At 70.7% G+C, this 230686-nt stretch carries 189 protein-coding genes, 6 tRNA genes, 1 pseudogene and 2 riboswitches (2 of these 198 cut by a window edge); of the genes and pseudogenes, 119 read left to right on the top strand and 77 right to left on the bottom strand.

Annotation, left to right across the window (positions count from 1 at the left end; translation table 11 throughout):
* Positions 1-978, top strand: partial view of a deoxyguanosinetriphosphate triphosphohydrolase family protein gene (locus ACQ0O7_RS20345; RefSeq protein WP_430783712.1) — the 3' portion only. Its footprint begins 489 nt before the window's first position; the window shows 978 of its 1467 coding nt (coding positions 490-1467); the start codon falls outside the window, past its left edge; it ends in the stop codon at positions 976-978.
* Here the strand turns inward: ACQ0O7_RS20345 and ACQ0O7_RS20340 are convergent.
* The 8 genes from ACQ0O7_RS20340 to ACQ0O7_RS20305 all read right to left on the bottom strand — a co-directional run bounded on the left by ACQ0O7_RS20340 (position 973) and on the right by ACQ0O7_RS20305 (position 10418).
* The gene (locus ACQ0O7_RS20340) at positions 973-2820 is read right to left on the bottom strand and encodes a CHAT domain-containing protein (RefSeq protein WP_430783711.1); all 1848 of its coding nucleotides are present in this window, start codon (positions 2818-2820) and stop codon (positions 973-975) included. The genes ACQ0O7_RS20345 and ACQ0O7_RS20340 overlap by 6 nt on opposite strands.
* 5 nt (positions 2821-2825) lie before the next feature.
* Positions 2826-3701 carry an adhesin gene (locus tag ACQ0O7_RS20335; protein WP_430783710.1) on the bottom strand — a complete coding sequence of 292 codons (876 nt, stop codon included), beginning with the start codon at positions 3699-3701 and terminating at the stop codon, positions 2826-2828.
* An 11-nt stretch (positions 3702-3712) separates the two neighbouring features.
* Positions 3713-4891 (bottom strand): hypothetical protein, encoded by a 1179-nt coding sequence (locus ACQ0O7_RS20330; protein WP_430783709.1) that lies wholly within the window; start codon positions 4889-4891, stop codon positions 3713-3715.
* Positions 4892-5082: 191 nt separating this feature from the next.
* Entirely contained in the window at positions 5083-5802 is a 720-nt protein-coding gene (locus ACQ0O7_RS20325; RefSeq protein ID WP_430783708.1) for an SDR family oxidoreductase, read from the bottom strand.
* 157 nt (positions 5803-5959) lie between these two features.
* Positions 5960-7558, bottom strand: coding sequence for a phospholipid carrier-dependent glycosyltransferase (locus ACQ0O7_RS20320; RefSeq protein ID WP_430783707.1), 1599 nt, complete (start codon positions 7556-7558; stop codon positions 5960-5962).
* 42 nt (positions 7559-7600) lie between these two features.
* Entirely contained in the window at positions 7601-8194 is a 594-nt protein-coding gene (locus ACQ0O7_RS20315) for a hypothetical protein (RefSeq protein WP_430783706.1), read from the bottom strand.
* A 104-nt stretch (positions 8195-8298) separates the two neighbouring features.
* On the bottom strand, positions 8299-9207 hold the full coding sequence (locus ACQ0O7_RS20310; protein WP_430783705.1) for a CDP-alcohol phosphatidyltransferase family protein: 909 nt from the start codon (positions 9205-9207) through the stop codon (positions 8299-8301).
* A 185-nt stretch (positions 9208-9392) separates the two neighbouring features.
* Positions 9393-10418: a fatty acid desaturase family protein gene (locus ACQ0O7_RS20305; protein WP_430783704.1), complete on the bottom strand. Its 1026-nt coding sequence runs from the start codon at positions 10416-10418 to the stop codon at positions 9393-9395.
* A gap of 108 nt (positions 10419-10526) precedes the next feature.
* On the opposite strand from ACQ0O7_RS20305, the gene ACQ0O7_RS20300 reads away from it, so the two are divergent.
* Complete coding sequence (locus tag ACQ0O7_RS20300; RefSeq protein WP_430783703.1) at positions 10527-11810, top strand: sensor histidine kinase; 1284 nt, start codon at positions 10527-10529, stop codon at positions 11808-11810.
* The gene (locus ACQ0O7_RS20295) at positions 11762-12400 is read left to right on the top strand and encodes a LuxR C-terminal-related transcriptional regulator (RefSeq protein WP_430783702.1); all 639 of its coding nucleotides are present in this window, start codon (positions 11762-11764) and stop codon (positions 12398-12400) included. Before ACQ0O7_RS20300 ends, ACQ0O7_RS20295 begins: the two co-directional genes overlap by 49 nt.
* 656 nt (positions 12401-13056) lie before the next feature.
* Here the strand turns inward: ACQ0O7_RS20295 and ACQ0O7_RS20290 are convergent.
* The 3 genes from ACQ0O7_RS20290 to ACQ0O7_RS20280 all read right to left on the bottom strand — a co-directional run bounded on the left by ACQ0O7_RS20290 (position 13057) and on the right by ACQ0O7_RS20280 (position 16335).
* A complete protein-coding gene (locus ACQ0O7_RS20290; RefSeq protein ID WP_430783701.1) occupies positions 13057-14271 on the bottom strand; it encodes a WD40/YVTN/BNR-like repeat-containing protein in 1215 nt (404 codons plus the stop codon).
* A 41-nt stretch (positions 14272-14312) separates the two neighbouring features.
* Entirely contained in the window at positions 14313-14507 is a 195-nt protein-coding gene (locus tag ACQ0O7_RS20285) for a hypothetical protein (protein ID WP_430783700.1), read from the bottom strand.
* A gap of 112 nt (positions 14508-14619) precedes the next feature.
* The gene (locus ACQ0O7_RS20280; protein ID WP_430783699.1) at positions 14620-16335 is read right to left on the bottom strand and encodes an alpha/beta hydrolase; all 1716 of its coding nucleotides are present in this window, start codon (positions 16333-16335) and stop codon (positions 14620-14622) included.
* A gap of 193 nt (positions 16336-16528) precedes the next feature.
* Here ACQ0O7_RS20280 and ACQ0O7_RS20275 point away from each other — a divergent pair, with 193 nt between their 5' ends.
* The 7 genes from ACQ0O7_RS20275 to ACQ0O7_RS20245 are packed head-to-tail and all read left to right on the top strand — an operon-like array spanning position 16529 to position 24293.
* On the top strand, positions 16529-18313 hold the full coding sequence (locus tag ACQ0O7_RS20275; protein ID WP_430783698.1) for a diguanylate cyclase domain-containing protein: 1785 nt from the start codon (positions 16529-16531) through the stop codon (positions 18311-18313).
* 37 nt (positions 18314-18350) lie between these two features.
* Positions 18351-20066 (top strand): acyl-CoA dehydrogenase, encoded by a 1716-nt coding sequence (locus ACQ0O7_RS20270; RefSeq protein ID WP_430783697.1) that lies wholly within the window; start codon positions 18351-18353, stop codon positions 20064-20066.
* 9 nt (positions 20067-20075) lie between these two features.
* Positions 20076-21035 (top strand): non-homologous end-joining DNA ligase, encoded by a 960-nt coding sequence (ligD, locus tag ACQ0O7_RS20265; protein ID WP_430783696.1) that lies wholly within the window; start codon positions 20076-20078, stop codon positions 21033-21035.
* 37 nt (positions 21036-21072) lie between these two features.
* Positions 21073-21591, top strand: coding sequence for an RNA polymerase sigma factor (locus ACQ0O7_RS20260; protein WP_430783695.1), 519 nt, complete (start codon positions 21073-21075; stop codon positions 21589-21591).
* 4 nt (positions 21592-21595) lie between these two features.
* Positions 21596-22708 carry a hypothetical protein gene (locus ACQ0O7_RS20255; protein WP_430783694.1) on the top strand — a complete coding sequence of 371 codons (1113 nt, stop codon included), beginning with the start codon at positions 21596-21598 and terminating at the stop codon, positions 22706-22708.
* 42 nt (positions 22709-22750) lie between these two features.
* The gene (locus ACQ0O7_RS20250) at positions 22751-24145 is read left to right on the top strand and encodes an OFA family MFS transporter (RefSeq protein WP_430783693.1); all 1395 of its coding nucleotides are present in this window, start codon (positions 22751-22753) and stop codon (positions 24143-24145) included.
* 55 nt (positions 24146-24200) lie between these two features.
* Positions 24201-24293, top strand: coding sequence for an MFS transporter small subunit (locus ACQ0O7_RS20245; RefSeq protein WP_430783692.1), 93 nt, complete (start codon positions 24201-24203; stop codon positions 24291-24293).
* Here the strand turns inward: ACQ0O7_RS20245 and ACQ0O7_RS20240 are convergent.
* Positions 24268-25299, bottom strand: coding sequence for a LacI family DNA-binding transcriptional regulator (locus ACQ0O7_RS20240; RefSeq protein WP_430783691.1), 1032 nt, complete (start codon positions 25297-25299; stop codon positions 24268-24270). The two genes, ACQ0O7_RS20245 and ACQ0O7_RS20240, sit on opposite strands and share 26 nt — an antisense overlap.
* 296 nt (positions 25300-25595) lie before the next feature.
* Here ACQ0O7_RS20240 and ACQ0O7_RS20235 point away from each other — a divergent pair, with 296 nt between their 5' ends.
* The 12 genes from ACQ0O7_RS20235 (at position 25596) to ACQ0O7_RS20180 (ending at position 41345) form a co-directional block, all read left to right on the top strand.
* A complete protein-coding gene (locus tag ACQ0O7_RS20235) occupies positions 25596-26891 on the top strand; it encodes an ABC transporter substrate-binding protein (protein ID WP_430783690.1) in 1296 nt (431 codons plus the stop codon).
* A gap of 53 nt (positions 26892-26944) precedes the next feature.
* Positions 26945-27808 carry a carbohydrate ABC transporter permease gene (locus ACQ0O7_RS20230; RefSeq protein ID WP_430783689.1) on the top strand — a complete coding sequence of 288 codons (864 nt, stop codon included), beginning with the start codon at positions 26945-26947 and terminating at the stop codon, positions 27806-27808.
* Positions 27805-28650: a carbohydrate ABC transporter permease gene (locus ACQ0O7_RS20225; RefSeq protein WP_430783688.1), complete on the top strand. Its 846-nt coding sequence runs from the start codon at positions 27805-27807 to the stop codon at positions 28648-28650. Before ACQ0O7_RS20230 ends, ACQ0O7_RS20225 begins: the two co-directional genes overlap by 4 nt.
* 41 nt (positions 28651-28691) lie before the next feature.
* Positions 28692-30200 carry an alpha-N-arabinofuranosidase gene (locus tag ACQ0O7_RS20220; protein ID WP_430783687.1) on the top strand — a complete coding sequence of 503 codons (1509 nt, stop codon included), beginning with the start codon at positions 28692-28694 and terminating at the stop codon, positions 30198-30200.
* A gap of 136 nt (positions 30201-30336) precedes the next feature.
* On the top strand, positions 30337-31941 hold the full coding sequence (locus tag ACQ0O7_RS20215; protein ID WP_430783686.1) for a beta-1,3-glucanase family protein: 1605 nt from the start codon (positions 30337-30339) through the stop codon (positions 31939-31941).
* Between the two features lie 215 nt (positions 31942-32156).
* The gene (locus tag ACQ0O7_RS20210; RefSeq protein WP_430783685.1) at positions 32157-33623 is read left to right on the top strand and encodes a pyridoxal phosphate-dependent decarboxylase family protein; all 1467 of its coding nucleotides are present in this window, start codon (positions 32157-32159) and stop codon (positions 33621-33623) included.
* Entirely contained in the window at positions 33620-34903 is a 1284-nt protein-coding gene (locus ACQ0O7_RS20205) for a lysine N(6)-hydroxylase/L-ornithine N(5)-oxygenase family protein (protein ID WP_430783684.1), read from the top strand. Before ACQ0O7_RS20210 ends, ACQ0O7_RS20205 begins: the two co-directional genes overlap by 4 nt.
* A complete protein-coding gene (locus ACQ0O7_RS20200; RefSeq protein WP_430783683.1) occupies positions 34900-37098 on the top strand; it encodes a GNAT family N-acetyltransferase in 2199 nt (732 codons plus the stop codon). Before ACQ0O7_RS20205 ends, ACQ0O7_RS20200 begins: the two co-directional genes overlap by 4 nt.
* Positions 37095-39449, top strand: coding sequence for a GNAT family N-acetyltransferase (locus ACQ0O7_RS20195; RefSeq protein ID WP_430783682.1), 2355 nt, complete (start codon positions 37095-37097; stop codon positions 39447-39449). The genes ACQ0O7_RS20200 and ACQ0O7_RS20195 overlap by 4 nt, the downstream gene beginning before the upstream one ends.
* Before the next feature lie 137 nt (positions 39450-39586).
* Positions 39587-40252 (top strand): DUF433 domain-containing protein, encoded by a 666-nt coding sequence (locus tag ACQ0O7_RS20190; RefSeq protein WP_430783681.1) that lies wholly within the window; start codon positions 39587-39589, stop codon positions 40250-40252.
* A complete protein-coding gene (locus ACQ0O7_RS20185; protein ID WP_430783679.1) occupies positions 40209-40667 on the top strand; it encodes a hypothetical protein in 459 nt (152 codons plus the stop codon). Before ACQ0O7_RS20190 ends, ACQ0O7_RS20185 begins: the two co-directional genes overlap by 44 nt.
* Before the next feature lie 228 nt (positions 40668-40895).
* On the top strand, positions 40896-41345 hold the full coding sequence (locus ACQ0O7_RS20180) for a YdeI/OmpD-associated family protein (RefSeq protein ID WP_430783678.1): 450 nt from the start codon (positions 40896-40898) through the stop codon (positions 41343-41345).
* A 4-nt stretch (positions 41346-41349) separates the two neighbouring features.
* Here ACQ0O7_RS20180 and ACQ0O7_RS20175 read toward each other — a convergent pair whose 3' ends face one another.
* On the bottom strand, positions 41350-42516 hold the full coding sequence (locus tag ACQ0O7_RS20175) for a hypothetical protein (protein WP_430783677.1): 1167 nt from the start codon (positions 42514-42516) through the stop codon (positions 41350-41352).
* 79 nt (positions 42517-42595) lie between these two features.
* Here ACQ0O7_RS20175 and ACQ0O7_RS20170 point away from each other — a divergent pair, with 79 nt between their 5' ends.
* Positions 42596-44347, top strand: a complete 1752-nt coding sequence (locus ACQ0O7_RS20170) for an alpha/beta hydrolase (protein ID WP_430783676.1) — start codon at positions 42596-42598, stop codon at positions 44345-44347.
* Between the two features lie 24 nt (positions 44348-44371).
* Here the strand turns inward: ACQ0O7_RS20170 and ACQ0O7_RS20165 are convergent, their stop codons facing one another.
* Entirely contained in the window at positions 44372-44494 is a 123-nt protein-coding gene (locus ACQ0O7_RS20165; protein WP_430783675.1) for a hypothetical protein, read from the bottom strand.
* 93 nt (positions 44495-44587) lie between these two features.
* Here ACQ0O7_RS20165 and ACQ0O7_RS20160 point away from each other — a divergent pair, with 93 nt between their 5' ends.
* On the top strand, positions 44588-45538 hold the full coding sequence (locus ACQ0O7_RS20160; protein ID WP_430783674.1) for a GlxA family transcriptional regulator: 951 nt from the start codon (positions 44588-44590) through the stop codon (positions 45536-45538).
* A 181-nt stretch (positions 45539-45719) separates the two neighbouring features.
* Here the strand turns inward: ACQ0O7_RS20160 and ACQ0O7_RS20155 are convergent, their stop codons facing one another.
* Genes ACQ0O7_RS20155 through cbiE form a run of 5 tightly spaced genes read right to left on the bottom strand, consistent with a single transcriptional unit; the run spans position 45720 to position 49695 of the window.
* Positions 45720-46304 carry a hypothetical protein gene (locus ACQ0O7_RS20155; RefSeq protein WP_430783673.1) on the bottom strand — a complete coding sequence of 195 codons (585 nt, stop codon included), beginning with the start codon at positions 46302-46304 and terminating at the stop codon, positions 45720-45722.
* Positions 46301-46981: a hypothetical protein gene (locus ACQ0O7_RS20150; protein ID WP_430783672.1), complete on the bottom strand. Its 681-nt coding sequence runs from the start codon at positions 46979-46981 to the stop codon at positions 46301-46303. The genes ACQ0O7_RS20155 and ACQ0O7_RS20150 overlap by 4 nt, the downstream gene beginning before the upstream one ends.
* Positions 46982-47024: 43 nt before the next feature.
* Positions 47025-47750 (bottom strand): cobalt-precorrin-6A reductase, encoded by a 726-nt coding sequence (locus tag ACQ0O7_RS20145; RefSeq protein ID WP_430783671.1) that lies wholly within the window; start codon positions 47748-47750, stop codon positions 47025-47027.
* A complete protein-coding gene (gene cobM, locus ACQ0O7_RS20140; protein WP_430783670.1) occupies positions 47747-48490 on the bottom strand; it encodes a precorrin-4 C(11)-methyltransferase in 744 nt (247 codons plus the stop codon). Before cobM ends, ACQ0O7_RS20145 begins: the two co-directional genes overlap by 4 nt.
* Positions 48487-49695, bottom strand: coding sequence for a precorrin-6y C5,15-methyltransferase (decarboxylating) subunit CbiE (gene cbiE / locus ACQ0O7_RS20135; RefSeq protein ID WP_430783669.1), 1209 nt, complete (start codon positions 49693-49695; stop codon positions 48487-48489). The genes cobM and cbiE overlap by 4 nt, the downstream gene beginning before the upstream one ends.
* Before the next feature lie 155 nt (positions 49696-49850).
* On the opposite strand from cbiE, the gene ACQ0O7_RS20130 reads away from it, so the two are divergent.
* From ACQ0O7_RS20130 to ACQ0O7_RS20120, 3 genes are read left to right on the top strand one after another with little or no spacing between them, the layout of a single operon-like run.
* Entirely contained in the window at positions 49851-51503 is a 1653-nt protein-coding gene (locus ACQ0O7_RS20130) for a ferric reductase-like transmembrane domain-containing protein (RefSeq protein ID WP_430783668.1), read from the top strand.
* Between the two features lie 51 nt (positions 51504-51554).
* A complete protein-coding gene (locus ACQ0O7_RS20125; protein WP_430783667.1) occupies positions 51555-52070 on the top strand; it encodes an FMN-binding protein in 516 nt (171 codons plus the stop codon).
* A 32-nt stretch (positions 52071-52102) separates the two neighbouring features.
* Complete coding sequence (locus ACQ0O7_RS20120; RefSeq protein WP_430784007.1) at positions 52103-52828, top strand: FAD:protein FMN transferase; 726 nt, start codon at positions 52103-52105, stop codon at positions 52826-52828.
* Positions 52829-53070: 242 nt separating this feature from the next.
* Here ACQ0O7_RS20120 and ACQ0O7_RS20115 read toward each other — a convergent pair whose 3' ends face one another.
* Positions 53071-53664 (bottom strand): GNAT family N-acetyltransferase, encoded by a 594-nt coding sequence (locus tag ACQ0O7_RS20115; protein WP_430783666.1) that lies wholly within the window; start codon positions 53662-53664, stop codon positions 53071-53073.
* A gap of 103 nt (positions 53665-53767) precedes the next feature.
* On the opposite strand from ACQ0O7_RS20115, the gene ACQ0O7_RS20110 reads away from it, so the two are divergent.
* The 3 genes from ACQ0O7_RS20110 (at position 53768) to ACQ0O7_RS20100 (ending at position 54026) form a co-directional block, all read left to right on the top strand.
* Positions 53768-53839: transfer RNA gene (locus tag ACQ0O7_RS20110), tRNA-Gly, on the top strand.
* Positions 53840-53868: 29 nt separating this feature from the next.
* Positions 53869-53939: transfer RNA gene (locus ACQ0O7_RS20105), tRNA-Cys, on the top strand.
* Positions 53940-53954: 15 nt separating this feature from the next.
* Positions 53955-54026 (top strand) — tRNA-Val (locus ACQ0O7_RS20100).
* A gap of 316 nt (positions 54027-54342) precedes the next feature.
* On the opposite strand, the gene ACQ0O7_RS20095 is transcribed toward ACQ0O7_RS20100, so the two are convergent.
* Positions 54343-54891 (bottom strand): Uma2 family endonuclease, encoded by a 549-nt coding sequence (locus tag ACQ0O7_RS20095; protein ID WP_430783665.1) that lies wholly within the window; start codon positions 54889-54891, stop codon positions 54343-54345.
* 263 nt (positions 54892-55154) lie between these two features.
* Between ACQ0O7_RS20095 and ACQ0O7_RS20090 the strand changes: the two genes are divergently transcribed.
* On the top strand, positions 55155-55628 hold the full coding sequence (locus ACQ0O7_RS20090) for a DUF2267 domain-containing protein (RefSeq protein WP_430783664.1): 474 nt from the start codon (positions 55155-55157) through the stop codon (positions 55626-55628).
* Between the two features lie 577 nt (positions 55629-56205).
* Here ACQ0O7_RS20090 and ACQ0O7_RS20085 read toward each other — a convergent pair.
* Complete coding sequence (locus tag ACQ0O7_RS20085; RefSeq protein WP_430783663.1) at positions 56206-57375, bottom strand: aminotransferase class V-fold PLP-dependent enzyme; 1170 nt, start codon at positions 57373-57375, stop codon at positions 56206-56208.
* Between the two features lie 127 nt (positions 57376-57502).
* Between ACQ0O7_RS20085 and ACQ0O7_RS20080 the strand changes: the two genes are divergently transcribed.
* The 15 genes from ACQ0O7_RS20080 to ACQ0O7_RS20010 all read left to right on the top strand — a co-directional run bounded on the left by ACQ0O7_RS20080 (position 57503) and on the right by ACQ0O7_RS20010 (position 75320).
* A complete protein-coding gene (locus ACQ0O7_RS20080) occupies positions 57503-58669 on the top strand; it encodes an NAD(P)/FAD-dependent oxidoreductase (protein WP_430783662.1) in 1167 nt (388 codons plus the stop codon).
* A complete protein-coding gene (locus tag ACQ0O7_RS20075) occupies positions 58666-58920 on the top strand; it encodes a (2Fe-2S)-binding protein (protein WP_430783661.1) in 255 nt (84 codons plus the stop codon). Before ACQ0O7_RS20080 ends, ACQ0O7_RS20075 begins: the two co-directional genes overlap by 4 nt.
* Complete coding sequence (locus ACQ0O7_RS20070; protein WP_430783660.1) at positions 58913-60427, top strand: FAD-dependent oxidoreductase; 1515 nt, start codon at positions 58913-58915, stop codon at positions 60425-60427. The genes ACQ0O7_RS20075 and ACQ0O7_RS20070 overlap by 8 nt, the downstream gene beginning before the upstream one ends.
* On the top strand, positions 60424-61353 hold the full coding sequence (locus ACQ0O7_RS20065; protein WP_430783659.1) for a dihydrodipicolinate synthase family protein: 930 nt from the start codon (positions 60424-60426) through the stop codon (positions 61351-61353). The genes ACQ0O7_RS20070 and ACQ0O7_RS20065 overlap by 4 nt, the downstream gene beginning before the upstream one ends.
* A 1-nt stretch (position 61354) precedes the next feature.
* A complete protein-coding gene (locus ACQ0O7_RS20060) occupies positions 61355-62356 on the top strand; it encodes a proline racemase family protein (RefSeq protein ID WP_430783658.1) in 1002 nt (333 codons plus the stop codon).
* A gap of 11 nt (positions 62357-62367) precedes the next feature.
* The gene (locus tag ACQ0O7_RS20055) at positions 62368-63738 is read left to right on the top strand and encodes an aldehyde dehydrogenase (NADP(+)) (protein ID WP_430783657.1); all 1371 of its coding nucleotides are present in this window, start codon (positions 62368-62370) and stop codon (positions 63736-63738) included.
* 66 nt (positions 63739-63804) lie between these two features.
* Positions 63805-64473, top strand: coding sequence for a GntR family transcriptional regulator (locus tag ACQ0O7_RS20050; RefSeq protein ID WP_430783656.1), 669 nt, complete (start codon positions 63805-63807; stop codon positions 64471-64473).
* 287 nt (positions 64474-64760) lie between these two features.
* Positions 64761-66458, top strand: a complete 1698-nt coding sequence (locus tag ACQ0O7_RS20045; RefSeq protein WP_430783655.1) for an ABC transporter substrate-binding protein — start codon at positions 64761-64763, stop codon at positions 66456-66458.
* A 7-nt stretch (positions 66459-66465) separates the two neighbouring features.
* Positions 66466-67419, top strand: coding sequence for an ABC transporter permease (locus ACQ0O7_RS20040; RefSeq protein WP_430783654.1), 954 nt, complete (start codon positions 66466-66468; stop codon positions 67417-67419).
* On the top strand, positions 67379-68407 hold the full coding sequence (locus ACQ0O7_RS20035; protein ID WP_430783653.1) for an ABC transporter permease: 1029 nt from the start codon (positions 67379-67381) through the stop codon (positions 68405-68407). The genes ACQ0O7_RS20040 and ACQ0O7_RS20035 overlap by 41 nt, the downstream gene beginning before the upstream one ends.
* Complete coding sequence (locus tag ACQ0O7_RS20030) at positions 68404-69216, top strand: ABC transporter ATP-binding protein (protein WP_430783652.1); 813 nt, start codon at positions 68404-68406, stop codon at positions 69214-69216. The genes ACQ0O7_RS20035 and ACQ0O7_RS20030 overlap by 4 nt, the downstream gene beginning before the upstream one ends.
* Positions 69213-70052: an ATP-binding cassette domain-containing protein gene (locus ACQ0O7_RS20025; RefSeq protein WP_430783651.1), complete on the top strand. Its 840-nt coding sequence runs from the start codon at positions 69213-69215 to the stop codon at positions 70050-70052. The genes ACQ0O7_RS20030 and ACQ0O7_RS20025 overlap by 4 nt, the downstream gene beginning before the upstream one ends.
* Entirely contained in the window at positions 70049-71332 is a 1284-nt protein-coding gene (locus tag ACQ0O7_RS20020) for an alpha/beta fold hydrolase (protein WP_430783650.1), read from the top strand. The genes ACQ0O7_RS20025 and ACQ0O7_RS20020 overlap by 4 nt, the downstream gene beginning before the upstream one ends.
* On the top strand, positions 71329-72681 hold the full coding sequence (locus tag ACQ0O7_RS20015; protein ID WP_430783649.1) for an aminopeptidase P family protein: 1353 nt from the start codon (positions 71329-71331) through the stop codon (positions 72679-72681). Before ACQ0O7_RS20020 ends, ACQ0O7_RS20015 begins: the two co-directional genes overlap by 4 nt.
* Positions 72678-75320, top strand: a complete 2643-nt coding sequence (locus ACQ0O7_RS20010; RefSeq protein WP_430783648.1) for a beta-L-arabinofuranosidase domain-containing protein — start codon at positions 72678-72680, stop codon at positions 75318-75320. The genes ACQ0O7_RS20015 and ACQ0O7_RS20010 overlap by 4 nt, the downstream gene beginning before the upstream one ends.
* A gap of 7 nt (positions 75321-75327) precedes the next feature.
* Here ACQ0O7_RS20010 and ACQ0O7_RS20005 read toward each other — a convergent pair whose 3' ends face one another.
* The 3 genes from ACQ0O7_RS20005 to ACQ0O7_RS19995 all read right to left on the bottom strand — a co-directional run bounded on the left by ACQ0O7_RS20005 (position 75328) and on the right by ACQ0O7_RS19995 (position 77641).
* Positions 75328-76164: an undecaprenyl-diphosphate phosphatase gene (locus ACQ0O7_RS20005; protein WP_430783647.1), complete on the bottom strand. Its 837-nt coding sequence runs from the start codon at positions 76162-76164 to the stop codon at positions 75328-75330.
* A 137-nt stretch (positions 76165-76301) separates the two neighbouring features.
* Positions 76302-77156, bottom strand: coding sequence for a M23 family metallopeptidase (locus tag ACQ0O7_RS20000; RefSeq protein ID WP_430783646.1), 855 nt, complete (start codon positions 77154-77156; stop codon positions 76302-76304).
* On the bottom strand, positions 77153-77641 hold the full coding sequence (locus tag ACQ0O7_RS19995) for an ArsR/SmtB family transcription factor (protein WP_430783644.1): 489 nt from the start codon (positions 77639-77641) through the stop codon (positions 77153-77155). Before ACQ0O7_RS19995 ends, ACQ0O7_RS20000 begins: the two co-directional genes overlap by 4 nt.
* A gap of 158 nt (positions 77642-77799) precedes the next feature.
* Here ACQ0O7_RS19995 and ACQ0O7_RS19990 point away from each other — a divergent pair, with 158 nt between their 5' ends.
* Together ACQ0O7_RS19990 and ACQ0O7_RS19985 are read left to right on the top strand one after the other, a co-directional pair.
* Complete coding sequence (locus ACQ0O7_RS19990) at positions 77800-78264, top strand: hypothetical protein (RefSeq protein WP_430783643.1); 465 nt, start codon at positions 77800-77802, stop codon at positions 78262-78264.
* A 171-nt stretch (positions 78265-78435) separates the two neighbouring features.
* Positions 78436-78576, top strand: a complete 141-nt coding sequence (locus ACQ0O7_RS19985; protein WP_430783642.1) for a hypothetical protein — start codon at positions 78436-78438, stop codon at positions 78574-78576.
* Between the two features lie 127 nt (positions 78577-78703).
* On the opposite strand, the gene ACQ0O7_RS19980 is transcribed toward ACQ0O7_RS19985, so the two are convergent.
* The 3 genes from ACQ0O7_RS19980 to ACQ0O7_RS19970 form a co-directional block, all read right to left on the bottom strand.
* Positions 78704-81781, bottom strand: a complete 3078-nt coding sequence (locus ACQ0O7_RS19980) for a BTAD domain-containing putative transcriptional regulator (protein ID WP_430783641.1) — start codon at positions 81779-81781, stop codon at positions 78704-78706.
* 59 nt (positions 81782-81840) lie between these two features.
* Positions 81841-84126 (bottom strand): putative bifunctional diguanylate cyclase/phosphodiesterase, encoded by a 2286-nt coding sequence (locus ACQ0O7_RS19975; RefSeq protein ID WP_430783640.1) that lies wholly within the window; start codon positions 84124-84126, stop codon positions 81841-81843.
* Positions 84127-84252: 126 nt separating this feature from the next.
* A complete protein-coding gene (locus ACQ0O7_RS19970) occupies positions 84253-84747 on the bottom strand; it encodes a hypothetical protein (protein WP_430783639.1) in 495 nt (164 codons plus the stop codon).
* A gap of 214 nt (positions 84748-84961) precedes the next feature.
* On the opposite strand from ACQ0O7_RS19970, the gene ACQ0O7_RS19965 reads away from it, so the two are divergent.
* The 9 genes from ACQ0O7_RS19965 to ACQ0O7_RS19925 all read left to right on the top strand — a co-directional run bounded on the left by ACQ0O7_RS19965 (position 84962) and on the right by ACQ0O7_RS19925 (position 89702).
* A complete protein-coding gene (locus tag ACQ0O7_RS19965; protein ID WP_430783638.1) occupies positions 84962-85147 on the top strand; it encodes a hypothetical protein in 186 nt (61 codons plus the stop codon).
* A 104-nt stretch (positions 85148-85251) separates the two neighbouring features.
* Positions 85252-85323, top strand: a tRNA-Gly gene (locus ACQ0O7_RS19960).
* Between the two features lie 38 nt (positions 85324-85361).
* A tRNA-Cys gene (locus tag ACQ0O7_RS19955) sits at positions 85362-85432 on the top strand.
* Between the two features lie 14 nt (positions 85433-85446).
* Positions 85447-85521, top strand: a tRNA-Val gene (locus tag ACQ0O7_RS19950).
* A 99-nt stretch (positions 85522-85620) separates the two neighbouring features.
* Complete coding sequence (locus tag ACQ0O7_RS19945) at positions 85621-85746, top strand: hypothetical protein (protein ID WP_430784025.1); 126 nt, start codon at positions 85621-85623, stop codon at positions 85744-85746.
* A gap of 530 nt (positions 85747-86276) precedes the next feature.
* The gene (locus ACQ0O7_RS19940; RefSeq protein WP_430783637.1) at positions 86277-87425 is read left to right on the top strand and encodes an SMP-30/gluconolactonase/LRE family protein; all 1149 of its coding nucleotides are present in this window, start codon (positions 86277-86279) and stop codon (positions 87423-87425) included.
* A complete protein-coding gene (locus ACQ0O7_RS19935; protein WP_430783636.1) occupies positions 87418-87858 on the top strand; it encodes a hypothetical protein in 441 nt (146 codons plus the stop codon). Before ACQ0O7_RS19940 ends, ACQ0O7_RS19935 begins: the two co-directional genes overlap by 8 nt.
* Before the next feature lie 35 nt (positions 87859-87893).
* Positions 87894-88937 carry a hypothetical protein gene (locus tag ACQ0O7_RS19930; protein WP_430783635.1) on the top strand — a complete coding sequence of 348 codons (1044 nt, stop codon included), beginning with the start codon at positions 87894-87896 and terminating at the stop codon, positions 88935-88937.
* Positions 88938-89198: 261 nt separating this feature from the next.
* Entirely contained in the window at positions 89199-89702 is a 504-nt protein-coding gene (locus ACQ0O7_RS19925; protein ID WP_430783634.1) for an SRPBCC family protein, read from the top strand.
* Here the strand turns inward: ACQ0O7_RS19925 and ACQ0O7_RS19920 are convergent.
* Entirely contained in the window at positions 89695-90702 is a 1008-nt protein-coding gene (locus ACQ0O7_RS19920) for a hypothetical protein (RefSeq protein WP_430783633.1), read from the bottom strand. The two genes, ACQ0O7_RS19925 and ACQ0O7_RS19920, sit on opposite strands and share 8 nt — an antisense overlap.
* Positions 90703-90893: 191 nt before the next feature.
* Between ACQ0O7_RS19920 and ACQ0O7_RS19915 the strand changes: the two genes are divergently transcribed.
* Positions 90894-91982, top strand: a complete 1089-nt coding sequence (locus tag ACQ0O7_RS19915) for a glycoside hydrolase family 19 protein (protein WP_430783632.1) — start codon at positions 90894-90896, stop codon at positions 91980-91982.
* 412 nt (positions 91983-92394) lie between these two features.
* On the opposite strand, the gene ACQ0O7_RS19910 is transcribed toward ACQ0O7_RS19915, so the two are convergent.
* The gene (locus ACQ0O7_RS19910) at positions 92395-92916 is read right to left on the bottom strand and encodes a phospholipase (protein ID WP_430783631.1); all 522 of its coding nucleotides are present in this window, start codon (positions 92914-92916) and stop codon (positions 92395-92397) included.
* 379 nt (positions 92917-93295) lie between these two features.
* On the opposite strand from ACQ0O7_RS19910, the gene ACQ0O7_RS19905 reads away from it, so the two are divergent.
* On the top strand, positions 93296-94651 hold the full coding sequence (locus ACQ0O7_RS19905; protein ID WP_430783630.1) for an FAD-dependent oxidoreductase: 1356 nt from the start codon (positions 93296-93298) through the stop codon (positions 94649-94651).
* A gap of 56 nt (positions 94652-94707) precedes the next feature.
* Here ACQ0O7_RS19905 and ACQ0O7_RS19900 read toward each other — a convergent pair whose 3' ends face one another.
* On the bottom strand, positions 94708-97752 hold the full coding sequence (locus tag ACQ0O7_RS19900) for an EAL domain-containing protein (protein ID WP_430783629.1): 3045 nt from the start codon (positions 97750-97752) through the stop codon (positions 94708-94710).
* 181 nt (positions 97753-97933) lie between these two features.
* On the opposite strand from ACQ0O7_RS19900, the gene ACQ0O7_RS19895 reads away from it, so the two are divergent.
* The 6 genes from ACQ0O7_RS19895 (at position 97934) to ACQ0O7_RS19870 (ending at position 104532) form a co-directional block, all read left to right on the top strand.
* Positions 97934-99529 carry a chitinase gene (locus ACQ0O7_RS19895; RefSeq protein WP_430783628.1) on the top strand — a complete coding sequence of 532 codons (1596 nt, stop codon included), beginning with the start codon at positions 97934-97936 and terminating at the stop codon, positions 99527-99529.
* A gap of 188 nt (positions 99530-99717) precedes the next feature.
* Entirely contained in the window at positions 99718-100566 is an 849-nt protein-coding gene (locus ACQ0O7_RS19890; RefSeq protein ID WP_430783627.1) for a S1C family serine protease, read from the top strand.
* Positions 100567-100598: 32 nt separating this feature from the next.
* Entirely contained in the window at positions 100599-101591 is a 993-nt protein-coding gene (locus ACQ0O7_RS19885; protein WP_430783626.1) for an AAA family ATPase, read from the top strand.
* Positions 101592-102479 (top strand): DUF58 domain-containing protein, encoded by an 888-nt coding sequence (locus tag ACQ0O7_RS19880; RefSeq protein ID WP_430783625.1) that lies wholly within the window; start codon positions 101592-101594, stop codon positions 102477-102479.
* Entirely contained in the window at positions 102476-103447 is a 972-nt protein-coding gene (locus ACQ0O7_RS19875; protein ID WP_430783624.1) for a VWA domain-containing protein, read from the top strand. Before ACQ0O7_RS19880 ends, ACQ0O7_RS19875 begins: the two co-directional genes overlap by 4 nt.
* Positions 103447-104532, top strand: a complete 1086-nt coding sequence (locus tag ACQ0O7_RS19870; protein WP_430783623.1) for a VWA domain-containing protein — start codon at positions 103447-103449, stop codon at positions 104530-104532. Before ACQ0O7_RS19875 ends, ACQ0O7_RS19870 begins: the two co-directional genes overlap by 1 nt.
* Here the strand turns inward: ACQ0O7_RS19870 and ACQ0O7_RS19865 are convergent.
* A complete protein-coding gene (locus tag ACQ0O7_RS19865; RefSeq protein ID WP_430783622.1) occupies positions 104477-106387 on the bottom strand; it encodes a bifunctional sugar phosphate isomerase/epimerase/4-hydroxyphenylpyruvate dioxygenase family protein in 1911 nt (636 codons plus the stop codon). The two genes, ACQ0O7_RS19870 and ACQ0O7_RS19865, sit on opposite strands and share 56 nt — an antisense overlap.
* A gap of 6 nt (positions 106388-106393) precedes the next feature.
* Complete coding sequence (locus tag ACQ0O7_RS19860; protein WP_430783621.1) at positions 106394-107020, bottom strand: TetR family transcriptional regulator; 627 nt, start codon at positions 107018-107020, stop codon at positions 106394-106396.
* Between the two features lie 89 nt (positions 107021-107109).
* On the opposite strand from ACQ0O7_RS19860, the gene ACQ0O7_RS19855 reads away from it, so the two are divergent.
* On the top strand, positions 107110-107949 hold the full coding sequence (locus ACQ0O7_RS19855; RefSeq protein ID WP_430783620.1) for a shikimate dehydrogenase: 840 nt from the start codon (positions 107110-107112) through the stop codon (positions 107947-107949).
* Positions 107924-109309, top strand: a complete 1386-nt coding sequence (locus ACQ0O7_RS19850) for an Nramp family divalent metal transporter (RefSeq protein WP_430783619.1) — start codon at positions 107924-107926, stop codon at positions 109307-109309. Before ACQ0O7_RS19855 ends, ACQ0O7_RS19850 begins: the two co-directional genes overlap by 26 nt.
* A gap of 37 nt (positions 109310-109346) precedes the next feature.
* Here ACQ0O7_RS19850 and ACQ0O7_RS19845 read toward each other — a convergent pair whose 3' ends face one another.
* The 3 genes from ACQ0O7_RS19845 to ACQ0O7_RS19835 form a co-directional block, all read right to left on the bottom strand.
* Positions 109347-110126 carry a peptidase gene (locus tag ACQ0O7_RS19845; protein ID WP_430783618.1) on the bottom strand — a complete coding sequence of 260 codons (780 nt, stop codon included), beginning with the start codon at positions 110124-110126 and terminating at the stop codon, positions 109347-109349.
* Positions 110127-110128: 2 nt separating this feature from the next.
* On the bottom strand, positions 110129-111379 hold the full coding sequence (locus ACQ0O7_RS19840) for a VWA domain-containing protein (protein ID WP_430783617.1): 1251 nt from the start codon (positions 111377-111379) through the stop codon (positions 110129-110131).
* 492 nt (positions 111380-111871) lie between these two features.
* The gene (locus ACQ0O7_RS19835; RefSeq protein WP_430783616.1) at positions 111872-113038 is read right to left on the bottom strand and encodes an acyl-CoA dehydrogenase family protein; all 1167 of its coding nucleotides are present in this window, start codon (positions 113036-113038) and stop codon (positions 111872-111874) included.
* Positions 113039-113103: 65 nt separating this feature from the next.
* On the opposite strand from ACQ0O7_RS19835, the gene ACQ0O7_RS19830 reads away from it, so the two are divergent.
* The 4 genes from ACQ0O7_RS19830 (at position 113104) to ACQ0O7_RS19815 (ending at position 118047) form a co-directional block, all read left to right on the top strand.
* Positions 113104-114102 carry a polyprenyl synthetase family protein gene (locus ACQ0O7_RS19830; protein WP_430783615.1) on the top strand — a complete coding sequence of 333 codons (999 nt, stop codon included), beginning with the start codon at positions 113104-113106 and terminating at the stop codon, positions 114100-114102.
* 74 nt (positions 114103-114176) lie between these two features.
* Positions 114177-115859 carry a putative Ig domain-containing protein gene (locus ACQ0O7_RS19825; RefSeq protein ID WP_430783614.1) on the top strand — a complete coding sequence of 561 codons (1683 nt, stop codon included), beginning with the start codon at positions 114177-114179 and terminating at the stop codon, positions 115857-115859.
* Positions 115856-116512: a PulJ/GspJ family protein gene (locus ACQ0O7_RS19820; RefSeq protein ID WP_430783613.1), complete on the top strand. Its 657-nt coding sequence runs from the start codon at positions 115856-115858 to the stop codon at positions 116510-116512. Before ACQ0O7_RS19825 ends, ACQ0O7_RS19820 begins: the two co-directional genes overlap by 4 nt.
* Complete coding sequence (locus ACQ0O7_RS19815; RefSeq protein ID WP_430783612.1) at positions 116509-118047, top strand: ricin-type beta-trefoil lectin domain protein; 1539 nt, start codon at positions 116509-116511, stop codon at positions 118045-118047. The genes ACQ0O7_RS19820 and ACQ0O7_RS19815 overlap by 4 nt, the downstream gene beginning before the upstream one ends.
* On the opposite strand, the gene ACQ0O7_RS19810 is transcribed toward ACQ0O7_RS19815, so the two are convergent.
* Complete coding sequence (locus ACQ0O7_RS19810; protein ID WP_430783611.1) at positions 118034-118672, bottom strand: 4'-phosphopantetheinyl transferase family protein; 639 nt, start codon at positions 118670-118672, stop codon at positions 118034-118036. The genes ACQ0O7_RS19815 and ACQ0O7_RS19810 overlap by 14 nt on opposite strands.
* 114 nt (positions 118673-118786) lie before the next feature.
* Between ACQ0O7_RS19810 and ACQ0O7_RS19805 the strand changes: the two genes are divergently transcribed.
* Both ACQ0O7_RS19805 and ACQ0O7_RS19800 read left to right on the top strand, forming a co-directional pair.
* Positions 118787-121225, top strand: coding sequence for a glycogen/starch/alpha-glucan phosphorylase (locus ACQ0O7_RS19805; RefSeq protein WP_430783610.1), 2439 nt, complete (start codon positions 118787-118789; stop codon positions 121223-121225).
* Positions 121226-121375: 150 nt separating this feature from the next.
* Positions 121376-122089 carry an AAA family ATPase gene (locus ACQ0O7_RS19800; RefSeq protein WP_430783609.1) on the top strand — a complete coding sequence of 238 codons (714 nt, stop codon included), beginning with the start codon at positions 121376-121378 and terminating at the stop codon, positions 122087-122089.
* A gap of 25 nt (positions 122090-122114) precedes the next feature.
* Here ACQ0O7_RS19800 and ACQ0O7_RS19795 read toward each other — a convergent pair whose 3' ends face one another.
* Complete coding sequence (locus ACQ0O7_RS19795; protein ID WP_430783608.1) at positions 122115-122888, bottom strand: TSUP family transporter; 774 nt, start codon at positions 122886-122888, stop codon at positions 122115-122117.
* A gap of 145 nt (positions 122889-123033) precedes the next feature.
* Here ACQ0O7_RS19795 and ACQ0O7_RS19790 point away from each other — a divergent pair, with 145 nt between their 5' ends.
* Positions 123034-123531, top strand: a complete 498-nt coding sequence (locus tag ACQ0O7_RS19790; protein WP_430783607.1) for a SigE family RNA polymerase sigma factor — start codon at positions 123034-123036, stop codon at positions 123529-123531.
* Entirely contained in the window at positions 123528-124274 is a 747-nt protein-coding gene (locus ACQ0O7_RS19785) for a hypothetical protein (RefSeq protein ID WP_430783606.1), read from the top strand. Before ACQ0O7_RS19790 ends, ACQ0O7_RS19785 begins: the two co-directional genes overlap by 4 nt.
* On the opposite strand, the gene ACQ0O7_RS19780 is transcribed toward ACQ0O7_RS19785, so the two are convergent.
* The 3 genes from ACQ0O7_RS19780 to ACQ0O7_RS19770 are packed head-to-tail and all read right to left on the bottom strand — an operon-like array spanning position 124271 to position 125701.
* The gene (locus ACQ0O7_RS19780; protein ID WP_430783605.1) at positions 124271-124759 is read right to left on the bottom strand and encodes a hypothetical protein; all 489 of its coding nucleotides are present in this window, start codon (positions 124757-124759) and stop codon (positions 124271-124273) included. The two genes, ACQ0O7_RS19785 and ACQ0O7_RS19780, sit on opposite strands and share 4 nt — an antisense overlap.
* Positions 124672-125490 (bottom strand): ArnT family glycosyltransferase, encoded by an 819-nt coding sequence (locus tag ACQ0O7_RS19775; RefSeq protein WP_430783604.1) that lies wholly within the window; start codon positions 125488-125490, stop codon positions 124672-124674. The genes ACQ0O7_RS19780 and ACQ0O7_RS19775 overlap by 88 nt, the downstream gene beginning before the upstream one ends.
* A 40-nt stretch (positions 125491-125530) precedes the next feature.
* A complete protein-coding gene (locus ACQ0O7_RS19770) occupies positions 125531-125701 on the bottom strand; it encodes a hypothetical protein (RefSeq protein WP_430783603.1) in 171 nt (56 codons plus the stop codon).
* A gap of 129 nt (positions 125702-125830) precedes the next feature.
* Here ACQ0O7_RS19770 and ACQ0O7_RS19765 point away from each other — a divergent pair, with 129 nt between their 5' ends.
* The gene (locus tag ACQ0O7_RS19765) at positions 125831-130069 is read left to right on the top strand and encodes an AAA family ATPase (RefSeq protein WP_430783602.1); all 4239 of its coding nucleotides are present in this window, start codon (positions 125831-125833) and stop codon (positions 130067-130069) included.
* A 126-nt stretch (positions 130070-130195) separates the two neighbouring features.
* Here the strand turns inward: ACQ0O7_RS19765 and ACQ0O7_RS19760 are convergent, their stop codons facing one another.
* The 4 genes from ACQ0O7_RS19760 to ACQ0O7_RS19745 all read right to left on the bottom strand — a co-directional run bounded on the left by ACQ0O7_RS19760 (position 130196) and on the right by ACQ0O7_RS19745 (position 134881).
* The gene (locus ACQ0O7_RS19760; protein ID WP_430783601.1) at positions 130196-131377 is read right to left on the bottom strand and encodes a CynX/NimT family MFS transporter; all 1182 of its coding nucleotides are present in this window, start codon (positions 131375-131377) and stop codon (positions 130196-130198) included.
* A gap of 46 nt (positions 131378-131423) precedes the next feature.
* Positions 131424-132263: a siderophore-interacting protein gene (locus ACQ0O7_RS19755; protein ID WP_430783600.1), complete on the bottom strand. Its 840-nt coding sequence runs from the start codon at positions 132261-132263 to the stop codon at positions 131424-131426.
* A gap of 192 nt (positions 132264-132455) precedes the next feature.
* A complete protein-coding gene (locus tag ACQ0O7_RS19750; RefSeq protein ID WP_430783599.1) occupies positions 132456-133832 on the bottom strand; it encodes a hypothetical protein in 1377 nt (458 codons plus the stop codon).
* A gap of 278 nt (positions 133833-134110) precedes the next feature.
* Positions 134111-134881, bottom strand: coding sequence for a glycerophosphodiester phosphodiesterase (locus tag ACQ0O7_RS19745; RefSeq protein WP_430783598.1), 771 nt, complete (start codon positions 134879-134881; stop codon positions 134111-134113).
* Between the two features lie 119 nt (positions 134882-135000).
* Between ACQ0O7_RS19745 and ACQ0O7_RS19740 the strand changes: the two genes are divergently transcribed.
* From ACQ0O7_RS19740 to ACQ0O7_RS19695, 10 genes are all read left to right on the top strand, one after another.
* Positions 135001-135201: a hypothetical protein gene (locus ACQ0O7_RS19740; protein WP_430783597.1), complete on the top strand. Its 201-nt coding sequence runs from the start codon at positions 135001-135003 to the stop codon at positions 135199-135201.
* A gap of 14 nt (positions 135202-135215) precedes the next feature.
* Entirely contained in the window at positions 135216-137387 is a 2172-nt protein-coding gene (locus ACQ0O7_RS19735) for an FAD-dependent oxidoreductase (protein ID WP_430783596.1), read from the top strand.
* Between the two features lie 170 nt (positions 137388-137557).
* The gene (locus ACQ0O7_RS19730; RefSeq protein ID WP_430783595.1) at positions 137558-138310 is read left to right on the top strand and encodes an L-type lectin-domain containing protein; all 753 of its coding nucleotides are present in this window, start codon (positions 137558-137560) and stop codon (positions 138308-138310) included.
* 92 nt (positions 138311-138402) lie between these two features.
* Positions 138403-139260: a glycosyltransferase family 2 protein gene (locus ACQ0O7_RS19725; protein ID WP_430783594.1), complete on the top strand. Its 858-nt coding sequence runs from the start codon at positions 138403-138405 to the stop codon at positions 139258-139260.
* Positions 139257-140354, top strand: coding sequence for a glycosyltransferase family 4 protein (locus ACQ0O7_RS19720; RefSeq protein ID WP_430783593.1), 1098 nt, complete (start codon positions 139257-139259; stop codon positions 140352-140354). The genes ACQ0O7_RS19725 and ACQ0O7_RS19720 overlap by 4 nt, the downstream gene beginning before the upstream one ends.
* Positions 140351-142261 (top strand): hypothetical protein, encoded by a 1911-nt coding sequence (locus ACQ0O7_RS19715; protein ID WP_430783592.1) that lies wholly within the window; start codon positions 140351-140353, stop codon positions 142259-142261. The genes ACQ0O7_RS19720 and ACQ0O7_RS19715 overlap by 4 nt, the downstream gene beginning before the upstream one ends.
* Positions 142258-144519: a hypothetical protein gene (locus ACQ0O7_RS19710; RefSeq protein WP_430783591.1), complete on the top strand. Its 2262-nt coding sequence runs from the start codon at positions 142258-142260 to the stop codon at positions 144517-144519. Before ACQ0O7_RS19715 ends, ACQ0O7_RS19710 begins: the two co-directional genes overlap by 4 nt.
* Positions 144513-146003 carry a lipopolysaccharide biosynthesis protein gene (locus ACQ0O7_RS19705; protein WP_430783590.1) on the top strand — a complete coding sequence of 497 codons (1491 nt, stop codon included), beginning with the start codon at positions 144513-144515 and terminating at the stop codon, positions 146001-146003. Before ACQ0O7_RS19710 ends, ACQ0O7_RS19705 begins: the two co-directional genes overlap by 7 nt.
* Entirely contained in the window at positions 146000-147241 is a 1242-nt protein-coding gene (locus ACQ0O7_RS19700) for a glycosyltransferase family 4 protein (protein ID WP_430783589.1), read from the top strand. The genes ACQ0O7_RS19705 and ACQ0O7_RS19700 overlap by 4 nt, the downstream gene beginning before the upstream one ends.
* Positions 147216-148493 (top strand): glycosyltransferase, encoded by a 1278-nt coding sequence (locus ACQ0O7_RS19695; RefSeq protein ID WP_430783588.1) that lies wholly within the window; start codon positions 147216-147218, stop codon positions 148491-148493. Before ACQ0O7_RS19700 ends, ACQ0O7_RS19695 begins: the two co-directional genes overlap by 26 nt.
* Here ACQ0O7_RS19695 and ACQ0O7_RS19690 read toward each other — a convergent pair.
* The 4 genes from ACQ0O7_RS19690 to ACQ0O7_RS19675 form a co-directional block, all read right to left on the bottom strand.
* Complete coding sequence (locus ACQ0O7_RS19690) at positions 148424-149935, bottom strand: cellulase family glycosylhydrolase (RefSeq protein ID WP_430783587.1); 1512 nt, start codon at positions 149933-149935, stop codon at positions 148424-148426. The two genes, ACQ0O7_RS19695 and ACQ0O7_RS19690, sit on opposite strands and share 70 nt — an antisense overlap.
* A gap of 322 nt (positions 149936-150257) precedes the next feature.
* Positions 150258-152054, bottom strand: a complete 1797-nt coding sequence (locus tag ACQ0O7_RS19685) for a precorrin-2 C(20)-methyltransferase (RefSeq protein ID WP_430783586.1) — start codon at positions 152052-152054, stop codon at positions 150258-150260.
* Positions 152055-152267: 213 nt separating this feature from the next.
* Entirely contained in the window at positions 152268-152885 is a 618-nt protein-coding gene (locus ACQ0O7_RS19680) for a precorrin-8X methylmutase (RefSeq protein ID WP_430783585.1), read from the bottom strand.
* A gap of 3 nt (positions 152886-152888) precedes the next feature.
* On the bottom strand, positions 152889-154478 hold the full coding sequence (locus ACQ0O7_RS19675) for a precorrin-3B synthase (protein ID WP_430783584.1): 1590 nt from the start codon (positions 154476-154478) through the stop codon (positions 152889-152891).
* Between the two features lie 111 nt (positions 154479-154589).
* A riboswitch (cobalamin riboswitch) is annotated at positions 154590-154710 on the top strand.
* A gap of 35 nt (positions 154711-154745) precedes the next feature.
* On the opposite strand from ACQ0O7_RS19675, the gene cobN reads away from it, so the two are divergent.
* Entirely contained in the window at positions 154746-158285 is a 3540-nt protein-coding gene (gene cobN, locus ACQ0O7_RS19670; protein ID WP_430783583.1) for a cobaltochelatase subunit CobN, read from the top strand.
* A 270-nt stretch (positions 158286-158555) separates the two neighbouring features.
* A complete protein-coding gene (locus tag ACQ0O7_RS19665; protein WP_430783582.1) occupies positions 158556-159092 on the top strand; it encodes a GNAT family N-acetyltransferase in 537 nt (178 codons plus the stop codon).
* 338 nt (positions 159093-159430) lie between these two features.
* On the opposite strand, the gene cobF is transcribed toward ACQ0O7_RS19665, so the two are convergent.
* From cobF to ACQ0O7_RS19650, 3 genes are read right to left on the bottom strand one after another with little or no spacing between them, the layout of a single operon-like run.
* Positions 159431-160183 (bottom strand): precorrin-6A synthase (deacetylating), encoded by a 753-nt coding sequence (cobF, locus tag ACQ0O7_RS19660; protein WP_430783581.1) that lies wholly within the window; start codon positions 160181-160183, stop codon positions 159431-159433.
* Between the two features lie 15 nt (positions 160184-160198).
* Complete coding sequence (locus tag ACQ0O7_RS19655) at positions 160199-160870, bottom strand: response regulator (protein WP_430783580.1); 672 nt, start codon at positions 160868-160870, stop codon at positions 160199-160201.
* The gene (locus ACQ0O7_RS19650; protein WP_430783579.1) at positions 160867-162018 is read right to left on the bottom strand and encodes a sensor histidine kinase; all 1152 of its coding nucleotides are present in this window, start codon (positions 162016-162018) and stop codon (positions 160867-160869) included. Before ACQ0O7_RS19650 ends, ACQ0O7_RS19655 begins: the two co-directional genes overlap by 4 nt.
* Before the next feature lie 107 nt (positions 162019-162125).
* Between ACQ0O7_RS19650 and ACQ0O7_RS19645 the strand changes: the two genes are divergently transcribed.
* On the top strand, positions 162126-162650 hold the full coding sequence (locus ACQ0O7_RS19645; RefSeq protein WP_430783578.1) for a hypothetical protein: 525 nt from the start codon (positions 162126-162128) through the stop codon (positions 162648-162650).
* Here the strand turns inward: ACQ0O7_RS19645 and dinB are convergent.
* Positions 162579-163757, bottom strand: coding sequence for a DNA polymerase IV (dinB, locus tag ACQ0O7_RS19640; RefSeq protein WP_430783577.1), 1179 nt, complete (start codon positions 163755-163757; stop codon positions 162579-162581). The genes ACQ0O7_RS19645 and dinB overlap by 72 nt on opposite strands.
* Before the next feature lie 106 nt (positions 163758-163863).
* Between dinB and ACQ0O7_RS19635 the strand changes: the two genes are divergently transcribed.
* Entirely contained in the window at positions 163864-164238 is a 375-nt protein-coding gene (locus tag ACQ0O7_RS19635) for an Hsp20/alpha crystallin family protein (protein ID WP_430783576.1), read from the top strand.
* On the opposite strand, the gene ACQ0O7_RS19630 is transcribed toward ACQ0O7_RS19635, so the two are convergent.
* The 4 genes from ACQ0O7_RS19630 to ACQ0O7_RS19615 are packed head-to-tail and all read right to left on the bottom strand — an operon-like array spanning position 164213 to position 168554.
* Entirely contained in the window at positions 164213-164830 is a 618-nt protein-coding gene (locus ACQ0O7_RS19630) for a carbohydrate-binding protein (RefSeq protein ID WP_430783575.1), read from the bottom strand. The genes ACQ0O7_RS19635 and ACQ0O7_RS19630 overlap by 26 nt on opposite strands.
* Before the next feature lie 20 nt (positions 164831-164850).
* Positions 164851-165834, bottom strand: coding sequence for an ABC transporter permease (locus ACQ0O7_RS19625; protein WP_430783574.1), 984 nt, complete (start codon positions 165832-165834; stop codon positions 164851-164853).
* Between the two features lie 4 nt (positions 165835-165838).
* Complete coding sequence (locus ACQ0O7_RS19620) at positions 165839-167581, bottom strand: ABC transporter substrate-binding protein (protein WP_430783573.1); 1743 nt, start codon at positions 167579-167581, stop codon at positions 165839-165841.
* A 10-nt stretch (positions 167582-167591) separates the two neighbouring features.
* The gene (locus tag ACQ0O7_RS19615) at positions 167592-168554 is read right to left on the bottom strand and encodes an ABC transporter permease (RefSeq protein WP_430783572.1); all 963 of its coding nucleotides are present in this window, start codon (positions 168552-168554) and stop codon (positions 167592-167594) included.
* Between the two features lie 986 nt (positions 168555-169540).
* Here ACQ0O7_RS19615 and ACQ0O7_RS19610 point away from each other — a divergent pair.
* The 5 genes and pseudogenes from ACQ0O7_RS19610 to ACQ0O7_RS19590 form a co-directional block, all read left to right on the top strand.
* Positions 169541-170563, top strand: a complete 1023-nt coding sequence (locus tag ACQ0O7_RS19610) for an ABC transporter permease (protein WP_430783571.1) — start codon at positions 169541-169543, stop codon at positions 170561-170563.
* Between the two features lie 93 nt (positions 170564-170656).
* Complete coding sequence (locus ACQ0O7_RS19605; RefSeq protein ID WP_430783570.1) at positions 170657-172396, top strand: ABC transporter substrate-binding protein; 1740 nt, start codon at positions 170657-170659, stop codon at positions 172394-172396.
* 85 nt (positions 172397-172481) lie between these two features.
* Positions 172482-173471, top strand: coding sequence for an ABC transporter permease (locus ACQ0O7_RS19600; RefSeq protein WP_430783569.1), 990 nt, complete (start codon positions 172482-172484; stop codon positions 173469-173471).
* Between the two features lie 31 nt (positions 173472-173502).
* Entirely contained in the window at positions 173503-174576 is a 1074-nt protein-coding gene (locus ACQ0O7_RS19595; RefSeq protein WP_430783568.1) for an ABC transporter ATP-binding protein, read from the top strand.
* Positions 174573-175454 (top strand): annotated as a pseudogene (locus ACQ0O7_RS19590) (ABC transporter ATP-binding protein); the annotation flags it as partial. The gene ACQ0O7_RS19595 and the pseudogene ACQ0O7_RS19590, both read left to right, overlap by 4 nt.
* Before the next feature lie 92 nt (positions 175455-175546).
* Here ACQ0O7_RS19590 and ACQ0O7_RS19585 read toward each other — a convergent pair.
* Positions 175547-178261, bottom strand: a complete 2715-nt coding sequence (locus ACQ0O7_RS19585; protein ID WP_430783567.1) for a putative bifunctional diguanylate cyclase/phosphodiesterase — start codon at positions 178259-178261, stop codon at positions 175547-175549.
* 154 nt (positions 178262-178415) lie between these two features.
* Here ACQ0O7_RS19585 and ACQ0O7_RS19580 point away from each other — a divergent pair, with 154 nt between their 5' ends.
* Positions 178416-178937 (top strand): hypothetical protein, encoded by a 522-nt coding sequence (locus ACQ0O7_RS19580; RefSeq protein WP_430783566.1) that lies wholly within the window; start codon positions 178416-178418, stop codon positions 178935-178937.
* Between the two features lie 108 nt (positions 178938-179045).
* Here ACQ0O7_RS19580 and ACQ0O7_RS19575 read toward each other — a convergent pair whose 3' ends face one another.
* The gene (locus tag ACQ0O7_RS19575; RefSeq protein WP_430783565.1) at positions 179046-179993 is read right to left on the bottom strand and encodes a DNA polymerase domain-containing protein; all 948 of its coding nucleotides are present in this window, start codon (positions 179991-179993) and stop codon (positions 179046-179048) included.
* A 17-nt stretch (positions 179994-180010) separates the two neighbouring features.
* Positions 180011-181276: an ABC transporter substrate-binding protein gene (locus tag ACQ0O7_RS19570; protein ID WP_430783564.1), complete on the bottom strand. Its 1266-nt coding sequence runs from the start codon at positions 181274-181276 to the stop codon at positions 180011-180013.
* A gap of 124 nt (positions 181277-181400) precedes the next feature.
* Here ACQ0O7_RS19570 and ACQ0O7_RS19565 point away from each other — a divergent pair, with 124 nt between their 5' ends.
* Positions 181401-181745 (top strand): hypothetical protein, encoded by a 345-nt coding sequence (locus ACQ0O7_RS19565; RefSeq protein WP_430783563.1) that lies wholly within the window; start codon positions 181401-181403, stop codon positions 181743-181745.
* On the opposite strand, the gene rnhA is transcribed toward ACQ0O7_RS19565, so the two are convergent.
* The gene (gene rnhA, locus ACQ0O7_RS19560) at positions 181742-182194 is read right to left on the bottom strand and encodes a ribonuclease HI (RefSeq protein WP_430783562.1); all 453 of its coding nucleotides are present in this window, start codon (positions 182192-182194) and stop codon (positions 181742-181744) included. The two genes, ACQ0O7_RS19565 and rnhA, sit on opposite strands and share 4 nt — an antisense overlap.
* Before the next feature lie 154 nt (positions 182195-182348).
* On the opposite strand from rnhA, the gene ACQ0O7_RS19555 reads away from it, so the two are divergent.
* The 10 genes from ACQ0O7_RS19555 to ACQ0O7_RS19510 all read left to right on the top strand — a co-directional run bounded on the left by ACQ0O7_RS19555 (position 182349) and on the right by ACQ0O7_RS19510 (position 190499).
* Positions 182349-183278, top strand: a complete 930-nt coding sequence (locus tag ACQ0O7_RS19555) for an ABC transporter ATP-binding protein (RefSeq protein WP_430783561.1) — start codon at positions 182349-182351, stop codon at positions 183276-183278.
* Complete coding sequence (locus ACQ0O7_RS19550) at positions 183275-184030, top strand: ABC transporter permease (RefSeq protein WP_430783560.1); 756 nt, start codon at positions 183275-183277, stop codon at positions 184028-184030. The genes ACQ0O7_RS19555 and ACQ0O7_RS19550 overlap by 4 nt, the downstream gene beginning before the upstream one ends.
* 79 nt (positions 184031-184109) lie before the next feature.
* Entirely contained in the window at positions 184110-184946 is an 837-nt protein-coding gene (locus tag ACQ0O7_RS19545) for an ABC transporter ATP-binding protein (RefSeq protein WP_430783559.1), read from the top strand.
* Positions 184943-185734: an ABC transporter permease gene (locus ACQ0O7_RS19540; RefSeq protein WP_430783558.1), complete on the top strand. Its 792-nt coding sequence runs from the start codon at positions 184943-184945 to the stop codon at positions 185732-185734. The genes ACQ0O7_RS19545 and ACQ0O7_RS19540 overlap by 4 nt, the downstream gene beginning before the upstream one ends.
* Complete coding sequence (locus ACQ0O7_RS19535; protein WP_430783557.1) at positions 185731-186849, top strand: histidine kinase; 1119 nt, start codon at positions 185731-185733, stop codon at positions 186847-186849. Before ACQ0O7_RS19540 ends, ACQ0O7_RS19535 begins: the two co-directional genes overlap by 4 nt.
* Positions 186846-187463: a response regulator gene (locus tag ACQ0O7_RS19530; protein ID WP_430783556.1), complete on the top strand. Its 618-nt coding sequence runs from the start codon at positions 186846-186848 to the stop codon at positions 187461-187463. Before ACQ0O7_RS19535 ends, ACQ0O7_RS19530 begins: the two co-directional genes overlap by 4 nt.
* Positions 187464-187485: 22 nt before the next feature.
* Positions 187486-187773, top strand: coding sequence for a helix-turn-helix domain-containing protein (locus tag ACQ0O7_RS19525; protein ID WP_430783555.1), 288 nt, complete (start codon positions 187486-187488; stop codon positions 187771-187773).
* A 316-nt stretch (positions 187774-188089) separates the two neighbouring features.
* The gene (locus ACQ0O7_RS19520; RefSeq protein WP_430783554.1) at positions 188090-188308 is read left to right on the top strand and encodes a winged helix-turn-helix domain-containing protein; all 219 of its coding nucleotides are present in this window, start codon (positions 188090-188092) and stop codon (positions 188306-188308) included.
* A 254-nt stretch (positions 188309-188562) separates the two neighbouring features.
* Positions 188563-189888: an AAA family ATPase gene (locus ACQ0O7_RS19515; protein ID WP_430783553.1), complete on the top strand. Its 1326-nt coding sequence runs from the start codon at positions 188563-188565 to the stop codon at positions 189886-189888.
* A 65-nt stretch (positions 189889-189953) separates the two neighbouring features.
* On the top strand, positions 189954-190499 hold the full coding sequence (locus ACQ0O7_RS19510; RefSeq protein WP_430783552.1) for an RloB family protein: 546 nt from the start codon (positions 189954-189956) through the stop codon (positions 190497-190499).
* Between the two features lie 98 nt (positions 190500-190597).
* Here ACQ0O7_RS19510 and ACQ0O7_RS19505 read toward each other — a convergent pair whose 3' ends face one another.
* Positions 190598-190981: a hypothetical protein gene (locus ACQ0O7_RS19505; protein WP_430783551.1), complete on the bottom strand. Its 384-nt coding sequence runs from the start codon at positions 190979-190981 to the stop codon at positions 190598-190600.
* 396 nt (positions 190982-191377) lie between these two features.
* A riboswitch (cyclic di-GMP riboswitch) is annotated at positions 191378-191456 on the top strand.
* A gap of 141 nt (positions 191457-191597) precedes the next feature.
* Between ACQ0O7_RS19505 and ACQ0O7_RS19500 the strand changes: the two genes are divergently transcribed.
* The gene (locus ACQ0O7_RS19500; protein WP_430783550.1) at positions 191598-194861 is read left to right on the top strand and encodes a Calx-beta domain-containing protein; all 3264 of its coding nucleotides are present in this window, start codon (positions 191598-191600) and stop codon (positions 194859-194861) included.
* A 52-nt stretch (positions 194862-194913) separates the two neighbouring features.
* Here ACQ0O7_RS19500 and ACQ0O7_RS19495 read toward each other — a convergent pair whose 3' ends face one another.
* Genes ACQ0O7_RS19495 through ACQ0O7_RS19485 form a run of 3 tightly spaced genes read right to left on the bottom strand, consistent with a single transcriptional unit; the run spans position 194914 to position 199207 of the window.
* Positions 194914-196812: an ABC transporter ATP-binding protein gene (locus tag ACQ0O7_RS19495; protein WP_430784006.1), complete on the bottom strand. Its 1899-nt coding sequence runs from the start codon at positions 196810-196812 to the stop codon at positions 194914-194916.
* A gap of 53 nt (positions 196813-196865) precedes the next feature.
* Complete coding sequence (locus ACQ0O7_RS19490; RefSeq protein ID WP_430783549.1) at positions 196866-198605, bottom strand: ABC transporter ATP-binding protein; 1740 nt, start codon at positions 198603-198605, stop codon at positions 196866-196868.
* Positions 198599-199207 carry a TetR/AcrR family transcriptional regulator gene (locus tag ACQ0O7_RS19485; protein WP_430783548.1) on the bottom strand — a complete coding sequence of 203 codons (609 nt, stop codon included), beginning with the start codon at positions 199205-199207 and terminating at the stop codon, positions 198599-198601. Before ACQ0O7_RS19485 ends, ACQ0O7_RS19490 begins: the two co-directional genes overlap by 7 nt.
* Before the next feature lie 89 nt (positions 199208-199296).
* On the opposite strand from ACQ0O7_RS19485, the gene ACQ0O7_RS19480 reads away from it, so the two are divergent.
* Positions 199297-200952 carry a sulfatase gene (locus tag ACQ0O7_RS19480; RefSeq protein WP_430783547.1) on the top strand — a complete coding sequence of 552 codons (1656 nt, stop codon included), beginning with the start codon at positions 199297-199299 and terminating at the stop codon, positions 200950-200952.
* 51 nt (positions 200953-201003) lie between these two features.
* On the opposite strand, the gene ACQ0O7_RS19475 is transcribed toward ACQ0O7_RS19480, so the two are convergent.
* Positions 201004-201969, bottom strand: coding sequence for an Acg family FMN-binding oxidoreductase (locus ACQ0O7_RS19475; protein ID WP_430783546.1), 966 nt, complete (start codon positions 201967-201969; stop codon positions 201004-201006).
* A 71-nt stretch (positions 201970-202040) separates the two neighbouring features.
* Here ACQ0O7_RS19475 and ACQ0O7_RS19470 point away from each other — a divergent pair, with 71 nt between their 5' ends.
* Positions 202041-202580 carry a GNAT family N-acetyltransferase gene (locus ACQ0O7_RS19470; protein WP_430783545.1) on the top strand — a complete coding sequence of 180 codons (540 nt, stop codon included), beginning with the start codon at positions 202041-202043 and terminating at the stop codon, positions 202578-202580.
* Positions 202580-203203: an adenosylcobinamide amidohydrolase gene (locus ACQ0O7_RS19465; RefSeq protein ID WP_430784005.1), complete on the top strand. Its 624-nt coding sequence runs from the start codon at positions 202580-202582 to the stop codon at positions 203201-203203. The genes ACQ0O7_RS19470 and ACQ0O7_RS19465 overlap by 1 nt, the downstream gene beginning before the upstream one ends.
* Positions 203204-203237: 34 nt before the next feature.
* Here the strand turns inward: ACQ0O7_RS19465 and ACQ0O7_RS19460 are convergent, their stop codons facing one another.
* Complete coding sequence (locus tag ACQ0O7_RS19460; protein ID WP_430783544.1) at positions 203238-203720, bottom strand: hypothetical protein; 483 nt, start codon at positions 203718-203720, stop codon at positions 203238-203240.
* A gap of 108 nt (positions 203721-203828) precedes the next feature.
* On the opposite strand from ACQ0O7_RS19460, the gene ACQ0O7_RS19455 reads away from it, so the two are divergent.
* The 4 genes from ACQ0O7_RS19455 (at position 203829) to ACQ0O7_RS19440 (ending at position 209490) form a co-directional block, all read left to right on the top strand.
* On the top strand, positions 203829-204893 hold the full coding sequence (locus ACQ0O7_RS19455) for a class I SAM-dependent methyltransferase (protein WP_430783543.1): 1065 nt from the start codon (positions 203829-203831) through the stop codon (positions 204891-204893).
* A 329-nt stretch (positions 204894-205222) separates the two neighbouring features.
* A complete protein-coding gene (locus ACQ0O7_RS19450) occupies positions 205223-206356 on the top strand; it encodes an NAD(+)/NADH kinase (RefSeq protein WP_430784004.1) in 1134 nt (377 codons plus the stop codon).
* Between the two features lie 15 nt (positions 206357-206371).
* Positions 206372-208030: an FAD-dependent oxidoreductase gene (locus ACQ0O7_RS19445; RefSeq protein WP_430783542.1), complete on the top strand. Its 1659-nt coding sequence runs from the start codon at positions 206372-206374 to the stop codon at positions 208028-208030.
* A complete protein-coding gene (locus ACQ0O7_RS19440; RefSeq protein ID WP_430783541.1) occupies positions 208027-209490 on the top strand; it encodes an ATP-binding protein in 1464 nt (487 codons plus the stop codon). The genes ACQ0O7_RS19445 and ACQ0O7_RS19440 overlap by 4 nt, the downstream gene beginning before the upstream one ends.
* A gap of 4 nt (positions 209491-209494) precedes the next feature.
* Here the strand turns inward: ACQ0O7_RS19440 and ACQ0O7_RS19435 are convergent, their stop codons facing one another.
* The 3 genes from ACQ0O7_RS19435 to ACQ0O7_RS19425 form a co-directional block, all read right to left on the bottom strand.
* Entirely contained in the window at positions 209495-209995 is a 501-nt protein-coding gene (locus ACQ0O7_RS19435; protein WP_430784003.1) for a mycothiol transferase, read from the bottom strand.
* A 2-nt stretch (positions 209996-209997) separates the two neighbouring features.
* Positions 209998-210843 carry a hypothetical protein gene (locus tag ACQ0O7_RS19430; RefSeq protein WP_430783540.1) on the bottom strand — a complete coding sequence of 282 codons (846 nt, stop codon included), beginning with the start codon at positions 210841-210843 and terminating at the stop codon, positions 209998-210000.
* Positions 210844-210942: 99 nt separating this feature from the next.
* Positions 210943-212223, bottom strand: a complete 1281-nt coding sequence (locus ACQ0O7_RS19425) for an MFS transporter (RefSeq protein WP_430783539.1) — start codon at positions 212221-212223, stop codon at positions 210943-210945.
* A 257-nt stretch (positions 212224-212480) separates the two neighbouring features.
* Here ACQ0O7_RS19425 and ACQ0O7_RS19420 point away from each other — a divergent pair, with 257 nt between their 5' ends.
* Positions 212481-213494 (top strand): hypothetical protein, encoded by a 1014-nt coding sequence (locus tag ACQ0O7_RS19420; RefSeq protein ID WP_430783538.1) that lies wholly within the window; start codon positions 212481-212483, stop codon positions 213492-213494.
* A 470-nt stretch (positions 213495-213964) separates the two neighbouring features.
* Here the strand turns inward: ACQ0O7_RS19420 and ACQ0O7_RS19415 are convergent, their stop codons facing one another.
* The 3 genes from ACQ0O7_RS19415 to ACQ0O7_RS19405 all read right to left on the bottom strand — a co-directional run bounded on the left by ACQ0O7_RS19415 (position 213965) and on the right by ACQ0O7_RS19405 (position 217905).
* On the bottom strand, positions 213965-214447 hold the full coding sequence (locus ACQ0O7_RS19415; RefSeq protein ID WP_430783537.1) for a hypothetical protein: 483 nt from the start codon (positions 214445-214447) through the stop codon (positions 213965-213967).
* Between the two features lie 99 nt (positions 214448-214546).
* Positions 214547-216673, bottom strand: coding sequence for a bifunctional SulP family inorganic anion transporter/carbonic anhydrase (locus tag ACQ0O7_RS19410; protein WP_430783536.1), 2127 nt, complete (start codon positions 216671-216673; stop codon positions 214547-214549).
* Positions 216674-216834: 161 nt separating this feature from the next.
* The gene (locus ACQ0O7_RS19405; RefSeq protein WP_430783535.1) at positions 216835-217905 is read right to left on the bottom strand and encodes an NAD-dependent epimerase/dehydratase family protein; all 1071 of its coding nucleotides are present in this window, start codon (positions 217903-217905) and stop codon (positions 216835-216837) included.
* A gap of 192 nt (positions 217906-218097) precedes the next feature.
* Here ACQ0O7_RS19405 and ACQ0O7_RS19400 point away from each other — a divergent pair, with 192 nt between their 5' ends.
* The 3 genes from ACQ0O7_RS19400 to ACQ0O7_RS19390 are packed head-to-tail and all read left to right on the top strand — an operon-like array spanning position 218098 to position 224229.
* Positions 218098-220677, top strand: coding sequence for a glutamate--cysteine ligase (locus ACQ0O7_RS19400; RefSeq protein WP_430783534.1), 2580 nt, complete (start codon positions 218098-218100; stop codon positions 220675-220677).
* An 11-nt stretch (positions 220678-220688) separates the two neighbouring features.
* Positions 220689-222455 carry an N-acetylglutaminylglutamine amidotransferase gene (locus ACQ0O7_RS19395; protein WP_430783533.1) on the top strand — a complete coding sequence of 589 codons (1767 nt, stop codon included), beginning with the start codon at positions 220689-220691 and terminating at the stop codon, positions 222453-222455.
* Between the two features lie 13 nt (positions 222456-222468).
* On the top strand, positions 222469-224229 hold the full coding sequence (locus tag ACQ0O7_RS19390; protein ID WP_430783532.1) for a S9 family peptidase: 1761 nt from the start codon (positions 222469-222471) through the stop codon (positions 224227-224229).
* 359 nt (positions 224230-224588) lie between these two features.
* Here ACQ0O7_RS19390 and ACQ0O7_RS19385 read toward each other — a convergent pair whose 3' ends face one another.
* From ACQ0O7_RS19385 to ACQ0O7_RS19370, 4 genes are all read right to left on the bottom strand, one after another.
* Complete coding sequence (locus tag ACQ0O7_RS19385; protein ID WP_430783531.1) at positions 224589-225416, bottom strand: ComEA family DNA-binding protein; 828 nt, start codon at positions 225414-225416, stop codon at positions 224589-224591.
* Between the two features lie 29 nt (positions 225417-225445).
* On the bottom strand, positions 225446-225850 hold the full coding sequence (locus ACQ0O7_RS19380) for a YcxB family protein (RefSeq protein WP_430783530.1): 405 nt from the start codon (positions 225848-225850) through the stop codon (positions 225446-225448).
* Between the two features lie 55 nt (positions 225851-225905).
* On the bottom strand, positions 225906-229193 hold the full coding sequence (locus tag ACQ0O7_RS19375; protein ID WP_430783529.1) for a discoidin domain-containing protein: 3288 nt from the start codon (positions 229191-229193) through the stop codon (positions 225906-225908).
* A 70-nt stretch (positions 229194-229263) separates the two neighbouring features.
* Positions 229264-230686, bottom strand: partial view of a discoidin domain-containing protein gene (locus ACQ0O7_RS19370; RefSeq protein WP_430783528.1) — the 3' portion only. Its footprint extends 815 nt past the window's final position; the window shows 1423 of its 2238 coding nt (coding positions 816-2238); its start codon lies beyond the right edge, outside the window; the stop codon is at positions 229264-229266.

Here is a 230686-nt window from a genome sequence, read left to right as displayed (position 1 = left end):
GCGGCGATCCTGAAGTACCCGTGGACCCGTCTCACCCACCCCGATCCGCACCCGCGGTTCATGGATCCGCCGCCGCGCGGTGCGGCCACGGTTCCCGACGATCCGGACGGCGGTTCGCTCAAGTTCGGCGCCTACTCGACCGAGATCGCCGACGTGCGGGCCGCCCGGGCGCCGTTCGCCGGCCGGGTCGCCGACTGGCAGCAGACCGTCGAGGCCTCGGTGATGGACACCGCCGACGACATCGCCTACGCCATCCACGACCTGGAGGACGTGCACCGGGTCGGTGTCCTGCAGCAGGGCGCGGTGGCCACCGAGCTGATGGCCTGGCAGCGCTGGGGCCCGGAGTCGGACGCCAACCGGGCCGGCGGCGCGATCGAGTCGCTGCGCCGCCAGCTGCACCGCAAGGACGGCTGGATCGCCGACGACTCGGCGTTCGCCGACGCGGTCGAGCTGGTCCGCGCCGAGCTGGTGGACGGCCTGCTGGCCCGCCCGTTCGACGGCTCGCTGGAGTCCGAGGCCCGGGTGGCCGCCTTCTCCGCGAACTGGACCCGCCGCCTGGTCGAGTCGGTCGAGATGATCGGCCAGCCGGCTGTGCGCAGCGGTCACGTCCAGCTGTCCCGGGCCCAGTGGCACGAGGTGCAGATCCTCAAGTTCGTCCAGAACCGGTTCGTCCTGGAGCGCCCCGACCTGGCCCTGCACCAGCGCGGTCAGGGCCGGCTGCTGGCCTCGCTGGTGGAGGCCCTGCTGTCCTGGCTGACCGACCCGGACGAGGCCCAGCGTCTCCCGCGCCGGCTCCGGGACCTGGTCGAGCTGGCCGAGAGCGAGCTGCCGCCGGGCACCCCGGAGCGGGTGCAGCGGGCCCGCGGCCGGGCGGTGATCGACTTCGTGGCGGGACTGACCGACAGCCAGGCGGTGGGCCTGATGGAGGCGCTGTCCGGCCGGTCCCGCCAGCTCTGGACCGACGCGCTGGTGTTATGACCCGACGTGTTTCTCACCCCGGCGCAGCAGGACCGCGTTGAAGGTCAGGCCCTTCAGCGCGACGGTGCCCAGGCCCTCCTCGAACGCCTCCGGCACCTCCCACCCGGCACCGAGCGCGTCGTAGAAGCCTCTGGTGAACTCGATCGCGGCCGGGTCGGCGAGCGGGCCGTCGGCGGCGATGGTGAACTCGGTGCCGATCGAGCTGATCGTGCCCACCGACAGCGAGTAGCAGGCGTTCAGCACCGCGACCCGGATCCCGCGCCGGGCGAAGAGACCGGCCAGCGCGGTGCTGGACGGCTGGAAGATCTGCCCGGCGTCGTCCTCGAAGACCAGCCCCCGCCGGGTGCCGTGCCCGGAGAAGTGCACGATGTCGAACGGCCGGCGCAGCAGGGCCCGGCGCAGGTCGTCGATGGTGGCCGCGTTCAGCGTCTCGATGTCGATCCGGTCCCGGTCGGCGGAGAGCGCCACCGACTGCCGCAGCGTCCGGTCCTCCTCACCGAGGCGTAACGGCTCGCTGCCGCGCGGGTTGGCGCAGGCGAGCAGGATGCCCAGCCGGGGCGCCGGCTCCCCGGTTTCGTGGCTTCGGTGGAACGAGCCGATCACCGTGCTGCGGTTGACGACGGTGGCCCCGTCGCCGATGTTGCTGAAGACGTCGCCGGTCACGGTCGGGGTGTCCATTCGTTCGACGTTGACCACCCCGGCGTGCACCGAGACGAACACCGGCCGTCCGGAGGTGCCGGGGCGGGGCGGCAGTCGCCAGGCGGACGCCGCCTCGGCCGCGTCCATGGTCTCGGCCAGCAGCCGCAGAGCGGGCGGGACCACCGGCAGCCCGTACAGGTACCGCAGATCCCAGCGGGTGTTGTCCAGCGTGGTGACGTTGCGCCAGGCGACGTCCAGCTCGGCTGGTTCGGGGGCGACCACCACGTGCGAGACCTCACGGTCGTCGCGGGGCGCGCAGATCGTCGCCGCCACCCGGCTGACCAGGGTGGGCGGCAGCGGCCCGGGCGCGGCCAGGGTGATCCGGGTGCGGAAGACGGCGGACTGGTAGTGCTGCCACGACTCGGCGAAGAGCCGGGCCGCGTACGCCGCGAACGGGTCGGCGGCCAGCTCGTGGCTGTGCATCCGCAGCGGGCTCCGCGCGCTCCGGCCGGGCACCGCCAGCCGGCCGTACCGGGTGGCCAGATCGGCGAGCATGCCGACGAACGGGGCGGGCGGCGCGAACGGCTCCAGCCCGACCGTCAGCATGAACGGCTCGGGCAGGTCGGCGACACTCTGCCAGAGCGGATCCCAGCTGGCCGCGCCCGCCGCCAGCCGGGGCACGGCCAGGTAGTAGGCCACCCCGGCGTCCGGGCGGGCCGGCTGCCCGGCCCGGATCTGCTTGCGCACCTCGACCAGGCCGGCCGGATGCACCCGGAACGGCTCCAGCAGCCCGCGGATCTCGTCCACCGCGTCGACCGGGGTGGCCCGCACGTGCGCCGGCAGGGCACCGAGCCGGTCCCGCAGCCGCAGTGCCGCCTCGACCGCGGCGTCCACGGCCGGCGCGAACACCCGGCCGAGCAGCACACAGCGCAGCCCCTCGCCGGGCCGGTGCAGGTAGCGCAGCTCCAGCCGGGCCCCGGCGGCCGGATCCCACAGGCCGGCCAGCCAGCCCGCGTCGGCCAGGGCCGCCTCGGCCCGGCGGTCCTCCCCGGTGCCGTCACCGGACTCCCGGCCCGGCACCGGCTCCACCAGCAGGGCCACCCACGCGTGGCAGCCGTGCGGGCCGGCCGAGGTCAGCACACCCCCGGCCGGCCCGTCGTCGTCCGGGGCCGCCAGCAGATCCCGGTCCGGTTTCGCGGTCATCCGCCTCAGCCCTGGTCAGGGGCGCCCGGTCGGCCACCCATCCGGGGCGGGCCGCCGGCCGGACCGGTCGCGACCGGCGGGGCACCGGCCGACACCGACTCGATCGGGACGTCGTAGCCGAACGTGGCCGCCAGCGGCACCTCGATGTTCTCGACGGCCGCGTCCACACCCTCACGCACCGCCGAGTGCACCGCCTCGCGCATCGCCCGGACCCGCTCGGTGCGCAGCATCTGGTTGACGATGCCGGTCCGGCCGAGCATCGAGCCGATCAGGTCCTTGAAGAACTGGACGATGAGCGCGATGCCGCGGCGTTCCCGCCACATCGTCCAGCCGACGTAGAGCGACGTGCCGAAGGCGAACACCGAGACGTACGCGATGTACGTGCGCTCCGTGACGATCAGCCGGTTGTTGACCGACTCGGCCAGCACGTCACTGCGGATCCGCCGGGCGGTCACCGCGACCGGGATCCGGCGCCGGGCCAGCGACTGGTAGATCGCGGCGTACGACGACTCGGCGGCCGCTGCCTTGCCCTCGATCAGGGTCTTCCACTCGGCGACCGGCTCCTGGATGTTCAGCAGGAGCAGCAGCACCAGGAACACGATGATCCCCAGCACCGTGCCGACCAGGCCCAGGCCGGTGGAGAGGGCCAGCCCGTCGAGGGTCTCGCTGCCGAGCAGAGTCAGCAGGGAGAGCAGGGTGAACACCAGCCAGACCAGCCCGCCGCCGAACGCCGCGTACAGCCACAGCCGGAACAGCACCATGAACGGCACCGACTCGTCGAGCGACAGTTCGGTCGCGGTGAACTTGAGCGTCTGCGTGCGGTAGGCGATGTCCTCCTCGGGCGGGCCCGATCGATCGCCCATCGGATATGAGTGGGTCACTGCGTCTCCTCCTAGTACCCGAGCGCGATGCGCATCGCGCCGTCGTCCCCGATTGCGGCGCTGCCGCTGATGTCGATCGGGACGGTGCCGGACTCGGACTTCTCGGCGCCGCCGAACTCGGTGTATGTGGTGGTGTAGGCGGCCGCCCCGGCCGTGGCGGTGCTGAACCGCACCGCGGATCGCCCGGACTCCGCCGGGGTCAGCTGAAGCTGTGGAGCGGTCGTGACGGTCCAGGTGGTGGTCTGGCTCCAGGCCAGCGACGGGGCCTGGAGCGGGCACCGGTACGAGGCGGTGAAGCCCTGCGGGTTGACACAGTTCGTGTCCAGGTAGCGCTCGACGGTCTCCTGGACGGCCGCCGCCGCGCCCGGGGCGATCTCCAGCGGGGCCAGGTCGATCTCGGCCGTGGTGCCCCGCTGGCCGGTCTCGTAGACGGCCGTCCGGCTGGCCCCCGCGAACAGGCTGTTGCCGGTGGTCGCGGCGGTGTAGCGGCCGGGCAGCACCGGGGTGCCGCGGGACGCGCCGACCGAGATCCCGTTCACCGTCAGGTCCATCCCCTCGGGCAGCCGCACCGCCAGGTACAGGAACGGGTCCTCCAGCCGGTACGGAGTCTCCTCGTCCCCGGTCTCGCTGACCGCGAAGTCCTGTTCGAGGGTCTGCTCGCCGATCCGGTACGAGGCGGTCACCACCGAGTACCGCCCGTCGCCGGTCAGATCCTGGGTGGACTTGACGGCCAGATCGGCCGGCCGGTCCGCCTCGGCCGCCAGGGCCGCCGGGATCAGCAGCGGCGCCCTCTCCGTGGCGAACGACATGTCGGCCAGCGCCAGCGCGGCGGCGGTGTCACCGGCTGCCAGATGCTCGAAGTACTGCTCGACGGTGCCGGCCGGGCTCGGTGGAGCCGGCCGCAGCACCAGGAAGGCGATCAGCGCCAACACCAGCACCGCGCCGCCCGCGCCGATCCGCTGCCAGGTGCGGCGGCTCAGGTTCAGGTTCAGCTCCGGGCCGGAGGTCACCCGGGCCGGCTCGAAGTGGTGGACCGACCCGTTGAGGATCGGCGCCCGCTGGACGGCCGGGGATCTCGCCGGCGCGCCGGTCAACGGCGAGCCGCAGTGCGGGCAGGGCCCGGCGGACCCGGGACTGATCTGCCCGCATCGCCGGCAGAGCGTCGGAGTGCCACTCGTCGGTACGTTCATCCGCCCACCGATCCTCCCGTCGGCGCCCTTCGTGGCCGACGTCCTCATCGATGTCTGACGGACGGGAATTCCCGGACCACCGGATCCGGCCCGGCAGCCGCCGGACGGTCCGCCGGAAACGCCCACCTCGCGGGGACGAGACGGGACGATCCGCTGCGGTCGTGGAGGTGCCGGGCGTACCGGAAAATGTTCTAGATCAGTAACCCGCCGGTGACCCGCAGGTTCTGGCCGGTGAGCCAGGCGCTGTCCGGGCCGGCCAGGAAGGCGACCACCGCGGCCACGTCCGGCGGCCTGCCGAGACGGCGCAGGGCGGTGAACGCGGCGGTCTGCTCCAGTGCCTCCGGGGTGTTCGTGTCGCGGAGCATGTCGGTGTCGGTCGCGCCGGGGGAGACCGTGTTGACGGTGATGCCGCGCGGGCCGAGCTCCCGGGCGGCGACCGCGGTGACCTGCTCCAGGGCGGCTTTCCCGGCGCAGTAGAGGGCCAGGCCGGGCGCCGGGAGGGCGGTGTTCAGGGTGGAGACGTTGATGATCCGGCCGCCGTCCGGGATCAGCGGGACGGCCGCCTGGAGCGCGAAGAGCGGGAACTTCGTGTTGATCGTCAGCACCCGGTCGAAATCGGCCGGGGTGAGGTCGGCGATCGGGCGGGTCAGGCTGATCGCGGCGTTGTTGACCAGGATGTCCAGGCCGCTGTCGCGGACCGGCTCGAAGATGGCCGGGAGGGTGGACAGATCGGCCTGGTCACAGCGGACCGCGGTGCCGCCGATCGCGGCGGCCAGCTCCTGCGCCCGGTCCCTCGACCGCCGGTAGGTGAGCACGACCCGGGCGCCGTCCGCGGCCAGGCGCTCGGCGACCGCCCGGCCGATGCCCCGGGAACCGCCGGTGATCAGGGCGGTCTTTCCAGTGAGTGTCATGCCGGGCGACGCTAGGTGGCCGGCACCGGATCCGTCTTGAAGGAATGTGCACGCAGCGCCGCTGGGGTCGACCCGGCCAGAGCACGCACCTCACGGGTCAGGTGCGGCCGGCCGGCGGTCCAGCAGGGCGAACCGGCCGGCCCCGAGTGGATCATGATCAGCGCCGGTAGATGCTGATGGAATGGCCGACCCGGTCGATCAGGGTGCCGCCCGCCATCATCTGCTTCAGGCGCGGGCTGGCCAGCGCCACCCGGCTGTCCGAGATCACCAGCAGGCCGCGGATCTCGGCGGGCGGCACCGAATACGGGTCCCGGAAGTCGATCCCGTAGTACTGGGGCACCCCGGAGCCCTTGTACACCAGCCACACCTGCTCGCCCGGATAGCGGGTCTTCAGGTGCTGTCCGAGCCGGGCCAGGTCCTGGCCCCAGTCCACGTTCGCGTCGTGCAGGTTCCGGCTGGTGTTCGCGGTGCCGCCGAACGCCTCGTTGGAGTAGGGCAGGTAGTACGGGAAGGTGCGCAGCGAACTGACCGCCACGAACAGTGTCAGCGCCGCCGTGACCATCCACGCCCGTCTGATTCTGATCAGTGCCACGGTGCCCGCCGCCACCGCCAGGAACATCGGCAGGATGATCACGTACCGGGTGCCGAAATTCCGCGCCCCGGTCATCGTGACCAGTAGCAACAGTGCCGACACCGGCAGCAGGTAGAGCGCGGCCACCCGCAGCTTCGGCACCACGAACAGGGTGACCACCCCGGCCAGCCAGAGCGCCAGCATCCCCAGCGGCGTCTTGATCAGGATCGCGGCCGGCATGTAGTACCACGGCGAACCCCGGTAGGCCTCACCCAGCAGGAACCCGTTGTACAGCCGATTCTCGAACTTGAACTGCACCAGCATGCCGTCCCGGTACGCCTGCGGGAACGGCAGCAGATCCACCGCCAGCGCCTTCAGCCCCGCCAACTCGGGCAGATCGGGCGGGGTCGTCCAGCGCAGTCGCGGATCCACCACCAGATAGGTGAACCAGACCACGGCGATCGCGATCAGCCCCGCCCCGAACGCCGCCCCGGCCGCCTCCAGCAGCCGCCGTCTCCGGTCCCCAGGTCGCGCCGTCCACGTCGACAGGGCCAGAAGCAGAATCAGCAGCGGTACGGCCGGGAGCACGCTCATCCGGGTCGCCAGCGCCGCGCCCAGCGCCACCCCGGCCAGCGGGACGTACAGTTTCGGTCTCTCCCGCGCCCGCCACGCCAGCCAGAACGCGGTCAGCAGCATCCCGGCGGCCGGCACGTCCAGCGTGGCCAGCGAACCATGCGCGATCACGTCCGGGGAGAAGCTGTACAGCGCCAGCGCGATCAGGCCCGCCCACGGCCCGGCCAGATCCCGGGCGAAGAACAACACCACCAGACCGAAGGCCAGCGTCAGTACGATCACCGGCAGCCGGGCCAGCAGCATCAACTCGAACGGGTTGTTACCGGTCTCGTAGAGCAGATGCCGTCCCAGCCGGGTCTGATTACCCGGGTACGCCGGATCCAGCTCGGCCCCGGCGAAAGCCGTCCCCACCGCGATGATCAGCTTGCCGAGCGGCGGATGCTCCGGGTTGTACCGCAGACTCTGCTGCTGCCGGTAGACCTCGGCGGTCGCCACATAGACCGGCTCGTCGATCGTCGGGGACTGCTGCATGGCCGTGGTCACCATGGCGAACGCCATCTGCCCCAGCATCGCCACGACAGCCAGGATGTAGAGCAATCGGCGTCGTGGCATCGGGCCAATCTAACCGCACCCCGGCCGGCCGCCCACCGGTGGTCAGCTCAGACACACCGTCCGGGTGGCGACGAGTCCCCGGCTCGCGTCGCCGGTCACCGACGGTATCTCCAGCGCCCACCCTCCGGTGAAGCACTCGTCCCCGGCGATGCTCATCCCGTCCAGCCGGGCCCGGCGGAACGCCCGCGCGCACGCGTCACCCGGAAGGACGAGCTGGGCCGCGTGCAGCAGACAGTCGTCATCGTCGCCGGCGTGCACCGCGAAGTGCACGTGCGGCCACCGTCCGGCGTCCATCCCCGGAAACGCGCTGCCGAACGTCACCCACCCGTCCGCCCCGGCGACCTGCCGGCTCCGGTTCCGGTGCCCGCCGCAGTGCCAGAGGCTGACCGCGCAGTCCGCCCGCGCCCGCCCGGAGTTGCCACTGACCACCCGGAGCTTGACGGTGAGCGGCACGCCCGACCCGCCCCGCCCCGCACCCCGCGTCTCACCCAGCACCTCGCCACGCGCCGGGCTGTGCGTGCCGCCGCGCGGCGACCCTGGTGGCTCGTTCCGCGTCGCGTCTCGCATGCCGTCCCGCGCCGCGTGCCGCGTTCCATCCCACGCCGCGTCGTCCCGGTACTCCGTGATGGCCGTCATGGTCGTCTGTTCGGCGCGGCCGCCGATCCGTGAACCCGTTTCCGGTGGCAGAACGGGAGCACCCCCGACGCCGTCCGGCGCCGGGGGTGCTCGACGAATCCGTCTCAGGCCGTGACCGTGGCCGTGGCCGGGGCGTTCTGCTGCGGCACGGCCGCGTTCTGCTCCGCCTCGTGCTCCTCGTAGGCGACCCGCGCGGCCTCCAGCTGGCCCGGGAACTTCTGGCAGGCCCGGAGCAGCTTGAAGATCAGGAACGACTCGAAGGCGAGCAGTGCCACACCGGCGGCGATGGTGACCGAGAACATCAGACCGGTGATCGGGCCGACGATGAAGACGAACATCTCGTACTCGATACCGCTGAACAGGTGCGTCCGGATCCGGTTGCGGCGCAGGGTCTCGCCGATCCGGTTCTTCATCGAGCCCTTGCGGGCGGGCGTCGACTCCGGCTCCGGCATCTCGCTGGACGGCTCGCCCATCTCGGCGGCGGCCTCGGCCTGCGCGGCCCGCAGCGGCTCCCGGTAGGCGTTGATCTGGTCCTTCATGCTGCGCCGGACCTTGGCCATCTGGGCGCTGTTCAGGTAGCGGAACAAGTCCAGGAAGACCGCGACGGCCATCAGCCAGAGCCAGGCGACGTCGTCGGTCCGCACGAACTGGCCGCCGAACAGCGCCAGCGCGATGAAGAAGACCCGAACCCGGTCGAGCACGAAGTCGAGCCACTGGCCGAACATCGTGCCCGTGCCGTTCAGCCGGGCGATCTTGCCGTCCATGCAGTCGACCACGAAGCTGATGTGGAAGAGGAGCCCACCAGCGACGAGGTACCAGGTCTCACCGACGGCGAAACAGGCGGCCGCACCGAACCCGAAGATCGACGCGATGAGGGTCAGAATATTGGGCGTGATCCATCGGTAGGGCGCTACCAGACGCACCAGGCGCGACGCCAGCGGGTCGACCAGAAGTACGGTCCACCACGCGTCGACCGGCTTGTAGGTCCGCTCCCGGATTTCCTGCAAGGTCACCTTCACGCGCGGCACTTTAAACCTTAATCCTCTGAAAACGCTACGTGGCCCGCCGGTGAAGGACAGGCACTACCAGGGGTAATGTCGATCACGGCGGCCAGTAGTCGAAATGGGGCGGGGATGTCACGACTCGGCATCGCTTACCTGTGTTTCCACTTTGCGCGCCCCGAGCCGGTCCGGCAACCTTACGCCCCACTCCCGGGTGTCGCCCGAGCCTCCCGGAGTTCGGCACCGACGTCGTGCAGGTAGTCCAGCGCCTGCCGGTACGACTCGACCAGACCGGTCATCTCGTACGGCACTCCGATCTCGGCACAGTAGTCCCGGACGATCGGCTGGGCCAGCCGCAGGTTCGGGGTCGGCATCGCCGGGAACAGGTGGTGCTCGATCTGGTAGTTGAGCCCGCCGAGCGCCGCGTCGATGAACCGCCCGCCCCGCACGTTACGGGATGTCAGAACCTGTTTGCGCAGGTAGTCCTCGGTGCCGTCGGGGTGCGGCATGCCCTTGTGGTTGGGCGCGAACGTCATCCCCAGATAGATCCCGAACAGCCCCTGATGGACCACGAAGAAGGCCAGCGCCTGCCACGGCGTCAGGACCAGCAGGAGTGCCGCCACATACCCGATGATGTGGATCGCCAACAGCGTGGACTCCAGGCCCCGCCGTTTGATCCCGCCCTTGAGCAGGGCCCGGATGCTGTCCCGGCGCAGCGACAGCCCGAGCAGGCTGAGCAGTGGGAAGAAGAACCACGCCTGATGCCGGACCAGGAACCCCCGGCCCACCGCCTGCTCCCGGGACCAGACCAGCCCGTCCGGGGAGACGTCCGGGTCCAGGTCGTCGTGATTGGGGTTGGCGTGGTGCTTGGTGTGCTTGTCCATCCAGTAGCCGTAGGACATGCCGATCGCCAGGTTGCCGAAGATCCGGCCGGCCCGGGCGCTCGGCTTGTTGGTGCGGAACACCTGCCGGTGCGCCAGGTCGTGCGCCACCAGGCCGATCTGGGCGAACACCACGGCCAGGAACACCGCCACGGCCAGGGTCCACCAGGAGGCGCCGACCAGGGCGAAGGCCGCCCACCCGCCGACCAGGGCGAGGCTGGTCAGGCCGATGCGGAAGGTGTAATACGCGGGTCGTCGCCGGAGTAACCCGGCCGCGTTGATCCGGCGGTTGAGTTCGGCGAAGTCACTTCCCGCGGTACGGCTCGCGGCTGTCGTCGTCATACGTACAGCCAACCTTGTGGCCGCCACTCGCGTCAGGTGTGCCAGCACCCTCGTGAAGGTGGGGCTGGCACTACCGACAATCCGGCGGCCGGCGGCCAGGATGAGGACATGGAATCGCGTGACTGGATCCGGGAGGGCATCCGCGCCGTGGGGAGCGGGGCGGTGGCCGTCCCCCTGGCCGTCCTCAACATCCCGCTCTTCTTGCTGTTCCTCGTCTCGTTGCTGCTCACCCCGGTGCTGGGCCTCGGCCTGGTGCTGATGCCCCTGGTGACGAAACTGGTCCGGGCCCGCGCCGACCTGGCCCGGCGGCTCGCCTCCGGCTGGGGTGCCCCGATCGCCCGGCCCTACCTGCCACGGCCGGAGCGGGCCGTGCTCGGCGGGCTCCGGCACTTCCGCTGGATCCTCCGCGACCCGGCCACCTGGCGTGACCTGGCGTGGCTGCTGCCCGGCGCGATCGGCGGCCTGGCCCTCGGCGTGCTGTCGCTGGCCCTCCCGCTCTACGGCGCCGAGGGCATCCTGCTCATCCCGCTCTGGGTCTCCCTCGGCGTGGAGTACGGCTACGGTGCGATCTGGCCGATCGATACCATCGGCGAGGGGTTCCTCTCCCTGCCGCAGGGCGTGGTGATCCTGGCCGTCGGGGTCGCCGCCGCGCCCTACCTGCGCCGGGCCGACGCCTGGTTCAGCCGGCTCTTCCTCGCCCCGACCAAGGCCGCCGAGCTGCGGCTGCGGGTCAGCCAGCTGACCACCACCCGGGCCGACACGGTCGACGCCCAGGCCGCCGAGCTGCGCCGCATCGAGCGCGACCTGCACGACGGCGCACAGGCCCGGCTGGTCTCCCTCGGCATGACCATCGGTCTGGCCGAGGCGATCGTCGACATCGACCCGGCCGGCGCCCGTGAGCTGATGGCCGAGGCGCGGGAGAGCAGTTCGGCGGCCCTGGTCGAGCTGCGTCACCTGGTCCGCGGCATCCACCCGCCGGTGCTCGCCGAGCGTGGCCTGGAGGGTGCGGTCCGCGCACTGGCCATGGCGCTGCCGATCCCGGTCACGGTGACCGCCGTGCTGCCCGGCCGGCTGGACACCCCGGTCGAGTCGGCGGCCTACTTCGCGGTCGCCGAAGTGCTGGCCAACGCGACCCGGCACAGCGGGGCGACGGCCATCACCGTCGACCTGTGGCACGACGGCGGCGCGCTGGTCATGGGGGTCGGCGACGACGGCCGGGGCGGGGCCGACCCGTCCGGCGGCACCGGGCTGCGAGGCATCGAGCGCCGTCTCGCCGCCTTTGATGGCACGATGAGCCTGTCCAGCCCACCGGGTGGACCGACCGTCGTGACCATGGAGCTGCCGTGCGCGTTGTCATCGCCGAGGACCTCGCCCTCCTCCGGGACGGTCTGATCCGGATCCTCGAGGCGTACGACTTCGGGGTGGCGGCGGCCGTCGACAACGGGCCCGCGCTGCTGCCGTCCCTGCTGGAGCACCGTCCGGACGTCGCGGTGGTCGACGTGCGGCTGCCGCCCACCTTCACCGACGAGGGCCTGCAGGCGGCGATCGCGGCCCGGCGGGCGATCCCCGGGATGCCGGTCCTGGTGCTGTCCCAGCATGTCGAGCCGCTCTACGCCCGCGAGCTGCTGACCGACCGGGCGGGCGGCGTCGGCTACCTGCTGAAGGACCGGGTGGCGAATGTGGCCCAGTTCGTCGACGCGGTCCGCCGGGTCGCCGGCGGCGGCACGGTGATGGACCCCGAGGTGGTCACCCAGCTCCTGGCCCGCCGCGAGCCCCCGCTGGCCGCACTGACCACCCGCGAGCGCGAGGTGCTGGGTCTGATGGCCGAGGGCCGCTCGAACGGCGCGATCGCCACCAAACTGTTCGTCGGCGAGAAGGCGGTGAGCAAACACATCAGCAGCATCTTCACCAAGCTGGGCCTGCCCCCGTCCGACGACGACCACCGCCGGGTCCTGGCAGTCCTGGCCTTCCTGAACGTCTGACCCCGCCCTGCCTCAGCCGCTCCCCAACGGATATCGGTGAATCACCACCGTTTTGATCCCGCGATCCGCGCTTCGATTCTTCTTCCGGGTGCCCGGGAGCTTTCCATAAATCCCCCGCGAGCGCCCTCCCGCGGCAAATGTTGATCGTTCTCCAGAAAGGGATTCCACCGCGGTTCTGTGCCGCACTTCGGCGAATTCCTCACTCGGGGCGGATCTTCGGCAGATATTTCGGGATATTGCCGCCGAAAGCCTCTTCTTCTCGGCTGCCGGCTCGCTCGCGGTCAATTCCCCGCGCGAGTGTCCACCTTCCAGCATCGCCCTGGCCGATCTTGGCGGATTTACCACCGGAAACGGTGGTAAATCCGCCAAGATCTCGGCTGGACGGGTCGCCCGCGCGAGGGATTGACCGCAAGTGATCAGGCAGCCGAGAACAAGACTCAAATCGGTGGTGAATCGGCCAAGATCGCAGATCATGGGATTGCCTGGGCGAGGGAGTGGCCGGAGGGCGGCGTAGAGCCTGGAAGAAGGATCGAGGCGGTGGCGAATGCTTCAAAATCCGCCACGGAAGGACACCTGCGCGGGAATCGTCGGTGAGCGGGCGGGCTGCCGAGAATAGGATTCGAAACGGTGGTAGCTCCTCACTAGACCTGCTCGGGTCATCGGTGGGAGGTGTGCAAGCGGGCGATCCGGCCGTTCGCGCCGGAAGCCCAGCAGGCTCCGGTGGGGGCGCAGGCGACCGCGTCGAAGCTGCCGGTGTCGAAGCGGTGCCAGGTGACGCCGTTGTTGTAGGAGACGTCGCTTCCGGTGGGGCCGACCGTCAAGGCGGTGCGTCCTCGCCAGGCCGCGCCGGAGCGGTATTCGCCGGGGACCGTTCGGGAGACCGTCCAGTTCCGGCCGCCGTCTCGGGTCACCGCTGAACCGTCCGGTGCCGTGGTCTCGGCGGCGTAGTCACCTCCGACCGCGATGCCGTGGCGCGGATCGCGGAAGGCCAGTGAGTAGATTCCGGCGCTCGGGCCGCTCGGGACGGGGGTGTCCGTGACCGTCCAGTTCCGGCCGCCGTCCCGGGAGGTGAACACCCGGGCGGTGGTGGCGCCGCCGGTGGCGAACCACGCGTGTCCGGCGGCTGACACCAGACATGTTCCGCTGGCGGCGAAGGCGAACTCGCCGGGCAGTGCGGGCGGCATGCCGTCGGTGGGGCGGAGTTTCCAGGTGTGGCCGCCGTCGCGGGTGGCGAGGATGCGGAAGCGCCCGTCGACCGGGTCGGAGAGGGCCAGGCCGTTCCGGCGGTCGAGGAAGGTGACACAGTCGTAGAAGGCGGCCGGGTCGTCGTTGCGGAACGTCTCGGTCCAGGTCGTGCCGCCGTCGGTGGTGGTGTAGATCCGGGAGTCGGTGCCGTTGCCGATGGTGAGAGCGACGGCGTGCCGCGGTCCGAACGCCTCGATGTCGCGGAACTGGAGGGCGGCGGCCTCGGGTGGGCCGACCGAAGCCCAGGTCCGCCCGCCGTCGGTGGTGCGCAGGATGGTTCCGGCGGATCCGGCGGCCCACGCCACGGTGGCGCTGACCGGTGCGAGGCCCCGGAAGCGAGCGGTGCTCCCGGTCTCGGTGAGCCGCCAGGAGAGCTCAGAACCGGAAGAAGCGGAATGTCCGGAATCTGCGAGGCTGGAGGACGCGAGGCCGGAAGGAGCGGAGCCGGTCGGCGCAAGATCGGCAGGCGTGGACCGGGGCGGCGCGGGGTCGGAAGGTAGGGAGCCGGGAGACGCGGAGCCGAAAGATGTGACGGCGACCGGTGTGGCGCCGTCGAGCTGCCGGGATGTGCCGGGGTCGGAGGTGAAGCCGGCTCCGGCGAGCATGACCATGGCGATGACTGTCATGGATAGTCTTCGATGAGAATTCATGCGGGCAAACTACCGGTTCAAGCGGCCGATCTCGATGGGCTGGGTGACGGATGGGCCGGTGGGGCCGGTTTGCCGTCGTCGCTCAGCAGGCGTCCGGCCAGGATTCCGCCGCCCAGGATCAGCACCGCGGCGATCATCCCGGCCACGCCTTGAGCGATCGGCCGCGGCCGGCGGCCGGGCACCCGCTGGAACCCGCTCAGCGGCTCATCCATCAACGCCTCCATCCGGCCGCGGACACTCTCCCCCTGATTCTCAACGGACGGACGGCGCGGACGGATGTCACCCGGACCGGGTGGGGCGAGGATTCGGGCTCGCGGGCGGCCGTCAGCCGTCGAGCCGGGCCCGCAACCGCAGACTGTCGTCGGTGGTCCATCCCGGTGGTGGCGCGATGGCCGCCCACCCGTCGACCGTCTCGGACTTGTAGACGTGCCCGTGACCGGTCGGCACCTTGTTGGAGAAGACCAGGTCGCAGGTGATCTGCCAGAAGGTGACGCCCGGGTACCAGTGCATGTCGGGGGTGACGTCGGCGGCCCGTTTCCCGGTCAGCCATGTCGGTTTCTTCCAGAGCAGGTCCCAGCTCCACCACACCACCGGATCGGTGGCGTTCTGCAGGTAGACCACTGTGGGCCGGGGGCCGGTCAGGTCGCGGAGTTCGGCGGCGTCGTCGGCGAACTCGATCGGCAGGCCGGGGTAGGAGGGGTCCCAGATGGGGCTGCCGGGTGCGCGCCCCTCGGTGAGTGCCCGGTGTGCCGGGTTGGCGAAGGTGGGCCCGAGCAGCAGGGCGCCGTCGGCTCCGTCGACCAGGGCCTCCGGCGTACCGAAGGTCATCTCCATGCCGTAGGTCCCGAGGCTCTCGCCGAACAGCAGCAGTCGTGGCCGGGTGTCGGCGGGCATGGCCGCCCAGCGGGCCCGGACCGCGCCGATCAGGGCGTCGGCCGCGTCGACCACTTCGGAGCGGTCGCCCATGAAGGCGAAGAAGCTGGGAAGGTACGAGTACTGCATGGAGACGAGGGCGGTGTCGCCGGCGTACATGTATTCCAGTGACTGGGTGACCTTGTTGTCCACCCACCCGGTGCCGGTGGGGGTGAAGACGGCGACCACGGAGCGGCTGAACGCCCCGGTCCGGTCCATCTCGCGGACCACGAGCCGGGCCCGGTCCTCGACGGTGAGTGCCGAGGTGAGCCCGGCGTACAACCGGATGGGTTCGGTGGCGGGCCGGCCGGCGAACTCGCTGAGCTCGGTGGTGGTGGGTGCGCTGACCACGAAGGACCGGCCCTGGCGGCCGAGGGAGTCCCAGTCGACGAGGGAGCCGGGCCCGCCGGAGCGCAGCGCCGAGGAGGGGACGGTCACCCCGTTGCCGGTGCCGTTGTTGACGACGGCCGCGGACCGGTCGGCCATCGCGAACAGATTGGCCATCAGCAGGCCGTCGAAGGCGGTGTAGCTGAGCACGGCCACCACCAGGGTGCCGGCGCAGTAGGCGGCGGGCACCGGGACGACCCGGCGGAACAGGCACGCGCACCCGTGGGTGGCCAGGCGCAGCAGCCGGGCGAGGGCCACCAGCAGCACGAAGGTGAGCAGGCTGGCTCCGACGGTGCGGGCGATGTCGTACTCCGGGACGGGTTCCATGCCGAGACGGATCCGCAGGTCGCGCTGCCACCGGGTGCCGAGCCAGAGGAAGACGGCGACCAGCACCGGGATGGCGGCGAGCAGCAGGATCCAGGCGATCCGGGCGGTGCCGGCCCGCATCGGGCCGAGGAACCGGCGGGCCAGGGCACCGAGGGCGGCGCCGAGCCCGTAGCCCATGGCGGCGGTGACGCCGGCCACCATGCCCTGCAGGAACCAGACGCGGGGCAGCAGGGAGGGGGTGAAGGCGAGGCAGTAGAAGAGGGCGGCGAATCCGGCCCCGGTGAGGCTGGGGAGGGCGAGAAGGCGGCGGCGGACGGGCGGGTCGGCGGGGACTGGAATGTCTTCGAGTGGGCGACGCGGCGAGGGGATCCGTGTCAGCCACCCGGGCGGCGGCGCCAACTCCTGCATGCGCATCCGGTGCTCCGTTCGTCGGGCCGGGACCGTACGCGGGGTGACCGAGTCGCCCCGCTACGTTGCCTCTCCATCATCGGGGTTCGATGCTGTTCGACGCCGCCCCATTTACCTCCGGGTTCTCCCTGGTTTTGTTGCCCGGGTCGGGTTCAGTCGGCTCCTCCGCTGCCGATGACATCCGGCGAGGAGGAACGCGATGCGGTTTCGCAGCTGGATCGCGGTGCTGGTCAGCGTGCTGTTGCTGGCGGGCGCCGGGGTGGTCGGCATTCTGGTGAACCAGTCGACGGTCAGGGCGGTCGAGGCGGTGCACGAGAACGACACCACCGCTCTCGGCACCAACAACGGCACCCTCACCGGCCAGCTGCAGCGGAACTCCACGCTGGAGCTGTCGCGGCTGCTGGGCCAGAGCGCGTTGCGGCTGGGTGCGGGTGACGCCAAGGACACGATCACCCTGACCGTGGCGGCGGCGAAGAGCACCACCTTCCAGTACGGGATGATCACCGCCGATCTGGAGCGCCGGTTCCTGACCTCGAACCGGGTCACCGGGCTGCCGGCCGCCGACGATCCGGGCTGGGCCTCGATGTGGGATTCGCTGCGGGCGAACGCCTTCGGGTTCTCCGGGGTGATGGCGGCGGGGGACACCTTCGTGGCCGCGGTGGCGATCCCGGTGACCGTGAGCGGCGGGGTGGTCGGTTACCTGATCGGGCTGAACCAGGTGGCCAACACGCCCCTCCACGGGTACATCCGGGAGCTGCGCAGCAGCGCCCACCTGACGATGATCGTGGACACCGCGGGCCGGGTCGGCGCGACGAGTGTCGACGCCCGGGTCGGTACCTATGTCAATCCGGCGATCCGGGCGGAGCTGGGTCATTCCGGGAGCCGCTTCGTCAAGTACGAGGAGAGCGGTGTGGAGATGATCGCGGTCATCGTCGCTGTCTCCCCGAGCGGCTGGTCCTACGTGCGGACACAGACGCAGGCCTCGTTCGACGGCGCCGTGTACAGCCGAAGCCGTACCCTCACGGTCACTCTGCTAGCCATGCTGGTGATCGGTGTGGTCGGAATCACAGCCCTGGGATACCGGACGCAGATCCAGCGCCGCCGTGCCGACGAGCGCACCCAGGCCCTCTTCCAGCACGCGCCGGATCTGGTGTCGATCCTGGACGGCGCGGGCCGGATCGTCTTCAGCAGCCCGAGCACCACCGGCATCCTCGGCTTCAAGGCCGGCTCGCTGGCCGGGCACAGCGTCTTCGAGGTGGTGCACCCGGAGGACCAGCCGCAGATGCGGGAGCGGCTGACCGCCCTGCTCGCCGAGACCGACGGGGTGGTGCGCCTGCAGTGCCGGGTGCGGACGGCCGACGACACGTACCGCTGGTTCGATTTCACCGCCTCCAACCAGATGCACAATCCGGCGCTGAACGGTGTGGTGATCAACGCCCGGGACGTCTCGGAGAACCGCGCCTTCCAGGAGCGGCTGGAGCACGAGGCCCAGCACGACCCGCTGACCGGCCTGCCCAACCGGCGCCGGATGCAGGACCGGCTCAACTCGTCGTTGCGGGCCGGTGCGGTGGCGGTGCTCTTCGTGGATCTGGACGGTTTCAAGCCGGTCAACGACAAGCACGGGCACGAGGTCGGCGACGAGTTGTTGCGCCAGGTCGCGGACCGGCTGAGCGCCTGCGTACGCGCCGAGGACGTGCTGTCCCGGGTCGGTGGTGACGAGTTCGTGGTGTTGATGCCGGGGGTGTTCGGCCCGGATGACGCGGCGGCCATGCGGGACCGGATCCGGTACGTGCTGGATCTGCCGTTCCGGATCGACGACCATGAGATCGTGATCGGTGCCAGCGTGGGTGTGCACCTGGCGCCGGCGGCCACCGATCCGGACGAGGCCCTGCGTTTCGCCGACCATGCCATGTACGAGATCAAGCACGCCGGCCGGCGGCCCGCCGGTGCGGTTCGGATAGGCAGGCACCGCGCGGCGGACTAAAGTTGGTGCACACCAGGTGCATAAACTAGGAACGGCGGTGGCTGCGGTGTCCAAGGTCTTCTCCCGGCGTGACCTCGACTTCCTGCTCTACGAGTGGCTCGACGTCGAGGCGCTGACCGCCCGGGAGCGCTTCGCCGAGCACTCCCGGGAGACGTTCGACGCCTTCCTCGACGTCTCCCAGCAGATCGCCGAGCGCGACTTCGCCCCGCACAACCGGGCCGGTGACCTGACCGAGCCGGTCTTCGACGGCGAGCGGGTCACGATCATCCCGGAGGTGAGCCGGGCGTTGCGGGTGTTCGCCGAGTCCGGCCTGATCGCGGCCGGGATGGACGCCGGGCACGGCGGCCTGCAGCTGCCGCACGTGCTCCAGCGGGCCTGTTTCCTCTGGTTCCAGGCCGCCAACACGGCCACCTCGGCGTACGCCATGCTCACCTCGGCCAACGCCCACCTGCTGCTGACGCACGGCACCGAGGAGCAGATCCGCACCTACGTGGAGCCGATGCTGGCGGGCCGGTTCACCGGCACCATGTGCCTGTCCGAGCCGCAGGCCGGGTCGTCCCTGAGCGATGTGACCACCCGCGCGGTGAAAGGCGCGGCGGACGGAACCTACCGCCTGACCGGCGGCAAGATGTGGATCTCCGGCGGCGACCACGAGCTGAGCGAGAACATCGTCCACCTGGTGCTCGCCCGGGTCGCCGGGGCGCCGCCCGGGGTGAAGGGCCTCTCGCTGTTCATCGTCCCGAAGAAGGACGTGGCCACCGGCGAGCGCAACGGCGTGGTGCTGGCCGGTCTCAACCACAAGATGGGCTACCGGGGTACGACCAACGCGGTGCTCGCCTTCGAGGACGCCCGCGGCGAACTGGTCGGTGAGGAGGGCCGCGGCCTCCAATACATGTTCCACATGATGAACGAGGCCCGGATCGGGGTCGGCGCCGGCGCGGTGGCCCTCGGCTACACCGGCTACCTGCACGCGCTGGACTACGCCCGGGAGCGCCTGCAGGGCCGCCCGGTGGACGCCCGGGACCCGTCGGCGCCCCCGGTGCCGATCGTCCGGCATCCCGACGTGCGCCGCATGCTGCTGGCCTCCAAGTCGTACGTGGAAGGCGGTCTGGCTCTGGTCCTCTGGGCAGCGAAGCTGCTGGACGAGCCGAGCGAGGAGAACGCGCTGCTGCTGGACGTCCTCACCCCGATCGTGAAGGCCTGGCCGTCGCAGTGGTGCCGGCTGGCCGACGATCACGCGATCCAGATCCATGGCGGGTACGGCTACACCCGCGAGTACCCGGTCGAGCAGTTCTACCGGGACAACCGCCTGAATTCGATCCACGAGGGCACCGACGGCATCCAGGCCCTGGATCTGCTCGGCCGCAAGGTCACCCAGCACGGCGGCGCCGGCCTGACCCTCCTGCTGGACCGAATCCGATCAGCCGCGGCCGAGTCGCCGGAGCTGGGTGGCGAGGTGCTGAAGGCCGCCGACCGGCTGGCCGCGACCACCGCCGGGCTGTGGCAGGACCCGGCGGGCGCCCTGGTCAACGCCACCGCTTACCTGGACGCCACCGGCCATCTGGTGATCGCCTGGATGTGGCTGGAACAGGAGCGGGCGGCGCGCGGTAAGGAGGGCGCCTTCTACGAGGGAAAGCGCCTGGCCGCGCGGTATTTCGTCACGCACGAGCTGCCCCGGATCGGCCCGCTGCTGGATCTGCTCGACTCGGGTGACACGCTGCTTCGGGACATGGACGACGCCTGGCTGGGATAGCGTCGGGGGATGGCCGGTAACGCCACGATCATCGAGGTCGGTGACTACGACGTCCGGGTCTCCAACCCGGATCGGATCTATTTCCCGGAGCTCGGCGCCACCAAGCTCGACCTGGTCGAGTATTACCTGGCGGTGAGCGACGGGATCGTCCGCGCGCTGCGGGAGCGCCCGTGCATGCTGCACCGCTTCCCGTCGGGGCTGTCGGGGGAGAAGGTGCACCAGAAGCGGGTGCCGAACGGTGCTCCGCCCTGGCTGGAGACGGTCCGGGTGAAGTTCCCGCGCTATCACCGGCACGCCGACGAGCTGTGCGTGACCAAACCGGCCGACGTGATCTGGGCGGTGCAGATGTCCACCGTGGAGTTCCATCCGTGGAACTCGCGGCGGGCCGACACCGAGCGCCCGGACGAGTGGCGCATCGACCTGGATCCGATGCCGGACTGCCCGTTCGGCACGGTCCGGCGGGTCGCCCCGGTGGTCCGCGAGGTGCTGGCCGAGCTGGGGATGACCGGATACCCCAAGACCAGCGGGGGTACGGGTCTGCACGTCTACGTCCGGATCGAGCCGCGCTGGGGCTTCGCCGACGTACGCCGGGCCGCGCTCGCCTTCGCCCGTGAGGTGGAACGCCGCGCCTCCGGTGACGTGACGACCACCTGGTGGCGCCGCGACCGGGATCCGCGGGCGCTGTTCGTCGACTACAACCAGAACGCCCGGGACCACACCATCGCCAGCGCCTACTCGGTCCGGGGCGTCCCGTCGGCGACCGTCTCCACCCCGGTCACCTGGGACGAGATCCCGGATCTGGACCCCAGGGACTTCACCATCCGTACGGTCCCGGCCCGCTTCGCCGCCCTCGGCGACCTGCACGGCTCCATCGACGATCATCAGCACTCACTGGACACCCTGCTGGAGTGGGCGGACCGGGACGAGAAGGCCGGCCTGGAGACACCCGCCGAGAATTCGGGGGAGTGACCGGGAACCGATCGACGCCGTCCCGCGTGTATCGGTCATGGCGGTTCCGACATTGATCATCGAGCGGGGTACGTCGTCCCCCGCCCCGGATTCGGACGGGTTCGAGGTCTTCTACCGGGCGAACGTGGACCGGCTCCATCGTGCCCTCGCGGTCACCCTGCGCCGGGAGGATCTGGCCGGCGAGGCGGTGGCCGAGGCGATGGCCCGCGCCTACGCGCGCTGGCCCACGGTGAGCCGGCTGGACAACCCGGCCGGCTGGGTCTTCCGGGTCGCCCTCAACTGGGCCACCTCGTGGTGGCGCAAGGTGCGCCGGGAACGACCTCCGGTGACCGAGGCCGATCAGCCGCAGCACCGGCCCCCGGACCGCGCGCTCGCCGCCCGGGACGCCTTGGACCGATTGCCGGACCCGCAGCGGGCGGTGATCACCTGCCGGGTGCTGCTCGACCTCTCCACCGCGGAGACGGCCGAGATCCTGCGGCTCAGCGAAGGCACCGTGAAGAGCCGTCTCGCCCGTGGGCTGGCCGCCCTCCGGCACGAGCTGAACAGCGAGGACTGAACTCATGGACACGATCCCCCAGCAGGTGACCGAGGCGGTCCGGGCGGTGGCGGACGCGACCCGGCCCTATCCGGGTGACCTGGCCGACGTGCGCCGCCGGGCCCGTCGCCGGAAGCGGCGGCAGACCGGATTCGCGGCGGCCGCGGCGATGGCGGTGCTGGCGGTGGCCGGTGTGGTGGTGACCGGAGGGCCCGGGTCCGGCCCGGACGTCCTGCCGGCGGCGAGCGCGGACGCCGCGGCCGAGGTCCGGCTGCAGCGGCTGTTCCTGGACGGCGCTGCCCGGCCGGCCCGGCTGACCGGGGAGTCCGGGATGGCCGAGATCATCGGCTCCGGGACGCTGACCATCCACGACGTGACCGGCACCGAACGCTGGGACCGGGTGGTCGGGCTGCCGGACGGCACGATGGTCGCGGCCGGTGGGTTCGGCGACCGGGCGGTGCTCGGCCGGGCCGCCCCGCTACCGGCCGACCAGGTGGAGTACCGGCTGGTGGTGACCGAGCCGGACGGCCGGCCCCGGCTGGAGCGGGACGTGCGCCGGGCCGGTGAGACGGTGAGCCTGCTGACCGCGACCGCGTCCACGGCGTACCTCTGGCGCCCGTCCGGTCTGGTCGCCCACGATCTGGCCACCGGGTCGGAGCGGCCGGTGGTGTCGGCGAAGGCGCTGGGCCTGGCGAAGGTACCGGCCGGGGCCGCCGACCTGACCGGGGACCGGCTCGCGCTGGCCCGGGGCGGGGACGGCTGCGTGGTCCGGATCCTGGACGGCCCGGCCGCGACGCCGGCCGCCGAGCTGCCGGTGACCGGGGACTGTGAGCGGATCACCCGGATCCGGCTCTCCCCGGACGGCCGGATGGTCGCCGTGGTCCATCAGGGCGCGACGGCGATTCCCGGGGTGACGGTGTTCCGGATCGGCGACGGCGCGGTGCTGGCCCGGTCCGCCGCGGTCGTCCTGGACCCGGCGACCGGGGCGCTTGCCGGGCGCCCGGCGGCCGAGGAACAGCTGGTCGCGATCGCCTGGTGGGGCGAGCGGTGGGTGCGCGGCGTCTCCTACCGGACCGACGCCGCGACCGGGGAGGAGGCGGCGTCGAAGCCGTTCGCCGATTTCGATCTACGATGGTGAAGTAAGTGAGCGATTGACCGATTCCGATGATATCGTCCGGCGATGGCACTGCTCTCCGCTCTCGATCGAGAGCACACCATCGCTCCGGACGGGTACAGCCGCTGGCTGATCCCACCGGCCGCCCTCGCCGTCCACCTGTGCATCGGGCAGGCGTACGCGACGAGTGTCTACAAGAACTCCCTGGTCCAGCACTTCGAGACCACCCAGACGGCGATCGGGATCGTGTTCAGCATCGCGATCGTCATGCTCGGCCTGTCGGCGGCGGTCGGCGGCACCTGGGTGGAGCGCAACGGGCCCCGCAAGGCGATGTTCGTCTCCGCCTCGTTCTGGACGTCCGGCTTCCTGGTCGGCGCCCTCGGCATCAGCACCGGCCAGCTCTGGCTCCTCTATCTCGGGTACGGCTTCCTCGGTGGGATCGGCCTGGGCATCGGCTACATCTCGCCGGTGTCCACACTGATCAAGTGGTTCCCGGACCGGCCCGGACTGGCCACCGGTCTGGCGATCATGGGCTTCGGTGGTGGCGCCCTGATCGCCGGCCCGGCGTCCCGGCAGCTGCTGTCGCTGTACGACGCCGGCTACGACCCGAGTGTGGCCACCTCGGTCGCCGACGGGGGCGCGCTGACCGCACTGTTCCTCACCCTCGGGGTGGCGTACTTCCTGATCATGATGTTCGGGGTGTTCAACATCCGGGTGCCGCGGGACGGCTGGCGGCCGGACGGCTGGGACCCGGCGTCGGTGAAGGTGAAGCCGATGGTCACCACCGCGCACGTGTCCGCCGCCGACGCGGTCCGGACCCGATCGTTCTGGCTGCTGTGGATCGTGCTGTTCTGCAACGTGACCGCCGGGATCGGCATCCTGGAGCAGGCCAGCCCGATGATCCAGGACTTCTTCCGGGGCGCCGGCGGCTCGTCGACGGTCGCGGTGACCGCGGCGGCCGGGTTCGTCGGCCTGCTGTCGCTGTTCAACATGGCCGGCCGGTTCGTCTGGTCGTCGACCTCGGACCTGATCGGGCGCAAGCCGATCTACATGGTCTACCTGGGTGTCGGCATGGTGTTCTACGCCCTGCTGGCGATCTTCGGGCACACCGCGACGGCTCTGTTCGTGCTGCTGGCCGGGGTGATCCTGTCGTTCTACGGCGGTGGGTTCGCGACCGTTCCGGCGTACCTGCGGGATCTGTTCGGGACGTTCCAGGTGGGCGCGATCCACGGCCGGCTGCTGACCGCGTGGTCGGCGGCGGGGGTGGCCGGTCCACTGATCATCAACGGGTTCCTGGACGCGCAGGGCAAGCCCGGCACGCTGACCGCTGAGGCGTACCGGCCGGCCCTGTTCACCATGGTCGGCGTGCTGGCCGTCGGTTTCGTCGCCAACCTGCTGATCCGCCCGGTGCCGGAGCGGTTCCACCAGCCGGCGGCTGAGAGGAAGGAGGTCGCGGCGTGACCGAGCGAAGTGAGCGTCCCGATCGCGGTTCTTCCGGCGAGGAAAGGAGTGGAGCGTGAGACTCGCGATCAGCTGGACCCTGGTGATCGTGCTGCTCGGTTACGGCGTCGTGCAGACCCTGATCACGGCGGCGAAACTCTTCCAGTAGTGCTCTCCCGCGCCACCAGCCGGAACGGCGCCCGCAGCTCCAGGCCGGGCGGCGGGCTGTCGGCGGCGATCCGCAGCAGCAGGCGCTCCACCGCGGTCATCGCGATCATCTCCTTGTCGGGGGAGATCGTGGTGACCGTCGGGTTGGAGAACCGGCCGTCCTCGATGTCGTCGTAACCGATCACCGCGACGTCCTCGGGCACCCGCAGCCCGCGGGACACCAGGGTCCGGATGGCACCGAGCGCGACCAGGTCGGAGTAGCAGAACACCGCGTCCGGCGGCTCGGGCAGGTCGAGCAGGTGGGCCATCGCCCGGGCGCCGTCCGGCCGGTTGAACCGCGGGGTGCTGATGATCAGCTCCTCGCGGGGGGTGAGGCCGCGGGCCGCGTGCGCCTCGCGGAAGCCCCGGGTGCGCCGCTGAGCCGCCTCACCGGTGGCGTAGGGCTGATCGCCGATCGCGGCGACCCGCTGCCGGCCCAGGTCGAGCAGGTGCTCGGTGGCCAGCCGGGCGGCCGCCACGTCGTCGATCCCGACATGGTCGAAGCTGCCGTCGCTGGACCGTTCGCCCAGGACGACCAGGGGCAGTGAGCGGTCCCGGTCGGCGAGGGCCTGCTGGTCGAGGCCGAGCGGGCTGAAGATGACCCCGTCGAAGAGCAGCCGCCGGGAGCCGTGGGCGATGAACGCGCGCTCGTGCTCGGGGTCGCCGTCGGTCTGGTCGATCAAAACGTTATAGCCGCTGACCCGCGCTGCCCGGATCACACTCTGCAACAACTCGGAGAAGTACGGGGTGTCCAGGTACGGCACCACCACGGCGATCTGACCGGACCGTCCCTGCGCCAGGTTCCGCGCCAGGACGTTGGGTCGATATCCGAGTTCGTCGACCGCGCGCTGCACCCGTTCACGGGTACGCTCCGTGACGTTGGCGTAGCCGTTGACCACGTTCGAGACGGTTCGGCTCGATACGCCGGCCAGCTCCGCGACGTCACGCAGAGTGACTTCTCGACGCATTCTGCCTCCCTCTGCCCGCCCCAAGTTTCCGGCAGGTTACCCCTTGCCGACGGTAAGACGTCCGTGCATGCTGTGTTTTGCAGCGCTGCAAAAGCGTAGCAACATCGCTCGCCGGACCGAGGGAAACGTCTGGTGAGGTCTTATGGCCGACCCCCGGTGTGCCAGCACCGGAGGACGGCTCTTCCGGGCCCTGAACCGGCCCGGAACTGATCAACTGGATACGCAACTACGTGAACTGTGAGGACCCAGTGAACCTCAGCAAACTTAGCGCACGACGGGTCAGTCGGCGATCAGTTGTGGCGGCCGTCGCGGCGACGGCGCTGGCGCTGACCGGCTGTAGCAGCGGTGGCGACGAGCCGGCCGAGAAGCCCACCGGCCCGGTCACCATCAAGGTCTGGGCGTGGTACCCGGAGTTCCAGGGTGTCGTCGACCTGTTCAACAAGACCCACTCGGACATCAAGATCGAGTGGACGAACGCCGGCACCGGCCAGGACCAGTACACCAAGCTCCAGACCGCGCTGAAGGCCGGCAAGGGCGCCCCGGACGTGGCGATGCTCGAACTCCAGGAGATCCCCACCTTCCAGCTCACCAAGCACCTGGTCGACCTGGGTAAATACGGGGCCAACGACGTCAAGGGCGACTACGTCGAGTGGGCGTGGAAGCAGGTCAGCTCCGGCGAGCAGGTCTACGCGATCCCGGTCGACGCCGGCCCGATGGCGATGATGTACCGCGACGACATCTTCAAGAAGTACGACCTCACCGTTCCGAAGACGTGGGACGAGTACAAGCAGCAGGCCGAGAAGCTGAAGACGGCCTCCGGCGGCAAGTCCTTCATCACCGACTTCGGCGCCAACGACGGCGGCTTCATGAGCGGCCTGTTCTGGCAGGCCGGCGCCCAGCCGTACGCGTACGACCTGGCCAACCCGGAGAACATCGGTGTCAACGTGAACAGCGCCGAGGCCAAGAAGGTCGTCGAGTACTGGGAGGGCATGGTCAACGCCGGCCTGGCCGACACCACCGCCTTCCACACCACCGACTTCTACAACGGGCTCGGCTCGGAGAAGTACGCCACCTACATCGCGGCCGGCTGGGGCCCCGGCTACATCCAGGCCAACGCCGCCAAGTCGTCCGGCAAGTGGAAGGTGGCGCCGCTGCCGCAGTGGGTGGCCGGCGAGAACAAGCAGGGTGACTGGGGCGGCTCCTCGTTCGCCGTCACCGACCAGGCGAAGTACCCGGACATCGCGGCCAAGGTCGCCATGGAGCTGTTCGGCGCGAAGAACACCGACGCCTGGAAGATCGGCATCGACAAGGCGTTCCTGTTCCCGACCGCCACCCCGATCCTGGAGTCGGCCGACTTCAAGAACAAGGAGTACGAGTTCTTCGGCGGCCAGAAGGTCAACGAGGTGTTCGTCCCGGCGTACAACGCGATCGGCCCGTTCTCCTGGAGCCCGTTCAACAGCTTCAACTTCAACCAGCTGACCACCGGCCTGAACCAGGCGATCGAGAAGAAGACCTCCTGGACGGCGGCGCTGGACGCGGCACAGGAGAACGTCAAGACCTACGCCACCCAGCAGGGCTTCAAGGTCCAGTAATGACCGAGGTGACGACTTCCCCCGCGGCCGTTCCGGCGGCCGCGGGGCCCTCGGTGAAGCGATCCCGATGGCGGGAGGCGGCCACCGGATGGCTGTTCGTCCTGCCGTTCGCGGTGCTCCTGGTGGCGTTCCTGCTGCTGCCGATGGCGTACGCCTTCAAGATCAGTCTCTACCGCTCGACCCTGATCGGCGGGGAGGTGTTCGCCCTCTTCGACAACTATCAGCAGGCGATCAACGACCCGCTGGTCCGCGAGGGCGTGGTCCGGGTGCTGATCTTCGGCCTGGTGCAGACCCCGGTGATGATCGGGATCGCGCTGCTCGCCGCGCTGCTGATCGACGCGGCCACCTCCCGGTTCTCCCGGATCTTCCGGCTGGCGGCCTTCGTGCCGTACGCCGTCCCGGTGGTCATCGGCACCCTGATGTGGGGCTTCCTCTACAGCGACAGCATCGGCCCGTTCTCCGGCCTGGGCATCGACTTCGTCAACAGCGACACCGTGCTGGCGTCGCTGGGCAACATCGTGACCTGGCAGTGGGCCGGCTACAACATGATCGTCCTGTACGCGGCGCTGCAGGGCCTGCCCCGGGAGATCTACGAGTCGGCACGGATCGACGGCGCCGGCGAGGTGCAGATCGCGCTCCGGATCAAGACCCCGATGATCGCCTCGGCGCTGGTGCTGGCCACCCTCTTCACCATCATGGGCACCCTGCAGTTCTTCACCGAGCCGCTGATCCTCCAGCCGCTCAACCCCGGGGCGATCACCCAGCACTACACCCCCAACGTGTACGCCTATAACCAGGCGTTCTCGTTCCAGCAGTACAACTACTCGGCGGCGATCTCGTTCCTGCTCGGTGCGGTGGTCTTCATCGGGTCGTACATCTTCCTGTTCGCCACCCGGAAGAGGAGCGCGCTGAAGTGAGCCTCAAAAAAGGCAGCGTCGCCGCCCACCTGGTGATGGGCCTGCTGGCGATCTACTTCCTGCTGCCGTTCTGGTGGCTGCTGGTGGCCGCGACCAAGGACAACGACGGGCTCTTCCAGTCCGCGTCGCTCTGGTTCAGCGACTTCAACCTGTTCGAGAACCTGCGGCTGCTGTTCAGCCAGGAGAACGGCATCTACCTGACCTGGCTGCGCAACTCGGCGTTCTACGCGGTGGTCAGCGGGGTCGGCGCGACGGCGATCTCGGCCCTGGCCGGGTACGCCTTCGCCAAGCTCCGCTTCCCCGGCCGCAACGCCCTGTTCGCGCTGCTGCTCGGCCTGATCATGGTGCCGGCCACCGCGCTGGTGCTGCCCACCTATCTGCTGATGTCGCAGGCGAACCTGGTCGACACGATCTGGGCGGTGATCCTGCCGTCGCTGCTCAACCCGTTCGGGGTCTACCTGCTCCGGGTCTACGTGCACGACTCGATCCCGGAGGAGATGCTGGAGGCCGCCCGGATCGACGGTGCCGGCGAGTTCCGGGTGTTCACCAGCGTGGCCCTGCCGGCGATGAAGCCGGCCCTGGTCACCGTCCTGCTGTTCAGCATGGTCGCGTCCTGGAACAACTTCTTCCTGCCCCTGGTCATGCTCAGCGACGACGGCCTCTACCCGCTCACCGTCGGGCTCCGGACCTGGTACATGTCCGCGATCATGGGCAACGGCGGGGCGGCGACCTTCAACGTGATCATCACGGGCGCCCTGGTGGCGATCATCCCCCTGATCGCGGCCTTCCTGATGTTGCAGCGGTACTGGCGTGGTGGCCTGACCATCGGCTCCGTCAAGTAATCCGCGCACCTCTCTCTATCTTCTCGGTAAGGAACACAGAAATGATCCGTGCGCGTGTCAGTTTGAATCCGGGCGCCGTGGTGGCGCCGGTCAGCCGCCGGACCTTCGGCTCGTTCGTCGAGCACATGGGCCGCTGCGTCTACACCGGCATCTACGAGCCGGGTCACCCGCTCGCCGACGAGGACGGCTTCCGCACCGACGTGCTGGCGCTCGCCCGTGAACTGGGTGTCACCATGGTCCGCTACCCGGGTGGCAACTTCGTCTCCGGTTACCGCTGGGAGGACGGCGTCGGCCCGCGCGAGCAGCGCCCCCGCCGCCGTGACCTGGCCTGGCGCAGCATCGAGACCAACGAGGTCGGCATCGACGAGTTCGCCAAGTGGGCGGAGAAGGCCGACGTCGAGATCATGTACGCGGTCAACCTCGGCACCCGTGGCGTGCAGGAGGCCCTGGACGTCCACGAGTACGTCAACCACCCGGAGGGCACCGCGATCTCCGAGCAGCGGCGGGCCAACGGGGCGGAGAAGCCGTACGGCATCAAGCTCTGGTGTCTCGGCAACGAGCTGGACGGGCCGTGGCAGACCGGGCACAAGACCCCTGAGGAGTACGGTCTGCTCGCCGCGAGCACCGCCCGGGCGCTGCGGTCGGCGGAACCCGATCTGGAACTGGTGGCCTGCGGCAGCTCGTCGTCCTCGATGCCGACCTTCGGCACCTGGGAGTCGACGGTGCTGGAGCACGCGTACGACCTGGTCGACTACGTGTCCTGTCACGCGTACTACGAGGAGCACGACGGCGACCTGGGCTCGTTCCTGGCCTCCGCCGTCGACATGGACTTCTTCGTGAACAGCATCGTGGCCACCGCGGACGCGGTCGGGGCGCGGCTGAAGAGCACCAAGAAGATCAACCTGTCCTTCGACGAGTGGAACGTCTGGTACCTCTCCCGGTTCCAGAACGCCCCGCTGCCCGAGGAGTGGAAGGTCGCCCCGCCGGTGATCGAGGACCGCTACCACGTGGCGGACGCGGTGGTGGTCGGCAATCTGCTGATCTCGCTGCTGCGGCACAGCGACCGGGTCACCGCGGCCTGCCAGGCGCAGCTGGTGAACGTGATCGCCCCGATCATGACCGAGCCGGGCGGCCCGGCCTGGAAGCAGACCATCTTCCACCCGTTCGCCAAGACCGCCGCGCTGGCCAAGGGCGACGTGCTGCGCCTGCACATCGACGCGCCGACCTACGAGACGGCGAAGTACGGCGCCGCCCCGCTCGTCGACGCGGTGGCCACCCACGACCCGGCCACCGGGGACGTGACGATCTTCGCGGTCAACCGGGACGTGGCGAACCCGGTCGAGTTCACCGTGGACCTGAGTGCCTTCGAGTCCGGGTTCACCGTCGCCGAGTCGTGGATCCTGGCCGACGACGACGTCTACGCCTACAACTCCAAGGAGGCGCCGGAGCGGGTCGAACTGCGCCCGTTCGACGGGGTCGTGATCGACGGTGGCGCCGTCACCGTGACGCTGCCGAAGGTCTCCTGGAGCGCGATTCGATTGACCCGGTGAAAGTGTTATCGGCCGGGGCCGGAAAACGTCCCGGGAAAATGACCTTAAAGCAGCTTTAAAGGCTCTGGGAGTGCGGCTTTCCGCAGGCCATGATGGCGGGCGTTCACCGCTGTCTGCCCTCGGAGGTCGCACCCCCATGCGCCGTAAACGAAGCGTGATCCTGGCCTCGGTGGCCACGGTCGCCGCGCTCGCCACCGCCTGGATCGCCCTGCCCGCCTCGGCGGCCGAGCCCGCCGCCAGTGTCCGCACCGTCCAGGACTGGGGCACCGGCTGGCAGAACGAGGTGACGATCACCAACGAGGGATCGTCCACGATGGCGTCCTGGAAGGTCGAGTTCGATCTGCCCGCGGGCAGCGCGATCGGCAGCTTCTGGGATGCCGACATGACCGCCTCCGGCAGCCGCCGCACCTTCACCGGCCGCTCCTGGAACGGCTCGCTGGCCGCCGGGGCGCGCACCACGTTCGGTTTCGTCGGCTCCGGCGCGCAGCCGGTGAACTGCACGCTGAACGGCAAGCCGTGCGCCGGTGGCGAGGTGGTGGTGACGGCCCCGCCGACGACCGTGCCGGCGACCACCCCGCCGACCACCCGGCCGACGACCGCCGCGCCGACCACAGTCCCGCCGACGAAGGAGCAGGACGTGCCGCCGTCCGGTGACCTGCTGCCGGTCACCCTCACCAACAGCAGTGGCCGCAACCAGCAGGTCTTCGTCTACGTGCTGGGTGTGAACCTGGAGACCGGCAAGCTCGGCTACGTCAACGCGGCCGGCGCCTTCACCCCGTGGACCGGCGGCGGCCCGGTGCCGGTGCCCGCGCCGGACGTGTCCATCCCCGGCCCGGCGAACGGCTCCAGCACCACGATCAAGGTGCTGAGGAACATCTCCGGCCGGATCTACTTCTCGTTCGGGAAGAAGCTGGACTTCCGGCTCACCGGGGACGGCCTGGTGCAGCCCGCGCCGTGGGCCGGCGGCGACCCGAACCGGGACATCCTGTTCGACTGGAGCGAGTTCACCCTGAACAGCTCGGGCCTGTGGCTGAACAGCTCACAGGTGGACATGTTCGCGGTGCCGCACAGTGTCGCGGTCACCGGTGGCAGCGGCAAGGTCAGCAAGACCGGTGAGGTGAAGCCGAACGGCCGCCAGCGGGTGATCGACGCGGTGCGGGCCGACCCCGACTTCGCGAAGAGCATCGTCACCGGCTCGGACGGCACGGTGCTGCGGGTGCTCGCGCCGGGCAAGGCCGCGGACGCCGGCCTGATGAGCCCGACCTACCTGGACTCGTACATCAGCAGCGCGTGGAACGCGTACACCGGCAGGAATTTGACCGTCGTGCCGTTCGGGGACCGTCCGGAGGTCCGGTACACCGGCCGGACCGCCGGGAACGTCATGAACTTCACCGACGGCACCGGCAAGACCGTGGCGTCGTTCACCAAGCCGTCCACCGCCAACGTGTGGGGCTGTGACGGTGCTCTGGGTGCTCCGAACGACCAGATCGTCGGCCCGATCGCCCGGACGCTGTGCGCGGCGCTGTGGCGGACCACGCTCGGCACGATCGACACCCAGCCGGGTGGCACGGCCGCCGACTTCTACAAGAACGGACCGGCCAACACCTACGCCAAGGCGGTGCACGACAACATGGTCGACGGTAAGGCCTACGCCTTCGCCTTCGACGACGTGCAGGCCCAGGAGTCCCTCGTGCACGACGGAGACCCCCGTGCGGCAAAGATCGTCTTGACTGCGTTCTGATCTTCTACATCGACGAAGCCCACTCTGAAAAGAGTGGGCTTCGTGCGTCATGTGGTACTCATCACTTGATGGTCGTCTACCTAGTTCTGCGCAGGCCGGGGCGCGTTCGACCGTGTCCGGAGCCCCCCGTGGCGCCGAACCCAAGTTTCCTTCAGGTGTCCGGCCGGTTAGCCTCCCCTAAGGTTAGGTAAGGTTTACCTTATTGGAGGCCCCCGTTGGAGCGGTCCGATTCCCCGCATCTGTTTTCCGGGTCGACGCTGGACGTCTATACGTCCGGCGTCTGGCACGCGTCGGCACTGCTTGCTGACCGGGTGAAGGCAGTGCGGCAGCCGTACTCCGGCGCCACCGTCCCCGAGCTGCAGGAACAGGTCGACGCCGTCGACCTCGACCGGCCGCTGGGTGACACCGGAGCGGCACTGCACGAAGTCGCCCGGCTCTACCTGGACAACGCCGTCTGGTTCCACGAGCCCACCTACGTCGCCCACCTGAACTGCCCGGTCGCGATCCCCGCGCTCAGCGCCGAAGTGCTGATCTCCGCGGTGAACTCGTCGGTGGACACCTGGGACCAGAGCACCGCGGGCACCCTCATCGAGCGCCGCCTGATCGACTGGACGGCCGGCCGGATCGGTTTCGGGCCCGGCGCCGACGGCATCTTCACCAGCGGCGGCACCCAGTCCAACCTCCAGAGCCTGCTGCTGGCCCGGGAGGAGGCCCTGGACGGCCGGGACCGGGCCACCAGTCTGCCGAGACTACGGATCTTCGCCACCACCGAGAGCCACTTCAGCGTCAGCAAGTCGGCGGGCATCCTGGGCCTGGCCCCGGACGCGGTGGTCGGCGTCCCCACCGACGACAGCGGCCGGATGAACATCGCCGCCCTGATCGTCGCGATCGACGACGAGTTGCGCGAGGGCGGCATCCCGATGGCGGTGGTCGCCACCGCCGGCACCACCGACCTGGGCCGGATCGACCCGGTCGCCGAGATCGCCACGGTCTGCGAGAAGCGGGGCGTCTGGTTCCACGTCGACGCCGCGTACGGCTGCGGCCTGCTCGTCTCGCCCCGCCGCCGGCACCTGCTGGACGGCATCGAACGCGCCGACTCGGTGACCGTGGACTTCCACAAGAGCTACTTCCAGCCGGTCAGTTCCAGCGCCGTCGTGGTGCGCCGGGGCGAGACGATGCGCCGGATCGCGGTGCACGCCGACTATCTGAACCCGCGGGCCGCGGCCCTGCCCAACCAGGTCGACAAGAGCCTGCAGACCACCCGCCGGTTCGACGCGCTGAAACTGTGGATGACCCTGCGGACGATGGGCTCCGACCAGATCGGCGAGATGTTCGACGCGGTGATCGACCGGGCGCACGACGTGCACGGCCTGATCCAGGCCGATCCGGACTTCGAGGCGCTGGCCGAGCCGACCCTGAGCACCGTGCTGTTCCGGTACCGGCCGGAGCGGCTGACCGTCGCCGAGTGCGACGAGCTGATGCCCCTGCTGCGGCAGCGGCTCTTCTACGGCGGGCGGGCGATCGTGGCCGGCACCCGGATGGGCGGCCACTACTGGCTGAAGTTCACCCTGCTCAACCCGAACACCACGATGGACAACCTGCGCGACGTGCTGGACCTGATCCGGGGGATCGGGCGCGAGATGACCGGGGAACGCGACGAGGCCACGGCGGTGATGGCATGACCCACACGTACGACTTCGTGGCGATCGGGGCCGGCCCGTTCAACCTGGGCCTGGCCGCGCTCACCGAGGACCTGCCCGACGTGGACGGTGTCTTCCTGGAGCAGCGGGCCGAGTTCGACTGGCACCCGGGGCTGATGCTGGACGGTGTCACCATCCAGGTCCCGTTCCTCGCCGACCTGGTCACCATGGCCGACCCGACCAGCCGGTTCTCCTTCCTGAACTACCTCAAGCAGGTCGGCCGGCTGTACCCGTTCTACATCCGGGAGAGCTTCTTCCCGCTGCGGGCCGAGTACAACGAATACTGCAAGTGGGTGGCCCGGCAGCTGCCGTCGATCCACTGGAACACCCGCGTCGAAACGGTCACCCACGACGGTGAGGCGTACCTGGTGCACACCGGTGGCGAGACCTACCGGGCCCGGCGGCTGGTGCTGGGCATCGGCACCGCGCCGCGCGTCCCGGCGGTGGTGGACCAGGGGCCGTACGTGCACAGCGCCGACTACCTGCCGAACAAGGCGAGGCTCCAGAGCCTGGAGTCGATCACCATCGTCGGCAGTGGGCAGAGCGCCGCCGAGATCTATCTCGACCTGCTCAACGACATCGAGACGTACGGCTACCACCTGAGCTGGATCACCCGGTCGCCACGGTACTTCCCGATGGAGTACACCAAGCTGACCCTGGAGATGACCTCTCCGGACTACATCCGCTACCACCAGGCCCTGCCCATGGAGGTGCGGGACCGGCTCGGCCGTGAGCAGCGCAATCTCTACAAGGGCATCAGCGGTGATCTGGTCGACGCCATCTACGAGACGCTCTACGCCAAGAGCCTGGCCGGCCCGGTGCCGACCACCCTGCTCAGCAGCACCGCGCTGGAGGGCGTGATCTGGGACGGCGAGCGCTGGACCCTGGCCCTGGAGCACCAGGAGCAGGGCGACTCGTTCACCGCCGGCACCCAGGGCCTGATCCTGGCCACCGGGTACGCCCCACGGGTGCCGTCCTTCCTGGACCCGGTGCGGGACCGGATCAACTGGGATCCGCGCGGCCGGTTCGACGTGACCGTGGACTACGCGGTGGACAAGGCCGGTGACGAGATCTTCGTGCAGAACGCGGCCGAGCACACCCACAGCGTGACCGATCCCGATCTGGGCATGGGACCGTACCGCAACAGCGTGATCCTCAAGGCGATCACCGGCCGGGAGATCTACCCGATCGAGGAGTCGATCGCGTTCCAGCAGTTCGGCGCGCCCAAGGCCGACATCCCCCGTCAGTTGGTGAGGCGATGAGACTCGTACCGCTGGATCTCGCTCGTGATCTCGCCCTGCTCCACGAATGGGTGATCCATCCCCGGGCGCACTACTGGGGACTCCAGGGCGCCACCGTCGAGCGGGTGCGCGAGGAGTACCAGGGCTTCCTGGACAACCCGCACTACGACGTGTGGCTCGGCCTGGACGACGACGGCACCCCGCTGTTCCTCGCCGAGACCTACGACCCGGCACACAGCGAACTCGCGCCGCACTACGACGTCCGCCCCGGTGACATCGGCATGCACGTGCTTGTCGCCCCGCCGACCCGGAAACGCTCCGGGGTCACCTCCGCGGTGATGCGCGCGGTGATGGACCACTGCTTCGCCGACTCCCGGATCGAACGGGTGGTGGTCGAGCCGGACATCCGCAACGAGGCGATCCACCGCAAGAACGCCGAGGTCGGCTTCGTCGTCGACCGGGACGTGCCGCTGCACGGCAAGACCGGGCGGCTCAGCTTCTGCACCCGGACCGCCTATGAGATGAGCGTCCCGCACCTGCGGCCGGAGGCCATCGAGTTCGCGCACCGTCGCCTGATCGCCAAGGCCATCGCCGAGTTCAGCCACGAGCGCCTGATCACCCCCGTACCGGAAGGAGACGGTTATCGCTTCGGCGCGAACACCTTCACCGCCAAGCGTTACCCGCTCGAACACTGGGTGATCGACCCGGACTCGCTGGACGGGCCGCTCGACGCGCTCGACTTCATCGCCGGCCTGCGCGACACCCTCGGCATCCCGGAGAAGCTGCTCGGCACGTACCTGGAGGAGATCTCGGCGACCCTGGCCGGCACCGCCTGGAAATACGCGCACCGCCGGGAGACCGCCGAGGACCTGGTGCACGCGAGCTTCCAGACCATCGAGGCGGCGATGACCGAGGGGCACCCGGGGTTCGTGGCCAACAACGGGCGAATCGGATACGGACTCCGCGACCACGAGGCCTACGTGCCGGAGGCCGGGCGGCCGGTCCGCTTGCGGTGGGTGGCGATCCGCAAGGCCGAGAGCATCTTCGTGTACGACGGGGACGAGCGCGCGCATTACGAGTCGGAGCTCGGCCCGGAACAGCTCGCCCACTTCGAGCAGCAGCTGCGCGGACACGGGCTGGACCCGGCGGAGTACCGCTACCTGCCGGTGCACCCGTGGCAGTGGGAGCACAAGGTCACCGTCACGTTCGCCCCCGACGTGGCCCGCCGGGCGATCGTCCCACTCGACGCCGGGACCGATCGTTATCAGGCACAGCAGTCGATCCGGACGTTCTTCAACCTGGACCGGCCGGAACGGCACTACGTGAAGACCGCGATCGCCGTGCAGAACATGGGCTTCATGCGCGGGCTGTCGCCGAAGTACATGCGGGTCACCCCGCCGATCAACGCCTGGGTGGCGTCGGTCGTCGAGGGCGACGAGGAACTGCGCGCCCGCGGGTTCGGGGTGCTGCGCGAGCTGGCGTCGGCCGGGTACACCGGCGACGCCTACCACCGGACCGGCACGCCCTCGGCGTACACCAAGATGCTCGCCGCCCTGTGGCGGGAGAGCCCGGTGCCGCGCCTGGCCGACGGGGAGCGGGTCGCCACCATGGCCAGCCTGCTGCACCGGGACCGGGACGGGAACTCACTGGTCAGCGCACTGATCGGCGCGTCCGGAGTGGAGCCGGCCACCTGGGTGGCGAGCTACCTGCGCGCCTACCTGCGCCCGATCGTGCACTGCCTGCTGGCGCACGATCTGGCGTTCATGCCGCACGGCGAGAACCTGATCCTGGTGCTGTCGAACCACGTACCCACGCGGGTGTTCATGAAGGACATCGGCGAGGAGGTGGCGGTGATGAACGACCAGCCGCTGCCGCCCGAGGTCGAGCGGATCCGGGTCGACGTCTCCGACGAGATCAAGGAACTGGCGATCCACACCGACGTCTTCGACGGCTTCCTGCGGCACCTCGCCGGGATCCTCGACGCCGACGGGACGCTGGGTGCGGCCGAGTTCTGGGCGCTCACCGGCGACTGCGTGCGCGAGCACGCCAAGGACCACCCGCACCTGACCGGGCGGCTCGACCTGCTGCGGCCCACCTTCAAGCACTCCTGCCTGAACCGGCTCCAGCTGCGCAACACCCTCCAGATGGTGGACATCACCGATCAGGCCAGTTCGCTGATCTTCGCGGGCGAGCTGGAGAACCCGATCGCTTCATGAGAAAGATCCATCGCGACGCGTACGGGATCCCGCACCTGCGGGCCGGCTCGGTCCTCGACCTGGCCTGGCTGCAGGGGCGGGTGACCGCTATTGATCGGGGTCGTCAGATCTCGGTGGAGAAGCGCCGCTCCGAGGGTCGGCTGGCCGAGGTGGCCGGGGCCGCCGAGCTGGACTGGGACCGGTTCGCTCGTAAGGTCAGGTTGGACGACACCGCACGGCGATGTTACGAGAAGTCGGACATATTGACGCGGGGTTGGGTCGACGCCTACGCGGCCGGCGTCCGCTCCGGCGGCATCGAGTGGCATCCGTGGTCGTCCTACGGCGTCTTCCTCGTGCAGCACATCCTGTTCGGGACGTTCGGCAACAAACTGTGGCGCGCACACGTCGAACGCACCCTCGGCCCGCACGCCCTGTCCTGGTTCGCGATCGAGGGACCCGGCGGCTCCGGCAGCAACGCGTGGACCATCGGCGGCCAGATCGCCGGCGACCCGCACCGGCTGCTCGAACTCCCCGGCGTCTACCAGCAGATCCGCCTCGCCGGCCCGTCCTTCGACGTGGCCGGGCTGACCTTCCCCGGCGTCCCCGGGGTGCAGCACTTCGGCCACGCCGGGCCGGTGGCCTGGGCCATCACCAACGCGATGGCCGACTACCAGGACCTCTACATCGAGGAACTGCGGGCCGGTCCGGCCGGGCTCCAGGCGCGCGGCCCGGCCGGCTGGGAGCCGGTGGTCACCCATCAGGAGACGATTGCGGTACGCGACGCCGCAACGGTCACCGTCGACGTCATCGAGACCGCCCGCGGCCCGATCATCGACGGGACCCTCAGTCTCCGTACACCGGCGCGGTCCGATTTTGATCTCGGGTTTGACGCCCTGCTGCCGCTGCTGCACGCGCGGACCGTGGACGACGTGGCCGACGCCCTCAGCCGCTGGGTGGAACCGGTCAACAGCGTCCTCACCACCGACTCCACCGGCCGCACCCGGCAGCTCACCGCCGGCCGGGTGCCGCAACGCGACGACCGCAACCGGCTCGTCCCGGTGCCCGCGTGGGAGCCCCGCCACCAGTGGAAACCCGGCTGGGCGCCGATGTTCCACGCCGAGGTCGAGTCGGCGGTCAACGCCAACGACCGCCGGCCCGACACCGCGCCGTACGGCGTCGACTTCGCCCCGCCCGGCCGGGCCCGCCGGATCCGCACCCTGCTGGCGGCCGGGACCCCGCACGAGTCGATCCACATGGACACCGACCTGCCCGCCGGCTCCGAACCGGCCGGCCAGCGGATGGCCTGGCGGGCCGCGGTGGCCCGGGCGCTCTGCGACCTGCCGGCCCTGCGGCCGCTGTTCACGCCGAGCGGGCACGACCCGCTGTTCGCGCCGTGGACCGACCCGCGGGCCCGGATCGGCATCGCCCTCGACGGGGTGCTCGACGGCCTCGGCCTCGACCCGTCGGCACTGGCCGACCCGGACACGGTCGACGCCGGCCCGTGGGGTGCCCGGCACCTGCTCCACCCGATCCAGCTGCCCGGCCTGGACGCGCTCGTCCCCAATGTGGAACTCGGCGGCTCCGGCGACTGCGTGCTCAACACCGCCAGCGTGCCCGGGGTCAGCGACCTGTGCTGGCGGGGGCCGGTGGCCCGCTACGTCTGGGACGTGGCCGACCGCACCCGCAGCCGGTGGGTGGTGCCGTTCGGCGCCACCGACGACCCGGCGTCCCCGCACTTCCTGGACCAGCTGCCACTCTGGACGTCGGGCTCCCTCGTCCCACTGGTCACCGACTGGGACTCGCTACCGGAGGAATCTGTGATCGTCTTCTCGGAGAAACTGCCCGGCCTCGGCGAACTCATCATGATTCCGCTGGATCCGTCCGCCCACGCCGCACTGGTCCACTCCTGGGTGGTGAAGGACCGCAACCGCTTCTGGGGCATGACCGGGCACAGCGTCGAGAAGGTGTCCGAGATCTACGCCTTCGTCGACAGCCTGGACAGCCACCACGCCTACCTGCTGCTGCTCGACGACCACCCGATCGGCATCTTCCAGACCTACCAGCCGGCCGAGGACCCGGTGGGCGAGTGCTACGACGTCCAGCCCGGCGACTTCGGCCTGCACCTGCTCCTGGACGCCGGCGACAAGCCGCTGCCGCACGTGACGAGCGCGGTCTTCCCGGCCCTACTGCGCCACCTGTTCCAGGACCCGTCCCGAACCCGCCTCATCGCCGAACCGGACATCCGCAACGATCGCATGATCACCCGCCTGCAACGCGAGGGCTTCACCCTGGGCCCGATCATCGACCTGGGCCACAAACAGGCGAGATTGACCTTCCTGAACCGCTCCCGTTTCGAAAATCCCAGAGAGTGAAAGATGCTCTGAAGAGGGCGGCCAACTTGATACGGGACCAGATGCTCGGTAACACTGGTCCCATGACAAACGGACAGGGTCCGATAGTGCATAGTGATAGCCGATAGCCGGCGATCCGGCCCGGCGGGGAGGCACCCATGAACGGCGACGCTCGATTCACCGAAGGGCTGCTGAACCTCGCCGACGCGGGCCGCTACCTGCGGATTCCGCAGCAGACCTTCCACCGCTGGGCGCGCGGGTACGACCACGGGAAACCCCTCCTGCACCTCGCCGACCCCAGCCACTCGCGCCTGCCGGTGAGTCTCATCGCACTCGCGGAGGGCCACGTCCTGGACGTGCTGCGGGACGCCGGTGTGCGGCCCCGGAAGATCCGGCCCGCGCTCCAGCGGCTGCAGCAGGAGTTCGGAACCGAGTACGTTTTGACCGCCAAGGAACTCGCCACCGACGGCATCGACGTCCTCTGGGACTTCGCGCGCAGCCCCGCCGGTGAGGGCCTGATCGCGGGGCACAACGGGCAGCACGTCCTGCGCGGCATCGTTCAGGACCAGATGAGCTACATCGGCTGGGACTCGTCCGGCGTACCGAACCAGGTGACGCTCCGGAACTGGGGCCCCTCGAAGGTGGTGGTCGATCTCCGGCGATCATTCGGGCAGCCGATCTTTGCCGGAACCGGTACGCGGGTCGCCGACGTCGCCGGAATGCTGAGAGCAGGTGAAGATACTGACACCGTCGCGGAGGAGTTCGGGCTCTCCGTCAGCGATGTCGGCACCGCCGCCCGCATCCTCCTGGGCCGCGCCGCCTGACTTCTACATCGACGAGAACATGGCCGGGCGCTCGCTGAGGCGCTTCCTCGAAGAACTCGGCTACGTGGTCCACACCCCATCGTCCGTCTTCGGCCGTGAGCGGTTGAGCCGGACCCTGGAGGACTCGGACTGGTTGCCCGTCATCGGCAGCAGCGGATGGGTGGTCTTCGGTCGCGACCAGCACATCCTCGACCGGCCGGTCGAACTGGAGGCGTACCTGGCCGCCAAGGTGCACATGTTCATGCTGCCGGGCACGGCGACCAGAGACCAGATCATCAGCCTCGTGTCGACGAACCTCGGGGAGATCTGCACGCTGGCGGTCGCCCGTACCCCCGGCGTCTACTGGCTCACCTCCGGCAAGGTCGTCGGTTACGAGCGACGGCGAGCCGAAGTGCGGAAGCGCCGCAAGCCGTAGGTCACGGTGGAACCAGGTAGCTCGCATGTGCGGCCGGTTCGCGGCGTCCTCCGAGCGCCGTGGCCGGCCGAGAGCGGGCAACGGCATGTGGACCGGGCCGTGCGGTCTGGCCCACGACCTGCCGGTGGTCACCGTGAAATCAAGGATTTCGACGACTTCCGGGCCCACCACGGACTCGACCTCGTGACCGCCTGATTTGTGTCCCCCCGGTTGGTTATCGTTCCGGGCATGGAGTTCCGGGGTGAGTTGCAGCGGACCGGGGGGACCACCACCGGGTTTCAGATCCCTGATGAGCTGGTGGCCGGGCTCGGTGGGGGTGGGCGGCCCAAAGTCGTCGTCACCGTGGGGGAGTTCGAGTTCCGGTCGTCGATCGCGAAGATGGGTGGGGCGTACTGGCTCGGGGTCAGTGCCGAGCGGCGGGCGGCCGGCAACCTCGAGGGTGGGCGCGTCTACGACCTGACGATCACGCTGGACGAGGTGCCCCGTACCGTCGAAGTGCCGGAAGATCTTGCTGAGGCGCTGGCGGGTGAGCCGGACGTGAAGGCGTTCTGGGAGACCGTCTCGTTCAGCAACCAGCGCTGGCACACCGAGCAGCTGACGTCGGCGAAGACCGCCGAGACCCGGGCCCGGCGGCTGGCTAGGTCCCTGGAGTCGCTGCGGGCCGGGAAGGCCCGCTGAGGCCTCACAGCGGGCGGTACGCCACCGACGGGTCGAGCAGTGTCACCCAGGAGGGGCGGTACGGCGGCAGCCGGCCGTCCATCTCCTCCTGCAGGTTGGTGCGCCACGGCCCGGACACCCCGTCGTCGTGCCACCAGGTGGGCCAGGAGTCGTAGCGGCGTTCCACGTTGACCCCGGTGGCGCTGGTCTCCACCCGCAGGAAGAGCCACCGGCCGTACCGCGGATCGGATTCGGCCCGCCGCAACGCCCGGACCAGCTCGGTGAGCCGGCGGAACGCCGCGTACCGCTCCTCCTCGGGCCGGTCGGCGGGCGGATGGTCGCCGGGCTGCGAGCTGAAGCTGGTGGCGTCCGCGTAGGCGAGCAGCGAGCACCGCCCGTCGCCGCGGGGGGCGCGATCCTGCAGCCAGCCGACCAGGGTGTCGAGTTCGGCGGTGGTGGGTGGCGCGGGCCGGGACAGCTCCGGCGAGTCCTGCATCGCCGACCAGACCAGCCGATCGTGTTCGCCCTGGCTGAGGCGGCGGACCCGGCGCATCGGCGGGCGGCGGCCGGCCGGGATCCGGGGTGCGGTGCTGCCGGGCAGCAGGCCGCCGCGGCGGGCGGTGTCCAGGGCCGCCGTCACGTCCGGCGGGGTGTCGGTGAGGATCTCGGTGAGCAGGTCGGTGAGGTGCGCGGCGGTCACCTCGGCCCGGACCGCGGCGGCGAGCAGTTGCTCGGCGGCCTGCCGGGGGCCGAACCGGCTGAGCGCGGTGACGGTGCTCTCCGCGGTGAGCATCGGCCCGGCCATCTCGGTCATCCCGTCGGCCAGCCCGTCCGGGTAGCGGACCCGGGACCAGCGGCCGCTCTCGTGCCAGATCACGAAGCCCAGCCGGTCGCGTTCGGCCAGCGGGGACAGGGTGTCCCAGGGCAGCCAGTCGGGGGCGCCGGTGAGCAGGTCGAGCGCCGGATCGAACCGGGTGGTGGCGCTCTCCTCCCGGCTGTGCCCCCAGAGGACCGCCCGGCGGCCGTCGAGCAGCGCGAACCGGGCCCAGCTGCCGTCGTCGTCCTGGCGGCCGGCGCCGAGTTCGTCGATCGACCAGGTGCCGGATCTGCCGAGCGCGGCGTGTGTGGCGCTCAGCGTCGCCCAGCGGGTCCAGAGGAGTCCGGGAGCGGGCAGGTCGACGTTGCTCAGCATTCGTCCACTGTGCCAAATACTCTCGGACGTGGCATCGCCCCCCTACGATGCGAGCGTCTTCGATCAAAGGGGGAAGTGAATGCCTTTTCGACGATCGCGCTTTTTCGCCGCCGGGATGCTGAGTGCCGCGGTGGCCGTGACGGGTGCCGTGGCGGTGCCGGCCACCGCCCAGGCGGCCGGTAAGACGGCGACCACCAGCGCGGCCGAGCGCCGCCGCCTGGACAAGCTGCCCACTCCGAAACTGGGCTGGTACAAGTGCTACCAGACCGCCGAGTGCGCGACGGTGAAGGTCCCGCTCGACTACGACGACCCGAAGGGCCCGAAGACCGAGATCGCGCTGCTGCGGGTCAAGGCGACGAACCAGAAGGCCAAGATCGGCAGCCTGTTCGTGAACCCGGGTGGCCCGGGCGGTTCGGCCACCATGATGGCGCTGGACGCCCCGCTGTTCCTCAGCGACTCGGTGCTGGAGAGGTTCGACGTCGTCGGCGTCGACCCGCGCGGCATCGGCAGCAGCGCGAACATCAAGTGCTTCAAGTCGGTCAAGGAACAGACCGCGGTCCTCGACAAGATGAACGTGGCGTTCCCGCTCGGCGCGAAGCAGGAGAAGAGCTACATCAGCGGCGCCAAGTCGTTCGGCAAGAGCTGTTCGACCACCGGCAAGAAGCTGGCCGGGGCGATGTCCACCGCCGAGGTGGCCCGCGACATGGAGCTGATGCGGCGTGCCGTCGGCGACAAGAAGCTGACCTACCTGGGCTTCAGCTACGGCACCGCGCTCGGGCAGTACTACGCGAACCTGTTCCCGGACCGGTTCCGCGCGATCGCCGTCGACGGCAACATCGACCCGCGGCAGTGGGCCGGCACCGGATCCAGCGGCTCGAAGATCCTGGACGCGCGGATGAAGTCGGCCGACGGCGCCACCAAGGCGCTGTGGGAGATCCTGAAGCGCTGCGACGCGGCCGGTGCGGAGTACTGCTCGTTCGACGGGAACTCGATCGCGAACTTCAAGTCGGTGGCCGCGAAACTGCGGGCCGAGCCGCTGGTCATCGAGGACGAGGAGGGCACCTTCACCCTCACCTACGCGGACTTCGTCGGTGCGGTGCTGAGTTACATGTACACCACGTACGCCGGTGAGCTGGTCACCGCGCTCACCGCCGAGGTGGCCGCGATGCAGGCCGGTGGCGCGCAGGCGTCGGCGGCGAAGGTGGCGCTGCGCCAGCGGTACGACGCCGGACAGCGCAACGGCTACGACTTCCCGTACGACAACGGCTTCGAGGCGCAGAGCGCGGTCATCTGCACCGACGGCAGGCACCCGAAGAACGCCGCCAGCTGGCCCGGTCACACCGCGTTCCGTGACCTGCAGGCGCCGTACTTCGGCCGGCTCTGGGGCTGGCTGAGCGTGCAGTGCGCGAGCAGCACGTGGACGGTGCGGGACGAGGACGCGTACCGAGGACCGTTCAACAAGCGGACCGCCGCGCCGGTCCTGATCGTCGGCAACTACTGGGACCCGGCGACCAACTACGCCGCGGCCGTGTCGTCCAGCGAGCTGCTGCCGAACTCGCGTCTGGTGACCAGCGACAACTGGGGTCACACGGCGTACGGCACGGGTGCCTGCGCGACCGGTGCCATCGACCGGTACCTGCTGACCGGCAAGGTTCCGGCGAAGGGCACCACCTGCAAGGCGGACCACCAGCCGTTCACCGAGCCGTTGTCGGCCGGTGAGGAGCCGGAGCCGGGCGACGACCTGTCGATCATGTCGGCGGCCACGCCCGGTAAGAAGCTGCCGCCCGTGGTGGCGCCGCAGCCGGTGTCGGTCCTCACCGGCACTCGCTGATCGGTGGTGGGGGGTGCCGGGCCGTCACGCGGCCCGGCGCCCGTCCCGGCTGGGCTTCCAGTCGGCACTGTCGTGACTGTCCGCGGTGAACCCGGCGAACGAAGCGGCCAATAGCAGGGCGAAGAAGACAACAAGTGTGATTCCCATGCCCTCCAGCGTGGTCCCGTTCCACGCCCCGGAACAGTGGCAGGAATGCCATACATCTTCAATAAACTGCCAACCTGCCGATAGGGTGGCGGCATGTTGCGAAGCGTCGCCGTGATCGCCATGCCGGAGGTCGCCGTCTTCGAGCTCGGCGTGCTCTGCGAGCTGTTCGGCTACGACCGCACCCCCGAGGGCCTGCCCGGCTACGAGTTCGCGGTGTGCAGCGTCGGCGGGCGGCCGGTGCGCAGCCACGCCGGGTTCGACATCACCCCCGGCCACGACCTGTCGTTCGCCGAGACCGCCGACCTGATCGCGATCGCCCCCAACGACATCCGCGAATCCCCGCCCGAGGTGCTCGAGGTGCTGCGCCGCGCCCACGCCCGCGGCGCCTGGCTGATGAGCGTCTGCGTCGGCGCGTTCACCCTCGGCCAGGCCGGGCTCCTCGACGACCGCCGGTGCACCACCCACTGGCGGCACACCGACCGCCTGGCCACCGAGTACCCGCGTGCCAAGGTCGACCCCGGCGTCCTCTACGTGGTCGACGACAACATCGTGACCAGTGCCGGGACCGCCGCCGCCATCGACTGCGGCCTGCACCTGATCCGCGCCGAGCAGGGGTCCGCGGTCGCCGCCCAGATCGCCCGCCGGATGGTCGTGCCACCGCACCGGGACGGCGGCCAGGCCCAGTTCATCGAGACCCCGATCCACACGTCGGTGTCCTGCGAGACGATCCAGCCGCTGCTCACCCACGTGCTGGAGACCCTGGACCACCCGCACACCGTCGACACCATGGCCGATCTGGTGCACATGGCCCCGCGCACGTTCGCCCGCCGGTTCCGTTCGGAGACCGGCGCCACCCCGCACGACTGGCTGACCAGCCAGCGCGTCCTGCTGGCCCGCCGGCTCCTGGAGGAGACCGATCTGGGGATCGACGCCATCGCCGCCCGCGCCGGTTTCGGCAGCGCCCAGACGTTGCGGCACCACTTCACCCAGCGGCTGAGCACCACACCGCAGAGCTACCGGAGCACCTTCAAAGCCAAGATCTGATCCGCCGGTACGCTCCACACCTCCCCGCCGAATCCCACCGCTCGCGTGAGTCCGCGCGAGGCCGCCGCGCCACCGGACCGCCCGGCGGCCGCCGGGCGGATGCGGCTCCGTTCGTGTGCCGATTCACGGCTCGCATCGAGCCGTGAATCGGCACACGGTCCGGCCTCGGCCGGCTCGCCGGTCAGCGGCGGGGGAGTTCGCTCTGGGCGGCGGACAGCCAGTCGAGGGCGTACTCCAGGTCGATCGCGGCGTCCCGGCGCCGGTAGGAGTGGTGTCCCCGCGCGACCGCCGCGCACGCCTCGATGCGGCGGCGGAAGGCCGCGTACCGGTACGGGTCGTCGATCGGCGCCGGCCGGTCCGGAATCCGCCGGTCCCAGCGCCGCCGCAACCGCCGCAGCAGCAGCCTGGTGAGCAGCCCGGCCCACAACCCCAGCACCGCCACCACGGCCAGCGGCACCGGCCGGACCGCGGCCGCCCCGGCCACCAGCAGCAGCGTCCCGGCGACCGTGATCCCGGCGGTGACACCCGCGGCGGCGGCCACCGGATCGGCGATCGGCGGGAGCCCACCGCGCCGCCCGGCCGCCATCCGGACCTGGTGCCGGGCCTGCCCCAGCCGGGCGAACACCACCCGGTCCGCCCGGTCGGCCGACCAGTCCCGGCTCTGCGCGTCGGTGACCAGGTCGTCGAGGTCCCGCGCGATCCGGCCCAGCCGAGGCCGGGCCTCCCCGGAGAACGGATCCTCCCGAACCCGCAGCCGCCCCCTCATGACACGTCCTCGCCGAGATGCCGTTCGACGCAGTCGATCGCCTGGCAGAGCAGCTGGTCGGCGTGGGCCAGCCGCCGGATCACCGGATCGGTGCGGATGGCGCGGCGCAGCGCCGGCACCGTCCAGTCGTCGACCCCGGCCCGGCGCAACGCCACCGACACCAGCCGGCCACGGGCGTGCAGCAGCCGGTCCGGGAGTTCCCGGTCGCCGCCGGAACGGGTGCCGGTCTCGTCCTTGCGGCCGGTGACGGTGAACCGGAGTGGCGCCGGTGGTGGTGTGCGGGCGACCGCCGGCCGGGCGCCCGGGGCCCGGGCCAGGCGGCGCCGGCCGATCGTCGCGGCGGCCCGGCGCCCGGCCCACGGAGCCGCCCCGAGAACGGCCAGCACGGCCAGCCCGGCGGTGCCGAGGACCCCGGCGGCGGACAGCCCGGCGGCCGAGGCGAGCGCCGCGGACAGCACCACGACCAGGAACGTCACCACGGTCGCGGCGAGCACCTGGACCGGGGCGGCGAGCACCCCGGCGACCTCGGTCAGGACGCTGTCCAGGGCGGACAGCCTGGCCCACGCGGACCGGATCCAGACCTGCCCGGAGTCACCGGCGGCGCCCAGATCGGCGAGGCTGTCGGCCACCAGCGCACGGACGGCGTTCAGCTCGGCATACGAGACGCGGCCAGACATGTGTCGAGCGTCCCATCAGGACGCCACCCGGGTCTGTCGTGTTTCAGCCATCCGGGGTACGAAGCCAGGCCGCGGCCTCCTCCGGGGTGGACACCACACGGGTGCCGGGCACCACCGGACGGTTCACCATCAGCACCGGAACGCCCAGCTCACGGGCGGCGGTGAGCTTCGCGGCGGAGCCTCCGCTGTCCTTGGTGACGAGGACGTCGATCCGGTGGCCGGCGATCAGTTCGCGTTCTCCCTCGACGGTGAACGGCCCCCGGCCCAGCAGCACCGTCAGGTTCCGTGGCACGGCACCGGACGGCGGCTCGACCGACCGGGACAGAAACCAGCAGCCGTCGACGCCGGCGAACACCGCCAGCCCCTGCCGGCCGGTGGTCAGGAAGACCCGGCGGCCGAGCCGGGGCAGCAGCGCGGCGGCCTCGGGCAGGGACGCCACACGGTGCCACTCGTCGCCCGGCCCGGCGGTCCAGCCGGGCCGTCGCAGGACCAGCAGCGGTACGCCCGTCGCAGCGCACGCCTCGGCCGCGTTCCGGCTGATCACCGCCGCGAACGGATGGGTGGCGTCGACCACCGCCCGGACCCCGGTGTCACGCAGGTAGCCGGCCAGCCCGGCCACCCCGCCGAACCCGCCGATCCGCACCCGCCCGGCCGGCAGCAGGGGCGTGCTGGTCCGCCCGGCGAGTGAGCTGACCACCGGGAACTCCCCGGCGATCAACCCGGCGAGCCGGCGCGCCTCACCCGTGCCGCCGAGGATCAGCACCCTCATGGGCGGCAGCGCGCCGTCGAGTAGAGGTGGCTGTCCGGGAACTGCCCGGCGGTCAGGGCGGCGCCCACCACGATCACCGCGGTACGCCGTACGCCCGCCTCCTCGACCTTGGCCGTGATGTCCGCGAGCGTTCCGCGAATGATCAGCTCGTCCGGCCGGGAGGCCCGCGCCACCACCGCCACCGGGCAGTCCGCGCCGTAGTTGCCGACCAGATCGGCGACCACCGCACCGATCCGCTGCACGGCCAGGTGCAGCACCATGGTGGCCCGGCTGGCGCCGAGGGTGGCCAGGTCCTCGCCGGGTGGCATGGCGGTGGCGCGTTCCGCGGTCCGGGTGAGGATGACGGTCTGCGCCAACTCCGGGACGGTGAACTCGCGCCCCAGCGACGCGGCGGCCGCGGCGAAGGCGGGCACACCGGGGGTCACGTCGTACGGCACACCGGCCGCGTCCAGCCGCCGCATCTGCTCGGCGACCGCGCTGAACACCGACGGGTCGCCGGAGTGCAGCCGGGCCACGTCCTGCCCGGCGGCGTGCGCGGCGGTCATCTCGGCGACGATCTGATCGAGGTTCAGGCTGGCGGTGTCGATCCGGCGGGCCCCGGGTGGGCAGGCCTCCAGCAGTTCGGCCGGGACCAGGCTGCCGGCGTAGAGACAGACCGGCGACGAGGCGATCAGCCGGTGCCCGCGCAGGGTGATCAGATCGGCCGCGCCGGGCCCGGCCCCGATGAAGTGGACGGTCATCGCGGCACCACCGACCAGATCGTCACCGGCATGAACGGCCGCCAGCCGGTGAACCCGCCGACCGGGGAGCCGCGCTGCACGGTGATCCGGGTCAGCTCGCCGCCGTGTCTCGCGTGGCCGGCGGCCAGCACCGCCTCCGACTCGACGGTCACCGCGTTGGCCACCAGCCGCCCGTCGGGGCGCAGCGCGGCCAGGCAGGCGTCCAGCACACCGTCGCGGGTCAGACCGCCGCCGATGAAGACCGTGTCCGGCCGGGGCAGCCCGTCCAGGGCCGCCGGGGCGCGGCCGTGCACCACCCGCAGGCCGGGGACACCGAGCCGGGCCGCGTTGGCGGTCACCGTGGCGGCCCGCTCGGCCGACGACTCGACGGCGATCGCCCGGCAGGACGGGTGGGCGCGCATCCACTCGATGCCGATGCTGCCCGAGCCGGCGCCCACGTCCCACAGCAGCCGGCCGGGCGCGGCGGCCAGCGCGGCCAGAGTCACCGCCCGGACCTCCCGCTTGGTGAGCTGACCGTCGCCCTCGTAGACGCCGTCGTCGAGTCCGGGCACCACCGGCAGCTCCGGCCCGTCGCCGCACTCGATCGCGACGACGTTCAGCGGGTCGCCGGGCGGCAGCGCCCAGCCGCCCGCGGCGCCGGTGGACAGCCGCTCGGCGGGGCCGCCCAACTGCTCCAGCACGGTCAGTGTGGCCGCCCCGTACCCCCGGGCGGTCAGCAGCGCGGCGACCGCCTCCGGGGTGTGCGCGCCGGCCGACAGCGCCAGGATCCGGCGGCCGGGATTGATCACCCGGTGCAGGGTCTCCACCGGTGCGGTGACCAAGCTCACCACGTCGGCAGCGGCGAGATCCCAGCCCAGCCGGGCCGCGGCCAGCGACACCGACGACGGATGCGGCAGCACCCGCAGCCGGTCCGCGCCGATCACCCGGGTCAATGTGGCGCCGATGCCGTGGAACATCGGGTCACCGCTGGCGAGCACACACAACCGCCGTCCCCGCTCCGCCTCGATCAGGCCGGGCAGAGCCGGGACCAGCGGCGACGGCCACGCCACCCGGCGGGCGGTCACCTCGGCGGGCAGCAGATCCAGCTGACGCGGGCCGCCGAGCACCACGTCCGCCCCGAGCAGGGCACCGTGCGCGGCGCCGGTCAGGTCCGGCCAGCCACCGGCCCCGACGCCGATCACGGTGACCGGATGTTCCGTAGACATGCGCTGAACCTAACCCGTGGGAATTTTCCGAACTCGTTGAGCCAACTCGGCGTGACGCGCGTACTCGAACATGACAGTCCCGGAGCGCACGGGGCGGTCACGTCGGCCGCATGGGGTGGCAGGCGCCGTGAGACGACTGCTGAGCAGGTGAGGACTTGACTATTCCGGCCTTCCGGGATCAGCGCGAGCTTCCCGACGACGACGGATACTTCGCGGGGCTGCGGGCCGAGGGGCGTCCGGGCGAGGGACGACCGAGCTGGGACAACCCGTCCATGCCGTCATGGCCGGAATCGCAGCGGCAGGGCTACGGCCAGCCGCAGTACGCGCAGCCCCAGTACGGCCAGCAGCAGTACGCGCAGCCCCAGTACGGGCAGCCGTACGCCGCACCGGACAACTACCGCCGCGGTGACTTCGCCGAGGTGTCGATGACCGACGCCAGCGGCTGGAAGGCCGGCACCGGCGTCCCGATCCAGGACGAGCGCCCGCCCGGCGAGTCGACCAGCGGCAACCGGCTCTTCACCATCCTGCTGTTCTTCTCCGGCCTGGCCACCAGCGTCGCGCTCTGGCTGTTCAACACCCAGCCCGGCGCGGTCAGCAACACCGCCACCGCGATGATCGCGGCCGGCCGGGTCACCGGGCTGATCGGCGGCTACCTGCTCTTCGTCCAGCTGCTGATGATGAGCCGGGTCTCCTGGCTGGAGGAGTGGGTCGGCTCCCGCGACCTGCTGCGCTGGCACCGCTGGCTGGGCACCTCACTGCTGACCTTCGTACTGGCGCACGTGGTGTTCATCGTCTACGGCTACGCGCTCACCGCCGGCACCGGCGTGGTCGAGCAGGGCTGGACCGTGATCACCACGTTCCCCGAGATGATCAGTGCGACGATCGCCACCGGCCTGCTGGTGTTCATCTCGCTGATCTCGATCCGGGCCGTCCGCAGCGTGCTCAACTACGAGCTGTGGCACCTGATCCACCTGACCGCGTACGGCGTCCTGCTGCTCGGCTACGGCCACCAGATCGCCGCCGGCGCCGACATGAACGGCCGGTTCGCCTCGGTGTTCTGGCCGGCGCTCGGCTGCATCACCATCGCCGCCCTGTTCTGGGGCCGGGTCGTCGAACCGCTCTGGCTCAACTCCCGGCACCGGTTCACCGTGGCCGAGGTGGTCGGTGAGGGCGCCAACACGTTCTCGATCTACATCGAGGGCAAGCGCCTGGACAAGCTTCCGGTGCAGGCCGGCCAGTTCATGCGCTGGCGGTTCCTGACCGCCAACGGCTGGTGGCAGTCGCACCCGTTCTCGCTGTCGGCGGCCCCCAACTCGCAGTGGCTGCGGCTCACCGTCACCATCGCCGGCGGCCACACCCGCAAACTGGCCACCATGCGCCCCGGCACCCCGATCTGGGCCGAGGGCCCGTTCGGGACCTTCACCGCCGAGCGGCGCACCCGCCGCCGGGCCCTGCTGATCGCCGGCGGCAGCGGCATCGCCCCGATCCGGGCCCTGCTGGAGGACATGCCGCCGGACACCATCGTGATCTACCGGGCGAGCCGCCCCGACGAGCTGGTCTTCCGCACCGAGCTGGAGGAACTGGCCGAGGAACGGGACGCCTGGGTGCGCTACATCGTCGGTGGCCGCAACGATCCCGGCCCGCGCCGGCTGTTCACCCCCGAGGGCCTGCGCGGCCTGGTGCCCGACGTGAACCGGCGGGACGTCTACCTGTGCGGCCCGCCCGGACTGGTCAACGCGGCCGTCGACACCCTCAAGGAACTCGACGTCCCGGACAGCCAGCTCCACCTCGACCCCTTCGAGTTCTGACCCTTCCCCCACGGTTTTGCCCGTTTCCCCTACGGTTTTGGGAGTTTCGCGATGCGACGCAGTACCGCAGCAGCCGTCGGCACCCTCACCGGCGCCGCCCTGATCCTGGGCGTCCGCCTCAGCGTGCAGCCGCCGGCCGTCCCGGTGAACGCCGCAGCGGCCGGCAGTGTGGCCGAGGAGCCGGAGATCGACGAGGCCTCCGGCTCCACCGCCGAGCCCGAGGCGACCGGTGGCGCCAAGAAGCCGGCCGGCAACAAGAAGAACGAGAACGCCGAAGCCGAGGAGACCGGGCTCAAAGCCGGCACCTACAAGGGCAAGGCCGTGCAGAACCCGTACGGCACCATGCAGGTCACCATCAAGGTCAGCGGTGGCAAGGTCAGCGCGGCCGACTCGACGTTCCCCACCGACGGGTTCAGCGGCACGATCAACCCGAACGCGGTGAAGGCCCTGAACGCCGCCACCCTCAAGTCGCAGAGCGCCGACGTCGACGCCGTCTCCGGGGCCACGTTCACCAGCCAGTCGTACGTGACCTCCCTGCAGAGCGCCCTGGACAAGGCCGGCGCGTAGAGTCCCGCTTCGTGCGCCACGTCGAAGAGGTCATGGGTACGGTCGTCAGCATCGAACTGGCCGACGACCTGCCCGAGTCCCGGCTCGCCGAACTCGTCGCGTCGACCTGCGCGTGGCTGCACGAGGTGGACGCGCGGTTCAGCACGTACCGGGACGACAGCGAGGTCTGCCGGTTCCGGCGCGGCGAGATCCCCCTGGAGGACTGCTCCGCCGATCTGCGGCACGTCCTCGACCGCTGCGCCGACCTGTGGCGCGACACCGACGGCTACTTCGACGCCTACGCCGGTGGACCCCTCGACCCGTCCGGCTACGTCAAGGGCTGGTCCGTCGAGGTCGCCTCGGCACGCCTCGCCGAAGCCGGATCCACCAGGCACTACATCGGCGCCGGCGGGGACATCCGGATGCGCGGGGCCGGACCCGGTGGACGCCCCTGGCGGGTCGGCGTGCGGCACCCCTGGGAAGCCGACAGGCTCGCCTGGGTGCTCTCCCTGACCGACGGGGCGGTGGCCACCTCCGGCACGTACGAGCGGGGCGCCCACGTCTGGAACCCGGTCGCCGGCGGTCCCGCCAAGGGCCTGCGCTCGGTCACCATCACCGGGCCCGACCTGGCCGTCGCGGACGCCTACGCGACGGCGGCGCTGGCCATGGGCGTCACCGGGCTGTCGTGGCTGGCCAAGCTGGCCGCCGACGGCTACGAGTCGGCCGCGGTCACCGACGACGGCCGAGCCTTCACCTCCGCCGGCCTGCCGATCGCCTGACCCGCGCCCGTCCGCGGTCCCGTCGCGGGGTCCGTTCCCACGGCCTTCCGCGTGCCCCGTCTGCGATTACGTCGCGAGGTCCGTTCGCGCGGCTACTTCGTGTGGTCATTTCCGGTGCGGATCGCACCGGAAATGACCACACGCCGGTGACGGATCGCTCACGCCCGGCGGTCGCGGCACGGTCCGGGCGGGCCGCCCACCTCGCGCGGACCGCCACGGTGGCGTTGTGCTGACGTACCGGATCATCGGGGTTTGTCAGCGCCCGGCCAGGGACCCGGAGTCGCGGTGGTCTCGGTGAGCCTCGTCTCCGTGCGTGCGATCCGCAGACCGCGAGCCCGGTAGTTGGCCAGCGCGGCCGGCCCGTCCAGGCTGCACGTGTTGACGATCACCCGCTTCGCCGGGGACAGGCCCGGATGGCGCCCGGCGAGACTCCAGGCGTGCCGCAGCGCGGTGGTCAGCAGGTGCCCGCCGATGCCCCGCCCGGCGAACGGCGCCATCAACCCGAAGTACGCGATCTCCACCACCCCGTCGACGCTGCCGTCCAACTCCACGTAGCCGGCCGGAGTGCCCCGCAGATAGGCCACCCACGTCTCCACGCCCGGCCGGTCCAGCCAGTCCTGCCACTGCTGCCACGTCCACGCCAGCCGGTCCGTCCAGTGCCAGTCGCCGCCGACCGCCGTGTAGAGGAACCGGTTCAGCTCCGGGCTCGGCAACTCCGCCCGCACGATCCGCACCCCGCCGTCGCCGTCGCCCCTGCCGTCGTCCACGGCAGGCTCGCGAGCTGCGCGGATCTGGTCGGGTGAGTCCTGTTCCAGGTGCCAGACGGTGATCTCCACGGGGCCATCATCGCCGGTTTTCGAGACACGCGGGGACCCCGGTTTGGAGGGGAGCGGGGGGACCGGATAAAGTTCTGTCATCGCCGGGGGAAACGCCGGGGGTGCGGAAGTGGCGCAGTGGTAGCGCATCACCTTGCCAAGGTGAGGGTCGCGGGTTCGAATCCCGTCTTCCGCTCGGAGAGGCCTTCTACACGGGGTCACCTCGGTGGAGTGGCCGAGAGGCGAGGCAACGGCCTGCAAAGCCGTGTACACGGGTTCAAATCCCGTCTCCACCTCGCTGGTGGTTACAAGGGCGATTGGCGCAGCGGGAGCGCGCTTCCTTGACACGGAAGAGGTCACTGGTTCGATCCCAGTATCGCCCACGAGTTGCAGGGGCAGTGTGTCCGCGGAAAGCGCGGACCGCTGCCCCTCGTCTTGTCTGCTCCGGGGGCCGAGCCCCCGGAAGCCCCGCATCACGGTTGGTTGCGGGCGTCCCGCGTCATGGCTGTTTGCGGGCGTCTCGTGTGGTGGCTGTTTGCGGGCGTCTCGTGTGGTGGCTGTTTGCGGGCGTCTCGTGTGGTGGCTGTTTGCGGGCGTCCTGCGCATGTTGGTGTGCCAGCCGCGTCACGGCCGGCCTGATGTTCGGTGTGTGGTCGACGATTCGATCCGGTGGTGGAGCGGCCCTGAATTCGGTGGCGTTCAGCCGAGGTCAGGGGTTGAGGCCAGGAGCCAGGTGAGTGGTTGAGGTCCGGACGGGTCCGGCTCGTACTGCCCATCCTCGTTCAGTACGTTGCGGTGCACGGTTGCTCCGCCGTCACGCTCGACGATCCAGTATCGCGGGATGCCGGCTTTCGCGTATTCGGCCTTCTTCGTGATCCGGTCAACGATCTCAGAGCCGCTGGAGACCACTTCGACAGCGAGGAGAAGCCCGGACGTGCCGGCGTAGCTCGACCGGGCACGACGTGGCGGCATGCCCTCCGCCCACACCGTGAGGTCCGGTACCCGGCCACCGCCGACATCGATGCCGCAGTCGGCGGTGATCTGCTCGGCTTCGTAGCCATGCTTGGCGAGCCAGAGAATCATGCGCATCACCAACAGTGCGTGTTCAGGGTCTGCGGGGGGCGTGACCGACAGCACTCCCTCGGGGCTCAGCTCGTACCGGTGGTTCTCGTCAGCGGCTGCCATGTTCGCGACGTCGTTCAGGGGCAGGTGCGTCGGCATCCTCGCGCCGAAGGCTTGAGCGCTCACCGGTGCCCCCTCTTCGGTCCGAAAGCTGTGTACGGCCCATCTGCCGCCTCCAAGATAGCCGCCCGCGAGCAGATATCGGTGGGGTGAGGTGCCGGCTGTGGGAGGCGTGCCGAAGCGGTGGGAGCCTGCCTGCCAGGGGCCGGTGGCCTCGTTTTCATCCCTTCGAGTCGCACGTTTCGTGGTGATGCCCGCCTCAATGCGGTTTCGGGTCTCGGTGGTGGGGCACCTGCGAGCGGCCTGTCAGGTTTAGGGAGGACGCCGCGGTGGATATTGATGTTCTTTTGGCCGATGTCGAACGCCGGGCCCGGCTGCATGGTCGCCGCGAGAGTCTTCGGGTGGTCAACGGGGTGGTGGGTGTGCTCTCCGACGTCCTTCCGGTGCGGGCCTTGGAGCTTCTCACGCCACACCTGCCGGCTGAGGTCCGTGCCGGGCTGGCCGGGCGTTCGCGGGTCGAGACCGCGGCCACCTGCCGTGCCTTCCTCGAGCGGGTCTCCACGATTCTGCACGCGGAGTCGCCGGACAACGCGTTCCTGGCACGTGTCGTCCTGGAACAGCTGAACGGGTCGCTGCGTGTGATCAGCCCGGCCGCGTTCGCGCACCTGGTCGCCGCCGATCTGCGTCCCCTGATGCTGGCCGGCCGGCCAGCCAGCGGACGTGATCTTCCCGTTGGCGGCCCGCTCACCAGCCGTATCCGGGTGCCGGCCGTCGTTCCGGCCCAGCGCAGGCAGCTAGCCTGACGCCGCCAGCCGCCAGCCGCCAGCCGCCAGCCGCCAGCCGCCAGCCGCCAGCCGCCAGCCGCCAGCCGTGGGTTCCGTCTCCCTCCCGGGCTGGTGCCAGGCCGAGTGAGGTCCTGACTGGGGACCCCGCCGGGTTCGCATGATCGTGGCTCGTGTGCTGGTGCCTGTCGTTCCGGACCGCCGAGGTCGCATGCGTTCCGGAACGTGCGCACCAGCCGGTGTCGAGGAGTCGCTGGGAGTGCTCGATTCGGCATCGTGCGCCGGGCCGGGTCAGGCCGGGTCAGGCCGGGCCGGGTCAGGTCGGGTTGGGCCGGGTCAGGATCGAGGGTGGCCGTACACCCGGCCATGTCTGCCGGGACCACCGCATTCGCCCGGTGGCCGCCGGACGGTCTGGCAGTGACGCCTGCCTTGCGGGGACCGGACGGGGCGACCCGATCTTCGTGGGCCCGATGGGCGTACCCCCAATGGGGTTGAAGTCTGCCGACCCGGAGCCGGCCGCCGGCCGAAAGTGACGCGGACCGGGATCGTGTGGTGAGTTCCGGGGCGGAGCGCACCGGAAGGTGCCACACGAGGTGTTCTAGTGGAGCGCTCTGGACCAGGCGGTCAGGGTGGGGACGCAGTTCGTGGCGAAGTCGTCGTAGTCGGCCGGGGTGTTGTAGGCGTGGGCGGACAGGCGTAGGTAGCCCCGGCCGCCGAAGGTGGAGAAGGCGCATTCGGCGTTCAGTTCGGCCAGGACCCGGGCCCGGAGCGCGTCGGGGGCTCCGGGGGCCGCGCCCAGCGTGCCGGGCAGCCGGACCAGGCGCATCGGGCCGGCGGGCATGCCCACCTCCACGGTGTGGTCCTCGCCGGTGAGTTCGGTGAACGCGGAGGCCACCCGGGCGGTCGCGTATGCGGCGAGTTCCTCGGCGTGCTCTCTGACCCGCTGCCAGCCCCACAACTTCTCGATCTCGGTCAGGGCGTGCGGGGCCGTCAGCTGGGCGGTGGCGTCCAGGGTGCCCTGGACGTCGAAGCGGGACGGGAACGGTTCGGCCGAGCCCCAGGAGTCGATCACGGGGTGGAGGCGGGCGCCGTCGCGGGCGATCAGGACCGCCGCGCCGGGTGGGGCGCACGCGAACTTGTGCAGGTTGCCCACCCAGTAGTCGCAGTCCAGGCCGTCCAGGGGAGTATCGATCAGGCCTGGCACGTGGGCGCCGTCCACCAGCACCGGGATGCCCCGGGTGCGGGCGGCTGCGGTGATTGCGGCCACCGGGAGGAGGCGGGCGGTGGGGGAGGTGACGTGGTCGAGCACCACCAGTGCGGTGCGGTCGGTGAACGCCTCGATGACCGCCGCGGCCGCCTCGCCGGGGCCGGCCGCCAACGGGACGTGTGCCCGGTGGACGGGGGCGCGGCGTTCGGCGCCCATCACCACCGCGCCGTACGCGTGGTCGGTGACCAGGATTTCGCCGCCGGTGGGGATGTCGACGGCGGACAGGGCCGCGCTCATGCCGGCGCTGGCGTTCGGCACCAGGGCCAGCCGGTGGTGCGGGACGCTGAGGAAGTCGGCGACGGCCACCCGGGCGGTGGCGATCCGGGCGGGCAGGCCGGCGAACCAGCGGACCGGGGCGGCGTTCATCTCGGCGCGCAGCGCGTCCTGGGTGGCGAGTGTCGAGGCCGGTGCGGCGCCGAACGAGCCGTGGTTGAGATGGAGGAGGTCGTCACTGAGCGGCCAGGCGGCGCGAGCGGGCCGCCCATCGGGGAGCTGAAGCACGGTGAAATGTTACAGGCAGGTGGCCTGAGTGGGATGTATGCGACTTCTGTCCTGGTAAAAGGCGGGCGATGCGATGGCTCGGCCGCAAACCATTCCGCCAGAGCAGGGCATGTGACATAGTACAGCGGTGTTCTCCACCCCTCAGGTTCTCGTGATCGGCGCCGGCATCGTCGGCGCCGCGATCGCCCGGGTCCTGGCTCGTGCCGACTGCGACGTCGTCGTGGTCGACCGGGCCGCCACCGCGGGTGGCACCTCCGCGAGCGGTGAGGGCAACATCCTGGTCTCCGACAAGGGGCCGGGCGCTGAGCTGCGGCTCACCCAGCGCACCCTGCGGGTGTGGGACCGCCTCCGGGCGGAGCTGCACCACGAGCTGCCCGACGGCTTCCCCGGGCTGGAGCTCGACCACAAGGGCGGCCTGGTGGTGGCCACCACCGACGCCGGTGCGAAGGCGCTGCTGGAGTTCGCCGAGACCCAGCGCGGCGCCGGGGTGATCGCCGAGGTGGTCGACGACGCCCGGGCCCACGAGCTGGAGCCCGACCTGACCCGCGACATCACCGCGGCGGTCTTCTACCCGGAGGACGCCCAGGTCCAGCCGGTGATCGCCACCGAGGCGCTGCTCGCCGCGGCCCGCCGGCACGGCGCCCGGGTCCGTCAGCAGGTCGAGGTCACCGGCGGCATCGTCGAGAAGGGCCGGCTGGTCGGGGTCGAGACCACCGCCGGGCCGCTGCGCGCCGACCTGGTGATCGTCGCCGCCGGGCCCTGGTCGGGTGCGGTCGCCGAGCGGATCGGGGTCACCCTGCCGGTCCGGCCGCGCCGCGGCACCGTCCTGGTCACCTCGCGGATGCCACACCGGATCCACCGCAAGGTGTACGACGCCGACTACGTGGGCGCGGTCGGCTCCGGCTCGGCCGATCTGCAGGTGTCCAGCGTGGTCGAGTCGACGGCGGCCGGCACCGTGCTGATCGGCTCCTCCCGGGAGCGCCGCGGGTTCGACGACCGGATCGAGGCGCGGGTGCTCGCCGCCCTGGCGTCCAAGGCGCTGCTGCTCTTCCCGTTCCTGGCCGACGCCCAGGTGATGCGGGCGTACGGCGGATTCCGCCCGTTCGTGCCGGACCATCTGCCGATCATCGGGCCGGATCCGCGGCTGCCCGGTCTGTGGCACGCCACCGGGCACGAGGGCGCCGGCATCGGGCTGAGCCTGGCGACCGCCGAGGTGCTGGCCGAGCTGATCTTCGAATCCACTGAGGACAACGAGTTCCGGCTCGACCGGCCCGGTCTGGAGGGGGAGCTGTGAGCATCCATGTGAACGTGGCCGGGCAGCGGGTCGAGGCCGAGGAGGGCCAGACCGTCGCCGGGGTGCTGATGTCGGGCGGGCGGCTCTCCTGGCGGACCAGCCGGAGCGGAAAGCCGCGCGGGGTCTTCTGCGGCATCGGAGTCTGCTTCGACTGCCTGGTGGTGGTCAACGACCTGCGGGACGTCCGCGCCTGCCAGCGGCGAGTGGTGGACGGCGACCGGATCGAGTTCCAGGAGGATGACCATGCCTGAGGTGGTCGTGATCGGCGGCGGCCCGGCCGGGATGGCCGCCGCGCTCGCCGCCCGGCGCCGTGGCGCCCGGGTCGTCCTGATCGAGGCGGGCGACGACGTCGGCGGACAGTACTGGCGGCACCTGCCGGAGTCGCGGGCCACCGCGGACGAGCACACGCTGCACCATGGCTGGGAGAAGTTCCAGACCATGCGGTACGCCCTCCGGGGCGATCCCGGTGTGGAACTGATCCTGAACGGTCACGTCTGGTCGGTGGACCGGCGGGACGGGCAGCCGCCGCTGGTGCACGTGATGATCGGCGCGCCGGACGGGCAGCGCCGGGTGGCACGAACGTTCCTTCCCTCGGCACTGGTCATCGCGACCGGGGCGCACGAGCGGACCCTGCCGTTCCCGGGCTGGGATCTGCCGGGAGTCTTCACGGCCGGTGCGGCCCAGGCCCTGGCCAAGGGCGAGCGGGTGGCCGTCGGACGGAACGTCCTGGTCGCCGGGGCCGGCCCGTTCCTGCTGCCGGTGGTGTCCAGCCTGGTCCGGGTCGGCGCCGGCGTGGCCGGAGTGGTCGAGGCGGCCGGCTGGGCGCGGATCAGCCGGGGCTGGGGCGCGAAGCCGTGGCGGCTGGCCCGAGCGAGCGCCAAGGCCACCGAACTGACCGGATATCTCGCCGATCTCGCGAGATATCGGATCCCCTACACCGCGGGCAGCGCGGTCGTCGCCGCCCACGGCACCGGCCGGGTCGAAGCGGTCACCGTCGCCCGGCTGGACGACGACTGGTCCCCGGTCCCGGGCACCGAGAAGACGATCGCCGTGGACGCGGTGTGCGTCAGCCACGGTTTCGTCCCGCGCACCGAGCTGGCGATCTCCGCCGGATGCGCGGTGATCGGAGCCGGATGCGCGGTGATCGGAGCCGGAAGCGTGGATGGCGCCGGACACGCGGATGGCGCCGGACACGCGGATGGTGCCGGATACGCGGATGGTGCCGGATCCGCGATGGCGGGAACCGTCCGGGTGGACGATCACCAGCGGACCACGGTGCCCGGCGTGTTCACCGCTGGTGAACTCACCGGCATCGGGGGCGTCGATCTGGCCCTGGCCGAGGGTGAGATCGCCGGCGCCGTGGCCGCCGGAGGATCACCCCCGCCGTCGGCCGTGCGGCTGCGGAAGGTCTTCCGCGATTTCGCCGGCCGGATGCACGCCGCGCACGGCATCCGCCCCGGCTGGCAGGGCTGGGTGGACGACACCACCGTGGTCTGCCGCTGCGAGGACGTCACCGCCGGAGAGCTCCGCGACACCGCCCGGATGACCGGGTCCCGCGGACTGCGCTCCCTCAAACTCACCACCCGCGCGGGCCTGGGCATCTGCCAGGGCCGCACCTGCGGTCGGTCGGCCGAGGACATCCTCGCGGCCGCCGTGGGACCGGACGGCCTCCTGGATGCCGGCCGGACAGCAAACCGCCCCCTCGCGGTTCCCCTCAGACTGGGGGAACTCGCCACCACCGGAGAGGACGCCGGATGAGCCCCGAGCCCACCGATCTTCGCGGAGTCATCGTCGCCACCGCGCTGCCCTACAAGGAGAACCCGTCCGCGCCGGCCGGTCTCGAGGTCGACTACGACCGGTTCGCCGAGCACTGCGACTGGCTGATCAGCAACGGCTGCCGTGGTGTCGGTCCGAACGGCTCGCTCGGCGAGTACTCGTCGCTGACCGACGCGGAGCGCCGCAAGGTCATCCAGGTGGCCGTGGAGACGGTCGGTGACCGCGGTGTCGTGGTCGCCGGTGTGCACGGTCCGGGCTGGCACCAGGCCAAGCACTGGGCCGAGCTGGCCGCCGAGGACGGCGCGCACGGCCTGCTGGCCCTGCCGCCGACGATGTACCGGGCGAGTGACTCGCAGGTCGTCGAGCACTACGCCAAGATCAGCGAGGTCGGCCTGCCGATCATGATCTACAACAACCCGATCGACACCAAGGTCGACCTGCGCCCCGACCTGGTCGCCGAGATCGCCAAGCTGCCGAACATCTCCGCGATCAAGGAGTTCAGCGGCGACGTCCGCCGGCTCTTCGAGATCAAGGAGCTGTGCGACATCGACGTCGTGGCGGGCGCCGACGACGTGCTGTTCGAGCTGATGGCCGACGGCGCGGTGGGCTGGTTCGCCGGCTTCCCGAACGTCTTCCCGCGCGAGTCGGTGGAGATCTACGAGCACATGCTGGCCGGCCGGTTCCTGGCGGCCCGCGAGCTGTACAAGCAGCTGGTCGCGGTGTTCCGCTGGGACTCCAAGGTGGAGTTCGTGCAGGCCATCAAGCTGAGCATGGACATCGTCGGCCGGTACGGCGGCCCCTGCCGTCCGCCGCGTGGCCCGCTGACGCCGGAGCACGTCGCCCAGGTCACCGCGGACACCGAGCGGGCGATCGCGGGCCTGGAGGCGTACCGAGCGGTGGCGGTCTGACATGCGGGCGGCGCGGTTGTTCTCCGCGGTCGACTCGCACACCGAGGGCATGCCGACCCGGGTCGTGACCGGTGGTTTCGGTGTGATCCCGGGCGCGACCATGAACGAGAAGCGGCTGCACTTCATCGAGCACCTGGACCATCTGCGCCGCCTGCTCGTCACCGAACCACGCGGGCACGCGGCGATGAGCGGGGCCATCCTGCAACCGCCGACGCGCCCGGACGCCGACTTCGGCGTGCTCTACATCGAGGTGTCCGGGCTGCTGCCGATGTGCGGGCACGGCACCATCGGGGTGGCCACCGTGCTGGTGGAGACCGGCATGGTCGAGGTGGTCGAGCCGGTCACCACGATCCGCCTGGACACCCCGGCCGGTCTGGTGGTCGCCAACGTCGCCGTGGTCGACGGGCACGCCGAGAGCGTCACGCTGGAGAACGTGCCGTCGTACTGCGAGCGCCTCGACGTGACGGTCGAGGTGCCCGGGTACGGCACGGTCCCGTACAGCCTGGCGTTCGGCGGGAACTTCTACGCGATGGTCGAGCTGGACGCGCTCGGCCTGCCGTTCGACCGCGCGCACAAGGACGAGATCCTCAAGGCCGGTCTGGCGATCATGGACGCGATCAACACGACGGCGCCGCCGAAGCACCCGACCATCGACGGGGTGGACCAGTGCCACCACGTCGAGTTCCTCGCGCCCGGGTCGGACGCCACCCTGTCCCGGCACGCGATGGCCATCCACCCGGGCTGGTTCGACAGGTCGCCGTGCGGCACCGGCACCTCGGCGCGGATGGCCGAGCTGCACGCCCGCGGTGAGCTGCCGATCGGCGCGGACTTCGTCAACGAGTCCTTCATCGGCAGCCGTTTCGTCGGCCGGCTGGTGGGGGAGACCACGGTGGGTGCCATCCCGGCGGTGCTGCCCACCATCACCGGCCGGGCGTGGGTGACCGGGATCGGGCAGTACATGCTGGACCCGACCGACCCGTACCCGGCGGGCTTCGAGTTCTGAGGGAGCTTTTCATGACTATCGCGGCCGCGCACGCCGCCCGTGTCCCGATGCGCCGGTCCACCCCGGACCAGCGCGCGGACTGGCTGGAGGCGGTGGCCTCGGCGCTGGACGCCGCGGCCGAGGAGCTGATCGGCATCGCGGCGGGGGAGACCCACCTGCCGCTGCCGCGGCTGACCGGCGAGCTGAAGCGCACCACGTTCCAGGCCCGGCTGTTCGCCGAGGGTCTGCGGTCCGGGGAGCTTCTTCCGGTACGCGTGGACCCGGCCGACCCGGAGTGGGGCATGGGCCCGCGCCCCGAGCTGCGCCGCACCGTGGTGCCGATCGGCCCGGTGCTGATCTTCGCCGCGAGCAACTTCCCGTTCGCGTTCAGCGTGTTCGGCGGTGACACCGTGTCGGCGCTGGCCGCGGGCTGCCCGGTGGTGGTGAAGGCGCATCCCGGACATCCTTCGCTCTCCCGGCGTACGGCGGAGGTCGTTCGCGACTCGTTGACCGGGGCGGGTGCTCCGGAGGGGGCGTTCGCGCTGATCGAGGGGGTGGAGGCGTCCCTGGAGGCGCTGCGCGACCCGCGGATCAAGGCGGTCGGCTTCACCGGCTCGACCAAGGGCGGCCGGGCGCTGTTCGACATCGCCGCGGCCCGCCCCGAGCCGATCCCGTTCTACGGCGAGCTGGGCAGTGTCAACCCGGTGGTGGTCACCCCGGCCGCGTGGGCCGAGCGGGGCGCCGCGGTGGCCGAGGGCTGGGTCGGTTCGCTGACCCTGGGCGCCGGGCAGTTCTGCACCAACCCGGGTGTGGTGCTGGTGCCGGACCCGGACGGTTTCGTCAAGGCGGTGGACCTGCCGGTCCCCGGCCGGATGCTCACGCCGGGCATCGAGAAGGGTTTCACCGCGGCGGTCGGCCGGGTCGGTTCCCATCAGGGGGTACGGGTGGCGGCCGAGGGCCCGGCGAACGAGCAGGGGGTCCGGTCGACGGTGCTGAGTGTGGCCGCCTCCGACGTGATCGCCGATCCGGAGGTGCTGGACGTCGAGATGTTCGGCCCGGCCGGTCTGGTGGTCGGCTACACGTCCGAGGACGAGCTGCTGGAGGTGCTGCGGCGGGTTCCCGGCCAGCTCACCGGCACGATCCAGGGCCACAGCTCGGGTGCCGACCCGGTGGCCGTGGAGGTCGCCGACGTGCTCGCCGACACGGCCGGCCGGATCGTCTGGAACGACTGGCCGACCGGTGTGACGGTGTCCGGCGCGCAGCAGCACGGTGGGCCGTACCCGGCGAGCACCGCCCCGGCGTCGACCTCGGTCGGTCTGGCGGCGATCACCAGGTGGCAGCGGCCGGTCGCGTTCCAGGGGGCGCCGGATTCGGTACTGCCACCGGAGTTGCGCGAGCGCTGAGTGCCGTACTCTGTGTTCGCTGAGCGCTTCTGCGCGGTGTGACATTTTATAGAGGAGGGATCGCCGGTGAGTTCGTCGGTCATCGGACCGGTCGATGTGGGCGTGAGCCTGCGGGGCACCGTCGAGGACGCGGTCTCGGCCGCGATCGTCTCCGGAGAGCTGGCGCCGGGCACCCTGGTGACCGCTCCGACGCTCGCCGCCCGGTTCGGCGTGTCCGCCACGCCGGTCCGGGAGGCGATGCTCAACCTGCAGAAACGCGGGTTCGTCGACGTCGTGCGCAACAAGGGCTTCCGGGTCACCGAGGTCAGTGAGCAGGACCTGTGGGAGATCGTGCGGATCCGGCAGCAGCTGGAGAGCCCGCCGATGCGCGAGATCGCCCGGACCCTGCAACCCGAGCAGGCCGCCGAGCTGCGGGTGAAGGCGCAGGACATCGTGGATGCCGCGGCCGCCGCCGACCTGTCCGGCTATCTCGCCGCGGACCAGGTGTTTCATCTGCGGTTGCTGGGGCTTCAGGGCAATCGCCGGCTGGTCGAGCTGGTCAAGGACCTGCGGCAGCAGACCCGGATGGTGGGCCTGGCCGACATGATCGGGACGGCCGAGCTGGCCCGGTCGGCGGCCGAGCACCACAGCCTGATCGACCTCCTCGAAGCGCGGGACGGCCGGGGTGCGGAAACACTGATGAATGCGCATATCGGGCACGTGCTGGGCTGGTGGAGCGGCCGCGCCGAGGACTGAATCGGCTGCTCAGAGGGCCGGTCACCGGGATGGTGGCCGGCCTTTTGGCTGTTCGTACACCGTACGTCCGAAGAAATTTGATCTCCGGTTTGTAAAAAGTCGCTCGGGACCTTTCACTTGCGATGTGTGACATACTACTGTTCCCTCAAGTGACCGGGGTCGCATTGATCCGGCACTGCCGCTGGTCAGCGAGACGGCCCCCGCGGACGGTCCGACCCCGCATGGTGCGCACGCGATTCGCCGTCGCGACGAAGACGTGATGCGCCCTCTGAGGAAGGCAGAACCTCTTGAGACGAACCAAACCCCCGGTAGCCCTGGTCGGGCTGACGGTTTCCGTTCTGGCCCTGCAGGCGTGCTCCGGCGGCGCCTCGAACTCCACCGGCGGGAACAGCGCGTCCGGTGGTACGGCGGTGAAGGGCGGCACCGTCACCGTCCTGCAGACCACCGACTTCTCGTACCTGGACCCGACCCGCGGTTTCGACGGCGGGGTCAACGCCTTCTACCGGCTGGTCTACCGCACGCTGATCACCAAGGCGGCCAACGACGCGGCCGACCCGAACAAGATGGTGCCCGACCTGGCGGAAGGCCTCGGTGAGGTCTCCTCGGACGGCCTGACCTGGACGTACAAGCTGAAGGACGGGGTCAAGTTCGACACCGGCGCGGCGATCACGGCCAAGGACGTCAAGTTCGGCATCAGCCGCGCCTGGGACCCGGAGATCGGCATCGGCGCACCCTACCTGCGCCAGCTGCTCGACACCCCGGAGAACTACCAGGGGCCGTACAAGTCCGGGGAGAACCCGGCCATCGAGACCCCGGACGACAAGACCATCGTCTTCAAGCTCAAGGCGCCGTTCCCGGAGTTCGACGCGGTGCTGTCGATGCCCAGCGCGGTCCCGTTCCCGGTCGGCACCGGCGCCGGCAACGAGTTCATCAACGACATCGTCGCGTCCGGCCCGTACGACCTGGACTCCTTCACCCCGGGCAGCACCATCAAGCTCAAGCGCAACCCGAACTGGGACGGCGCCACCGACACCGAGCGCAAGGCCTACCCGGACGCCTGGAACTTCCAGATCGGCATCGACGGCGCGACCATCGACGAGCGGCTGATCGCCGGCCAGGGCGCCGACGTCAACGCGATGGCCGGCTCGGTGCAGACCGCCACCATCGCCCGGCTGCAGACCCCGCAGCTGCAGGAGCGGGTGGTCAAGGCCCCGTCGACCTGCCTGACCTACGTCGGGCTGAACACCACCAAGAAGAACCTCAGCGACGTACGCGTCCGTCAGGCGATCAACCTGGCCACCGACAAGACCTCGCTGCTCAACGCGACCGGCGGCACCCAGTTCGCCACCATCGCCTCGACGATCATCCCGTCGAACGTCTCCGGGCACGCCGCCTACGACCTCTACCCGAGCGCCGACAACACCGGTGACATCGAGAAGGCCAAGCAGCTGCTCACCGAGGCCGGCCTGCCGAACGGCTTCTCGATGACCCTGGACATCCGGACCCGTCCGGTGGCCCAGGCCCAGGGCGAGGCGCTGCAGCAGAGCCTCAAGCGGGTCGGCATCGACGTCAAGCTCAACGTGATCGACGCCGCCACCTACTACGAGACGATCGGCACCCCGTCGCAGCAGAACGACGCCGCGATCACCGGCTGGTGCCCGGACTGGGCGTCCAGCGCCTCCACCTTCCTGCCGCCGCTGTTCGACGGCCGGCAGATCACCGACAAGGGCAACCAGAACCTCGCCCAGCTCAACGACGCGACGATCAACTCGGAGATCGACCGGATCAAGGCGATCAGCGACCTGACCGAGGCGAACAAGGCCTGGGGCGAGCTGGACAAGAAGATCATGGAGCTGGCGCCGATCATCCCGGTGAACGTGGAGAACCGGATTTACCTGCCCGGATCGAACGTGGCCGGCCTGGTGGCACCGCAGGGTGACCAGGACTACGGCATCATCGGTCTCAAGGACGCGTCGAAGGGCTGACCTGACCGTGTCGATATCGTCCACCGAACTGGAAGCCGCGGGATCACCGGAGACCGGCGATCTCGTGGCGGCCACGGACCCCCGGCGCAGCGTCTGGCACGTCCTGCTGCGCGATCCGGCGGCCATCGCCTGCCTCGTCTACATCGGCATCGTCATCCTGATGGCGGTCTTCGCGCCGCTCATCGTCCGCGTCAGCGGCTGGGGACCGTACGACTTCGATCAGACCGCGATCGACCCGAACCTGGGTGGCATCCCGCTCGGGTCGTGGGGTGGCATGTCCGCCGAGCACTGGCTCGGCGTGGAACCGCAGAGCGGGCGGGACATCTTCGCCCGGATCGTCTACGGCGCCCGCGCCTCGATGCTCATCGCGGTCAGCGCGACGGCGCTGACGACAGTGCTCGGGGTCGTGTTCGGCCTGCTCGCCGGATACTTCGGTGGACGGACCGACATGCTGATCTCGCGGCTCATGGAGTTCCTGATGGCGTTCCCCGCCCTCATCTTCATGATCGCGGTGCTCTCCGCGCTGCCCGCCGACAACCGGCAGTACCTCCTGGTGCTGGTCATCTCGGTGTTCGGCTGGCCGTACCTGGCCCGGATCGTGCGGGCGCAGACCATGTCACTGAAACAACGCGAGTTCGTCGAGGCCGCCCTGGCCTCCGGCGCCTCCCGGACCCGGCTGGTCTTCACCGAGATCCTGCCGAACCTGCGCTCCACCATCCTGGTGATGGTCACCCTGGCGGTGCCCGGCTACATCGGCACCGAGGCGGGGCTCTCCTTCCTCGGTGTCGGCGTGGTGCCGCCCACCCCGTCCTGGGGGCAGATGATCTCCAGCTCGGTCGGCTGGTACTCCGTCGTCCCCACCTATTTCCTGGTGCCGGGCACGTTCCTGGCGCTGCTGGTGCTCTCCTTCATGGTCCTCGGTGACCGTGTCAGGTCGGCCGTCGATCCCGGAGGCCGGTGACATGACCCGATATCTCGTACACCGTGTGCTCGGGATGCTCCTCGTCCTGTTCATGGTGTGCCTCTTCACCTACATGGTCTTCTTCCTGCTGTCGCCGGATCCGGCCGTGCAGATCTGTGGCAAGACCTGCACCCCGGAGCGCATCGACCAGATCCGGGCGAACCTCGGCCTGGACAATCCGTTCCCGGTGCAGTTCCTCCAGTTCCTCGAAGGGCTGTTCCTCAGCCGCGACTACGGTTCGGTGCACTGCTCGGCGCCCTGCCTGGGCTACTCGTTCCAGAGTTCGCAGTTGGTCACCGACATGATCGTGCAGCGCCTGCCGGTGACCGCCGTGGTCGCCATCGGCGCGGCGGTGCTCTGGCTGCTGGCCGGCGTGATCGGCGGCCTGGTCAGCGCGGTCCGCGAGGGCCGGTTCGCGGACCGGTTCATCACCTCGCTGACCCTCGGCGGCATGTCGGTGCCGAACTACGTGCTCGCCCTCGCTCTGCAGTACGTCTTCGTCGTCCAGTTGCAGTGGCTGCCGTTCCCGCAGGCGGTGCCGTTCGCCGACGACCCGGGGCAGTGGTTCCTCAACTTCATCCTGCCGTGGACGGTGCTGGCCATCGGGTACGCCTCCTCGTACACCCGGCTCACCCGGGCCAACGTGATCGACACGCTGAGCGAGAACTTCGTGCGGACCGCCCGGGCCAAGGGCCTGCGCCCGGACCTGGTGTGGCGGCGGCACGCGCTGCGCCCGGCGCTCACCCCGATCGTCACCATCGCCGGGATGGACTTCGCCGGCCTGCTCGGTGGCGCGCTGATCACCGAGACGGTGTTCGGCATCAACGGCGTCGGCAAACTGGCCGCCGACTCGATCACCAAGAACGACCAGCCGGTGATCATGGCGGTCACGCTGCTGGCCGCGTTCTTCGTGGTGGTCGGCAACATGGTGGTCGACCTCCTCTACTCGGCGATCGACCCGCGGGTCCGGGCGGGAGCGACGACATGAGCCTGCTGCGTGTGAACGACCTGACCGTCAAGTTCGGCGACGTCACCGTGGTCGACGGGCTCGGCTTCGAACTGCCGAAGGGCGGCTCGCTCGGCATCGTCGGCGAATCCGGCTCGGGCAAGTCGATGACCAGCCTGGCCGTGATGGACCTGCTGCCCAAGGGCGCGCTGCGCACCGGCAGCATCGTCTTCGACGGCACCGACCTGTGCACCCTGTCCGAACGCCGGATGCGGGCGATCCGCGGCGACCGGATCGCGATGATCTTCCAGGACCCGCTGTCGTCGCTGAACCCGTACTACACCGTCGGCACCCAGATCGCCGAGGCGTACCGGTCGCACCGCTCCGGGGTGAGCCGCCGGGCCGCCCGCAAGGTGGCGATCGAGGCGATGGAACGGGTGCACATCAAGGAGGCCGGGCGGCGCGTCGACGACTACCCGCACCAGTTCTCCGGCGGCATGCGGCAGCGGGTGATGATCGCGATGGCGCTCAGCACCGAACCCGAGCTGATCATCGCGGACGAGCCGACCACCGCCCTGGACGTCACCGTGCAGGCTCAGATCCTCGAACTTCTGGCCGAGGTACAACGGGACACCGGCGCCGCCCTCATCATGATCACCCACGACCTGGCGGTGGTCAGCGAGGTCGCCGACACGGTGGTGGTGATGCGCTACGGCGACGTGGTGGAGACCGGCTCGACCGAGCAGATCTTCTCGGACCCGCGGCACCCGTACACCCAGGCGCTGCTCGACGCGGTGCCGCGGATCGACGACGAGATCGGCGACCTGCGCACCCTCGGAGGTGAGGCATGACCGGCGAACTCCTGCTCAGCGCCCGCGACCTGGTCAAACAGTTCCCGGTGGCGGGCACCGCCGGGCTGTTCCGGCCGGCGAAGCTGTTCACCGCCGTCGACGGCGTCTCCTTCGACCTGCACGCCGGCGAGACCCTGGCCCTGGTCGGCGAGTCCGGCTCCGGCAAGTCGACCACCGCGCGCCTGGCCGCCCGCCTCATCGACGTCACCTCCGGCACCATCCAGCTGGACGGCCAGGACGTCACCGGACTCAAAGGCAAAGACCTCGCCGGGGTACGCCGGACCGTGCAGGTGGTGTTCCAGGATCCGTTCTCGTCGCTGAACCCACGGCACACCGTGGAACGCATCGTCACCGCGCCACTGCTCTACCAGAAGCGGGAGATTCCCGGCGGCTCCCGGACGTTCGCCCAGTCGCTGCTGGAACGGGTCGGCCTCAAACCCGAGTGGGTCAGCCGCTACCCGGCCCAGTTCTCCGGCGGGCAGGCCCAGCGGATCGGCATCGCCCGCGCCCTGGCCGTCGGCCCCCGGGTGCTGGTCTGCGACGAGGCGGTCTCCGCCCTGGACGTGTCGGTGCAGGCGCAGATCATCAACCTGCTGCGCGACCTCCAGGCCGAGGAGGGCTTCGGCTGCCTGTTCATCGCCCACGACCTGGCCGTGGTCCGGCAGATCGCCACCTCGGTCGCGGTGATGACGGCCGGCCGGGTGGTCGAGTCCGGCGAACGGGACGTGGTGTTCGGCGATCCGCAGCACGAGTACACCCGCAAGCTGCTCGCCGCGGTCCCGCGGATCCGCCCCGAGTGGGAGGCCGCACGACGGGCGAAGGCGGCGGCCCGATGATCGAATACCCGATCCCGGGCGCGTGGGTCCGGGAGTTCACCGTGCCGGTCCCGCTGGACTGGGCCGACGAGACGGCCGGGACCATCGAGGTCTTCGTCCGCGAACTGTCCGACCCGGAACGCCGGCATGACGACCTGCCGCTGCTCACCTATCTGCAGGGCGGGCCGGGCGGCGCCAACCCGCGGCCGCTCGGCGTGGACGGGTGGATCGCCGAGGCGCTGCCGGACTACCGGGTGGTGATGGTGGACCAGCGGGGCACCGGGCGCAGCACACCCGTCGACGGCTCGGTGATCGCCGAGTTCCCGACCGGCGCGGAAGCGGCCGCCTACCTGCTCAAGTTCCGGGCCGACTCGATCGTGCGGGACCTGGAGCATGTCCGGCGTACCCACTACGGGGCCAAGAAATGGGCGACGCTGGCCCAGAGTTTCGGGGGATGGCTGACCCTCACCTACCTCTCGGTCGCGCCGGAGGCGCTGACCGCCTGCTACGTCTGCGGCGGCATCCCCGGCCTGCCACCCGACCCGGACCAGGTCTATCGGCGCACCTTCACCCGGGCCGCCGCCAAGACCGCCGACTTCTACGACCGATACCCGCAGGACGTGGCGGCGGTGTCGGCGATCGCCGACCGGCTCGCCGCCGGTGACGTGCTGCTGCCGGACGGATCGCCGCTGTCGGTGCGCCGGTTCCAGACCCTCGGCAACGACCTCGGGTTCGGGCCCGGCCACCTGCGCCTGCACTGGCTGGTCTCCGAGGCGTTCACCCCGCGCGGGCAGCTGACCGGCGCGTTCCTGGAGACCGTGCTGACGAAGACGTCGAACGCGGGCAACCCGCTGTTCTGGACCTTGCAGGAGACCATCTACGGCGACGGCGCCAACGGGCCGTTCCGCTGGGCCGCGCAGCGCGAACGCGACCGCCGGCCGGAGTTCGGCACCGACCGGCGGCCGCTGCTGTTCACCACCGAGATGGCCTTCCCGTGGATGTTCCAGGAGATCACCGCGCTGCGGCCGTTCGCCGCCGCGATGGCGGAACTGGCCGAACTGCGGACCTGGACTCCGCTCTACGACACCCGGCGGCTGGCGGACAACGACGTCCCGCTGGCCGCCGCGGTCTACTTCGATGACGTGTTCGTCGACGAGGGACTGCAACGCGACACCCTCGCCCGTCTCGGCAACAGCCGGGCCTGGGTGACCAGCGAGTTCGAGCACGACGGCATCGGCAGTGGACGGGTCTTCACCCACCTGCGCGAGATGGTCCGCGATCGAGGAGGAGAACGACGATGACGCAGCCCCGCCCGGCCTGGGCCGGAACCAAGCCGCCCCGGCTGGCCGACGACAGCCCCGGATTCCTGGCCGCCATCGGACAGGGCTGGGCCACCCGCGCGGTGCCCGCCCCGGTGGACGCCGAGGCCGCCAAGGCCGCCGCCGACCACCGGGCCCGGCTCAGCGCCGCGCTGCCGGGCGAGACGATCGTGCTGTCCGCCGGGGTCGCGAAGAACCGCAACGGCGACGCCGACTACGCGTTCCGGGCCGACAGCGACTTCGTCTGGGCCACCTCCTGCCAGGTCGAGGGCTCGATCCTGGTGATGACCCCGCGGGCCGGTGGCCACGACGCGGTGCTCTACATGCCCCCGCCGGCCCGGCCCGGCGAGCGGAACTTCTTCGCCAGCGCCGCGTACGGCGAACTGTGGGTGGGCCCGTCGGCCGGACTGGACGACTGGTCGTCGGCACTGGACCTGCCGGTCCGGGCCCGGGAGTCGTACACCGAACCGGCCTCGTTCGTCACCGGCGCCAAGGTGGTCTCCGACCTGCGCATGATCAAGGACGACTGGGAGATCACCCAGATGCGGTCGGCGATCGACGCCACCGTGGCCGGCTTCGCCGCGGTCGCCGACGAGGTTCCCCGCGCGGTCGGCGACGGCCTCGGCGAGCGGTGGCTGCAGGGCACCTTCGACAGGTACGCCCGCACCTTCGGCAACGGGCCCGGCTACAGCACCATCGTCGGCTCCGGTCCGCACGCCCCGATCCTGCACTGGGTGCGCTGCGACGGGCCGATCCTGCCCGGCGAGACGCTGCTGCTGGACATGGGTGTGGAGGCGCGATCGCTCTACACCGCCGACGTCACCCGGACCATCCCGGTCGGCGGCGGATTCACCCCCGACCAGCGCCGGGTGCACGACCTGGTCGAGGCCTCGCACCGGGCCGGCATGGCCCAGGTGCGGCCCGGCGCCCAGTACTCGGACTTCCACTTCGCCTCGATGGAGGTGCTGGCCCAGGGCCTGGCCGACTGGGGGCTGCTCGGCGTCTCGGTGGACGAGGCGCTCGCCCCGGCCGGGCAGCAGCACCGCCGGTACATCGTCTGCGGCGTCGGCCACCACCTGGGACTCGACGTGCACGACTGCGGCTCCTCGGTGTACGAGGACTACCACGGCGCCGAACTGCGTGAGGGCATGGTGCTCACGGTCGAGCCGGGCCTGTACTTCCACGCCCACGACGAGACCGTCCCGCCGGAGCTGCGCGGGATCGGCGTCCGGATCGAGGACGACCTGCTGGTCACCGGAACCGGCCACGAGGTGCTGTCCGGGGCGCTGCCGATCGACGCGGCCGGCCTGGAGCAGTGGGCGGCGCGATGACCTTCTTTCCGTTGAGCGACGTCCGGTTGCACGACGGCGTGCACTCCCGGGCTCAGGAGCAGATGCTGCACCTGGCCCGGGTGTACCCGGTGGACCGGGTGCTGGCGGTGTTCCGGGCCAACGCGGGGCTGGACACCCGGGGTGCGCTGCCGCCGGGCAACTGGGAGGACTTCGGGCACCCCGAGGAACAGCCGTGGTCCGGATCGGACTATCCGGGTGCTGGTGTCGCGCAGACGTCGTCGCTGCTCCGGGGGCACTACGCGGGGCACTTCCTGTCGATGCTGGCGATGGCGTACGCCTCCACCGGCTCCTCGGTTTTTCGTGACAAATCGGATGAGATGGTCGCCGGGCTGGCCGAGGTGCAGCAGGCGCTCGCCGCCACCGGGCGGTTCAGTCATCCGGGCTTCCTGGCCGCGTACGGCGAATGGCAGTTCACCCGCCTGGAGGATCTCGCCCCCTACGGCGAGATCTGGGCACCCTGGTACACCTGCCACAAGATCATGGCCGGGCTGCTGGACGCCTACCAGCACACCGGCAACAAGCAGGCCCTCGACGTGGTGACCGCGATGGGCCACTGGGCGGCGCGCAGCATCCTGGCCGTCGACCGGGTCCAGCGGCAGCGGATGTGGTCGCTCTACATCGCCGGCGAATACGGCGGCATGAACGAGAGCCTGACCACCCTGCACCGGATCACCGGCGAGCGGACGTTCCTGGACGCCGCCGCGGCCTTCGAGATGGACACCTGGCTGGCCGGCGCGGTAGACGGGCACGACGTGCTGGACGGCATGCACGCCAACCAGCACCTGCCGATGCTGGTCGGGCACATCGCCCAGTACGAGGTCACCGGCGAGCGGCGGTACCTGGACGCGGTGCTGAACCTGTGGGAGCAGATCGTCCCCGGGCGCACCTTCGCCCACGGCGGCACCGGCGAGGGCGAGCTGTGGGGCCCGGCCGGGGCGGTGGCCCGCTTCATCGGCCGCCGCAACGCCGAGTCCTGTGCCACCTACAACCTGCTGAAGATCGCCCGGGGCCTGTTCTCGCACACCCGGGACGTGAGGTACGCCGACTACGCCGAGCGCGCGTCGCTCAACCACATGGTCGGCTCCCGCGCCGACGTCGGCTCGGACGTCAGCCCCGAAGTCGTCTACATGTACCCGGTCGACCCGGGCGCGGTCCGCGAATACGACAACGTCGGCACCTGCTGCGGCGGCACCGGCCTGGAGAGCCACGTCAAACACCAGGAATCCGCCTGGTACGCGACCCCCGGCGAACTCTACGTCCTCCAGTACGTGCCGTCCCGCCTGACCTGGGCGGACGTCGACGGTGAGGTGCTGCTGGACACCCGCTACCCACGGGACGGCGAGATCACCCTGACGATCGGGTTCACCGCCCGGGTCGCCCTGCACCTGCGGATCCCGCCGTGGGCCCGGGACCGGGCGGTGGTGCAGCTCAACGGCTCGCCCCGGCGGGTCACGGCCGGCGAGCGGGGCTTCGTGACGATCGAGCGGGACTGGCGGGCCGGGGACACCGTCACGCTGAGCCTGCCGATGCCGCTGCGGCTCGTGCCGACCCCGGACGACCCGGCGCTGGCCAGCCTGGAACACGGCCCGACGGTGCTGCTGGCCCGCGACGACGCCACCACCACACTCGCGGTGGCCCCGGCCGGCGCCCGGCTGCTGGACGGTGGCATCGACGGGTTCACCGTGAACGGCGACCTGGTCACCGTGCTCGGGCACACCTTCGAACCGGCCTGGTCCGGCGGTGCCCACCGGTACCACGCCTACCTGCGGCTGGACGACGCGGACATCGTGTTCCACGGCAGCGACCCGGGCGTGCCGAACCGCCGCGACCAGGACGGCTGGTCGTTCCTCGGCGCGCTCTGGGCCGACGGCGGATATCCGGGCGTCGAGGAGTTCTACCAGGCCGTCCACCGGCACGCCGGGCAGGCGGCCAGGAACGGTCTGCTCAGCCGGGCGGAAGCCGAGGCGGTACTGCTCGCCGCGTCGGCGAGCACCCTGGCCGGCGACGGCGTCACCCGGACCGGCCGGGTCCGCAGCGACGGGGACGGGGTGACGATCCAGGGCGACCAGGTCGTCTGGGCGCTTCCGGCGGACGCCGGCGCCGAGTCCGCCGCCCCGGTGATCCGGATCGACGTGACCGGGGAACGGGCGTCGTCCGGCTGGTACACCTCGCTGCCGTCGGCCACCGTCACCGTGGTCTCACCGGGACCCGGCGTCGCGACGGTGGAGATCTCCCTCGCCGGCGACGCGTGGACACCCCTCGACGGCGCGGTCACACTTCCCGCGGACGGCCGGCACCGGCTGCGCGCGCGGGCCACCGACGTGACCGGGCGCACCGTGCACGTCTCCCGCGAGGTCGACGTGGACACCGCCCCGCCCACGGCGTCGGCCCGGGTCCGGTCGCTGGGCCGCAGCGTCGAGGTGACCCTGGTCGCGGCCGATGAGGTGTCCGGTGTGGACCGCATCCAGTGGCGTACCGCCGAGACGTTCTGGGGTGTCTTCCAGGAGGCGTTCACCCGGACGCTGCGCGACGAGCCACAGACCCTGGAGTTCACCGCCACCGACCGGGCCGGCAACACCACCGCCGTTCAGACCGTGATCCTGCCCGCCCTGACCTAGTGGGTTCCTAGTGGGTGACACCGGCGTCCGGTTCCAGGACGCCGGTGGCCACCAGGATCAGCAGCAGCACCCCCAGCGCGATCCGGTAGACGATGAACGGTGTGAACCGGTTGGTCGTCAGGTAGCGCATCAGCCAGGCGATCACCACGTAGCCGACACCGAACGACACGATCGTGGCCACCGCTGTCGCGCCCAGGCCGACCGGGCCCGACTCGCTGATCTTGGTCAGTTCCAGGCCGCCGGAGGCCAGCACGGCCGGGATGGCCAGCAGGAACGAGTAGCGGGCGGCCTCCTCGCGGCGGAAGTCCATCAGCAGGCCGGCGGCGATCGTGCTGCCCGACCGGGACACCCCGGGGATCAGCGCGAACGCCTGGGCCAGACCGAAGACCAGGGCACCCCGGGCGCCCAGATCGGGCAGTGAACGGCGGTTGGTGGCCGCCCGGTCGGCGAACGCCAGGATCAGCGCGAAACCGATCAGCATCAGCGCGGTCAGCCGCAGATCCCGGAACGCGCCGGCAATGGTGTCCTGGAGCAGCAGACCGAGAACGGCGATCGGAATGGTGCCGAGAATGACGTACCACCCGAGTCTGGCGTCCGGGTCCTTACGCGACTCCGGCTGGAACAGGGAACGGGTCCAGGCCCGGACGATCCGGACGATGTCTTTCCGGAAATAGATGAGCACCGCGGCCTCGGTGCCGAGCTGGGTGATCGCGGTGAAGGTGGCGCCCGGATCGGGCCAGCCGGCGAAAGCCGAGACCACCCGGATGTGCGCGCTCGACGAGATCGGAAGAAACTCGGTCAAGCCCTGGACCAGCCCCAGAATCGCTGCTTCGAACCAGCCCACGCCGCACCCGTCCTCGTATTCCTGAAATGGCGAAGGCGCACTGTAGCCCACCGAAATGAACATATTCCGGCATGGGATTCCCCTGGCATTCTCCTAGCGCTGCCCTCGCCATTCCCGGGCAATTCAGCCGCGGTCCGTCACCCGGTGGTCACCTCGGTGGCCTCGAAGACCCGGCCGTTCTCCGGGAAACCGGCCACCGCTGTCGGTTTCGGCTCGCCGGTGCTCCAGCGGGGATCCTTCTCCGCCTCCGGCTCGATGGCCGGCCACAGCATCGGGATGCCCGCCGCCGCGGTCAGGTGCGGGCTGTCCATCAGCTGGACGTGCAGGTGCGGCTCGGAGGTGTTGCCGGTGTTGCCGACCTCGGCCAGCTGCTGCCCCTCGGCCACCTGATCACCCACGGACACCTTCAGCGACGAGTGACGCAGATGGGCGTACGCCGCGAAGGTGCCGTCCTCGTGCTCGACGATCACGTGGTTGCCGAGGATCCGGTCGACCCCGGCCAGCTCCCGGATCAGCGCCTCGACCACCGTCATCCAGATCAGCGACGGCCAGGTGTCCCGGGACCCGTGGTCGCGCTGGGAGTCGGTGGCCCGGACCACCCGCCCGGCCGCCATGGCCAGCACCGGGACACCGAAGCTGACGAACGACTCGGGCGGCCGGGTGCGCGGCGACCAGCCGATCTTCGCCGGGGCCTCGGCGGAGGGCATGATCAGATCAACGGCATAGGTCTGGCCGTACGCCCGGATGCCATGACTGGGGACGACGGTGCCCGGGCTGTTGACCGCGACCCAGCGGCCCCGCACCGGCGGGGCCAGCTCGACCGGCCCGGACTTGGAGCGGGGCGCCCGGACGAACGCCAGGGCCAGCGGCACGACCGAGATCAGCAGGTCCAGCAGCAGCGGGATGGAGTACGGCATGACCACCGTGACGATCACAGTGATGATGAAGAGCCGCAGCCAGAGGGTCTGGTGGCGGGCGATGGCGCGTTTCATCGGCGGGCTCCCAGGAGTGTGGTCAGCAGGGGGACGATGCGGGTGGCGGGCACCTCGTAGCGGCCGCCACCGGTGGTGTGCAGCCAGCCGGCCGCGACGAGTTGGCGCAGGTGGTGGTAGACCTGCCCGCTGGTGCCCATGCCGTCGATCCGGGTGAGGTCGGCGGCGGTGCGGGCGCCGCGCAGCGTCTCCTGGAGCAGGCGGATGCGGGCCGGGTGGGCCAGGGCGGCCAGGGTGGCGACGTGCTCGGACCAGTCGGCGTCCAGCAGGTCGCCGGTGCCGGCGCTCTCCTGCCAGTGGGCGACCCGCTCGTCGGGCAGTGTCACGTGCCCGGTGATCATCACGGCGCCCGGGTCCTCGACCCGCTCCAGCAGGCCCTCCAGTGCCCAGAACGCGGTCGGGTCGGGGCTGGTGGACCCGGAGGCGCGGCCCTCCAGGGCGGCCACCCGGGCCTCCAGTGCGGTCAGTCGATCGTCGTCGCTCACTCGTCAACTATAACGTAATTACGTAGAACCGTAGAGCGCATAGCCCGCGCATAGCCGGTTCCGAGGGAGCTTTGAGGTTCAGGCGCGCTGGTGACGCTTAGAGTTGCATCGAAATTCATCGATACGAAACGATCAGGGTCTCCGGCGGGACCGTCGCGGTGAACGGCGGCACCGACGGGCTGGACTCCAACGGCGCGCTCACCCTCAGCGGCGGTTCGGTGATAGTCACCGGTTCGGCCAGCCGCGGCGGCGGCGAGGGCGGCCTGGACTCCAACGGCGCCCTGACCATCACCGGCGGCACCGTGCTGTCCGCCGGGATCAGCGCCGGCACCAGCACCCTGCCCACCTCCGGGCAGGGCTGGGTGTCGGTCACCTTCGGCGCCAACCAGGCGGCCGGCACGATCGTGCACCTGGCCACCACGTCGGGCACACAGATCGCCACCTACCAGTCGGCCAAGGCGTTCCGGCAGGTGGTCTTCAGCTCCAGCCAGATCACCCGGGGCACCACCTACGCGGTACGCACCGGCGGATCGGTCTCCGGCACGGCGGTCGGCGGCGGCCTCTACACCGGCGGAACACTCTCCGGCACACAGGTCTCCACAGTGGTCGCCGGGGTCCGCTAGACCCGCGTGGTCATTTCCGGTGCGATCCGCACCGGAAATGACCACGCGGTGACCACCGCATTCGCCCGGCGGTCGCCGGACGGTCCGGGGTGCCGCCGGCCTCGCGCGGACGACATCGAACGACCCGATCCTCGTGGGGCCGCCGGCCGTACCCCCGGAAGGGTTTCAGGGGTGTTTCGGTGCCCGGCCCAGGAGACGGCGATGTGGTGGCGGGCGGTCACCGCACCCGGCTTCCGGCTCCACCCGCGGCTGCTCGACCGCTCCGAACGCCGGGCCCGCACCCGGCTCCGCCGGCTCGGCGAACCGGGCTGACAGAAACGTGCCAGAAAGTTGGTAGGCGCCGGTGCCAGGCTGGCCGGGAGCGGTGTGCTGGGAGGTGCGGGATCGAAACGCAAGGGGGGATCCCGCACCTGCCGTCCGGGCTGGACGACGCGACCGGCTATCCGGGGTTGTTCGGTGAGCCGGCCGCCCGGCGCTGGTCCGGCCCGGAGCCGGCCGCCGGCAACGTGCTGCGCGCGCCGCGGACCACCGAGGCCGGGCAGGAGCAGCCGTGATCGGCACGCCATCCGGTGAGCTCGCCGCTCTCGCGGACCCCGAGCAGGTGGAAGGTCTCGTCGGCCTCGGCCCAGTGCCGGTGCGCCGCCGGATGGTCGCCGTCCGCGGACCGGGCCGCGCCGAGATCCCGCAGCGTGCGGGCCCGCGGCAGCCGCATGCCGATGGCCCGCCACTGCTCGGCGGCCGACTCCAGCAGCCCGGTGGCCTCATCCAGGCGGCCGGCGGCCAGATGCAGCTCACCGAGGGTACGGGTGACGAGCGCCGTCCCGTGCCCGTCCCGCCGGCCGGTGGTGACCGCGAGCGCCGCCCGCAGCTGATCCCGCCCGCGCTCCGGCCGGCCCTGCCGGATCCACACCTTGGCCAGCGCCTGCGCGGTGTACGCGGCCAGATGGGTGTCGCCGATGCCGGTGGCGATGGTGTGCGCCGCCGCGCAGTGTTCGGCGGCCTCGGCGAGTTCACCGCGGGCCCGGTGCACCAGGCCCACGCCCCGGATCGCGATCAGCTCGCCGCGCCGGTGCCCGAGCCGCCGGTACCGGTCCAGGGCGGCGGCCAGGTGCCCGAGCGCGGTCTCGTCGTCACCCAGCTCCCGGTGCGCGAAACCGAGGCTGTAGTGGGCGTGCGCCACCCCGGCCTCGTCGCCGAGCCGGTCCAGCATCCGCAGCGCCCGGTTGATCTGGGGGATCGCGACGGTGTGCTCGCCCAGCTCCCGGCCGACCGTGCCGAGCCCGTTCAGGGCCACCGCCTGCCCCCGGTCGTGGCCGGCCGCCTCGAACAACCCGGCCGCCCGGGAGAAGTGCCGGCGCGAGTCGGGGAACCGGTCCTGGGCGTACCGGAGCTGGCCGATACCGCACTCCATGGCGGCCTCGGCCAGCCGGTCCCCGGCCCGGCGGGCGGCGGCGCTCGCCGCGGTGTGCGTGCGCTCCCAGCCGTCGAAGTTGTTGCGCGCCGCGAACGAGGCGAACACCAGGGCGTCGGCGAGGCCGCACGCCGGGGCGACCAGATCCAGGTCGGCGGCCCGTTCCACGGCGGCGATCAGGGCCGGCTCCTCGGCGTCGAACCAGTGCCGCAGATCGACCCGGGCCACGCTGGCCGACCAGTGCGCCGCCGGTTCCGGCAGGCCCTCCGGATGGTAGAGCCGCGGGGTGGCCACCGGCAGCTGGTGGGCCAGCTGCTCGACCAGCCGGAGCAGCGCGGACAGGCCACCGGTGACGGTGTCGCGGACGGCGCCCGGGTCGGCGCGGGCCACCTCCCCGGCGTAGAGCCGGACCAGGTCGTGCATCTGGTAGCGGGTGCGCTGCCGGTCGGTGCCGACCACGTCGAGCAGCCGCGCGTCGGTGATCTCCTCGACCAGGTCGTCGGCCTCGTCCAGGGTGGTGCCGAGCAGCGCGGCCACGGTCAGCGCGGTCACCACCGGCGGGTCCAGGCAGCCGAGCGCCCGGAACGCGTCCCGGGCCCGCCCGCTCAGGCCGCGGTAGCCGACCGCCAGCCCGGCCCGCACCTCCAGATCGTCCACCGCCAGCTCGTCCAGGCGCCGCCGCTCGTCGTCCAGCCGGTCGGCGAGCTGGGCGACCGACCAGTGTGGACGGGCTGCCAGCCGGGCCGCGGCCACCCGCACCGCCAGCGGCAGCCGGGCGCAGAGCCCGATCAGCCGGGCGGTCTGCCGCGGATCGGCGCCGGCCCGCTCGGCGCCGATCACCCGGGTGAGCAGCGCCCGGGCCTCGGCGCCGGACATCATCCCCAGCTCCACCCGGTCCGTCGCGGGTAGCGTGACCAGCCGGTTGCGGCTGGTCACCAACAGTGCCGACCCGGCGTCACCGGGCAGGAACGGGTGGATCTGCCGGGCGCCCACCGCATCGTCGATCAGCACCAGCAGCCGGCGCCCGACCAGCTCGGCGCGGTAGCGCGACTCCCGCTCCCGCAGGTCGGCGCTGCCCAGCGTGTCCGCGTCGGTGACACCGAGCATCCGCAGCAGCCGGCTCAGCGCCTCGGCCGGTTCCAGCGGGTCGGCGCCGCCCACGTTGAGGAAGAGCACCCCGTCCGGGTACCGCTCCCGGACCGCGTGCGCCACGTGCACCGCGAACGCCGTCTTACCGGCCCCGCCCGGCCCGGAGACGACCAGGACCGGACTGCCGGATCCGGACCGCAGCACCGCCACCGCCCCGGCCACCCGCTGCTCGAAACCGGTGTAGTCGGGCAGATCCGGCGGCAGCAGGAAGGGCCGGTTCGCCCGGACCGCGACGGCCGGTTCCCGCAACACGCTGGTGTGCGCCTCACGGACCAGCGGCCCGGGTTCGGCGCCCAGTTCCTCGACGATCCGGCCGCGGCTGCGGGCGAACAGATCAAGTGCCTCGGCGGTACGGCCGGAGCCGTGCAGCGCCCGCATCAGCGCCGCGATCAGGGGCTCACTCAACGGCTCCTGGGACAGCGCGCCGGCCAGCCGGTCCGCGGCCTCGGCGTGCCGGCCCCGGGACATCGCGGCCGCCGCCCAGTCGGCCAGCGCCACCAGCCGGTGCTGCCGCAGGCTCGCCCGGGTGCGCTCGGCCCACGCGCCGGGCAGCCCGGCCAGCGCCTCACCCCGCCACAGCGCGAGCGCCTCGTCCAGATCGGTGAGCCGCCGCCCCGGCTCCGCGTCCCGGGCCGACTCCAGCAGCTCCCGGAACCGGAACAGGTCCACCGAGCCGTCCGGGACCTGCAGCGTGTAGCCACCCGACCAGCGGACCAGGGTGACCCCGGTGCTGTCCCTGACCACCCGGCGCAGGCGGGCCACATAGCCGTAGAGGGCCCCGCGCGCGTCGGCCGGTGGCTCCTCACCCCACAGCCTGTCGATCAGGGTCTCGAAGGTGACCGGGTGACCGCCGTCGAAGAGCAGCGCGGCCAGCAGATGCCGCTGCTTGAGCGCGCCCAGCGCGACGGCCCGGCCCTCCTCGGAGGCCTCCACCGGGCCGAGCAGCCGGAAGCGCACCACACCCCCTGGGAACCGACAACGCGCCGGGACAGCCTAGGGGCGGGAACGGTAACCGTCTATGTCGATCCCACCGTCAGCGCCGGCGAACGCTGTTCGATCCAGCCGGTCAGGTTGGCCGGCAGGTCCGCCTTGCCGTAGAACCAGCCCTGCACCAGGTCGCAGCCCTGCTCGCGGAGCCAGTCCCGCTGCACCTCGGTCTCCACCCCCTCGGCCACCACCCGGTGACCCATCGCCTTCGTCATCGCCAGGACGGCGCGCACGATCGGCTCGTTGGCGCCGTTCTCGCCGACGTCCGACACGAACGAGCGGTCGATCTTCACGATGCCGACCGGCAGCCGGTTCAGGTAGCTCAGCGAGGAGTAGCCGGTGCCGAAGTCGTCGATGCACAGGGTGACGCCCATGGTCCGCAGGGCGTTCAGGGTGAGCAGCGCGGTCTCCAGGTCCTCCATCACCCCGGACTCGGTGATCTCCAGCCACAGCGCGGACGGCGGCAGATCGTGCTCGCGCAGCGCCTCGTCCACCAGCCGGACCAGGGAGCCGTCCCGGAGCTGGCGTACCGCCACGTTCACCGACACGTGCAGCGGACGGGTACCCGGACCGCGTTGCGCCGTCCACTCACCGAGCTGCCGCACCGACTCACGCAGCAGCCACGCCCCCATCTCCTCGATCATGCCGGTCTCCTCGGCGATCGGGATGAACTCGACCGGCGACACGAAACCCAGCTCCGGCGAATGCCATCGCATCAGCGCCTCGAACCCGTCCAGCTCCCCGGACTGGATGTCGATGATCGGCTGGAAGTGCGCGGCCAGCTCACCCCGCTCCACCGCGCCGCGCAGCGCCTGCTCCAGCCGCACCCGCCCCTGCACCTGGGCGTGCATCGAGGAGTCGAAGACGGCGTACACGTTGCGGCCGTTGCTCTTCGCCTTGTACATCGCGGTGTCCGCGTCCCGGATCAGCTCCAGCGCCCCGGCGCCACCCACCGACTTCGCCACCCCGATCGACACCGAGGTGACCACATCGCCGATGGACAGCGAGAACGGCCTGGTGAAGGCGATCAGCAGCCGCTCGGCGAGCGTCTCGGCCAGCCGCTCGTGAGCCGGCCCGGCCACCGCGATCAGGAACTCGTCCCCGCCCACCCGGCTCACCACGTCCTCCGCGCGGACCTGCTCGGTGAGCCGCTCGGCGACCGCCCGGAGCAGCTCGTCCCCGACCGGGTGACCCCAGTTGTCGTTGATCATCTTGAACCGGTCGAGGTCGACGAAGAGCAGCCCCACCTCGACCCGGTCCCGGTCCGCGCGGGCGGTCCAGCCAGTCACCGTCTCGGTGAGCAGCTCCCGGGTCGGCAGATCGGTGAGCGTGTCATGGGTGACCCGGCGCCGGCTGATCCGCTCCGCCCGGGCCCGCGAGTTGTTCGACCGGATCACCCGGGTCAGCACGGTCAGGATCAGGCACACGCACAACACCGCCCGGACGACGTTGCCGGCCAACGTGCCCGGCGGCATCAGCGAGGTCAGCGCCACCGGGAAGACCACCATGACACCGATCATCACGGTCCGCCCACTGCTCAGATTCCGCACCACCACCCGCTGCGGCTCGGTCAGCGTGCGCATCGACGGATGCAGCGAGGCGCCGGTCAGCAGCGCGAACATCAGCATCAGGAAGACGTCGACCATCACCTCGGGCAGATCCACCCGCAGCGCCCAGCGCAGCGAATAGAACATGTCACCGGTGAACAGCGCCCCCACCGCCAGCACCATCATCCACAGTGACGGCTGCCGGGAACCGCTGGTCAGCAGCAGCCGGGCACCCAGCACCAGGATGATCACATCGACCACCGGGAACAGCGCGTTGATCATCTGCGAGGCGCTGAGCTCCTGGTCCAGGTTCGGGGCGATCAACAGCGTCCAGGTCAGGAACGCCGTACCCAGCCCCATCAGCAGCGCGTCCACCCACGCCGTGTCGTCCTCCGCGGCCCGCCGGCGGCGCAGCATGACCGAGAAACAGAGACCCACCCAGATGTACGCCGGGACGGTCAGCAGATCGGGCAGCAGCTCCAGCCGGCCGGGCAGCCCACCGGCCTCCCGGACCAGCCGCAGCACACTGCACACGATGAAGACCCACGAGGCGTAGCGGATGTACCGCCACGGCGCCTCGTCCGACGGCCGGTTCAGATACGGCCCCCGATGGATCGCCACCAGCCCCAGCAGCAGACACAGGCCGAGGGCCGGGCCGGCCGTCCAGCCCGGCCCGGTCAGCAGGACCGCGAGCAGAACCGCGTTGAGACCGAGATGCAGCCAGAACTCGATCGGAGTCCGCTGCTCAGAGGCCGGGGCGTGGGTCATGGGCCTTCTATCGGCGCCGGCGGCGGTCGGCTTACCCAAACGGGCCACGATGGCTCGGCTCACTCTTCCCGGTGTCCCGTCCGGCGCAGCGGTCCCGGCGGGCCCCCGTCCCGCCCCGCCGGGTCGTCAGGTCCCGGTCGTGTCCTGCCGGGCGTTCTGATCCGTGTCCTGCCCGGTGCCCTGATCACCCTGGTTCGTGCCCTCGCCGGTGCCCTCGTTCGTTCCCGTCGAGTCCTGCTGCCGGCCGCCGGGGCCACCGCCCATCCCGCCGCCCGGCGTTCCGCCGCCATCCGGGCCGCCGCCGAAGCCACCGCCCGGACCGCCCTGCCGGGTGGCGCCCTCCTGGGTGCTGACCGTCGGCACGCCGGCACCGCCGAACGCCGACATGACAGCCGCGGTGATCCCCGAACTGGCGATCGCGGTGACCAGGACGGCGGCGATCAGCACCAGCCTGGGCTTCCCGGCGACCTTCGGCTTCCCGGCCACCGGCGTCGCGACGGTCATCGGCTCCGCCACCGGGCCGTTCTGCGTGGCCGGCTCCCCGGCGGCCGCCCACGGATCCTGGGCCACTCCCACGGCATTCGCCGGGGAAACAGTGGTGAGCTGGTCGTTCGTCGTCATCGTGGCTCCTTGACAGATCGGCGAAGACCATCGTGTTCAGTCCGGTTGTGCGGACTCTGTGCCCCGGTGAGGAAACCTCTGTCAACGGGGCGGATACCCGTACGGCCGCGGTCTTTAGGCTTTTGACCTTTCGGCCGCGAACGCGCGACGACCGGCCGGTACTCCGCCGAACCGCCGGCGTGCGAGATTGACGCCCGTGTTCGAACAGACCCCGATGGAAGACGCACTCGCCGCCTACGCGGCCGGTCACGCCGACGGCACGGCCGGACTCCGCAGCCTGGCCCGCTCGGAGGACCCGGCGACCGGCCCCGACTATCGGGTGGGCGTGGCCGACGGCAGCGTCGCCGCGTTCCAGGCCGAGCTGATCGCCGAGATCCGCCGCCTGCTGCCCCCCGATTAGGGCTCTGACCTGCGGCGGAACGCGGAAGTCGGGGGGTGCTTTGGCATCCGGCGGGAGGCTCGGCTAATGTTTCTTCCGTCGCCGGGGAAACCCGGAGCGGACAAGCGGAAGTGGCGCAGTGGTAGCGCATCACCTTGCCAAGGTGAGGGTCGCGGGTTCGAATCCCGTCTTCCGCTCGGAGAAGGCTGTTGCTGATCCTTGCATCGGCCGCCTCGGTGGAGTGGCCGAGAGGCGAGGCAACGGCCTGCAAAGCCGTGTACACGGGTTCAAATCCCGTCTCCACCTCGCAAGTTTGTGCGGGGCGATTGGCGCAGCGGGAGCGCGCTTCCTTGACACGGAAGAGGTCACTGGTTCGATCCCAGTATCGCCCACCATGTATTTCTCCTGGCGAGATGCCCGCGCGGCATTTCCTCATCGTGGGTCGGGGCATTCGCAAGCCGCCCCAAGGGTTGCCGTGATGACGGTCACATCACTTGCTGGCCAGGGTCTCTTCCTTCGCTGGTGACGACGATGAGATGGACTCGCTGATCACGAAGATCCCGTTCATGGCGATCGCCGGCGACGACGACGTCAGCGGCGGCACCGTGTCGTTCCGCTAACCGGCTGACCTGGCAGGCGTTTCGGAACACGTCATCTACCGCATGATCAACGAAGGCGTTCTGCCCGCCTATCAGCCGTCACCCCGGAGGGCCTGGCTACGGCGTTCCAAGGTGCTCGCGGCCTTCGCGTGCCAGCCGTCCCGAGGCCGAAGCTGCCGGTCGCGCCGCCCGTAGCGGACGTGGGGCACACGGCGTCGGCGGCTCCTGGTGCGGGAATCGAGGGCGGGGAAGGCTTCGTGGCCGACGGCCGCCATGCGGTCCACCTCGGTACGGAAGGCGACTGCGGCGGCGTGGTTCTCGGCTGCCCGGTCGGTAAGTGAGTGCTCAGTCATGCCCGCGGACCGTTCCGGCGTTTCCCGATCGCGCCATGAGGTCAGCGCGAAGGGTTCAACCGCGTAGGCGCGAGCACCGGTCAGCGGGGTTCGCCCGGATATTCACTCCTTGTGTCATCGAATCGACCTCGTGAACCAGATCAATGGATGCTGGCGTATCGATAGAGCATGAGGCTCAGCAATCCAGCTACAGTGCCGGTGGCCGTCGCAGTGATCATCGGCGTTCTGGCGTCGCCATCGAAGGCTGCGCTGTCCCCCGCTGCTTCGGCGGAGACGGGCATCGCTGTGGTGGCCGGCAGCGGGGAGCGAGGCGTCGCGAGGGACGACGTTCCAGCTTCCCAGACCCCGATGGACAACCCGACCGGAGTCGCGGTCGGGCCGGACGGCACCGTCTATGTCAGCGACAGCGGCAACCACGTGGTGCGATCGATCACCAGGGACGGCACTGTCCGCACGGTCGCGGGGACCGGGCGGGACGGCGCGCGAGCACCGGAACCGAAGGCTGGCATGAAGGCAACGGACATGCCGCTCGCTTTCCCCAACGATATCGCGGTCGGCCGGGACGGGACGGTGTTCATCGCCGACGGCGGTACGATTCGGGTGTACGCCCTCGCACCCGACGGAATCATCTCGGTGCGCGCTGACGAGAGCACGGGTGACGGGAAACTGTCGTCACCGATGGGTGCTCCGAGTGGGTTGGCGGTCGCTCCGGACGGCACCCTTTACATCGCTGATCGTACGAACTTTCAGATCATCGCGGTGTCTCCGGACGGTTCGGTGCGTGTGGCCGCGGGGGGAGTGGGCAGTGCGGTGACGACGGCGGAAGGGCCGGCCACGGAGACTCCGATCGGCCCCGTCACCGGCATCACGGTCGATGCCGAAGGAAGTCTGTGGATCAGCAGCGCCGGAAACCTGCTCCGGGTCACCGGGGAGTCCCTGGAACCGGTCGCCGGCGATATCGGCATCGTCACGACGGTCTCCGCCGGCGATGACGGCATTTACCTCGTCGATCAGCCCAGGCGCGTGATCCGCCGGCTGACACCCGACCAGCGGGTCGATGTCGTCACGACGTTCGCCGACACGCAGCAGCCGATTCTCTGGGTGGCGGCCGCGGCGGCTCCGCAAGGCCCCGTCTACGTGGTCGACAACGCCGCCAATCAAGTCCTGGCGGTTCACGTCGACCCGATCGCGAACGACGCACCGGAACCGGCCCCCATCCGGACATGGCCGTACCTCGCCTCGGGCATGGCGGTTCTGATCCTTGCGATCCTCGCCATGGTCTGGAGGGTGCGGCGGCGGCAGTCACCAGCGCACCGAGAGACTCGGGACGGAGTGAGTCATGGCTGACGATGTGACCGGCGGAGACCTGTACGTGCTCTGGCGTGTCGCCCAGGTTCACCTGCCGCGGATCGCTGACGTCTTCTACGACGCCAACCGGCTACTCGGGGGCAACGCCGGCAGCAGCACCAGCCGGGCGTTCCGGGCCAACGAGGCCGCCTATCCCGGGTCGAGCTTCATGACCAGCTCGGTCGGCGCGGCCTGGGAGGACCTGCGCGTCGAGATGCAACTCATGATGGAGCAGCTCGGCACGACGATCCTCGACACCGCCGAAGGCGTGATGAAGGTTGCTCACGCTTTCGAGGAGACCGACCTGAGCAACGCCGAGCTCCTGGACGACTATCTCCGCGATCCGGCCAACCTCAACCCGGACGACCCGGTCACCAACCCACCGGCGCCGTGGTCCACCGACTACCCCGGCTCGCCTTACGGCACCTACTGATCGGCCACCTTTCGACAGGCGAATGCGAGGTTTCCATGCCCAGCACGGCGACGACCCCGGCACACCTCGTCGGGACCACCTTCAGGACGGCGCTGACAGGCAAGGCCGCCCGGCTTCGCGACGCGTTGATCCGGAAGACGCTGGAAGACTATGCCTCGTGGGAGCGGGCCATCGACGACGAGGTCGTCCGGCGGCACCCCGAGCTGCGGATCGGGACACAGACGTACCTGCAAGAGGTCGAGGCCTTCCGCGGCCGGATCGGCGATCACTTCGACTGGGTCGTACCCACCTTCGAAACCTTTCTGACCCCGGACCCCGACGACGTCAATCCAGCCATCGAGATGCTGGGAACCATCCAGAGCTGGTTCGACGGAAAAGCCGACGCCACCGAGAAATGGACCGGAACCAACCCTGCTCTCGTACGCGTCAACGACGTGCGCGCCGAAATGGTCGCCGGCTGGCGGGGCGCGTTCACCGACAACTTCATCGATCATTTCGTGAGCCCGTTGCAGAGCGTGCTCCCGAACCAGCGCAACCTTGCCCAGTTGGTTCAGGAGCAACTCACCTGCAACAAGGTCATCTACATCCAGCGACGCCAATCAATCATCGACCTGCTCGACGCCTCGATCTTTGCGACTCAGAATCTCGCCGCGGACCAGAAAGCGGACATCGCCAAGTGGGCCACTATCGCGGCAGTCGCGGCCGGCACCACCCTCGGTGCCTTCACCACCGGGATCGGGCTCACCGCGGCGCTGGTATTGGACGCGGGCGGCACCATAGCCCAGGGCCTCGTCCCAGAGAAAGTGGACAAGAAGGCACTGAACGGGTTCGACATCGAAGGACGCACGACCGCCGACATCTGCGCGAAGATATCCATCGCCATCGGTACCCTCGAGCGAGACACCTACGGGCAAGAGCAGCAGGTGGCCAGCGCCCTCCGGAACATCACGCAGGCCCTCGAGCGCCTCCGCCGCCCAGCCGTCCTATTCAACGTCTCCGGTCCCTTCTCCGTCGAGACACCTGCTCTTGCCGGTGCAACGGCGGCAGAACTCACTCGAAACCTGAAACCGAGACGGTAACGGACAATGGAAGTCGTGAATGCGACAGTCGTCGATCGATGTGGTGGCTGGATGCCGGTCGTTGAGCCGTTGATCGCGAGATTCGCAAACAGGGGAGGGAAAACGGGACATCGCCGTCACGGAACCATCGATCGGCCGCGGTTGCCGCTGTCTGGCGGGTGCGCCCGTTCGGGGGTGGAGGGGCGGCGGGAACCGGAGTGCCGTGTGACGATCGCCTGGTGTCCGGGCGCTCGGCCCGGCCTGGTGACGGGAGTGGGCGGCATGACTGGCGAACCGAACGGGCGCATCGTGAAGACCGCTGTGGGGTACGACCTGGTCCTGACCCGTACGTTCGCGGCGTCTCCGGACGACGTCTGGGGCAGTGTGACCGAGTCCGATCGGACCGCCCGGTGGTTCGGTGGGTGGGAGGGGGACGCCGGGGTGGGGCGGACGATCAAGGTCCAGATGGCGTACGAGGACGGCACGCCCTGGATGGACCTGCGGATCGACGCGTGTGAGCCACCCACCCGGCTGGCGTTGACGTCGGAGGACGAGGCGGGGAGCTGGCGGACCGAGATCCTGCTGGTGGAGTCCGGGGGTGGTACCGAGCTCAGTTTCATCCACCATCTGGACAGCACCGGCGGGATCGGGGAGATCGGGCCGGGCTGGGAGTACTACCTGGACATGCTGGCCGCCTCCCGCGACGGGTCACCACGTCCGGCGTTCGACGACTACCACCCGGCGATGAAGGACCACTACGAGGCGTTGCTGGGCACGCTCAGCTGAGGGTGGCGGCCTGCATGTCGACGTTGCCGCAGGTGGGGTGGTAGGACTCGGTGGCGGTCCAGGTCAGGGTGAGTCTGCTGCCGGCCGGTGCGCGGTAGCGGATCTCGAACCGGTTGGTGCTGATCGCCTCGCGGTTCTCCAGGGTGCGGGTCTGGGTGAGGCCGTTCAGGCTGGTGGTGAGGCGGCCGGCGGCCATCCACACGCCGGCGTACAGGCGCAGGGTCCGGGTGGCGGGACCGGCCGGGACGCGCAGGGTGAAGCCGGAGCCCTCGCCGCAGGCGTAGACGCCGGTGGGGGTGCGGGTGGCGGATCCGGTGGGGCTGCCGCCGGTCCAGGTGAACACCTGCGGGTTGTTGTCGTAGCGGCCCCGGCCGCCGACGGTGCCCAGGTCCTCGATCGCGTTGCCGTCGTCGCTGCGGTTGATCGAGGTGGCGTCGCGCAGGCCGAAGTGCACCCAGTCGCGGGTGCCTTCGGCGCTCAGGTCGACGGTCGACGGGACCGAGCCGGCGGTCAGGGACAGTGACGGTTTCACCGGGGCGGCGGGTGGCTGCGGTTTCGGTGTGGTGGTGGCCGGCGCGGGGCTCGTGACGGCCGCGGACGACGGGCTGGGGCTGGGGCTGGACGGCTGCAGTGAGATGGTGGCCTGGGTGGGCGGTGGTTCCCAGGACGGGGCGGTGGTCCAGGCGGGGCCGGGTGCGGCGGCCGGTGTGGTGGTGGGCGGGTCGCCGCCGGCGGTCTGCACTGCGGCGATCACCGCGACGGTGCCCGCGGCGGCCGCGGCCGCGAGTCGCCACCAGCGGCGTCCGGCGCGGTGCCGGCCGATCAGGGGGTCGTCGCCGGTTCCGGTGTGAGCGGCACCGACGGGACGTTCGGGTGCGGGTGGCAGGGCTCGGGTGGGGCGGCCGGATGGGCCGGGACGGCTGGTGGCGGGGTCGTCGCCCGGTGCGAGCCAACCGCCGATGCGCAGCCGGCTCGATCGCTCGCCTCTCCGGTCGTGCACTGCGGAGACTCCCCACGTCATAGTCCTGCCGGACCCCGAATCGCGCCTAACATACGGCTTTCCCGGTCAGCTGTCGATCGCTTGTTCGCGGACATAATTTTTGAACTTTCTTAACAGAACGGCTTGACGCCGAGTCCGCGCATCTAGTTGAGTCGATGTACCTATCCTCACTGATGTACGGAAGGTGAAGCATGCCCAGAAAACGGCTTGTGTCGATCCTGGCCACGATCGGCGTCGCGGTGGCCGGCGCGGCCGCGGCGATCCTGCCCATGAGCCCGTCCAGCGCGGCGGAGGCATGCGTCGCCGCGTACAGCGGGTCGGCCGTCTACACCGGGGGACAGCGGGCCTCCCACAACGGCCGCAACTGGACCGCCAAGTGGTGGACCCAGGGTGAGGCGCCCAGCACCGGCGGCTCCGGAGTGTGGGCCGACAACGGTGCCTGCGGCGGTGGCGGCGGCACCAACCCGGCACCCACCTGCAACCACCCGAACTGGGTGGCCGGGCAGTTCTACCCGGCCGGCTCGATCGTGCGGTACACCAACGGCCAGTACTACCGGGCCACCCACGAGAACCCGGGCTACGACCCGGTGATCAGCACCTGGTACTGGTCGCCGTACACCTGCTCCGGCGGTGGCACCACCCCGCCGCCCGGCGACAACGGCGGCTTCCCGGTGAGCGAGTCGCAGTTCAGTCAGATGTTCCCGAACCGGATCGCGTTCTACTCGTACGCCGGCCTGATCGACGCGATCAAGAAGTTCCCGGCGTTCACCACCACCGGCAGTGACACGGTGAAGAAGCAGGAGGCCGCGGCCTTCCTCGCCAACATCAACCACGAGTCCGGCGGCCTGCGCTACGTCGAGGAGCTGAACCAGGCGAACTGGCCGCTCTACTGCGACCGCAACCAGCCCTACGGCTGCCCGGCCGGCCAGAGCGCCTACCACGGTCGCGGCCCGATCCAGCTGAGCTGGAACTTCAACTACAAGGCGGCCGGTGACGCCCTCGGCATCGACCTGCTCAACAACCCGGACCGGGTCAAGAACGAGGCGTCGGTGGCCTACCAGACCGCCGTCTGGTACTGGATGACCCAGCGCGGCCCCGGCACGATGACCCCGCACGACGCCATCGTCAACGGCCGCGGCTTCGGCGAGACCATCCGCAGCATCAACGGCGCCCTGGAGTGCAACGGCGGCAACCCGGCCCAGGTGCAGAGCCGGGTCGACGCGTACCACCGCTTCGCCGGAATCCTCGGCGTCACCCCCGGTAACAACCTGTACTGCTGATCATGCGACACGCGAGGCCGGCGGTCTTCCGCCGGCCTCGCGTCGTTTCCAACCCCAGGGGGAGTACGCCCGGCGGCTCCACGACGATCGGGTCGCTGGATGTCGTCCGCGCGAGGCGGCCGGCACTCCGGACCGCCCGGCGACCGCCGGGCGAATCCGGTGGTCACCGAAACCGCGTGGCCATTTCCGGTGCGGATCGCACCGGAAATGACCACACAGAAGTGACCGCGCCGGACGCCGCCCCGGACGCCGCGCTGTCCCGCGCTGTCCCGCGCCGCGCTGTCCCGCGCCGCGCCACCCCGCGCCGTCCCGCGCCGTCCCGCGCTGGACGCGCGCCACCCCGCGCTGGACGCGCGCCGTGCCGCGCTGGACGCGCGCTGGGCGTCGCGGGGCGGGGCGGGTGTGTCCGGGGCTAGAGCATCAGGTCGGCGGCGGCGTCCACGTCGGACTGGTCGACCGGGGCGGTCGAGCCGAAGATCGACACGGCCCGGTAGTAGATCCAGGCCAGGGTGAGGCAGGCCGGGCGGACGGCAGCCGAGTAGGTGGCGCACACCCGTTTCAGGTCGGCGTGGAAAGCGTCGTCGATCCGGTCCTTGGCGGCCGCGGTGAAGACGCCGGCCGCCTTGTGGTTGCGGTACCCGAAGTCGTGCCGGTGGCAGGAGAGCCGGAAGTCGAAGCCGAGTGGCCGGTCCGGGCTGGCCGAGCAGTGGTCGGTGCCCCAGTCGAAGCGGTAGTCCGCCCACTCGTCCCTATTCTGCCGGGCCGCGTTCCACTTCTGGTACGAGCCGGCCGTGGTCTGGGTGAACGAGGCGAGGGCCGCGGCCTTCTGGGCGGCGGTGGCGGCGTGCGCGGCCGAGGCCGGGCCGAGGATGACGGCGAGGGTGAGCGCGACGGAGGTCAGGAGACGGCGGAGGGGAGCGGCGGTGCCGGTCATCGGGGGCTCCTTGCAGCCGAAAGGTGGCGCTACCGGAAGGTGACCTGAACGGTCATTCAGTCTGCGGCCCGGACCGGGGCGCAAGCCCAGCATCGAATCGACGTTTACCCATCGACGCGCAAACGGGCGCCCGCCGCCGGGTCCCTCTGCCCTTCCTACGTGCCGGGATCCGGGGCGTCGCTCGGACGGGGGAGACGGGGGCCACAAAAACCCGTGTCTTCCCAGCTCACGGTGGTTCCTAAGGGTGCCCTAAGTCCGGTTTGCGAGACTTGGCGGCTGAGGTGGCTTTGATCTGAACCTAGGTTGAGGTTTTATTGTCGCTTCGGCCTGCGCTCGATCATGGCTGACGGATTCGAATGCGACGAGATAGGAAGCGACCATGAACCGCCCCCTGCGGGTTGCTGTCATCGGTGCCGGTCCAGCCGGTATCTACGCCGCTGATCACCTCATCAAAAATTCGGAGACGGTCACCGTCGACATCTTCGACAAGCTGCCGACGCCCTACGGCCTGATCCGCTACGGCGTGGCCCCCGACCACCCCCGGATCAAGGAGATCGTCAAGGCGCTCTTCCGGATCCTGGACAACCCGCGGATCCGGTTCATCGGCAACGTCTCCTACGGCGAGGACGTCAAGCCGGAGGAGCTGAACCGCTTCTACGACGCCACGGTGATCTCCACCGGCGCCGAGAAGGACCGCTCGCTCGACATCCCGGGCATCGACCTGCAGGGCAGCTTCGGTGGCGCCGACTTCGCCTCCTGGTTCAACGGCCACCCGGACGTGCCGCGCGACTGGCCGCTGGAGGCCAAGGAGGTCGCCGTCATCGGCGCCGGCAACGTCGCGATCGACGTGGCCCGGATCCTCGCCAAGACCGCCGACGAGCTGCTGGTCACCGAGATCCCGGACAACGTCTACCAGGCCCTGAAGTCCAGCCCGGTCACCGACGTGCACATGTTCTCCCGCCGCGGCCCCGGCCAGGTCAAGTTCACCCCGCAGGAGCTGCGCGAGCTGGACCACTCGCCGAACGTCGAGGTGATCGTCCACCCGGAGGGCATCGAGTTCGACGAGGCCAGCCTCCAGGCGATGCGCGACACCCGGCACATCAAGATGTGTGTCGACATCCTGCAGAACTGGGCGGTCCGCGACCCGCGGGACCGGCCGCGCCGTCTCCACCTGTATTTCCTGCAGGCCCCGGTCGAGGTGCTCGGCGAGGACGGCAAGGTGGTCGGCCTGCGCACCGAGACGCAGGAGCTGACCGGTGACGGCTGGGTGCGCGGCACCGGCGAGTTCACCGACTGGGACGTGCAGGCCGTGTACCGCGCGGTCGGCTACCTCAGCTCGGCCCTGCCGGACCTGCCGTTCGACACCAAGACCGGCACCATCCCGCACGCCGCCGGCCGGGTCATCGACCTGGACGGCGAGCACATCCCCGGCACCTACGTCGCCGGCTGGATCAAGCGCGGCCCGGTCGGCCTGATCGGCCACACCAAGGGCTGCTCCGGCGAGACCGTCGCCAGCCTGATCGAGGACCAGGCGCAGGGCCGGCTGCCGGTCGCCCCGGAGGGCGACGACCAGGGCGCCGTGGTGACCTACCTGGAGCAGCGCGGCCTGCCGATCACCACCTGGGCCGGCTGGCAGCTGCTGGACGCGTTCGAGATCGCGCTCGGCGAGCCGCACGGCCGCAACCGGGTCAAGGTCGTCGACCGCGAGGAGATGACCCGCATCTCGCGCGGCTGATCGCAAGCATCACAAAAGGGGGGCCTCCGGACGGAGGCCCCCCTTTTGGATGTGAACTACCGGCGTGCGTCGGCCAGGGCCCGCTCCACCGGGACCGGCCGGCCCAGATAGAAACCCTGACCCAGCGGCACGCCACAGGCCGCCAGCGCGTCCCGCTGCGGCGCCGACTCGATGCCCTCGGCGATCACGACGCACCCGTGCTCGCGGGAGAACTCGACGAGCGACCGGATCGAGGCGCGGCGGGCGCCCTCGTTCTCGATCCCGGTCAGCGACTCCCGGCCCAGCTTGAGGAACGCCGGTTTCAGCGACTCCATCCGGGCCAGGCTGTCGTATCCGGCCCCGGCGTCGTCGACCGCGATCCGCACCCCGGGCGGGAGTGCCGCCACGTCGGCCGGGTCGGCGTCGTCGACCTCCAGGACGATCGGCCGGTTGCTCTCGGCGAGCAGCGCCTCCAGCTCCCGGGGCCGGCGCAACAGGCCGGCCGAGACGTTCACCGACAGCCAGGTGCCCTCCGGCAGCGACTCGGCCGAGGCCATCGCGGCCCGGACCAGCGCGGCGTCCAGGTCGATGTGCCGGCCCTGCTCGCGGGCGTCGGCGAGGCCCCGCTCCGGGGTGCTGCCGTCGGCGAACCGGGTCAGCGCCTCGTAGCCGACCACCTCACCGGAGCCCAGCTCGAAGATCGGCTGGAAGACGGTGAAGAAGTTGTACTCCTCGAACGAGTGGGACGGGGCGAGCCGGTTCGGGCCGGTCCGCCGGCTCGCCGCGGCGGCCTGCGAGGACCGGACCGCGATCATGCCGGGGGAGCTGCCCTCGGCGCCGTAGTGCAGCACCGACGCCCAGTCGCCGATGGCGCCGGCCGGGGCCGTCGCGTGGCCCTCGGCGTGCCCGGCGGCGGCCGTGCGGGTGGCGGCCGGCGTGGTGGCGCCACGGGCCCTCTTCTTCGGCTGCACCGGACGGTAGAGCCAGCCGCGCAGGTGGGTGAAGAGGTCGACGACGGTGTTGCCGAGACCCACGAAGGCGATCATCGCGTACGAGGCGAGCACCAGGTTGATCACCGCGAAGATCAGGTTGGCCCACTGGCCGAGCTGCACGTCCCGGACCGCGGTGTAGGCACAGAGCGCGATCAGGGCGAGGGGCGCCAGCAGGTACGTGGTCGCGGCGGTGGTCCGGTCGCGTACCTTGGGCGTGCGTTTGAACTGGCTCTTCTCGCCGGTCAGCAGCTGCAGGATGGAGGCGAAACTGCCGGACAGGTTGACCGGCAGCAGGATCAGGTTGAAACCGTAGATCCGCAGGATGTCCATCCGCTTGTAGCCGACGTACTTCAGGTCGGCCGCCATCATCATGAAGTACGGCACCGACACCAGCAGCAGCACCGGGTTGAGCAGGTCGGCGTTGAACGGGTACGCCAGCATGATCACCAGGCAGATCGAGCTCCAGAAGATCGACGCCATGTAGTTGACCCGCAGGAAGTACTCACCGAACCGGTTCTTGTCGCCGCGTGCCGTCTTGGCCCGGAACTGGTCCTTGAGCCGGGACAGGATGAGCAGGCCGCCGTTGGCCCAGCGCTGCCGCTGGATGGCGAGCGAGCCGAAGTCCGGCGGGGTCGCGCTGTACGCCATCCGCTCCGGGTAGTTGTAGAGCGTCCAGCCCCGCACCCCCAGGTCGATGGTGGACTCGGTGTCCTCGATGACAGTCCGGTCCTGGATGTAGCGCTTGATCTCCCAGTCACCCTCGTAGGCGACCTCGCAGATCTCGTCCAGGGCCTTCTTGCGCAGTACGGCGTTCGCCCCCACCCAGAACGTCGCGCCGTAGTGGGTCATCCCCTGGTGCACGATGTGCTGGATGTCGGTGGTGGCGCCGGAGATCCGCTCCAGCCGGGTGGCCGCGCCGGGGAACGCGCTGTACGGCGTCTGCGCCACCGCGTCCTGGGCGTGCGCGCCCTGCTCCATCAGGTGCACCAGCCGCAGCGCGTACTCCGGCAGCAGCACACTGTCGGCGTCCAGGGTGAGCACGTAGTCCGGGTTCGGGATGGTGAGCTCGGCCCGGCCGGCCCCGGCGGAGACCAGCGCGATCCCCATCGGGGTGCTGACCTCCTGGTAGCTGCCACCCATCAGGCCGATGTAGCTGTTCAGGTTCATCGCCTTGTTCGGCTCACCGGACAGCGACACGTACCGCTTGCGCTCGAAGCCGGTCATCGTCACGTCGAAGATCGCCATCAGCCGCTTGTAGAGCTGTACCAGCCGCTCCACCGGCAGGACGGCCTGCTCGGCGGCGCCCCGGTCGAGCGCCTCGGCGATGGTGCCCAGGTCGCCGGCCAGCCGGTTGACGATGTGCTCGACGAAGAAGACGTCGGTGTGGTCGACCATCTCCTGGCGGTGGCCGAGGCCGTACAGCCAGCCGACCGCGGCCTGGTACTCGGCGGCCAGCACCCGCATGTCGTCCACGGTCGCGGTGCGGGTGGCCCGGTCGGCGAGCGACGATTCGAAGCGGTCGTACGCGGCCTGCGCGCGGGTGAACGGCACGGCCAGCTCGGCCTCGATCGCCCCGGGCAGGGCGCGCGCCTGGGTGAGCAGCCGGTGGGCGGCGCGGTTCTTCGGCTTCTGCGGGTCGTCGATCAGCAGCACGACACGCAACCCGGGGTACTCCTGGAGGGCGGCGGAGAGCAGCGTGGTGCGTACCACCCGCTCGTCCTCCTGATAGGACGGCACCAGCACGGTCACCGACGGGGTCGCCCCGGCCAGGAACGGGTCGAGCGCGATCCGGGGCGCCCGGTGATGACCCCGGCTGCGGTAGAAGAAGCCGATCCGGGTGATCAGGTAGGCCATCGCCGAGCCCATCAGCGCGGTGACCACCAGCATGTAGACGATCGCCTCGGTGACCAGCTTCGGACTGTGCGCCTTACCGACCACGAACTGCTCGAAGATCGTGTACGCGATGTAAGCCGCCCAGACCGCGATGGTCAGGACGATCGCCAGCCGCCCGCGGGCGATCCGGCCCTCCGAGACCGGCGGCGGGACCAGCGGATGGGGGGCCGTACGCCGGTCCGCACCCCACTGGCGTGGGGAGTCGGGCCGGTGCTGGTCCACCGGTTTGCGCTGCATGGGGGTTGCCTCTCGCTCAGGAGGATGCGACGCCGGCCCGGCCTGACGCACCGGTGCCCGTGACCGTGCCCATCGGCCGCGCCGCCCGGTCGCTTGAAGGTTTCCGCCGGGTTGCCTACAGCCCGCCGGGACTCTGCCGATCACTGGTCCCGACGAGACCCCGTGAACGAGAGGTCAATCCATGCAGAGCGCCACCGAGCAGTTGGTGCGGCCGGAACCCGAGCCGGACTGGGAGGAGCCCGACGGCCCGGCACAGAGACTGTCCTGGCTCCGGCTGGGCTTCCTGATCCTGGTGGTGGCCGGGATCGGCGCCGGCGGCACCGCGGCCGTGGTGCACTACCGGGAGACGGCCGGCCCGACCGCCAAGTCCTGGGCGGTGCCGTACGTCGACGTCACCCTCACCCCCACCTTCGAGTTCCAGGACCCGGCGATGAACCCGGCCAACGACGTGGCCCTGGCGTTCGTGGTCGCCGACCCGCAGGACGGGTGCGCGCCCAGCTGGGGCGGGGCCTACACCCCGGACGAGGCGGCCGCCTCGCTGGAACTGGACCGGCGGATCGAGCAGCTGCGGGCGGCCGGCGGCGACATCATGCTGAGTGTCGGCGGGCTGATCAACAACGAGCTGGCGGTCACCTGCACCGACCAGGCGCGCCTGACCGACGCGTACCGGCAACTGGTCCGCCGTTATTCCCTGACCACCCTGGATCTGGACATCGAGGGCACCGCGGTGGCCGACAAGGGCTCGCTGGAGCGGCGGGCGGCCGCGCTCAAGACCGTCCAGGCCGAGCGGACCGCGGCCGGCAGCCCGCTGGACGTGTGGATGACGCTGCCGGTGGCGCCGACCGGGCTGACCGCCGACGGGGTGGCCGCCGTCCGGACCACTCTGGAGGGTGGTGTCTCGCTGCGCGGGGTCAACGTGATGACGATGGACTACGGCGGCTCGGCCGGCAGCACGAACCCGGACATGCTGGAGCTGGCCCAGGACGCCCTGGAGTCCACCCACAAGCAGCTCTCCGACCTCTACCTGCAGCTCGGCGTGCAGTTGACCGCCCCGCAGGTGTGGTCGCGGATGGGCGCCACCCCGATGATCGGGCAGAACGACGTGGACGCCGAACGGTTCACCGTCGAGGACGCCAAGGGGCTGGCCACCTACGCCATCGACAAGGGCCTGGGCCGGGTGTCGATGTGGTCGCTGAACCGGGACGCGCAGTGCACCGGCACCTTCACCAACGTGGTGGTGCACTCCAACACGTGCAGTGGCGTCTCCCAGGAGGCGCTGGCCTTCTCCAAGGTGTTCATGGACCTGCCCGGCGGCTCGGTCGGCGAGTCGGCCCGGCAGGCGGTGACCATCCCGGAGCGCTCGTCGATCACCGACGACCCGGCGAAGAGCCCCTACCCGGTGTGGCGGCTCACCGCGCAGTACACCCGCGGCTACAAGGTGGTCTGGCGCGGGGTGGTCTACGAGGCCAAGTGGGCCAACTCGGGTGTCGACCCGTCGGCTGCCGCCGACTCCGGCACGCCCGCCCCCTGGTCGGTGATCGGGCCGGTCAGCAAGACGGATGTGGCGCCGTCACCCAGCCCGACGGTCACCGGCGTGAAGACCGAGTGGAACCCGAAGACCGTCTACGGCCGCGGTGACCGGGTGCTCTTCAACGATCTGCCGTACGAGGCCCGCTGGTCCAGCACCGGTGACGCGCCGTCGACGGAGTATCCGATCAGCCCGGACGATCCGTGGAAGCCACTGTTCGTGGTGCCGGGCGAGCCGGTCACCAGCTGACCCTTCGCCAGGGGTGTCCCCGCCGGGACACCCCTGGCTTCTAAGAAGACATTAAGAGCCACCTCGGTTTGAGTCGTTTTGCAGGTAATGGAGGAATTCGCGTCCCGGAAACGGTCAGAACTCTCATGGGCAATTCCTAGAAATCGCTTCTAGGGTCGATGGATGCAGAGTGTGGCGGTCGTGCCGTGATGACGGTGCTCCGCCCGGACGGGGCGGAGACGCCGGAGCCCGTTCCGGAGGAGCCGAAAAGGCGGTGGAACACCCCTGAGCTGCGCCGCAAGGTTCTCATCGGTGCGGTTCTGATCTGGGCGGTGGCGATCACCGCGCTGGTGGCCGTCCGCGGTGGCGGCGACGGCGAGACCCCCGCCGCGGCCACTCCGGCGCCCGCGCCGTCCGCCTCGGACGCGCCACTCACCGTGGCCGAGGTCTACCAGGCGCTCACCCCGTCGGTGGTGCTGATCCAGACCACCGGCCACGACTCGCAGAACCGGCTGGAGGCCGGCACCGGCACCGGCGTGATCGCCAACGCCGACGGCACCATCCTCACCGCCAACCACGTCGTCGACGGCGCCGAGACGATCCGCCTGGTCTACGCGGACGGCACCCGCTCCACCGCCGAGATCGCCAGCGCCGACCCCTCGCAGGACATCGCCACCCTCACCCCGCGACAGCTGCCGGAGACGTTGGTCCCGGCCGTGCTCGGCGGCGGCACCGCGGTCGGCGACGACGTGGTGGCCATCGGCAACCCGCTCGGCCTGACCTTCAGCACCTCCAGCGGGGTCGTCTCCGGCCTGGAGCGCGAGATGAACGGTGAGCGCGGCGGCGAGAAGATCGAGGGCCTCATCCAGTTCGACGCCGCGGTCAACCCGGGCAACTCCGGCGGCCCGCTGATCAACGATCAGGGCCAGGTCGTCGGCATCGTCATCGCGCTGGCCAACCCGAGCGGCGCGGGCACCTTCATCGGCATCGGCTTCGCCGTCCCGATCGGCGCGGCGCTCGGCGGCGGCGAGGGCGACGGCCAGTCCCCGCCTCTGTGAGCGCCCCCCAGAGAGAGAAAGCGACTGATTACATGAGCTGGACCGACGCCCCGTCCTCCGCCGCCGGCCCGATCGAGAAGGTGCTGTACGAGGTCAAGAAGACCATCGTCGGCCAGGACGTCCTGCTGGAACGGCTGATCGTGGCGCTGCTGGCCCGCGGGCACATCCTGGTCGAGGGGGTGCCCGGCCTGGCCAAGACCCTGGCGGTGAAGTCCCTGGCCGAGGCGATCGGCGGCGACTTCCACCGGGTGCAGTTCACCCCCGACCTGGTGCCCGCGGACATCGTCGGCACCCGCGTCTACAACCAGCAGAAGGCCGAGTTCCAGGTCCAGCTCGGCCCGGTCTTCACCAACCTGCTGCTGGCCGACGAGATCAACCGGGCGCCGGCCAAGGTGCAGAGCGCGCTGCTGGAGACCATGCAGGAACGCCAGGTCACCATCGGCCGGGAGACCCACCAGCTGCCGACCCCCTTCCTGGTGATGGCCACCCAGAACCCGATCGAGAACGAGGGCGTCTATCCGCTGCCCGAGGCCCAGGTCGACCGGTTCATGATGAAGGTGGTGGTCGGCTACCCGACGGCGACCGAGGAGTTCGTGGTGGTCGAGCGGGCGCTCGCCCGGACCGCCGCGATCCAGCGGATCATCGACCCGCAGACCCTGGCCGGCCTCCAGGAGGAGGTGGACCGGGTCTACGTCGACCCCTCTCTGATCGAGTACGCGGTCAACCTCGCGCACGCCACCCGCGACCCGTCCCGGGTGGGCCTGACCGACCTCGCGAAATACGTCACCTTCGGCGCCAGCCCACGCTCGTCGATCAGCCTGGTGCTCGCCGGGCGGGCCCTGGCGTACATCCGCGGCCGTGAGTACGTGGTGCCCGAGGACCTCGCCGACCTGGCGATGGACGTGCTGCGGCATCGCCTGGTGCTCTCCTACGAGGCGCTGTCCGACGAGGTGACCGCTGACCTGATCATCGCGAAGATCCTGGCGAACCTGACGTTCCCGGAGCCCGCCGGCCGGGGCCGCTAGATGACCACCGCCCCCGACCGGCTGCTGCGGCGTCTGGAGTGGAGACTGGGGCGCCGTCTCGACGGGCGTCTGCAGGGCTCGTACCGGACCGTCTGGCACGGTGCCGGTCTCGACTTCACCGACCTGCGGGCGTATACGCCGGAGGACGACGTCCGGCACATCGACTGGAACGTCACGGCGCGTCTCGACGAGCCGTTCGTCAGGCAGTTCACCGAGGACCGGGAGATGACCGCCTGGATGGTGATCGACCGGTCGGCGTCGATGCGCTTCGGTGGCGGGGCGGGCAAGGAGTCGACGGCGGCGGAGCTGGCCGTCGCCATCTCCCGGCTGATCTCCCAGGGCGGGAACCGGGTGGGGGCGATCCTGTTCGACAATCAGACGCATCGGGTGATCCCGCCCCGGACCGGGCGGGATCAGATCTTGCGGATCGCGCGAGATCTGACTTCATCTTTTACACCGAAAAAGTCGGACAAGGTTACTGATCTGACTGCCATGCTCCAACTCGCCGCCACCACCACGAACCGCCGGCGCAGCCTCGTCTTCGTGATGTCCGACTTCATCGGCGACCCCGGCTGGGACCGGCCGCTCGCCCGGCTCACCCACCGGCACGAGGTCGTCGTCATCCGCGTCGTCGACCCGTCCGAACTGGACCTGCCCGACCTGGGCCTGATCCTGGTCGAGGACGCCGAGACCGGTGAGCAACTGCTCGTCGACACCAGTGACCCACTGCTGCGGGCCCGCCTCACCGAGCAGGTCGGCGCCCGCGAGGACGAACTGGCCGCGGGCATGCGCAGAGCCGGCGTCGACGCCCACCGGATCACCACCGACCAGGACATGCTCGCCACCCTGGTCGACATGGTCCGCCGCTCCGGACGGAGGCGCCGGTGACCTTCCTCTACCCGGCCGTCATCGCCGTCGCCGTGCTGCTCGGCGCGGCGGCCGTGGCCGGCTACGTGGCCCTGCAGAAACGACGTTCCGCCGCTCTGCGGGCGGCCGGATTCCAGTCCCTGACCGGTGGTGGCGTGCGCAAGCACCTGTCGTACGCCCTGCTCCTCGCCGCCCTCCCGGTGATGCTGGTGGGCCTGGCCCGGCCGCAGGCCGAGGTGGCGGTGCCCCGGGCCGCCGGAACCGTGCTGCTCGCCTTCGACATCTCCAACAGCATGTCCGCCGACGACGTGGCGCCGACCCGGCTGGCCGCCGCCCAGGAGGCCGCCACCGCGTTCGTCGAGGACCAGCCGGACTCCGTCGACGTCGGTGTGCTGGTCTTCGGCGACCAGGCGCTGCTCACCCAGGCGCCGACCGACGACCACCCGGCCGCGATCGCCGCCATCGGCCGGGTCACGCCCAGCGGTGGCACCTCACTCGGGCAGGCCATCCTGGTCGCGCTCGGCACCATCACCGGCAAACCGGTCAGCCTGCCGTCGGCGGAGAGCGGCGCCACCGCGCCACCGGACCTCGGCTACTGGCCGTCGGCGACGATCGTGGTCTTCTCCGACGGCGAGGAGACCGGCGGGCCCGACGTGCCGGCCGCCGCCGAACTCGCCGCCGCCGCCGGAGTGCGCATCCAGACCGTCGGCGTCGGCACCGCCAAGGGCGCCACCGTCGAGGTGGACGGCTTCCAGCTCGGCACCCGGCTGGACGAGACGCTGCTGACCTCGGTGGCGCAGGTGACCGGTGGGGCCTACCAGCAGGCCGGTGACGCCGCCGCCCTGGTGAACAGCACCAAGTCCATCGACCTGCGGCTGACCACCGAGAAGGAGCCGATCGAGCTGACCGCCGGGTTCGCCGCGGTCGCCCTGCTGCTCCTCACCCTCGGCGGGCTGCTCGGCACGCGCTGGCACGGAAGGATCCTCTGATGTCGCTGAGCTGGCCGTGGGCACTACTCGCGCTGCTGGCCGTACCGCTGCTGCTGACCGCCCGCTGGTGGCTCAACCGTCGGCGGAAACGGTCCGCGGTCACCGTGTCCAGCGTCGCGCTGATCCGGGCCGCCCTGCCCGGCCGGACCGCCTGGCGCCGGCGTGTCCCGGTCGCCCTCTTCCTGGCCGGGCTGCTCGCCCTGGCCGGCGGCATCGCCCGCCCGCAGGCGTCGGTGGCGGTCCCCTCCAACGACACCACCATCCTGCTGGCCATCGACGTCTCCGGCTCGATGTGCAACATCGACATCGCCCCCAACCGGCTGGCCGTCGCCTCCGAGGCGGCCCGCGAGTTCGTCGAGGCGCAGGAGGGGGACACCCGGATCGGGCTGGTCGCCTTCTCCGGCATCGCCGGCCTGCTGGTCCCGCCGACCGAGGAGAAGGCGCCGCTGCTGGAGGCGATCGAAAGCCTCAAGACCGCCCGCGGTACGGCCATCGGCCAGTCCATCCTCACCTCGATCGACGCCATCGCCGAGATCAACCCGGAGGTGGCCGGCACCGGCGTCGAACTGCCCGCGCCGGCCACCGACGGCACCCCGGTCGACTACCAGCCGGACACCATCGTGGTGCTCACCGACGGCTCCAACACCACGGGCGTCGATCCGGTCACCGCCGCCGAACAGGCCGCCGCCCGCCGCCTGCGGGTCTACACGATCGGCTTCGGCACCACCGACCCGCAGCAGATGGTGTGCACCGCCGACCAGGTCGGCGGCGACTCCTTCGGCCGGGGCAACGGCTTCGGCGGCGGCTTCGGGGGCTTCGGCGGCGGCCGGGGTGGCAACCGGGAGATCGACGAGGAGGCGCTGACCCAGGTCGCCGACCTGACCGGCGGCCGCTACTTCAAGGCCGAGGACGCCGAACAGCTCACCGACGTGCTCGCCGACCTGCCCCGCGAGTTCGGCCTCACCAAGCAGAACGTCGAGATCAGCGTCTGGTTCCTGCTGCTCGGCACCCTGCTGGTGTCCGCCGCGGTCACCCTGTCCCTGTGGTGGAACCGCGGTCCGGCCGCACGCCGGCCGGCGCCGTGAGGCGGCGGTGGCGCTGGGCCGCCATCCGGACCGGGGCGTTGGGTTCGCCGAAACGGTCGTAGCCGTGGCGGCGTTCGACGATCTCGAAGAACACCCGGCCGCCGATCACCGGAGTGTAGAGGTGCAGCAGCTCACCGCCGGTGGCGTCGCGGTCGTAGAGGATGCCGTGCGCGCGCAGCGTCGCCGTGAACTCGCCGTCCAGGGCGAACCGGGCGGCCAGGTCGTCGTAGTAGTTGTCCGGGACCGGTAGCCGGGGCAGGTCCAGGGCGGCGGCGGTGGCCACGATGTCGGCGGTGGCGAACGCGACGTGCTGCGGGTCGGCGACCGCGGGCGCCCACTCGCCGCGGCGCAGCAGGGCCACGGTCAGAGCGACCCGGACGGTACGGGCCGGGTCGGCCAGCGCCCGGGAGCGCATCAGCCCGAACGGGGCGGCGTACTCCTCGGCGGCGAGATGGTCCAGCCCGAGCACCGAGTGGTAGAAGAGCCCGGCCTCGTCGAAGTGGTCGAACGGCTGGGCCAGGCCGAGATGATCGACGTGGAGCAGCCCGGCGCCGGGCGTGCCGCTCCCGGTCGGCAGCGCGCCGGTCGCCGTCGCGTCGGCCGGTGGTGCGCCGGTGGGCAGGAAGTCCGCTCGCCACGGGTCACCGGGGGCGGTGACGAAGATCTGGGTGCCGTCCGGGGCGGTGATCGCGGCCAGTTCCGCCTCGCCCGGTTCGCGGACGTTGGGGTGTGCCGGGGCGCGCAGGGCACCGGCCCGGGCCAGGGAGAGCTCCGGGTCGGTGGAGGTGACCGCGAAAGCGCTGACGGCGGCCGGACCGGGGCCGGTCACCGCGCTGTTCAGGATGACGCGGCAGGAGCCCTGCTCCCAGAGCTCCACCGGTTTGGTGCGGTGCTGGCCGGTGTGGGTGAACCGGAGACCACGCAGGACGGCCCGCAGCTCGGGACCGGAGCGGCCGTCGACGGCGAACTCGGTGAAGGCGTGCCCGGTCAGCGCCGGTGCGGGCGGGAGTGAGCGGAGGGCGGGGCGGCTGGAGCCGTACGGCGCAATCGGCAGTTGATCTTCAAGGGCGACCAGGGACCGCATGGCGTCGACCGCGGTCCGGGTGGGGTCGGCCTGCCGGAAGACGTCGTTGAAGACCTCCAGGGAGAGCGGGCCGGGGTAGCCCGCGGCGAGCACCAGATCCACGAAGCCGGGCAGATCGAAGGCGCCCTGACCGGGGAAGAGCCGGTGGTGCCGGCTCCACTGCAGGACGTCCATCCGCAGGTGGGGCGCGTCGGCGAGCTGCAGGAAGAAGATCTTGCCGGGGGTGATGCCGGCGATCCCGGCGGGGCTGACCTCGCGGGACAGCACATGGAAGGAGTCCAGGCAGAGGCCGAGTGCCGGGTGGTCGGCGCGGCGCACGATCTCCCACGAGTGGTCCCACGTCGACACGTGCCGGCCCCAGGCCAGGGCCTCGTAGGCGATCCGCATGCCGTGGCCGGCCGCCCGATCGGCCAGGGCGGAGAGCTGGGCGGCGGCGAGATCGTCGTCGTCCACCGCGTCCGGGGCCACTGAGGAGCACACCAGCACCGTGTCCACCCCTAGTCGCGCCATCACGTCGAACTTGCGTGCGGCCCGTTCCAGATTTTTCTGGAAATGTCCGTCTATCTTGGAGTCCAGATCCCGGAACGGCTGGTAGAGATCGATGCTCAGGCCGAGATCAGCGCACCGGGACCGGACCTCCGCCGGGGACCACGGCGACACCACGAGATCGTTCTCGAAGAGTTCGATGCCGTCGAACCCGGCCGCCGCGGCCGCGGTCAGCTTGTCGTCGAGGGTGCCGGAGACACAGACGGTGGCGATCGACCGGCGCATGGGGCCTCACTTTCGCAGGTAGCCGGTCACCAGATCGCCGAGCATGGTCCGGTAGTGCCCCCGGCGCTCCGGATCGAGCGGGTCCCGGTCGAAGAGGGCGCTCCAGGTGTGGCGGTTGGCGACGCGGAAGAAGCAGAACGAGCTGATCATCATGTGGACGTCGAGGGCGTCGACGTCGTCGCGGAACACCCCGTCGCGCACCCCGCGGTCGAGGACACCGCGGAGCAGGTCGACGGCGGAGCTGTTCAGGTCGACGAGCCGGGCCACGTGGGTCATGTGCTTGGCGTGCTGGGCGTTCTCCACCCCGACGAGCTTGATGAACGCGGGGTGCGCCTCGTGGTGGTCGAAGGTGACCTCGGCGAGCCTGCGGACGGCCGCCGGGGGATCGAGGTGGTCGACGTCGGCGGTGCGCTCGGCGGCCCGGATCTCCGCGTACGCCCGCTCCAGAACCGCCAGATAGAGCTGCTCCTTACCGCCGAAGTAGTAGTAGATCATCCGTTTCGTGGTGCGGGTGCGTGCGGCGATCTCGTCGACCCGGGCGCCGCTGTAACCCCGCTCGGCGAACTCCTCGGTGGCCACGTCGAGGAGTTCGGTGCGGGTGCGTTCGGCGTCGCGCTGCCGTTCCTGCGTCATGAACGCCAGTCTGCCGTGGGCCTTGACAGTGTCCGCCGTCACACCTCATAACTAACGTACCAGTTCGTACATTAGCAAGGAGTTCGATGATGGCAGCGTGTCGATGCGGGTTGATCGGGACCGGGATCGGCGCGTCGCTGTCACCGGCACTGCACGAGGCCGAGGGGAGCCACCACCACCTCGGGCTCAGCTACGAGTTGTTCGACGTGGACACCCCGGCGGACCTGGAACGCTGCCTGGACCGGGCGGAGAGCGCCGGATTCGCCGGGCTGAACATCACCCATCCCTTCAAACAGCAGGTCATCAAGCATCTCGACGAGCTGTCCCCACAGGCCCGGGAGATCGGCGCGGTCAACACCGTGATCTTCCGGGACGGGCGGCGGCACGGCCACAACACCGACGCCCTCGGGTTCGCCGAGTCGTTCCGGACCGGCCTGCCCGGCGCCGCCACCGGCCACGTGGTGATGCTGGGCGCGGGCGGTGCCGGAGCCGCCTGCGGCCACGCGCTGCGTGAGCTCGGCGTCACCAGTCTGACCATCGTGGACCCCGATCGTGCCCGGGGAACCGCGCTGGCCGCCCGCCTGGGCGCCTCCTCCACGGTGCAGATCACCTCGTTGAGAACCGCCGACGGCCTGGTCAACACCAGCCCGATCGGCATGCGCCACCACCCCGGCATCCCGCTGCCCGCAGAGCTGCTCCACCGTGGCCTGTGGGTCGCCGACATCGTCTACATGCCCGTCGACACGGAGCTGCTGCTCGCCGCCCGGGCCGCCGGACTACGGGCGATCGGCGGCGCCGCGATGTGCGCCTACCAGGCCGCCGCGGCGTTCGAGCTGTTCACCGGACGTACCCCCGATATCGCGCGGATGTTGCTTCACCTCTCCCATCTCCTGGAGCGCGACAATGCTGACCGAGACCACCACCCGTGAACTCCCCGAACCCCCCTCACTACGCCGCATGGTCGGGCCCGGCGTCGTCGCCGTCGGCATCGGCATGGCGGCCGGCGAGATCATCCTCTGGCCGTACCTGACCGCGCTCGGCGGACTCGGCCTGCTCTGGCTGGCCTTCACCACCCTGGCCGTGCAGTTCGTCATCAACATGGAGATCGAGCGGTACACGCTGGCCACCGGCCAGACCGTGGTCGCCGGGTTCTCCCGCTGGTGGAAGGGCTGGGGCATCATCATCTGCCTGGCCGGGGCCTTCCAGTACGTCTGGCCCGGCTGGGCGACCAGCGGATCGGCCGTCTTCACCTACCTGGTCGGCGGAGGCGACGCCACCTGGATCACGGTGGCGGTGCTCGCCGCGATCGGCGTCTTCCTCACCTTCTCCAAGGTCATCTACAAGACGGTGGAACGGGTGGAGACGGTCAAGGTCGCGCTGACCCTGTTCTTCCTCGCCGTCGTGGTCGTCTTCGTCATCTCGCTGAGCACCTGGGGCGAGGGCGCCAAGGCCACCGTCACCGAGTTCGGGCAGATCCCGGCCGGCATCACGTTCACCATGCTGCTCAGTGCGATCGGGGCGGCCGGGGCCGGGGGCGTACACAATCTGGTCCTGAGCAACTGGATCCGGGACAAGCGGTACGGCATGGGCGCGCACGTACCCCGCCTGATCTCCCCGATCACCGGCCAGGAGGAGGCGGCCGGCGCCGACCGGTACACGTTCCCGCTCGACGAGACCTCACTGAGCCGCTGGAACCTGTGGTGGAAACGGGCCAACGCCGAACACCTGGTCACGTTCGTGGCGGTCTGCTTCGTGACGATCGGCGTGATGAGCCTGCTCGCCTACGAGACCCTGTTCGGCCGCGACGACCTCAAGAACGACCCGTCGTTCCTGCGCATCCAGGGCGACATCTTCGCCGCCGAGGTCGGCGAATGGCTGAAACTGCTGTTCCTGGCGGTCGCGGCGGTATCCCTGTGGGCGGCGGCGATGGGCCTGCTGGACATCATCGGCCGGGTCGCCTCGGACTTCCTGCGCCGCAACTATCTGCAGACCTCCACCCGCTGGACCGAGTCCCGCCTCTACCTGCTGGTGGTCTGGATCGAGATCGTGCTCGGCTCGGCCATCCTGCTGGCCGGATTCACCCAGCCGCTCGGCCTGCTGATCGTCTCCACCTGCGCGGCCTCGGTGGTCACCCTGCTCTACTCGATCCTGCTGGTCCGCCTGAACACCCGGGACCTCCCGGCCCCGATCAAACTACGCGGCTGGCGCCTGGGCGGCCTCCTCGTCGCGATCGGCTTCTACGGCTTCTTCGCCGTCGCGATGATCGTCACCCAGCTCGACCGGTTGTGAGGTGATGCCCGGGCCGGCCGGCCCGGGCATCCACCCGTCAGACCCGGCGGCGGCGGGTCCAGGAGAAGCCGATCAGGCCGGTGATCGCGGCGAGGATGCCGCCGGTCACCGTCCACACCCAGCGGGACGAGAAGTCCGGGAGCCAGTCCATCGAGAAGTCGAAGACGGACTCCTCCGCCTCCTCCTCGACGGTCGTCGTCTCGGGTGCGGTCAGCAGCTTGCCCGGCCGGTTGTTCGGCACCAGCGGCGAGGCCAGCTCACCCTGGTCGGCGCCGGTGTCGCCGGTCGGGGACTGCAGGGCCAGGGACACCTCCAGCGGCAGGCCGAGGTCCTTCTCCGGCAGTTCGGTGCTGGACAGGCGCACGTAGTAGGTGCCGGGCAGCGGGTCGCCGTCCCACGGTTCGGCCCACGAGCGGACCTGCCGCAGCCGGCAGCCCAGCGTGATCGCGGTGTCGGTGGTGGCGGCGACCGGGCTCTGCTCGCCGCCGACACACGCCTGGCGGCGGCGCAGGCCGTCGAAGACCTCCACGGTCCACGAGTGGTCGCCGCTGCGGCCGGACTGCGGCAGGGCGACGTCGATCGTCACCTCCGGCCGCTGCCCGGCGGTGGCCGGGAACTGCCAGTACAGGTAGTCACCGGTCACCGCGTCGACCTTGACCTGCTGTTCCGGGGTGATCGCCACGGCGGTCAGGAACGACGTGCCGGCCGAGGTGATGCTCTGCAACGGGGTGGGCCCGCCGGTCGGCTCGGCGGCGTAGGCGGGAGTGGCCAGAAGAACCAGGCCGAGGACGGCCGGGGTGAGGAGGAGCTTCCGCATGATCAGTTCTCCCTCCAGGTGGCGACCCACCAGCGGGTCAGCCAGCCGGCCAGCACACCGGCGACCAGGCCGGCGATCGCCAGCACGAACAGCAGCAGCCAGCCGCGGCCCAGACCGGGCGCGTCCGGGCTCTGCGAAGCCGGCACCAGGTCGATGCTCAGCTCGACCGGCATGCCGGGGGCGCCGGCCGCGGTCGACGAGGCGAACGAGTTGCTCACCACCAGGCAGATGTCCGAGGTGGCGGCCAGGGCCGGCTCCTCGTCACCGGACCAGCGCAGACCCGCCGAGATCACGTCGGCGCGGCCGCTGCCCGCGTCCAGGCCGCGGACCAGCTCCCGGCCGTCCACGGTGGCCGCTTTGACGAGCACCCCGTAGTCCCGGTTGAGCGGCCGGTCCAGCGCGATGCTGACGCTGGCCCGCAGTTCGCTGCCGGCGTCCACGGCCACCCGGTAGAACCGGTGCTCGCCGATCAGCTCCCGGTCGGTGTAGACACCGGCGGCCAGCAGCGGCGCGGTGGCGCAGTCCTTCGCACCCTCGACGGTGGCCGGGGTGACCGGCGGCGGGACCGCGGCCCGGTCCACCAGCTGCTTGATCCGGTCGGTCAGCTCCTCCTCGCTCTGCGCCGCGGCGTAGGTGCCGCCGGTCGCCTGCGAGATGCAGACCAGCTGCTTGCGGGTCTTCTCGTCGGGGGCCAGACCGAGTGTGTCGACGACCAGGTCGGTGCCCTGGGCGGCCAGTTCCCGGGCCACGTCGCAGGGGTCCGGCGGGGTGCAGGTGTCCTCGCCGTCGGTGATCAGGACGATGCGGCGGGCCGAGCCGGTGCCTTCCAGGTCCTTGGCGGCCGAGCGCAGGGCCAGGCCGATCGGGGTGAACCCGGTCGGTTTCAGGGTGGCGATGGCGTTCTTGGCCGCCACCGGGTTGACCTGGCCGACCTTGACGATCTGCTGGGTGTCCCGGCAGCCCTGCTTCTTGTTGTCGCCGCCGTAGGTGGCACCGAGCACCCGGATGCCGAGCTGTGTGGTCTCCGGCAGGGCGTCGACGACCGCGTTGAAGGCCTGTTTGGCGACCGCCATCCGGGTCGTGCCGTCGATGTCGGCGGTCCTCATCGAGCCGCTGACGTCGAGGACCAGTTCCACCACGGGCGGTTCGGTCTCAGGAACGGGCTCGTCGGCGTGCGCGGGGGTGGCGCCGAGAAAGGCGGAGGCCGCGATCAATCCCGTCGCTGTCACTATGGACAGTTTTCTGTGGATCACGCGGCAAGATCATAAACATATTCACTTGTACGGGATCAGCGGCACCCCCCAAACGCAACGGACCCTCCCTGTGGGAATCCCCGCGAGGTCCGCGCATCCCCGGACCGCCCGGCGCCCGCCGGGCGAATGCGGTGGCCGACCCCGCGTGCCGCGCAGCGGCGCGCTCCGTGCCGCCACGCGGCACGCAACCCCCACCACCGCCCCGTGTGGCCCGCTCCGGCGCGCTCCGCGCCGCAACGCGGCACGCGGGTCGCGCCGCCACTTCGTGTGGCCCGCTGCGGCGCGGAGCGCGCCGCTGCGCGGCACGCGGGTTGCGTCGTCGGTTCGTGTGGCGCGTTGTGGTGCGGGTCGTGCCGCTGCGCGGCACGCGGGTGAAGCCACCGCATTCGCCCGGCGGGCGCTGGGCGGTCCGGTGTGACGCGGGCGTCGCGGGGACGAAGCGGGGCTGGGCGTTGCGGTTGTGGGCTTCTGGGGCGTACCGGATAACGGGTTCTATCGGTAGGCCGCGTGTCCGGTCAGCGTCTGGCCGATCACCAACGTGTGGATCTCGGAGGTGCCCTCGTAGGTGAGGACCGACTCCAGGTTGTTGGCGTGCCGTAGCGGGGAGTAGTCGAGGGTGATGCCGCTGCCGCCGAGGATGGTGCGGCATTCGCGGGCGATGGCGAGAGCGCGGCGCACGTTGTTGAGTTTGCCGGCGCTGATCTGGTGCGGCTTGAGCCGGCCGGCGTCCTTGAGGCGGCCCAGGTGCAGGGCGAGCAGGGCGGCGGTGTTCAGGTCGACCGCCATGTCGGCGAGTTTCTCCTGGGTGAGCTGGAAGGCGGCGATCGGCTTGCCGAACTGGATCCGGCTGTTCGCGTAGCCGATCGCGGTGCGCAGACAGTCCAGGGCCGCGCCGGTGGAGCCGAAGACGATGCCGAAGCGGGCCTCGCCCAGGCAGCTCAGCGGCGCGCCCAGACCCTCGGCGAGGGGCAGGCGCGCGGAGTCGGGCAGGCGCACCCCGTCGAGGGAGAGTTCGCCGGTGATCGAGGCGCGCAGGGACAGTTTGCGTTTGATGGTGCGGGTGGTGAAGCCGGGGGTGTCGCGGGGGACGAGGAAGCCGCGGATCCCGTCCTCGGTCTGCGCCCACACGGTGGCCACGTCGGCGATGCTGCCGTTTGTGATCCACATCTTGGTGCCGTCGAGGATCCAGTCGCCGCCGTCGCGGACCGCCCGGGTGCGCATGTTCGCCGGATCGCTGCCGAAGTCGGGTTCGGTGAGGCCGAAGCAGCCGATCGCCTCACCGGCGGCCATCCGGGGCAGCCATTCGGCCTTCTGTTCGGCGGACCCGTATCTCCACACCGAGAACATCGCCAGCGAACCCTGCACCGAGACGAAACTGCGCAGCCCGGAGTCGCCGGCCTCCAGTTCCAGGCAGGCCAGCCCGTACGCCACCGCGCTCGTCCCGGCACACCCGTATCCGTCCAGGTGCATGCCGAGGACCCCGAGCCGGCCGAGTTCCGGGGCGATTTCGCGGGGGAACGTGCCCTCCTCGAACCAGTCGGCCACATGGGGCCGCACATGATCGGTGACGAACCGGGCCACCGTCGCGCGGATCTGCCGCTCCTCCTCGCTGAGCAGGCTGTCGAAGTCCAGCAGGTCGAGCGGATCGGTGAGCGTCATGGCGTCGATTCTGCACCGCGGGCCTCGTCAGCGTCCTCTCAGCCGGGTGATCTAGCCTCATGATCATGACGGCTCCCACGCTGACCGATTTCATCGATCCGGCTGTCCGGGACTCCGTGACGGGGTTCCTGGCGTCGGTGGAGACCGAGCTGCTGGTCGCGGTGGCCAGCCCGGATCCGCTGGTCGGCGAGGTGGCCGCGCATCTGGTGCACGCCGGTGGCAAACGGTTCCGGCCGCTGACCGTGGCACTCTGCGCGCAGCTGGGTGATCCGGGCCGGCCCGAGTTGCTGCCGTCGGCGGTGCTGATGGAGCTGACCCACCTGGCCACGCTCTACCACGACGACGTGATGGACGAGGCCCCGCTGCGGCGCGGCGCGGCCAGCGCGAACTCCCGGTGGAGCAACAAGCTGGCGGTCTATGTGGGGGACTTCCTGCTGGCCCGGGCCGCGCAGATGGCCGCCGGCCTGGGTGACGAGGCGGTCCGGTTGCAGGCCCGCACCCTGTCCCAGCTGGTCCGCGGCCAGCTGGCGGAGACGGTGGGCCCGCGCGGCGCCGACCCGATCCGGTTCCATCTGCGGGCGGTGGAGGACAAGACGGCCTCGCTGATCGCCACCTCGGCCCGGTTCGGCGGGCTCTTCTCCGGGCTGCCGGCCCGGCACGTGGAGACGCTGGCCGAGTTCGGCACCGCGATCGGGATCGCCTTCCAGCTCTCCGACGACCTGCTGGACATCGCGTCGGAGTCGGAGCAGTCCGGCAAGACTCCGGGCACCGATCTGCGCGAGGGCGTGCCGACCCTGCCGATGTTGTACGCGCTGGCCGCCGACGACACCGGGGCTGACGTGCGACGGCTCAAGGAGCTGTTGTCGGCCGGCCCGATCGTCGACGACGTGCTGCACGCCGAGGCGCTCGGGCTGCTGCGCGAGTCGGCGGCCCTGAAGCAGGCGCGGGAGACCGTGCACGGTTATGCGGCGGCGGCCCGGCGCAGCGCGGGCACCCTGCCGGACGGCGCGGCCCGGCGCACCCTGGAGTCGCTCTGCCACTTCATCGCCGATCGCACCGGCTGATTTCCTTCACTCGTCGGTGAGACTGCCGATGGTGCCGGTGCGAGCGATTGGCCGGAGCACCACGGGGGAACGCCATGCGCAGGGACGACGACGGCTTCACACTCGTCGAGCTGATCGTGGCGATGGCGGTGCTCAGCGTCGCCATGGCCGGGCTGGGCGCGTTCTTCGTCAACGGCTCCCGGGCCGTCGATCAGCAGCGTGACCACCGGCAGGCGGCCCAGCTGGCGGCGAGTGCGATCGAGCAGGTGCGCGCCCTGCAGAACTCGGCGCTGCTGACCGGGCGGGGCAAGACCGCGGTGCAGACGCAGTGGAACGACGCGCTGACCAAGAGCCCGTTCAAGGACCGGCTCAAGCCGTACCTGGAAAGCATGGAGATGTCCTCCGGGAGTGAGGAGGGGCTGTCGCCGACGGCGGGTGCCGACGCTCCGATCTCCACCAGCACCCAGACTCTGAACGTCAACGGCACCGACTTCCAGCAGACGATGTTCGTGGGCGCCTGCGAGGTGTACTTCGCCCGGACCGACCAGTGCGTCAACCCGGCCACCGCCACCAACGTCCCGGCCGACCCGACCCAGCGTCTGCTCTACTTCCGGGTGGTCGTCCTCCTCTCCTGGGCCCAGCAGGGTTGTGCCTCCGACCAGTGCGGCTACCTCGCCTCCACGCTGATCTCCCGGGCCGACGAGCCGCTGTTCGACATCAAGCGCCCGGCGCCGGTGATCCGGAACTTCACGCTGAACCCACTCCCGGTCTTCTACCTGGGCCGGGACACGGTCTCGTACCAGTACCGGGCGACCGGTGGCACCCTGCCCAACACCTGGGTGTTCACCAAGCTGCCGGACGGGCTGACCGGCAGCACGACCGGCGTGATCAGCGGGACCCCGACCAAGCTCGGCACGTTCAGCGGCGCCACCGCGAAGGTCACCGACAGCGCCGGCCGGTCGGACACCATGACCGGCATCAGCTACACGGTGGTGCAGCCGCCGGCGCTGACCGTCCCGAACGCCCCGAAGAACCACGTCGGCGAGACCGTCGCGCTGCAACCCACCGTCACCGGTGGCTACGGCTCGCTCAAGTGGTCGGCCACCGGGCTGCCCAGCGGCCTGTCGATCGACGAGTCCACCGGGGCGATCACCGGCACCGCGAGTGTCACCTACACCGCGGTGGTCCGGGTGGTCGACAGCAACGACTACTCCGCCGAGGGCACCTTCACGCACACGGTGTTCCCGGTGGTCACGCTGACGAAGCCGGGCGACGTCACGATCAACCTGGGCCAGTCGGTGATCGCCACCCCGTCGGTGTCCGGCGGTGACGGGAAGTTCACCTGGTCGGCGACCGGGCTGCCGGCCGGTGTGGCGATCAACTCGACGAACGGCGTGATCAGCGGCACCCCGATCGTGCCGGGCCGGTACGTGCCGACGATCAGCGTGACCGACGGTGTCGGGCCGGCCGTCACCGACCGGTTCGTCATCACGGTGAACGCGCTGAACGTCCTGAACTTCACCTCGCCGAGCAACGACGTGACGTCCCCGGCCGGTCAGCCGGTGTCCGTCCCGGTCGCCACCAACGCCTCGGCTGTCAAGGCCACGGGTGTCACCACCACGGTCCTGGGCCTGCCGCCCGGGGTGCGGTGGAACAACGGGCAGAGCACCCTGAGCGGCACCCCGACCACGCCGGGCACCTATCAGGTGGGGCTGACCAGCGTCAGCGTGGTGCCGGTGTCCACCACGATCTACAACTTCGTCTGGACGATCGTATGAGCCGGCTGATCACCCGCCTGCGCCGCGCGGCCGCCGGGGACCACGGGTTCACCCTGGCCGAGACGATCATGGCGAGCACCATCATGGCGTTCGTCACGGCGATCGCGATGACCGCGATCCTGCAGGTCTACAACGGCACCAACCAGACCCAGCAGACCTCGGACACCCGCGACCAGCTGGACAACACCTTTCGGCGGCTGGACCGGGAACTTCGCTACGCCGTCTGGGTCGCCAAACCCGGCCAGGTCGGCACCACCTGGTACACCGAGTACGCGATCCCCACCGACAACACCGGCAAGCAGACCTGCCGGCAGATCATCCTGCGCAACGGCCAGCTGATCCTGGCCTCGTGGGATTCGCCGGACCGCGCGCCCACCTCGCAGTCGGTGCTGGCCAGTGACGTGACGGTGAGCGGCTCGTCCGGGCCGGTCACCGTCTACGACGTCGGCGACAAGCCGTACGCCACCGCCAGCGCGGGCGGCGCCGGGGTGGGCTCCGCCTTCGAGACCCAGTTCAAGCAGGTCCGGGTGCAGTTCACGGTGACCGTCGGCCGGGTGTCGCTGCCCTTCGACAGCGTCTTCACCGCGCAGAACATCGACCGCAACAACCAGAACAGCGCCAGTGTCTGCAGCCAGGGGAGGCCGACCTCATGAGCCCACACCGCATCTTCCGGGACGACCGAGGCTCGCTGCCGATGGCGATGCTGGTGGTGACCATCGGTCTGGCCCTGTCGTCGATGCTGCTGCCGGTGATCGTCCGCCAGGTGACCACCACCCGTACCCTGGTCGACCGCAACACCGCCCTCAACGGCGCGCAGATCGGGCTGGACGTGGTGATGGCCCGGGTCCGGGCGGCGTCCTATGTCGACGACAACAAGGAGAAGACGGTCCGGGGCCAGCTGGAGGACATGCCGGCGTGCCGGATCACCGGGGACGCCGGGGTGGCCGGCACCGGTGAGGCGTTGCGCTACATCGTCGACATCGAATACCGGGATCAGGACGGCAACACCCTGAGCTGCCCGCTCAGCAAGGTGCCGACCACCGCCCTGGTCACCTCGCGGGGCCTGCGCGGCAGCGCGGTGATCTCCGGCGGGACCGGGGGGACGGCGGACCTGGCCGGTTCGCGCAGCCTGAGCGCCACCTACGTCTTCTCCACCAACAACACCAACATCCCGGGCGGCTCGATCCGGATCGCCTCGACCACCACCGCCGGCGGCCTGTGCTTCGACGCCGGCACCAAGACGCCGGCGGCCGGCACCGCGCTGACCGTGCAGACCTGCAACGGCAGCACCACCCAGCAGTTCGGCTACACCGGGGATCTGTACCTCAAGCTGGTCAACTCGGAGACGAACGACAACGACGCCGGCATGTGCCTGTACGCCGGCGCCACCCACTCCACCAACAACCCGCTGGTCTTCCAGAAGTGCGCGGACGCCGAAGCCCGGACCACCACCTACCAGTGGAGCCTGGACGGCAACAGCCTGTTCCACTCCACCGGCTCGACGTCGAACATCGAGAACCTCTGCATCAACCTGCGTAACCCCAACACCATCGGCTCGGCGGTCATCCTCGGGTCCTGCTCGGTCAGCAACCCGGCGAACGTGTGGCGCTCGGACGCCGGGGTCGGCGCCGGGATGGCCGGGGCGGGCACCAGTCAGCTGGTCAACTACTCCCAGTTCAGCCGCTGTCTGGACGTGACGAACCAGCAGCCCGGGTCCTCGTACATGATCGCGTGGTTCTGCAAGCAGAGCCCGAAGGGCGCGGTCGACTGGAACCAGATCTGGGCGCAGCCGTCCCCGCCCGGCGTGGCCGGCCCGGAGAACAAGTCGACGGGTGCGATCACCGTCACCCGGAGCGGCACCAGGTACTGCCTGCGGACCCCGGACCGGGGCACCGCCTCGGACGCCTACGTCACGACGATCACCTGCCCGGCCAACCCGGCGTCGAACCCGTCCCTGATGTGGACGGTCTTCGGTAAGACCGACAAGTACGAGACCGGCTTCCGGATCCTCGACCGGAACGGCTTCTGTCTGCAGCCGACCGACCTGAACGCCACGCCGAAGGACACCCACACCGACGGCACCAGCAAGATCAAGGTCGAGAAGTGCGGCAGCTCCGAACTGCAGAAGTGGAACGCGCCGGCCAACCTGAGCAAGCTGAACCCGCTGACCGACGTCAGGGAGAACTAGTCACCGCGGTCAGCACCAGGCCCCGGTCGACCAGGTAACGGCCGGTCAGCGACCGGAAGGGGCCGTCGACGCGCAGGTGGGCGGTGAACACGCCGCCCACCGGGTCGATCTCCAGGGCCGCGTCCTCGAAGCCCAGCCATCGCCCGGTCACCGGGTACCACGCCTTGTACACCGACTCCTTGGCACTGAACAGCAACCGGTCCCAGTGGACGGACGGATCCTCGGCGGCGAGCGCGGCCAGATGTTCGGCGTCGCCGGGCGCGGTGACCACCCGCAGCACCCCGGAGGGGAGCGGGCCGTGCGGTTCGGCGTCGATGCCGACACTCGCCACCGCACCGGTGCGTACCACGGCGGCGGCCCGGTACCCGTCGCAGTGGGTGATGCTGCCGGCCACCCCGTCCGGCCAGAGCGGTTCCCGGCGTGGCCCGCGCCGGATCGGGACCGGGGCCAGCCCGAGCCCGGTGAGGGCTTCGCGGGCGCAGCGGCGGCTGGTGACGATCTCCCGGCGGCGCCCGGCGCTCGTCGTGGCGACCAGGTCCTCCTCGCCGGGGAAACAGGGCTCACCGGGCACGTCGGCGAAGGCCTCGGCGGTGATCACCGGCGACGGCAGCAGTGTTCCCAACACAAGACGCCATGATGCCGTACCACGCCGGGACGAAGGAACGGGACATCCAGGCGGTTAGTCCCCCGGAAGCGGGAAGAGGGGTCGCCGGAAACCTCGGAGAGGCACAATGGCGGCATGGATCTTCGACAGGGCATCGGTCTACGCAAACTGGGCAAGACCGCCGATGAGTTCCAGCAGGACCTGTTGAGCAACCTCTACTACCGGCGCGGCACGACCGTGGAGTCGGCCAGCGCCCGGGACGCGTACGAGACGCTCTCCCTGACCGTCCGGGATCGTCTCGCCGAGCGGCGGGCCCGCACCGCCGCCGCGCACTACGCCAGCAACCCCCGCTGGGTCTACTACCTCTCCGCGGAATATCTGCTGGGCGCACAGCTCGAACAGAACCTGCTCTACTCCGGCACCGGCGACCTCGCCGCCGCGGCGGTCAAGGCGCTCGGCTTCAGTCTCGAGGACATCGAGGACCTCGACGTGGAGCCGGGCCTCGGCAACGGCGGCCTGGGCCGTCTCGCCGCCTGCCTGGTCGACTCGCTGGCCACCCGGGACATCCCGGCGGTCGGTTACGGCATCCGCTACGACCTCGGCATCTTCCGCCAGATCATCACCGAGAACGGGCAGACCGAACTGCCCGACGACTGGGCCTTCCAGGGCAATCCGTGGGAGTTCCCGGCGCCCGACGACCGGCAGACGGTCGGCTTCTACGGGCACACCGAGCCGGTTCCCGGTTCGACGACCCGCAAGGTGTGGGTGCCGGGCGAGATCGTGCTCGGCGAGCCCAGCCACATGCTGGTTCCCGGGTACGGCACCGACACCGTCAACATCGTCCGGCTGTGGAGCGCCAAGGCCAGCGAGGCCTCCTTCGACCTGAGCCGCTTCTCCGCCGGGCAGTACGCGGAGGCCGTGCAGGAGGCGGTCCGCGCCGAGAACATCAGCAAGGTCCTCTACCCGGACGACAGCACCGAGCTGGGCCGGGAGCTGCGGCTCAAGCAGCAGTACTTCCTGGTGTCCTGTTCGCTGCGGGACATCATCCGCCGGTTCCGGCTGCGCAACGAGGGCTGGGACGAGTTCGCCGACAAGACGGTGATCCAGCTCAACGACACCCACCCGACGATCGCCATCCCCGAGCTGATGCGCCTGCTCGTGGACGAGTACGAGCTGGAGTGGGAGCGGGCCTGGGAGATCACCCGCAAGACGTTCGCCTACACCTGCCACACCCTGCTGCCGGAGGCGCTGGAGACCTGGCCGGTGCGGCTCTTCGAGAAGCTGCTGCCCCGGCATCTGGAGATCATCTACCTGATCAACATGTTCTTCCTGCGGGAGGTCGGCGCGCGGTTCCCGGGCGACCAGGAGCGGATCAAGCGGATGTCGATCATCCAGGAGGATCCGGAGCGCCGGATCCGGATGGCACACCTGGCGGTGGTCGGCACCGAGGCCGTCAACGGGGTCGCCGAGCTGCACTCGAAACTGCTGCGGGAGACCGTCCTGGACGACTTCGCCGAGCTCTGGCCGGCCAAGTTCCAGAACGTCACCAACGGCATCTCCCCGCGCCGGTTCATCCGGATCGCGAACCCGCGGCTGTCCGACCTGATCACCGAGGGTCTCGGCGGCGACGGCTGGCTGCGCGACCTGGAGCAGCTGGCCGGCCTGGAGACGCTCGCCGACGACGCGTCGTTCCGGGAGCGCTGGCAGTCGATCAAGCGGGCCAACAAGGTCGACCTGGCCGTCGGTGACCCCGACTCGCTCACCGACGTGATGATCAAGCGGTTCCACGAGTACAAGCGGCAGCAGCTCAAACTGCTCCACGTGATCACGCTCTACCAGCGGATCCGGGCGAACCCGTCGGGTGACTGGGTGCCGCGCACGGTGCTGTTCGCGGGCAAGGCGGCCCCGGCCTACCACGCGGCCAAGGACATCATCCGTTTGATCGCGACGGTCGGGGCGACGATCGCGGCGGATCCGGTGGTGTCGCCGTACCTCAAGGTGGTCTTCCCCTCCAACTACAACGTCACCCTGGCGGAGCGGATCATCCCGGCCGCCGACCTGTCCGAGCAGATCTCGCTGGCCGGCAAGGAGGCGTCCGGCACCGGCAACATGAAGCTGGCCCTCAACGGCGCGATCACCATCGGCACGCTGGACGGCGCCAACATCGAGATCCGGGCCCGGGTCGGCGAGGACAACTTCTTCCTGTTCGGGCTGGACGCCTACGAGGCCGCGCGGGCCCGCGACAACGGGTACCACCCGCGCGCCTTCTACGAGCACGACGAGGAGCTGCGGGCCGCCGTCGACGCGCTCGGCTCGGGTGCCTTCGGCGACGTCGGGCACCGGGTGGCCAGTTCCCTGCTCGGCTGGGACGAGTACCTCACCCTCGCCGACTACCGCTCCTACGTCGACTGCCAGTCCGACGTGGAGAAGGCCTGGCGCGACCGGGACCGCTGGACCCGCATGTCGGTGCTGAACACCGCGTACAGCGGATTCTTCAGCTCCGACCGCACGGTCGCCGACTACGCCGCGCGCATCTGGCGGGTCGCGCCGGTCCCGGTTCCGCGCGAGGACTGACCGAACCCCTCCGCCGGTACGATCCACGGCCCCACACCGATCCACCCGTCCCGCCTCGTCCTCGCGAGGCGGGCGGTGGGCCCGGGCCGTGCCGCGACCGCCGGGCGTGAGCGCGTGGAGACGGTGGCCGCGCGGCGGTAGCGTGATGCCGTGTTCATCAGGGGGATCCGGCTCGACGCGCCGCCGACGCGGGGCCATCCGTTCTCGCTGCCCGTGGTGCGCGGCCTCGTCGAGGGTGGTGAGCTGCGGTTCCGGACCCCGGTGACGCTGTTCTCCGGCGACAACGGCAGCGGCAAGTCGACGCTGATCGAGGCGATCGCGGTGGCTGCCGGGTTCAACCCGGAGGGCGGCACGACCGCGTTCAACTTCGCCACCCGGGCCACCGAGTCGCCGCTCGGCGAGCACCTGACCCTGGTCCGCACGGCCGGGCGCAGGCCCCGGTCCGGGTTCTTCCTGCGGGCCGAGTCGTACTACAACGTCGCCTCCGAGATCGAGCGTCTCGGGGTGGTCGGCTCATACGGCGGGGTGTCCCCGCACGAACGTTCGCACGGCGAGTCCTTCCTGGATCTGGCCGCGCACCGGTTCGAGCCGGGCGGGCTCTACCTGCTCGACGAGCCGGAGGCGGCGCTGTCGGTCCGGGGCTGTCTGGCGCTGCTGGTGCGGATCGCCGATCTGGTCGCGACCGGCAGCCAGTTCCTGATCGCCACCCACTCGCCGATCCTGCTGGCCTGCCCGGACGCCACGATCCTGGAGATCGGTGAGGGCGGCGCGATCGGTGAGGTGCCCTACGATCAGGCCGACGCGGTGATGACGACCCGTGCCTTCCTGTCCGATCCGGCACGATTCCTGAAATATCTGACTTAGGCCCGGTGTGGTGGATCCCGCAGGCCTACAGGTAGGACACGGCCAGGGCGACCGCGAGGGCGCCGAGCAGGAACCGCAGCGCCCGCTCCGGGATGTGCCGTTGCAGGCGGGCGCCAAGATAGCCGCCGATCAGGCCGCCGAGGCCGCAGAGCAGCCCCAGCACCCAGTGCGGGGCGATCTCGGTGCCACCGGTGGCCAGGGCGATCAGGCCGTACGTCGCGGAACCGGCGATCGAGGTGACGAAGGTGGCGGCGAGCGCGGCCGGTGCGACGGTGGCCATCGGGATGCCGCGGCCGGCCAGGATCGGGCCGAGCAGCGAGCCGCCGCCGATGCCGTAGATCCCGCCGACGGTGCCGACCGCGAGACCCAGGGCGGCCACCGTCCGGGCGGCGAGCGGTGGCCGGATCCGGTGGTCCGGGCGGATCGCGCGCAGGCACAGCCACAGTCCGAGGGGCAGTAGCACGGCGGCCACCACCAGCCGGAACACCCGCGGGCCGGGCAGTGCGAAGACCCGCAGGAAGGCGCCGGCCACCACCCCGGGCAGGGTGCCGAGGACCAGCAGCCGGGTCAGTGCCCGGTCGAAGCCGCCCTGCCGCAGATAGCGCAGCAGCGCACCGGGCCCGGCGACCACGTTGTAGAGCAGATTGGTCGGGGTGACCGCCGGGTTGGGCACGTGCAGGACGCTGAGCTGGACCGGCAGCAGGAAGACCGCCCCGGAGACGCCGACCGGCGCGGTGACGAGGGAGATGAGCAGCCCGGCGGCGAACCCGGCCAGCCCGGTCTCCATCCCCGTCGTCACCTCTGGAACCTACCCTGCCCATCAACTGAATGGGATATGTGGCCGGTGATAGTCGCGTCTCACCAGGCGGCCGGCCCTTGCCCGGCCGCCCGAGGATCTCTACCGTCGTCCGGTCTGCCTGATATCCGAAAGGAGGTGTGCCCCGTTGCGTGACGACGCGTTCCGCGCCTACTTCGAACGGCATCACGCCTCCCTGTCCCGGATGGCCTACCTGATGACCGGCGAGCACGAGGTGGCCGACGATCTGGCCGCCGACGCGCTGACCGAGGTGTGGCGGCACTGGGACCGGGTGACCGCCGCCGACGACCCGGCCGCCTACGGGCACGGCATCGTGATGAACCTGGCCCGCAACTGGGTGCGCCGCCGCGCCCGCGAGCGGCTGCTGTCGTTCGGGACGGCCGGCCGGCGGGACACCGACGTACCCGCCGTCCTCGACGTGCGCTCCGCCCTGCGCAGGCTGCCGCACCGCAGACGCGCCTGCGTGGTCCTGCGATACGCGTTCGACCTGCCGGAACGCGAGGTCGCCGGGATCCTGGGGATATCGGTGGGCGCGGTGAAGAGCGCGACCTCCCGGGGCGCGAAACAGCTCGCCGGACTGCTGGGTGACCAGGTCCGCATCGACGGTTGGGAGGCGGCGCGATGAACGAGCGGATCCGATCCGCGCTGCGGGCCGAGGCCGCCGCGCACCAGCCGGACCGGGAGGCGATGCTCGACCGGATCACCACGGCCGCGATGCGTGACTCCGGGCAGCCGGCCACCCACCGCAGGGGTCCCCGGGCGCGGACCGCCGCCGTGGTCGCCGCGGTGGCCGTGCTCTTCGGCGGCGGTGGAGTGGGCACCTGGGCGCTGACCGGCTCGCCCGGCCGGGAGACGGCGGCGCCCGCCCCCACCACCCCGTCGCCCACCGTCACACCGAGCCCGGTGGACACCGCCCCGGTGAGCGTCGCGCCGTCGCCGTCGGCCACCCGGACCACCACCACCACCACCGCGCCGCCGCCGCCGCCGAAGTCCCCGTCGGCGTCCCCGAGCGCCGCCGCCGACCCGCTACGGGCCACCGGCACCGTCGACCCGGACGGCGCGAACATCGTCACCGTCACCACCACCCGGAAGCTGACCGCGCTGGAGGTGGTCGTCCGGGTGGCCCGCACCGACGGCCTGGCCTCCCGGGGCGGCACCAAGAGCACCCCCGGCGCCAGCGTCAGCACCACCGTCACCGAGGAGGACGGCGTCCTGCTCTACCGGTTCGTCATGTCGGCGGCCGACACCCTGGAGCCGGGCACCTACACCTTCACCGCGAAGTACACCCGCCCGCGGGCCGGCCACGATCCGGACGGCGACTCGTACCAGGTGCTCTCGAACCTGCCGAAAGCCTCCGGCGGCTTCTAGGAGTAGTGCCGCAGCCGGGGCCAGATCGTGGTCCACGGCTCGGCCGGGCGGCACACGAACACCCGCACGCCGACCTCCTCGTTCGCCACACCCGGGGTGTTGTGCAGGGTGCCCTCCGCCCGGCAGCGCCCGAGAGCCCGGTCCGGCGGGCCGCCGAGCACCGCCACCACCACACGCTTCGACTCCGGCGGCGGCCCGAACGCGTGCAGCTCGTTGTGTCCGCTGTAGACCTCGGGCAGGCCGAGCGACGGGCCGTACCGGTCCAGTGCCCCGGCCTCGCCGTAGTCGCCGGTGAGCAGCACCGCCCGCCGCCGGTCGGACGGGGACAGCCCGGCGTAGACCGCGCCGATCTGCCACACGTACTGCCGCCAGCCGACCTGGTCCACCATGGTCGCGTTCAGCCGGGCCGGCAGCGTCCCGGCCAGCTCGTCCTCCGGGATGATCGGCAGTGCGGTGACCGCGCCGAGCCCGGCGGACACCACCACCGCCGCCGCACCGGCCAGTGCCTGCCGGCCGCGCCGCCCGGTGATCCAGCGCTCCACCGGCACCGCCCCGATCGCGAAGACACCCAGGAGCAGAGCCAGCGGATGGTCCGGCTGACCGCCGGCGACCAGCACCGGGACCCGGCCGGCAGCAGCCCGGCGGCCAGGCAGACCAGCAGCAGCACCACCAGATGCTCGTTCCACAGCCCGATCCCGGCCACTACCCCGGCACCGATCCAGGCCCGCTGATCCCGCCAGAGCAGGGCCCGGACCACGAAGAAGATCACCCCGAGCCAGATCAGCAGGTCGACGGCCGCGGTGGAGGTGACGTGCGCGGCGGAGAGCGGGAAGGTGCTGAAGACCGCGGCCGCGGCGATCCACTGGGCGGCCCGGCCACCACCGGCCTCGCGGGCGATCAGCGCGGCCACGATCGCGGTCAGCCCGAGCAGCACGGCCGGGGCCACCCGGATCGCCCAGACGGTGTCGCCGAAGGTGGCGATCCCGAACCGGACCAGAATCGGGGTGAGCGGCGGCTGATCGGCGTAACCCCACCGCAGGTGCTCGGCCAGCAGCCGGAGATACAGCTCGTCGCGGTGGTAGTCATACCCGCCGGAGGTGATCAGAAGCAGTAGCGTCGCGGCGGAGGCGGTCAGGCCGACCGGCCACCACGCGACCGGACGACGGGCGGACTCCATACGCTGCGTTGCCGAGATGTCACTGAGGGCATCGACCACGAGCCCCACCGTACGGGCAACCCGCCGCCCGCCGCCAATGTCATCTCGACCAGCCCGCCCCGAGCAGACAGGTGCCGCACCCGCGGCAGGCGCCGTCCCCGTCGACGCTCCCGTCGGCCCGCAGCAGGTAGGGGCACGGTTCGCCGGTCGGCGTCGCGTACCGGCGCTCCGGCTCGGCCGGTCGGGGCTGTTCCTTAACGGTCGTGGTCATGACTCCATTGGCTCACGGGACCCCCGGCCCGGTCGTGGGCCGAAAGTCCCGGCTGTTCGGGCGGCACTCCCCGTGGATCGACGGTGACATCATGAGACCGCGAAGCGTGTCGATGAACACGGAGGAGTGGTGACCGGAACCGAGCTCTCGGAAGACCCGTCCGACGACGAGATCCAGCCCACCGAGAAGGCCCGTGCCGGAGTTCGCGGCTGGGTTCGGGACACCGGCCGGCGCACCGGCGACCGGATCCGCACCGCCGGCCCGTACGCCATCCTCGCCTTTCTGACCGCCTCGGTGGTCGCTCCGGTGGCCGGCGCCGGACTCGGCGCCCCGGACGCCTTCGCCGCCGCCCTGGATCAGGTCGGCGGCCTGGGCACCAACTATCTCGCCGACACCCTGGCCGACACGGCCCGCCGGATGCGCGACCGGGAACCCGAATCGGCCGGCTGGTCCGAGGCACAGTGGCGGGACGCCATCGCCGCCGACCTGCTGCCCCGGCTGACCGCCGCCGACGAGCGGGGCCGGGCGCTGCACGATGAGATCTCCCGGGTGCTGCGCGAGGTGGACGCGGTGTCGGTGGCGATCGCCGAAGCCGCGCTCGCCGACGACGATCTGCGGCGCACCTTCGAGGGCGCGTTCCAGGCCCTGGGCCTCGGGGTGGGCGAACTGAACTGGATGGTCGCCGAGGTCAAACAGAGCGTGGACGGGCTGAGCCAGACCATCGCCCAGCACACCATCGAACTGAACAACCGCATCGACGAGATGCGCCGGCGGCTGATCGAGCTGACCGGCGAGCAGCTCCCGGCCGGTGACGAGGTGCCCGCCGACGTGCCGGGCGGGGCCGTTCCGCCGTACCCCGGCCTGGTCAGTTTCCAGCCGGAGGACTCGGTGCGCTTCCGTGGCCGGGAACCCCAGATCCTGCACCTGCTGAGCCGGGTCGCCGAACAGGCGCTGGGCGGCCCGCCGCTGGTGGTCACCGGAGTCTCCGGCGTCGGCAAGTCGTCACTGCTGCGGGCCGGGCTGCTGCCGGCGATCACCCTGGGCACGCTGGGCGCGCGGGCCCGGGACTGGGCGTGGGTGCTGACCAGCCCCGGGGAACGCCCCCTCGCCGACCTGGTCACCCGGCTGCACCACCTGACCGGCACCGGCCCGGAACCCGCCCCCGACGGTAGCGCCGGATCGCTGATCCGCCGGATCCGGGACAGCCCGCACCTGCTCGGCGACCTGGCCGGCAAGGCGACCGCCGCCGGGCACCGGCCGCTGATCGTGATCGACCAGTTCGAGGAACTCTTCACCCAGTGCCCCGACCCGGCCGAGCGGCTCGCCTACGCCACCGCGCTGACCAGCGCGGCCCCGGCCATCGTGGTGATCGCGGTGCGCTCCGACTTCTATCCGGCCTGCATCGCCCTGCCCCCACTCGCCGGGGTGCTCGCCGCCGGTCACGTGGTGCTCGGCCCGCTGGACGCCGAGGCGGTGCGCCGGGCCATCGTGGAACCCGCCGAACAGGCCGGCCTCACCGTCGAACCGGGACTGCCCGGCCTGCTCCTGCAGGACCTGGGCGCCGACGCCCGAGACGGGTACGAGCCCGGGGCGCTGCCGCTGCTCGCCCACGCGCTGCGCGCCACCTGGGACCGGCGCGAGGGGATCCGGCTCACCGTCAAGGCGTACCAGGACACCGGTGGCATCCGGCACGCGATCGCCGACACCGCCGAGAAGATCTATCTCGATCAGACCCCGGAGGACCGGAACCGGCTCCGTGACGCCCTGCTCGCACTGGTCACCGTCACCGCCGACGGTACCGCGGTCCGCCGTCGCGGCGAACGGGCCGCCAGCGACTCCCGGGTGCTGCGCCGGCTGGTGCGGGCCCGGCTGGTCACGGTCGGCGCGGACACCGTGGAGATCAGCCACGAGGCGCTGCTGACCAGCTGGCCCCGGCTGGCCGGCTGGGTCGCCGCGGCCCGCGAGGACCTGCTGCTGCGCGAGTCGGTCACCGAGGCGGCCCGGGACTGGGATCGGTCCGGCCGCGACCCGGACCTGCTGCCCCGCGGCTCCCGGCTGGCCGCGGCCCGCGAGCGGATCCCGCCCGGCGACGGCGTACCCCCGGTGGTGGCCGACTACCTGGCCGCCGGTGGCGCCGCGGCGGCCCGGGAACAGCTGGCCCGCGATCGCACCACCGGACGTCTGCGCCGGCTGGCCGCCGGACTGGCCGCCGCGCTGCTGCTCACCGCGGGCGCCGGCCTGGTCGCGCTGGACCGGCAGCGGACCGCCGAGGCGGTCGGCCGGGACGCCCTCTCCCGTCAGTACGCCGCGGAGACGCTCGGCCTGCTCGCCATGGACGAGACGGCCGCGGTCCGCCGGGCCCTGGACGGCTGGCACGAGGCGCACACCGTGCAGGCCCGCGGCGCCCTGCTCTCCACCCGGATGGTGCGGTTCGCCGGCCGGCTCGGCACCGGGCCGGGCGGCGTCTCGGCGGCGGTCAGCGGGGACGGCACCCGGATCGCGATCGGCGACAACGTCGGCACCGTCCGGCTGTGGGACGCGGCCACCCTGACCGAGACCACCCCGCCGCTGACCTACCCCGACACCACGAGCGGGGACGAGACGGAGAAGGCCTGGATCCATTCGGTGGCGTTCTCCCCGGACGGCCGCTACCTGGCCGGTGGCGTGTTCTCCCCGGACGGTGTGCGGATCTGGGAGGTGGCCACCGGCCGGCTGCTGCACGTCCTCCCGGCCTTCGGCGCGGTCACCTGGCTGCCCGGAACCAGCACCGTGGTGGCCACCGGCCAGACCCGGGTCGAGGGGCAGATGGCGCTCGGGTTCTGGGACGCGGCGACCGGCCGCTCACTGCGGACCCTGCCGGTGGGGAGACAGGCCGGATCGGCGCTGGTGGTGAGCCCGGACGGCGCCCACGTGGCCGAACTCGGCGCGGCTGAGGACGACGGCCGGACCGTCGTCCAGGTCTGGCGGCTGCGCGACGGCCGGATGACCATGTCGGCATCCGGCCCGCAATACCTCGCCTTCGCCCCGGACGGCTCGCTGATCACCAACGAGAAGATCGCGGGCAACCGGAGCCGGCTCCGGCGGTGGGACGCGCCGACCGGCCGCCGGCTGCGCGACATCACCCCGGCCGAGGGCGCCCCGGCATCGATCGCGGCGGTCACGGCCACCGGCGACGGCATGATCCTCGGCCCCGGGCCGGAGGGCCGGGCCATCCTCTGGTCGATCGACAGCGACATCACCGCGGAGCTGCGGACCGGGCTCTCCGGCTACCTCGCCTCGGCGAGTTCGGCGAACGGCCAGGTCGTGGTGATCACCGCCCCGACCGGCCCGACGGTCGTCCACCGGCGGGTGGTGAACGCGTTCAACACCGACGGCCAGGTGTTCGACGTGCGGTTCTCGCCGGACGGTCGCCGGGTGGCCGCCGGCGGGTCGGACGGCATCGTCCGGATCTGGGACACCACCTCGTCCGAGCGGGTCCGGACGTTCCGGCCGGCCGGTTCGGTGAGCGGGCTGGCCTGGACCCCGGGCGGCCTGCTCGGCGTGACCACCCGGGCCAAGACGCTGGAACTGTGGGACGAGAACGGCGAACGGCAGGCGTCGGCGCCGCTGCCGGACTGCCCGAAGGACCTGGCGGCGACCCCGCGCGGCGATCTGCTGTTCGTGTCGACCGGCGGCTGTGTCGACGCCCCCGACATCGTCACCGCCCCCGGGCTGATCCACGTGTACGACGTGGCGGCCCGCCGGATGCGTGCCCCGATCGCCCTCGGCGACCAGGAGGGCTTCGCGATCGACGTCACCCCGGACGGGACCACCCTGTTCGCCGCGGTCACCGTCACCAGCATCGAACCCGGCGCGGCCGGACAGCAGTCGTTGCTGCGCTCCTGGCGGATCGGCGACCTGTCGGAGACCGGTGAGGCGCGCCCGCTCGGCCCGTACCAGGTCCTGGAACTGGCCGTCGCCCCGGACGGCCGGTCGATGGCGGTGACCGGCACCAACCGCCTGGTCGACATCCGCACCGGCGACGGCTCGGTCTCGCTGTGGCAGACACGGGAGCAGGGCGACAGCATCGACCGGATCGCCTGGTCCCCGGACGGCGGCACGCTGGCGGTCAGCGACCGGGCCGGCCCGCTCCGCCTCTGGGACACCGGCACCCGCCGGCTCACCGCCGAGCTGAGCGCCCATCAGGCGTCCCCGGCGGCGCTGGCCTTCGCCCCCGGCGGCCAGACTCTGGCCAGCGGCGGCCTCGACTCCCGGGTCCTGCTCTGGACCTTGGACCCGGCCGCCGCGGTCCGTCACCTGTGCACCATCGCGGTCTCGTTGAGCAGGAACGACGGTAGACCCGTCTCACCCCTGTGCGCGGGGGAGTGAGCCCCTGGCGGTTCCGCAGTTCGTAGGCTAGCCTAACCTAACTTCGAGCCCGTCCCGCGGGCCACGAACGGGCTCGGTGCGCCGGCACTCCTCGGTCTCGGCGCACCGAGCTGTCCCCGCGTGGGATCAGATCTGGCGGTTGCGGCCGGCCAGGAAGCCGGCCGCCATCTGGGGGAGCATCAGGGCGGCCATGAAGCCCAGCGGCAGGCGCCAGCCGCCGGACCAGTCGTGCAGGGCGCCGACCAGGATCGGGCCGGGGATGGCGATCAGGTAGCCGACGCTCTGCGCGAACGCCGACAGCCGGACCACCGTGGCGGGGGTCCGGCCGCGCAGCGCGATCATCGTCAGGACCAGGGGGAAAGCGGCGTTCAGCACGCCCAGCAGCACCGCCCACAGCCACGGCGCGGCGGCGGGGGAGGCCCACAGCCCGGCCCAGCCGGCGATGCCGAACAGGCCCAGGGCCAGCGCGATGCCGCTCTGCGAGCGGAGCCGGCCGGCGTACGCCGAGAGCAGGAACGACAGTGGCACGCCCAGCAGGGAGGTGACCGCGAACAGCAGGCCGGCCGTGGACGAGGACAGGCCCGCGTCGCGGTAGATCTCCGGCAGCCAGCCGATGATCACGTACGCCGAGGTGGACTGCATGCCGAAGTAGAGGGCCAGGGCCCAGGCGACCGGGTGGCGGCTCACGCGTACCGGCTGGGGGTCGTCGGTGGCCGCACCACCGGTGGCCTGGCGGTCGCGGGCCAGCAGGAACCACGGTGGGAGGGCGAGGACCGCCGCGAGGGACCAGCAGGCCAGGCCCAGCCGCCAGTCGCCGCCGAAGGCGCCGGTGATCGGGACGGTGGCGGCGGCGGCCGTGGTGGCGCCGATGTTGAGGGCCACCGAGTAGAGGCCGGTGACGGTGCCGACCCGGTCCGGGAAACGGTCCTTGACGATCGACGGCAGGAGCACGTTGACCAGGGCGATGCCGGCCATGGCCACGGCGCTGAAGAGCAGGAACAGGACCGAGCCGCCGCTGTACGGCCGGATCGTCAGCCCGGCGGTGAGCAGCAGGAGCCCGCCGAGGATGACCCGGGCGGCACCGAATCGGGCGGCCAGCCGGGGCGCGGCCAGGCCGATCGCGGCGAAACACACCACCGGCACGGAGGTGAGGAGCCCGGCGACGGTGGCACTCATCCCGAGGCCGGCCCGGATCTCGGTCAGGACCGGGCCGATGCTGGTGACCGCGAGCCGCAGGTTGACGGCGGCCAGCAGCAGCGCCGTCAACGCGAACAGGCTGTTCGAACGTGTCTTCTCCCCGATCACCACGACCATCATGGTATTGGGTGACCGGGGTTACACTCCTTACCGCCGGTCAGGCCGCCGCGGGTTGCTCCTGCTCACGCTCGACCTGCTCGTTCCACTCCCGCTTGCTGGACTGCCAGCCGTCCTCGTTCATGCCGCGGCGCCAGTAACCCGAGATCGACAGCTGGTCGAGGGTCAGGCCGCGCTCCAGCCGCAGGTGCCGGCGCAGGTCGCGGACGAATCCGGCCTCGCCGTGCACGAACGCCTGCGCCCGCCCCTCCGGGAACTCCAGCTCCCGGATCGCGGCGACCAGCAGCTCGCCGACCGGCCGGGCACCCCGGTGCAGCCAGACGATCTCGGCGTGGCCGGCGGTCTCGATCTTCTGCTCCTCGTCGGGGCCGGACACCTCGATGAACACCCGGGCGATGGCGTCCTCGGGCATCCGCTCCATCGAGGCGGCGATGGCCGGGATGGCGCTCTCGTCCCCGGCGAGCAGGTGCCAGCCGGACTCCGCGGACGGCAGGTAGGCGCCGCCGGGGCCGATGAACCGGAACCTGTCGCCGGGCCGGGCGCCGCGGGCCCACGGGCCGGCGATGCCCTCGTCGCCGTGGACCACGAAGTCCACCCACATCTCGCCGATCTCCGGCAGCCACTTGCGGACCGTGTAGGTGCGGACCACCGGCCAGACCGCCCGGGGCAGCGTCTCGCGGATCACGCCCATGTCGAAGGGCTCCGGATAGTCGACGCCGTCCTGCGGGAAGAGCACCTTGATGTAGTGGTCGGAGAACTCCCCGGCCTCGAAATCGGTCAGAGCCTCACCACCGATGACCACACGCACCATGTGTGGGGTGAGCTGCTCCACCCGGAGGACCACACCCTCGTGGGCCGGTCGCGCGGGTTTGTTCGCCATAGCTGCACCTCACTGCCGGTGGAAAGGGTAATACGGCAGGTAAGGCTACCCTTATTCCGGGGGATCTACCGCTCCGCCTCGGGATTCTTGGAATTCTGACACGACCGGGCAACATCCGCCGGTGAAACGGCGATGTGGGCAGGACCCGTCCGGGTCCTGCCCACATCATCCTCGCGGGTGGGTGTGGCGGGGTCAGCGCCAGTTGTTGCGCGGCCGGGACCGCATGAACGACGCGACCAGGAGGCCGGCCAGGACCAGCACCGCGCCACCGCCGATCCAGGCGAGGTTGTTGCTGACCAGGCTGAGCGCGCCGTCCTGGGCGGCCGGAGGCTCGGCCAGGTTGTCGGAGGTGCCCGCCGTGTCGTCGGGAGCGCCGTTACCGGGGTCGTCGGCCAGCACCGGGCCGTCGGTGTCGGTGGGCTCGGGCTCCGGCTCGTCGATCTCGGCGGCGGTGGTCGCCTTCCTGGTGGGCTTCGGCGCGGCCTGGGTGGGCTCGGCCTCCTCCGCCGACTCGGTGGACCTGGTGGTGGCCGACTTGGGCGTGCCCGTCGATGTGCCCGAGTTGCCGGTCGCCTTCTCGTCGTCGTCCTCGGAGTTCCGGGTGACGGTGGTCTTCGGCGTCGCGGTGAACTCGGTCTCGTCCGCCTTCGGCGTGATGGTCGCGGCCGGCTTGTTCGGCTTGGTCGCGGTCGGGGTGGGCGCGGTCGGGGTCACCTCACCGGTGTTGGGGTTGTTGCCCCCACCGTTGTTGTTGCCGCCACCGTTGTTGCCGCCGCCGTTGTTGTTGCCGCCGCCGTTGTTGTTGCCGCCGCCGCTGTTGTTGCCGCCACCGTTGTTGCCCCCACCGTTGTTGTTGCCGGCGGCGCGGACGGTGACACGGACGGAGTCGAGGGCGGGCGTCTGGTTGGCGCGCTCCATCATCGGGATGCGGTGCGAACCGTCACCGGCCCACGACGAGCACTGGAAGTCGCCCTCCTGCTGCAGTCCGGGCACCTGGATGACGACGGTGTCGGGGTCGGCCCCGCCACGGCTGTCTTCGGTGGCGACGAAGAACGCCGGCACCGGCTCGGGCAGAGGCGCCGAGTCGTTGCTGTCCAGGATCCGGCAGGCGGTGTGGAAGTGACCGCGGACCAGGCCGTTCTGCAGGACCGAACTCTCCACGTAGTAGCCGCCCTGGCCGGCCGCGAGGAAGCGGTCCCGGATCAGGTTGCGGGTGCTGATCCGAAGCTGGAACGCCTGGCCGACCTCGACGTTGCGTGGGGCGTCGGTGATCAGCAGGGTGGGGTTGTTGCCGGCCGCGCCGACCTCACCGAACTCGGTGGACACGCAACGCTCGCCACGCTGGAAGCCGTCGTGCGGAGCGAGATCACTGTCGATGCAGGTGTCGGTGAGGATGGTCAGGTTGTTGCCGACCACCTTGCCGGCGCCGCTCTCGGTGGCGGCCTTGGTGGAGGCGCCTGGAGTGTCCGCGGCGTTGGCGAACTGGGTGAAGCCGATGACACCGCCGAGGGCGGTGAGCACCGCGCCGGCGGCCAACAGCCGGGTACGTCGCTGACCCGAGCTTCGCATGACGGAACCTTCTTCTTCCGAATTCCCGGACCCCGGCCGTCCCGATGGGGTGGAAGGTGGACGACCGACGACCAGACGTTAGGAGGAAGCCTTACAGAAAGCAATTCCGGAACGTGAATTAGGGAGTTCTTACAGCCCACTTAAAAAAGATTTATGAGAGTGGGGCCGAACCCCCGGCATCATCCGTTCGGCTGATGCCCGGAGTTCACCAGATCTTGGAAGAAAGTCTCTGACCAGGGAGATGAGCAGGGAGCGTAGCGGATCGGACCGGTGACCGCCTAGTCGCCCTGTGCTACCCATAATCCTCGCGCCGTATAGACGTCGCGAAGTGTCCCGATACGGTCCGTCATGATGCCGTCGACGCCCATGTCGAGTAACCGATTAATTTCCCCGGGATCGTCGACGGTCCACACGTGAACGGCCAATCCGAGCCGGTGCAGGTAGCCGACGAATCGCGGGGTGAGCACGGTGATCCGGCCGTGCCGGACCGGGAGCTGGGCGGCGACCACCGACGGGTGCGGCCGGAGCCGGATCCCGGTGAACGACGCGGCGAACAGCCGGGTGGCCTCGCGCATGCCGATCGAGGTGGCGATCCGGGGGCCGCCGAGGGCCCGGACCCGGGTGAGCCGGGCGTCGTCGAACGATCCGATCAGCACCCGGTCCTCGGCGCCGGCCCGGCGTACCGCCTCGATCGCCGGGGTGACCACCGCGCCGGCCTTGACCTCGATGTTGAACCGGGTCTCCGGCCAGGTGCCGAGCACCTCGTCGAGGCGGGGCAGCACCGACTCCCCGGCGATCCGCACGGTGCGCAGGTCGGCCCAGGTCAGATCGGCGATCCGGAGGTCCTGCCCGGCGACCCGGCGCAGGTCGGGGTCGTGGATGACGACGGGCACCCCGTCGGCGCTGGCGTGCACGTCGGTCTCGATGTGCCGGTAGCCCATGGCGACGGCCCGGCCGAAGGCGGCGGCGGTGTTCTCGTCGCCGTCGGCGGCCCCACCGCGATGGGCGAAGGCCAGGGGCTGGGGCGCGTCCAGGTACGGATGATCCACCGGGGCAGTATGCCGGGGTTGTTGCACAGCCGTAAAAGACCTCACGGCCCATTGACCCGGGCCTGCCACCTGTTGATCCTGAGTGCCACGACAGCGGCGACGGCCTCGGGCGGTGGAAGGTGGCGACGGAACTGGACACGATCGAGGAGGACGTGGCGGTCCGGCGGCCGCTGCGTTCACGCGCGCTCAAGATTCGCCTGGTGACGCGGCGGTTCGGGGCCCGGCGGCGTGCCCGGCTGCGGGCGGTGCCGCGCTGGCCGAGTCGACGCTGGCCGTCCCTGCCGGTGGGCAGCCGGACGTGGGAAGAGGCCCGGACGTGAGAAAAGGCTGAGCGATGACCGGTCCCACCGTGGTGATCATCGGCGCGGGGATCGTCGGCTGCGCGCTGGCCGACGAGCTGACCGCACGGGGCTGGACCGACATCACCGTGCTGGATCGCGGCCCGCTCTTCGTCACCGGTGGCTCCACCTCGCACACTCCCGGCCTGGTCTTCCGGATCGATCCGTCCCGGACGATGACACGTCTCGCCCGGTACACCGCGGAGAAGTACGCGCGTCTCGGCTGTTACCAGGCGGTCGGCAGTCTGGAGGTGGCGACCACTCCGGAGCGGCTGGCCGAGTTGCACCGCCGGTTCGGGTTCGGCCGCTCCTGGGGCGTGGCGTCGGCGATCGTGGACCCGGCCGCCTGCGCGGCGCTCTTCCCGATGCTGGACAAGTCACTCGTACTCGGTGGATTGCATGTCCCGGAGGACGGTCTGATCCCGGCGGTCCGGGCCGCGGAGATCCAGGCCGCGAGGGCCGCGAGCCACGGCGCCCGGTTTATCGGAAATAGGCGAGTCGACAATGTCTTATCGAATAATGGCCGGGTCGCCGGTGTGGAGACCGCCGACGGCGACACCTTCCCGGCCGATCTGGTGGTCGAGTGCACCGGGTTCTGGACGGCCGGGCGGCCGCTGATCCCGACCGTCCACCAGTACGTCCGGACCACCGCGGCCGGCTCCTCGGACGCCCTGCCGATCCTGCGCCACCCGGACCGTGACCTCTATCTCCGGGCGCACGGCGACCGGCTCGGCATCGGCTCCTACCGGCACGAGCCGGGCCCGGCCGACCTCGACGACCTGCCCGGTGACGGCCATCCGGCGATGCTGCCGTTCGCTCCGGAGGCGTTCCGGCAGTCGTGGACGGCGGCCACCGAACTGCTCCCGGCGCTGCGCGGCACCGCCCTGGACGACGCCTTCAACGGGGTGCTCGCGGCGACCGCGGACGGATTCCCGGTGCTCGGCGAGGGGGACTCCGGGCCGCGGGGGCTGTGGACCGCGGCGGCGGTGCCGGTGGCGCACTCGGCCGGGGTGGCCAAGGCGCTGGCCGAGTGGATCGTGGACGGAACTCCCGGCATCGATCTGCGCGAGCTGGATGTGAACCGGTTCGTGGACGGGCAGCTGGCTCCGGCGTACATCAGGCGGAATCTGACCGCGGCGAGCGCGATCGTCCATCCGCACGCGCCGCCGGCCCTGCGTGATCTGCGGATCGGGCCGTTCCATTCCCGGCAGGCCGAGCTGGGCGCGGTGTTCGGCGAGGCCGGCGGCTGGGAGCGTCCCCTGTGGTACGCCTCCAACCCACCGCCGGACGACGCTCCCGCACGGGACGAGTGGTCGTCCCGGTTCGCTTCGCCGATCGCCGGAACCGAGGCGCGGGCGGCCCGGCGGAAGGTGGCGCTGTTCGACCTGACCGCGGGCACCCGGGTGGAGGTGCTCGGCCCGATGCCGGGGCCGCCGGTGGGTGGGCTGATCCGGGACGCCGGGTTGACCGTGGCGCGGCCGGCCGAGGACCGGATCCTGGCGGTCGGTGGGCCGCTGGACCGGGTGCTGCTGCGCCGCCAGGCTCCGTCGGGTGTCACCGTGCGTGACATCACCGGCGGTACGTGTGGGCTCGGCGTGTGGGGCCCGGTCGCCGACGAGCTGGTCGCCCGGCTGACCGGCCCGGTGTCCGGGGATGTCTGGGAGGGCCGGCTGGGCATGGTCCCGGTGGTCATGCTGCGGGTGCCGCTGGCCGGTGAGGCGGGTTGGGAGATCTACACCGAGGCCGGGTACGGCGCCCGGCTCTGGGACACGATCTGGGCGGCGGGTCCCGAGTTCGGGCTGGTGGCAGCCGGTCAGGTGGCTCTGGACGGGTTGCGTCTGGAGGCCGGTCACCGGGCCGGGCCGCCGGCCGGGGACCGGGCTGATCCGGATCGCCGGCTGGCCTGTCTGGTGCTGTCCGAGGGTGGTGGGGCGCCGACCGGGGGAGAGCCGGTGTACGCCGGCGGGTTCGCGGTGGGCTATGTGACCGAGGCGGCGTACGGGTGGACGGTCGGCGCTCCGGTCGCCTACGCATGGTTACCGTCGGCGTTGTCCGGGCCGGGCACGATGGTGGAGGTCGGCTGTTTCGACAGCCGGTTGCCGGCGACGGTGTCGGCGGAGCCGCTGGTCCGTCCGGGTGCTGCCGGTGATCGCCGCATGGTGCGGTAAATACGGATTTTCCAGCGGAAAGTGGCCCGGCTGTGCCTACGATCGGTGGACTCCCGAGCGTCGGCGCCATCCGTCCGGGGTAAATAGCGCGACTCGCTCACGCGGCTTCGCGGACTGTCTTAGCTTAGGCCAGGTCTAAGTCGGGCAAACCCGTCGAAATGGAGTCAGTCGTGCGCTCTACTCGCGCGCCCAGAACGGCCCGGACCGGGCTCTGGGCCTCCGCCCTGCTGTCGATACTGGCCGCGGTGAACCCCGGGGGAGCGTCGGCGGCCAGCGCCGAACCCCGGTACACACCGCCTCTGGCCCTGAACGGCACCGCCTCGCTGATGTGGCGGGCCGGCGACGACGAGCGTGTGATCCGGTTGACCGACGGCGGCTACAAGCAGACCGGCTCGGCCTGGAGCACCCTGCGGGTCGGCCTCTACGACGACTTCGAATCGACGTTCACCGCCCACATCCGTAACGGAAAGTCCGGCGCCGACGGCATCGCCTTCCTGATCCAGGGCGCCGGCCCGCGCGCCCTGGGCGGATGGGGCGGCGGCCTCGGCTACCGCGGCATCCGCCGCAGTGTCGCGATCGAGTTCGACACCTACCAGAACTCGCCCGACCCGAACAACAACCACCTCGCGGTCGTGCTCGGCGGCAACCCCGACAAACACGCCTCGGTGGCGAACTCCCCGATTCCGCTCCACGGAAAACCGTTCCGGGCCCGGGTCAGATACGACGCCGAACGCGAGCGGCTGACCGTCCACGTGCGTTCCACCGCCGAAGGCGCGGCCGAGAAGCTCGTGCTCAACCAGAAGGTCGACCTGGCCGACGCGACCGGTGTGGACACCGCCTGGGTCGGGTTCACCGGCGCCACCGGCGAGCTGTCCGCGCGCCAGGACGTCTACCAGTGGTCGGTCGGCGAGCCCGAGGACTGAGCGCCCCCAGCCGGCCGGGCCACCTATCCCGGCTCCTTCCCGTGCTCCGGCCCTGAACCGGGCCGGCGCTCCCTGCCCGAACGGAGACAGATATGCCCACGGTCGACCGTGTGCTTCCCGACGAGACCGACGACATGATCACCTCCCTGCGCACCACCGACATCCAGATCCCGGCCGGGCCGGCCGGGAACGATGGCGTGAACGAGCCCCGGATCAGCGTCATCGTGCCGGCGCTCAACGAGGCCCGGAATCTTCCGCACGTCTTCGCACGGCTTCCGAAGGTCGACGAGATCGTCCTGGTGGACGGCGGGTCCACCGACGACACCGTGGCCGTGGCCCGCCGGCTGCGTCCCGACATCCGCGTCGTCCGGCAGAACCGCAAGGGCAAGGGCAACGCTCTGGCCTGTGGATTCGCCGCCTCGACCGGCGACATCATCGTGATGATCGACGCCGACGGGTCGACCGACCCGATGGAGATCCCGGCCTTCGTCGAGGCGTTGCTCGACGGCGCCGACTTCGCCAAGGGCTCCCGGTTCCGGCCGAAGGGCGGCAGCGCCGACATCACCCGGCTGCGGCGGGCCGGCAACAAGTGCCTCAGCCTGCTGGTCAACGTGCTGTTCCGGACCCGGTACAGCGACCTCTGCTACGGCTACAACGCCTTCTGGGCACACTGCCTCGACGTGTTCGACCTGGACAGCACCTCCCCGGCGCCGGACAACACCGACGGCCGGCTGTGGGGCGACGGGTTCGAGATCGAGACCCTGCTCAACCTGCGCGCCGCCCGCGCCGACCTGAAGATCACCGAGGTGGCCAGCTTCGAACACAACCGGATCCACGGCGTCAGCAACCTCAACGCGCTCACCGACGGGATGCGCGTACTCCGGACGATCGCCCGGGAATGGCCCCGGCGCGCACAGGCCACCCGGGCCGTGGAGCGGGCCGCCCGATGAGGATCGGTGTCGTCTCGAACGCCTACCACCCCGACATCGGCGGGGTGGAGACCCATGTGAAGCGCCTGTGCGCCGGCCTCACCGCGGCCGGCGACGACGTCGAGGTGATCACCCAGCACCCCACCCGGTCCGTGGAGACCGTGGACGGCGTGCTGGTCCGCCGCTTCCCGCTGACCGTCCCGGCCGGCAACTACCGGCTGTCGGTGCCGCTCTGGCGCTGGCTGCGGGCGCACGCCGGCGACTACGACGTCCTGCACGCGCATAGCTATCACGCCCTCGCCGCGCTCTGCGCGGCCCTGGGCAACCGGGCCCCGCTGGTGTTCACACCGCACTACCACGGAACCGGGCACACCCGGTTCCGGGCCGCGCTGCACCCGCTCTACCGTCCGCTCGGCCGGGCCGTGATGAACCGGGCCTCCGCCGTCGTCTGCGTCACCTCGGCCGAACGCGAGCTGGTGCTCCGCGACTTCCCCGAGGTCGGCACCCGGGCCGTGGTGATCCCGAACGGCACCGACCCGCGCCCGGCGGCCCGCCGCGGTGTCACCGGCAAGACCCGCCGCATCCTCTGCGTCGGGCGGCTGGAGCAGTACAAGCGCGTCGACCGGGTGATCCGGGCGATGACCCGGCTCGGCCCGGAACACCGCCTGGACGTGATCGGCACCGGCCCGGCCGCCGAGCGCCTGCGCCAGCTCGCCGCCGGTCTCGGGCTGGCCGGCCGGGTGGTCTTCCACGGGCGGCTGGACGAGGCGGCCTTCGCGTCGTGCGTCTCCCAGGCGTCGGCGGCCGTCTCCGCCTCCGCCCACGAGGCCTTCGGCATGTCCGTCGCCGACGCCCTGGCCGCCGGCCTGCCCACCGTCGCCACCCCGATCCCGGCCCACCGCGAGGTGGCCGGGCTGGCCGGGGACAGCGCGTGGCTGCGGTTCGCCGACCCGGAGGACGAGGCCGCGCTGGCCGCCGCGCTGGCCCAGGCCACCACGGTCGGGCGGACGAATCCGGCGATCCTGCCGACCTGGGCGGACGTGGTCGGCGCGACCCGCAACATCTACGCCGCGGTGGCCCACCGCACGGCACCCGTGGGGGCCGTCAGCCGATGATTGCCGCCACGGCCAGTCCCACCGTCGGCCGGCGTGGCGGTGCCGGGACCGGGCCGGCCGGCCGTACCCGGTTCGCCGTCGCGGCCGCCGCCAGCCTCACCATCGCCGGGGCGGCCGGGGCCACCGCCCTGGTCACCGCGTACCGGCGGGCCGAATGGGGACAGGACGGAGCGTTCACCTGGTTCTGGGCGGGCATGCTGATCTTCAGCCTGCCCGCCGCCTGGTGGGCGGTCCGGCGCGGCACCAGCGCCCGGCTCCGCCTCGCCGTCCTGATCGGCTACGCCTGCTTCACCTACCTGCCGAAACTGCTGCGCAACCCGGCCGGGCCGCTCTACCACGACGAGTACGCCCACTGGGGCCAGGCCCACGACATCGTCCTGGACGGGGTGCTGTTCCAGCAGAACCCGATCGTCCGGGTGATCGGCGACTACCCGGGCCTGCACGCCACCGTCGCCTCGCTGGCCATCCTCACCGGTGTCACCGTCTGGCACGCCGCGGTGTTCGTGCTGATCGTGGCGCACGTCCTGGTCACCCTCGGGGTCGCGGTGCTGGCCGCCCAGCTCTGGCCGGACGCCCGGATCGCCGCCGCGGCCGCCGTCGTCTACAGCCTGAACAGCTCCTACCTCTACTTCGACACCCAGCTCGGCTACGAGTCGCTGGCCATCGGGGTGCTGGTGTGGGCGCTGGTCGGCGCGATGCGGGCGATCCGGGCCGGCACCCGCGGCGCCCGGCTCGGCTGGTCGGCGCTGACCCTGCTGCTCACCGTGGCGATCACCGCCACCCATCACCTGACCGCGCTGTGGCTCTCCGGCATGCTCTTCCTGATCGCCCTGGCCGGTACGGTCCTGCGGGTGCCGTCCCGGACCGCCTGGGCGCTGACCGCGATGTCGGTGCTGTCGGTGGGCTCGTGGATGGCCTCGGTGTCACCGCGTACCGGAAAGTATCTGGAACCGTATCTGGGCCGGGCCCTGGACCAGTTCGGCGGCATGGCCGGCTCCGGCGGCTCCGGCGGGCGCACCCTGTTCAACCAGTCGGTCGCGCCCTGGTGGGAGCAGTACGCCGCGTTCGCCGCCCCCGGCTGCGCGGCCCTGGCCACGGCCGGGGCGGCGGTGCTCTGGTGGCAGCGCCGGCACACCGCGGAACCGGTCACCAAGGCCGCCTCGGCCGCGATGCTGCTGCTCGGCGCCCTCTACTTTCCGGCCACCCTGCTGATCCTCACCCCGTCCGGGGCCGAGGGCGCACGGCGGTCCTGGGCGTTCAGCTACCTGGGCATCGCCCTGGTCACCGCCCCGTTGATCATCGCATTGCTGGACCGGGCGCGCCGCCCGATCAGCGGTTCCGGCGCACTTCTGCTCGCCGGATGCGGGCTGGTCATGGTCGGCAACACCGCGGCCGGGATGAACCCGTCGTACCGCTTCCCCGGGCCGCCGGTCTTCGGCTCGGACACCCGGGCCTCCACCCCCGAGGTGCTGGCCGCCGCCGAATGGCTGCGCCGGACCCACGGGCGCGGGGCCCGCCTCGTCGCCGACCGCTACTCCGGACTGATCTTCGGGTCGTACGGCGAACAGGAGCCGACCACCGGATCGGAGAGCTTCCCCGCCTACGACCTCTACATCGCGAAACCCGGCAGCCCACCACCCGAGGGCCTGATCCGGCAGCTCCGCGACTGGCGCTTCGAATACCTGGTCGTCGATCGCCGGATGTCCGAGCAGGTTCCCGAGATCAAGATCTATTTCGAGAACAACGAGCCGATCCCGCATGACGGCACACCCGGATTCACCCGGGCCCAGCTGACCAAGTTCGACACCCTGCCCTGGCTGATCAAGGTCTACGACGGCCCGCACATCGCGATCTACCGCTTCGACTTCACCAGCCTGGAGCAGCGCATCCACACGGAGGCGCGATGATTCCTCACCTGCTCGTCGCCTACGCGGCCCTCGGCGGCCTCCTCCCCGCCGCGGACCGCCCCTGGCTCGCCGTACCACTGACCCTGATCGCCCTCGCGGCGATCGGCGCGCTCTGGGTCCGCGCCCTCCCCGGACACCTCCCCGAAACCCCGATCCCCGCGGTACGCCTCGGCCTCACCGCCCTGGCCGGCCTGGTCACCCTCCCGGTGGCGGCCCTGCTGCTGCACGCGGCCGGCGTCCTGATCCGCCTGATTCCCCTGGTGGTGGTGTGCGCCGCGCTCGCCACCGTGCTGGCCGCCGTCGCGTTCCTCCGCGAACGCCGGAGTCCGCCGGCCGCCTCCACCGCGCCCTCCGGGTCCACCGGCCTCGCCGCTTCATCTGCCTCTTCCGCGCGGTCCAGGGGCCTGGTGCCTTTCGCCCGGCGAGTGTCGGCACCTTTCGCCCGGCCGGTGCCCAGTGCCCGCAGCACGCTGCCGACCTGGGGGCTGCTGCCCACCTCCGGCCAGCCCGGGACCGCCCGGCGCCGCCCGTTCGCCCCGGTCCCACCTCCGTCCGGCGCCGATTCGGTCGAAGATCAACTTCCCACCCGATCGGGGTACGCCCGGAGCACGGCGGCCGTGGCGATCCCGGTGGTGCTCGCCGTCGGGGGCGGTGCGGTAGCGGTCGACGGCTACCTGAACGGCCCCCGCCCCGCCGAACCCGGCTATCTCAGCCTGGCCCTGAACGGCTGGGCGGCCGGCATCGAACGGCCGGTCACCGTACCGGCCCGCGGCCTGACCGTGCCGGTCCAGGTGACCAGCTCGGGCCTGGGCGATGTGACCCGGCTGCTGAGCCTGCGGGTCGGCGGCCGGACGGTCGCCAGCCGGCAGATGACGGTGGCCGCCGACACCGTCCGGGACCTCTCGGTCTATCTGCCCGCCCTGCCCGGCGACGGCCTGCTGCGTGCCGTCGACATCAGTCTGGGCAGTACCAGCACCGGCTTCTACGCCCGCGGGGTCGCGGGCACCCGGTCCTCCCGCACCACTGCGGGTCTCGCGCTGGAGGCCCCCGGCACCGGTCTCGACGTTCCGGGTGCTCCGGGCGTTCCCGGCGTTCCGTTCGGAGGGCTCGGTTCCTCCTCCGGCGCTGATTCCTCCGGTCCCCATTCCTCCGGCGCCGGCTCCTTCGGCGCGCTCGCTCCGGGCGCCGGTGACCGGGGTTCCCTCGCCGGTGGGCCGTCCGGTTCCTCCTGGCCGTTCGCCCTGCGGCCCGGTCCTCGCCCCAGCGCGGCCTGGCAGGGCCCGGTGCGGCCCGGCGACGACGGTCCGATGCCCGGAACCGTCGCGACAGGTATCGCCGGCCTCGGCGGAACCCCTCTCGGTGGTAGTGGTCTCAGCGGTAGTGGCACCGGCATCAGTGGTACCGACATCGGGGACACCGGCCCCGGCGTCGGTGTGGACGTCGGTGTCGGTGTCGGAACGGCCGATCCCGCCGGGTCCCCGCTCGGGACGGCCGGTCCAGCATCCGCTTCGGCCGGTCCGGCTCCCGGCTCGGGAACCGGACCCGCGCTCACTCCCGGCCCCGGACACCCCGGCACCGCACCCGGTTCCGGCACCGGCGCCCCCGGTCCGGACTCCGGCACGTCCGGCGGTCCCGGTCCCGGTTCCGGTTCCGGTTCGGGAGGCCCGGCTGGTTCGCCCGGGGTTTCCGCGGACACCGGCGGCGATTCCACCGGTGACTCCGGCGCGGACGATGACCGCTCGGCCGGATTCGGCTTGCGGTCCGATTCGGATCATCCCTCCGGCGGTGACCGGCCGGCGGGCTCCGTCCCGGGCGACGGCCGGCCCGACGGTCCGGGGCAGCGTCCCACCGGCACCAAAGGCACCCCGCACCACCGCCCGGCGTCTCCGAACGCCCACCGGCCCACCGGCTCGAAGGGCACTCGGCCCACCGGCTCGAAGGGCACTCGGCCCACCGGCTCGAAGGGTCACCGGCCCGCCGGCGCCAAAGGCCACCGGCCCACGGGTTCCAAAGGCCACCGGCCCACGGGTTCGAAAGGGCAGCGGCCCGCCGGTGCCAAGGGACCGCGGCCCAGCGGGTCGAAGGGACATCGGCCCAGCGGGCCGGGCTGGGACCGGCATCCGGGTTCCGGCTTCCGCGACTTCCCCGACGGCGGTGGGGTCCACTACGTGTGGGACTCGGACGGTGACTTCTTCTGGTGGTCCGACGCCGGCGACTGGGCCTGCGATCACGACGTGTGGGAGCCGGTCTCATGCTGATCGGCGCGGCCCGGCGGCTGTCCCGGGACTCCCTGGCCCGCAACAGCCTGCTGATCATGGCGACGACGGTGAGCAACGGGGCGCTCGGATACCTGTACTGGATGGTGGCGGCGAGGTCGGTACCCCCGGATCGGATCGGCTTCGCGACCGCGGTGATCTCCGCGGCCACCGCGGTCAGCATGATCGCCAATCTGGGCGCCGGTCACATGTTCATCCAGCGCCTGCCCGGAAGCGACACCACCACCTGGTCGCGAATCGTCACCTCCGGCCTGCTGGCGAGCTCGGCGGCGACGGCTCTGACCGCGGCGACGGCGGCGGTGGTGGTCCCCGTGCTCTCCGGCAACTTCGCCTTCCTGACCGCTCCCGGCGGCACGATCGCCCTGGTGACGGGGGCGCTGGCGGTGACCCTGACCACCCTCCTGGACAACCTGTGGGTGGCGCACCGCTCCGGCCAGGGCATGCTGATCCGCAATCTGGCGGTGGCCCTGACCAAGATCGCCACCCTGGTCGCGGTGCTCGCCACCGGCGGCGCCGGCGCCCCGGCGGTACTGCTCTCGTTCGTACTGCCCACCCTGCTGATCAGCCTGCTCACCGTAGCGGTGGCCAGGCGCACCCTCCGTCCCCGAAAGGAGACCGGGACGGAGCCGGGGACGGCGGACGACCGGGGGTGGCTCGCCGGGCTGCGTGCCGAGCTTCCGCATCTGCGGGCCGCGCTCACCGGGCATCATCTGATCAACCTGACCCAGGCCGGACCGGCCGCGATTCTGCCGGTCCTGGTCACCGCCCGGTTGGGGCCGGACGCCAACGCGCACTTCTACCTGGCGTGGATGACCGCCTCGATGCTGTTCATGGTCTCCCCGGCGGTGGCGTCGGCGCTCTACGCGGAACGGGCCAACGCCGCCACCGTCCCGGTCTCCCGGGCCGCGGCGGTGGTGGCCGCCATGGTCGGGCTGCCGGCCCTGGTGCTGCTGGTGGCGGGGGACCGGATCCTGGCGCTGTTCAGCCCGGACTACGCCGTCGAGGGTGGTCTTCTGCTGCGGATCCTGGTGCTGGCCGCGCTGCCGGACGCGGTGGTGAACCTGGCGGTCGCGCACTGGCGGTCGGCGGGACGGTTCGGCCGGTGCCGGCGTCTCAACCTGGTGCGGGCGATCACCTGTCTGTCACTGGCCTGGCTGCTGCTGCCCGGTTCGGGGGTGACCGGCGCCGGGGTGGCCTGGCTGACCGGGCAGTTCGCCGCGGCACTCCTGGTGCCGGTGTTCACCCTGGCCGGCCGTGGTGCCGGGCGCGGGCCGAGACGGGCCGAGGACTCCGCCGGGCGTACCCCGGGAGGGGGATCTGTCGGCGGGTTGACGACGCGGGCCTCGGCCGAGCCCGGTCGCGGGTGTGGGAATGGTGATCGGCGGGGGCGCGGGGTGGGCGTACCCCCAAGGGTCGAGAAGCGGCGGCAAGCCGCCGGCGAGGCACCCACCGGGAGCAACCGATGAGGATCCTGCATCTGTCCAACCTCTACGCCCCGGTGATCGGCGGCCTGGAGCGCAGCATCGCCACCAGCGGTGAGGAGATGGTCCGGCGCGGGCACGAGATCACCGTGCTGACGTTGGCGACGCCGGCGGCGCCGCACGACGAGACGATCAACGGGGTACGCGTGATCCGCGTCCGCAGCGTCAACTCCCTGATGCCGGGGATGAACCGGGATCCGGGCAAGCCTTTTCACCCGACGACGGCCGACCCGCTGGCCACCGCCGAGATCGCCCGGGTGCTGCGGGGCGGCGACTTCGAGCTGGTGCACAGCCACGACTGGCTGATGTACAGCTATCTGCCGCTGCATCGCACCCCACTGGGCCTGCCGCACGTGCACACCGCGCACGACTTCGGGCTGACGTGCGTGCGCAAGACGTTCGCCCGGGGCGGGCGCCGGTGTGACGGCCCGAGCCTGGCGCGCTGTGTGCCGTGCGCGTCCGCCCAGTACGGCACCCCCAAGTCGGCGCTGCTGACCGCGGCCCTGCGCGCCCAGCGGCACCGGGGCATCGACTGCCTGACCGCGATCTCCCGGTCGGTGGGTGAGGCGCTGGAGTACGCCCGCCTGCCCGGCGACCTGCCGGTCCAGGTGATCTCCAGTCTGGTGCCGGACGGCCTGGACGCGCTGGCCCGGGCCACCCCCCGGCCGCAGTGGCTGCCGGAGCGTCCCTACCTGCTGTTCGTCGGCCAACTGGGCCCGCACAAGGGCATCGACGTGCTGTTCGACGCCTACGAGAAGCTGTGCGCCGACTGGCCGGGGCCGGACGATCCGCCACGGCTGGTCTGCCTGGGCACCCGCCGGGAGGACACCCCGCCGATCCCGGACGGGGTGCTGCTGCGGACCGACGTACCCCATCCACAGGTGATGTCGGCCTGGCATCACGCGGCCGCCGGAGTGGTCCCGTCGCTGCTGGAGGGCATGGGCCAGGTGGCGGTGGAGGCGATGCTGGCCGGTGCCCCGCTGATCGCCTCGGCCTCCGGCGGCCTGCTCGACGTGGTCCGCGAGGACGGCGTGCACGGCCTGCTGATTCCGCCCGGTGACGCCGGGGCCCTGCACGGCGCGCTACGCCGGGTGCTCACCGACCCGGAACTGGCGGCCCGGCTGCGGGCCGGCGGCCACCGGCGAGGGCTCGAATTCACCGCGGCCCATGTCGTACCCCAGATCGAGGAGGTCTACCGTGCCTGCATCGCCGCCGCCCACTGACCGGGCGGGACATGCCGAGGACCGGGCGCACGCGGCGTACCTGGCGGCCCCGGACCCGCGGCCCCGGATCGTGGTGGTCGGCTCCGGATGGCACTTCCTGTCCGGGATCAGCTACTACACCTGCCGGCTCAGCAACGCCCTGCGGGACCGTTACGAGGTGGGCGCGGTCCTGATGCGGCGACTGCTGCCGGCCCGGCTCTATCCCGGCCGGGAGCGGGTCGGTCACCGTCTGGCGGACCTCACCTACACCGACGGGGTACGGGTATTCGACGGCATCGACTGGTGGGCCCTCCCCAGCCTGTGGCGGGCCGTCCGGTTCCTGCGCGGATTCCGCCCCGACGCACTCGTGTTGCAGTGGTGGACCGGTGCGGTGCTGCACTCGTACCTGGTGCTGGTGTTCGCCGCCCGTCGCCTGGGGATCCGGGTGATCGTCGAGTTCCACGAGGTGCAGGACACCGGGGAGGCGCGGCACCGATGGGCGGCCCGGTACGTGCGCCGCTGCATCCGGCCGCTGCTGAACCGCACCGACGGGGTGGTGGTGCACTCGCGGTTCGACCTGGCGGCGCTGGATCAGGCGTACCGGCTGGGTGATCTGCCCTCCGAAGTGGCGTTGCACGGGCCGTTCGACCACCACCTGCCGGAACGGCCGGTGCGGGCGGCCGGGGACGACGTGTGCCGGCTGCTGTTCTTCGGGACGATCCGGCCGTACAAGGGCCTGGAGGACCTGGTCTCGGCCTTCGCCGACCTGGGCCCGCAATATCACCTGACGGTGGTGGGGGAGACCTGGGAGGGCTGGACCGAACCGGGCACGATGATCGAGGAATCGCCGGTCCGGGACCGGATCGTCTTCGTCAACCGCTACGTGTCGGACACCGAGGTCAACGAGTTCTTCGCGGAGGCCGACGTGGTGGTGCTGCCGTACCGGCGCAGCTCCGCCAGCGGCCCGCTGCACATCGCGATGAGCCACGGCCTGCCCGTCGTGGTCACCGCGGTCGGCGGCCTGGTCGAAGCCGCCGAACACTACAGCGGAACGGTGTTCGTGCCGGCCGGTGAACCGGGCGAACTCCGCGAGGGCATCGTGCGTGCCGCCGGACTGTCCGGCCGGCGGCACGCCGATCCCTCCTCCTGGGAACGCACTGTCGACGCGTACGCCCGTCTGCTCGCCCGGCTCGGGATCGCCGGTCAGGACCGCGAGGTCAGCACCACGTCGTCGAACCAGACCGAACCCTTGTTGTCACCCGACTTGAGATGAAGCTGGACACCGGTCGCCCCGGCCGGGGCGACCGCGTCCACGGTCAGCAGCGTCCAGTCGCTGGCACCCTTGGCCACCTGCTTCGAACTGTTCTGGCCCAGCCACTTGCCGTTGGTGTCGAACCAGCTCAGCGCCATCTCGTTGGAGCCGGTCACACCGGTCCCGCGAGCCCACACCTCGGCATGCCAGGCCTGGCCCTCGGCCACCGGGGCGATCGGGGCGGTCCGGATCGACGGCAGGTTCGAGCCGTCCCGGCCCGTCTGCGAGAACCGGGCCGAGAACTCACCGGTCCGGGCCGCGTCCCGGGCCCGCACCGCGACCCCCGCGACCCCCTCGTCGGTCAGGTACGGCCGCCACGGCGACGCGTCCGCACCCGCCTCGAAACCGAGATCCAGCAGGTCACCGGTGAGCGCCCCACCGGTCCACGCGGTGCGCACCACACGAGCCGCGAACTTGGGCGTGCCGTCCGCCCGGTACAGGCCGAACTTGTACTGCGCCGGCACCTTCGACACCTGCGAGTTCGACGGGATCGCCCCGTCCGCGAAGTCGTACAGCGTCCACGGCGCCACCGAACCCACCCCGGCCACCCGCGCGGCCTGGAACACCCGGGCCAGGTACGCGCCCTGCTCACCCTCACTGCCGGCGGCCGCCGTGCTCAAGCCGGTCTCCCCGATCACGATCGGGTCCGGCGCCACCGCCGCCTGCGCCTTGCGGATCTCGGCGAGCGCCCGCTCCGAGTTCCCGTAGAAGTGGAAGTCGTAGTAGTCCAGCGGGGTGTCCACCAGTGAGGCCTTGATCCGGGCCAGACCGGACGCGCCGCTCTGCCCGTCCACCGACAGGGTCAACGGCATCTGCGGTACGGCGGCACGCACCGCCGGAATCAGCTGCCGCACCCACTCCACCGCCGCCGGATCAGTCGACACGAACTCGTTCTTCAACTCCACCGACAGGATCCGCTGGTCGTCGGCGTACGGCGTCAGCACCGCCTTCGCCCAGGCGGCACTGCCGGCCGCGTCCGAGTAGGCGGCCCACCAGTCGAACAGGGTCAGCTTGACCGTCAGGTTGTGCGAGTCGGCGATGCTGATGAACTTGCGCAGCCGCTCGGCGAACTCCGGCTTCGGCTTCGGGTAGCCGAACGCCTGCGGGAAGACGATCACCCGGACGTTGTCGGCGCCCAGCTCGGCCGCCTTCGCCATGTCCTGGTCGATCCGGGCCGCGTCGAAACCGGTCCACATCGCCGACCAGCCCGCGTTCGACGGGTAGTAGTTGATGGTCTTGGCGGCCTGAACCCGGGCCAGGCGCGACTGCAGCAGAGCCGTCTCGCTCTGCACCGTGACAGACCGGGTGCCGGTGGCCGCGGCCATCGACTGGAACGCCGGTACCGCGACGGCGAGCAGGAGCGATGACGCCAGGATCGCCGCGCTGGTGCGAGCAGAGGTCACAGAGGTCGCCCTTCACTTTCTGGTCAGGTGGTGACCCCTCCATTCGGTTGATCCGACGCCGCCGTCAGTGCCGACCCGATGCAGTGCGGTTGCTTCCCGGTCTCCGACGGCCGGCTCTGCTCCCTCCGGGGCGCTCCGCCGCCCGGTTCCCGCCTCTTCCGCCGCCCGGTTCCTGCTTCCTTCGCCGCCCGGTTTCTGCTTCTCCCGCCGCCCGGTTTCTGCCTTCCTGGCCGCCCGCTCCCCGCTTTCCTCGCCGCCCGCTCCGGCCTTCCTCGCCGCTCGCTTCCTTCTTTCGCCGCTCGCTCCTTCTTTCGCCGCTCGCTCAGCCCGGGTAGTGGCGTGGCGTGAAGACCGTCGTGGTGCCGTCGCCCCTCGTCACCGCCCGGGTCTGCGACGACCCGACGATCAGCAGGCAGCGCATGTCGACGGTCTCCGGGTCCAGCGCGCCCAGCGTGGTGATCCGGACCGTCTCGGTGGGCCCGCCGACATCCCGGCCGACCACCACCGGTGTGCCCGCCGCACGGTGCGCGCGCAACAGCTCCAGCGCCCGGACCAGCTGCTCACGGCGGCTCTTCGACGCCGGGTTGTAGAGGGCGATCACCAGGTCGGCGCCGGCCGCCGCCACCAGCCGGGACTCGATCACCGACCACGGTTTGAGCCGGTCGGACAGCGACAGGACACAGAAGTCGTGCCCGAGCGGCGCCCCGGCCCGGCTGGCCACCGCCTGCGCGGCGGTCAGCCCCGGAATGATCCGGACCGGCACGTCCCGCCACTGCGGATCGTCGGCCACCTCCAGCACGGCGGCCGCCATCGCGAACACCCCCGGATCCCCGGAGGAGACCACCGCCACCCGGCGCCCCCGCTTCGCCAGGTCCAGCGCGAACGCGGCCCGCTCCGCCTCCACCCGGTTGTCCGACGAGTGCCGGCGCTGCCGCGGGTTCGGCGGAACCCGGTCCACATAGGGCCCGTAACCCACCAGGTCGTCAGCGTCGGCCAGCGCCTCCTGCGCCTCCGGGGTCAGCCAGTGCCGGGCACCCGGCCCCAGCCCGACCACGGTCACCCCGCCGGCGGCCCGCTCCTCGGCCCCGCCCAACCCACCGGCGGCCCGCCCCTCGGCCCCGCCCGTCCCAGCACCCGCGTCCTCCAGGCTGACCGTTCCACCGTCGGCCCCGCCCGGCGCCACCACCGTCCCGAAGCCGGCATCCTGCCGCGGGATTCCCGCGGCGTCCTCCGGTGCCGTCCGCGTGGTGCCCCCCGGTGCCGTCCCCGTGGTGACCGTCCGCATGGTGACCCCTGCTGCCGTCCCCGTGGTGACCTTCGGGGCGGTCCCCGTCGTCACCTCCGGTGCGGTCCCCTCGGCGTCCTCCCGCGCCTTGCCGAACGCGGTCGCCGCCGGGCTCGGCAGCAGGGCCAGCGAGAAGTACGGAACCGTGGCCGGATCCACCTCCCGCAGCGGCATCGACCGTTCCCGCCCGGTGGTGGCCCGCTCGACATACCAGGCGGCGTCCAGCCGCCCGGCCTGCTCCAGAGCGTCCCGGACCCCCTCGAAAGTACGGCCCAGCTTCATCACCGCCGCCGAATCGGTGCCCGCCAGACGGGCCGCCAGATCCTTCGGGTCCAGGGTGCCCGGCAGCACGGTGAGCACCTCGTCCCGCTCCATCAGCGGCCGCCCGAGAACCGCCGAGGCGGCACTCACCGAGGTCACCCCCGGCACGACGGTCGCCTCATAGCGCCCGGCCAGCCGCTTGTGCATGTGCATGTAGGAGCCGTAGAAGAACGGATCCCCCTCGGCCAGCACCACCACGTCCCGGCCGGCGTCCAGATGCGCGGCGAGCCGGGCAGCGGACTCGGCGTAGAACTCGTCGATCGCCCCCTGATAACCACCCGGGTGATCGGTGGTCTCGGTGGTGACCGGATAGATCAGGGCCTCCTCGATCTGCCCCGCACGCAGATAACCGGCCGCGATGGCCCGCGCGTTGCTGCGCCCGTGCCGGGCCGCGTGGTAGGCGATCACGTCGGCCGACCCGATCAGCCGTGCCGCCTTGACGGTCACCAGCTCCGGATCCCCCGGACCCAGCCCGACCCCGTACAGACGCCCGGCCTTACGCGTTTCTGTCATGCTCTTCCGCTCTATCCCACTGCTCTGTCCCGCCGCCGCTTCCACGGCCTGATCCCTTCACCCGGCCCGCGCCGCCCACTGCCATGCCGTGTCGCGCCGTCCCGTGTCGCGCCGCCCATCGCCCGGCTCGCGGCGCCCACTGACACGTCACGTCGCGGTGCCCGGACGGCCGGACCGGTCGTCATCGTCCTCGCCGGCGCCGTCCGGTCGTGGTCACTCCGCTTCGGAGGCGAGGGCGTTCACCGCGGCCGCGGTGATGGCGCTGCCGCCCCGGCGTCCGCGCACGATCAGATACTCCAGATCCGACTCGGCCAGCGCCTCCTTCGACTCGGCCGCACCGATGAACCCGACCGGGACACCGATCACCGCGGCCGGCCGGGGCGCGCCCGCCTCGACCATCTCCAGCAGCCGGAACAGTGCGGTGGGCGCGTTGCCGATCGCCACCACCGCGCCGCCGAGCCGGTCACCCCACAGGTCCAGGGCGGCTGCGCTCCGGGTGTTCCCGATCCGCGTCGCGAGCCCCGGAACCGCCGGATCCCGCAGCGTGCAGATCACCTCGTTGGCGGCCGGCAGCCGGGTCCGGGTCACCCCGGACGCCACCATCTCCGCGTCGCACAGGATCGGGGCGCCACCGAGCAGCGCCTTCCTGGCCGAGCTGACCACACCCGGACTGAACCGGACATCCTCCACCAGATCCACCATCCCGCAGGCGTGGATCATCCGAACCACCACCCGCGACACGTCCTCCGGCAGCCCCGACAGGTCCGCCTCGGCCCGGATGGTGGCGAACGACCGCCGGTAGATCTCCGCGCCGTCGCGCACGTACTCCATCTCTCAGGCCCTCCTAGCCACAGCCACCACGTCGGCCAGCCCCCAAGCCCGGGCGCCGGCCGTGACCGGTGCGGCTCCGCCGATCCGGGGCGATCCCGCCGCCGGAGTCGATGGCCCGACCAGTCCGCTTTCCCCGCCCACTCCGCGACCCTCGCCGCTCAGGTCCTCGTGCCCCCGGCCCGGCCCGCCGGTCTGGCCCGGCCCGTTGGGTGAGCCCGAACAATCGGAGGGAACAGAATCATCCTCCTGGTCCCTTTCGGTCACTCGGTGCGGCCCGGCTGGCTCGCGATGCCAGGTGGCGCGGTGACCACCGTCCGGGAGACGGGTGATCCGGTAGCCGTCCGGTGTGGCCTCGGCCAGGACATGCCGGCCGGCGGGACTGCCGCACGCACGGGCGCACCCGGCCCAGTGAACCGGCAGCCCGTCCACGAACCGAGCCGCCTCGGTGGCGTCCGCGCGCACGTCGGCGAGCGATCTGGCGCAACCGGGCCGCCCGGCGCACGCGGTCACTCCGGACCATGCCGAGCCGGGACTCACCGCGAGGCCGGCCGCGGCCAGGCGATCCGCCCACAACCGCACCGCCTCCGGCGGCAGACCGGTCACCACCACCCCACGCCAGGGCGTCACGACCAGGTCGGCGGCCTCCTCCAAAACCCGCAGCGGTACGCCGGACAACCGCCCCAACGGCACCAGCGCGGCGACCGCGACCAGCCCGTCCTCCTGACGAACCGCCCCGATCAGGTCACCCGGGTCGGCGGTGTCGACCGGAACCGCCACCTCCACCGGCACGGTCACCAGGCCCAGCTCGGCCACCACCCGCGCCGAGACCCGGGCCGGCCCGTCGCTCAGCTCCCGCAACCGCCACGCCGCCGCCCCGTCACCCCGCTGCTCGTCCCGCTCGGCCAGGAACGCGTGCGCCGCCGCGATCAGCACCCGCACCACCAGCCCGGACGCCACCCGCACCCCGGTGTCGTGCCCCCCGAACCGGATCGCGAACAGCTCACCGCCCGAACCCTCCACCGGATCCGCGGCGGACTCACCGCCCGAACCCCCCACCGGATCCGCGGCGGAAGGAGCCGCGATGGGAGTGGTCGTGGTGGGAGGGACCGCGTCGCGTGGGTGCGAGGCGTGGGGGGCCGCGACGAGTGGGACCGCGGCGACGTCGGCGGAGAGTGGGACCTGGCCGACGGCGAACAGGAACTTGCCCGGCAGTGACGGCAGGAGTGGATCGTCGAGGATCGCCCGGTCGAGCTCGGCCACCAGCGCGCGCACCGAAGCGGAGGGCAGGGGCGGGGCGGCGATGTTACGTACATTGTCGTGGGTTGTGGACGGCAGCAGCCCGGCCGACCGCAAGCGGGCCGCCAAGGTCGTCGCGTCGCCCGGGTCCAGGCCTCTGAGCTGGAGGTTGGCGCGGGAGGTCAGCTCCAGCGCGCCGTCCCCGAACTCCTCGGCCAGCTCGCGCAACGACCGCAGCTGAGCCCCGGACAGCATCCCGCCGGGCAGCCGCACCCGGGCCAGCATGCCGTCGGCCGCGGCATGCAGCCGGAGCGCGCCGGGGCAGGCGTCGGTCTCGGAGGTTCGACGGGGAGCCATGGCCCGGATACTACGGCCGCCCTCCGACACCTTTTCACCTTCGCCCGCCCTCGGGTCGGGAGCGTCACAGCACCGGGTTCGCCTTGACGCGGGACACCGGGTTCGCGGAAGGTTAAAGGCCTAACGAGCGGCGACGCCGCGGAGGAAGCCGGTGTGAGTCCGGCGCGGTCCCGCCACTGTCACCAGGGGTTTTCCCCCTGGGAGCCAGGAACTCCGGTCGCCACGATCCGTCTACCCGGGGCGCGGACCCCGAGGGGGAGCGCGCGCATGTTCCTGCTGCTGTCGACATCCGACACCGACCTGCTCAGTGCCCGGGCCAGCGGTTCCCCGTGGCGCCTGGCCAACCCGGCGCGCACCGGCGTCGCCGACCTGCCCGCCCTGCTCGACGGGGTTGACCTGGTCGTGGTGCGCATCCTCGGCGGGCGCCGGGCCTGGGAGGAGGGCCTGGACACGCTGCTCGCGGGCAGCGTGCCGGTGGTGGTCCTGGGCGGCGAGCAGGCACCCGACGCCGATCTGATGAAACTGTCCACGGTGCCCGCCGGGGTGGCCGCGGAGGCGCACGTCTATCTGGCGCAGGGCGGCTCGGACAACCTGGCGTCGCTGCACGACTTCCTCTCCGACACGGTGCTGCTGACCGGCAACGGGTTCGCGCCCGCCGTCGCCGCCCCGGAGTGGGGTCCGCTGCCCCGCGAGGCGGATGCCGCCGCCGGCCCGGTCACCGTCGCGGTGCTGTACTACCGGGCCCACCACATGGCCGGCAACACCGCCTTCGTCGAGGCGCTCAGCCGGGCGATCGAGGCGAAGGGCGCGCGGGCCCTGCCGATCTACACAGCGTCGCTGCGGACCGCGCCGCCCGAGCTGCTGGCCGAGCTGCGCAAGTCGGACGCCCTGGTGGTGACGGTGCTGGCGGCCGGTGGCACCAAGCCGGCCACGGTGGGCGCGGGCGGCGACGACGAGGCGTGGGACGTGGGTGTCCTCGCCGACCTGGACGTGCCGATCCTCCAGGGGCTGTGCCTGACCAGCTCACGGGCCGCCTGGGAGGCCAGCGACGACGGCCTGAGCCCGCTGGACGCGGCGACGCAGGTGGCGATCCCGGAGTTCGACGGGCGGATCATCACGGTGCCGTTCTCGTTCAAGGAGATCGACGAGGACGGGCTGTCGGTCTATGTGGCCGACCCGGAGCGGGCCGCCCGGGTGGCCGGGATCGCGGTGGCGCACGCCCGGCTGCGGCACGTGCCACCCGCCGAGCGGAAGATCGCGCTGATGCTGTCGGCCTATCCGACGAAGCACTCGCGGATCGGCAACGCGGTCGGCCTGGACACCCCGGCGTCGACGGTCGCGCTGCTAGCCGCGCTGGCCGACGAGGGCTACCGGATCGGCGACTTCGGCTCGTACGACGGTGACGGTCTGATCCACACCCTGATCGCGGCCGGCGGGCAGGACCCGGACTGGCTGACCGAGGAGCAGCTGGCCGGCAACCCGGTGCGGATCTCCGGCGAGCGTTACGAGGCGTGGTTCGCGACCCTGCCGGAGGACTTCCGGGAGAGCGTCCAGCAGCACTGGGGCCCGCCGCCCGGCGAGCTGTACACCGATCGCGGCGACATCGTGCTGGCCGCCCTCCGCGACGAGAACGTCGTGGTGATGGTGCAGCCGCCGCGCGGGTTCGGGGCCAACCCGGTCGCCATCTACCACGACCCCGACCTGCCGCCGAGCCACCACTACCTGGCCGCCTACCGCTGGCTGGCGGACGAGTTCGGCGCACACGCGGTGGTGCACGTCGGCAAGCACGGCAACCTGGAGTGGCTGCCCGGGAAGAACGTCGGCATGTCCGCTTCGGACGGCACCGACGCCGCGCTCGGCGACCTGCCGCTGATCTACCCGTTCCTGGTCAACGACCCGGGCGAGGGCACCCAGGCCAAGCGCCGGGCGCACGCCACGCTCGTCGACCACCTGATCCCGCCGATGGCGCGGGCCGAGTCCTACGGCGACATCGCCCGGCTGGAGCAGCTGCTCGACGAGCACGCCAACATCGCGGCCCTCGACCCGGCCAAGCTGCCGGCCATCCGGGCCCAGATCTGGACCCTGATCCAGGCCGCCAAGATGGACCACGACCTCGGTCAGGCCAACCGGCCGGACGACGAGGAGTTCGACGACTTCATCATGCACATCGACGGATGGCTGTGTGAGGTCAAGGACGTGCAGATCCGCGACGGCCTGCACGTGCTCGGCGCGGCCCCGGCCGGTGAGGCCCGGATCAACCTGGTGCTGGCGATGCTGCGAGCCCGTCAGATGTGGGCCGGCAAGGTGGCCGCGCTGCCGGGTCTGCGCGAGGCGCTGGGCCTGCCCGAGGACGCCTCGACCGCCGAGACCGACGCCGTCGAGGAGCAGGCCCGGGCCCTGGTCACCGCGATGGAGGAGCGGGACTGGGCGGTCGACGGGATCGCCGGGCTGTCCGACGACGAGGACGTCGTCCGGGTGCTGGAGTTCGCGGCCACCGAGGTGGTGCCGCGGCTGGCCCGGACCACCGACGAGCTGACCCACGTGCTGCACGCTCTGAACGGCGGCTATGTGCCGGCCGGGCCCAGCGGCTCCCCGCTGCGCGGCCTGATCAACGTGCTGCCGACCGGCCGCAACTTCTACTCGGTAGACCCGAAGGCCATTCCGAGCCAGCTCGCCTGGGAGACCGGGCAGGCGATGGCCGAGTCGCTGCTCAACCGGTACCGGACCGACTACGGCGACTGGCCCCGCTCGGTCGGCCTGTCCGCCTGGGGCACCAGCGCGATGCGCACCGCCGGCGACGACATCGCCGAGATCCTGGCGCTGATCGGGGTCCGGCCGATCTGGGACCCGGCGTCCCGGCGGGTCACCGGCCTGGAGCCGATCACCGCGGAGGAACTGGGCCGGCCGCGCGTCGACGTGACGGTCCGGATCTCCGGCTTCTTCCGGGACGCGTTCCCGCACGTGGTGGCACTGCTCGACGACGCGTTCCAGATGATCGCCGCGCTCGACGAGCCGGACAACTACGTGCGCGAGCACGCGCTGCGCGACCAGGACGAGCACGGCGACTGGCGGCGCGCTACCACCCGGATCTTCGGTTCCCGGCCTGGAGCGTACGGTGCGGGGATCCTGCCGTTGATCGACAGCCGGAACTGGCGGGACGACGCCGACCTCGCCGAGGTGTACGCGGTGTGGGGTGGCTTCGCCTACGGCCGCGGCCTGGACGGGGTGCCGGCCCGCCCCGACATGGAGAACGCGTACCGGCGCATCGACGTCGCCGCGAAGAACATCGACACCCGCGAGCACGACATCGCCGACTCCGACGACTACTTCCAGTACCACGGCGGCATGATCGCCACGGTGCGGGCGCTGTCCGGCAAGGCTCCGGCGGCGTACATCGGCGACTCCACCAACCCGGACCAGGCACGAACCCGCAGCCTGACCGAGGAGACCGCGCGCATCTTCCGGGCCCGGGTGGTGAACCCACGGTGGATCGCCGCGATGCGGCGGCACGGCTACAAGGGCGCCTTCGAACTGGCCGCGACGGTCGACTACCTGTTCGGGTACGACGCGACCGCCGGCGTGGTCACCGACTGGATGTACGAGCAGCTCGCCGCCAGTTACGTGCTCGACCCGGACAACCAGAAGTTCATGCGCCAGTCCAACCCGTGGGCCCTGCACGGCATCACCGAGCGCCTGCTGGAGGCCGCCGACCGCAACCTGTGGGAGGCGCCGGAGCCGGAGACGCTCGCCGCGCTCCAGCAGCTCTACCTGGAGACCGAGGGTGATCTGGAGGACGGCCAGTCCTGATGGCAGGCTGGGCGGATGTTCGTCAGACGTGAGCTGCCCAGCGACATCGACGCGATCCGGGCGGTGACGGCCGCGGCCTTCACCGCCCCGGTTTCCGGAGCCGTCTCGGAGCCTGGAGCAGCTCCGGAGCCCGAAGCCACCTCGGGTCCCGAAGTCGCGCCGGGTCCCGAAGTCGCGTCGGGTTCTGTAGCCGCGCCGGGTCCCGAAGTCGCGTCGGGTTCTGTAGCCGCGCTGGGTTCTGAAGTCGTGCCGGGTTCTGAAGTCGTGCCGGTGCCGGTCGAGGTTGGGCTGGTGGACCGGCTGCGGGCGGACGATGGCTGGATTCCGGCCCTCTCCCTGGTCGCCGTCGCCGATTGCGAGACGGCTGCTGATTTCGAGACGGCTGCCGATTTCGAGACGGCTGCCGAGAGCGGTACGGCCGCCGAGAGCGGGATGGTTGACGGTGGCGGGACGGCCGGCGCGGGTGCGGTGGTCGGCCACGTCGTCTGCAGCCGTGGGCGGGTCGGTGCGGTGCCCGCGCTCGGGCTGGGGCCGCTCAGCGTGCACCCGGATCATCAGCGCCGTGGTGTCGGCAAGGCGCTGATGCACGCGGTGCTCGGTGCGGCCGACGCGCTGAACGAGCCGATGGTGGTGCTGCTGGGTGATCCGGCGTACTACTCGCGGTTCGGGTTCCGGCTCGCCGCCGAGCACGGGATCGAGCCGCCGGTCGCCGATTGGGCGCCGTATTTCCAGGTCCGCACGCTGACCGCCTACGACCCGGAGATCCGCGGCACATTCGCCTACGCGGAGCCCTTCAACGACCTGTGACGATCAACAGGCGCTCAGGCGCCCAGACGCCGCGCCCAGGGCGAGCGGGTTTGGCCAGAGGGCGAGCCGGGGTGGCCAAAGGGCGAGCGGTGTGGCCAGGCGGGTGTGGCCAAAAGGGCGAGCCGGGGTGGCCAGGCGGATGTGGCCAGAGGGCGAGCCGGGGTGGCCAGGCGGGTGTGGCCAGAGGGCGAGCCGGGGTGGCCAGGGCGAGCGGGGCGGGCGATGCGACAGGCAGCGGGCAGGATGGACGGGCCGGTCGCGGCGGGCGCAGCGAGCGCGGCGACAGGGTGAACGGATCAGCAGGGGCGGATCAGCAGGGGCGGATCAGCAGGGGCGGATCAGTCGGTGCGGCGGCGGAGCAGATAGGTGTCCATGATCCAGCCGTGCCGTTCGCGGGCCTCGGTCCGGGTCTTCACGATCTCGTCGCCGACCTCGGACACCGGGCCGGCGGCGAGCAGCTCATCGGGCGTACCCACATAGGCGCCCCAATAGATCTCGGCCTCCGGGTGCTTCGTGAACGCCTGCTGCGCGTCGAGCATCACGACCACGTCGTCCGCCCCGTCCGGCCAGCCCTCGGCGAGTCGCCGGCCGGTGGTGATCTGGACCGGCTGCCCGACCCGGTTCAGGCCGATCCGGTGTTTGGCGGCGAGGGCGGACACGCTGCTGATGCCGGGGATCACCTCGAACTCGAACTCGATCGCTCCCCGCGCCAGGATCTCCTCCAGGATCGCGATGGTCGAGTCGTACAGCGACGGATCGCCCCACACCAGGATCGAGCCGGTCTGGTCGTCCTTCAGATTCTCGGTGATCAGCTCTTCGAGGACGAGGGAGCGCCGGTGCCGCCAGTCGGCGACGGTGCCGGTGTAGTCGGCCGGGTTGCGGTCCCGGTCCGGGTCCCGGCCCTCGATGATCCGTTTGTGCGGGTGCGAGTAGGCCCTGATGATCCGTTCCCGCAGGTCGATCAGGCTCTGCTTGGTCTCACCCTTGTCGAGCAGGAAGAACACGTTGGTCCGGCCGATCGCCTTGGCCGCCTGCAGGGTCAGGTGGTCCGGGTCGCCCGCGCCGATGCCGATCACACATATCTTCCGCACGGCTGAAAGTCTGCCCTACCGGCGGTGGTGGTTCGCCGCCAGGCCGGAGCGGTGGGCGATGGCGACGAGTTGCGCCCGGCTGGCGGCATCCAGTTTCCCGAGGATCCGATGGACGTACGTCCGTACGGTCTCCGGGCTCAGTGACAGTGCCCGTCCGACGGCCGTGTTGTCGTCGCCGTCCGCGAGGGCCGCCAGGACCTGGAGTTCCCGGGCGGTGAGCCGGGCCAGCCGGGGGTCGGTGACCGGCTGTGGGGTGGCCGCCGCGTGGCCCATCACCTGCCGGGTGACGCCGGGGGAGAGGACGGGTTCGCCGCGGGCGGCGGCTCGGACGGCGGCCCGCAACGGTTCCGGCGCGGTGTCCTTGAGCAGGTAGCCGTCGGCGCCGGCGCGCATCGCCCCGAGCACTTCGTCGTCGGTGTCGAAGGTGGTGAGCATGAGGACGGCCACGTCCCGGCAGCCGGGGTCGGCCCGGATGGCCCGGGTGGCGGCGATGCCGTCGGTGCCGGGCATCCGGATGTCCATCAGGACGACGTCGGGCCGGATCCGGCGGACCAGGGCCGCGGCGGACGCGCCGTCGGATGCTTCTCCGGCGACTTCGATCCCGTCGCCGTCGCCGGTGAGCAGCGCGGTGATCCCGGCCCGGACCAGCGCCTGGTCGTCGGCGAGGACCACCCGGATCGCGCTCATCGCCGCGGCCCCGACTCGATGTGGTCACTTCCGGCGCGATCCGCACCGGAGGTGACCACACGGGTTCGGGGTGTGCCCGGCCCGGACCGGCCGGACGGCAGGGTCGCGCTCACCCGCCAGCCGGGACCGTTCGGCCCGGCCTCGAATCGGCCGCCGAGCGCGGCGGCCCGCTCCCGCAAACCGGCCAGGCCGGCGCCCGCCGATGAGGAGGTGGTGGCGGAGTTCGGGGTGCCGTCGTCGTCTACCAGGACCAGCAGTTCGTCGCCGGATTCGCGCACCGTGATGTCGACGCGGGTGCCGTTGGAGTGCCGGAGCACGTTGGTCACCGCCTCCCGGACCAGTGCGTAGGCGGCCGGCTCCAGTTCGGCCCCGAGGTCGGCCCGGACCTGGAACCCGGCCGCCCGCACGGTTTTCAGCAGCGCTTCGACGTCACCGGGGGAGGGCGGGGGCAGGGCGCGGAGGCCGCGTACCGTCGCCCGCAGTTCCTCCAGTGCGGTGGACAGCGCCCGGGTCACGTGCCCGAGCGCGTCGACGGTGGCCTCCGGCCGGCGGGTGGCCTCCTGCCGGGCCACGTTGGCCTGGATCGCGGCGACGGTCAGTGCGTGCCCGATGGAGTCGTGCAGTTCGCGGGAGAGTTCCCGGTTGTGTTCGTGCACTCGCCGTTCGGCTTCCCAGTCGATCTGCCGCGCGGTGAGGGCCGCGATCCGTCGCCGGGCCAGGACGAGTTCGCCGAGTGCGATGGCCGCGCCCATCAGCGCGAGGTGTGCGGTGCCGTCGTAGAGGACCACGTACCCGAAATCCTGTCCTTCCCGCAGCCGGAAGCCGACCGAGACGCCGAGGGCGATCAGTGCCCCGGCGATCGCGGCCCGGCGGTGCCCGGTCTCGGCGGCCGAGTAGAGGGCGGCCGCGACGGGCACGGCCACGCCGATCGGCGGGAGGCCGCCGGCATACCAGGTGAACAGCCCGAGCACGGTGAGCACCAGCACGGTCCGGGGCCATCGCCGGCGGCCGAGCATCAGGGCGCCGAGCGCGACGGCCCCGAGGTAGGCGCGGGGCCCGCCCTGGGTGCCCAGTTCGGCGGAGGCGATCAGCGCCAGCACCGTGGCGACGCTGGCCGCGACCGCGATGTCCACCAGCCGTTCCGTCACCCTCTCACCGTAGGCGGGCTTGTCGGGGTGCGGGTACGCCGGAAAGCGACATCTGCCGCCGCCGCTCGCCGGATTCGGTGGGGCGGACGGATTCGTAGCGTCGGGGCATGAAGACGACACTGTGGTTGCCGCTCGGTCTGGGCCTGCTGGCCGCACCCCGGGCCGTCCTGCACGATCTGGCCCTGATCGAGCCGCGGACCGGCGTGAACGCGGCCCTGGTGGCGGTGCCTCTGATCGTCTGGATCGTGGTGGCGGTGCGTTCCGGCGCCGGCCCGTTCGGTCTGCTGCTGCGGGCCGGCCTGGTCTACGGCATCCTGCTCGCGGTGATCCACAACCTGTTGTGGGACGGCGGGGCGGTGCTGGGCGGCAACCTGGCCGGGCGGTTCCCGGCGGTGGCCGAGAACCTGTTGTCACGGGCCGCGATGTCCCTGTCCAGCCTGGCTGCCGGGGTGGCGGTCGGCGCCCTCTGCGGCGCCCTGGCCTGGCTCCTCACCAGGGGAAACCGGGGGAAAACGGGGGAGACCGGGGGAGACCAGGGGAACCGAGCAGGCCGGAGGGGATCAGTCGGACAGCAGGGGGACGGACGGGTGCAGCTCCCGGCCGACCATCGCGGCCCGGCGCAGCGCCGCTGATCCGAACCGGTCCCGCACCCGGTCGACGGCCGCGTCCAGCCCGTCCGCCCGGGGTTCTTCGAACGGCAGCTCCAACTGCACCGCCCCGTCCGCGTCGAGGTTGCTGACCGCGACGCCGACCAGGGTGAGCCCGCGAACCGTGATGACCGGCCAGGCCTCGTGCAGCAGGTCGAGCGCGGTCCGCAGCACGGCCCCGGTGGCGGTGGTGGCGGTGAGCAGGCTGCGGGACCGGGTGACCCGCTGGTAGTCGGCGAACCGGAGCCGCAGGGTGACGGTGCGCCCGGCGCGGTGGGCCCGCCGCATCCGCCCGGTGACCCGGTCGACCAGGGCGCCGAGGACGGCCTCGACGTCGGCGGGGGTGCGGGTGTCCGAGCGCCCGAGTGCGCTCTGTGCGCCGATGGATCCGTTGCGCCGCCCGGTGCGGACCTGTCGGGGGTCCCGGTTGTGGGCGAGTGCGTGCAGGTGGCGGCCGGCGTGGTGGCCGAGCATGGCGATCAGGGCGGCTTCGCCGATCCGGGCGACGTGCCCGACGGTGTGGATCTGCCGGTCGCGGAGTTTGGCGGCGGTGACCGGGCCGACTCCCCAGAGCCGTTCGACGGGTAGCGGGTGCAGGAAGGCGAGTTCGCCGCCGGGTGGGACGACCAGGAGGCCGTCGGGTTTGCCGGCTCCGCTGGCCACCTTGGCCAGGAATTTGGTGCGGGCCACCCCGACGGTGATCGGCAGCCCGGTGCGGGCGCGCACGTCGGCCCGGAGTTGCCGGGCGATCTCCTCGGCGCCGCCGCGGATCCGCCGGAGACCGTCGACGTCGAGGAACGCCTCGTCGATGGAGATCGGCTCGACGATCGGGGTGGTGTCGTGGAAGACGGCGAAGACCGCTTTGCTGGCCGCCGAGTACGCCGCCATCCGGGGTGGCACCACGATCGCGTGCGGGCAGAGGGCGCGGGCTCTGGCGAGTGCCATCGGGGTGCGCACCCCGTAGGCCTTGGCCTGGTAGGAGGCGGCGAGCACGACTCCGCCGCCGACCAGCACGGGGCGGCCGCGCAGCGCGGGGTCGTCGCGCTGCTCGACCGACGCGTAGAACGAGTCCAGATCGGCGTGCAGGATCACGCCGCCAGACTAGTACACATGTTCGAAAAATGCCGGGGAATTCCGTGGCGGGATTCTCGGTTTCCAGAGTTGAGTCACCCACGCTCAAGAGTCTGAGGAGCCACCCATGTTGCTCAACGCCCGCGTCCTCGACGGTTCCGCCCGCACCCTGGGGGCCCGGCTGGACGCCTACCGTGAGGACGACACCTTCTACATCGACATCGACCTGCCCGGGGTGGACCCGGCGACGATCGACATCACCGTGGACGGCAGGGTCCTGACCGTCCGGGCCGAGCGGCGCCGCCCGGACGGCGGGACCCGGCGGCTCGTGGTCGCCGAGCGCCCGATGGGCACCGTCACCCGGCAGGTGCACCTCTCCGAGCGGCTGGACACCGACCGGCTGGAGGCCCGCTACGACAACGGCGTGCTCACCCTGATCATCCCGGTGCTGGAGCGGCCAGCCCGCCGGATCCCGGTCAGTGCTGGAACCGCAGCCAGTTGAGGTTGACCAGTTCGGTGCCGTCGTCCGAGGTGAAGGTCAGGAAGACGGTGTGCACCCCGGTGACCGGCTGAAGGACGGCGGTGGCGGTGCGCCAGCTCTGCCATCCGCCGGTGTCGCCGATCGAGATCTCGCCGACCGGTTCCGCGTCCCGGCTGTCCAGCCGGATCTGGAGCCGGCCGACGGCGCCCGAGTCGGAGGCCACCCGGATCTCCGCCCGGGTGGCCGGCACCTCACCGAAGTCGTAGTCGTCGAACCGCAGGTGGTCCTCCCGGTTGATCCACCCGACGTTCCGCCCGCCGCCCTGGTCGGTGGTGTCCTCGACCTCAACCCCGGCCAGTTCGGTGGCCGATTCGGCCTGGAGCAGCGCGAACCCGGCCTTCTTCAACGACGGGGACGGCGACGGTGACGCGACGGCGGGGACCGAAACCGGGGCCGGCGCCGGCGGAAGGGCGGCGGCCGGGGCCGGGGTGTCCTGCCACCGGCCGACGGCGTAGCCGAGCATGATCAGGCCGAGGCCGCCGAGCGCGACGAGGGCCCGGCGGCGCGCCTGCCAGGACTTGGTGCGATAGACGGTCGGAGATGCTTGATCCACCCGGCCAGGGTAGCCAGGCCTCACGTGAGCCGGACCCGCGGATCGAGGAGCGAGTAGACGATGTCGACGAGCAGGTTCATCGAGACCAGGACCACCGATCCGATCAGTACGCCACCGAGCAGCACCGGCAGGTCGAACGAGTCGAACGCCCGCAGGGTCATCAGCCCGATGCCGGGCAGCCCGAAGATGCTCTCAGTGAACAGGGTGTTGGTGAGCTGGAAGGCGATGTCCAGGCCGGCGATGGTGACCACCGGGCTGAGGGCGGCGCGCATCCCGTGCCGGTAGACCACCCGGCGCTCGCCGATGCCCTTGGACCGCGCGGTGCGGATGTAGTCCTGCCCCAGCGATTCGATCATGGCGGCCCGGGCGTACCGGGTGTAGGCGGCCGCGTTGGTGAACCCCAGGGTCAGCCAGGCGGCGAGCAGCCCGCCGGCCCAGGCGGCCGGATCGTCCAGCAGCGGGTGGTACTCGGCCCGGGGCAGGACCGTCCCGGCCAGGTAGAGGGAGACGATCAGGACCACGATGAAGTACGGGACCGCGTTCACGGCCAGACTGGCGCCGACGGTGAGCCGGTCCAGCGCGCTGCCCCGGTGCCGGGCCGCGATCGCGCCGCTCAGGACCCCGAGGGTGACGTAGACGAGCGCGCCGCCGGTCACGATCGAGAGGGTGACCGGCAGCGCGTCCCCGATCAGTTCGGTGACCGGCCGGCCCAGGCTGAACGAGTAGCCCAGGCAGGGCGCCGCGCAGTGCCGGACGGTGCCGCCGACCGCGAAGTCCCGGCCGGCCACGATGCCCCGCAGATAACCGGCGATCTGCTGGACCGGCGGCTGGTCCAGGCCGAGGCTCCGGGTGATCTCCGCGGCCCGTTCCGGTGTGCACCGGGGGCCGCAGATGGCACCGGCCGGATCGGTCGGCGCCAGCAGAAAGAGCGAGTAGGCGGCGATCAGCGTGACCAGCACGACGGTGACCGCGCCGGTCAGCCGCCGGAGCAGGAAGAGCGGCACCCGGTCAGTCCGTCAGATGCATGTCGGGGAAGAACGGCAGCCCCATGGTGGAGTCGCCGGGCACATGGCCGACGTTGCGCCCGATGACGATCGCCATCTTGTCGTAGTAGAAGGGGATGGCCACGTACCGGTCCATGATCTCCTTGTCCACCGCGCCCCACTCGGCGGCCGCCCGGTCGCCGGGCATCGCGGCGACCGCGTCGATCCGGGCGTCCAGCGCCGGGTCCTGGAGCTGGCCCCAGCTCTTGCCCTGCTCGACGCTGCGGCTGCGGAACAGCACCGGGAACCAGCTGGTGCCGGTCGGCCAGTCGGAGCACCAGCCGCGCGGCGACTGGCCCAGGTTGACCGGGGCGTCGTAGTCGCCGATCCGGGCCCGCAGCTCGGCGGTCGGGACGCCGACCGGTTTCGCGGTGAACCCGGCCGCGGTCAGCGCGGTGCCGATCACCTGGGCGACCTGCTGGGGGATCGGCTTCTGGCTGTCGTGGTACCAGCTCACCGTGAAGCCGCTCTGCCCGGCCGCCGCCAGCATCCGTTTCGCCGCGGCCGGGTCGCCGGGCCCGGTGCCGCTCAGTCCGGGGGCCGCCGGGTACCGGAGATAGCCGGGGACGCTCGGCGGCAGGAAGGTGGACGCGCGCTCGGCGGTGTACGGGTTCTTCCCGGCCGCCTTCCAGATCGCGTCACTGGGCCAGGCCGTCGCGATCGCCTTGCGGACCTCCAGCGGGATTTTGCGGGTGTCCAGGCCCCAGGCGACGGTGCACGGGCTCTGCCCCTGGAGCAGCTGCGGCTCCCGGCCGGGGATCTGCTGGATCAGTGAGGCGTCGATGTTGCCGTAGTTCAGCGCGTCGGCGTCGGCCCCGTTGCTGTTCAGCACCTGCTGCTGGGTCTTGAGGTCGTCCTGGCCCCACCGGAAGTGCCAGCGGTCCAGGTACTGGTGCCGGACCGGGTCACTGGCCGGGTCCCAGTTCTCGTTGCGGACCAGTTCGAGTCCGGTGCCCGCGGTGAACGACTCGATCCGGTACGGCCCGGTCGTCATCGGCGCCCGCTGGTACTCCTGCCGGGTGTCCTTCGCCTCCGGGATCGGCGTGAACATCGCGAAGGTCATGAAGTACGGCAGATCCGGGAACGGCGTGGCCAGATGGATGACCAGGGTGTCGGTGCCCTGGGTGGAGACCCCGCCGAAGTCCGCGCCGTCCAGGTACGGGCCCCGGTACCGATCCCCGTCCTTGAAGTACGACGTCTGGTAGGCGGGACCGTTCGGGAACACGTCCCGGGCGAAGGACCGTCTGATCGCGTACGCCATGTCCTCGACCCGTACCGCGCTGCCGTCGGCGTACCGAATCCCGGGTTTGAGTTTGAAGGTCCAGGTCAGTCCGTCCTTGGACGCGGTGCCCAGATCGGTCAGGTCGGGGACCAGCACCGGCCGGCCGTCACGGATGTCGTACTGGGTGGGGGTGCGGTAGAGCAGTTTGCCGATCTCGTTCGAGTCGACGTAGTAGGTGTCGGTCGGGTCGAGGGTGTTCGGCGTCGTCTGCGCGTAGAGGGTGAGGGTGCCGCCCCGGCGGGCCCCGGGGATCTCCTCGGCCGGCCCGGTCGCGCTCGCGTCGACGCTCTGCAACGCGGTGGCGATCCGGCTGGTGGAGCCGTCCCGGTCAACCTCCCGGTGCTCCGACGGGCTGCCGCAGCCGGCGGCGACGCCCAGGGCCAGCACCACGGCGGTGGCGGCGGCCGTCCCGGTTCTTGCTGCCATGTGTTCCCTCTCAGACCGGCCGACGGGTACGCGGGTCGAAGGCGTCGCGGACGGCGTCGCCGAACAGACTCAGAGCGATCACCAGGACGGTGATGCCGAGGACGGGCAGCCACAGGTAGAGCGGATCGGCCCGGTAGTAGTTGGTCGCGGCGGCGATGGTCAGCCCCCACGACGGGGTCGGTTCGGTCAGCCCGACGCCGAGCACGGTCAGCCCGGCCTCGGTGACGATGTAGGAGGGCAGCGCCAGCGAGGTGGCGACCACGATCGGCGCCACCAGGTTCGGCAGCAGTTCGTGGATCAGCACCAGGTGGGTGGGCGTCCCGAGCACCCGGGCGGCCTGGACGAACTCCCGTTCGCGCAGCGACAGCACCTCGCCGCGGATCAGCCGGGCCAGGGTCGCCCAGCCGAACGACGCCATCACCACGATCAGCGCGCCGAACCGGACCGCCGAGGTCTGCTCGGCGGAGGCGCCGTCCGGCCCGCCGTGCAGCACGGCCAGGACCACCGCCGGGGCCGCGATCGCGACCAGCAGATACGGCAGGCTCAGCACGAAGTCGATCACCCAGGACAGCACCCGGTCGACCCAGCCGCCGGTGAATCCGGCCACCAGCCCGACGGTGACCCCGGCGACGGTGGACAGGACGGTGGCGGTGACGGCGACGATCAGCGAGGGCCGGGCGCCGTACACCCAGCGGGCGAAGAGGTCCCGGCCGAGCCGGGGTTCGACACCGAACCAGTGCTCGGTGGTGGGGCCGACGGTCGGATAGCCGAAGTCGTCGACCAGATCCTGGTGCAGCGTCACCGGGTCCTGCCCGGAGAGCCCGGCCAGCACCGGCGCGAAGAGCGCGATCAGGACGAAGGACAGCACGACGCCCAGCGAGATCATGGCGGTGCGATCGCGGCGGAGGCGGGTCAGCGCCATCCGGGTCGGGGACCGGCCGGTGTCCGGCACGTCCCCGGTCAGTGGTCGCACGCGAGAACTCACCTCCGGAATCCGGTCACGGAAAACAATGAAATGGATAGTTACAGGTGGATTCAGAGCTACTGATTAGGTCATATCACCACTAGGCCCCTAAACAGACAAAAACCACGATCAACTACCCAAACCTGACCAGACGTGCGTACGCTATATGATGATTTGCCGGTTATCGCATGCCTATGGTGATGCTGCTGCTACGTAAGGTGACTTCTGGGGTCAGCTCATCCCAACCCGGCGGCCCTGCCGGGACAGGGGTCCGGCCTCGATGCGTATCGTGGACCGGGGTGCGGCGCGGCGCTCGTGGAATCGGATTCGTTCGAGCACGGAGAGTTACGCTGAGCTGATGGTGTCGATCTCCCTCGCGGCTCCGGCCGGGCTTCGCGACCCGGCGGGCCGGATGTGCGCCCCGCGCGCCCCGACCTGGTGACCCGCCGGTAATCAGCGGTCGATAATGGTGGATGCCGCTCCCGATCGGGCCACAGTCAAACATTCATCAACAAACGCCTATGATCGCCGAAATCCGAAACAATCGAGAAACGATCTTGGAAAGTTCGGGGTGGATGGAAAGCGTGACTCTCCGCTACCGGGGGCGCGCTCAAGAGCGGTGAAGCAGACATACGAGGCAAAGGTGATACTTTGCCGAATCAGTGCTGGTATTTATCGCTAAAATGAGTCCTTATCACCCTGCCGTTGGGCTTGCGGTATGACCTAGGTCTTATGGCGGTGAACCCGTTCCGTTACCGGATCGATGCGTCAACACATTTCTCGGCCAATGGTTGTCGACTACATTTTTCAAGCGCGGCAGGCGAATACCGCTCACATACCCCCGGGTCCGCATACGGCTCCTGTGGGGCTAGGCCAACGGGGAAAGGGTGGTGCATGATGCCGCGAGGTAACATCCCCGGCCGGATCTTCCTCGTCACCCAAACGAGGTACGGGTTCGTTCCGCGTCCAAGTCCGCTACGAGGAGAAACCGCATCATGAGCAACACCCCGGCCGCCGCCGACTCCCGAGACCCGGGCACTGATGACACGGCCGTCGCGGTTCTCCCGCCCGACAACGCCGCGAAGGCCATCGTCGGCCGCTCGCCCGGCCAGCTGGCCTGGCTGCGTCTCAAGCGTGACCGGACGGCCCTGGGCAGCTTCATCGTCGTGGTGCTCGTCATCCTGGTGTCGGTCTCCGCGCCGCTGATCTCGAAGCTGTACGGGATGAGCCCGACCGAGGGCTTCAGCGACAAGCTGAACTACGAGGGCCTGCCGATCGGCTACCTCGGCGGCATCTCCGGCGAGCACTGGCTGGGCCTGGAGGCCGGCATCGGCCGCGACCTGTTCATGCAGCTGATCTTCGGCATGCGCACCTCGCTGATCATCGCCTTCCTCGCCGCGCTCATCTCGATCACGGTCGGCGTGGTGGTGGGCATCACCGCCGGTTACTTCGGTGGCTGGGTGGACAGCGTGCTGACCTGGCTGACCGACTTCATGCTGGCGTTCCCGTTCCTGGTCTTCGCCCTGGCGATCATCCCGATCGTCAACACCGCCGCCTTCGACGTGAACGAGGAGATCCCCGGTTCCTTCCGGATCGCCGTCATCATCGGCGTGTTCGCGCTCTTCGGCTGGATGACGTCCGCGCGTCTGGTTCGCGGTCAGGTCCTGTCGCTGCGCGAGCGGGAGTATGTCGAGGCGGCCCGCGCCGCCGGCGCCAGCAGCATGCACATCCTCTTCAAGCAGCTGCTGCCGAACATCTGGGCGCCCATCCTGGTCGCCTTCTCCCTGGCGCTGCCCGGCTTCATCGCCGCGGAAGCCGCCCTGTCGTTCCTGAACATCGGTGTGGTGGAGCCCACCCCCGACCTGGGCCGTCTGGTCTACTACGGCCGGCAGTGGCTCGGCACCCCGGACTTCGCCTACTTCCTGATCCCCGCGGCGACCGTCTTCATCGTGGTCCTCGCCTTCAACCTGCTCGGTGACTCGCTCCGCGACGCGCTCGACCCGAAGTCCGCGAAGTGACCACCGAGACCCTGTAGCACCGATCAAGACTCCGCCCGTGCCGCGGCGGGTCGTCTGACCCAGGCACGAACCGGTTGAGAGAAGGAGAATTAAGTGCGACGCAAGTTCGGAGCGCTGCCCGTCGGCGTTCTGGCTGTTGCCCTTGTTGCCAGCGGTTGCTCAGCGACGACCGAGGACAACGCCAGCGGCGGCGACCAGCAGAGCCGGGTGCAGACAGGCACCATCTCAACGGACCCCGCCGAATCGCAGGGGCCGGCCAAGGCTGTCGAGGGCGCCACGAAGGGTGGCGTCGTCAAGCTTCTTCACGAAGCTGAGTTCGGGCACCTCGACCCGCAGAAGATCTACGTGTCCGACGCCCTGTCGCTCGCGACGCAGTTCGCCCGTACCCTCACCGGGTACAAGGAGGACGGCAAGGGCAACCTGAAGCTCGTGGGTGACCTCGCCACCAACACCGGTGAGGACGTCAACGGCGACTGCAAGACCTGGAAGTTCACCCTGAAGGACGGGCTGAAGTTCGAGGACGGCACGCCGATCACCGGCGCCGACGTGGTCTACGGCATCTCCCGGTCCTTCGACCCCGACTGGGGTGACGGCCCGATCTACCTGCAGAAGTGGCTGACCGGCGAGGCCGAGTACAACAAGACCTACAAGGGCCCGTTCCAGAGCCCCGACACCCCGGTTCCCGGCCTGACCGCCGAGGGCAACGTGATCACCTTCACGTTCGCTCAGGCGCAGTGTGAGGCGCCGTACGCGGTGGCCATGCCGACCGCGTCGCCGGTTCCGAAGGCCAAGGACACCAAGGGCGACTACGACCGCAAGCCGGTCTCCTCGGGTCCGTACATGATCAAGGAACACGCGTACGACCAGTTCATCGAGTTCGTTCGCAACCCCAACTGGGACGCGAACACGGACCCGATCCGTAACGCGTACCCGGACGGCATCCGCGTCGAGTTCGGCCTGACCGCCGAGACCTCGGCCAACCGGATCGTCGCCGGCGCCGCTGAGGACCAGGCCGCCTTCATGTGGGCCAACGTCCCGGCCGCCGTGCTGCCGAAGACCCGCGCGCCGGAGTTCGCCGAGCAGGTCAAGGCCGGCCCGTCGCAGTACGTCGAGTACACCTACATCAACACCGAGCGCGTCACCGACGTCAAGGTTCGCCAGGCCCTGAACTGGGCCATCGACCGCGACTCGCTGATCAAGCTCCGTGGTGGCGTGGACCAGTTCGGCTCGACCATCATCTCGCCGACCATCGCGGGCTACCAGAACTTCAACGCCTACGACGGTGGCAACACCGGCAACATCGAGAAGGCCAAGGAGCTGCTCGGCGGCAAGACCGTCGACCTCACCTACGCGTTCCCGAACATCCCGCCGCGCCAGCAGGCGGCCGCCAAGGCCAAGGAGTTCTACGCCAAGGCCGGCATCAACATCGTTCTCGCGCCCCTCGACCCGGCGACCTACTACGAGAGCGTCGGCACCAAGGGCAACAAGTACGACCTGATCCGCGGTGGCTGGGGTGCCGACTGGCCCTCCGGCGCGACCGTCATCCCGGAGATCCTGGACGGCCGCAGCATCCGTGACAAGGGCAACATGAACCTCGCCTACTTCAACAACGACGAGGTCAACGCCGAGATCGACCGGATCAAGGGCCTCAAGGCCACCGAGTCCCCGGCCGAGTGGGCGAAGCTCGACAAGATGATCATGGAGAAGTACGCGCCGGTGATCCCGCAGTACTACATCGGCAACTACGAGATCCACGGTGCGAAGATCGGCGGGACGTTCCTGAGCGACTCGTACGGTCACCTCACCCTCAACACCATGTTCGTCAAGCCGTAACAACTCTCCAAGTCACGCCTGGTGGGATGACCGCTACAGCGGCCATCCCACCGGTCGTGGCCAGTCACGAGGAATGTAGAGAATCGTGCTCCGATTCCTGATCAAGCGCCTGCTACTGGCGTCGACAACGCTGGTGGCAATCTCGATCGTCACCTTCTTGCTGTTCTTCGCGGTGCCGACCAGCCCCGCGTGGGTGATGTGCGGGCGCAACTGCTCCCCTGAGCGGATCGCCCAGGTAGAGCAGAGCCTCGGCCTCGATCAGCCGATCACCACGCAGTACGTAGACTTCGTCAAGGGTGTCTTCCAGGGTCGTGAGTTCAACGACGCCGGGACCATCCGGGAGTGCGACGCCCCCTGCCTCGGATACTCGTTCCGCAGCAAGGAGCCCGTGACCGACACCATCACCCGCGCGCTGCCCGTCACGGTCAGCATCGTCGGCGGTGCGATGGTGGTCTTCCTGACCGTCGGCATCGGGCTCGGCATGCTGGCCGCGCTGCGCAAGGGCACCGTCTTCGACCGCGTCTCCATCGGCGCCTCGGTCGGTTTCGCCTCCACTCAGACTTACACCCTCGGCGGTGTGCTGCTCCTGCTCCTGGTCTACGCCACGGGCATCCTGCCCAACCCCCGGTACATCCCGCTGACCGAGGATCCCCTCGGCTGGGCGGGCGGCATGCTGCTTCCCTGGATCACCCTCGGCCTGATCAACTCGGCGATGTACGCGCGGCTGGCCCGCGCGCAGATGATCGAGACGCTTCAGGAGGACTTCGTCCGGACCGCCCGCGCCAAGGGCCTGTCGGCCGGCAAGGTCAATCGCAAGCACGCGCTGCGTGCCGCGATCACCCCGCTCGTCACCATCGCCGGTGTCGACCTGGGTTCCTACCTCGGCGGCGTGGTCATCACCGAGAGTGTCTTCAGCCTCGGTGGCATCGGCCGGGAGGCGGCGGAGGCCGTGGCAGACTTGAACCTGCCGGTTGTCATGGCAACCGTCCTCTTGGCGGCGTTCTTCATCGTCGCCATGAACATCATCGTCGACGTGCTCTACGCGGTGATCGACCCTCGCGTACGGCTCGGGTGAGCTGAGCAGAGCTGACGTGGAAAGAAGTGAGATGACGACCTCGACCAGCCCTGCCGCGGCATCCGTCGACCCGGAAGCCTATTTGCAGGTGCGCGACCTCAGGGTGCAGTTCCCGACCGAGGACGGCCTGGTTCGCGCGGTGGACGGCGTGACCTTCTCGGTCAGCCGCGGCAAGACGCTCGGCATCGTCGGCGAGTCCGGTTCGGGCAAGAGCGTCACCAGCATGTCCATTCTGGGCCTCCACAACCCCGAGCGCACCAACATCAGCGGGGAGATCTCCATCGGCGGGCGGAACATCGTCGGCATGAAGGAGAAGGAGATCCAGCGCATGCGCGGCAAGGACATGTCGATGATCTTCCAAGATCCGCTGTCCGCGCTGCACCCGTACTACAAGGTCGGTGCGCAGATCGCCGAGGCCTACAAGGTGCACCACCCGTCGGCCGGCAAGTCGATCGCGAACAAGCGCGCCGTCGAGATGCTGGACCGGGTCGGCATCCCGGAGCCGCAGCGCCGCGCCGGCCAGTACCCGCACGAGTTCTCCGGCGGTATGCGCCAGCGCGCGATGATCGCGATGGCCCTGGTGAACGACCCGGCGCTGCTGATCGCCGACGAGCCGACCACGGCGCTCGACGTGACCGTGCAGGCGCAGATCCTGGAGCTGCTGGAGGACCTGCAAAGCGAGTTCCACTCCGCGATCATCATGATCACCCACGATCTGGGTGTGGTCGCGCAGGTCGCCGACGACGTGCTGGTGATGTACGGCGGCCGCCCGGTGGAGACCGGCTCGGTCGAGCAGATCCTGAAGCGCCCGCAGCACCCGTACACCTGGGGTCTGCTGGCCAGCGTCCCGTCACTGCACGGTGACGCGGGCGTCGACCTGGTTCCGATCAAGGGCAACCCGCCCAGCCTGATCAACCTGCCGTCCGGCTGCGCGTTCAACCCGCGCTGCCGGTACGCGGGCCAGAACGGCAATCTCTCGTTCACCGAGCGGCCCGAGTTGCGGTCGGCCGGCGAGCCGGGGCACATGCTTGCCTGTCACCTCTCTCACGAGAACCGCCAGCGGATCTACGCTGAAGACATCGCGCACGCAGGAGTGGCCCAATGACAGATCTCGCAGACTCCGCGGCGAGCGGGGGCACCGTGACCACGCCGGCCGTCGAGCCGCTGCTCAAGGTCGAGGGCCTGACCAAGCACTACCCGGTCCGGGGCGGTTTCTTCGGCGCCAAGCAGGTCGTCCGCGCGGTGCAGAACGTCAGCTTCGACGTTCGTCCGGGCGAGTCGCTCGGCCTGGTCGGCGAGTCCGGTTGTGGCAAGACCACCACCGGCCGGATGCTGGTCCGTCTGCTGGAGTCCACCGCCGGCACGATCACCTTCGAGGGTGAGGACATCACCCACGCCAAGGGCACCCGGCTGCGCAACCTCCGCCAGGACATCCAGATCGTCTTCCAGGACCCGTACTCCTCGCTGAACCCGCGGCACACGGTCGGCAAGATCGTCGCGATGCCGCTGGAGGTCAACGGGATCAACCCGCCCGGCGGGGTGAAGAAGCGGGTTCAGGAACTGCTGGACACCGTCGGCCTGAACCCGGAGCACTACAACCGGTACCCGCACGAGTTCTCCGGCGGCCAGCGGCAGCGTATCGGCATCGCCCGGGCGCTCGCCCTCAAGCCGAAGCTTATCGTCGCCGACGAGCCGGTCTCCGCGCTCGACGTGTCGATCCAGGCTCAGGTCATCAACCTGCTGCGCCGGTTGCAGAAGGACCTCGGGCTGTCGTTCGTCTTCATCGCCCACGACCTGGCGGTGGTCCGGCACTTCTGTGAGCGGGTCGCGGTCATGTACCGGGGCGAGATGGTGGAGATCGGCACCCGGGAGCAGATCTACGAGAAGCCCAACCACCCGTACACCCGGGCGCTTCTCTCGGCGGTGCCGGACGTGACCAAGATCGGCGCGACCCGGCGGATCAAGCTGGAGAGCGAAACCGCCTAGCCGCTCGACCCGCCGTCCGGCAGGCTGGTCCGCGACACCCCGAACACCGAACCGCCTCCCGTGCCCACCGGCACGGGAGGCGGTTCTGTTCAGGCTACGACGGCGGTCTCCGCTCCTTCCAGGAAGAGCCGGCCGGCCTCGGCCGCCGGGATCGGACGGGAGAAGTAGTAGCCCTGCGCGAAGCCGCAGCCCATCTCCCGCAGGGCGGCGAGCTGGCCGAACTCCTCGATGCCCTCGGCCACGGTGGCCATCCCGAGGCTCTTGCCCAGCCGCACGATGGTGTCGGTGAGCGCGGTGTCGTCGGCGATCAAACCGAGCCGTTCCACGAACGAGCGGTCGATCTTGAGGGTGTCCATCGGGAACCGGCGCAGGTAGGCCAGCGACGAGTAGCCGGTGCCGAAGTCGTCGATGGCCAGGGTGAGCCCGTGCGCCTTGAGCCGCAGCAGCTGCTCCAGGTTCGCCTCGGTGTCGGTCATCAGGACGCTCTCGGTCATCTCCAGGCACAGCCGGTCGGCGGGCATCCCGGTGTCGGCCAGCACCCGGGCGACGGTCTCGGCGAAGTCGGTCCGGTCCAGCTGGCGCACCGAGACGTTCACCGACATCTTCAGCGGCCGGCCGCCGGCCGCCGCGGACCACTCCACCGCCTGCCGGCAGGCCTCGTGCAGGACCCAGTTCCCGAGCGGCACGATCAGGCCGGTGGCCTCGGCGATAGGGATGAAGTCCAGCGGGTTGATCATGCCGCGGGTCGGGTGCGGCCAGCGCACCAGCGCCTCGAAGCCGACCACCTGACTGGTCTCCAGGTCGATCGTGGGCTGGTAGTGCAGGCGCAGCTCGCCCCGGTCCAGGGCGCCACGCAGGTCGGACTCCAGCTCCAGGCGCTCGACCAGGCCCTCCCGCATCCGCGGGTGGTAGGCGGCGAACACCCCGCCACCGGCCGCCTTGGCGTGGTGCATGCCCAGATCGGCGTTGCGCATCAGCTGTTCGGCCCGCTGGCTCTCGCCGTCCTCACCACCGGTCTCGTCGAGCAGCGCGGCGGCGGCCAGGCCGATGCTGGCCCGCACATGGATCAGACGGGCGCCGGCGTGCACCGGCTCCTCCAGGTCGTCCAGGATCCGCCGGGCGATCGCCTCGGCGTCGTCGGCGCCCTCGGCCAGGATCGCGAACTCGTCGGCGCCGAACCGGGCCACCAGGTCCTCGTCCCGGACACACGCCCTGATCCGGTCGGCGACCCGCACCAGCAGCTGATCGCCGGCCAGATGACCGAGGCTGTCGTTGACCCGCTTGAACCCGTCCAGGTCCAGATGGAGCACCGCCACGTCGGTGCCGCGGCGCAGCGCCTCGGCGGCCCGGTCCCGGAACAGCGCCCGGTTGGCCAGCTGGGTGAGCGAATCGTGATATGCCTCGTGCACCAGCTGTTCCTGCAGCTCCTTGCGCTCGCTGATGTCCCGGGTGTTCAGCACGAACCCGGCCACCCGCGGGTCGTCCACCAGGTTCGTGATGATCACCTCGGAGGGGCGTTTCCGGCCGTCCCGATGGGTGTGCACCACCTCCAGGGTGACCGTCGCGTACGGCCGCGCCGCCACCCGCCGCATCGCCCCGGCCAGCCGGACCGCCACCTCCGCGTCGACCAGGTCGGTGTAACGGCGGCCGACGAACACCTCCGGGCCGTACCCGAAGACCCGCTGCATCGACTCGCTCTGGTAGCTGATCATCCCGTCCGCGCCGATCACCGTCACCACGTCCGAGCTGTGCCGGATCAGCGCGTGGAACCACTGCTCCCGGTTGTGCAGGTCGGCGGTGCGCTCGGCGACCCGGGTCTCCAGATTGCGGGTGAGGGCCCGGTTCTCCAGCTGGGTGAGCAGCTGCCGGCCGACGATCAGAAGGATCAGGAACGACCTGGTGTACGTCATGAACGGGTGGTTCTGCCCGCTCAGCAGGTGGTACAGGACGCTGGCGGCCAGCGCGGCCAGCACCGCCAGGTACGGCACCATGATCGAGGTGTGCCACACCGCCGGCGGAAGACTCTCGGGTTCTCTTCCGTTCGGCCGGGGCCGCAGCGCGCCGACGGTGATCAGCGCGTACCCGGCCAGCGAGCCGAGGTGCACCATCGGCGCCGCGCCGTGGTTCCCGGTCAGTTCGAGATAGACGTGCCCGATGTCGGTGACCGCGAAGGCGAGCACACCGGCGCCGAAGAACACCAGCCCGATGCCGTGCCCGCCGCGCAGCCGCCGCACCGGCAGCATGTAGGCGACCACCGTGACCAGCATGACGTCGATCAGCGGAAAGATCAGCGTGGAGTAGAAGTCCCAGCCGCCGGCCCCGGCCGCCAGCTGATGGTCCACCACGAACACCCAGGCGACCAGGGCCAGCGACGCGGCGATCAGCAGGCCGTCCAGGACACTGCGGACCCGGTTCACCACCGGCTGGGAGGCCCGCGGCATGGTCAGCAGACCGGCCGGCAGCAACACCACCAGACCGAACATGGCGGGCCCGCTGAGCGCCCGGAACAGATCCGGCGAACTGAACCAGGAGAACTGCCCGGTGCCCCAGAGCAGCAGGCCCGCGGCGATCAGCGTCCAGCCCCAGCGGGCCCGGCCGGTCAGCCCCCGGGAGCGCCGCAGACAGGCGGCCGCCGCGACGGCGCCCGCGCCGAGCAGGCCCCAAGTGGCGGTCGCCCGGGCCACGCCGGGGGAGCCGAACACGACGAGTGCCGCCAGGACGGTGAAAACCGCTCCGGCCAGGGTGGCGTACCCGGCCCAGCGGCGTGCCGCCCGCGGGTCCAGAGCCGTGTCGTCGGCTGCCATCCGCCCCTACCCTTCGACCCACCGCCGAGGGGTGGACAACCGGGGTCATCGGGCCCGGGCGGGCCGTCCTGAGGAGTTCCCGAGGGGTAACTTCCGGCGGCGCGGACGGGCGACATGGTTCGATGTCCGCCGATCCGGTCGTTACCGTGAGGCCATGACCGCCGCGGAACTGCTCGCCGCCTCCGGCCGCTTCCCGATCGCCGCCGGCCTGTCCGCCGCCGAGCTCGACGCCGTCGAGTCCGAGTTCGGCTTCCACTTCGCCCCCGACCACCGGGAATTCCTCGCCGCCGGGCTGCCCACCGGCCCCGGCTGGCCGGACTGGCGCTCGCCGGACCGGTCCGGGCTGCGGGCGGCGCTCACCGCGCCGGTCGAGGGCGTCCTCGTCGACGTGGCCGAGAACGATTTCTGGTACGACGGGTGGGGCCCTGCCTTCGGCGACCGGGTGGCCACCGCCCGGGCCGCCCTGATGATCGCCCCGCGGATGGTGCCGCTCTACCACCACCGCTACCTGCCGGCCGTCATCGCCGGGCACCCGGTGCTGTCCATCCACCGGTCCGACGTGATCGGTTACGGCGCCGACCTGGCCGACTGGCTGCACCGGGAGTTCGGCCTGGGCGCCCCGGCCCCGCGCCGGGTCCGGCCGTCCGTCCCGTTCTGGAGCGCCCTCATCATCTGAGGCCGTGTGCCGCGTTCCGGCGCGAAACGCGCCGGAACGCGGCACACGGCCGGTCGGCCTCAGTTCGCGTGCCGATCTGTGGCCCGAATCGGGCCACAGATCGGCACGCTAACCTGCTTCGCGGCGGGCCTTGGCGCGGCGTTTGCCCTCGTGCATGGCCTGCACCCGGGCCACCGGGATGGTGTGCCCCTCGGCGACCAGCCCGGCGTCCAGCTCCCGCGGGGCGGGCATCGACCCGGCCCACGGGTCCCGATCACCGAGCAGGCCGGGTGCGGTGTGCACGGTGAAGTCGGCGGGGGAGACCCGGTCCAGATCGGACCAGCCGACCGGGAACGAGACCGGCACCCCGGGCCGGGCCCGCGGACTGTACGCCGCCACCACCGTCGCCCCACCGGCCCGGGTGGCGTCCAGGAACACCTTGCCGTGCCGGTCGTCGCGGATGAACGCGGTGGTGGCCAGCTCCGGATCGATCCGCTCGGCGCGGGCCGCCACCGCGCGCTGGGCGGCGGCCACGTCCTCGGCGGACGGCTCGCCGGCGAGCGGCACGAAGACGTGCACCCCCTTGGCGCCGCTGGTCTTCACCGCCCCGTCCATGCCCGCGTCGGCGAGTGCCTGCCGGACCAGCCGGGCGCCGGCCACGGCCAGTGCGAAGCCGCCGTCCCCGGGCGGATCCAGATCCATGATCAGGTGGGTGGGGTGCGGCGAACCGGCCGGGATCAGCGCCGGGTGGTACTCCACCGCCCGCTGATTGCCCAGCCAGAAGAGCGTGCGCCGGTCGTCGGCCAGCGGATAGGTCACCTCCCGGTGCGATGAGTCGGCCCACAGGCTCGCCCGGGGCACCCAGTCCGGTGTGTACTTCGGCAGGTTCTTCTGCATGAACCGGTCCTGGCCGCGCAGCACCCGGATCACCGACAGCGGCCGGTTGCGCAGCACCGGCAGGAACCGGCCGGACATCACGTCCAGATAGTCGATCAGATCCCGCTTGGTGGCCCCGGCGCCGGGGAACAGCTCCTGGTCCAGGTTGGTCAGTGGTACCCCGTCGCGATCCTCACCCATCTCCCCATCCTGCCCCGTCACTGCTGCCGGATGAACTGTTTGGCGGCCGCCGCCAGGGCGTCCCGCAGGGCCGTGGCGTCCCGGGCGGTGGAGAACGCGGCGACCGCGGCGTTGGCGGCGTTCTGCCAGGGCTGGGAGCAGGCCGATCCGTGCGCGCAGGACGGCACCGGGACACCCGAACGCCAGTCCTCGGCCGCTCCCGTCTGATAGGCGGTGAACCCGGTGGTGGGGGTGTCGGTGCGGGCCGGGATCGAGCCCTTCCGCGCGTTGAACTCCCGCTGGCCCTCCACCGAGGCGACGGTGGCCAGCCAGCAGCGCGCACCCGCCGGGTTGGCGGCGCCGCTGGTCAGCGCGAACGAGTCGGCCAGCCACTGGAAGGCGGTGCCGTTGCCGGGGAAGGGGAAGGTGGCGTACCCGGTGAAGCCCTTGGCCTCCAGATCGGCCGCCACCCAGTCGCCCATCAGCTGGTAGCCGGCCTTGCCCTCGACCAGCAGCCGCTCCGCCTGCGGCCAGTCCAGCGAGTTGCGGTCGGTGTTGGCGAAGTCCAGCAGCCGGGCGTAGTCGTCGATCGCCCGGCGCACCGGCTCGCCGTCCCACCGGGTGGCGCCGGTGAACAACCCGCCGAACCCGTCCGCCCCCAGCTCGCTGATCAGCACCGCCTCCAGCAGCATCAGCTGGGTCCAGTCCCGGCCCAGGGCCAGCGGGGCCTCGATCCCGTGCCGGCGCAGCAGGTCCAGGTCGCGCAGGAACTCGTCGACGTCGTGCGGCGCGTCCCGGACACCGGCGTCGGCGAGCACCCGCTCGTTGGTCCAGACCACGTTGGCCCGGTGCACCCCGGCCGGCACCGACCAGAGCCGCCCGTTGACGGTCAGCGTCTCGATCAGGCCGGCCGGCAGCGCGTCCCGCAGACCCCAGGTGCCGAAGTCGGCGCTCAGGTCGGCGACCTGGCCGGAGTCGATGTGGTCGAGCAGTTCGGCGCCGGCGTGCACCTGGAAGGTGTCCGGCGGATCGCCCTGCAGCAGGCGGGTGGCCAGCACCTGCTTCGCGGTGACCCCGGCGCCACCGGCGACCACGCCGTTCTCGAAGGACTGCCCGGGGCAGGCGGCGCCGAACCGGCCGATCAGGGCGTCCAGCCCGGCCTTCTCCCCACCCTCGGCCCACCAGGTGAAGACCTCGACCGTCGAGGTGACGGTGCCGTCGTCGTCATCAGCGGACGAGCAGGCGGACGTCAGCAGCAGCAGCGCGGCGGCGGCAGCCGCCAGGGCCCGTCGTGGAATGCCCATGGAAACCATCCCCCATCGTCACGAAGCGGGCCCGCGCGATGCCGCGGGGATCACAGCCTAATTCCTCCGGGGTACGTCAAACGGGCCATAGCTACCGGTCTATCCACTTCGTCACAATCGAGGTATGACCACACCGGGCGACACCATCCTTCTCGTCATCCTGGCCGCCGCCCTGATGGCCTGCCTCGGATACGCGGCCGGGCGCCTGCACCAGCGCCGGCAGAGCGGGGACGACCGGGCCGCGGCCTACAAACGCGGGTACGACGCGGCCACCCGCAGTGTGTTCAGCATGGCCGCCCGGGCCGCCGGGCGCGGTGCCGTCGCCCCGGAAGTCGTCCCCCTCGGGCCGGACGTGCCGGCCCAGCGCCAGGCCCGCCACGCGGTCCCCGAGGAGCTGGTCCAGGCCGCCACCTATCTGCTGCCGCCGGACCGGGTGGCCCGCGCCAAGGTCCCCGAGCCGCGTTCCTAGCGGGCCGCCTCCACGGCCTCCTTCAGCCCGCGGGCGGCCAGCCGGTCGGCCCGCTCGTTCTCCGGATGCCCGGCGTGACCCTTCACCCAGTGCCAGGTGACCTGATGCTTACGGACCACGGTGTCCAGCCGCTGCCACAGGTCGACGTTCTTCACCGGCTGGCGGGACGCGGTCATCCACCCGTTGCGCTTCCAGTTCTCCAGGTATTTCGTGATGCCGTTACGGACGTACACGCTGTCGGTGTAAAGGTCCACGGTCAGCGGCGTGCGATTGAGCGCCTCCAGCGCCATGATCGCGGCCATCATCTCCATCCGGTTGTTCGTGGTGGAGCCGGCCTCGCCGCCGCAGAGATCCTTCTCCGCCGTCCCCCAGCGCAGCACCGCGCCCCAGCCGCCGGGCCCGGGGTTCTTCGAGCACGCGCCGTCCGTGTAGATCTCCACCACGCCCATACCGGAAGCCTAAGGTGCGGCCTCAGGTAGGAGGTGCGGTGGTCGCCGGCGGGAGAAGGTGAGACAAGCCATCCGGTGCACCGCCGGGCCGGGGCTTTCAGCGGGCCACCGTAAGGTGGCCGGTGGCGGACGGATCGGCGGATTGGCGGGACTCATGGTTGGTGGCGACGCGGCCGCGGTCGAGGTACGGGACGTCGTGGTGCGCTACGGCGACACCACCGCCGTCGATGGAGTGTCCCTGATCCTGCCACGCGGGCGGGTGCTCGCCCTGCTCGGGCACAACGGCGCGGGCAAGACGAGCCTGCTGCAGGTGTGCGAGGGCTTCCGGCGGCCGGCCGGCGGCGAGGCCCGGGTGCTCGGGCTGGACCCGGTCGGTGACCACGACGCGCTGATGCCCCGGCTGGGCATCATGCTCCAGTCCGGCGGCGTCTACCCGTGGGCGACCGCCGGCGAGATCCTGCGCCTGTTCGCCTCCTTCGCGGCCCACCCCCTCGACACCGACATGCTGCTGGACCGGCTGGGCCTGCGCCGGTTCGAGCGCACCCGGTTCCGCCGGCTGTCCGGTGGCGAGCAGCAGCGGCTCAGCCTGGCGGTGGCCCTGGTCGGCCGCCCCGAGCTGGTCTTCCTGGACGAGCCGACGGCGGGCATGGACACCGAGGCCCGGCACACCACCTGGCAGCTGATCGAGGAGCTGCGCACCGACGGCGTGTCGGTGCTGCTCACCACCCACCTGCTGGACGAGGCGGAGCGCCTCGCCGACGACGTGGTGATCATGCGGTCCGGGCGGGTCGCGGCGACCGGCACCCCGGCCGAGCTGACCTCGGCCGCCGCGATCGACGTGCTGGAGGTGCGCGCCGGGCCGGGCCTGGACCTGAGCGGGCTGCGTGCCGGCCGCACGGTGGCCGAGCCGTCCCCCGGGCTCTACACGGTCTCCGGCTCGCTGGACACCGCCGGCCTGGCCGAGGTGCTGGCCTGGTTCGCCGCCGCCGGCGCCGACGTGACAGCGGTCAACACCCGCCGCCGCACGCTGGAGGACGTCTACCTGTCCCTGACCACGCAGACCCCGGTGGGAGCCGTTCAGTGAGCACATTCGCCCCGGCGCCGGGCCGCGCCCCGAAACGCGCCATCCTCGGCAGCCAGATCCGGATGGAGCTGATGCTGACCGCCCGCCGTGGTGAGGCCGTCGTCCTGGCGATGGGGGTGCCGCTGCTGGTCCTGCTGGGTGCCGGCCTCTTCGACGTGACGAACCTGCCGACCGCCGACCGGCTGGGCTATGTGGTGCCCGGGGTGCTGGCGCTGACCGTGATGTCCACCGCGTTCACCGGGCAGGCGATCATCACCGGCTACGAGCGTGGTTACGGCGTACTCAAAAGGCTCGGCGCTTCGCCGTTGACCCGTCCCGGCCTGCTGATCGCGAAGACCACCGCGATCCTCGCCCTGATCGTGGTGCAGGTGCTGGTGCTCGCCCTGGTCGGCGTCGCGGTCGGCTGGCGCCCGGAGGCCGGCGCGCTGCTGCCGGCGATCGGCGTGACCGTGCTGGCCGCCGCCGGCTACACCGGTCTGGCCCTGCTGCTGGCCAGCGTGCTCAAACCGGAGACCACCACCGGCGCGGCCACCCTGATCTACGTGGTGATGATGTCCGTCGGCGGGATCATGTTCGGCGCCCCCGACCTGGGCGCCGCCGGATGGTTCCTGCTGCCGCTGGCCGCGCACGCCGAGGCGCTGCGGGAGACGCTGACCCACGGCGGTTCGATCCCGCTCGGCATCTGGGCCGCCCTGCTCACCTGGGCGATCGTCTGGCCGGCCGCCGCCGCCCGCAACTTCAAGTGGGAGTGACTGTCCACCGGACGGTTGACACCGCCTGACAGCCGCACGGTCGTCCCCTGTCGTCCGGTTCTCCGCGAAGCTCTTATCCATGGAAGCCATCGAGGTAACCGGACTTCGGAAGACATACAGCGGCCGTGACGCCGTCGCGGGCATCGATCTCGTCGTCGCCCGCGGCGAGATCTTCTCCCTGCTCGGCCCGAACGGGGCCGGCAAGACCACCACCGTGGAGATCCTGGAAGGACACCGCCGCCGGACCGCCGGCGACGTGCGGGTCCTCGGCGAGGACCCGGGGCGGGCCGGCTCGGCCTGGCGTTCCCGGATCGGCATCGTGCTGCAGGACGCCTCCGACGCCGCCGACCTCACCGTACGGGAGATGGTCCGGCACGTCGGCGGGTTCTACCCCGGCGCGCGCACCCCGGACGAGGTGATCGACCTCGTCGGCCTCACCGCCAAACGGGACAGCCGGATCCGCACCCTCTCCGGTGGCCAGCGCCGCCGCGTCGACGTCGCCCTCGGCATCGTCGGCCGCCCCGAACTGCTCTTCCTCGACGAACCGACCACCGGCTTCGACCCGGAGGCCCGCCGCCAGTTCTGGGACCTGATCCGCACCCTGGCCGGCGACGGCACCACCATCGTGCTGACCACGCACTACCTGGACGAGGCGGAGGCGCTCGCCGACCGGCTGGCGGTGGTGGCGGACGGCCGGATCGTCGCCGAGGGCACCCCGGCCACCCTGGGCGGCCGGGCCGCCGGGCAGGCACGGGTGGCCTGGACCGAGGACGGCGCCCGCCGGACCGAGCAGGTGGCCGACCCGACCGGCCTGATCCGGCGCCTGCTGGACACCGGCGTCGACCTGACCACGCTCACCATCAGCCGGCCCACCCTGGAAGACGTCTACCTCGACCTGATCGGAGCGACCCGATGAGCACCCTCGCGATGAGCGCCCGCCGAGGGCACGTCGAGATCCTGACCTTCCTGCGGGACCGGACCGCGGTGGTCTTCACGTTCTTCTTCCCGGCCCTGCTCCTGCTGCTGTTCGGCACCATCTTCGGCAGCGAGTCGACCGACGGGGGAGTGGCGGTCAGCCGGATCTTCACCGCCAGCATGATCGCCTACGGGGTGCTGAACACCGCGTTCGTGACGATGGGTGCCGGACTCGCGATGGACCGGGAGGACGGGACACTCAAGCGGCTGCGCGGCACACCGATGCCGGCTACCGCGTACCTGATCGGGAAGGCTCTTCTGGTCCTGGTGTTGAGCATCGCCGAAGCGGCGATCCTGATCCTGCTCGGGGTCCTGGTCTTCGACATGCCGCTGCCGCCCGCCGGGCACTGGCTCACCTTCGGCTGGATCTTCCTGCTCGCCGTGATTGCCTGCTCGCTGCTCGGCGTCGCGGTCAGCGGGCTGGTGAAGAACGCCCGCAACGCCGGCGCCATCCTCAACGTGCCGGTGGTGGCCCTGCAGTTCGTCTCCGGCGTCTTCATCCACCCGATGAGCCAGCTCCCGGACTGGCTGGAGAAGGTCGCCTCGGTCTTCCCGGTCCGTTGGATGGCGCAGGGCTTCCGCTACGTCTTCCTGCCCTCCTCCGCCGAGACGCAGGAGATCGGTGGCACCTGGAACCTCGGCGGGGTGGCCGTGGTGCTCGCCGTCTGGTGTGTGGTCGGATTGATCCTGTGCCTGGTGACGTTCCGGTGGAGCGGCCGCGACAAGTGACGAGCCCCTCGATCCGGTTGTGGGATCTGTACCTCCTGGTGGTCGCGATCGCTATGGCGATCGCGGTCATCGTGGTGGACGGACACCCCCCGGCCCCTCGGATCATCGCGGTCGGCGCCATCGCCGGGATGACCGTGCTCTACCTCGCCGCCGCCCGCCGGATGATCCTGCGCGACCAGGAGAGTCTTCTGGTCGCCGCCGCCTACCTGCCGCTCTTCGCCCTGGCCGTCGCCGTGATGCCGCTCGCCACGTGGCTGCTGTTCGGCGTCATCCCGATCTTCTTCATGGTGACGCCGCTGCGGACCGCGATCGCCCTGGTGGTGGCCGTCAACATCATCCCGGTCGTGCTGGAACTCCGCGCCGACCCCGGCGGCATCGCCATCGACCTGGTGATCGCCGCGATCTCCACCGCCGCGGGGATCTGCATCGGCGTCTGGATCACCGCTATGGCCCAGCAGAGCGAACAGCGCGCCCAGCTCATCGCCGAGCTGGAGGCCAGCCGGGCCGAACTCGCCCGGCTCTCCCACGAGGCAGGCGCCGCCACCGAGCGCACCCGGCTCGCCGGCGAGATCCACGACACCCTCGCCCAAGGCTTCACCAGCATCATCACCCTGATCCAGGCGGTCGATCCGGAGCTGCGCGACGAGCGGCTGGCACTCGCCGTGCGGACCGCCAAGGAGAACCTGGCGGAATCCCGGGCCATGGTCGCGGCCCTCTCACCGTCGGCGCTGGCCGACGCCTCACTTCCCCTTGCGGTACGCCGTTCGACCGCCCGTTTCAGCGAAGAGTCGGGAGTGCCCTGCTCGTTCCGGATCACCGGCGACGAACGTGCCCTGCCCACCCGGGCCGAGGTGGTGCTGCTGCGCGCCGCCCAGGAGTCGCTGACCAACGTCCGCCGGCACGCCGCGGCCCGGGAGGCGGCAGTGGTCCTGGCGTATTCGCCGTCGTCGGTGCGCCTGGTGGTCCGCGACGACGGCGTCGGCTTCGAACCGGACAGTCCCGGCGGATTCGGCCTGTCCGGGATGCGGGCGCGGGCCACCGAAGCCGGCGGCACCCTGACCATCCGCAGCTCCGCCGCCACCGGCACCACCCTCGACCTGGAGATACCCGCATGATCCGGATCCTGCTCGTCGACGATCATCCGGTGGTACGGATGGGGTTGCGCGGCATGCTCGACGCCGAACCCGACCTGACCGTGATCGGCGAGGCCTCCTCCGGCGTCGAGGGTGTGGCACTGGCCCGCACCGAACTCCCCGACATCGTGCTGATGGACCTGCGGATGCCCGGCGGCGACGGCGTGGACGCCATCGGCCGGATCCTGTCCACCACCACCGGGGTCCGGGTGATGGTGCTGACCACCTACGAATCCGACCGTGACATCCTGCGGGCCATCGAGGCCGGCGCCACCGGCTACCTGCTGAAAGACGCCTCCCCGGCGGAACTGGCCGACGCGGTCCGGGCCGCCGCCCGCGGCGAGACGGTGCTGGCCCCCAGCGTGGCGTCGACGCTGGTCCGGCAGGTCCGCGCACCCGCCCCACCGGCCCTGTCGGCCCGTGAGACCGAGGTGCTGCGCCTGGTGGCGGCCGGCCTGACCAACGCCGACATCGGCCGCCGGCTGTTCATCAGCGAGGCCACGGTCAAGACCCACCTGCTACGAGCCTTCAACAAACTCGACGTAACCGACCGAACAGCAGCCGTAACCACCGCGATGCGCCACGGCCTGATCTGACGACCGCGAACAGGGGTGAACGATGACGGGATACCGCACCGAGTGGGCTGTTCCGGACGAGCATCGGGAAAGCGCCGAATACATCGAGGCCGGCACTCGGATCGCCCTCGGTCAAGCCGTTCATGACCGGCGGACTGCCCTGGGGATCAGCCGGTCCGAGCTTGCCGCACGGACCGGCATCACACCGACAGTGATCTCACGGTTGGAGGGCGGTGCGGTCACGCCCACACTTCCCATGCTGCATCGCCTGGCGAGCGTTCTGGACCTCCAGATCACCGGTACCGGGATGCGCGCGGAGGTCGATCGGTGAATTCACCGCAGCTCCTTCGTGGAGTGTCTGACTGATCGGGGACGTGCTGGACTCGCGCGGTGATGCGCGGGACGTCCGGAACCTCAGTCGTCTCCTGCGCCGACTCGGGTGACCCGGTCCGCGGATGCGGGATGCCGTGCCGGTCGGGGTCCGCCGTGGGCTCGAACATGAGAAGTCCGTAGCCGGGTTCCGTGCTGGGTGCTGACCGGGAAGCGACATCGACATCCTAGCCCACCCTTATGTGCAAGGACGCAACCTTATATCGGTGGCTGTCGTTCGTAGCATGGTCCTTGAGCATGGGGAGCAGGGAGAAGACGTGGCCAAGTCCAAGACCCAGTCGGTCATCGACGACATCACCGAACAGATCGCCTCCGGACGGCTCAAACCAGGTGAGCGGTTGCTGAGCACCGCCGAGATGTGCGCGCACTACGGGGTGTCGATAACCGTGGTCCGCAACGCGGTGCAGTGGCTCAAGGCGAAGGGTCTCGTCGAAGGACTGTCCGGGGTCGGCGTCTTCGTCACCGAAAAGGAGTAGGCCTCCCGCGCGGCTCGCTGGCCCGCGCCGGTGACCAGTACGGCGGAGCGCCACGTTCTCCTCTGATCCTGATTCCCCTCGTGTCGTATCTCGTCGAGTGGCCGGACCTCGTCGTCGGGCGGCCGGGCGCCGGAGGATGAGTGGCGGCCCTCGTCAGCGGCTGAACGGTGGCACCGATGACGTTTTCGTGGAAGAATCGGGCAGGAATTCCCGAAAACCGTGGTCTAAACGCAAAGCTTCTACGGAGACAGGCCATGCTGCTGAGATTTCGCGTCGCCAACCACGGGTCGATCCGTGATGAGATGACCATCGCCTTGACCACGTCGGCGATGCGGGGTGCCACGCCACCCGGCGGCGATTGGCTGCAGGCGACGACACGTGTCGCCGGTCTCTACGGGCCGAACGCGGCTGGGAAGTCGACGATGCTCGACGCCATGGATCATTTGGTCCGTGCGACTCGGCATTCAGCGACCCGATGGGCGGAAAGGGGAGCCTTTCCGTACGTTCCTTTTGCTCTTGACGACGTCTCCTCGAGTGAGCCGTCGCTCTACGAGATCGATCTTGTGAGTGGAGGGATCCGATACACCTTTGGATTCCGGTCGACAGCGAAAGGAATCCTGGAGGAGTGGCTCTACTCGTATCCCAGTGGGCGGAGGCGGGTGCTGTACGAGCGTGATGGGGACACCTTCTCGTTCGGGCGCCACCTGACGGGCGACAACGTAGTTCTCGGAAAGGCGACGAAGCCTACATCGCTGTTCATGTCGTCGGCGGCGAACAACAGGCATCAGATCATCTCGCCGATCCACCATCAGATTTCCCGTCACATCAAGTACGCAAGGCTCAGTGAATCGGATCGTCAGAGTCGTTTGCAGTGGATCATGGGTTCGGTGGAAAGGGAGGGCGGGCTCCTCGATCTCGCGGGAGCGCTGCTGAGATTCGCGGATGTCGGAATCACTGGTGTAAAGGTCCGTGAAGAAACGCCGACTGACGAGGTCGCTCGTGTCGTGCGGAAGATTCATGAGGCGCTTGCGACGGACGAATCGAATAAGGCCGACCTGGAGCGCCTCATGGAGCAGATGGCAAGGAAGCTCCAGTTCGTGCACGAATCCTCCGGATCTGATGCGGGTGCTCTTCTGGAGCTTGCGCAAGAAAGCAGTGGGACGGTGGCTTGGCTCAGCCTGGCGGTTCCGGCAATCGATGCCCTGAAGCGAGGTGACTTGTTTCTGGTCGACGAAATCGATTCAAGTCTTCATCCGAGTCTGACCTCTCAGCTTATTCAGATGTTCAAGAGTGGGCGGTTGAACAGATCTGGCGCACAACTCGTATTCACATCTCATGACACCTCCCTGCTCGGCGGCCTCCACGGCAAGATCCTGGATCCTGAGGAGATCTGGTTGGCAGAAAAGGCGGGTGACGGGGCAACCGACATCTACTCGGCCGCTGAGTTCTCCATCAGGTCGCGTGACAACATCGAGCGTCGTTATCTCCAAGGCAGATACGGTGCCGTCCCGATGTTTTCAGCAGACGACCTTGAGGCCGTGCTTGCTGAAGCGGGCGGAACTCTGAGGGCTTCGGCATGAAGCACTCGGGTTCATCGAACCTGCAGCGAAACAGATCGCGGGCCGAGCGAAGCCGTATCCTCGTGGTGACCGAGGGGGAGGCGACGGAGCCGCAGTACCTGAACGGATTGGCGAGGTATGCGCGCGCAACCGGACTCGTGGTCAGCACTGCGAGCGTATTCGGGATCGGGCGGGATCCGTTGAGTGTCGTGCGTAGGGCGGTTGTTCTCAGGGACGAGGACAACTCGAAGAACAGAAGTCCGAGGGATCGCTACGAGAGCATATGGTGTGTATTCGACGTCGATGAGCATGCCACTATCGACGCCGCACTCATTGAAGCGCAAGCAGAGGGATTCAAAGTGGGGGTAAGTAACCCGTGCTTCGAAATATGGCTGCTCTGGCACTTCGAGGATCATTTCGCAGAAATCAGCAGGAAGAATCTTCGAAACAAGCTGAAGCCGAGAGGGTGTGGTGAGAAGAAGATCCCTCGAAACTTCGATTACTCGAAATTCCAGGAAGCCTCACGTCGTGCTCGAAGCCGGCCTTCCGTGAAGTCGGACTATTCAATTCCAGCAAATCCCGGTACCGGTGTCCTCTCCCTTGTCGGTGCAGTGATGGGTGGAGGAACGTAGATCGCCCCGTCTTCGGGGGTGTTGTAGCAGCGATCCCATGAGCTATGGCGTGTCTCTCCGCGCCACCCGGATGCCGGCTGCGGGATGAACAGTGCGGATCATCTGCTGGTCCACGTTGTGATGGCGCCGTCGGTGGAGTCGGGACGGTGGCGGGCCAGGAAACGGTCCAGGACGGCCAGCGCGCCCCGGGCTTTTGCCAGTTCCTCGGCGGGAACGGCGTTGTCGGCGCGCAGCCACGCGTCGAGGGCCTCGCGGACGACACCGGAGAATCCGTCGGGATGTCCAGCGTTCTCGGCCGCCTCCACCAGGTCGAGCGGAAGGCGGACGCTCTTCTTGATGGTCATCCGTACGCCGGTCTCCGGGTCGACGTGGGAGCGAACGGTGACTCGGTCCGGTCCGGCGACCAGTACCGCGGAGGTGGTGCCGCCCTGTCTCCAATGGTCGAGATCGGCATCGTCGGGGCTGACCGGGGTGCGGCTCATGGCTGTTCTACCCCCATGCGGTGCTCTCTGCGGGGCTTGATGGCCCCGTGATCCGGTGAATGGCGATGTCCCACGCCGCAGTGTCGCACGGCGTCGGACAGGCGACCGATGAGAAGGGTGCGCCATTGACCGGTCGTCAGAGAAGGCCACCGCGATGCGTCATGGGCTGATCTGAAGCGGTCGGAAGAGCGTCCGTTCGGCCTACCCGGCGGCTGTTCGCCGGTGCTTCAGCGTGGCCGCGAGTAGGTTCTCTCCGGGGTCGATTACCGGCGATGTGAAGGGCTTTCGACCGAAAAACCCGTTCCACCACTAACGGGTGTATACGCCGGTTACATTGCAGTTGGCGTCGCCTCACCTTGCGTGCAGGCGCCGACGCCCCCGACCGCCCCCGTGCGGTACCCGAACAGGCAAACCCGTCGCGAGACGGGGACGCAAAGCCAGGGGCCTCCCCGCTGGAGGCAGCCCAGCCGCCGAAGGAGACAGGAAGAGAATGCGTCATCGACCAATCCAAACGGCGCCGCGAGAGCGGGTGCCGTACACGCTCTGGGGAACAAAGCGAGTCAAGCGGCTCTTAGCGACCGCGACCGCTGCCGCCGTCGGCTTCGTTCCCGCCGTCATGGTTCCCTCGGCCGCCTGGGCCGCCCCGATCGACTTCCTGACCATCTCGAACGCCGAGACCTGGGAAGGCGGCAAGCTCGTCTTCACCGTCACCTACACCGGCACCACCGCCGCGAACTTCGACTTCGGTCTGGTCGATGGGACGGCCACACTGGCGGACGGCGACTTCTCGGCTCTGACCGATGCCAACTCGCCCTCCTTCGTCGCGTCCTCCACCCCGCCGCAGATCTCGTTCCCGATTTCGAGTCCGAGCGCACCGGCCAAGGCGACCGTCACGGTCAGCATCCCGGACGCGGGTCTGACGGACGCCGCCACCGAGACGCTGAAGCTGCAGGCCGTCCCGACCGGCGACACGATTCCCGCGGCGGCGTCCACCGATCCGCAGGCCAACGGCACCGGAACGATCTGGAACCTCGACACCGCCAACGACATCATCCTCACCGCTCCGGTGGAGACCGAGGTCGAGACGGCGACGGGTGGTGTCCAGCGGAAGGTGACAGTCACCGCGAAGCAGAAGAATCCGCAGCAGCATGACGTCACCATCCCGGTGAAGACGCTGGACGCGGTGCTCGACCTGGACAACAACGGAACGCCGGACAGCCCCGTCAGCTATCTCACGAACTGGGCCACCTCCGAGGGCAACGCGAACCGGGACTACACCGCTCTTCCGACCGACGCGAAGATCGTGATCCCGGCGAACGAGACCTCCGGCAGCATCTCGATCGAGCTCTGGGACGACACCTCGCACGAGACGGCGACCCAGTACTTCCGGGTGGAGAAGGACGCCAGCCGGACCACGCTGGGTGGCGCGGTGGTTCCGGGCCAGGGTGCCGTGCAGATCGGCATCAAGGACGACGACCCCGAGCCGAAGATCAGCGTCGGCGACGCGGCGACCGTGAAGGAAGGCGCTCCGCTGACCTTCCCGCTCATGTTGACGAACCCGTCGGAGAAGCCGGTCACCGCCTCCCTGAACGCGCTGGGTGTGGCGACGGGCACCGCCAAGGCGGCCACCGTCGGGGCGACCAACGTCGACCCGAACGACGTGGTCTGGGGCATCGGCGTCACCGGCACCGACACCGTGACGGTGCCGTCGTACGCCAAGGGCAGCAACGTCATGATGCCGACGACGCTGTTCCCGACGAACCTCTTCGAGGGGCCGGAGAACGTCCGGGTCACGCTCAGCAGCCCGACGAACGCCGCACTCGGCACACCGACGACCGCGAACGGCATCGTGACCGATGTCCAGGCCGGTCAGACCGTCGAGTACAGCACGGTGGATCCCTTCGCCGCGGGTACCAAGACGTGGACCGAGGGCAACAGCGGCCCGGTCGAGAAGAAGATCTGGCTCCGGTTCGCGGCGGGTTCGACGCTGCCGACGACGCTCAACTACAAGTTCGCCGATGGCACCGCCAAGAACGGTGAGGACTTCATCGGCAGCGCGGGTTCGATCTCGGTGCCCGCCAACAGTGACCTGGTCTCCATCCCGGTCACCATCATCGGCGACCGGATCGACGAGCCCGACGAGAAGTTCAAGCTCGTGGTCACCGACCCGAACGCGGTGGCCAGTGTGGCCTCCACCGGTGAGGTCGAGTTCACGATCACCGACGACGACCCGGCGCCGTCCTGGTCGACCGCCGACGTCTCTCTCCTGGAGGGCAACACCGGCGCCACGATGGCGATGGTCCCGATCAACCTGAGCGGCCCGGTCGGCACCGATGCGGTCTTCACCGCGGTCATCGCCGACGGCGGCGCTGTCGAGGCGGCCGGCACGGTCGGTGGCAACGACTACGATCTGCCGTCTGTTCTGAGCGTCACGGTCAAGGCGGGGGAGTCCAAGGGCGTTCTCTCGGTTCCGATCAACGGTGACGTGATCTATGAGCGGGACGAGGCCTTCACGGTCACCTTCACGCCGCCGGCCACGATCATCGACAACTCGGGTCCGGACACCATCCGCGCTTCCCGTGTGGTGATCGAGAACGACGACGCGCAGCCGAAGCTGACCTACGCTGCCGCGGCAGGCCCCGAGGGCACCTCGGTGACCGTGGTTCCGACAGTCGTCGGCAAGTCGCAGTACGCGTACGACATCGGTTTCGCGGTGACTCCGGGCAAGGTGGACCCGGCGACCAGCGGGGTGGACTTCGAGGTCCCGGCCACGCTGATCAACAACGCGTCGATCCCGGCCGGCTACGAGGGCGCGCTCTCCAAGCTGACCCCGACGCCGTTCAACCTGCCGGCGTTCCCGCTGCTCAACGACCTCATCGACGAACCGACCGAGACGTTCATGGTCACCGCGACCGAGGCCAGCTCGATCCTGCGGGGCTTCGCGATCTCCTCGACCGAGGTCCGGATCACCGACGACCCGCTGGACCTGCCGCCGGCCGCGTCCATCGATGACATCACCGTCAACGAGAAGGACGGGTTCGCCGAGGTTCCGGTCTCGCTGGCCTTCATCGGTGAGGCGACCTCGACCGTCCAGACTGTCACCATCCCGTTCTGGACCGAGGACGGCACCGCCAAGGCGGGCCAGGACTACGACAAGGTCGCGGGCAAGCTGGAGATCCCGCCGGGCTCCCTGAAGTGGAGCATCAAGGTCCCGATCATCGACGACTGGGACGCCGAGGGCGACGAGAACTTCAAGGTCAAGCTCGGTACCCCGGGGCCGCTGGGCGCGCTGGTGATCAAGGGCGGCGCGACCGTCACGATCAAGTCGGACGACAAGGCGGTCAAGCCGACCCTGACGGCCAAGGGCCCGGCGAAGGGCGCCGGCAAGGTCTCCTTCGAGGGTATGGCCACGCCGAACAGCACGGTTCAGCTGTGGGGCGCCGCCCTGCCGACCACCGATGTGAAGAAGTTCAAGGTGCTCGCCTCGACCGAGGCGGACGCCAAGGGCTGGTTCAAGTTCACCGACCGGTCGGTGACCACCGGTATGGCGTTCGCGGTCTCCTCGCAGGGTGAGGTCTCCGCGGTCAAGACGGTGAAGCTGACGCAGAGCCCGTCGCTGTCGCTGAGCAGCACCAAGGGCAAGCTGACCGCTTCGGTCACCGGTAACCCGAAGGTGGGCGGCCAGACGGTCACGGTCTACTGGCTGAGCGGCAAGACCTGGAAGAAGATCGACTCCGGCAAGACGGCGTCCAACGGTGTCTACAAGGACACCTGGACCCAGAAGTCGAAGGCGAAGCTGAAGATCCGGGCCTCGGTGGTCAACTCCACCGCCGGGATCAACCTCGGCTGGACCGCCGAGAAGTGGATCACCATCAAGTAACACCGGTACCGATAAGAAAGGGGGGCGGCCCGACGGCCGCCCCCCTTTCCCGTTAATCCACCTCGGCGACGGCCTCGGCGAACTGGGCCGAATACAGCCGGGAGTACGCCCCGCCCGCCGCGAGCAGTGACTCGTGGGTGCCCTGTTCGACGATGGTGCCGTTCTCCATCACCAGGATCACGTCGGCGTCGCGGATGGTGGAGAGGCGGTGGGCGATGACGAAGCTCGTCCGGCCGGTGCGCAGGGTGGCCATGGCCCGCTGGATCAGGACCTCGGTGCGGGTGTCGACGGAGCTGGTGGCCTCGTCCAGGATCAGGATGCTGGGTTCGGCCAGGAAGGCGCGGGCGATGGTGACCAGCTGTTTCTGCCCGGCGCTGACGTTCGAGCCCTCCTCGTCGATCTTCGTGTCGTAGCCGTCGGGCAGCATCCGCACGAAGCCGTCGACGTGGGCGGCCTCGGCTGCCCGTGTCACCAGATCCGCAGAAGGCGAGGAGGCGCCGTAGCCGATGTTCTCGGCGATGCTGCCACCGAACAGCCAGGTGTCCTGCAACACCATCCCGATGTGTGAACGCAACTGTTCACGGGGCATCGAGGCGATGTCGACCCCGTCGATGGTGATCCGGCCGGACGTCACGTCGTAGAACCGCATCAGCAGGTTGACCAGGGTGGTCTTGCCGGCGCCGGTGGGGCCGACGATGGCCACGGTCTGGCCGGGTTCGACGGTCAGGTTCAGGCCCTCGATGAGCGGCTTGTCCGGCAGGTAGCGGAACGAGACGTTCTCGAAGGCGATCCGTCCCTGCACCCCGTCCAGCGCTACCGAAGCCGGCTCGGGGGACTGTTCTGGGGCGTCCAGCAGGGCGAATACCCGTTCCGCGGAGGCCACCCCGGACTGCACCAGGTTCGCCATGCTGGCCACCTGGGTGAGCGGCTGGCTGAACTGGCGGGAGTACTGGATGAACGCCTGCACCTCGCCGAGGGTGAGCGTGCCGGACGCCACCCGGAGCCCGCCGACGACCGCCACCAGCACGTAGTTCACGTTGCTGATGAACATCATGGCCGGCTGGATCAGGCCGGAGATGAACTGTGCGCGGAAGCTGGACGCGTACAGCTTGTCGTTGTGTTCGGCGAACGTCGACGAGGCCTCGTGCTGCCGGCCGAACACCTTGACCAGGGTGTGCCCGGTGAACATCTCCTCGATGTGCCCGTTGAGCTGGCCGGTGGTCTTCCACTGGGCGACGAACTGCGGCTGGGACCGTTTGCCGATCACCGTGGTCAGCCAGATCGACACCGGCACCGTGACCAGGGCGATCAGAGCCAACAGCGGGGAGATCCAGAACATCATGCCGAGTACGCCCACAATGGTCAGCAATGCCGTCGCCAGCTGGGCGAAGGTCTGCTGCAGGGTCTGCGCGATGTTGTCGGTGTCGTTGGTGGCGCGGCTCAGCACCTCGCCGCGCGGCTGCTGATCGAAGTAGGACAGCGGCAGCCGCCCGAGTTTCTCCTCCACCTGCTGCCGCAGGTCGTAGACGGCGGCCTGGACGGCCCGGGTGGTGAGCCGGCCCTGGAGCACACCGAAGACCCACGCGAACAGGTAGATCAAGGCCACCCAGGCGAGCACCCGGCCCAGCCGGTCGAAGTCGATGCCCTGGCCGGGCACGAAGTCGATGCCGGCGAAGAGGTCGGCCTGGGTGTCCTTGCCCTCGGCGCGCAGACCGTCGACGGCCTGTGCCTTGGTGATCCCGGCCGGGAGCATCTTGCCCAGGAACCCGGAGAAGATCACGTCGGTGGCGCGGCCGAGCAGATACGGCCCGAGGACGGAGAGGAAGACTCCGACCGCACCGAATGCGAGCGCTCCTCCCACGTACACCCGCTGGGGTTGGAGAAGTCTGAAGAGACGCTTGGTGGAGCCTTTGAAGTCTTCGAGCTTCTCGGGCGGCCCGCCGGCCATCATCGCGCGTGCCGCGGGCGGCCCACCCGGAACGGGCCCTCTGCGCTGGGGCTGAGTCATCGGGCGCTCGCCTCCTCCACGGTCAACTGCGACAGGACGATCTCCCGGTACGTCGGGCTGGTCTCCATCAGGTCCTCATGGGTGCCGGTGCCGACGACCTTGCCGTCGTCGAGCACGATGATCCGGTCGGCGTCGCGGATCGTGCTGACCCGCTGGGCCACGATCACCACCGTGGCGCCGGTGATGTGCTCGGTCAGGGCGGCCCGCAGCGCCGCGTCGGTGGCGTAGTCGAGGGCCGAGAACGAGTCGTCGAACAGGTAGATCTCGGGCCGGTGCACCAGGGTGCGGGCGATCGCGAGCCGCTGCCGCTGCCCGCCGGAGACGTTGGTGCCGCCCTGGGCGATCGGCGCGTCGAGCTGCCCTTCCATCGACTCGACGAACGACCTGGCCTGCGCGATGTCGAGGGCCTGCCACAGCTCTTCGTCGGTGGCGTCCGGATTGCCGTAGCGCAGGTTGGACGCGACGGTGCCGGTGAACAGGTAGGGCCGTTGCGGCACCAGGCCGATCACACCGGCCAGCAGGCCGGGATCGATCTCCCGGACGTCCACGCCGTCCACCAGCACCTGGCCCTCGGTGGCGTCGAAGAGCCGGGGGACCAGGTTGAGCAGGGTGGTCTTGCCGCTGCCGGTGCTGCCGATGATCGCGGTGACCTCGTCCGGGCGGGCGGTCAGATGTACCCCCGAAAGCACACCTGCCTCGGCCCCGGGATAGTGGAATCCGACGTCGCGCAGCTCCAGCTCGCCGTGCCGGGCCAGGGTGGTGACCGGCGTCCTCGGCGGGGCGACGCTGGACTCGGTGCTCAGCACCTCGTCGATCCGCTCGGCGCAGACCTCGGCACGCGGCACCATCATGAACATGAAGGTGGCCATCATGATCGACATGAGGATCTGCATCAGGTAGCTGACGAACGCGGTGAGCGCGCCGACCTGCATGCCGCCGCTGTCGATCCGCATGCCGCCGAACCAGAGCACGGCCACACTGGAGATGTTCACGATCAGCATCACGGTCGGGAACATCAGCGCCATGATCCGGCCGACCCGCAGCGACACCTGGGTCAGATCGTCGTTGGCCACTCCGTACCGCCGGCGCTCGTGCTCGTCACGGACGAACGCCCGGATCACCCGGATGCCGGTGATCTGCTCGCGCATCACCAGGTTGACCCGGTCCAGCCGCTCCTGCATGGACCGGAACAGCGGCCGCATCCGCGCGATGATCAGGCCGATCACGGTGACCAGCAGCGGCACGATGACCAGCAGCAGCCCGGAGAGCGGGGCGTCCTCGCGCAGGGCCAGCACGATGCCGCCGACGCACATGATCGGCGCCGACACCATCAGCGTGAAGGTGAGCAGGACCAGCATCTGGATCTGCTGGACGTCGTTGGTGGTCCGGGTGATCAGCGACGGGGCGCCGAACTGGCCCACCTCGCGGGCGGAGAACTCCTGCACCCGGGTGAAGATCGACGAGCGGAGGTCACGGCCGACGGCCATGGCGGTCCGGGCGCCGAAGTAGACCGCGACCGCCTGCGCGGCGATCTGCAGCAGGGTGATGCCGAGCATGCCGGCGCCGACCCGCATCACGTAGCCGGTGTCACCCTGGACCACACCGTTGTCGATGATGTCCGCGTTGAGGGCGGGCAGGTAGAGGGTGGCGATGGTCTGCAGGAACTGGAACAGCACCACCAGGGTGATGTCCCGGCGATAGGGCCGTAGATGGACTCTCAACAACTTGATCAGCACGTCGGGGTCTCCTTGATGTGGATGCCGTCGAGCAGCAGAGCCGCCAGATCCGCACCACTGAACGAGTCGGGCTCCCCGTAGGGCCCGAAGGTGTTGGCGCCGCAGAACATCAGCAGCAGGTGGGCGGCGCGGGCCGGGGTCACCCGGAGACGCTCCGCGTCGGGGGCGAAGACGTCGGCGAGCGCGACGCCGAGCCTCTCCCGGTTGGCGGTCATCCGGGCGACGGTCTCCGGATCCTGCTCACCGACCATGATCAGCTTGCGGGCCGCGTGCATCAGGTGGGCCCGCTCCAGGAACCGCCGGTGCACCAGTTCGGCGGCGACGATCACCCGCTCGCGCAGTGGCGCGGACCGGTCGATCGCGGCCAGCCCGTCCAGGTCGGGTTGCGGGTCGAGCGCCTTGAGCACCGAGCAGACGACGAGCTGGCTCTTGGTCTCGAAGACGCCGAAGATGGTGCCCTCGGCCACCCCGGCGGCGCTGGCGATCTGCCGGGTGCTCACCTCCAGCCCGTGCTCGTGCAGCAGCGGGATGGTCGCCTCGATCAGGGCGGCCCGGCGCTCCTCCGGAGCCATCGCCGGGACCCGTCTGCGTCGGTTCTCCATGACGGCCGACTTTAATGAGCGAGTACTCACTCAGACAAACGAATTACCGCGGTCGAACCGGAATTACGCCCGTGGCGTATGAAGGGGACGTGAGCCCAACGAAGCCGTACCGCCGGGTCGTCCGGCACGTGACCACGGGATTCGCCGCAGTGCTGGTGTTTCTTGCCCTGATCGTTCCGGACCAGATCACCCGGTTGCCGCCCGGGAACTCGCCCTGGACCGCCCTCCTGCGGATCCCGCTGGAGGCGCTGATCGCCGGAGCGGTCCTGCTCCTGCTGCCGAAGAAGGGCCGCCGGCCGATCGTGATCGGCCTCGGTGTCACGCTCGGTCTGCTCACCGTGATCAAGATGATCGACATCGGCTTCTACGCCGTGCTCGCCCGCCGCTTCGACCCGGTGCTCGACTGGGCCCTCTTCGACGACGGGTTCAACTTCCTCGTCGACTCGATCGGCAAGGCCGCCACCATCGGCGTCACCATCGGGATCATGGTCGGCGCGGTGCTGCTGGCGGCCGGAATGACCTGGGCCGTGCTGCGCCTCGACACGGTGATGCGCGGCCACCGGACCGGCTCCTGGCGCGGCCTCGGCACCGCCGGAGTCGCCTGGGCGGTGCTCGCCGGGCTCGGCGTCCAGCTGATCGGCGGCCTCCCGGTCGCCTCGCACGCCGCCGCCGACCTGGCCGGGCACACCGTGATGGCCCTGCCGCAGAACCTCGCCGACCGCAAGAGATTCGCCGCCGAGGTTCAGATCGACAACTACCGGGACCGCGACGCCGACCAGATGCTCACCGCCCTGCGCGACAAGGACGTGATCATCTCGTTCATCGAGAGTTACGGGCGCGACGCCATCGAGAACCCGGCCTACAACGGCGCCGTCCTGGCCAGCCTCCAGGCCAACGGTGACAAGCTCACCGCCGCCGGGTACGCCAGCCGCAGCGGATGGCTCAGCTCACCCACCGCCGGCGGCGGGAGCTGGCTGGCCCACTCCACCTTCCTGTCCGGGCTGTGGATCGACAACGAGCAGCGTTACCGCAGCCTCGTCTCGTCCGACCGGCTCACCCTCACCCGTGCCTTCGCCGACGCCGGCCACAGGGCCGTCGGCGTCCAGCCCGGCATCGTCTTCGCCTGGCCGGAAGGCAGGTTCTACGGGTACGACCACATCTACGACTCGCACACCCTCGGCTACCAGGGCCCCACCTTCAGCTGGTCCCCGATGCCCGACCAGTTCGTGATGTCCGCCTTCCAGCAACTGGAGTACGGCAAGAACGACCGCGGCCGGCTGATGGCCGAGATCACCCTCACCTCCAGCCACACCCCGTGGGCGCCGGTCCCGTCGATGCTCCCCTGGGACCAGGTCGGCGACGGCACCGTCTACGGCCCGATGGTCGAGCGGGCCGAGAGCACCGGCAGCGTCTGGAAGAACGACGAACGGATCCGCACCGAGTACGCCCGCTCCCTCGCCTACTCGATGGACAGCCTGCTCGGGCACATGGCCGAATACGGCGGCGACGACCTGGTCATGGTCTTCCTCGGCGATCACCAGCCGGCCTCCGTGGTGGTCGGCGCCGAAGCCACCCGGGACGTGCCGATCACGATCATCGCGAAGGACCCGAAGACCCTCGACCGGATCAACGGCTGGGGCTGGAACGAGGGCCTCAAACCCGAGCCGGCCGCGCCGGTCTGGCGGATGGACACCTTCCGGGACCGCTTCCTGGCCGCGTTCGGCCCGGAGGGCGACCCGCACTGACCCCTCCTCCGCCCTGGGGAGGCCGGCCGCTTGCCGGCGGCCGGCCTCCCGTCACGCCACGTCGATGACCTGCCCGGCCGGGAGCCGGGGGGTCTTCGGCGGCGCCGACGTCGCCGGATCCAGCGTGCCCAGCCGCACCGCGATGAACGGGAAACCGACATCCCCCAGCATCCGGCGCAGCGTCTGCCGGGTGAACGGGATCTCCACCGGGCCACTCAACGGCAGCAGGCTCACCGCCTGCTCGGTCGCGGCCAGCCACAGCCGGCTCAGCGCCTCACCACCGCGCAGCCAGTCCCCGGACTCGTCACCGTCACCGTAGATCACCGCGTACGTGGCGGCCTGATCGTGCCCGTCCCCGGCCGGCAGCGTGCCCCGCGCCTGGAAGTCACGCTCCGCCACCGTGGTCAGCGGCACCTCCTCGGGCAGCACCGACGCCGGGATGCCGGTGCCGTCCGGCCGCTCGCCACCCACCCAGGTCGCCGTCTCGGCCTTGATCCGCTCGTCCGAATCCTCCGCGTGCTGTGCCCGGTCCACCGCCACGGCCAGCGCGATCACCTGATCCCGGCCGAGCACGTGCAGGTGGGCGCCACCCTCCTCGGTCACCTTCACCAGATGGCTCAGCGTGTCCTCGGAGACCCGCTCGTCGGTCACCGTCCGCCGGTCGGTGCGCCGCACCTGAAGCATCTGGAAGTGCCGGGTGGCCTCCGGCGGGACCGGGACCCGCTCCACCGGCCGGAGCACGGCCAGCGGCTCCCCGGCCGGCCGCTCCACCTCGTGCCGCCAGCCCTCGGCGTCCAGCGCCACCCGGGCGTGATGCAGCGCGGTGCCGCAGCTCAGCAGCAGCATCCGGCCGGAGGGGTCCTGCTCGCGCAGCTGGCGCTCGGCGACCCCGAACAGCTCCAGCCGGCCGTCCCGGACCACCCAGCGCCACGGCTGCGTGTTGTGGATCGACGGGGCGAACCGGGCCGCGTCCGCCGCCTGAACCAGTGCGCGCTTGACCTCGTCGCTGTCGTTCATGTCCCTATCGTGCGCCTTCCGCTCGGCGGCGGGTACGGCCTTGCGGCCCTACCGCCGTTAGGCTCTGCACCGTGTTCTCGATCGAACTCACCGAAGGTGCCCAGCTCCGCCCGCTCGAACCGTGGCAGGCCGAGGAGTTCCTGGCACACATGGACCGGGCCCGCGAGACCGTCGATCCGTGGATCCCGTGGGCCAGCGTCAGTACCGATCTTGCCAGCGCGACCGCCACCCTGCAGCGCTACGCCGACAACGCCGCCAAGGACAAGCAGCGGCTGTACGGCATCTGGCTGGACGGGATCCTGGTCGGCGGCACCATGTTCGTGGCCTTCGACGCGGCGGCCGGCAACTGTGAGATCGGTGTCTGGCTGGAGCCGGCGGGGACCGGGCGCGGGCTGATCACCCGGGCCGCCCGGGTGCTGATCGACTGGGCGTTCACCACCCGCGGCATGCACCGGGTGGAGTGGCACTGCAATCCGGCCAATCTGAACAGCTCCAACGTCGCCAAGCGCCTCGGGATGACCCGGGAGGCGCTGCTGCGCGAGTCGTACCCGTGGCAGGGCCGCCGCAACGACACCGAGATCTGGGCGGTCCTCGCCCACGAGTGGACATAGTGCTCGCCGGCCCCGCCCTGACCCGCCGTCACGAGGACGGGCAGGACGTCCCCCTGCTGCTCTGGCGCTTCCCGGAACCGCTGCTCGCCATCTCCAGCGCGGTCCACGGCGGCGGCCTCGGCACCCGGCACTGGCTGATCAACGCGACGGTGCCGATGTCGTACGCCCGCCCCGACCCGGACACCCACCTGGCCGCCCTCGCCACCGGCCTCGGACTGACCGGCCCCGGCATCGGGCTGCTCACCGGCGTCGACGTGACCGAGGTGGTGACCACGGCCGACGACGGCGTGCACGTCTCCGCCACCGTCGGGCTGGGCGCGCCGATCCCGGCCGCCTCACCCGACCCCGGATTCGGCCACCACCCCGGCACCGTCAACATCGTCGTCTGGGTGCCGCAGCGGCTCAGCGACGGCGCCCTGGTCAACGCGGTCGCCACCGCCACCGAGGCGAAGGCGCAGGCACTCGCCGAGCGGGGGCTGACGGCCACCGGGACGGCCACCGACGCGGTGGTGGTGCTCTGCCCGATCGGCGGGCCGGTCGCCGCCTACGGTGGGCCGCGGTCGCGGTGGGGCGCGCCGCTGGCCAGAGCCGTGCATCAGGCGGTCCTCGCCGGGTCCTTCTAGGCGGTCTTTCACGGGCGTCTCTCATGGGCGTCTTTCATGGGCGCAGGAGACCGGAATCGATCAGGATCCGTTTCCCGTCGCCCTCCCGGAGGAAGTCGGTGAACGTCGCCGCGGCGCCATCCGCCTCGTCCAGGGTGACCACGATCAGCCGGCCGATCTTCTCGGAGGTCCGGCCGGCGGCCAGCGGGGCGATCGGATCGTCGGTGACCAGGAGGGCCGGTTTCTCGCCGGAGGCGGCGGTCCGGGTCAGATCGGGCCCCTTGGCGTACGCCGGGAGCACCTCGATGTTCGGGTTCAGCACCTCGAAACCCTGCTCGATCTCCGGAAAGATCTGCTCCAACGACTCGTCGGCGAGCACCCGCAGCACGGTCAGCCCGGCCTGGGGCCCGGCCGGCCCGCTCGCCGCCGGGGCGCCGTTCTCGTTCCGGCCGTCCGGTGCGCCGTCCGGCGACGCGGTCCCGGCGCATCCACCCGCGGCCAGAGCCGTCATGGCCAACAGCGTGATCAGTCTTCGCATGATGGTTGGACAGTTCCGGGCACCGTCCGGTTCCGGTCACAAATGCGGGCGAAAAGTGCACCCAATCTGGCGTTGCGCCCGTCACACCCGCCCGGTCATGCTGTGCTCGTGCCGGAACGCATCACCGAAGTCACCGCGCTGCTCGCCGAGGTCCTGGCCCCCCGGGCCCCACTCACCGTGATCGTCGACGGCGGCGATCCCGGAGCCGCCGCCGCGTTCGCCGCCCGCCTGGCGGCCGCGTTCCCGCCCGCCGCCCGAGCCTGGAACGTGGACGCCGTCCTGGGGCTGAGCGGCCCCGGCGGCGGCATGTTCGACTCGGCCCTGAACGTCCTGGAACCGGCCACCGACCAGATCCTGGTGTTCCTGCGCGGCGGTCCCCGCCACCGTTTCGCCGAGGGCGACGGCGAACGCCGGGCCCAGGTGGTGATCGACCACCGCGACCCGGACTGGCCGGTCATCCGCCACCTGCACCAGTCCCTGGCCGACGTGAACCGCTGGTACCGCTCGGAGAGCCAGGCCTTCTTCGCCGCCCGGGCAGCGGACTGGGACACCAAGTTCGGCGACGACATGCCCCGTTACACGGAGGCGGTCCGCCTGGCCGGAGTCCATCCCGGCCACACCGTCCTGGACATCGGCTGCGGCACCGGCCGGGCCCTGCCCGCCCTCGCCGAGGCCGTCTCCCCTGATCCCTCGCCCGGGGTGCTTCCGCCGGTTGTTGCCGAGTCCTCGTCCGGCGCATCGGGAGCTTTGGCGGCGGCGGCCGGGCCGGCGGGCCGGGTCATCGGGCTGGATCTGACCCCGGACATGCTGACCGCGGCCCGGAGAGCCGGACGCGGTGACTGCGCCGATCTGGTTCTCGCCGATGCCCGCCAGCTGCCGGTGGCCGACGCGGTCGCCGACGTGATCTTCGCGGCGGGTCTGGTCCACCATCTGCCCGACCCGATCGCCGGGCTACGGGAACTGGCCCGGGTGACCCGCCCCGGCGGCACCCTGGCGATCTTCCATCCGACCGGCCGCGCGGAGCTGGCCGCCCGGCACGGCCGCGTCCTGCGCCCGGGCGAGCCGCTGAGTGAGGAACGTCTCGGCCCGCTGCTGGCCGATTCCGGCTGGATCCTGACCAGCTACGAAGACATCCCGGACCGTTTCCTGGCCCTGGCCACCCGGGAATCCTGAGCCCGGCCTCGACTTCCGGCGGCGGGACCGTGGGACGGTGAGTTCTGCTGTGCCCGGCGGTCGCGGGTCGGTCCGGGGTGGGGCGGACCTCGCGGTGTAGTCACGGGAGTCGCCGGCTTGGCGAAGGGCTTGATCGCCCGTACCGGATGACGGGTTTGAATTTTTTTGGGGTAAGCGTCGGCGGCGGGGAGCGGAGTACGTTGGGCGCGGTCTTTCGTGGTCGCCGAAAGGGTTCGGGGCATGGAAGGCTGCATCACAGGGGCTGCCGCGCCGACAAGGCCGCGGGACCGCTGCGTGGCGAGGACTAGGGACGGGGAAGTGCCGTGGGCATGGTCGAGGTCGTCGGGCTGGTTCTCCATCCCCGGCGGGACTGTGGGTCGGCGATCGAGGCGATCACCGGGTGGGCCGAGGCTCGTGGGGTGGCGGTTCTGGGGCTGCCGGACGAGGTGAGCCGGATCAGTGGGTGCACTGCCGAGGCGGTCACCGCCGACGAGATGGTGAAACGGGCGGGACTGCTGGTCAGCCTCGGTGGGGACGGCACCATGCTGCGGACCATGCGGCTGGCCGAGGGGCATGACACGCCGGTGCTCGGGGTCAACGTGGGGCGGCTCGGGTTCCTCGCCGAGGTGGATCTCGCGGGGCTGGGAGAGGCGCTGTCCGCGATCGACGAGCATCGGTACACGGTGGAGTCGCGGACCGCGGTGCGGACGGTGCTGCCGGGTGGGCGTGAGGTGGCCGCGTTCAACGATGTGGCGCTGGTCCGGGTGCCGGGGCACGGGCTGGCCGCGGTCGGGATCCGGGTGGAGGGGCGCGGGTTCGTCAGTTACGCGGCGGACGCGGTGATCGTGTCGACGCCGACCGGGTCGACGGCGTACAGCTTCTCCGCCGGTGGGCCGATCGTGTCGCCGAACGTGCAGGCGCTGATCGTGTCGGCGGCGGCCGCGCATTCGTCGTTCAACCGGTCGCTGGTGGTGGACACGTCCGAGCAGCTGGCCCTGGATGTGCTGCCGACGAGTGGGCGGCTGGCGATCGAGGTGGACGGGATCATCGAGGGGCATGCCGAGGCGGGGGACTGCCTGGAGATCCGGCCGGTGCCGGAGGCGGCCCGGGTGGTCCGGTTCGGGACGACCTCGTTCTATGAGCGGGCCCGGCGCAAACTGCGGGTGGAGGGCAGTGCGCAGGCGGTCGCGCACGATCCGGCCGACGCGGTGGTGGTGGACAACTTCGAGCAGCAGCGGTACGAGGTTCTGCTCGGTGGGGAAGCCGTCGGAACCCTCACCTACACCCGGGATGCCGGGCACATCGACCTGACCGACACCGAAGTGGACCAGGCGTTCTCCGGGCGTGGGCTGGCCGGGCGCCTGGCCGCCGCGGCTCTCGCCGACGCCCGGGCGCGTGGGATCACGATCAAAGCCACCTGCCCCTATGTCAGGGGCTACCTGGAACGCCACCCCGAGAGCTGAGGACAAACCGACATCATGGGCCAAGCCGCGATCCTCACGGTCGACGACGACCCCTCCGTCTCCCGAGCCATCGCACGTGACCTGCGCCGCCGCTACGCCGACAAATACCGGATCGTCCGCGCCTCCTCCGGCGACGAGGCCCTGGACGTGCTGCGCGAACTGAAACTGCGGGGCGGCCGGGTCGCTGTCATCCTCGCCGACTACCGGATGCCACAGATGAACGGCATCGAGTTCCTGGAGCAGGCGATGGACCTGTTCCCGCACGCCCGCCGGGCGCTGCTGACCGCCTACGCCGACACCGACGCCGCGATCCAGGCGATCAACGTGGTGGACGTCGACCACTACCTGCTGAAGCCGTGGGATCCGCCGGAGGAGAAGCTCTATCCGGTGCTGGACGCGCTGCTGGACGCCTGGCAGGCCACCAACGACCAGGAGGTGGCCGACATCCGGGTGGTCGGGCACCGGTGGAGTGAGCCGTCCTTCCAGATCCGCGACTTCCTGGCCCGCAACCTGGTGCCGTACAAATATTTCGGCGCCGACGAGCCGGAGGGCCGCCGCCTGCTGGAGGCCGCCGGGACCGGGCCGGAGTCGGTGCCGCTGGTGGTGACCGCCGACGGCCGGGCCCTGTCCCACCCCACCGTGCAGCAGGTCGCCGAGGTGGCCGGCCTGTCCACCGCCCCGGACCGCGACTTCTACGACCTGATCATCGTCGGGGGCGGCCCGGCCGGGCTGGGCGCGGCCGTCTACGGCGGCTCGGAAGGACTCAAGACCCTGCTCGTCGAACGGCAGGCGGTCGGCGGCCAGGCCGGGCAGAGCTCCCGGATCGAGAACTATCTGGGCTTCCCGGACGGCATCTCCGGCGCCCAGCTGACCGACCGGGCCCGGCGGCAGGCCGACAAGTTCGCCGCCGAGACCCTCACCACCCGCGACGTGGTCGGGCTGCGCACCGACGGGTCGGCCCGCACCCTCACCTTCGCCGACGGGGGCGAGGTGTCCGCGCACGCGGTGCTGCTGGCCACCGGTGTCTCCTACCGCCCGCTGCTGGCCGAGGGGGTGGCCGAGCTGACCGGCTCGGGCGTCTTCTACGGTTCGGCGGCCACCGAGGGCCCGGCCTGCGCCGGCACCGACGTCTACATCGTCGGCGGCGCCAACTCGGCCGGGCAGGCGGCGCTCTTCTTCGCCCGGTACGCCAACCGGGTCACCCTGCTGGTCCGGGGCGACTCCCTGGAGTCGTCGATGTCGTACTACCTGATCCAGCAGCTCGCCCAGGTCGGCAACATCGAGGTGCGGACCCGGTGCGAGGTGATCGGCGCGCAGGGTGACGGCCACCTGCAGGCGATCACCATCTGCGACAGCAAGGACGGGACGAAACTGACCGTCGAGTGCGGTTATCTGTTCGTCTTCATCGGCGCCGAACCGCGTACCGACTGGCTCGGCGACACCCTGCTGCGGGACGGCAAGGGCTTCATCCGGACCGGCACCGACCTGCTGCAGAACGGGGAGCGCCCACGGGGATGGGATCGGGACCGGGATCCGTTCTATCTGGAGAGCAGTGTCCCCGGGATCTTCGCGGCCGGCGACGTCCGGGCCAGTTCGGTCAAACGGGTGGCCTCGGCGGTCGGTGAGGGTGCGATGGCCGTCGCGCTGGTCCACCGCTATCTGGAGGCGCAATGACCGACGAGCCCATCGTCATCGAACCCTGCGAGCCCGGCCGGCTCACCATCGGCGATCTGCGCACCCTGTTCCTGTTCGAGAAACTCACCGACGACCAGCTCGGCTGGCTGGCCGAGCACGGCTGCACCATGCGGGTCGGCTCCGGCGGCCTGGTGGTCCGCGAAGGCGACCCGGCCGCATCGTTCTTCGTGCTGCTCAGCGGCGCCGTCTCGCTGACCACCCGGGTCGGCGAGGACGAGGTGACCACCAACCGCACCGACCAGCGCGGCGTCTACATGGGCGCCACCCAGGCCTACCTGCGCGACGACGGGGTGCCCCGCAAATACATGGCGTCGATGCGGGCGCTGTCCGACGCCGAGTTCTACGTGCTGTCCGCCGACGACTTCGGCTGGGTCATGCGCGAATGGTTCCCGATGTCGATCCACCTGCTCGAAGGCCTGGCCCTGGGGATCCGCAACTCGCAGGCGGCGATCGGCGAACGGCAGCGGCTGTCCGCCCTCGGCGCGCTGTCCGCCGGACTGATGCACGAACTCAACAACCCGGCCGCCGCCGCCTCCCGGGCCACCAGCGCGCTACGCCAGCGGGTCGCCGCGATGCGGATGAAACTCGGCAAACTGGCCGCCGGCAAGGTCGCCCCCGACCGGCTGGTCGCCCTCCTGGAATTGCAGGAGGAGGTGATCGAACGGGCCGCGAAAGCGCCGGTGATGACCGCCATGCAGGTCGCCGACCTGGAGGACGAACTCGGCGAGTGGATGGAGGACCGGTCGATCACCGCCGGCTGGGACATCGCGCCGGTCTTCGCCCAGGGCGGCATCGACACCGAATGCCTCACCGAACTGGAGACCCGGCTGGCCTCCCCGGAGCTGCTCGACCAGGCGATCCACTGGATCGGGTACGCCCTGGAGACCGAACAGCTGATGAGCGACATCGAGGACGCCACCGGCCGGGTGTCCAACCTGGTGCACGCGGCCAAACAGTATTCGCACGTGGACCGCTCCGCCCATCAATGGATCGACGTGCACACCGGACTGGACAGCACCCTGGTCATGCTCGGACACAAGATCGGCGAGGGGGTTCGGGTGGTGAAGGACTACGACCGGTCCCTGCCGCAGATCCCGGCCCACCCGGCCGAACTCAACCAGGTGTGGACCAACGTCATCGACAACGCGGTGCAGGCCATGAACGCGGCCGGGACACTCACCATCCGCACCTACCGCGAGGACGACCGGCTGATCGTCTCGGTCGGTGACACCGGGCCGGGCATCCCCGCGGAGGTGCGCAAACGCATCTTCGAGCCGTTCTTCACCACCAAGCCGGTGGGGCAGGGGACCGGGCTCGGACTGGACATCTCCTACCGCATCGTGGTCAACGGGCACGGCGGGGACATCGCGGTGCACTCCGAACCCGGGGACACCCGCTTCCTGATCCGGCTGCCCTTCAGCGAGCCCGCGTCGGCCTGATCAGTTACAGCAGTCCTCGGACATAAGCCGCCTGTCCGGCGTGCTGGGCGTCGTCGTCCAGCACGCTGACCAGGCGCACCCCGAGCGTCACCGGCGGATCCCAGTCGCGGTCGACGATCCGGTCCAGGTCGGCGGCGGTCAGACCGCCGACCCACTTGACGGTACGGTCGTGCACAGCACCGTAGTAGTCCACCAGCGTCCGCCAGCTCTCCGGCGCGACCGCCGCCACCTGGTCGGCCGTGTGCCCGTACCCGGTGTCGTCCGGGTCGGTGGCCAGCCCGAACCGTGGCCCCCAGTCGCCGGTCAGATAGATCTGCTCGCCGCCGATCACCCCGGTCAGGTGGTGATCCTGCACCCGGGTCAGATGCCAGACCAGCCAGCCGATGGTGTTCGCTCCCGGCCGGGGCGCCCAGCGCAGCTGCTCCGGGGTCAGGTCGCGGACGGCCGCCTCGATGGTCTCCGGCAGCCGGGTGTACCCGTCGATGAGGATGTCGCCGACGTCCATGCTCACTCGCTCTCCTGGGTGGTCGCCGCGCCGGCGTCGCCGGTCTGGTTCTGATTCTGCTCCGGCACACCGGTCTCCGGCTGCTCCTCCACCGGCGTGGTCACCTCGGGCCGGGTGGGGGCCGGGGTCGGCTCGTTCGTCGCCGGGACACCCGTCTCCGGGGTGTCGGCCGGCGCGGTCGTGGCGCCGGTCCCGGCGGGTGTCTCCGGGGTCTCCGACGGGGCCACCGGCGGCTCGTCCTCGTCGGCCCGCTCGCCGGTCCGGTCGTCCCGGGTCTCGTTCGCGGTGTCGAACAGGATGGTGGGGCTGCCGTTCTCCCGGCCGCTGGTCACGTCCGCGGCCGAGCGGCCGGCGAAGAGTTCCGCGGTGGTCAGCACACCCATGCCGAGCACGAAGAACGCCCCGGCGACCAGGGCCACCCGCTGCCAGCGGATCCCGCGGCCGGGCGTGGTGGCGCTCCCGGCCGCCGTGGACGAATCGGTCTTCGCGGACAAGCCGACCGCTGTGGGCAAACCGGACGTCGTCGGGGGAGAGCTGGACGCGGCTGTCGGTGAGACGGGGGTGTCGGACGGTGAGGTCTCCTCACCCGCCTGGACGGACGGGGTGCCCACCGCGGCCGGGGCCACCACGAACGCCGATTGAAGCCGTTTGGTGCCGTGGTTGATCGACCGGTGGTAGACCTCCGTCCCGATCGAGCTGATCAGGCTCGCCAGGGCGGCCCCGATCATCGTGCCGGCCACTCCCAGGAACGAGCCCAGGACGGCAGCCGAGACGGCGGCGAGAGTGCCGGCGATGGTCTTCGGGACGTCGATACCGGACCAGAAACGGCCCTTGGCCTGCTCGGACATATCCTCCGAATCCCCTGCGTCAGATCGAATCCCGCTCCGGTGCCGGCCTGCGGCTCCCGGCGAACAGACGCCGGGCGGAGACGGGGTTCGATGCGCGAACTAGGAGACCTTTGCCGCATAAGCGGGCGCTAAACCCGCCTTCTCGGCGGCGACATGCCGGCGGGTCAGGTGCCGGGAGCGCAGGATGCCGACCACCCCGGCCGCGGCCACCAGGAACTGGACCGACATGGCGACCCGGAAGTCGTCGATGTGATAGTCGTTACTCCCTCCGGTGCGGTAGTCGAGGATCAGCCCGATCAGCTGGATGGTCACCAGCGACGCGGTGAACCCGCCCACGTTGACCACCCCGGTCGCGGTGCCGAGCCGGCTCGGCGGGTTGAAGCTGCGGGCGAAGTCGAACCCGATCATCGAGCCGGGACCGCCCAGCCCGAGCGCCACCACCAGGGCCACCAGCAGCGGCAGCGGCGCCCGGCCGGGCCAGGCGATGACCACCGCCCAGGCGGTCATGTTGATCGCCACGATGCCGAGGACCAGCCAGGACCGGCGCAGCGGGTGCCGCTGGGTGAGCAGCCCGAGGATCGGCCCGGCGGCCATCCCGGTGACCACGAAGACGGTCAGCAGCACACCGGCGGTGGCCCGGCTCAGGCCCTGCCCGGCGACCAGGAACGGGACGCCCCACATCAGCGCGAACACCGTCCCGGTGAACTGGGTGGTGAAGTGCGCCCACAGACCCAGCCGGGTGCCCGGGTGCCGCCACGAGCTGCCCAGGTCGGTGCCGAGCCGCTGCCAGCTCATCGAGTCGCCGTTGTTGATCCGGTGCTCCGGGGTGTCCCGCAGCGCGGCCAGGGCGACGATCGCCACCAGCACGCCGGCGGCGGCCGCGCCGAGGAACGCCGGGGTCCAGCCGGGGCCGGCCAGCACCGCGGCCAGCGGCACCGCGGAGAGCACCTGCCCGGCCTGCCCGACGATGCCGGTCAGCTGGCTGAGCACCGGCACCTGCCGGGCCGGGAACCAGTGCGGCACCAGGCGCAGCACGCTGATGAACGTCATCGCGTCGCCGGCGCCGACCAGGATCCGGGCGGTGATCGCCCCGCCCATGCCGTCGGTGACCGCCATCAGGACCTGCCCGGACACCATCACCAGGGCGCCGGCGACCACCAGCCGCATCGATCCGAACCGGTCGAGCAGCAGCCCGACCGGGATCTGGAGAGCGGCGTAGACCAGCAGCTGCAACACCGCGAAGACGGCGAGCGCGCCGGCGCCGACCCCGAAACGCTCCTGTGCGTCGAGGCCGGCCACCCCGATCGAGCTGCGGTGCAGCACGGCGACGATGTAGGCGGCCAGCCCGGCGGCCCACACCGCCCAGGGACGCAGGCGCATGAGGTGCCTTCCGCAGGGGGGAGTGATGGTGTGGCCCCCACATTTCTCCGTCCTCGTCACCCACGGCAACGTGCGCCTGCTCACTGCCACCCCGCGTGGTGATCTGTGGCGCTGTCCTCGCCGCAGCTAGCCACCCAACAGCCAACCCACGACCGTGTGGAACGGTGTGGCGCGGATCGCGCCGGAAGTGGCCACGCGTGGCGGGATTGTCCACAGGGCGTCGGCGGGCGGGTGGGAGTTTCTGCCAGCTTGGCGGGATGCCGACGACAGCAAGCTCCGGGGACAGCCCGTTCGCCCGGTCGTGTCTCCAACAGTCCGGAGTCCTCACCACCGCCCAGGCCGATGAGGCGCTCGGGCGCGGGATGGTTCGCGGGCATCTCAGAGCCGGGCGCTGGCGGAAGATCTGCCGCGGCATCGTGGTGACGACGAACGGGCCGTTGAGCCGTCCTCAGCAACTCTGGGTGGCCGTGCTGGCCGCCGGCGACGACGCGTTGCTCGCGGGCGACACGGCTCTCACCACGGCGGGCGTGCGCGGTCTTCGGGAGGGTGCAGTGCGCATCGTCGTTCCGGCCGAGCGCAAGGTCAGCCGGCGGTTTCCCGTGATGCCCGGTGATATGCCGGGGGTGCGGGTCGTCCGGACGCGGGTGTTGCCCGACGAGCATCGGCAGTCGAGCGGTCCGCAACTGAACAGCCCGCAGTCGAGTGGCTCGCACCTGAACGCCCCGCAGTCGAGTGGCCCGCCCCGGGTCACCACCGCGCGGGCCCTGGTCGACGCGGCGTCCTGGGCTCCGTCCGGGGACGCCGCACGGACGATCATCGCGATGACGTTGCAGCAGCGCGCGGTTCTGCCCGAGGAGGTGTTGGCGGTGCTGGCGATACGCCGGCGGTTGCCCCGTGCCAGGTTGATCGAGATGACGGTTCTCGATGTGGCCGGTGGGTCGGACTCGCTGGCCGAGATCGACTTCAAGGACCTCTGTCTGCGGCATCGTCTGCCCGCCCCCGATCGGCAGGTTCGTCGTCGTGACGGGGGTGGGCGATGGCGATTTCTGGACGCCTACTGGACCCGGTGGCGGGTGCACGCCGAGATCGACGGATCTCATCACATGGAGGTGGGCCAGTGGATCGATGACATGATCCGTCAGAACCAGCTGTGGATCGAGGGCGATCGGGTGCTGCGGTTCCCGGCGGCTCTCATCCGGTCCCGGCCGGATGTCGTGGCCGGGCAGGTCCGCTCCGCCTTGGAGGTCGCCGGCTGGCAGTCCCCGTGGTGACCCGCACCCCGCCACACGTCACGCCGCCGCGCACCGTGCCGCTTTGCGGTCCGATCCGCGCCACAGTTCACCACGCGACAGCTACAACCCTGCTGCGTGCCACCTTGTGGTCGGGATCGGGCCGCAATGTGGCACGCGGTTGTCGCCGTGCTGCTGTGCCATCTTGTGGTGGGGGTCGGACCGCAGTGTGGCACGTGGTTGTTGTCGTGCTGCTGCGTGCCGTTCTGTGGTCGGGATCGGGCCGCAGTGTGGCACGTGGTTGTTGTCGTGCTGCTGCGTGCCACCTTGTGGTCGGGATCGGGCCGCAATGTGGCACGTGGTTGTTGTCGTGCTGCTGCGTGCCGTTTTGTGGTCGGGATCGGGCCGGAGTGTGGCACGTGGTTGTTGTTGTGCTGCTGCGTGCCATCTTGTGGTCGGGATCGGACCGTAGGTTGGCACGCTGATCTGGGCGGTGGAGTGCGTCGGCGGGGCTACGGGCCGGGCTCGTAGTCGCTGCCGTCGGTGGTGACGTGGTCGTGGGTGTCGCCGGGCTCGCGGAGGGTGTGGCGGGGGTCGAAGCCGGTCACGCCGTCCTCGTCGCGGGACTCGCTGAAATACGGGCCGACGCCGATCACGGTGAGCATGATCAGGATGAGGCCGCCGACGGTGGCCGCGCCACCCCAGTCGTTGCGGCGGTCCTGGAGGGCCAGCAGGGCGCCGGCCAGCACCGACGCCAGCAGGATCGTCACCCCGGTGTGCAGCCGGCTGCGGCGCCGCCAGTGCACCCACTCGGCGCTGGACAGCCGGAGCGGCACCGGTTCACCGCAGGTGCCGCAGGTGACCGTGGTGTCGACGGTGCCGACCGCGGGCCGGGGCTCGGTGATCGGGTGCAGGTCGTAGGGGCCGCCGGGGGCTGTCCGATGCGCCAGCTGGAGCCTGGGCGTCGCGCCGACCGGAAGCTGGCGCAGTCTCATCACCGCACGCTAACTCCGGATGTGACGTGGGTCGATGGACCGAAACGGCACTCGGGACCCGTACGAAGCGGGTGCCGAATGCCGTCTCCGAGGTGTGGATCAGGCGGTGGACTCGACGGAGACCGGGTGGGCGTCGCCGCGCACCGGGTCGACGGTGTACATCCGGGCCTCGGTGAGGTCGAAGTACATGCCGGTGAGCTTGAGCCGGCCGGCCTTCTCGGCGGCCAGCACCGCCGGATAGGTGCGCAGGTTGACGAGCTGCTGGAACACGTTGTCGGTGCAGCATCGCCGCTCGTCGGCCAGGTCGCTGAACCGGACCCCGGAGTGCCCGAGCCAGGCGCCGAGCGAGGATCCCGGTCCGGCGGCGTCGCTCATCAGGGCCCGCACCGCACCGCAGCCGGAGTGGCCGCAGACGGTGATGGTGGTGACGCCGAGGATGTCGACCGCGTATTCGATGGCCGCGCCGACGGAGGTGTCACCGGCATCGTGCGGCGGGACGATGTTGCCGATGTTGCGGACGCAGAACAGGTCACCGGGTCCGCTGGCGGTGATCAGGTTGGGCACCAGCCGGGAGTCGGCGCAGGTGATGAAGAGCTGTTCCGGGCGTTGTCCGTCGCGGGCCAGGTCGGCGAGTTCGGGGCGGACGATCGGGGCGACGGTGCGTTCGAACTCGGCGATGCCGGCCGCCATCGCGCCCCGGCGCTGCTGGTCCATGTCCTGCCAGCGGGACCAGGAGCCGATCAGGCGCGGGGTGCGTTTGCCGTCGCCGAGCCGTCCCGAGGTGGCCTGGTGGAACCAGGAGTCGTGGATTTCGCGGATGCGGACCGAGCCGCCGGCTTTCTCGTACCCGGTCTGCCAGTCCTTGATCGTCTCGAAGGCGCCGTGGTCGAGGTAGTCGAGGTGCAGTTCCACTTCGACGTCCTGTTTGGACGGCAGGGCGCCGAGTTCCCGGCTGAGCCGGGCCGATTCCACGAACGACAGGGTGCCGCTGATGGTGACCAGCCATTGGCCGGGGGATCGTTCGACCCGGCGGATCTCGGAGCGGGTGAGCCGCCAGAGGATCAGCACGACGGCGGTGACCATGCCCAGGGCGACGCCGGTGAGCAGGTCGGTGAAGACCACGCCGAGCGCGGTGACCAGGTAGGTGGGTAGTTCCCGGTGCCGCGCGTAGGTCTTGATCTGGGCGAGTGAGACGAGACGCAGACCCACCACGATGAGTACGGCGGCGAGCACCGCCATCGGGATGGCCTCCATCAGGCCGGCGAAGAGCAGGACGAACGCCGCGATCCACACACCGTGCAGGATCGCCGACATCCGGGTGCGCGCTCCGGCGGCGACGTTGGTGGAGCTGCGCACGATCACGCCGGTCACCGGCAGGCCGCCGAGCAGGCCGGAGGCGGTGTTGGCGACGCCTTGGCCGACGAGTTCGCGGTTGAGGTTGGCGCGCGGGCCGTCGTGCAGTTTGTCGACGGCGACGGCGGAGAGCAGTGATTCGACGCTGGCGACGATGGCGATGGTGAGCACCGCGACGGTGATCTCGCGGAGTGGCGCGTCCGGCCAGGTGGGCCGGATCAGTTCGGCGAGCGGTTCGTCGGGGAGCCGGACGCGTTCCACGTCGGCGCTGATGGCGGCCGCGAGGGCGGTCATCGACACCACCGCGACGAGGGCGGCGGGCAGCCAGGAGATCTTCACCAGTCGTGGCCAGAGGACCAGGACGGTGACGGTGAGCACGCCGAGGACGGCGGCCACCGTGTGTGAGCCGATGATCTGGCCGGGCAGGTCGATCAGGTTCTGCCAGGCGGAGCTCTGCGAGTCGCCGCCGAGCATCACGTGCACCTGGCTGAGGGCGATCACGATGCCGATGCCGGCGAGCATGCCGTGCACGACGGCGGGTGAGAGGGCGAGGGCGGCCCGGCCGAGCCGGGACACGCCGAGGAGGACCTGGACTCCACCGGCGACGGCCACGATGGCGGCCGTGCCGGCGAATCCGAAGTCGGCGACGGTCCCCGCGACGATCACGGTGAGACCGGCAGCGGGCCCGCTGACCTGTAGTGGGGCTCCGCCGAGGGCACCCGCCACGATGCCGCCGACGACGGCGGCGACGAGGCCCGCGAGTAAGGGCGCTCCCGATGCCGCGGCGATGCCGAGCGACAGCGGGATGGCGATCAGGAACACGACGATGGACGCCGGTAAGTCCCGGCGCAAAGACTGCGTCAAGTCGGACATTTCGGCAATGTACCGAATTATGGTTAACGGGTCATTACGTAACCGCTCCTTACAGAGATTGCACAGCGAACTGCCGCCTGGCACTCAACCGGGTGGCAGCAGCGACACATAAAATGCGCGGCCCCGCAGCGAAACGCCGCGGGGCCGCGAAAAAACGAGAGTCAGGCCTTCCACATCTCCTGGTTGGCCTGGTAGATCTCCCGAAGGATCGCCGGTACGTCATAGGTCAGCTTCCACTCCGGGAAGTGCTCCTCGAACCGTGCCGTGCCGCTGATCCACCACTGGTGGTCGCCGGCCCGGTTCTCCTCGACGTACTCGGTGCGCGCCTCCAGGCCGGTGATCTCCGACGCGATCGCGAACGCCTCGATGTGCGAGCAGTTCGAGAACCGGCCGCCGCCGATGTTGTAGATCTCGGCGACCCGGGGCGCCCGGTGGAACGCCTCGAACGCGGTGATCAGGTCGTGCGAGTGGATCGCGTCGCGGACCATCTTGCCCTTGTACCCGAAGATCTTGTACGTCCGCTGCTCCATCACACAGCGCATCACGTACGCCAGGAAGCCGTGCAGCTCCGCCGCCGAGTGGCCGGGACCGGTCAGCGTGCCACCCCGGAACACCGCGGTCCGCATGCCGAAGTAGCGCCCGTACTCCTGGACCATGATGTCGGCCGCCACCTTCGAGGCGCCGAAGACCGAGTGCATGCTGCTGTCGATCGACATGGTCTCGTCGATGCCACCGAACCACTTGTGGTCCTCCGGCAGCTCCCAGCGGGTCTCCGTCTCGACCAGCGGCAGCGAGTTCGGGGTGTCCCCGTACACCTTGTTGGTCGAGGTGAAGATGAACGGCGCCTCGATCGCGTGCCGGCGGGTCGCCTCCAGCATGTTGATCGTGCCGACCGCGTTCACGTCGAAGTCGGTGAACGGCTCGCGGGCCGCCCAGTCGTGGCTGGGCTGCGCGGCGGCGTGGATCACCAGGCCGATGTTGGACCCCAGCTCGGTGAAGAGCCGGTCCAGGCCGTCCCGGTCCCGGATGTCGATGTTGTGGTGGGTGTAGCGGGCGCCGACCTCCTTGACCAGGCGCTGCAGGTTCCACTGGGTGGAGCCGTCGGCGCCGAAGAAGTAGCCGCGCATGTCGTTGTCGATACCGACCACGTCCATGCCGAGGCCGGTGAAGTGCCGGACCGCCTCCGAGCCGATCAGGCCGGCGGACCCGGTGATTACGACGACGCTGCTCATGCTGACCTCCGGTTGTCGGGCGTCACCGGGCGAGACTACCGGTGAGCTGCAAAGGACTTCCGGCCCGGGCGGGAGTGTCGTGATCGTCATGCTTGACGGCCGCCGGAAACGGGCACGTGACGGGTTCGGTACATCCGATGGGAAAGCTCCGCCGATACGGACTTGCCCGGAAACACGGAAGAGGCGGCCATCATGACGGAGTCCCTTCAGGCTGAGCACCACAAGACCCCGGCGCAGGCCGGCCTGACTCTGGGCGTGGAGGAGGAACTCCACGTCGTCGATCTCGGGACGCGGGAGCTGGTCCCCCGCGCGCCGGAGATCCTGGACCGGCTGGATCCGGCACACTTCTCCGCCGAGCTGCACCGGTCGGTGGTGGAGACCAACACCCCGGTCGCCGGCGGGCTCGACGACCTGCGGGCCGGGATCACCGGGCGGCGGCGTGCGGCGATCCAGGTCGCCGAGTCGCTCGGGCTGGGCCTGGTCGCCGCCGGCACCGTGCCGCTGGTCGATCTGGACGCGCTGCCGGTCACCCCCACCTCCCGCTACCAGCGGATGCTCCACGAATACCAGATGCTCGTCCGGGAACAGCTGATCTGCGGCGCCCAGGTGCACGTCGGGGTGCCGGACCGGGACGAGGCGGTGTCGGTGGCCCAGCGGGTGGCGCCCACCCTGCCGGTGCTGCTCGCCCTCTCCACCTCCTCGCCCTACTGGATGGGTGAGGACTCCGGGTACGCCAGCGTCCGCTCGCTGGTCTGGACGCGCTGGCCCACCGCCGGCGACAGTGGCCCGCTGCACTCCGCCGAGGAGCATGACGCACTGGTCAGCGACCTGATCGCGTCCGGCACGATCACCGACCCGAAGATGGTCTACTTCGACGTCCGGCCGTCCGCGCACGTGCCCACCGTGGAGCTTCGGGTCACCGACGCCAGCCCGGACACCGAGACCGTGGTGCTGCTCGCCGGGATCTTCCGCGCCCTGGTGATGCGGGCCCAGCAGGACTACCGCGCGGGTGTCCCGCTGCCGGTGTCCCGGCCGCCGCTGCACCGGGCCGCGATGTGGCGGGCCGCCCGCTCCGGCATGGAGGGTGACCTGCTGGACCTGCCGCGTTCGCCGGTCCCGGTGCCGGCCGCCGTGGCGGTCGAGCGCCTGGTCGGCGACCTGCGGCCGCAGCTGGAGGAACTGGGCGACTGGGACCAGGTCTTCGACCTGACGCTGCGGGCGCTCAGCCGGGGCAGCTCGGCGGCCCGGCAGCGGCGCGCGCTGGCCCGCCGCGGCCGTCTCTCCGACGTGGTGGACCTGCTGGTGGCGGAGACCCGCGGCGGGGTCACCGAGACCGGCCCGGCGGGGGTGCCGGCGCCGGCCCTGATCGAGGCGTACGCCGCCGACGGCGACGAGGCGTTCCCGGCCGGCCGGGTGGCTCCGGCGTACACCGGGATCCTTCCGGTCCTCACCTCCCTCGGCGCGACCGGTCTGCGGCAGCGCGAGGACGCCCGGGACGACGAGCAGCGGGCGCGTGGCATCACCTTCAGCGTGGCCGGTGAGGCCGCCACCCGGCTGTTCCCGTTCGACCTGGTGCCCCGGGTGGTGCCCGCCGCCGACTGGAACGGGCTCCAGAAAGGCCTGGTCCAGCGGGTACGGGCACTGAACGCCTTCCTCGGCGATGTGTACGCCGACCGGCAGGTGGTGGCCGACGGCATCATCCCGGAGTGGGTCATCGACGGCTCACCCGAGCTGCGGGCCAGCGGTGCCCTGATCAGCCGCCCCTGTGTGCGTACCCAGGTGGCCGGGGTTGATCTGGTCCGCGACGGCGACGGCAAGTGGTGTGTGCTGGAGGACAACCTGCGGGTGCCGTCCGGGATCGCGTACGCCATGCAGAACCGCCGTCTCACCTGGAGTGTGCTGCCCGAGCTGCCCCGCCCGGCCGGCCTGATCTCGGTGGAGGAGACGCCGAAGCTGCTCAAGCGGGCGCTGCTGGACGCGGCCGGCCCGCGCGCCGGGGACGACCCGGCGCTGGTGGTGCTCAGCCAGGGCCCGGACGACTCGGCCTGGTTCGAGCACCGGATGCTGGCCGAGTCGATGGACGTGCCGGTGGTACGCAGCACCGAACTGTTCGTGGACGAGGGCCGGGTGTGGCGCCTGCGGGACGGCCACCGCCACAAGGTCGACGTCATCTACCTGCGGATGGGCGAGGACAGTCTGGTCCACTCGCCCGGCGCGGACGGCATGCCGCTGGGCCCGAGCCTGGTGGCGGCCCTGCACGCGGACACCGTGGTGCTGGCGAACGCGCTGGGCAACGGCATCGCCGACGACAAGGCGGTGTACGCCTACGTGCCCCGCCTGATCGAGTACTACCTGAACGAGAAGCCGCTGCTGGCCGACGTCCCGACCTATCTGTGCGGGATCCCGGAGCAGCGTGCTGAGGTGCTGCGGCGGCTGGACGAGCTGGTCTGCAAGCCGGTCGACGGCTACGGCGGGGACCGGATCGTGATCGGCCCGCACGCCTCCCGCGACGAGCTGGACGCGCTGCGCCGGCAGATCAAGACGACCCCGCACCGGTGGGTGGCGCAGGAGGTGGTCAACCTGTCGACCCATCCGGTCTTCGACGGCCACCGGCTGGCCCCGCGGCACGTCGACCTGCGGGCGTTCGTCTTCACCGGCGCGAACGAGTCGGTGGTCGCGCCGGCCGCGCTGACCCGGGTCGCCCCGGCGGGCAGCATGATCGTCAATTCCTCACGGGGCGGCGGCTCGAAGGACACCTGGTTGCTCGGATAAGGGAGTTATCTATGTGCGGAATCGCCGGAGAGATCTGTCACGGCGATCGGCGAGCGGACACCGAAGCGGTACGGCGGATGCTGCCCCGGATGGAGTCGCGGGGACCGGACGGCGATGGTGTGTGGGACGGTGGCCGGATCAGTTTCGGCCACCGCCGCCTGAAGATCATCGACCTGTCGGAGGCCGGCGCCCAGCCGATGACCGACGACCGGCTGGGTCTGACGGTGGTCTTCAACGGGTGCGTCTACAACTATCGGGAGCTGCGTTCCGAGTTGGAGAAAAACGGTTACACCTTCTTCTCCAGCTCGGACACCGAGGTGATCCTGAAGGCGTACCACCGCTGGGGCGCCGACTGTGTCACCCGGTTCCTGGGCATGTTCGCGTTCGCGGTCGCCGAGCACGACACCGGCACCGTCACGCTGGCCCGGGACCGGCTCGGGATCAAGCCGCTCTACCTGGCCGAGTCGCCGGGGCGGCTGCGGTTCGCCTCCACCCTGCCGGCGCTGCTCGCCGCCGGCGGGGTGGACACCACCATCGACACGGTGGCGTTGCAGCACTACATGACCTTCCACTCGGTGGTGCCGGCGCCCCGGACCATCCTGTCCGGGGTCCGGAAACTGCCGCCGGCCACGGTCCGGGTGATCCGCGCCGACGGCACCTCCACCGAGCGGGTCTACTGGGAGGCGACGTTCACCAGGCCCGGCCCGCTGTCGGCCGGGCAGTGGACCGAGGCGGTCCGGGAGAAGCTGCGGCAGGCGGTCGAGCGCCGGATGGTCGCCGACGTGCCGGTCGGGGTGCTGCTCTCCGGTGGGCTGGACTCCAGCCTGATCGTGGCGCTGCTGGCCGAGCGGGGTCAGGCCGGGCTGGCCACGTTCAGCATCGGGTTCGAGTCCGGCGGGGGTGAGAGCGGGGACGAGTTCGAGTACTCGAATCTGATCGCCAAACACTTCGGCACCGATCACCACCAGATCAGGATCGGTCAGGACCGGTTCCTGCCGGCGGTGGCGCGGACAGTGGCGGCGATGAGCGAGCCGATGGTGAGCCACGACTGTGTCGCGTTCAACCTGCTCAGCGAAGATGTGGCGAAGCAGGTCAAGGTCGTGCAATCTGGTCAGGGGGCGGATGAGATCTTCGCCGGCTACAGCTGGTACCCGCCCCTGGCCGGCGTCCCGCGAGACCGGGCCGTCGACGCGTACGCGAAGGAGTTCTTCGACCGGTCCTACCGGGAGCTGGCCGGTCAACTCAACCCGCAGTGGCTGCTGGACACCGACGTCAGCCGCGCGTTCGTCGAGGCCAGCTTCGGCCGGCCCGGCGCCGACACCGCCGTCGACGCCGCGCTACGCCTCGACTCCCAGGTGATGCTCGTCGACGACCCGGTCAAACGGGTCGACAACATGACTATGGCGTGGGGGCTGGAGGCCCGCGTACCGTTCCTGGATCACGAACTGGTGGAACTCGCGGCGGCCTGCCCGCCCGAGCTGAAACTGGCCCGTGACGGCAAGGGGATCCTCAAGGACGCGGCCCGCGGGCTGGTGCCCGACGAGGTCATCGACCGGCCGAAGGGATACTTCCCGGTTCCGGGCATCCGGCATCTGGAAGGCCCGATGCTGGACCTGGTGCGGGACACCCTGCACGCGCCCGCAGCGAGGGAGCGGGCGCTGTTCCGCCCGGAGTACGTCGAGGCCCTCCTCGCCGACCCGAACACCGGGCGCACCACGCTCGGGGCGAACCAGTTGTGGCAGCTCGCGCTGCTGGAGATGTGGTTGCAACAGTTGTAGAAAGGAAGACTTGGTGGAAGGTCAGCTCCATCGCATCGACGTGACAGTGCTGCCCACGGGGTTCAGCCGGATCGAGTCGGAGATAGCCGGCAACTGGTCGCCGGCCCTCTCCCCGGACGGGCGGCACATGGCCTACGTCTCCGACCGCGGCGGCTGCCCGGCAGTCTGGGTGCAACCGGTCGGCAGCGAGCTGGCCTTCCGCGTCGACACCGGCGGTGAACCGGTGTCGGCGGTCCGGTGGTCCTCCGGGGGCGGATGGCTGGCCTGCCAGACCGCTCCCGGCGGCGCACCCCGGCAGGAGGTGTGGCTGGTCCGGCCGGACGGCTCCGACCTGCACCAGGTCGCCGGATTCGGCGCCGACACCGCGGACAACATGCGGTGGCTGCCCGGCCGGCCGGTGCTGGCCCTCACCGAGAACCTGACCAGCGCGGTGCTGATCGACGTGACCACCGGCGAACGGACGGTGGTCGCGGAGGGGCCGCTCCTCTCCCTGTCCGACGTCGACCCGGCCGGGCGCTTCGCGCTGTTGCGGTACGGGCCCCGCGGCGCTCGCTCGATCATCCTCCGCGACCTGTCCACCGGCGACGAGAAGCCGCTCACCCGTGGCGAACGGGCGGTGTTCAGCCCCGGCGGCGGGTGTGTCTACGCGCTCAGCCAGGACGGCGAGTTCCCCGCCCTGCTGCGGATCACCGGCGACGCGGTCGAGGTGCTCGCCTCCGGCGGTGAGGTGGAGGACTTCACGATCACCGCGGACGGGCGTACGGCTGCGGTGCTGTGGAACGTCCGCGGCGGCGAGTCGGAGGCCGCGCTGATCGACCTCGACCACGACGGTGATCGCGCCCCGGTCCCGGTCAGCCCGCTTCCCGGCCTCGTCGTCAGCGACCTGACCTGGAGTTTCGACGGATCGGTGCTCGCCTTCACGGCCGAAGGACCGGGACAACCACACGGCGTCTGGGTGTACGAGTCCGGACAGCCCCGTGCGGTCTCCGCGGAACCCGCCGCGCCCGGCGCGATCCGGCCCGAGCTGCTGTCCTTCCCGGCCCATGACGGGCTGACCCTGACCGGCTGGCTCTTCACCCCGCGGGCGCCCGGCCCGCACCCGACCGTGGTGTGGCTGCACGGCGGGCCGGAGGCGCAGGAGCGTCCCGGGCACGGCCCGCTCTTCCAGTCCCTGGTGGACCGGGGGATCGCGGTGTTCGCGGCCAACGTGCGGGGGTCGTCCGGGTTCGGGCGCTCGTTCGTCGACGCGGACAACGTCGGGCTGCGGTACTCCGCGATCGAGGACGTCCGCACCTGTGCTGATCACCTTCGGTCGTCGGGGATCGCCGGGCGGATCGGGGTGATGGGCCGCTCCTATGGCGGGTACCTGACGCTGGCCGCGCTGACCTGGCATCCCGACCTGTTCGACGTCGGCGTCGACATCTGCGGCATGTCCAATTTCGCCACCTTCTATCAGCACACCGAACCGTGGATCGCGGCGGCGGCGGTCAGCAAATACGGCCACCCCGACCACGACGCCGCCCTGCTGCACGACCTCTCCCCGATCAACCGGATCGACCGGCTGCGCGCGCCGCTGCTCGTGGTGCACGGCGAGAACGACAGCAACGTGCCGGTGATCGAGGCGACCCAGGTGGTGGAGGCGCTGGCCGCCCGCGACCACCCGCACCGGTACCTGCTGTTCCCCGGCGAGGGCCACGAGCTGCTGCACCGCACCGCCCGAGCCACCTTCCTGCACGAGACCCTGTCCTGGCTGGAGTCCCACCTGATCCCGTGACCCCACGCACGTGCCGCACAGCGGCACGGATCGGACCGCATCGCGGCACGCGAGTCGGTTCCCCAGTTCGCGTGCCGCGCAGCGGTGCGGATCGGACCGCATCGCGGCACGCGGGCCGGTTCCCAGTTCGCGTGCCGCGCAGCGGTGCGGATCGGACCGGAGTGCGGCACGCGGGTTGGTTTTGCGGTTTGCGTGCCGCGCAGCGGTGCGGATTGGACCGCAGCGCGGCACGCGGGTTGGTTTTGCGGTTTGTGTGCCGCGTTGTGGTGCGGGTTGGACCGGTGGGCGGCACGTGCACCGGAACAACGAACCGCGTGTCGCGTTGCGGTTCGGGTGGGACCGCTACGCGGCGCGCGGGGTCAGCGGGGGATGAAGATCAGGCGGTCGCGGAAGGTCGCCAGCTTCTCCGGGGTCAGCGAGTCGCAGTAGACGATCAGCTCGTCCGGCGACGACAGGCCGTGGTGCAGGTCGCGCACCGCGACGATCTCGTCCGCCAGCGGACGGTCGATGTGCAGGTGGCGGGCCAGATGCTCGGCGGGGACGTGGTTCACGTCGACCAGGCCGCCGTCGTCGTACTGCCGGCCTGGCATGTCCGGCCGGCCGATCATCAGCTCGGCGGCCATCGACGGCTGGGCGGCCTGCAGCTTGCGGGCCTCCTCGCGGCGTTCGGCCCGCCACTGGGCCCGGGCCAGCGCCGGGTCGACGCCGGGCTTGTGCCAGGGCGGCGGTGGTGGCGGGTAGTGGGTGAGCGGGGCGGGCGGGTGCCGGCCGGTGCCGGACGGCTGGTTCGGCAGGCGGACGTGACCGGTGCGGGGCACCGCCGTGCCGTACACCCGGGGTTGCGGGTACCGCAGCAGATGCTCGGCCCGAACCCGTGCGCTGAGATAGCCGACGTGGATCGTCCCGACGATCCACAGGATGGCGTAGGCGGCACTGACCAGGGCGTTCGCCATCGTTTCCGGGCCGTCGCCGGAGGCCGCGGTGAGCCCGCAGTTGATCAGAATCACGGCGAAGTAGCCGCCGGCGAGCATGCCGTGCAACTGGGACCGCAGTTTGACCGCCCCGGCCAGCACCATCGGCGGCGCGCCCAGCCCGCAGGTCAGCAGCGGGACGAGGAACCACCATCCGGTGACCGGTGGCTCGGGCGGCCGTTGCCATCCGGCGGTGGTACGCGGATCGGGCTGCATGTCCCGACGGTAGAACCGCCGGGCAAGTCTCAGCTACGTCTTGTCCCCCGGTCAGGGAGGAAAGCGCTCAGTTCGGCGTCCTGTTCCGGAGTGAGCGGTTCGCGGGGAATGTCGACGATCTTGCCGGCCGGGGACCGCAGCAGATAGGCGTCGTCCAGCGTCGTGAGCATGGTGAGGGACGGCCACGCGTACTCGGTGGAGGTCCGGTCGGTGTAGGAGACGAACAGATCGTCGGTGAGCACCCAGGTCCGCGGGCGGAGCATGCCCTCCGACGGGCGCCGGCTGTGCCCGTCGGACCACTGGGCCAGGAATCGGGCCAGCACGGACGCCGCGGCCCCGAGCGCGGTCGGGGCGCCGGCGGTCGGCCGGGCGATCGGGCCGGACTTGCTCTGCCAGTACGCCGGAGAACGGGTGTGGGTGAACTCGATGTGCACCGATGGATGGTACGAGCGTGCCCGCGCCGGGTGAGCGGCGCGGGCACGTACCGGATCAGTTGCGGTTGATCGTGAAGGTGGTGGTCGGGTTCTCGATGTCCCGGTGGTTGTTGCTGAGCTGCAGGTTGTTGAAGGTCACCGAGCCGACCGCGGGGCCCTGGCCGGACTCCGGCATCGGGTTGGCCCAGATCGCGTACCCGGACTTGGCGTCGTACTGGTCGCCGCTGCGCTGTGCCCCGGTGATCGTGACGTTGGTGAAGATCGTGTCCTTGATCGGGTTCTGCGGCTGCCCGCCGACGTAGTTGGTCTGGAACATGATGCCGGAGTAGGTCGGGTCGACGATGTCGACGTTGGACACCCGGATGCCCTGGAAGACCTTGGACGCGGAGAACACCCAGATCGCCGGGAACACCTGGTTGCCCCAGAAGTGGCCGCCGGCCCGGACGATCGAGATGTTGTCCAGGACGGTGGGCGGGTCGGCGCCGAAACCGTTCATCGGGTAGCCGAAGTCCAGCGAGCTGATCGTGATGCCCGAGTAGACCAGGGTGTCCGCGATGTAGATGTTCTTGAACGTGTTGGCGTATCCGCCGTAGACCGCGATGCCCGCCGCCCGCCACGTCAGGATCGACGTGAGGTTGGAGAACACGTTGTTGATCTCGTCGGCGCCGCCCGCGTCGATCGCCGAGAACAGCGCGAAGCTGTCGTCGCCGGTGGCCCGGGCCTCGTTGTTGTCGACCAGGTTGTCGGTGCTGCCGTTGGTCATGTTGACGCCATCGGCGAAGGTGTTCCGGATCCGCGAGTTGGTGATCTTCATGCGGTCGGTGTTGGCGCCCCAGTAGAGGCAGACCACATGCTCGGCCCAGATGTTGTCGATGGTGATGTCGGCGACGTTCGCGAAGTCGAAGACCTTGCCGGGGCCGTCGATGCGGATCGTGTAGTTGCCGAAGAAGGCGAAGTTCGCGAACGTCGACCCGTTGGCGGTCGAGTCGGCCCGGAACCCGGCGTCCGTCTCGGTCTGCGTCGACGGGGTGTGGAAGCGGGTGTACCAGGGGCCGGCGCCGATCACGCGCAGCGACCGGCCGTACACCTGGAACTTGTTGGACGTCTGGTAGTCGCCGGCCGGGAGATAGACGCCCAGCTTGGTGGTGTCCTGCCGGGCGGCGTCCAGCGCGGCCTGCACCGACTGCTGATCAAAACCGGCCGGGACGACGTAGCGAGCGGCGTCCGGGTTGGCGATCGGGGCGACCTGCTCCAGGTTGATGAAGTCGATCGCGATCGGGCCGCTGTTGGCGGTGTCCTTCTGGAGCTTGATCGTGCTGCCGGCCGGGAACGAGCCGGTCAGCATGATGTTGGCCTCGTCGTAGATGTGCCGCGGGCCGGTGCCGGAGTTCTGCGGGTTCGCCTCGTTGCCGTACAGCCACGCGTACTTCGACGTCAGCGGCAGAGTCCTGTTGAGCGTGCCGTTGACGTACACGTTGATCGAGCTGTTCGTGTCATCCGGGATGGAGAACCGCGCGACCACGGTGTTGGTGGCCGCCCGCGAGGTCCACTGGACGTACGCGCCGGTCTGGTTGAGCGTGACCGCCTTCCGCCCGGACGCCTCCCCGGCCAGGTCACCGACCGTGCGGTTGGGGCCGACGACCGCCGCGCCGCCACCGGTCTGGCCGTCCTCGGCCTCGTAGAAGTCGAACGGCATGTTCGCGCCGCGCCCCACGAAGAACGGCTTCTCACTGGTGTTGTTGCCCTGCTTGACCGGCAGCTCCGCGGAGTCCACCGCGACCACTGTCCGAATCGTGTAGCGGCCGTTCGCCGCGGTCCACGAGCCGAGGTTGACGTTTGCCGAGGCGCCGGCCGCGAGCGTTCCGGTGTACGCGCCGGTCAGCGTGCGTACCGTGGTCGAGCCGTTGAGGATCGTCACGGTGACGCCGTGCGCGCCGGAGGACGTCGCCGCCGAGCCCTGATTCTTCAGCGTGACCGAGAACGACACGGAGTTGCCGGCCGCCGGGGTGGCCGGCGACCAGGTGACCGCCGAGGCGACCAGGTCGGCGCTGCTCACCGGGGTGACGGCCAGCGCGGACGGGTGGGTCCAGGAGTTGTTCGTCTCGTTCGTCTCGATGACGCTGCCGGCCTCGTCCACCTTGGCGGAGAGCTGGTAACTGCCGGCGTCCTTCGCCCCGATGTTCGCCGACACCGTCTGTGACTGTCCGGCGGCCAGGGCCGGGACTGCCACGGTGCCTACCCGTGTCGTACCCAGGTAGAAGTTGACACTCGATGCCGCCGCGGACGCCGTGCCCGCGTTACGGACCGTTGCCGAAGCGGTGATCGCGTCGGTCTCCACCGGCGCCGCCGGGGAGTAGGCGGTGGACGTGATGGTCAGGTCCGGATTCGGCGCCCAGGTGCCGAACGCCTGCAGTTCGGCGACCTGGCCGCTCGGCGCGCCGGTGTTGGCGGTGAAGGAGAGACGCAGGTCGGCGACGGTCGCCGAGACCGGCACGGTCACCGTGTTCCCGGTCGAGGGATTGAGGGTGTACGCCTTACTCGCCGCGACCGTGGTGAACGTGGTGGCGTTCTGCCCCCGGCCGAGGATCGCGAACGTCTGGGTCCGCGTGCCCCACGAACTCGACGGGTTGAGCTTGACCACCACCGAGGTCAGGGCCGCGTTGGCGCCCAGTTTGACGGTCAGGTCGGCGGGGAGTCCGCTGCCCTCCCAGTAGGTGGCGGTGTTCCCGTCGTTGGCGTTGGTCGCGGCGAACGTGTGCACCGTCGACGACGCCTCGATCGGCTTCTGTGCGGCCAGATCGGTGCCGGCCGGCGGGTCCGGATCCGGGTCCGGGTCGGTGCCGCCCGGCCCGTAGATCTCCAGCTCGGACAGCTGCCCGGCGGGCCAGCCGCTGTTCGCGGTGAACGTCAGCCGGACGTACCGGGCGCTGACCGTGGTCAGATCAACGGTGACGATGTTCGCCGTCGACGGGTTGAACGTGTAGCCGGCACTCGACTTGATCGTGGTGAACGTCGAGCCGTTGGTGCTGCCCTGGATCGTCAGCGTCTGGGTGCGGGTGGCCCAGGCGGTGGCCGGCGGCAGCTTCAGCACCGCCTGGTTGATCTCGGTGCTCGCGCCGAGGTCGACCTGGAGCCACTGCGGGAACGCGTTGTTGGCGCTCTCCCAGTAGCTGCTGGCGTTGCCGTCACCGGCGTTGGCGGGGGAGTAGCTCTCCGAGGTGCTGCTGGCCGTGAAGGTCCTGCCGGCGGCCAGGTTGGGGCCGGCGGCGGAGGCGGGGGCGGGGGCGGCGATCAGGCTGGACGCCGCCACGGCGGCGACTATCAATCTGGACAATCTGGACATGCGGGAGCGCACCTTTCGTCCGTTTCGAAAGCCGGCGGGCGGCATCGGTGGCGAGCCGCCCGCCGGTGCCTCAGGAGGTGTAGACCTCGAACTCGGAGAGCTGTCCCGCGGGCCAGCCGGTGTTTCCGGTGAAGGTCAGCCGCAGATGGCGCTGCGTGGTGCTGACCGGGATCTCGACCGTGTTGCCACTGGACGGGTTGAACGTGTAGCCGGCGCTCGGCTTGACGGTGCTGAACGTCGAGCCGTCCACACTTCCCAGGACCGAGATCGATTGGGTACGGGTCGCCCAGGCGGCTGCCGGGGGCAGTCTCAGCACGAGCCGCCCGACCGCCCGGCTCTGTCCCAGGTCGACGGTGATCGACTGCGGGAACGTGTTGTTGGCGCTCTCCCAGTAGCTGCTCGCGTTACCGTCGGTGGCGTTCGCCGGGCCATAGACGTCGACCTGGCTGGTGGCGGTAGCGATCCTCCCCGCCGCGAGGTTTCCAGTGGTAGGAGGAGGTGTCGTCGTCGGCGGCCTGGTTCCCCAGTTCGGGGCCGGCCACGGCCCGCAGTAGGGAGTAGCCGTCTGCCAGCCGCTGTTGCCACCACCGTCGGTGATCGCGAACCCGGTGCCGACACAGCTGTAGGTGGGCGGGTTCTGCGCGATCCCACTGGCCTTCACGTTGGTGAACCGCCCACTGACCGGGGCCTGCGCCTGGAGTGCGAACGTACCGGCGCCGGTGATGTTGACGTTGGTCAGGTTGAGCCCGGTGGTCTGGTTGCCGATCCACTGGATCCCGGAGTAGGAGCTGTCCAGGATGTCGGTGTCGGTGACGTTCAGGGTGGCCCCGGTGATCGCGCCCTGGTCCGGCCAGAACCACAGCGCGCCGATGCCGAAGTTCCAGTTGTAGTCGGCGTTCCCGGTGCGGATCAGGGTGTTGCGGGCCATCGTCCAGGTGCCGGCCACCGCGGTCGGCCCGGTGACCCCGGGGTAGCGGTTGCCGATGTGCAGGCCGCCACCGTTGGTGACGGTCTCGGCCATCACGTTGTCGCTGATGGTGATGTCCCGGCCGCCGTAGCTGACGATGTTGTTGGCCAGGATCGGCGCGACCACGGTGTTGCGGGTGAACGAGTTGCCGACGTTCGGCACGTTCTCCGCCCACATGGCCAGCCCGTCGTCACCGGTGTTGCGGACGAACGTGTTGGTGACCGTGGAGTTGGTGACGCCGATGTGGAAGTTCACCCCGTCGGCGGTCTGGTCCAGGATCCGGCTGTTGCGGATGGTGAACCGGTCCATCGGCCCGTCCATCCAGGCGCCGACCTTGGTGTGCTGCATCCACACGTTGTCGATGGTGGAGTTGGACATCGCGCCGCCGAACGCGTTGACCTGATGCTCGTCGACACGTTCCTGGATGTCGCCGATGATCGCCAGGTCCTTGACGGTCACGTTCTGGCTGGGCCCGCCCTGGCCGGCGTACTTGCCGTAGATGCCGGCCGCCTGGTCGCGCTGGGTG

The organism is Actinoplanes sp. G11-F43 (genome assembly GCF_050589265.1).
In the GTDB taxonomy this organism is placed as follows: domain Bacteria; phylum Actinomycetota; class Actinomycetes; order Mycobacteriales; family Micromonosporaceae; genus Actinoplanes.
Note: the sequence above shows the minus strand (reverse complement) of the source record. Positions and strands in the feature narration are given on the sequence as shown.

Coding starts and splice junctions, on each gene's coding strand:
- ACQ0O7_RS20340 (WP_430783711.1), bottom strand. CDS start 2,820: ATGACCGCGAAACCGGACCGGGATCTGCTGGCGGCCCCGGACGACGAC.
- ACQ0O7_RS20330 (WP_430783709.1), bottom strand. CDS start 4,891: ATGAACGTACCGACGAGTGGCACTCCGACGCTCTGCCGGCGATGCGGG.
- ACQ0O7_RS20325 (WP_430783708.1), bottom strand. CDS start 5,802: ATGACACTCACTGGAAAGACCGCCCTGATCACCGGCGGTTCCCGGGGC.
- ACQ0O7_RS20320 (WP_430783707.1), bottom strand. CDS start 7,558: ATGCCACGACGCCGATTGCTCTACATCCTGGCTGTCGTGGCGATGCTG.
- ACQ0O7_RS20315 (WP_430783706.1), bottom strand. CDS start 8,194: ATGACGGCCATCACGGAGTACCGGGACGACGCGGCGTGGGATGGAACG.
- ACQ0O7_RS20305 (WP_430783704.1), bottom strand. CDS start 10,418: ATGACGACGACAGCCGCGAGCCGTACCGCGGGAAGTGACTTCGCCGAA.
- ACQ0O7_RS20300 (WP_430783703.1), top strand. CDS start 10,527: ATGGAATCGCGTGACTGGATCCGGGAGGGCATCCGCGCCGTGGGGAGC.
- ACQ0O7_RS20290 (WP_430783701.1), bottom strand. CDS start 14,271: ATGACAGTCATCGCCATGGTCATGCTCGCCGGAGCCGGCTTCACCTCC.
- ACQ0O7_RS20285 (WP_430783700.1), bottom strand. CDS start 14,507: ATGGATGAGCCGCTGAGCGGGTTCCAGCGGGTGCCCGGCCGCCGGCCG.
- ACQ0O7_RS20280 (WP_430783699.1), bottom strand. CDS start 16,335: ATGCGCATGCAGGAGTTGGCGCCGCCGCCCGGGTGGCTGACACGGATC.
- ACQ0O7_RS20275 (WP_430783698.1), top strand. CDS start 16,529: ATGCGGTTTCGCAGCTGGATCGCGGTGCTGGTCAGCGTGCTGTTGCTG.
- ligD (WP_430783696.1), top strand. CDS start 20,076: ATGGCCGGTAACGCCACGATCATCGAGGTCGGTGACTACGACGTCCGG.
- ACQ0O7_RS20260 (WP_430783695.1), top strand. CDS start 21,073: ATGGCGGTTCCGACATTGATCATCGAGCGGGGTACGTCGTCCCCCGCC.
- ACQ0O7_RS20255 (WP_430783694.1), top strand. CDS start 21,596: ATGGACACGATCCCCCAGCAGGTGACCGAGGCGGTCCGGGCGGTGGCG.
- ACQ0O7_RS20250 (WP_430783693.1), top strand. CDS start 22,751: ATGGCACTGCTCTCCGCTCTCGATCGAGAGCACACCATCGCTCCGGAC.
- ACQ0O7_RS20240 (WP_430783691.1), bottom strand. CDS start 25,299: ATGCGTCGAGAAGTCACTCTGCGTGACGTCGCGGAGCTGGCCGGCGTA.
- ACQ0O7_RS20220 (WP_430783687.1), top strand. CDS start 28,692: ATGATCCGTGCGCGTGTCAGTTTGAATCCGGGCGCCGTGGTGGCGCCG.
- ACQ0O7_RS20215 (WP_430783686.1), top strand. CDS start 30,337: ATGCGCCGTAAACGAAGCGTGATCCTGGCCTCGGTGGCCACGGTCGCC.
- ACQ0O7_RS20205 (WP_430783684.1), top strand. CDS start 33,620: ATGACCCACACGTACGACTTCGTGGCGATCGGGGCCGGCCCGTTCAAC.
- ACQ0O7_RS20200 (WP_430783683.1), top strand. CDS start 34,900: ATGAGACTCGTACCGCTGGATCTCGCTCGTGATCTCGCCCTGCTCCAC.
- ACQ0O7_RS20195 (WP_430783682.1), top strand. CDS start 37,095: ATGAGAAAGATCCATCGCGACGCGTACGGGATCCCGCACCTGCGGGCC.
- ACQ0O7_RS20190 (WP_430783681.1), top strand. CDS start 39,587: ATGAACGGCGACGCTCGATTCACCGAAGGGCTGCTGAACCTCGCCGAC.
- ACQ0O7_RS20185 (WP_430783679.1), top strand. CDS start 40,209: ATGTCGGCACCGCCGCCCGCATCCTCCTGGGCCGCGCCGCCTGACTTC.
- ACQ0O7_RS20180 (WP_430783678.1), top strand. CDS start 40,896: ATGGAGTTCCGGGGTGAGTTGCAGCGGACCGGGGGGACCACCACCGGG.
- ACQ0O7_RS20175 (WP_430783677.1), bottom strand. CDS start 42,516: ATGCTGAGCAACGTCGACCTGCCCGCTCCCGGACTCCTCTGGACCCGC.
- ACQ0O7_RS20170 (WP_430783676.1), top strand. CDS start 42,596: ATGCCTTTTCGACGATCGCGCTTTTTCGCCGCCGGGATGCTGAGTGCC.
- ACQ0O7_RS20165 (WP_430783675.1), bottom strand. CDS start 44,494: ATGGGAATCACACTTGTTGTCTTCTTCGCCCTGCTATTGGCCGCTTCG.
- ACQ0O7_RS20160 (WP_430783674.1), top strand. CDS start 44,588: ATGTTGCGAAGCGTCGCCGTGATCGCCATGCCGGAGGTCGCCGTCTTC.
- ACQ0O7_RS20155 (WP_430783673.1), bottom strand. CDS start 46,304: ATGAGGGGGCGGCTGCGGGTTCGGGAGGATCCGTTCTCCGGGGAGGCC.
- ACQ0O7_RS20150 (WP_430783672.1), bottom strand. CDS start 46,981: ATGTCTGGCCGCGTCTCGTATGCCGAGCTGAACGCCGTCCGTGCGCTG.
- ACQ0O7_RS20145 (WP_430783671.1), bottom strand. CDS start 47,750: ATGAGGGTGCTGATCCTCGGCGGCACGGGTGAGGCGCGCCGGCTCGCC.
- cobM (WP_430783670.1), bottom strand. CDS start 48,490: ATGACCGTCCACTTCATCGGGGCCGGGCCCGGCGCGGCCGATCTGATC.
- cbiE (WP_430783669.1), bottom strand. CDS start 49,695: ATGTCTACGGAACATCCGGTCACCGTGATCGGCGTCGGGGCCGGTGGC.
- ACQ0O7_RS20125 (WP_430783667.1), top strand. CDS start 51,555: ATGCGACGCAGTACCGCAGCAGCCGTCGGCACCCTCACCGGCGCCGCC.
- ACQ0O7_RS20120 (WP_430784007.1), top strand. CDS start 52,103: ATGGGTACGGTCGTCAGCATCGAACTGGCCGACGACCTGCCCGAGTCC.
- ACQ0O7_RS20070 (WP_430783660.1), top strand. CDS start 58,913: ATGCCTGAGGTGGTCGTGATCGGCGGCGGCCCGGCCGGGATGGCCGCC.
- ACQ0O7_RS20065 (WP_430783659.1), top strand. CDS start 60,424: ATGAGCCCCGAGCCCACCGATCTTCGCGGAGTCATCGTCGCCACCGCG.
- ACQ0O7_RS20060 (WP_430783658.1), top strand. CDS start 61,355: ATGCGGGCGGCGCGGTTGTTCTCCGCGGTCGACTCGCACACCGAGGGC.
- ACQ0O7_RS20055 (WP_430783657.1), top strand. CDS start 62,368: ATGACTATCGCGGCCGCGCACGCCGCCCGTGTCCCGATGCGCCGGTCC.
- ACQ0O7_RS20030 (WP_430783652.1), top strand. CDS start 68,404: ATGAGCCTGCTGCGTGTGAACGACCTGACCGTCAAGTTCGGCGACGTC.
- ACQ0O7_RS20025 (WP_430783651.1), top strand. CDS start 69,213: ATGACCGGCGAACTCCTGCTCAGCGCCCGCGACCTGGTCAAACAGTTC.
- ACQ0O7_RS20020 (WP_430783650.1), top strand. CDS start 70,049: ATGATCGAATACCCGATCCCGGGCGCGTGGGTCCGGGAGTTCACCGTG.
- ACQ0O7_RS20015 (WP_430783649.1), top strand. CDS start 71,329: ATGACGCAGCCCCGCCCGGCCTGGGCCGGAACCAAGCCGCCCCGGCTG.
- ACQ0O7_RS20010 (WP_430783648.1), top strand. CDS start 72,678: ATGACCTTCTTTCCGTTGAGCGACGTCCGGTTGCACGACGGCGTGCAC.
- ACQ0O7_RS20000 (WP_430783646.1), bottom strand. CDS start 77,156: ATGAAACGCGCCATCGCCCGCCACCAGACCCTCTGGCTGCGGCTCTTC.
- ACQ0O7_RS19975 (WP_430783640.1), bottom strand. CDS start 84,126: ATGACCCACGCCCCGGCCTCTGAGCAGCGGACTCCGATCGAGTTCTGG.
- ACQ0O7_RS19970 (WP_430783639.1), bottom strand. CDS start 84,747: ATGACGACGAACGACCAGCTCACCACTGTTTCCCCGGCGAATGCCGTG.
- ACQ0O7_RS19965 (WP_430783638.1), top strand. CDS start 84,962: ATGGAAGACGCACTCGCCGCCTACGCGGCCGGTCACGCCGACGGCACG.
- ACQ0O7_RS19935 (WP_430783636.1), top strand. CDS start 87,418: ATGGCTGACGATGTGACCGGCGGAGACCTGTACGTGCTCTGGCGTGTC.
- ACQ0O7_RS19930 (WP_430783635.1), top strand. CDS start 87,894: ATGCCCAGCACGGCGACGACCCCGGCACACCTCGTCGGGACCACCTTC.
- ACQ0O7_RS19925 (WP_430783634.1), top strand. CDS start 89,199: ATGACTGGCGAACCGAACGGGCGCATCGTGAAGACCGCTGTGGGGTAC.
- ACQ0O7_RS19915 (WP_430783632.1), top strand. CDS start 90,894: ATGCCCAGAAAACGGCTTGTGTCGATCCTGGCCACGATCGGCGTCGCG.
- ACQ0O7_RS19910 (WP_430783631.1), bottom strand. CDS start 92,916: ATGACCGGCACCGCCGCTCCCCTCCGCCGTCTCCTGACCTCCGTCGCG.
- ACQ0O7_RS19905 (WP_430783630.1), top strand. CDS start 93,296: ATGAACCGCCCCCTGCGGGTTGCTGTCATCGGTGCCGGTCCAGCCGGT.
- ACQ0O7_RS19900 (WP_430783629.1), bottom strand. CDS start 97,752: ATGCAGCGCAAACCGGTGGACCAGCACCGGCCCGACTCCCCACGCCAG.
- ACQ0O7_RS19895 (WP_430783628.1), top strand. CDS start 97,934: ATGCAGAGCGCCACCGAGCAGTTGGTGCGGCCGGAACCCGAGCCGGAC.
- ACQ0O7_RS19890 (WP_430783627.1), top strand. CDS start 99,718: ATGACGGTGCTCCGCCCGGACGGGGCGGAGACGCCGGAGCCCGTTCCG.
- ACQ0O7_RS19885 (WP_430783626.1), top strand. CDS start 100,599: ATGAGCTGGACCGACGCCCCGTCCTCCGCCGCCGGCCCGATCGAGAAG.
- ACQ0O7_RS19880 (WP_430783625.1), top strand. CDS start 101,592: ATGACCACCGCCCCCGACCGGCTGCTGCGGCGTCTGGAGTGGAGACTG.
- ACQ0O7_RS19870 (WP_430783623.1), top strand. CDS start 103,447: ATGTCGCTGAGCTGGCCGTGGGCACTACTCGCGCTGCTGGCCGTACCG.
- ACQ0O7_RS19865 (WP_430783622.1), bottom strand. CDS start 106,387: ATGCGCCGGTCGATCGCCACCGTCTGTGTCTCCGGCACCCTCGACGAC.
- ACQ0O7_RS19860 (WP_430783621.1), bottom strand. CDS start 107,020: ATGACGCAGGAACGGCAGCGCGACGCCGAACGCACCCGCACCGAACTC.
- ACQ0O7_RS19855 (WP_430783620.1), top strand. CDS start 107,110: ATGGCAGCGTGTCGATGCGGGTTGATCGGGACCGGGATCGGCGCGTCG.
- ACQ0O7_RS19850 (WP_430783619.1), top strand. CDS start 107,924: ATGCTGACCGAGACCACCACCCGTGAACTCCCCGAACCCCCCTCACTA.
- ACQ0O7_RS19845 (WP_430783618.1), bottom strand. CDS start 110,126: ATGCGGAAGCTCCTCCTCACCCCGGCCGTCCTCGGCCTGGTTCTTCTG.
- ACQ0O7_RS19835 (WP_430783616.1), bottom strand. CDS start 113,038: ATGACGCTCACCGATCCGCTCGACCTGCTGGACTTCGACAGCCTGCTC.
- ACQ0O7_RS19830 (WP_430783615.1), top strand. CDS start 113,104: ATGACGGCTCCCACGCTGACCGATTTCATCGATCCGGCTGTCCGGGAC.
- ACQ0O7_RS19825 (WP_430783614.1), top strand. CDS start 114,177: ATGCGCAGGGACGACGACGGCTTCACACTCGTCGAGCTGATCGTGGCG.
- ACQ0O7_RS19820 (WP_430783613.1), top strand. CDS start 115,856: ATGAGCCGGCTGATCACCCGCCTGCGCCGCGCGGCCGCCGGGGACCAC.
- ACQ0O7_RS19815 (WP_430783612.1), top strand. CDS start 116,509: ATGAGCCCACACCGCATCTTCCGGGACGACCGAGGCTCGCTGCCGATG.
- ACQ0O7_RS19805 (WP_430783610.1), top strand. CDS start 118,787: ATGGATCTTCGACAGGGCATCGGTCTACGCAAACTGGGCAAGACCGCC.
- ACQ0O7_RS19785 (WP_430783606.1), top strand. CDS start 123,528: ATGAACGAGCGGATCCGATCCGCGCTGCGGGCCGAGGCCGCCGCGCAC.
- ACQ0O7_RS19770 (WP_430783603.1), bottom strand. CDS start 125,701: ATGACCACGACCGTTAAGGAACAGCCCCGACCGGCCGAGCCGGAGCGC.
- ACQ0O7_RS19755 (WP_430783600.1), bottom strand. CDS start 132,263: ATGGCGAACAAACCCGCGCGACCGGCCCACGAGGGTGTGGTCCTCCGG.
- ACQ0O7_RS19750 (WP_430783599.1), bottom strand. CDS start 133,832: ATGCGAAGCTCGGGTCAGCGACGTACCCGGCTGTTGGCCGCCGGCGCG.
- ACQ0O7_RS19735 (WP_430783596.1), top strand. CDS start 135,216: ATGACCGGTCCCACCGTGGTGATCATCGGCGCGGGGATCGTCGGCTGC.
- ACQ0O7_RS19725 (WP_430783594.1), top strand. CDS start 138,403: ATGCCCACGGTCGACCGTGTGCTTCCCGACGAGACCGACGACATGATC.
- ACQ0O7_RS19720 (WP_430783593.1), top strand. CDS start 139,257: ATGAGGATCGGTGTCGTCTCGAACGCCTACCACCCCGACATCGGCGGG.
- ACQ0O7_RS19715 (WP_430783592.1), top strand. CDS start 140,351: ATGATTGCCGCCACGGCCAGTCCCACCGTCGGCCGGCGTGGCGGTGCC.
- ACQ0O7_RS19710 (WP_430783591.1), top strand. CDS start 142,258: ATGATTCCTCACCTGCTCGTCGCCTACGCGGCCCTCGGCGGCCTCCTC.
- ACQ0O7_RS19705 (WP_430783590.1), top strand. CDS start 144,513: ATGCTGATCGGCGCGGCCCGGCGGCTGTCCCGGGACTCCCTGGCCCGC.
- ACQ0O7_RS19700 (WP_430783589.1), top strand. CDS start 146,000: ATGAGGATCCTGCATCTGTCCAACCTCTACGCCCCGGTGATCGGCGGC.
- ACQ0O7_RS19685 (WP_430783586.1), bottom strand. CDS start 152,054: ATGACAGAAACGCGTAAGGCCGGGCGTCTGTACGGGGTCGGGCTGGGT.
- ACQ0O7_RS19680 (WP_430783585.1), bottom strand. CDS start 152,885: ATGGAGTACGTGCGCGACGGCGCGGAGATCTACCGGCGGTCGTTCGCC.
- ACQ0O7_RS19675 (WP_430783584.1), bottom strand. CDS start 154,478: ATGGCTCCCCGTCGAACCTCCGAGACCGACGCCTGCCCCGGCGCGCTC.
- cobN (WP_430783583.1), top strand. CDS start 154,746: ATGTTCCTGCTGCTGTCGACATCCGACACCGACCTGCTCAGTGCCCGG.
- ACQ0O7_RS19655 (WP_430783580.1), bottom strand. CDS start 160,870: ATGAGCGCGATCCGGGTGGTCCTCGCCGACGACCAGGCGCTGGTCCGG.
- ACQ0O7_RS19645 (WP_430783578.1), top strand. CDS start 162,126: ATGAAGACGACACTGTGGTTGCCGCTCGGTCTGGGCCTGCTGGCCGCA.
- ACQ0O7_RS19635 (WP_430783576.1), top strand. CDS start 163,864: ATGTTGCTCAACGCCCGCGTCCTCGACGGTTCCGCCCGCACCCTGGGG.
- ACQ0O7_RS19620 (WP_430783573.1), bottom strand. CDS start 167,581: ATGGCAGCAAGAACCGGGACGGCCGCCGCCACCGCCGTGGTGCTGGCC.
- ACQ0O7_RS19610 (WP_430783571.1), top strand. CDS start 169,541: ATGAGCAACACCCCGGCCGCCGCCGACTCCCGAGACCCGGGCACTGAT.
- ACQ0O7_RS19595 (WP_430783568.1), top strand. CDS start 173,503: ATGACGACCTCGACCAGCCCTGCCGCGGCATCCGTCGACCCGGAAGCC.
- ACQ0O7_RS19585 (WP_430783567.1), bottom strand. CDS start 178,261: ATGGCAGCCGACGACACGGCTCTGGACCCGCGGGCGGCACGCCGCTGG.
- ACQ0O7_RS19580 (WP_430783566.1), top strand. CDS start 178,416: ATGACCGCCGCGGAACTGCTCGCCGCCTCCGGCCGCTTCCCGATCGCC.
- ACQ0O7_RS19575 (WP_430783565.1), bottom strand. CDS start 179,993: ATGGGTGAGGATCGCGACGGGGTACCACTGACCAACCTGGACCAGGAG.
- ACQ0O7_RS19570 (WP_430783564.1), bottom strand. CDS start 181,276: ATGGGCATTCCACGACGGGCCCTGGCGGCTGCCGCCGCCGCGCTGCTG.
- ACQ0O7_RS19565 (WP_430783563.1), top strand. CDS start 181,401: ATGACCACACCGGGCGACACCATCCTTCTCGTCATCCTGGCCGCCGCC.
- rnhA (WP_430783562.1), bottom strand. CDS start 182,194: ATGGGCGTGGTGGAGATCTACACGGACGGCGCGTGCTCGAAGAACCCC.
- ACQ0O7_RS19555 (WP_430783561.1), top strand. CDS start 182,349: ATGGTTGGTGGCGACGCGGCCGCGGTCGAGGTACGGGACGTCGTGGTG.
- ACQ0O7_RS19545 (WP_430783559.1), top strand. CDS start 184,110: ATGGAAGCCATCGAGGTAACCGGACTTCGGAAGACATACAGCGGCCGT.
- ACQ0O7_RS19540 (WP_430783558.1), top strand. CDS start 184,943: ATGAGCACCCTCGCGATGAGCGCCCGCCGAGGGCACGTCGAGATCCTG.
- ACQ0O7_RS19530 (WP_430783556.1), top strand. CDS start 186,846: ATGATCCGGATCCTGCTCGTCGACGATCATCCGGTGGTACGGATGGGG.
- ACQ0O7_RS19525 (WP_430783555.1), top strand. CDS start 187,486: ATGACGGGATACCGCACCGAGTGGGCTGTTCCGGACGAGCATCGGGAA.
- ACQ0O7_RS19515 (WP_430783553.1), top strand. CDS start 188,563: ATGCTGCTGAGATTTCGCGTCGCCAACCACGGGTCGATCCGTGATGAG.
- ACQ0O7_RS19505 (WP_430783551.1), bottom strand. CDS start 190,981: ATGAGCCGCACCCCGGTCAGCCCCGACGATGCCGATCTCGACCATTGG.
- ACQ0O7_RS19500 (WP_430783550.1), top strand. CDS start 191,598: ATGGTTCCCTCGGCCGCCTGGGCCGCCCCGATCGACTTCCTGACCATC.
- ACQ0O7_RS19495 (WP_430784006.1), bottom strand. CDS start 196,812: ATGATGGCCGGCGGGCCGCCCGAGAAGCTCGAAGACTTCAAAGGCTCC.
- ACQ0O7_RS19485 (WP_430783548.1), bottom strand. CDS start 199,207: ATGGAGAACCGACGCAGACGGGTCCCGGCGATGGCTCCGGAGGAGCGC.
- ACQ0O7_RS19475 (WP_430783546.1), bottom strand. CDS start 201,969: ATGAACGACAGCGACGAGGTCAAGCGCGCACTGGTTCAGGCGGCGGAC.
- ACQ0O7_RS19460 (WP_430783544.1), bottom strand. CDS start 203,720: ATGCGAAGACTGATCACGCTGTTGGCCATGACGGCTCTGGCCGCGGGT.
- ACQ0O7_RS19450 (WP_430784004.1), top strand. CDS start 205,223: ATGGTCGAGGTCGTCGGGCTGGTTCTCCATCCCCGGCGGGACTGTGGG.
- ACQ0O7_RS19445 (WP_430783542.1), top strand. CDS start 206,372: ATGGGCCAAGCCGCGATCCTCACGGTCGACGACGACCCCTCCGTCTCC.
- ACQ0O7_RS19440 (WP_430783541.1), top strand. CDS start 208,027: ATGACCGACGAGCCCATCGTCATCGAACCCTGCGAGCCCGGCCGGCTC.
- ACQ0O7_RS19435 (WP_430784003.1), bottom strand. CDS start 209,995: ATGGACGTCGGCGACATCCTCATCGACGGGTACACCCGGCTGCCGGAG.
- ACQ0O7_RS19430 (WP_430783540.1), bottom strand. CDS start 210,843: ATGTCCGAGCAGGCCAAGGGCCGTTTCTGGTCCGGTATCGACGTCCCG.
- ACQ0O7_RS19425 (WP_430783539.1), bottom strand. CDS start 212,223: ATGCGCCTGCGTCCCTGGGCGGTGTGGGCCGCCGGGCTGGCCGCCTAC.
- ACQ0O7_RS19420 (WP_430783538.1), top strand. CDS start 212,481: ATGCCGACGACAGCAAGCTCCGGGGACAGCCCGTTCGCCCGGTCGTGT.
- ACQ0O7_RS19415 (WP_430783537.1), bottom strand. CDS start 214,447: ATGAGACTGCGCCAGCTTCCGGTCGGCGCGACGCCCAGGCTCCAGCTG.
- ACQ0O7_RS19410 (WP_430783536.1), bottom strand. CDS start 216,673: ATGTCCGACTTGACGCAGTCTTTGCGCCGGGACTTACCGGCGTCCATC.
- ACQ0O7_RS19405 (WP_430783535.1), bottom strand. CDS start 217,905: ATGAGCAGCGTCGTCGTAATCACCGGGTCCGCCGGCCTGATCGGCTCG.
- ACQ0O7_RS19400 (WP_430783534.1), top strand. CDS start 218,098: ATGACGGAGTCCCTTCAGGCTGAGCACCACAAGACCCCGGCGCAGGCC.
- ACQ0O7_RS19395 (WP_430783533.1), top strand. CDS start 220,689: ATGTGCGGAATCGCCGGAGAGATCTGTCACGGCGATCGGCGAGCGGAC.
- ACQ0O7_RS19385 (WP_430783531.1), bottom strand. CDS start 225,416: ATGCAGCCCGATCCGCGTACCACCGCCGGATGGCAACGGCCGCCCGAG.
- ACQ0O7_RS19375 (WP_430783529.1), bottom strand. CDS start 229,193: ATGTCCAGATTGTCCAGATTGATAGTCGCCGCCGTGGCGGCGTCCAGC.